The sequence below is a fragment of the Streptomyces albofaciens JCM 4342 genome (assembly GCF_008634025.1).
In the GTDB taxonomy this organism is placed as follows: domain Bacteria; phylum Actinomycetota; class Actinomycetes; order Streptomycetales; family Streptomycetaceae; genus Streptomyces; species Streptomyces albofaciens.
This window is the reverse complement of the sequence record NZ_PDCM01000001.1, coordinates 1,857,501-2,087,643: the sequence shown is the minus strand read 5'-3', so window position 1 is coordinate 2,087,643 and position 230,143 is coordinate 1,857,501. Positions and strand designations below refer to the sequence as shown.

General features: G+C 72.1%; 195 protein-coding genes, 4 tRNA genes, 2 rRNA genes, 5 pseudogenes and 1 riboswitch (2 of these 207 only partly in view). Of the genes and pseudogenes, 104 read left to right on the top strand and 102 right to left on the bottom strand.

Going from position 1 to position 230,143, the window contains the following annotated elements; translation table 11 throughout:
• Positions 1-161 carry the end of an alkaline phosphatase D family protein gene (locus tag CP973_RS09430; protein WP_150239234.1) on the top strand. The gene continues 1,510 nt to the left of window position 1, outside the view, so 161 of the gene's 1,671 nt are visible here — the last part of the coding sequence; the start codon falls outside the window, past its left edge; the stop codon is at positions 159-161.
• 327 nt (positions 162-488) lie between these two features.
• Positions 489-962 carry a DoxX family protein gene (locus CP973_RS09425; protein ID WP_150239232.1) on the top strand — a complete coding sequence of 158 codons (474 nt, stop codon included), beginning with the start codon at positions 489-491 and terminating at the stop codon, positions 960-962.
• Between the two features lie 92 nt (positions 963-1,054).
• On the opposite strand, the gene CP973_RS09420 is transcribed toward CP973_RS09425, so the two are convergent.
• On the bottom strand, positions 1,055-1,810 hold the full coding sequence (locus CP973_RS09420) for a superoxide dismutase family protein (RefSeq protein WP_244409354.1): 756 nt from the start codon (positions 1,808-1,810) through the stop codon (positions 1,055-1,057).
• 296 nt (positions 1,811-2,106) lie between these two features.
• Between CP973_RS09420 and CP973_RS09415 the strand changes: the two genes are divergently transcribed.
• Together CP973_RS09415 and CP973_RS09410 are read left to right on the top strand one after the other, a co-directional pair.
• Positions 2,107-2,766 carry a DedA family protein gene (locus tag CP973_RS09415; protein ID WP_150239228.1) on the top strand — a complete coding sequence of 220 codons (660 nt, stop codon included), beginning with the start codon at positions 2,107-2,109 and terminating at the stop codon, positions 2,764-2,766.
• A 262-nt stretch (positions 2,767-3,028) separates the two neighbouring features.
• Positions 3,029-3,577, top strand: coding sequence for a GNAT family N-acetyltransferase (locus CP973_RS09410; RefSeq protein ID WP_150239226.1), 549 nt, complete (start codon positions 3,029-3,031; stop codon positions 3,575-3,577).
• A gap of 80 nt (positions 3,578-3,657) precedes the next feature.
• Here CP973_RS09410 and CP973_RS09405 read toward each other — a convergent pair whose 3' ends face one another.
• Positions 3,658-4,599, bottom strand: a complete 942-nt coding sequence (locus CP973_RS09405) for a universal stress protein (RefSeq protein ID WP_150239224.1) — start codon at positions 4,597-4,599, stop codon at positions 3,658-3,660.
• A 147-nt stretch (positions 4,600-4,746) separates the two neighbouring features.
• Here CP973_RS09405 and CP973_RS09400 point away from each other — a divergent pair, with 147 nt between their 5' ends.
• Both CP973_RS09400 and CP973_RS09395 read left to right on the top strand, forming a co-directional pair.
• A complete protein-coding gene (locus CP973_RS09400; RefSeq protein WP_150239223.1) occupies positions 4,747-6,015 on the top strand; it encodes a methyltransferase in 1,269 nt (422 codons plus the stop codon).
• A gap of 10 nt (positions 6,016-6,025) precedes the next feature.
• A complete protein-coding gene (locus CP973_RS09395) occupies positions 6,026-6,685 on the top strand; it encodes a nucleoside/nucleotide kinase family protein (RefSeq protein WP_150239221.1) in 660 nt (219 codons plus the stop codon).
• A 157-nt stretch (positions 6,686-6,842) separates the two neighbouring features.
• On the opposite strand, the gene CP973_RS09390 is transcribed toward CP973_RS09395, so the two are convergent.
• The gene (locus CP973_RS09390) at positions 6,843-8,534 is read right to left on the bottom strand and encodes a glycosyltransferase family 39 protein (protein WP_150239219.1); all 1,692 of its coding nucleotides are present in this window, start codon (positions 8,532-8,534) and stop codon (positions 6,843-6,845) included.
• A gap of 261 nt (positions 8,535-8,795) precedes the next feature.
• Between CP973_RS09390 and CP973_RS09385 the strand changes: the two genes are divergently transcribed.
• From CP973_RS09385 to CP973_RS09370, 4 genes are all read left to right on the top strand, one after another.
• Positions 8,796-10,088: a glycosyltransferase 87 family protein gene (locus tag CP973_RS09385; RefSeq protein WP_244409353.1), complete on the top strand. Its 1,293-nt coding sequence runs from the start codon at positions 8,796-8,798 to the stop codon at positions 10,086-10,088.
• 146 nt (positions 10,089-10,234) lie between these two features.
• Positions 10,235-10,864 carry a MarR family winged helix-turn-helix transcriptional regulator gene (locus CP973_RS09380; protein WP_150239217.1) on the top strand — a complete coding sequence of 210 codons (630 nt, stop codon included), beginning with the start codon at positions 10,235-10,237 and terminating at the stop codon, positions 10,862-10,864.
• A 19-nt stretch (positions 10,865-10,883) separates the two neighbouring features.
• Positions 10,884-11,774, top strand: coding sequence for an alpha/beta fold hydrolase (locus CP973_RS09375; RefSeq protein ID WP_150239215.1), 891 nt, complete (start codon positions 10,884-10,886; stop codon positions 11,772-11,774).
• 157 nt (positions 11,775-11,931) lie between these two features.
• A complete protein-coding gene (locus CP973_RS09370) occupies positions 11,932-12,747 on the top strand; it encodes a PE-PGRS family protein (RefSeq protein ID WP_150239213.1) in 816 nt (271 codons plus the stop codon).
• A 318-nt stretch (positions 12,748-13,065) separates the two neighbouring features.
• Here CP973_RS09370 and CP973_RS09365 read toward each other — a convergent pair whose 3' ends face one another.
• The gene (locus tag CP973_RS09365; RefSeq protein WP_150239211.1) at positions 13,066-13,263 is read right to left on the bottom strand and encodes a zf-HC2 domain-containing protein; all 198 of its coding nucleotides are present in this window, start codon (positions 13,261-13,263) and stop codon (positions 13,066-13,068) included.
• A gap of 61 nt (positions 13,264-13,324) precedes the next feature.
• Between CP973_RS09365 and CP973_RS09360 the strand changes: the two genes are divergently transcribed.
• Positions 13,325-13,927, top strand: coding sequence for a sigma-70 family RNA polymerase sigma factor (locus tag CP973_RS09360; protein WP_150239209.1), 603 nt, complete (start codon positions 13,325-13,327; stop codon positions 13,925-13,927).
• A gap of 128 nt (positions 13,928-14,055) precedes the next feature.
• On the opposite strand, the gene CP973_RS09355 is transcribed toward CP973_RS09360, so the two are convergent.
• Genes CP973_RS09355 through CP973_RS09345 form a run of 3 tightly spaced genes read right to left on the bottom strand, consistent with a single transcriptional unit; the run spans position 14,056 to position 17,563 of the window.
• Entirely contained in the window at positions 14,056-14,583 is a 528-nt protein-coding gene (locus tag CP973_RS09355; RefSeq protein ID WP_150239207.1) for a copper chaperone PCu(A)C, read from the bottom strand.
• Positions 14,580-17,327, bottom strand: a complete 2,748-nt coding sequence (locus tag CP973_RS09350) for a heavy metal translocating P-type ATPase (RefSeq protein WP_244409352.1) — start codon at positions 17,325-17,327, stop codon at positions 14,580-14,582. The genes CP973_RS09355 and CP973_RS09350 overlap by 4 nt, the downstream gene beginning before the upstream one ends.
• Positions 17,324-17,563: a hypothetical protein gene (locus CP973_RS09345; protein WP_150239205.1), complete on the bottom strand. Its 240-nt coding sequence runs from the start codon at positions 17,561-17,563 to the stop codon at positions 17,324-17,326. The genes CP973_RS09350 and CP973_RS09345 overlap by 4 nt, the downstream gene beginning before the upstream one ends.
• A 552-nt stretch (positions 17,564-18,115) precedes the next feature.
• Here CP973_RS09345 and CP973_RS09340 point away from each other — a divergent pair.
• Positions 18,116-19,351: pseudogene (locus CP973_RS09340) on the top strand (cytochrome P450 family protein); the annotation flags it as partial.
• Positions 19,352-19,587: 236 nt separating this feature from the next.
• On the top strand, positions 19,588-20,862 hold the full coding sequence (locus CP973_RS09335; RefSeq protein ID WP_425281946.1) for an L-tyrosine/L-tryptophan isonitrile synthase family protein: 1,275 nt from the start codon (positions 19,588-19,590) through the stop codon (positions 20,860-20,862).
• On the opposite strand, the gene CP973_RS09330 is transcribed toward CP973_RS09335, so the two are convergent.
• The 3 genes from CP973_RS09330 to CP973_RS09320 form a co-directional block, all read right to left on the bottom strand.
• Positions 20,832-21,674, bottom strand: a complete 843-nt coding sequence (locus CP973_RS09330; protein ID WP_425281996.1) for an ABC transporter ATP-binding protein — start codon at positions 21,672-21,674, stop codon at positions 20,832-20,834. The two genes, CP973_RS09335 and CP973_RS09330, sit on opposite strands and share 31 nt — an antisense overlap.
• A gap of 140 nt (positions 21,675-21,814) precedes the next feature.
• The gene (locus CP973_RS09325) at positions 21,815-23,032 is read right to left on the bottom strand and encodes a FecCD family ABC transporter permease (protein WP_244409351.1); all 1,218 of its coding nucleotides are present in this window, start codon (positions 23,030-23,032) and stop codon (positions 21,815-21,817) included.
• Positions 23,032-24,210, bottom strand: coding sequence for an ABC transporter substrate-binding protein (locus tag CP973_RS09320; RefSeq protein ID WP_244409350.1), 1,179 nt, complete (start codon positions 24,208-24,210; stop codon positions 23,032-23,034). The genes CP973_RS09325 and CP973_RS09320 overlap by 1 nt, the downstream gene beginning before the upstream one ends.
• 261 nt (positions 24,211-24,471) lie before the next feature.
• Positions 24,472-24,684: riboswitch (cobalamin riboswitch) on the top strand.
• Here CP973_RS09320 and nicT point away from each other — a divergent pair.
• Entirely contained in the window at positions 24,683-25,918 is a 1,236-nt protein-coding gene (nicT, locus tag CP973_RS09310) for a Nickel transporter NicT (RefSeq protein WP_425281995.1), read from the top strand. (Overlaps the previous riboswitch by 2 nt.)
• Before the next feature lie 233 nt (positions 25,919-26,151).
• Here nicT and CP973_RS09305 read toward each other — a convergent pair whose 3' ends face one another.
• The 4 genes from CP973_RS09305 to CP973_RS09290 form a co-directional block, all read right to left on the bottom strand.
• The gene (locus CP973_RS09305; protein ID WP_150239201.1) at positions 26,152-26,652 is read right to left on the bottom strand and encodes a VOC family protein; all 501 of its coding nucleotides are present in this window, start codon (positions 26,650-26,652) and stop codon (positions 26,152-26,154) included.
• 72 nt (positions 26,653-26,724) lie between these two features.
• On the bottom strand, positions 26,725-27,276 hold the full coding sequence (locus CP973_RS09300; protein ID WP_150239199.1) for a DoxX family protein: 552 nt from the start codon (positions 27,274-27,276) through the stop codon (positions 26,725-26,727).
• Between the two features lie 235 nt (positions 27,277-27,511).
• Complete coding sequence (locus CP973_RS09295) at positions 27,512-27,736, bottom strand: hypothetical protein (protein ID WP_150239197.1); 225 nt, start codon at positions 27,734-27,736, stop codon at positions 27,512-27,514.
• 182 nt (positions 27,737-27,918) lie between these two features.
• Positions 27,919-27,990: transfer RNA gene (locus CP973_RS09290), tRNA-Val, on the bottom strand.
• Between the two features lie 351 nt (positions 27,991-28,341).
• On the opposite strand from CP973_RS09290, the gene CP973_RS09285 reads away from it, so the two are divergent.
• From CP973_RS09285 to CP973_RS09270, 4 genes are all read left to right on the top strand, one after another.
• Positions 28,342-29,736, top strand: coding sequence for a hypothetical protein (locus CP973_RS09285; protein ID WP_150239195.1), 1,395 nt, complete (start codon positions 28,342-28,344; stop codon positions 29,734-29,736).
• Between the two features lie 553 nt (positions 29,737-30,289).
• Positions 30,290-30,943, top strand: coding sequence for a DUF4383 domain-containing protein (locus tag CP973_RS09280; protein WP_150239193.1), 654 nt, complete (start codon positions 30,290-30,292; stop codon positions 30,941-30,943).
• Positions 30,944-31,180: 237 nt separating this feature from the next.
• Positions 31,181-32,326: a galactonate dehydratase gene (dgoD, locus tag CP973_RS09275; RefSeq protein WP_150239191.1), complete on the top strand. Its 1,146-nt coding sequence runs from the start codon at positions 31,181-31,183 to the stop codon at positions 32,324-32,326.
• Between the two features lie 622 nt (positions 32,327-32,948).
• On the top strand, positions 32,949-33,161 hold the full coding sequence (locus CP973_RS09270) for an FmdB family zinc ribbon protein (protein ID WP_150239189.1): 213 nt from the start codon (positions 32,949-32,951) through the stop codon (positions 33,159-33,161).
• A gap of 117 nt (positions 33,162-33,278) precedes the next feature.
• Here the strand turns inward: CP973_RS09270 and CP973_RS09265 are convergent, their stop codons facing one another.
• The 3 genes from CP973_RS09265 to CP973_RS09255 are packed head-to-tail and all read right to left on the bottom strand — an operon-like array spanning position 33,279 to position 35,731.
• Positions 33,279-33,938 (bottom strand): O-methyltransferase, encoded by a 660-nt coding sequence (locus CP973_RS09265; RefSeq protein ID WP_150239187.1) that lies wholly within the window; start codon positions 33,936-33,938, stop codon positions 33,279-33,281.
• Positions 33,939-33,947: 9 nt separating this feature from the next.
• On the bottom strand, positions 33,948-34,604 hold the full coding sequence (locus tag CP973_RS09260) for a response regulator transcription factor (RefSeq protein ID WP_150239185.1): 657 nt from the start codon (positions 34,602-34,604) through the stop codon (positions 33,948-33,950).
• Positions 34,595-35,731 carry a sensor histidine kinase gene (locus CP973_RS09255; protein ID WP_167538301.1) on the bottom strand — a complete coding sequence of 379 codons (1,137 nt, stop codon included), beginning with the start codon at positions 35,729-35,731 and terminating at the stop codon, positions 34,595-34,597. Before CP973_RS09255 ends, CP973_RS09260 begins: the two co-directional genes overlap by 10 nt.
• 108 nt (positions 35,732-35,839) lie before the next feature.
• On the opposite strand from CP973_RS09255, the gene CP973_RS09250 reads away from it, so the two are divergent.
• Positions 35,840-36,469, top strand: coding sequence for a DedA family protein (locus CP973_RS09250; protein ID WP_150239182.1), 630 nt, complete (start codon positions 35,840-35,842; stop codon positions 36,467-36,469).
• Here CP973_RS09250 and CP973_RS09245 read toward each other — a convergent pair.
• From CP973_RS09245 to CP973_RS09235, 3 genes and pseudogenes are all read right to left on the bottom strand, one after another.
• The gene (locus CP973_RS09245) at positions 36,432-37,253 is read right to left on the bottom strand and encodes an HAD family hydrolase (protein ID WP_150239180.1); all 822 of its coding nucleotides are present in this window, start codon (positions 37,251-37,253) and stop codon (positions 36,432-36,434) included. The genes CP973_RS09250 and CP973_RS09245 overlap by 38 nt on opposite strands.
• A pseudogene (locus tag CP973_RS09240) lies at positions 37,250-39,943 on the bottom strand (phosphoribosyltransferase). The gene CP973_RS09245 and the pseudogene CP973_RS09240 overlap by 4 nt, the downstream one beginning before the upstream one ends.
• 72 nt (positions 39,944-40,015) lie before the next feature.
• Positions 40,016-41,188, bottom strand: a complete 1,173-nt coding sequence (locus CP973_RS09235; protein WP_150239178.1) for an HpcH/HpaI aldolase/citrate lyase family protein — start codon at positions 41,186-41,188, stop codon at positions 40,016-40,018.
• Positions 41,189-41,407: 219 nt separating this feature from the next.
• Between CP973_RS09235 and CP973_RS09230 the strand changes: the two genes are divergently transcribed.
• On the top strand, positions 41,408-42,688 hold the full coding sequence (locus tag CP973_RS09230) for a TerD family protein (RefSeq protein WP_150239176.1): 1,281 nt from the start codon (positions 41,408-41,410) through the stop codon (positions 42,686-42,688).
• Positions 42,689-43,104: 416 nt separating this feature from the next.
• Here the strand turns inward: CP973_RS09230 and CP973_RS09225 are convergent, their stop codons facing one another.
• From CP973_RS09225 to CP973_RS09200, 6 genes are all read right to left on the bottom strand, one after another.
• Positions 43,105-43,857 carry a TerD family protein gene (locus CP973_RS09225; protein WP_244409349.1) on the bottom strand — a complete coding sequence of 251 codons (753 nt, stop codon included), beginning with the start codon at positions 43,855-43,857 and terminating at the stop codon, positions 43,105-43,107.
• Positions 43,858-44,018: 161 nt separating this feature from the next.
• Positions 44,019-45,188 carry a DUF475 domain-containing protein gene (locus CP973_RS09220; protein ID WP_150239174.1) on the bottom strand — a complete coding sequence of 390 codons (1,170 nt, stop codon included), beginning with the start codon at positions 45,186-45,188 and terminating at the stop codon, positions 44,019-44,021.
• A gap of 55 nt (positions 45,189-45,243) precedes the next feature.
• Entirely contained in the window at positions 45,244-45,819 is a 576-nt protein-coding gene (locus CP973_RS09215) for a TerD family protein (RefSeq protein ID WP_003979714.1), read from the bottom strand.
• A gap of 256 nt (positions 45,820-46,075) precedes the next feature.
• Positions 46,076-46,651, bottom strand: coding sequence for a TerD family protein (locus CP973_RS09210; RefSeq protein ID WP_030597448.1), 576 nt, complete (start codon positions 46,649-46,651; stop codon positions 46,076-46,078).
• A gap of 179 nt (positions 46,652-46,830) precedes the next feature.
• Positions 46,831-47,289 carry a peroxiredoxin gene (locus CP973_RS09205; RefSeq protein ID WP_150239172.1) on the bottom strand — a complete coding sequence of 153 codons (459 nt, stop codon included), beginning with the start codon at positions 47,287-47,289 and terminating at the stop codon, positions 46,831-46,833.
• 205 nt (positions 47,290-47,494) lie between these two features.
• Positions 47,495-47,935 (bottom strand): DUF3052 domain-containing protein, encoded by a 441-nt coding sequence (locus CP973_RS09200; RefSeq protein ID WP_150239170.1) that lies wholly within the window; start codon positions 47,933-47,935, stop codon positions 47,495-47,497.
• 470 nt (positions 47,936-48,405) lie between these two features.
• On the opposite strand from CP973_RS09200, the gene aceE reads away from it, so the two are divergent.
• A complete protein-coding gene (aceE, locus tag CP973_RS09195) occupies positions 48,406-51,138 on the top strand; it encodes a pyruvate dehydrogenase (acetyl-transferring), homodimeric type (protein ID WP_150239168.1) in 2,733 nt (910 codons plus the stop codon).
• A gap of 165 nt (positions 51,139-51,303) precedes the next feature.
• Here aceE and CP973_RS09190 read toward each other — a convergent pair whose 3' ends face one another.
• From CP973_RS09190 to CP973_RS09180, 3 genes are all read right to left on the bottom strand, one after another.
• Positions 51,304-51,633, bottom strand: coding sequence for a small hydrophobic protein (locus tag CP973_RS09190; protein ID WP_150239166.1), 330 nt, complete (start codon positions 51,631-51,633; stop codon positions 51,304-51,306).
• 69 nt (positions 51,634-51,702) lie between these two features.
• Positions 51,703-52,107, bottom strand: coding sequence for a peptidase inhibitor family I36 protein (locus CP973_RS09185; protein WP_150239164.1), 405 nt, complete (start codon positions 52,105-52,107; stop codon positions 51,703-51,705).
• Between the two features lie 392 nt (positions 52,108-52,499).
• On the bottom strand, positions 52,500-54,104 hold the full coding sequence (locus CP973_RS09180; RefSeq protein WP_150239162.1) for an MFS transporter: 1,605 nt from the start codon (positions 54,102-54,104) through the stop codon (positions 52,500-52,502).
• Between the two features lie 114 nt (positions 54,105-54,218).
• Here CP973_RS09180 and CP973_RS09170 point away from each other — a divergent pair, with 114 nt between their 5' ends.
• The 7 genes from CP973_RS09170 to CP973_RS09140 all read left to right on the top strand — a co-directional run bounded on the left by CP973_RS09170 (position 54,219) and on the right by CP973_RS09140 (position 62,939).
• Positions 54,219-55,016 carry a TetR family transcriptional regulator gene (locus tag CP973_RS09170; RefSeq protein WP_244409348.1) on the top strand — a complete coding sequence of 266 codons (798 nt, stop codon included), beginning with the start codon at positions 54,219-54,221 and terminating at the stop codon, positions 55,014-55,016.
• 351 nt (positions 55,017-55,367) lie between these two features.
• Positions 55,368-56,588, top strand: coding sequence for an alpha/beta hydrolase (locus CP973_RS09165; protein WP_150239160.1), 1,221 nt, complete (start codon positions 55,368-55,370; stop codon positions 56,586-56,588).
• 232 nt (positions 56,589-56,820) lie between these two features.
• Positions 56,821-57,717, top strand: a complete 897-nt coding sequence (locus CP973_RS09160) for a DUF4429 domain-containing protein (RefSeq protein WP_150239158.1) — start codon at positions 56,821-56,823, stop codon at positions 57,715-57,717.
• A 270-nt stretch (positions 57,718-57,987) separates the two neighbouring features.
• Positions 57,988-59,331: a sensor histidine kinase gene (locus tag CP973_RS09155; RefSeq protein WP_150239156.1), complete on the top strand. Its 1,344-nt coding sequence runs from the start codon at positions 57,988-57,990 to the stop codon at positions 59,329-59,331.
• Positions 59,328-60,008, top strand: coding sequence for a response regulator (locus CP973_RS09150; RefSeq protein ID WP_150239154.1), 681 nt, complete (start codon positions 59,328-59,330; stop codon positions 60,006-60,008). Before CP973_RS09155 ends, CP973_RS09150 begins: the two co-directional genes overlap by 4 nt.
• 460 nt (positions 60,009-60,468) lie before the next feature.
• A complete protein-coding gene (locus CP973_RS09145; RefSeq protein WP_150239152.1) occupies positions 60,469-61,635 on the top strand; it encodes an alpha/beta hydrolase in 1,167 nt (388 codons plus the stop codon).
• A gap of 65 nt (positions 61,636-61,700) precedes the next feature.
• Entirely contained in the window at positions 61,701-62,939 is a 1,239-nt protein-coding gene (locus CP973_RS09140; protein WP_150239150.1) for an acyltransferase family protein, read from the top strand.
• A gap of 129 nt (positions 62,940-63,068) precedes the next feature.
• On the opposite strand, the gene CP973_RS09135 is transcribed toward CP973_RS09140, so the two are convergent.
• Positions 63,069-64,097: an aldo/keto reductase gene (locus CP973_RS09135; protein WP_150239148.1), complete on the bottom strand. Its 1,029-nt coding sequence runs from the start codon at positions 64,095-64,097 to the stop codon at positions 63,069-63,071.
• 7 nt (positions 64,098-64,104) lie between these two features.
• A complete protein-coding gene (locus CP973_RS09130) occupies positions 64,105-64,578 on the bottom strand; it encodes a MerR family transcriptional regulator (RefSeq protein ID WP_244409347.1) in 474 nt (157 codons plus the stop codon).
• 222 nt (positions 64,579-64,800) lie between these two features.
• On the opposite strand from CP973_RS09130, the gene CP973_RS09125 reads away from it, so the two are divergent.
• The gene (locus tag CP973_RS09125) at positions 64,801-65,619 is read left to right on the top strand and encodes a serine hydrolase domain-containing protein (RefSeq protein WP_150239147.1); all 819 of its coding nucleotides are present in this window, start codon (positions 64,801-64,803) and stop codon (positions 65,617-65,619) included.
• 65 nt (positions 65,620-65,684) lie between these two features.
• On the opposite strand, the gene CP973_RS09120 is transcribed toward CP973_RS09125, so the two are convergent.
• Complete coding sequence (locus tag CP973_RS09120; protein WP_208853156.1) at positions 65,685-66,359, bottom strand: pirin family protein; 675 nt, start codon at positions 66,357-66,359, stop codon at positions 65,685-65,687.
• A 72-nt stretch (positions 66,360-66,431) separates the two neighbouring features.
• Here CP973_RS09120 and CP973_RS09115 point away from each other — a divergent pair, with 72 nt between their 5' ends.
• The 5 genes from CP973_RS09115 (at position 66,432) to CP973_RS09095 (ending at position 71,424) form a co-directional block, all read left to right on the top strand.
• A complete protein-coding gene (locus tag CP973_RS09115; protein ID WP_150239145.1) occupies positions 66,432-67,622 on the top strand; it encodes a PucR family transcriptional regulator in 1,191 nt (396 codons plus the stop codon).
• Between the two features lie 89 nt (positions 67,623-67,711).
• On the top strand, positions 67,712-68,653 hold the full coding sequence (locus CP973_RS09110) for an ACP S-malonyltransferase (protein WP_208853155.1): 942 nt from the start codon (positions 67,712-67,714) through the stop codon (positions 68,651-68,653).
• Between the two features lie 13 nt (positions 68,654-68,666).
• The gene (locus CP973_RS09105; protein WP_150239141.1) at positions 68,667-69,713 is read left to right on the top strand and encodes a ketoacyl-ACP synthase III; all 1,047 of its coding nucleotides are present in this window, start codon (positions 68,667-68,669) and stop codon (positions 69,711-69,713) included.
• A 118-nt stretch (positions 69,714-69,831) separates the two neighbouring features.
• Positions 69,832-70,080, top strand: a complete 249-nt coding sequence (locus tag CP973_RS09100; RefSeq protein WP_150239138.1) for an acyl carrier protein — start codon at positions 69,832-69,834, stop codon at positions 70,078-70,080.
• Positions 70,081-70,158: 78 nt separating this feature from the next.
• Positions 70,159-71,424, top strand: coding sequence for a beta-ketoacyl-[acyl-carrier-protein] synthase family protein (locus tag CP973_RS09095; RefSeq protein ID WP_150239136.1), 1,266 nt, complete (start codon positions 70,159-70,161; stop codon positions 71,422-71,424).
• Between the two features lie 79 nt (positions 71,425-71,503).
• Here CP973_RS09095 and CP973_RS09090 read toward each other — a convergent pair whose 3' ends face one another.
• Complete coding sequence (locus CP973_RS09090) at positions 71,504-72,379, bottom strand: NAD(P)-dependent oxidoreductase (protein WP_150239134.1); 876 nt, start codon at positions 72,377-72,379, stop codon at positions 71,504-71,506.
• A 55-nt stretch (positions 72,380-72,434) separates the two neighbouring features.
• Positions 72,435-72,929 (bottom strand): DUF3145 domain-containing protein, encoded by a 495-nt coding sequence (locus CP973_RS09085; protein WP_030597503.1) that lies wholly within the window; start codon positions 72,927-72,929, stop codon positions 72,435-72,437.
• A gap of 327 nt (positions 72,930-73,256) precedes the next feature.
• On the opposite strand from CP973_RS09085, the gene CP973_RS09080 reads away from it, so the two are divergent.
• Positions 73,257-74,153: an SGNH/GDSL hydrolase family protein gene (locus tag CP973_RS09080; RefSeq protein ID WP_150239133.1), complete on the top strand. Its 897-nt coding sequence runs from the start codon at positions 73,257-73,259 to the stop codon at positions 74,151-74,153.
• Between the two features lie 137 nt (positions 74,154-74,290).
• Positions 74,291-75,076: a DUF4097 family beta strand repeat-containing protein gene (locus tag CP973_RS09075; protein ID WP_167538299.1), complete on the top strand. Its 786-nt coding sequence runs from the start codon at positions 74,291-74,293 to the stop codon at positions 75,074-75,076.
• Positions 75,077-75,139: 63 nt separating this feature from the next.
• On the opposite strand, the gene CP973_RS09070 is transcribed toward CP973_RS09075, so the two are convergent.
• Positions 75,140-77,641, bottom strand: coding sequence for a beta-glucosidase (locus CP973_RS09070; protein ID WP_150239129.1), 2,502 nt, complete (start codon positions 77,639-77,641; stop codon positions 75,140-75,142).
• A 148-nt stretch (positions 77,642-77,789) separates the two neighbouring features.
• Between CP973_RS09070 and CP973_RS09065 the strand changes: the two genes are divergently transcribed.
• From CP973_RS09065 to CP973_RS09055, 3 genes are read left to right on the top strand one after another with little or no spacing between them, the layout of a single operon-like run.
• Positions 77,790-78,458: a TetR/AcrR family transcriptional regulator gene (locus CP973_RS09065; RefSeq protein ID WP_280119001.1), complete on the top strand. Its 669-nt coding sequence runs from the start codon at positions 77,790-77,792 to the stop codon at positions 78,456-78,458.
• A gap of 27 nt (positions 78,459-78,485) precedes the next feature.
• Positions 78,486-79,814, top strand: a complete 1,329-nt coding sequence (locus tag CP973_RS09060; RefSeq protein WP_167538298.1) for a pyroglutamyl-peptidase I — start codon at positions 78,486-78,488, stop codon at positions 79,812-79,814.
• The gene (locus CP973_RS09055; protein WP_150239127.1) at positions 79,811-80,596 is read left to right on the top strand and encodes a carbon-nitrogen hydrolase family protein; all 786 of its coding nucleotides are present in this window, start codon (positions 79,811-79,813) and stop codon (positions 80,594-80,596) included. The genes CP973_RS09060 and CP973_RS09055 overlap by 4 nt, the downstream gene beginning before the upstream one ends.
• A 35-nt stretch (positions 80,597-80,631) precedes the next feature.
• Here the strand turns inward: CP973_RS09055 and rbsK are convergent, their stop codons facing one another.
• From rbsK to CP973_RS09020, 6 genes and pseudogenes are all read right to left on the bottom strand, one after another.
• A complete protein-coding gene (rbsK, locus tag CP973_RS09050; protein ID WP_244409346.1) occupies positions 80,632-81,546 on the bottom strand; it encodes a ribokinase in 915 nt (304 codons plus the stop codon).
• A pseudogene (locus CP973_RS41740) lies at positions 81,539-83,565 on the bottom strand (ABC transporter permease/substrate-binding protein). Before CP973_RS41740 ends, rbsK begins: the two are co-directional and overlap by 8 nt.
• Positions 83,555-85,213 carry a sugar ABC transporter ATP-binding protein gene (locus CP973_RS09035; protein WP_150239123.1) on the bottom strand — a complete coding sequence of 553 codons (1,659 nt, stop codon included), beginning with the start codon at positions 85,211-85,213 and terminating at the stop codon, positions 83,555-83,557. Before CP973_RS09035 ends, CP973_RS41740 begins: the two are co-directional and overlap by 11 nt.
• Complete coding sequence (locus CP973_RS09030; RefSeq protein WP_150239121.1) at positions 85,210-86,265, bottom strand: LacI family DNA-binding transcriptional regulator; 1,056 nt, start codon at positions 86,263-86,265, stop codon at positions 85,210-85,212. The genes CP973_RS09035 and CP973_RS09030 overlap by 4 nt, the downstream gene beginning before the upstream one ends.
• 244 nt (positions 86,266-86,509) lie before the next feature.
• Positions 86,510-86,938 (bottom strand): organic hydroperoxide resistance protein, encoded by a 429-nt coding sequence (locus CP973_RS09025; RefSeq protein ID WP_030597537.1) that lies wholly within the window; start codon positions 86,936-86,938, stop codon positions 86,510-86,512.
• Positions 86,939-87,121: 183 nt separating this feature from the next.
• Positions 87,122-88,144, bottom strand: a complete 1,023-nt coding sequence (locus CP973_RS09020) for an NADP-dependent oxidoreductase (RefSeq protein WP_150239119.1) — start codon at positions 88,142-88,144, stop codon at positions 87,122-87,124.
• 87 nt (positions 88,145-88,231) lie between these two features.
• On the opposite strand from CP973_RS09020, the gene CP973_RS09015 reads away from it, so the two are divergent.
• The 3 genes from CP973_RS09015 (at position 88,232) to CP973_RS09005 (ending at position 90,271) form a co-directional block, all read left to right on the top strand.
• On the top strand, positions 88,232-88,663 hold the full coding sequence (locus tag CP973_RS09015) for a MarR family winged helix-turn-helix transcriptional regulator (RefSeq protein WP_150239117.1): 432 nt from the start codon (positions 88,232-88,234) through the stop codon (positions 88,661-88,663).
• 125 nt (positions 88,664-88,788) lie between these two features.
• Positions 88,789-89,427 (top strand): mycothiol-dependent nitroreductase Rv2466c family protein, encoded by a 639-nt coding sequence (locus tag CP973_RS09010; protein ID WP_150239115.1) that lies wholly within the window; start codon positions 88,789-88,791, stop codon positions 89,425-89,427.
• Positions 89,428-89,467: 40 nt separating this feature from the next.
• Positions 89,468-90,271, top strand: a complete 804-nt coding sequence (locus CP973_RS09005; protein ID WP_150239113.1) for a maleylpyruvate isomerase family mycothiol-dependent enzyme — start codon at positions 89,468-89,470, stop codon at positions 90,269-90,271.
• Here the strand turns inward: CP973_RS09005 and CP973_RS09000 are convergent.
• Entirely contained in the window at positions 90,258-91,880 is a 1,623-nt protein-coding gene (locus CP973_RS09000; RefSeq protein ID WP_244409342.1) for an MFS transporter, read from the bottom strand. The genes CP973_RS09005 and CP973_RS09000 overlap by 14 nt on opposite strands.
• Before the next feature lie 160 nt (positions 91,881-92,040).
• Between CP973_RS09000 and CP973_RS08995 the strand changes: the two genes are divergently transcribed.
• Positions 92,041-93,057 (top strand): GntR family transcriptional regulator, encoded by a 1,017-nt coding sequence (locus tag CP973_RS08995; RefSeq protein ID WP_150239111.1) that lies wholly within the window; start codon positions 92,041-92,043, stop codon positions 93,055-93,057.
• On the opposite strand, the gene CP973_RS08990 is transcribed toward CP973_RS08995, so the two are convergent.
• Both CP973_RS08990 and CP973_RS39925 read right to left on the bottom strand, forming a co-directional pair.
• A complete protein-coding gene (locus CP973_RS08990; RefSeq protein WP_150239109.1) occupies positions 93,023-94,258 on the bottom strand; it encodes a PucR family transcriptional regulator in 1,236 nt (411 codons plus the stop codon). The genes CP973_RS08995 and CP973_RS08990 overlap by 35 nt on opposite strands.
• Positions 94,259-94,272: 14 nt before the next feature.
• Complete coding sequence (locus CP973_RS39925; protein ID WP_167538297.1) at positions 94,273-94,416, bottom strand: hypothetical protein; 144 nt, start codon at positions 94,414-94,416, stop codon at positions 94,273-94,275.
• Between the two features lie 201 nt (positions 94,417-94,617).
• Here CP973_RS39925 and pgfA point away from each other — a divergent pair, with 201 nt between their 5' ends.
• The 9 genes from pgfA to CP973_RS08945 all read left to right on the top strand — a co-directional run bounded on the left by pgfA (position 94,618) and on the right by CP973_RS08945 (position 106,496).
• Positions 94,618-95,565: a cell envelope lipid trafficking protein PgfA gene (gene pgfA, locus CP973_RS08985; RefSeq protein ID WP_150239108.1), complete on the top strand. Its 948-nt coding sequence runs from the start codon at positions 94,618-94,620 to the stop codon at positions 95,563-95,565.
• A gap of 216 nt (positions 95,566-95,781) precedes the next feature.
• Complete coding sequence (locus CP973_RS08980) at positions 95,782-97,005, top strand: glycosyltransferase family 4 protein (protein WP_150239107.1); 1,224 nt, start codon at positions 95,782-95,784, stop codon at positions 97,003-97,005.
• 7 nt (positions 97,006-97,012) lie between these two features.
• The gene (locus CP973_RS08975; protein WP_150239105.1) at positions 97,013-97,738 is read left to right on the top strand and encodes a class I SAM-dependent methyltransferase; all 726 of its coding nucleotides are present in this window, start codon (positions 97,013-97,015) and stop codon (positions 97,736-97,738) included.
• On the top strand, positions 97,735-102,342 hold the full coding sequence (locus CP973_RS08970; RefSeq protein ID WP_150239103.1) for an alpha-(1->3)-arabinofuranosyltransferase domain-containing protein: 4,608 nt from the start codon (positions 97,735-97,737) through the stop codon (positions 102,340-102,342). Before CP973_RS08975 ends, CP973_RS08970 begins: the two co-directional genes overlap by 4 nt.
• Positions 102,339-103,805 (top strand): condensation protein, encoded by a 1,467-nt coding sequence (locus tag CP973_RS08965; protein WP_150239101.1) that lies wholly within the window; start codon positions 102,339-102,341, stop codon positions 103,803-103,805. Before CP973_RS08970 ends, CP973_RS08965 begins: the two co-directional genes overlap by 4 nt.
• Positions 103,802-104,578, top strand: a complete 777-nt coding sequence (locus tag CP973_RS08960) for a class I SAM-dependent methyltransferase (RefSeq protein WP_150239099.1) — start codon at positions 103,802-103,804, stop codon at positions 104,576-104,578. Before CP973_RS08965 ends, CP973_RS08960 begins: the two co-directional genes overlap by 4 nt.
• The gene (locus CP973_RS08955) at positions 104,556-105,536 is read left to right on the top strand and encodes a DMT family transporter (protein ID WP_244409341.1); all 981 of its coding nucleotides are present in this window, start codon (positions 104,556-104,558) and stop codon (positions 105,534-105,536) included. Before CP973_RS08960 ends, CP973_RS08955 begins: the two co-directional genes overlap by 23 nt.
• Positions 105,533-105,766: a Trm112 family protein gene (locus CP973_RS08950; RefSeq protein ID WP_150239097.1), complete on the top strand. Its 234-nt coding sequence runs from the start codon at positions 105,533-105,535 to the stop codon at positions 105,764-105,766. Before CP973_RS08955 ends, CP973_RS08950 begins: the two co-directional genes overlap by 4 nt.
• A 61-nt stretch (positions 105,767-105,827) precedes the next feature.
• Complete coding sequence (locus CP973_RS08945; RefSeq protein WP_150239096.1) at positions 105,828-106,496, top strand: hypothetical protein; 669 nt, start codon at positions 105,828-105,830, stop codon at positions 106,494-106,496.
• On the opposite strand, the gene CP973_RS08940 is transcribed toward CP973_RS08945, so the two are convergent.
• Positions 106,476-108,929 (bottom strand): ATP-binding cassette domain-containing protein, encoded by a 2,454-nt coding sequence (locus CP973_RS08940; protein ID WP_150239094.1) that lies wholly within the window; start codon positions 108,927-108,929, stop codon positions 106,476-106,478. The two genes, CP973_RS08945 and CP973_RS08940, sit on opposite strands and share 21 nt — an antisense overlap.
• A 63-nt stretch (positions 108,930-108,992) precedes the next feature.
• Between CP973_RS08940 and CP973_RS08935 the strand changes: the two genes are divergently transcribed.
• Positions 108,993-110,006 (top strand): helix-turn-helix transcriptional regulator, encoded by a 1,014-nt coding sequence (locus tag CP973_RS08935; protein ID WP_150243336.1) that lies wholly within the window; start codon positions 108,993-108,995, stop codon positions 110,004-110,006.
• Between the two features lie 129 nt (positions 110,007-110,135).
• Complete coding sequence (locus CP973_RS08930) at positions 110,136-111,167, top strand: rod shape-determining protein (RefSeq protein WP_150239092.1); 1,032 nt, start codon at positions 110,136-110,138, stop codon at positions 111,165-111,167.
• Positions 111,168-111,220: 53 nt separating this feature from the next.
• Here the strand turns inward: CP973_RS08930 and CP973_RS08925 are convergent, their stop codons facing one another.
• The 4 genes and pseudogenes from CP973_RS08925 to CP973_RS39920 all read right to left on the bottom strand — a co-directional run.
• Positions 111,221-111,817, bottom strand: coding sequence for a histidine phosphatase family protein (locus CP973_RS08925; protein ID WP_150239090.1), 597 nt, complete (start codon positions 111,815-111,817; stop codon positions 111,221-111,223).
• Positions 111,810-112,211, bottom strand: a complete 402-nt coding sequence (trxA, locus tag CP973_RS08920; RefSeq protein WP_150239087.1) for a thioredoxin — start codon at positions 112,209-112,211, stop codon at positions 111,810-111,812. Before trxA ends, CP973_RS08925 begins: the two co-directional genes overlap by 8 nt.
• 116 nt (positions 112,212-112,327) lie before the next feature.
• Positions 112,328-115,054, bottom strand: a complete 2,727-nt coding sequence (locus CP973_RS08915) for a molybdopterin-dependent oxidoreductase (protein WP_244409796.1) — start codon at positions 115,052-115,054, stop codon at positions 112,328-112,330.
• A 264-nt stretch (positions 115,055-115,318) separates the two neighbouring features.
• Positions 115,319-116,122: pseudogene (locus tag CP973_RS39920) on the bottom strand (FAD binding domain-containing protein); the annotation flags it as partial.
• A gap of 212 nt (positions 116,123-116,334) precedes the next feature.
• On the opposite strand from CP973_RS39920, the gene CP973_RS08910 reads away from it, so the two are divergent.
• Positions 116,335-116,691 carry a PucR family transcriptional regulator gene (locus tag CP973_RS08910; RefSeq protein WP_150239083.1) on the top strand — a complete coding sequence of 119 codons (357 nt, stop codon included), beginning with the start codon at positions 116,335-116,337 and terminating at the stop codon, positions 116,689-116,691.
• Positions 116,692-116,798: 107 nt separating this feature from the next.
• On the opposite strand, the gene CP973_RS08905 is transcribed toward CP973_RS08910, so the two are convergent.
• Positions 116,799-117,224 carry a hypothetical protein gene (locus CP973_RS08905; protein ID WP_150239081.1) on the bottom strand — a complete coding sequence of 142 codons (426 nt, stop codon included), beginning with the start codon at positions 117,222-117,224 and terminating at the stop codon, positions 116,799-116,801.
• 797 nt (positions 117,225-118,021) lie between these two features.
• Here CP973_RS08905 and CP973_RS08900 point away from each other — a divergent pair.
• Entirely contained in the window at positions 118,022-119,353 is a 1,332-nt protein-coding gene (locus CP973_RS08900) for a hypothetical protein (RefSeq protein WP_150239079.1), read from the top strand.
• Between the two features lie 140 nt (positions 119,354-119,493).
• Positions 119,494-120,648 (top strand): glycosyltransferase family 4 protein, encoded by a 1,155-nt coding sequence (locus tag CP973_RS08895; protein ID WP_425281945.1) that lies wholly within the window; start codon positions 119,494-119,496, stop codon positions 120,646-120,648.
• A 2-nt stretch (positions 120,649-120,650) separates the two neighbouring features.
• On the opposite strand, the gene CP973_RS08890 is transcribed toward CP973_RS08895, so the two are convergent.
• The 3 genes from CP973_RS08890 to CP973_RS08880 form a co-directional block, all read right to left on the bottom strand.
• Positions 120,651-121,751: an acyltransferase family protein gene (locus CP973_RS08890; protein ID WP_244409340.1), complete on the bottom strand. Its 1,101-nt coding sequence runs from the start codon at positions 121,749-121,751 to the stop codon at positions 120,651-120,653.
• Positions 121,752-122,177: 426 nt separating this feature from the next.
• Positions 122,178-123,716: an FG-GAP-like repeat-containing protein gene (locus tag CP973_RS08885; RefSeq protein WP_150239075.1), complete on the bottom strand. Its 1,539-nt coding sequence runs from the start codon at positions 123,714-123,716 to the stop codon at positions 122,178-122,180.
• Positions 123,717-123,804: 88 nt separating this feature from the next.
• Positions 123,805-124,314, bottom strand: coding sequence for a hypothetical protein (locus CP973_RS08880; protein WP_150243332.1), 510 nt, complete (start codon positions 124,312-124,314; stop codon positions 123,805-123,807).
• 366 nt (positions 124,315-124,680) lie between these two features.
• Between CP973_RS08880 and CP973_RS08875 the strand changes: the two genes are divergently transcribed.
• The 3 genes from CP973_RS08875 (at position 124,681) to CP973_RS41735 (ending at position 129,672) form a co-directional block, all read left to right on the top strand.
• Positions 124,681-128,214 carry an ALF repeat-containing protein gene (locus CP973_RS08875; RefSeq protein WP_150239073.1) on the top strand — a complete coding sequence of 1,178 codons (3,534 nt, stop codon included), beginning with the start codon at positions 124,681-124,683 and terminating at the stop codon, positions 128,212-128,214.
• Positions 128,211-128,648, top strand: coding sequence for a hypothetical protein (locus CP973_RS08870; protein WP_150239071.1), 438 nt, complete (start codon positions 128,211-128,213; stop codon positions 128,646-128,648). The genes CP973_RS08875 and CP973_RS08870 overlap by 4 nt, the downstream gene beginning before the upstream one ends.
• Positions 128,649-129,036: 388 nt before the next feature.
• Positions 129,037-129,672 (top strand): transposase, encoded by a 636-nt coding sequence (locus tag CP973_RS41735; RefSeq protein WP_150239069.1) that lies wholly within the window; start codon positions 129,037-129,039, stop codon positions 129,670-129,672.
• 572 nt (positions 129,673-130,244) lie between these two features.
• Here the strand turns inward: CP973_RS41735 and CP973_RS08860 are convergent.
• The 3 genes from CP973_RS08860 to CP973_RS08850 all read right to left on the bottom strand — a co-directional run bounded on the left by CP973_RS08860 (position 130,245) and on the right by CP973_RS08850 (position 130,652).
• A tRNA-Ile gene (locus CP973_RS08860) sits at positions 130,245-130,321 on the bottom strand.
• Between the two features lie 180 nt (positions 130,322-130,501).
• Positions 130,502-130,574 (bottom strand) — tRNA-Asn (locus tag CP973_RS08855).
• Positions 130,575-130,579: 5 nt separating this feature from the next.
• Positions 130,580-130,652: transfer RNA gene (locus CP973_RS08850), tRNA-Asn, on the bottom strand.
• A gap of 256 nt (positions 130,653-130,908) precedes the next feature.
• Between CP973_RS08850 and CP973_RS08845 the strand changes: the two genes are divergently transcribed.
• Positions 130,909-131,208 (top strand): hypothetical protein, encoded by a 300-nt coding sequence (locus tag CP973_RS08845; protein ID WP_003985195.1) that lies wholly within the window; start codon positions 130,909-130,911, stop codon positions 131,206-131,208.
• A 210-nt stretch (positions 131,209-131,418) separates the two neighbouring features.
• Positions 131,419-132,858: an FGGY family carbohydrate kinase gene (locus tag CP973_RS08840; protein WP_150239067.1), complete on the top strand. Its 1,440-nt coding sequence runs from the start codon at positions 131,419-131,421 to the stop codon at positions 132,856-132,858.
• Positions 132,859-133,291: 433 nt separating this feature from the next.
• Here the strand turns inward: CP973_RS08840 and CP973_RS08835 are convergent, their stop codons facing one another.
• From CP973_RS08835 to CP973_RS08810, 6 genes are all read right to left on the bottom strand, one after another.
• Complete coding sequence (locus CP973_RS08835; RefSeq protein ID WP_003986866.1) at positions 133,292-134,488, bottom strand: RNA polymerase sigma factor; 1,197 nt, start codon at positions 134,486-134,488, stop codon at positions 133,292-133,294.
• Between the two features lie 210 nt (positions 134,489-134,698).
• Positions 134,699-136,621 carry a DNA primase gene (gene dnaG / locus CP973_RS08830; protein WP_150239065.1) on the bottom strand — a complete coding sequence of 641 codons (1,923 nt, stop codon included), beginning with the start codon at positions 136,619-136,621 and terminating at the stop codon, positions 134,699-134,701.
• Between the two features lie 131 nt (positions 136,622-136,752).
• Positions 136,753-137,715: a pyridoxal-phosphate dependent enzyme gene (locus CP973_RS08825; RefSeq protein ID WP_150239063.1), complete on the bottom strand. Its 963-nt coding sequence runs from the start codon at positions 137,713-137,715 to the stop codon at positions 136,753-136,755.
• A gap of 101 nt (positions 137,716-137,816) precedes the next feature.
• Positions 137,817-139,094, bottom strand: coding sequence for an NAD(P)/FAD-dependent oxidoreductase (locus CP973_RS08820; RefSeq protein WP_150239061.1), 1,278 nt, complete (start codon positions 139,092-139,094; stop codon positions 137,817-137,819).
• Between the two features lie 349 nt (positions 139,095-139,443).
• Positions 139,444-140,775 (bottom strand): deoxyguanosinetriphosphate triphosphohydrolase, encoded by a 1,332-nt coding sequence (locus CP973_RS08815; RefSeq protein ID WP_150239059.1) that lies wholly within the window; start codon positions 140,773-140,775, stop codon positions 139,444-139,446.
• A complete protein-coding gene (locus CP973_RS08810; RefSeq protein ID WP_150239058.1) occupies positions 140,772-141,719 on the bottom strand; it encodes a sirohydrochlorin chelatase in 948 nt (315 codons plus the stop codon). Before CP973_RS08810 ends, CP973_RS08815 begins: the two co-directional genes overlap by 4 nt.
• A gap of 202 nt (positions 141,720-141,921) precedes the next feature.
• Between CP973_RS08810 and CP973_RS08805 the strand changes: the two genes are divergently transcribed.
• Positions 141,922-144,084 carry a molybdopterin oxidoreductase family protein gene (locus tag CP973_RS08805; RefSeq protein ID WP_150239056.1) on the top strand — a complete coding sequence of 721 codons (2,163 nt, stop codon included), beginning with the start codon at positions 141,922-141,924 and terminating at the stop codon, positions 144,082-144,084.
• Positions 144,085-144,099: 15 nt separating this feature from the next.
• On the opposite strand, the gene CP973_RS08800 is transcribed toward CP973_RS08805, so the two are convergent.
• From CP973_RS08800 to CP973_RS08785, 4 genes are all read right to left on the bottom strand, one after another.
• Positions 144,100-144,558, bottom strand: a complete 459-nt coding sequence (locus CP973_RS08800; RefSeq protein ID WP_150239054.1) for a nuclear transport factor 2 family protein — start codon at positions 144,556-144,558, stop codon at positions 144,100-144,102.
• A 115-nt stretch (positions 144,559-144,673) separates the two neighbouring features.
• On the bottom strand, positions 144,674-145,129 hold the full coding sequence (locus tag CP973_RS08795) for a MarR family winged helix-turn-helix transcriptional regulator (protein WP_150239052.1): 456 nt from the start codon (positions 145,127-145,129) through the stop codon (positions 144,674-144,676).
• Between the two features lie 110 nt (positions 145,130-145,239).
• Positions 145,240-146,271, bottom strand: a complete 1,032-nt coding sequence (locus CP973_RS08790) for an adenosine deaminase (protein WP_150239049.1) — start codon at positions 146,269-146,271, stop codon at positions 145,240-145,242.
• A 103-nt stretch (positions 146,272-146,374) separates the two neighbouring features.
• Entirely contained in the window at positions 146,375-146,806 is a 432-nt protein-coding gene (locus CP973_RS08785; protein WP_150239047.1) for a gamma-glutamylcyclotransferase family protein, read from the bottom strand.
• 134 nt (positions 146,807-146,940) lie between these two features.
• Here CP973_RS08785 and CP973_RS08780 point away from each other — a divergent pair, with 134 nt between their 5' ends.
• A complete protein-coding gene (locus CP973_RS08780; protein ID WP_150239045.1) occupies positions 146,941-147,654 on the top strand; it encodes a SanA/YdcF family protein in 714 nt (237 codons plus the stop codon).
• A gap of 37 nt (positions 147,655-147,691) precedes the next feature.
• Here the strand turns inward: CP973_RS08780 and CP973_RS08775 are convergent, their stop codons facing one another.
• Together CP973_RS08775 and cutA are read right to left on the bottom strand one after the other, a co-directional pair.
• Positions 147,692-148,777, bottom strand: a complete 1,086-nt coding sequence (locus tag CP973_RS08775) for a trypsin-like serine peptidase (RefSeq protein WP_244409790.1) — start codon at positions 148,775-148,777, stop codon at positions 147,692-147,694.
• Positions 148,778-148,826: 49 nt separating this feature from the next.
• A complete protein-coding gene (cutA, locus tag CP973_RS08770) occupies positions 148,827-149,123 on the bottom strand; it encodes a divalent-cation tolerance protein CutA (protein ID WP_150243328.1) in 297 nt (98 codons plus the stop codon).
• Between the two features lie 329 nt (positions 149,124-149,452).
• Here cutA and CP973_RS08765 point away from each other — a divergent pair, with 329 nt between their 5' ends.
• Positions 149,453-149,785, top strand: coding sequence for a cupin domain-containing protein (locus CP973_RS08765; RefSeq protein WP_150239043.1), 333 nt, complete (start codon positions 149,453-149,455; stop codon positions 149,783-149,785).
• Between the two features lie 65 nt (positions 149,786-149,850).
• On the opposite strand, the gene CP973_RS08760 is transcribed toward CP973_RS08765, so the two are convergent.
• Both CP973_RS08760 and CP973_RS08755 read right to left on the bottom strand, forming a co-directional pair.
• Positions 149,851-150,636, bottom strand: coding sequence for a sulfite exporter TauE/SafE family protein (locus CP973_RS08760; protein ID WP_030681381.1), 786 nt, complete (start codon positions 150,634-150,636; stop codon positions 149,851-149,853).
• 503 nt (positions 150,637-151,139) lie between these two features.
• Positions 151,140-152,771 (bottom strand): alpha/beta hydrolase-fold protein, encoded by a 1,632-nt coding sequence (locus CP973_RS08755; RefSeq protein ID WP_167538295.1) that lies wholly within the window; start codon positions 152,769-152,771, stop codon positions 151,140-151,142.
• Positions 152,772-152,997: 226 nt separating this feature from the next.
• Here CP973_RS08755 and CP973_RS08750 point away from each other — a divergent pair, with 226 nt between their 5' ends.
• Complete coding sequence (locus CP973_RS08750) at positions 152,998-155,049, top strand: glycoside hydrolase (RefSeq protein ID WP_244409339.1); 2,052 nt, start codon at positions 152,998-153,000, stop codon at positions 155,047-155,049.
• Positions 155,050-155,246: 197 nt separating this feature from the next.
• On the opposite strand, the gene CP973_RS41730 is transcribed toward CP973_RS08750, so the two are convergent.
• From CP973_RS41730 to CP973_RS08730, 4 genes are all read right to left on the bottom strand, one after another.
• The gene (locus CP973_RS41730; protein WP_150239040.1) at positions 155,247-155,606 is read right to left on the bottom strand and encodes a con-10 family general stress protein; all 360 of its coding nucleotides are present in this window, start codon (positions 155,604-155,606) and stop codon (positions 155,247-155,249) included.
• 155 nt (positions 155,607-155,761) lie between these two features.
• On the bottom strand, positions 155,762-156,388 hold the full coding sequence (locus CP973_RS08740) for a hemerythrin domain-containing protein (protein ID WP_280119000.1): 627 nt from the start codon (positions 156,386-156,388) through the stop codon (positions 155,762-155,764).
• The gene (locus tag CP973_RS08735; RefSeq protein ID WP_150239038.1) at positions 156,385-157,590 is read right to left on the bottom strand and encodes a hypothetical protein; all 1,206 of its coding nucleotides are present in this window, start codon (positions 157,588-157,590) and stop codon (positions 156,385-156,387) included. Before CP973_RS08735 ends, CP973_RS08740 begins: the two co-directional genes overlap by 4 nt.
• Before the next feature lie 382 nt (positions 157,591-157,972).
• Complete coding sequence (locus tag CP973_RS08730; RefSeq protein ID WP_150239036.1) at positions 157,973-158,914, bottom strand: beta-ketoacyl-ACP synthase III; 942 nt, start codon at positions 158,912-158,914, stop codon at positions 157,973-157,975.
• Between the two features lie 250 nt (positions 158,915-159,164).
• Between CP973_RS08730 and CP973_RS08725 the strand changes: the two are divergent.
• The 6 genes and pseudogenes from CP973_RS08725 to CP973_RS08700 all read left to right on the top strand — a co-directional run.
• Positions 159,165-159,767: pseudogene (locus tag CP973_RS08725) on the top strand (TetR/AcrR family transcriptional regulator); the annotation flags it as partial.
• Positions 159,768-160,096: 329 nt separating this feature from the next.
• On the top strand, positions 160,097-160,843 hold the full coding sequence (locus CP973_RS08720) for a GNAT family N-acetyltransferase (RefSeq protein ID WP_150239033.1): 747 nt from the start codon (positions 160,097-160,099) through the stop codon (positions 160,841-160,843).
• 222 nt (positions 160,844-161,065) lie between these two features.
• On the top strand, positions 161,066-162,376 hold the full coding sequence (locus CP973_RS08715) for an NAD(P)/FAD-dependent oxidoreductase (RefSeq protein WP_208853154.1): 1,311 nt from the start codon (positions 161,066-161,068) through the stop codon (positions 162,374-162,376).
• Positions 162,377-162,378: 2 nt separating this feature from the next.
• Positions 162,379-165,018, top strand: a complete 2,640-nt coding sequence (nirB, locus tag CP973_RS08710) for a nitrite reductase large subunit NirB (protein ID WP_150239031.1) — start codon at positions 162,379-162,381, stop codon at positions 165,016-165,018.
• Positions 165,015-165,365, top strand: a complete 351-nt coding sequence (gene nirD, locus CP973_RS08705; protein WP_150239029.1) for a nitrite reductase small subunit NirD — start codon at positions 165,015-165,017, stop codon at positions 165,363-165,365. The genes nirB and nirD overlap by 4 nt, the downstream gene beginning before the upstream one ends.
• Positions 165,366-165,550: 185 nt before the next feature.
• Positions 165,551-166,492, top strand: a complete 942-nt coding sequence (locus CP973_RS08700; protein WP_208853153.1) for an oxidoreductase — start codon at positions 165,551-165,553, stop codon at positions 166,490-166,492.
• A 25-nt stretch (positions 166,493-166,517) separates the two neighbouring features.
• On the opposite strand, the gene CP973_RS08695 is transcribed toward CP973_RS08700, so the two are convergent.
• On the bottom strand, positions 166,518-167,180 hold the full coding sequence (locus tag CP973_RS08695; protein ID WP_244409338.1) for a hypothetical protein: 663 nt from the start codon (positions 167,178-167,180) through the stop codon (positions 166,518-166,520).
• A 611-nt stretch (positions 167,181-167,791) separates the two neighbouring features.
• On the opposite strand from CP973_RS08695, the gene CP973_RS08690 reads away from it, so the two are divergent.
• Complete coding sequence (locus tag CP973_RS08690; RefSeq protein WP_150239025.1) at positions 167,792-169,738, top strand: APC family permease; 1,947 nt, start codon at positions 167,792-167,794, stop codon at positions 169,736-169,738.
• A gap of 293 nt (positions 169,739-170,031) precedes the next feature.
• On the top strand, positions 170,032-170,616 hold the full coding sequence (locus tag CP973_RS08685) for a hypothetical protein (protein ID WP_150239023.1): 585 nt from the start codon (positions 170,032-170,034) through the stop codon (positions 170,614-170,616).
• 475 nt (positions 170,617-171,091) lie between these two features.
• On the opposite strand, the gene CP973_RS08680 is transcribed toward CP973_RS08685, so the two are convergent.
• Entirely contained in the window at positions 171,092-171,655 is a 564-nt protein-coding gene (locus CP973_RS08680) for an RICIN domain-containing protein (protein ID WP_150239021.1), read from the bottom strand.
• 583 nt (positions 171,656-172,238) lie between these two features.
• Between CP973_RS08680 and CP973_RS08675 the strand changes: the two genes are divergently transcribed.
• Positions 172,239-172,988: a dioxygenase family protein gene (locus CP973_RS08675; protein ID WP_167538293.1), complete on the top strand. Its 750-nt coding sequence runs from the start codon at positions 172,239-172,241 to the stop codon at positions 172,986-172,988.
• On the opposite strand, the gene CP973_RS08670 is transcribed toward CP973_RS08675, so the two are convergent.
• Positions 172,948-173,397: an ATP-binding protein gene (locus CP973_RS08670; RefSeq protein WP_244409337.1), complete on the bottom strand. Its 450-nt coding sequence runs from the start codon at positions 173,395-173,397 to the stop codon at positions 172,948-172,950. The two genes, CP973_RS08675 and CP973_RS08670, sit on opposite strands and share 41 nt — an antisense overlap.
• A 193-nt stretch (positions 173,398-173,590) precedes the next feature.
• Between CP973_RS08670 and CP973_RS08665 the strand changes: the two genes are divergently transcribed.
• Both CP973_RS08665 and CP973_RS08660 read left to right on the top strand, forming a co-directional pair.
• Positions 173,591-174,472: a helix-turn-helix domain-containing protein gene (locus tag CP973_RS08665; protein ID WP_150239020.1), complete on the top strand. Its 882-nt coding sequence runs from the start codon at positions 173,591-173,593 to the stop codon at positions 174,470-174,472.
• Positions 174,473-174,475: 3 nt separating this feature from the next.
• Positions 174,476-174,655 carry a DUF397 domain-containing protein gene (locus CP973_RS08660; RefSeq protein WP_150239019.1) on the top strand — a complete coding sequence of 60 codons (180 nt, stop codon included), beginning with the start codon at positions 174,476-174,478 and terminating at the stop codon, positions 174,653-174,655.
• A 273-nt stretch (positions 174,656-174,928) separates the two neighbouring features.
• Here CP973_RS08660 and CP973_RS08655 read toward each other — a convergent pair whose 3' ends face one another.
• A complete protein-coding gene (locus tag CP973_RS08655) occupies positions 174,929-175,762 on the bottom strand; it encodes an alpha/beta fold hydrolase (RefSeq protein ID WP_244409336.1) in 834 nt (277 codons plus the stop codon).
• A 48-nt stretch (positions 175,763-175,810) separates the two neighbouring features.
• Between CP973_RS08655 and CP973_RS08650 the strand changes: the two genes are divergently transcribed.
• Complete coding sequence (locus CP973_RS08650; RefSeq protein WP_150239018.1) at positions 175,811-176,215, top strand: MerR family transcriptional regulator; 405 nt, start codon at positions 175,811-175,813, stop codon at positions 176,213-176,215.
• A 166-nt stretch (positions 176,216-176,381) separates the two neighbouring features.
• Here CP973_RS08650 and CP973_RS08645 read toward each other — a convergent pair whose 3' ends face one another.
• The gene (locus tag CP973_RS08645; RefSeq protein ID WP_150239017.1) at positions 176,382-177,140 is read right to left on the bottom strand and encodes an SDR family NAD(P)-dependent oxidoreductase; all 759 of its coding nucleotides are present in this window, start codon (positions 177,138-177,140) and stop codon (positions 176,382-176,384) included.
• Positions 177,141-177,449: 309 nt separating this feature from the next.
• On the opposite strand from CP973_RS08645, the gene CP973_RS08640 reads away from it, so the two are divergent.
• From CP973_RS08640 to CP973_RS08620, 6 genes are all read left to right on the top strand, one after another.
• A complete protein-coding gene (locus CP973_RS08640) occupies positions 177,450-178,739 on the top strand; it encodes an ABC transporter substrate-binding protein (RefSeq protein ID WP_208853152.1) in 1,290 nt (429 codons plus the stop codon).
• Positions 178,740-178,888: 149 nt separating this feature from the next.
• On the top strand, positions 178,889-179,800 hold the full coding sequence (locus CP973_RS08635; RefSeq protein ID WP_150243310.1) for a carbohydrate ABC transporter permease: 912 nt from the start codon (positions 178,889-178,891) through the stop codon (positions 179,798-179,800).
• Positions 179,801-179,806: 6 nt separating this feature from the next.
• A complete protein-coding gene (locus CP973_RS08630; protein WP_150239015.1) occupies positions 179,807-180,658 on the top strand; it encodes a carbohydrate ABC transporter permease in 852 nt (283 codons plus the stop codon).
• A gap of 170 nt (positions 180,659-180,828) precedes the next feature.
• The gene (locus CP973_RS08625) at positions 180,829-181,278 is read left to right on the top strand and encodes a GNAT family N-acetyltransferase (RefSeq protein WP_150239013.1); all 450 of its coding nucleotides are present in this window, start codon (positions 180,829-180,831) and stop codon (positions 181,276-181,278) included.
• Positions 181,279-181,351: 73 nt separating this feature from the next.
• Positions 181,352-181,495 (top strand): hypothetical protein, encoded by a 144-nt coding sequence (locus tag CP973_RS39915; protein ID WP_167538292.1) that lies wholly within the window; start codon positions 181,352-181,354, stop codon positions 181,493-181,495.
• 217 nt (positions 181,496-181,712) lie between these two features.
• Positions 181,713-182,711, top strand: coding sequence for a TauD/TfdA dioxygenase family protein (locus CP973_RS08620; protein ID WP_244409335.1), 999 nt, complete (start codon positions 181,713-181,715; stop codon positions 182,709-182,711).
• A gap of 208 nt (positions 182,712-182,919) precedes the next feature.
• On the opposite strand, the gene CP973_RS08615 is transcribed toward CP973_RS08620, so the two are convergent.
• From CP973_RS08615 to CP973_RS08600, 4 genes are all read right to left on the bottom strand, one after another.
• Positions 182,920-183,828, bottom strand: a complete 909-nt coding sequence (locus CP973_RS08615) for an ArsR/SmtB family transcription factor (RefSeq protein ID WP_150239011.1) — start codon at positions 183,826-183,828, stop codon at positions 182,920-182,922.
• A gap of 175 nt (positions 183,829-184,003) precedes the next feature.
• A complete protein-coding gene (locus tag CP973_RS41725; protein ID WP_167538291.1) occupies positions 184,004-184,588 on the bottom strand; it encodes a tyrosine-type recombinase/integrase in 585 nt (194 codons plus the stop codon).
• Between the two features lie 324 nt (positions 184,589-184,912).
• On the bottom strand, positions 184,913-185,467 hold the full coding sequence (locus tag CP973_RS08605) for a GNAT family N-acetyltransferase (RefSeq protein WP_244409334.1): 555 nt from the start codon (positions 185,465-185,467) through the stop codon (positions 184,913-184,915).
• Complete coding sequence (locus CP973_RS08600) at positions 185,464-186,723, bottom strand: NsdA family TPR-like regulatory protein (protein ID WP_244409333.1); 1,260 nt, start codon at positions 186,721-186,723, stop codon at positions 185,464-185,466. The genes CP973_RS08605 and CP973_RS08600 overlap by 4 nt, the downstream gene beginning before the upstream one ends.
• 329 nt (positions 186,724-187,052) lie before the next feature.
• Between CP973_RS08600 and CP973_RS39910 the strand changes: the two genes are divergently transcribed.
• From CP973_RS39910 to CP973_RS08580, 5 genes are all read left to right on the top strand, one after another.
• Entirely contained in the window at positions 187,053-187,205 is a 153-nt protein-coding gene (locus CP973_RS39910) for a hypothetical protein (RefSeq protein WP_167538290.1), read from the top strand.
• Complete coding sequence (locus tag CP973_RS08595) at positions 187,202-187,423, top strand: hypothetical protein (RefSeq protein WP_150239008.1); 222 nt, start codon at positions 187,202-187,204, stop codon at positions 187,421-187,423. The genes CP973_RS39910 and CP973_RS08595 overlap by 4 nt, the downstream gene beginning before the upstream one ends.
• Positions 187,424-187,596: 173 nt before the next feature.
• The gene (locus CP973_RS08590) at positions 187,597-188,715 is read left to right on the top strand and encodes a radical SAM protein (RefSeq protein ID WP_150239006.1); all 1,119 of its coding nucleotides are present in this window, start codon (positions 187,597-187,599) and stop codon (positions 188,713-188,715) included.
• A gap of 6 nt (positions 188,716-188,721) precedes the next feature.
• Positions 188,722-188,901: a hypothetical protein gene (locus tag CP973_RS08585; protein ID WP_150239004.1), complete on the top strand. Its 180-nt coding sequence runs from the start codon at positions 188,722-188,724 to the stop codon at positions 188,899-188,901.
• 82 nt (positions 188,902-188,983) lie between these two features.
• Positions 188,984-189,859 (top strand): GNAT family N-acetyltransferase, encoded by an 876-nt coding sequence (locus tag CP973_RS08580; RefSeq protein WP_150239002.1) that lies wholly within the window; start codon positions 188,984-188,986, stop codon positions 189,857-189,859.
• Positions 189,860-190,600: 741 nt separating this feature from the next.
• On the opposite strand, the gene ppdK is transcribed toward CP973_RS08580, so the two are convergent.
• Positions 190,601-193,339, bottom strand: coding sequence for a pyruvate, phosphate dikinase (gene ppdK / locus CP973_RS08575; RefSeq protein WP_150238999.1), 2,739 nt, complete (start codon positions 193,337-193,339; stop codon positions 190,601-190,603).
• 577 nt (positions 193,340-193,916) lie between these two features.
• Positions 193,917-195,044: a tRNA dihydrouridine synthase DusB gene (gene dusB / locus CP973_RS08570; protein WP_150238997.1), complete on the bottom strand. Its 1,128-nt coding sequence runs from the start codon at positions 195,042-195,044 to the stop codon at positions 193,917-193,919.
• Positions 195,045-195,559: 515 nt separating this feature from the next.
• On the opposite strand from dusB, the gene CP973_RS08565 reads away from it, so the two are divergent.
• Positions 195,560-197,041 (top strand): MFS transporter, encoded by a 1,482-nt coding sequence (locus CP973_RS08565; protein WP_150238995.1) that lies wholly within the window; start codon positions 195,560-195,562, stop codon positions 197,039-197,041.
• On the opposite strand, the gene CP973_RS08560 is transcribed toward CP973_RS08565, so the two are convergent.
• Positions 197,014-197,970 carry a helix-turn-helix transcriptional regulator gene (locus CP973_RS08560; RefSeq protein ID WP_244409332.1) on the bottom strand — a complete coding sequence of 319 codons (957 nt, stop codon included), beginning with the start codon at positions 197,968-197,970 and terminating at the stop codon, positions 197,014-197,016. The two genes, CP973_RS08565 and CP973_RS08560, sit on opposite strands and share 28 nt — an antisense overlap.
• A 101-nt stretch (positions 197,971-198,071) precedes the next feature.
• Between CP973_RS08560 and CP973_RS08555 the strand changes: the two genes are divergently transcribed.
• The 4 genes from CP973_RS08555 (at position 198,072) to CP973_RS08540 (ending at position 202,142) form a co-directional block, all read left to right on the top strand.
• Positions 198,072-199,520 carry an MFS transporter gene (locus CP973_RS08555; RefSeq protein ID WP_150238994.1) on the top strand — a complete coding sequence of 483 codons (1,449 nt, stop codon included), beginning with the start codon at positions 198,072-198,074 and terminating at the stop codon, positions 199,518-199,520.
• A 241-nt stretch (positions 199,521-199,761) separates the two neighbouring features.
• Positions 199,762-200,769, top strand: coding sequence for an aldo/keto reductase (locus CP973_RS08550; protein WP_150238992.1), 1,008 nt, complete (start codon positions 199,762-199,764; stop codon positions 200,767-200,769).
• A gap of 90 nt (positions 200,770-200,859) precedes the next feature.
• Positions 200,860-201,444 (top strand): TetR/AcrR family transcriptional regulator, encoded by a 585-nt coding sequence (locus CP973_RS08545; RefSeq protein ID WP_150238990.1) that lies wholly within the window; start codon positions 200,860-200,862, stop codon positions 201,442-201,444.
• Positions 201,445-201,518: 74 nt separating this feature from the next.
• Complete coding sequence (locus CP973_RS08540) at positions 201,519-202,142, top strand: Uma2 family endonuclease (RefSeq protein WP_150238988.1); 624 nt, start codon at positions 201,519-201,521, stop codon at positions 202,140-202,142.
• Positions 202,143-202,154: 12 nt separating this feature from the next.
• Here CP973_RS08540 and CP973_RS08535 read toward each other — a convergent pair whose 3' ends face one another.
• A complete protein-coding gene (locus tag CP973_RS08535) occupies positions 202,155-202,787 on the bottom strand; it encodes a response regulator (RefSeq protein WP_150243300.1) in 633 nt (210 codons plus the stop codon).
• A 20-nt stretch (positions 202,788-202,807) separates the two neighbouring features.
• Complete coding sequence (locus CP973_RS08530; RefSeq protein WP_150238985.1) at positions 202,808-204,019, bottom strand: sensor histidine kinase; 1,212 nt, start codon at positions 204,017-204,019, stop codon at positions 202,808-202,810.
• Positions 204,020-204,197: 178 nt separating this feature from the next.
• Between CP973_RS08530 and CP973_RS08525 the strand changes: the two genes are divergently transcribed.
• Positions 204,198-204,605: a hypothetical protein gene (locus CP973_RS08525; RefSeq protein WP_150238983.1), complete on the top strand. Its 408-nt coding sequence runs from the start codon at positions 204,198-204,200 to the stop codon at positions 204,603-204,605.
• A 165-nt stretch (positions 204,606-204,770) separates the two neighbouring features.
• On the opposite strand, the gene CP973_RS08520 is transcribed toward CP973_RS08525, so the two are convergent.
• The gene (locus tag CP973_RS08520; RefSeq protein WP_150238981.1) at positions 204,771-206,153 is read right to left on the bottom strand and encodes a glycine--tRNA ligase; all 1,383 of its coding nucleotides are present in this window, start codon (positions 206,151-206,153) and stop codon (positions 204,771-204,773) included.
• Between the two features lie 197 nt (positions 206,154-206,350).
• Here CP973_RS08520 and CP973_RS08515 point away from each other — a divergent pair, with 197 nt between their 5' ends.
• The 4 genes from CP973_RS08515 to CP973_RS08500 all read left to right on the top strand — a co-directional run bounded on the left by CP973_RS08515 (position 206,351) and on the right by CP973_RS08500 (position 209,653).
• A complete protein-coding gene (locus CP973_RS08515) occupies positions 206,351-207,349 on the top strand; it encodes a metal ABC transporter substrate-binding protein (protein ID WP_150238979.1) in 999 nt (332 codons plus the stop codon).
• Positions 207,350-207,428: 79 nt separating this feature from the next.
• Positions 207,429-208,202 (top strand): metal ABC transporter ATP-binding protein, encoded by a 774-nt coding sequence (locus CP973_RS08510; RefSeq protein ID WP_150238977.1) that lies wholly within the window; start codon positions 207,429-207,431, stop codon positions 208,200-208,202.
• Between the two features lie 16 nt (positions 208,203-208,218).
• Positions 208,219-209,127: a metal ABC transporter permease gene (locus CP973_RS08505; protein WP_150238975.1), complete on the top strand. Its 909-nt coding sequence runs from the start codon at positions 208,219-208,221 to the stop codon at positions 209,125-209,127.
• Between the two features lie 97 nt (positions 209,128-209,224).
• Complete coding sequence (locus CP973_RS08500; protein WP_150238973.1) at positions 209,225-209,653, top strand: Fur family transcriptional regulator; 429 nt, start codon at positions 209,225-209,227, stop codon at positions 209,651-209,653.
• 76 nt (positions 209,654-209,729) lie between these two features.
• Here CP973_RS08500 and CP973_RS08495 read toward each other — a convergent pair whose 3' ends face one another.
• The 4 genes from CP973_RS08495 to leuA form a co-directional block, all read right to left on the bottom strand.
• Positions 209,730-210,545, bottom strand: coding sequence for an isoprenyl transferase (locus tag CP973_RS08495; RefSeq protein WP_053695474.1), 816 nt, complete (start codon positions 210,543-210,545; stop codon positions 209,730-209,732).
• A gap of 105 nt (positions 210,546-210,650) precedes the next feature.
• The gene (gene recO / locus CP973_RS08490; protein WP_150238971.1) at positions 210,651-211,397 is read right to left on the bottom strand and encodes a DNA repair protein RecO; all 747 of its coding nucleotides are present in this window, start codon (positions 211,395-211,397) and stop codon (positions 210,651-210,653) included.
• Positions 211,398-211,509: 112 nt separating this feature from the next.
• Positions 211,510-212,235, bottom strand: a complete 726-nt coding sequence (locus tag CP973_RS08485) for a tellurite resistance TerB family protein (protein ID WP_003980754.1) — start codon at positions 212,233-212,235, stop codon at positions 211,510-211,512.
• Positions 212,236-212,474: 239 nt separating this feature from the next.
• A complete protein-coding gene (gene leuA, locus CP973_RS08480) occupies positions 212,475-214,253 on the bottom strand; it encodes a 2-isopropylmalate synthase (protein ID WP_150238969.1) in 1,779 nt (592 codons plus the stop codon).
• Between the two features lie 302 nt (positions 214,254-214,555).
• Between leuA and CP973_RS08470 the strand changes: the two genes are divergently transcribed.
• From CP973_RS08470 to CP973_RS08455, 4 genes are all read left to right on the top strand, one after another.
• Positions 214,556-215,620 carry a M4 family metallopeptidase gene (locus CP973_RS08470; RefSeq protein WP_150238967.1) on the top strand — a complete coding sequence of 355 codons (1,065 nt, stop codon included), beginning with the start codon at positions 214,556-214,558 and terminating at the stop codon, positions 215,618-215,620.
• A gap of 62 nt (positions 215,621-215,682) precedes the next feature.
• Positions 215,683-215,949, top strand: a complete 267-nt coding sequence (locus tag CP973_RS08465; protein WP_030376018.1) for a protealysin inhibitor emfourin — start codon at positions 215,683-215,685, stop codon at positions 215,947-215,949.
• Positions 215,950-216,025: 76 nt separating this feature from the next.
• The gene (locus CP973_RS08460; RefSeq protein ID WP_150238965.1) at positions 216,026-217,423 is read left to right on the top strand and encodes a GH1 family beta-glucosidase; all 1,398 of its coding nucleotides are present in this window, start codon (positions 216,026-216,028) and stop codon (positions 217,421-217,423) included.
• Positions 217,420-218,679 (top strand): MFS transporter, encoded by a 1,260-nt coding sequence (locus tag CP973_RS08455; RefSeq protein ID WP_150238963.1) that lies wholly within the window; start codon positions 217,420-217,422, stop codon positions 218,677-218,679. Before CP973_RS08460 ends, CP973_RS08455 begins: the two co-directional genes overlap by 4 nt.
• 16 nt (positions 218,680-218,695) lie before the next feature.
• On the opposite strand, the gene era is transcribed toward CP973_RS08455, so the two are convergent.
• The 5 genes from era to CP973_RS08430 all read right to left on the bottom strand — a co-directional run bounded on the left by era (position 218,696) and on the right by CP973_RS08430 (position 225,329).
• Complete coding sequence (gene era, locus CP973_RS08450; protein ID WP_425281944.1) at positions 218,696-219,643, bottom strand: GTPase Era; 948 nt, start codon at positions 219,641-219,643, stop codon at positions 218,696-218,698.
• 72 nt (positions 219,644-219,715) lie between these two features.
• Positions 219,716-220,984 carry a cation:proton antiporter gene (locus CP973_RS08445; protein WP_150238960.1) on the bottom strand — a complete coding sequence of 423 codons (1,269 nt, stop codon included), beginning with the start codon at positions 220,982-220,984 and terminating at the stop codon, positions 219,716-219,718.
• 81 nt (positions 220,985-221,065) lie between these two features.
• Positions 221,066-222,544: a cytochrome P450 gene (locus CP973_RS08440; protein ID WP_244409331.1), complete on the bottom strand. Its 1,479-nt coding sequence runs from the start codon at positions 222,542-222,544 to the stop codon at positions 221,066-221,068.
• Positions 222,541-223,641: an alpha-hydroxy acid oxidase gene (locus CP973_RS08435; RefSeq protein ID WP_150238958.1), complete on the bottom strand. Its 1,101-nt coding sequence runs from the start codon at positions 223,639-223,641 to the stop codon at positions 222,541-222,543. Before CP973_RS08435 ends, CP973_RS08440 begins: the two co-directional genes overlap by 4 nt.
• A complete protein-coding gene (locus CP973_RS08430) occupies positions 223,638-225,329 on the bottom strand; it encodes an NAD(P)-binding domain-containing protein (protein ID WP_150238955.1) in 1,692 nt (563 codons plus the stop codon). Before CP973_RS08430 ends, CP973_RS08435 begins: the two co-directional genes overlap by 4 nt.
• Before the next feature lie 290 nt (positions 225,330-225,619).
• On the opposite strand from CP973_RS08430, the gene CP973_RS08425 reads away from it, so the two are divergent.
• Positions 225,620-227,194, top strand: coding sequence for a class I adenylate-forming enzyme family protein (locus tag CP973_RS08425; protein ID WP_244409330.1), 1,575 nt, complete (start codon positions 225,620-225,622; stop codon positions 227,192-227,194).
• Positions 227,195-227,213: 19 nt separating this feature from the next.
• Here CP973_RS08425 and CP973_RS08420 read toward each other — a convergent pair whose 3' ends face one another.
• The 4 genes from CP973_RS08420 to CP973_RS08405 all read right to left on the bottom strand — a co-directional run.
• The gene (locus CP973_RS08420; protein ID WP_150238954.1) at positions 227,214-227,567 is read right to left on the bottom strand and encodes a cytidine deaminase; all 354 of its coding nucleotides are present in this window, start codon (positions 227,565-227,567) and stop codon (positions 227,214-227,216) included.
• A 95-nt stretch (positions 227,568-227,662) separates the two neighbouring features.
• A complete protein-coding gene (locus tag CP973_RS08415; protein WP_150238952.1) occupies positions 227,663-228,559 on the bottom strand; it encodes a helix-turn-helix transcriptional regulator in 897 nt (298 codons plus the stop codon).
• Positions 228,560-228,655: 96 nt separating this feature from the next.
• A 5S ribosomal RNA gene (rrf, locus tag CP973_RS08410) occupies positions 228,656-228,772 on the bottom strand.
• Between the two features lie 77 nt (positions 228,773-228,849).
• Positions 228,850-230,143: ribosomal RNA gene (locus CP973_RS08405) — 23S ribosomal RNA — on the bottom strand (it continues 1,828 nt past the right edge of the window).

The window sequence follows — 230,143 nt, the reverse complement described above, 5'->3', positions numbered from 1 at the left end:
GCCGTACGGGCGGCCCCTGGTTCGGCAACCAGCTGATGACACTGTCGCTGCACGGGCGCGCGGCGCGGCTGCGGCTGGACCAGGCGGTGGGCGAGCCGGGCGGCGGCGCGCGGCCGGTGGCGGCGTGGGACGAGCAGTTGACGGGCGGCCGGGACGGCTGAGCCGGATGAGCGAGGTAGCCGGGACGGGCGGCCGGGACGGGCGGCCGGGACGGGCGGCCGGGACGGCTGAAGCCGAGGGCCGGGAAGGACGGGACGGGTGGCCGGGACGGGTGGCCGGGACGGCTGAAGCCGAGGGCTCGGGAAGGCTGAGCCGGGTGGCGGAGGCCGGCGTTCCGGCGTGCTTCCGGGCGGGCGGGCGGCACTTCGGGCCATGAACACTTTCGGCCAACGGCCGGATATGGCCAGATGTTGAACTTGCAAGTACCTATTAGGTCTCCCTAACCTGTCCCCTTGTCGGTTCCCGTCCCCGAAACCGCAGGAGTCCCCATGCCCGCTCAGTCTCCGGTGACCGAGTTCACCGAACGATTCAGGCCGCACGTCCTGTCCTTGTTCCGCATCGTGGTGGGTCTGCTCTTCGCCTGCCATGGCGCGTCCTCGCTGTTCGGCGTCCTCGGCGGCGCGATGGGCAAGGGGCTGACCGTGCCCGCGGGCAGCTGGCCCGGCTGGTACGCGGCCGTCATCCAGCTCGTCGGCGGCCTCCTGGTGATGGTCGGCCTCGGCACCCGCAGCGCCGCCTTCATCAGCTCCGGCTCGATGGCGTACGCGTACTTCTCGGCCCACGCCGGCAGCGCCCTGTGGCCGCTCCAGAACGGCGGCGAACTGTCCGCGCTGTTCTGCTGGGCGTTCCTGCTGCTCGTCTTCACCGGCCCCGGCGTCTGGTCGCTGGACCGCCTGTTCTTCGGGGCCCGGCGCCCGGCGGAGGCCGGCGTGGGCACCCCGCGCGAGCCGAGCGCGGTCTGACGGCAGCGCCGCGGCCACCGGGCCGCGAGACGACGACAGCGGCGGCCCCCGGAGTCTTCCGGGGGCCGCCGCCGCTTTTCCGGGAACCCCGGTCAGAAGGTCTTCTTCAGCACGCCCGCGACGGCCTTCCCGGCCTCCTTCGAGTTGTTGAACGGCACGGTGTAGCACGCCACCACCCGGCCGGCGGTCCCCGCCACCCCGGGCCCGGTCGCGGTGCGCCGCTCGTGGATCGCCACCGAGCGCGCCTCGCCGGGCCGGAAGTTCCAGGCGTGCCGGGACTCGGCCGAGCCCTCGCCGTTCGCGTTGGTCGTGAAGTCGAGCCAGACCTCGTTCTTCGGGTTGGCGTAGGCCGGGTCGACGGACGGCGTACGCGGGTCCTTGCGGTGCTGGTAGTGCCCGCCCGCGTCCGTCGGGCGGACACCGCAGGCGCCGGTGTGGACGTGCGCCCCGTAGGTGCGGTTCGCCGGCAGGTCGGCCACCCGCAGGCCGACCCGGGTCTGCTTGCTGTCGGTGCGCTCGCTGACCGTCACATGGGAGCCCACGGGCACCAGCTTGGGATCGTAGGTGAGCGCGCTGCTCAGCATCTGGGCGTTCGGCCGCGCGAACTGCGCGGCGATCGTCACGGAGTACTGCGGGTCGACGGTGTTCTTCTGGATCTTGTCACCGTCCGCCGCCACGGCCGCCGGGGCGAGCAGGAGCGCGCCCGCCGTGGCGAGACCCGCCGCGCAGGCGCCCGCCGCCTTGGCGGCCGTCCGCACCCGCGCCGCGCCGCCCCCGGCCCGTGCCCCGTCCGCGACCGGTTCCGTCCCGCTGTCCGACGTCGTCGATGACTCCCTCAACGTCTGCATCCATGTCTCCATTCGTGTGCCGTTCCGCTCCGGAGCGCCCTGCTCACGCGATCACAGAGCGCACATTCCGGCATATGTCGTTCCCTGAGCCGCGCTCTTTTGCGCCACGGCCGCAGCAGACGGGTGACGGCGGGGTCCGGGACGGTTCCGGGCCGGTTTCGAGGCGGTGTGAACCCAACAACACCGTGCGCCCCGGAACGTCACCGTGCGCCCGCCAGGCGTACGCTGTATGGCGGTACAGCCGCCCCAGCCGCCCGATGCGACGTCGCGGCAGGGGTCCGGACGGGAGAAGGACGTTGTTGGAAAGCCTGGGGTCGTTGAGCGACACCCCTTGGGTCTACGCGATCGTCGGACTCTCCGTACTCCTCGACGTCTTCGTGCCCATCCTGCCCAGCGGCGTCCTGGTGATCACCGCGGCCACCACGGCGGCGGGCACCGACACCGCGGCCGGCGCCGTCTCCGGCGCGGTGCGCGGCGATGTGCACATCACCGAGATGCTGGCCCTGGTGCTGTGCGCCGCGACCGCCTCGGTCCTGGGCGACCTGGTCGCCTACCGGCTCGCCTGGCGCGGCGGCGACCGCTTCGACCGCGCCATCGCCCGCTCCCGCCGGCTGGCCGCGGCCCAGGAACGCCTCGGCGCGGCCCTGACCCGGGGCGGCGGCGGCATCGTCGTACTGGCCCGCTTCGCGCCCGCCGGACGCTCGGTGGTCAGCCTGGGCGCGGGCGTCGCGCACCGTACGGCCCGGGAGTTCCTGCCGTGGTCCGCGCTGGCCGGGCTGGCCTGGGCCGCGTACGGCGTGGCCCTGGGCTATGTGGGCGGGCAGTGGCTGGGCGCGTCGTGGATCAGCACCGCCGTCTCGGTGTTCGCGCTGTTCGCGGCGGGATCGGCGGCGGTCTTCCTGATGCGGCGGCCGGAGCGCCGGGCGGCGGCGTTCGCGGCGCCGGGAGCCGACTGACCCGCGGCCGCGCGGGGGGCCAAGGCCGCGGGGACCGGAGCCGCGCGGTGCGACGAGGCCGCTCGGTGCGACGGGTACCGGCCGTCAACCGGCCGACCGAATTCCGCCCAGAACACGGAGGGGCGGGGTGAAGTGGTCTGGGCAGGGCGAGGTGGACCACGGGTCGGGGTGGACGCGGTGAAACGGGCCGGTCGGGGCGGGGCGGCCGGTGGCCGGGGAAAACCCGGGGCGGATTGTCAGACCCCGGTGCGACCATGACGGCATGAGCGATTGGCAGTGCCGCCCCGAGACTCCCGAGGACATCCCGGCCGTCCGCCGGGTCAACCTCGCCGCCTTCGAAACCTCCGGCGAGGCCGACCTCGTCGACGCGCTGCGGCGTGACCCGGCGGCCTGGCTGCCGGGCCTGTCGTACGTGGCCGTGCCCGCCGCCGAGGTCACCGCCGAAGCCGCGGGCTCCGGTCCGGCGCCCGCTCCCGTCGCCGCGTACGCCCTGCTCACCCGCTGTCACATAGCCGGCGAACCGGCCGTCGCGCTGGCGCCCTGCGCCGTACTGCCCGCGTACCAGAAGCAGCGCGCGGGCAGCGCCGCCATCCGGGCGGTGCTGGACGCGGCCCGCGCCGCCGGCGAGCGGACGGCCATTGTGCTGGGGCACCCGTCGTACTACCCCAGGTTCGGCTTCGAGCCCGCCTCCCGCTTCGGCATCCTGCCGCCCCAGGAGTGGCCGGACGAGGCGTTCCTGGCGCTCTCCCTGGACGGCGGCACGCCCCCGCGCGGCACGGTGCGCTACGCGGAGGCGTTCGGGGTCGGCTGAGGGATTTTCCGGGACCGCGCATGGGCCCCGGGTGCCTGCTCCTCCCCGCCCTTGCCGTCGGCCTGCTGCTCGCCCTCGCCCTACCGCTCTTCGGCCGCCTTGCCCGGCTCCCCGGCCCGCTCCGGCTCCTCCGGTACGACCGCGATCGGGCAGACCGCGTGCAGCAGTACGGCATGGGCGACCGAGCCGAGCCGGCGGCCGATCGGCAGGCGCCTGCGGTGCCGGGCGACCACGACCAGGTCACTGGCCTTGGACGCCTCGACGAGCTGTCCGGCCGCGTCCGCGTTGCGCAGCTCGACCGTCACCGGCACCTCGGGGTGCCGTTCGCGGTGCGGCGCGAGCGTCCGCGTCAGCTGCTCGGACAGCGCGTTCTCGTACTCCTGCTGGGTGCCGTCATAGGCCGCGATGTATTCGAACGACGGCGGGGTCATCATCGGCCAGGAGAAGCCGGAGACCACCAGCAGGCGCGCGTCGCGGCGGCTCGCCTCGGCGAACGCGAAGCCGATCGCGCCGGGCTCGTCGGAGGAGGCGTCGACACCCAGCGTGACCTGCGGCGGGGTGGGGCGCGGACGCTCGCCGTCCGGGCCCCGCTCCGCGTCCCCGCGGTCCGGGCGGGGGACCACCACGACGGGTCCCTCCGAATGCGCGGCGCACGCCATGCCGTTCGAGCCGAGCAGCAGGCTGGCGAAGCCGCCGCGCCCGCGCGAGCCGAGCACGAGCAGCTGCGCCTCGGCGCCGAGGGCGGGCAGCAGCGTGTCGGTGAGCCCGCTGAGGCTGCGGAATTCGACGCCCGGCAGAGCGGCCGTGTCGGCCCGCCCGTCCAGCGTCTTGCGCAGTTCGTCCAGGACCGGGTCGCCGATGCCGGATTCGGCCGCCGCGCGGCCCTCCGTGGTGACGTACGGCCAGACGTGCACGATCTGGAGCGGCGCGGAGCGCAGCCGGGCCGCCTCGATCGCCCAGCGCAGCGCCCGTTCGCTGTCGGGGGATCCGTCCACCGCGACAATGACCGGCAGGGTGTCCATGTACGCCTCCATACGACCAACAGCGTGTGCTATGCCCAACTATTTCCATACTCCTACTCCGCGCAGCCCCGGCGACAGGGGACGAAGGTCCCCGCCGGACACGGAGTAGAGTCGAACGTCACTTCTCAGCCCCTTACCTGGGACGCAATGAACACACTTCAGGCCCCGCAGTCCGTCGCGTGGACCGAGGCCGGCGCGGCCCGCTCCGCGCGCTGGCGTTCCGAGAGCGGCGCGCCGCCGCCCCGCCGGATCGCCGTGGCGGACGACCGTACGAAGGCCGACGACGCCTACAAGCTCGCCTGCGAGGGCACCGCCCTGCTGTGGCGCGGCGACTTCCACAACGCCCGCCAGCTGCTCACGGCGCTGGCCCGCCGCATCGACCGCCGGCCCCGCAAGCGGCCGCCGACCGACCCCGCGCAGGCCTTCCACCAGCACCGGGCCGCCCAGAACCAACGCGCCCGCATCCTGGGCATGCTGCTGGTGTCCCTGGAGCCCGGCTACGGCCTCGCGCTGCGCCGCGCACCGGACGTACGGGAGGCGTGCCTCCAGGCGTACGGCCCGGAGGAGGATGCCGGGGCGGCCGGACAGCACACCAGCGCCGATCCACACACCGGGGCCGACCCACACACCGGGGCCGACCCGCACACCGGGGCCGCTTCCCCCGCCCTCCCCCAGCTCGTCTCGTTGCGCGAACTGCTCGGCGTGATCGGCGCGTACGAATGGCGCAGAAACGGCGTCGCGATACCGGCGCTCGGCGGCGACCGCGTCCACCCGTATTACGGCGTCTTCTCGCCGGTGCGCGGCGAGTACGTGGATCTGGTGGCCGAGGCCCCGCTGCCGTCCGCCCCGGGCCCGGCGTTCGACATCGGCACCGGTACCGGCGTGCTGGCGTCGGTGCTGGCGCGGCGCGGCGTGTCCCGGGTCGTGGCCACCGACCAGGACCCGCGGGCGCTGGCCTGCGCGCGGGAGAACGTGACCCGGCTCGGCGTGGCCGACCGGGTGGAGGTCGTGGCGGCCGACCTGTTCCCGGCCGGGCGCGCGTCCCTGGTCGTCTGCAACCCGCCGTGGGTCCCCGCCAAGCCCACCTCCCCCGTCGAGTACGCGGTCTACGACCCGGGCAGCCGGATGCTCCGCGGCTTCCTGGACGGTCTGGCCGCGCACCTGGTCCCGGGCGGCGAGGGCTGGCTGATCATGTCGGACCTCGCGGAACTCCTCGGGCTGCGCGCCCGTACCGAGCTGACCGACGCGTTCGCGGCGGCGGGCCTGACGGTGCTGGACCGCCTGGACATCCGGCCCCGGCACGGCCGCTCCCGCGACCCCGACGACCCCCTGCACGCGGCCCGCGCGGCCGAGGTGACCTCGCTGTGGCGCCTGGGCGCGGCGCACCCGGCCGAGGGCATACGCGACGAGCCGTAGGAACCACGACATGGAACCGCAGCAACTCACCGCACGTGCCCGGCGTCTCGCCGCCACCGCCGGCCCGGACCGCCGCCGGCTGCTCGGCATCACGGGGCCGCCGGGCGCGGGCAAGTCCACCCTGGCCGCCCATCTGGTGTCCGAACTGGCCGGGGCGGCGGCGCTCGTCCCCATGGACGGCTTCCATCTCGCCGAGGCGGAGTTGCGCCGCCTGGGGCGTACGGACCGCAAGGGCGCCCCGGACACCTTCGACGCGGCCGGGTACGCGGCCCTGCTCGCCCGCCTGCGCTCCCCCGCGCCGGACACCGTCGTCTACGCCCCGGCCTTCGACCGCCGCATCGAGGAGCCGGTGGCCGGCAGCATCCCCGTACCGCACGATGTGCCGCTCGTCGTGACCGAGGGCAACTATCTGCTCCTCGACGACCCCGCGTGGGCCCGGGCCAGGGAGTGCCTGGACGAGGTCTGGTACGTGGAGCTGGACGACGCGGAACGGGTACGGCGCCTGGTCGACCGGCACGAGCGCTTCGGCAAGCCCCGCGCGCGGGCCGAACGGTTCGTGCACACCTCGGACGAGGCCAACGCCCGCCTGGTGGCGGCGGTACGGGAGCGCGCGGACCTGGTCATCAGTTTCCCGCCGGACGCGGCGCCGGTGCCGTACGACGCCGGGTGAGCCTCGGGAGGGCGGTCCGGGCGGCAGGTGACCTCAGGAGGCAGCCTGGGCGGCAGGGGAGTCTCGGAGGCGGGGCGGTCCGGGCGGCAGGGGAGTCTCAGGAGGCGGTCCGGGTGGTGGCAGGGGAGGTCTCTGGAGGGAGCGCGGCGGCAGCGGCTCACCGCACCCTCTCGTACACCTCCACCCGCCGCCCGACGCTGTCCGTCCGTTCGGTGCGCTGGAAGTGGCGGGCCAGGACGCGGAGCTTCTCGGCCTCGCGGGCGGGGGCGGGCCGTGCGGCCCGGCGGGTGTCGGTGACGACCACGATGCGGTGCTCGGCCAGCATGGCCGCGCGTATGTGTTCCGGGCTGCCCTCGACGCCCTTGATGGTGCCGGACGACACCGGGTCCCCGGTCAGCGCGAGGTCCTTCAGGCCGGTGAAGGCCGACGGTGTCACCAGCGCCGTGTCGCGCCGCGCCGCCGGTATGAACAGCACGCCGTCACCGGACCGCGCGCTCGCCGCCACCCGGTGCGCCGCCCGCAGCACGTCGTCCGCCCGGCTCGTCGGCGCGCGCAGGCCGGTCTCCACCGGCAGCAGTGCCGCGAAGCCCAGCGCCGTGACGCCCGCGAGCAGCACCCAGGTACGGCCCGGGAGGGCCTGGACGGCAGCGGCGACGCCGACGCCGAGGAGCAGGGCGAAGCCGATGTTCGTGTAGAGGACGTAGCGGTCGAGGTAGAGCGGCTCCACGAGGACCGAGGCCAGCAGCAGGCCGCACTGCGGCACGACGAGCAGCGGCAGCCCGGCGGAGGCCGGCGACATGGCCGCGCGCCCCCGCCCGGGGTAGGGAACCCGGGCACACACCAGCGCCACGAGCACCAGCACGGCGATACCCAGCAGCGTGGAGACGGCGACCGGTTCGATCCACGACACCTGGCCCGCCTGGGCCCGGCTGGCGTGGATCAGCGGCAGCGCGCCCGCTACCACCACGGCGGCGGCCACCGACCACGGCGCCAGCAGCGGGCGCGCGCCGCGACGGCGGGCGACGAGAACGGTGACGGCGTGCGCGGGCAGGACGAACAGGGAGAACCAGTTCAGCAGGGCCGTGGTCAGCATGACGGCGGCGTAGGCGGCCCAGCGGCCCCGGCCCGCCCGGTCCGCCCGGCCCGGCCGGCCCGGCCGATCGCGCCGCGCGGTTGACGATGCGCTCACCAGGAGCTGGGTGGCCACCGCCGTACCGGCCGTGACCAGAGCGTATGCCCGTCCCTCCTGGGCGTAGTGCTGAATGTTGGGGATCAGCGCGAGGACCAGTCCGGCGGCGAGCCCGGCCCACGGACCGGCGAGGCGGCGCCCGGCCGCGGCGGTGGCGGCAGCGGCCACGACGATCGCCAGCACGGACGGCATGCGCAGCACGGCCGGGCCGGTGCCGAAGACCTCGAACAGACCGTGCATCAGCACGTAGTAGAGGCCGTGCACGACATCCACCTCGCCGAGCATGTGCCAGATCTCCGCCACGGAACGCTGCCCGACCTGCCAGGTCACCGCCTCGTCCCGCCACAGGCTGTCGCTCCGCCGGATGCCCCACAGACCGAGCGCCAGCGCCAGCAGCGCGGGGATCGCCGGGACGGCGAGACGCGCGAGGACAGAGCCGGAGGGTGCGGTGCTCGGGAGCGAGGCGGGTGCGGTGCTCGGGAGCGAGGCGGGTGCGGTGCTGGGGAGCGAGGCGGGTGTGGTGTTTTGTGTGGTGCTGCGTGTGGCGTCTTGAGCGGTGTTCTGTGCGGTGTTGCGTGCGGTGCGCGATGTGGTGCGCTGGGCGGTGCGTTGCGTGGGGAGAGCTGCGACCGGTGGGGCGGGGGCGGCTTCTGCTGGCATGCGGGGACTCTACACTGCACGTATACATTGCATGCATACAACGTGTGCATACACCGCATACATACTTGCGATGTATACACCTCGCGGACACCGGCGACGAACAGGGGCCGTGGGCACCGACGACGGACAGGGGCCGTGGGCACCGACGGCGGACCGGACACGGACCGTCGCCGGCCGCGGACACCGACCGGCCGTACGCCCCAGCGGCCCAGCCGCTCAGCGAGGTGCCGCCCCACCCGGTACGAACGGAGCCCCGGCGCAGTGCTCGACCAGATCACGGACCGGCCGACCGCCCCGGGCATCCGCGCCCGGACCAACAGGTCACCCCTCCCCCTCCTCACCGTCTGGCTGCTCACCAGGCTCTGGCTGGTGCCGACGGCACTGAAGATCAACCCGTTCGCGGGCGGGGGCGGGAGCGGAGGCGGGGCCGGGGGCGGGGGCGGTCTCGACCCGTCCGTGAGCAAGGTCTACACCGCTTGGTACGCGGTCCTGAGCGACGGCAGCTTCCCGCTGCACGACGTGAGCTGGCAGTACCCGCCCGGCGCGGCGCTGCCGATCCTGGCGCCCGGCCTGGTTCCGGGCCTCGGCTACGGCCACGCGTTCATCGTGCTGGCCGCCCTGTGTGATGCCGCGGTCTTCGCGCTGCTCCTGTGGGCGGCGCGGCGGCGCGGCCGTTCCCTGGCCGCACCGTGGCTGTGGACCGCGGGCCTGGCCGTACTCAGCACCATGCCGTGGAACCGGTTCGATCTGCACGTGACCGCCCTCGCGATACTCGCCCTGGTGGTCGCGCCCGCGCGGCACGCCCGAGCGGCCCGGGCGGCCCGGGCCTTCGGGGCGGTGACGGCGGTCGCGGCGGTCGTCAAGGTCTGGCCCGTACTGCTGCTCGCCGGTACGCCGCGGGGCCGCCGCACCCGTACGGCCTGGGTGGCCGCCGCCGTCACCGGCGTGGCCGTGACCGCCGGCTTCGCCCTCGCCATGCCGAACGCCTTCTCCTTCCTCGCCGCGCAGGGCTCGCGCGGGATTCAGATCGAGTCGGTCGGTTCCCTGCCGTTCCACGTGGCGCGGCACTTCGGCTGGAGCGGTACGTGGGCGGCGAAGGACGGTTCGCACGAGTTCGTCGGCCCGTGGGTGCACGGGGTCAGCGCCGCCATGCAGGTGTCGACCGTGCTGGCCTTCGGCTGGCTGCTGTGGTGGCGGCGCCGTTCGGACCGCGCCGCCGCCCACGTACTGCCGGACGCCGCACTGACCGCCACGCTGCTGTTCGTCGTCACCAGCCGGGTCATCAGCCCGCAGTACCTGGTCTGGCTGGTCGGCCTGGCCGCGGTCTGCCTGCTGCGCGGCGACACCACCCAGCGCCCGGTCGCCCTGCTGATCCTCGCGGCCTGCCTTTTCACCACGCTGGACTTCCCGCTCCTCTATCGCGGGCTGCGGGACGACGCGTCCTGGCTGTCCATCACCAACCTGTACGTACGCAATCTGCTGCTGCTCGCCGCCGCCTGGCTGTCCGCCCGCCGCCTGTGGCGTGCGACCGTACCCGCACGCCGGCCCGCCTGAGCAGGCGATATCCGGCGCGAAGCGGGAACTTCGGCGCGCCCTTATCCGTACATTCAACAATCCGCAGATTCCACGCGCAGGGACAGTGCGGCCGCGCCCCGCGTGGCGGCCTTCCCTGATGACACTGTCGATGTCATCATGACACCATGAGTGTCACTGAGGGTGGCGCGGACTCCCCCGAGCGCCTCGCGTACGAAGTGATCCGCCGGCTGTGGCCCCTGCACCGGACGGTCGTACGCGCCGTGGAACGCGAGCTCGCCGGTACGGGCCTGACGGCCGGTCAGCACGCGCTGCTCGACGCCCTCCGTACGCACGGCCCGCGGACCGTACCGGAGCTGGCCCGCGCGCTGGAACTGGACCGGCAGCCGGTGCAGCGCTGGGTGAACCACGCGGTGGAGCTGGGTCTGGCGGAGACCGTCCCCAATCCCGCGCACCGGCGCTCCCCGCTGGTCCGGCTCACCTCCGAGGGCGCCGATGTCATGGGTGCCCTCCAGGAGTCGGAGGCGGCCGGGCTGCGCCGCGTACTGGCCGGGGTGCCGGCCGCCGATGTGGCCACGACCCTGCGCGTACTGGACCGCCTCGGCGAGGAGTTCCGGTCGCTGGGCCGCTCCGGCACCGGACCCGACACCGGACCTGGCACCGGACCCGGCACCGGCCGGTCTCCGGAACCCCTGGAACCCCCAGAGTGCTCAGAGACATCAGAGACATCAGAGAACTCGGAGCCCTCGGCGCCCCACCCGACCCCGGCACCCCACACAGGACGGCACGGAGCATGACCACCCAAGGACACGGAGCATGACCACCCAAGGAATCGAAGGAACCCAGGAATCCGGTGCCTGGCCCGAGACGGAGGTCGAGAACGGCACGGTCCCGGTCGAGAACGGCGAGCTGTTCTACGAGGCCGCCGGCACGGGCCCCGAGGGCCCCTCGGTGGTGCTGCTGCACGGCGGGATGCTCGACCAGCGCATGTGGGACGAGCAGTTCGCCTGGCTCGTGCGCTCCGGCCTGCGCACCGTCCGCTACGACGCGCGCGGCCACGGCCTGTCCTCGACCGTCGACGGCGACTACGCCAACCACGAGGACCTGCGCGTCCTCCTCGACCACCTCGGCATAGCCAGCGCCATCCTCGTCGGCCTCTCGCACGGCGCCCGGATCGCCCTGGACATGGCCCTCGCCCACCCCGACCGCGTCTTCGCCCTGGCCCTGGCCTCGCCCGGGATCAGCGGCCGGGCCTTCACCGACCCGTTCGTCCTGGAGCACATCAAGGGACAGGTGGCCGCCATCGAGGACACGGAGGAGGACGGCGCGGAGCGCTTCATCGAACACTTCCTGCGCATGTGGGTGGACGGCCCGCACCGCGAACCGTCCGCCGTGGACCCCGCCCTGCGCGAGCGGATGCGGGCGTCGGCGGACGCCAACGTGGTCGTGCACGCGGACGGGATGGGCGCCGGGATGCCGATCGAGGTCGGGGCGTACGAGCGGCTGGCGGAGATCCGCGTACCGACCCTGGTCCTGGACGGTGACCTGGACTGCTCCGACATCTCCGCCAACGCCCACGCCATCACCCTCGCCGTGCCCGGCGCCCAGCGGGTGCGGATTCCGGGCGCGGGCCACATGGTCAACCTGGAGAACACGCCGCACTTCGACCAAGCCCTGCACGCGTTCCTTTCCGGTCTGCCGTACTGACCACGCATTCCTTTCCGGCCTGCCGTACTGAACCACGCGTTTCTTTGCGGTCTGCCGTACTGGACGCCGCTCGGGGCCGCCGTACCGGTCCCGTTCGGCCCGCCCTGCCCGCCCTGCCCGTCCGGTGCGTGGGGCGGGGTGCAACGATGAGCGGGTCATGATTGCGGGGCGTGTTCTCAGGGGCTTGCGGGCCGGGGTGTTCGCGGCGGTGTGTGTGCTGCTCGCCGCCCTCGGCCACGCCCTGATGTCCGACGCGCCCGTGCCCGTGTGGGTGGTGCTCGGCGCGGTGGCGGTGACGGCCTGCGGAGCGTGGTGTCTCGCCGCGCGCGAGCGGGGGCCGCTCTTCGTGACCGCGCTGACGCTGACGGCGCAGGCCGTCCTGCACACCGCGTTCTCCTTCGGCCAGTCGGTGGCGGCGGGTCTGTCCGCCGCCGGTGCCGGCGTCGGCGGTGACCAGGTTTCCCTGGCCCAGCGGTGGGCTGCCTCGCTGGTGTGCGGCATGGGCGGGCGCCCGATGCCGCAGCACGACGCCGAACAGCTGCTGAACGACGTGGGGCTGGGGCGGCGGTACGGCGAGGCGATGGCCGGGATGCCCGCCACCCACCACATGCACACCGGGCACGACATGCCCGGCATGCATGACATGACCGGCATGGACGGCAACATGACCGGCATGGACGGCAGCATGACCGGCATGGGTGGCAGCATGACCGGGATGCTCGCGGCGCACGTGCTCGTCGCGCTGCTGAGCGCGTGGTGGCTGTGCGGCGGCGAGCGGGCGGCGTTCCGCGTCGTACGGGCCGTGTCCGTACGGCTCTTCGTACCGCTGGTACTCGTCCTGCGCGCGGTACTGCCCGAACCGCCCCGCCCGGCCCGCCCGGTACGCCGTGAACCGCGGCGGCCCTTGCGGCGGCTCCTGCTCGTTCACGTCATCTGGCTCCGCGGGCCGCCACGGGAGACGGCTGTCTGCTGACAGCACGGTCACACCCAGGGCTCATGCAGAGGGCTTGTCCGGTCCCGCCGAGGACGTACTCCGTCGTGCTGAGGACCCGTCCCGGCAGGCCGAGGACCCGTCCCGTCGTGCTGAGGACCCGTCCCGGCAGGCCGAGGACCTGTCCTTAACAGGCCGAGGAACAGCCCCGTGCGCCGAGGCATATTCCGTCCCGCCCATGGCCCTGGTCCCTGTAATCGTCACCGGTCCGGTCGACGTGCGTTCAGTGCGCGGCGGGCCGGTTCTCCCGAAGGAGCTTTGATGATGACTCCTGTCCCGGCGGGCGGCTGCCGCCGCCGCTCAGGGCCGCTCGCCCTCGCCGTCCGCGGCCCTCGCCGCGCGAATGAGGCGCTGCAACCGGGCTGCTCCCGCCGACCAGCGTCGGCAGTCCACGCACCCCGCCACGTGGGCGTCGAGCTGACCGCCCGTGATGCCCGGCGGCAGCTGTTCGCCGTCCAGGCGGGCGGAGAGGGCGGTTCGTACGCGCGAGCACTGCATGGCCCCATCCTCCCCGAAGTGCGCGGCGCCGGTTCCGCGGCGGGCGGCCGGGAGGTGCGGGGTGCGCGATGACGGCACGGTGACGGCCTGGGCCCTCGCGGCCCGTACCGGGGACGAGGCCGCCGTGGAGCGGTTCGTCCGCGCGACACAGCTGGACGTACGCCGCTACGTCACGCACCTCAGCGGTGACGCGCAGGCCGCGGACGACCTGGTGCAGGACACGTATCTGCGGGCACTGCGCAGCCTGCCCCGGTTCGAAGGGCGGTCGTCGGCGCGTACCTGGCTGCTGACCATCGCCCGCCGGACGGTCGCCGACCGTCTGCGGTCGCTGGCCAGCAGACCGCGGCTCGCCGGTACCGACGACTGGCAGAGCGCGGCGGAGAAGGCGCAGCCGCGCGGCGTGCCCGGTTTCGACGAAGGCATCGCTCTCGCCGAACTGCTGTCGGCGCTGCCGGCGCCCCGCAGGGAGGCGTTCGTGCTGACCCAGTTGTTGGGCCTGCCGTACGCGGAAGCGGCGGCGATCGCCGACTGCCCGGTGGGAACGGTGCGTTCCCGGGTGGCGCGGGCGCGCGAGACGCTGGTTGCGCTGCTGGAGGAGGGGCGGGACGAAGCGGCCGACGCGGCCGGCCCGCCCGCCCGGGCGTTGGCGGGTACGGCCGCCTGAGATGACGGGTTCAGCCGCCTGAAATGACGGGTTCGACCGTCTGAGTTGGCGGTTCGGCCGCATGAACCGGCCGGTGCCCCGGAGTTCACCGGAACTCCGGGGCACCGGCCCCGTCCTGCCAGATTGCGTTACGGTTCCAAACGCCCCGGCCGTACGGCCACTGCCTCGGCCTTCACGGGCCCGCTGTCGCGGAAGTGCAGCGTGAAGACGACCCGGTCACCCGGTGCGAGCCGCGGCGGCGGGCTGACCATGACGTCCAGATCCGTGGGCGTCATACGCAGCGCGCCGCGCGCCGGAACGCTGACGGCTCCGGCCATCTCCATCCGGTGCGCCCCCTCGGCGACCTCGACATCGCGGCCGACCATGGCCTGGTGTCCGGCCGGGCCGGTGACGCCGGTCAGCTCGTCGGCGGTGGTACCCGTGTTGCTGATGGTGAAGAAAGCGGCCGTGGCTTCCGTGTTGGAGGGGACGAGGATGCGGCCCTCGGTCACCCGCAGTTCGGCGGGGGTGCCCGCATTCCCGGCGAGGGCCCAGGCGGTGAGGCAGCCGAGCGTGAGGACGCCCGCGATGAGGGGCGCGGCGGCGGAACGTAGGGCGGTGCGTGCGGCGGATGGGGGCGCAGGTCGTTCCGGGAGGCTGCGGGCGGAGAGGTTCACGCGTTCTCCCGGGTCGCGAAGGAGATGGCGCGGGGGTCGGCCGTCTCGCGCCCGACCACCCTGTGCCTGTCCGTCTTACGTCTGTCCGTCTTACGTCCGTCCGCCCCGCGTCCACCCGGCCGCCACGCCCGCAGCCGCAGGCTGTTGCCCACCACCAGCAGCGAACTCGCGGACATCGCGGCAGCCGCGATCATCGGGTCCAGCCGGCCGACGGCGGCGAGCGGCACGGTCACCAGGTTGTAGCCGAAGGCCCACACGAGGTTGGCGCGGATGGTGCCCAGCGTGCGCCGGGCCAGCCGTACGGCGTCCGGTACGGCCTGGAGGTCGTCCCGCAGCACGGTGACATCGGCGGCGCCGATCGCGGCGTCCGTACCGCTGCCCATGGCGATGCCGAGATCGGCATGGGCCAGGGCGGCCGCGTCGTTGATCCCGTCACCGACCACGGCGACCCGGCCGCCCTGCTCCTTCAACGTGGTGACCAGCGCGGCCTTCTCCTCCGGAAGGGCGTTCGCGTGGATCTCCGTGATGCCGAGGTGTCCGGCGACCGCGCGGGCGGTGGCCGCCCGGTCCCCGGTGGCCAGCACCGGCCGCAGGCCCAGGCGGCGCAGGTGGTCGACGGCCCGGTAGCAGTCGGGCCGCAGCGTGTCGCCGACGGCGACGACGGCCTGCGGGGCACCGTCGACCGTGACCAGTACGGCGGTGTGCCCGGCGTCCTCGGCCGTACGGACCGCGCCCGCGAGCGCGGCAGGCAGCTCCGTCAGGTCCCCGGGCCGCCCCACGGTCACCGTCCGCCCGTCCACCTCGCCGGTCACGCCGTACCCGGCGGTCGCGGCGAAGCGACGGACCGTGGGGAGCGGCCGGTGGTCGCCGAGGGCCGCGCGGCGCGTGTCCCCGTACGCGGTGATGGCGCGCGCCAAGGGGTGTTCGGAACCGTGCTCGACGGCGGCGGCCAGGAGGACGGCCTCGTCGGCGGTCGCGCCCGCCGTCTCCTCGGCAGCGCCCACCGCGGCCCCGTTGTCCGTACGCGCCGCCAGGGCCTTCGTATCCGTACGCGCCGCCGCCGACCCCGTGTCTGTACGCACCGCCGCGGACCCCGAGTCCATACGCACCGCCGCCGACCCCGTGTCTGTACGCACCGCCGCGGACCCCGAGTCCGTACGCGCCGCCGCGGACCCTGTATCCGTACTCCCCGTCACGGCCACCACGGTCATCCGCCCGGTGGTCAACGTCCCCGTCTTGTCCAGCACCAGGGTGTCGATGCGCCGCAGCCGTTCCAGGGCCCGCGGCCCGCTGACGAGGATGCCCAGCTGCGCGCCCCGGCCGGTGGCGGCCAGCAGGGCCGTGGGCGTGGCGAGTCCGAGCGCGCAGGGGCAGGCGACGACCAGGACGGCCACCGCCGCGGTCACCGCCGCCTGCGGGTCCGCGCCCGCGCCCAGCCAGAAGCCGAGCACGGTCACGGACACCGCCAGCACGGCTGGCACGAAAACCCCGGCCACCGCGTCGGCCAGGCGCTGGACCCGGGTCTTGCCGGTCTGCGCCTCCTCCACGAGGCGGGTGATCCGGGCCAGCCGGGTGTCCGCGCCGACCGCGGCGGCGCGGACTTCAAGGAGCCCGCCCGCGTTCACCGCGCCACCGACGACCGCCGAGCCCGGACCCACCTCCACCGGACGGCTCTCCCCAGTGACCAGGGACAGGTCGAGTGCGGAACTGCCGTCGACCACCGTGCCGTCGGTGGCCACCCGCTCGCCGGGACGGACCAGGAACCGGTCACCGACCTGGAGGTCGGCCACCGGGATCCGGCGCTCCACAGTGGCGGCGGTGGTACCGGTGGCGGTGGCAGCGGTAGTGGCGATGGCACCGGTGACGGCAGTACCGGCGTCCGTGGCGCCGTCCGTACCGTCACCGGCCGGAACCCGTACGGACACGTCCTTCCCGACCAGTTCGGCCAGCGCACGCAGCGCCGACCCCGTACCTCGGCGCGCCCCCGCTTCCAGCCGCCGCCCGGCCAGGACGAACAGCGGGACGCCGACGGCCGCCTCCAGATAGCTGTGCGCGGTACCGCCGCTCAGGAAGAGCGCGTACGCGGACCAGGCGAACGAGGCGGCCACGCCGAGGGAGACCAGCGTGTCCATGGTCGCGGCGCCGTACCGCAGGCCGCGCGCCGCGCGGAGGTGGAAGGGCAGCGCGCCCCACACGGCGACCGGCGCGGTCAGCGCGAAGCAGAGCCACTGCCAGTTGCGGAACTGCCAGGCCGGGACCATCGACAGGATGATCACGGGGACGGACAGGAGAGCGGTGACGAGGAGGCGGTTGCGGTCCGCGTCCGTCGGCTGCTGTTCTTCGGGGGGCTCGGGAGGCTCGAAGGGTTCGGGGGTCTCGGGGGGCCGGGTGGTTTCCGGTACGGGTTCCCTCGCCGCCTCCCGTACCGACTCCGGTGCCGACGCTGGAGCCAGTGCCGGTGCCGGAGCCGGAGCCAGTGCCGGAGCCGGAGCCAGTGCCGGAGCCGGAGCCGGAACCGGAGCCGGAGCCGGAACCGGTGGCCGGGCGGTGAAGCCCGCGGCCTCCACGGTCGCCACGAGATCGCTCACGGAGAGCGTGGCCGGGTGCTGGACACGGGCCTTGCCGGTGGCGAGGTTCACCGTGGCGGTCACCCCGTCGAGGCGGCCGAGCTTCTTCTCGACCCGGTTGACGCAGGCGGCGCAGGTCATGCCGCCCACCGTCAGCACGGTGACGCGCTCGCTCATCCCATCCCGCCCATGCCGTTCATGCCGTTCATGTCGTCCATGCCGTCCATCCCGCCGCCGTCAGCCGGTTGTTGGGGAGCACCTGGGGCCCGGCCGTCCGGCCGCATCCCCGGCGCCACGGGCCCGGCGGCCGCCCCCGCCCCGTACGCGCACACGAACAGGGCGACGAGCAGCGCCACGAACCCGAGCACCGGTTTCGCGGGCAGTACGGATGACAAGCGCCGGACGAGAGACATGGCCGCTCCGATACACAGACGGAAGAAGGAAGGAGAGGGCTGGCAAGGACAGGGAGGGCAACGAGGCAGGGAGATAAGGGAAGGCGGGAGAACGGGTTACGGCGGCGAGCGCAGCGCGAGACGGCAGCCGCGCGAAACGCGCTGCTCGGCGCAGCCATCGTGGCACGCCGAACCGCCCCCACCCCCTCCCCGGGCCCCTCCCGCCCCACGTGAGGTTTGTCCTCCCCACCCGCCGGAACCAGCCCGGCCGCCGCTCCGACTACCTGGGTTTCCGCCGCCGTTCCGGCCACCCACGCGCCCCCGCTCCCCCTGAACCCGCCGGGAACTCGGCGCCCGCTCCGCCCGACCACTGAGTGAAGCGTGCGCACGACCGGCACCGGGCGTGCACACGGACACCTGCCGACCGCCGAGGAGCCTGCGCCTGGAACGCGACGTCGACTTGGCGCTGTGGCTGGACCACCACCGCCCGGGACCACCACCGCCCGGGACCACCACCGCCCGGGACCACCACCGACCCGGAATCGCTTTCTGAACGCCTGAGGAGCCCCGCCCATGTCCCTTCCCGAACCGCTTCCCCTCTATGGGGAGGACTACAAGCGTGATCCGTACCCCCTCTACGGGGAGCTGCGCGAGCGCGGCCCCGTCCACCGGGTCCGGTTCCCGAGCGGTGTGTGCGCCTGGCTCGTCACCGGATACGAGGCGGCCCACCGGGCGCTGAACGATCCCCGGCTGGGCAAGCACCATTCCCGTGGCAACGCCGCCTGGCGTGCCCGCGCATCGATCATGCCCGAGCCGCAGCATTCACAGCTCCAGGTCCATCTGTTGCACCAGGACCCGCCCCGGCACACCGCCATGCGGCGTCTGATCACCGACGCCTTCGCACCCAAGCGGATCGCCGAACTCCGGCCCCGGTTCGAGCGGCTGGCGGAGGCCCTGCTGAACGAACTGCCGCCCGTCGGCCCGGACCGCCGGCACGGAGGCAGCGTGGACCTGGTCGCGTCGTTCGCGGCGCGCTTCCCCTTCCTCGTACTCGCCGAGGCCATCGGCCTGCCCGACGCGTTCACCGCGCGCTTCGACCGCGACTGGGGCAAGGTCGTCCAGCCCGTCGGCCCGCACGACCCCGGCCGCCCGGCGTACGAGGCCCGGCTGCGCGGCTTGCAGGGCTATATCGCCGATCTGGTACGCCACAAGCGGCAGGAACGCGGCACCGACCTGCTCTCCCGACTCGTCGCCGCCCGAGACACCGGGGACCTGGACGACGCCGAGCTGGACTCCATGATCTTCCAACTCCTCGTCGCCGGACAGGAGCCCGTCACCAACCAGATCACCACGGCGCTGATCGCCCTGTTCCGCCACCCGGAACACCTCGCGCGGCTCCGTGACGACCCCGCGCTCCTACCCCGCGCCGTGGAGGAACTGCTCCGTTACGACAGTGCTTTCGAGCTGACGACCTGGCGGTTCCTCGCGTCGGACGCGGAGGTGTCGGGCACGCGGATCCCGGCCGGCGACTCCGTGATCGTCTCGCTGTGCGCGGCCAACCGCGACCCGGCCCGCTTCCCCGCCCCCGACACGCTGGACTTCGACCGTACGCCCAACCCGCACCTCGCCTTCGGCCACGGCGTCCACTTCTGCCCGGGCGCCGCGCTGGCCCGTACCGAGCTGCACATCGCCCTGGAGACCCTGCTCCGTCGCCTGCCGGGCCTGCGCCTGGCCGTCCCGGACAGCAGCCTGAAATGGATACCGGCGGTGCTGGCGCGCGGGGTGGAGGAGCTTCCTGTCGTGTACGGGGCGGTGGGCTCGGCCGGGGCCGGAGCCAGGGCCGGGGCCCGGGCCGGGATCGGGGCCGGGGCCGGTGTCGGGGCCGTGACCGAGGCCGTGGCCAGGGAAAAGGCCGGGGCCAGTGCCAGGGAGAAGGAGGAGGCTACGGCTGGCGGTGTCGGAGCGGGTACAGGTACGGGCGCGGAACGGGCCGAATCGCTCTCGTACGGCTGCCCGTTCAGCGGCATCGGAGAGGCCACCGCCCGATGAGACACCCGACCTCCTGCGCACCGGCCACCATGCCCCTCAACGCATCGGTCTCCACGGCCCTCAACGCACCGGCCGCCGTGCCCCTCAACCCACCGGCCGCCATGTCCCCCAACGCACCGGCCGCCATGTCCCCCAACGCGCCGGCCGCCGTGCCCCTCAACCCACCGCCCGCCATAGCCCCCATCCCACCGGCCGCCACGACCGCCACCACAGCGACGACCGAGCCGGCAGCAACCACGGCGGCCGACATCCTCGCCATCCTCCTCCCCCACCGCCGCACGCTGGAGGCGACGGCCCCGCCGCACGACATCACCCCCACCCACTTCCCGTACCAACTACAGCAGTTGCGGAACCTGGTGGCCGCGCGTCGCCCCATCGTGCTCACCCTCCCCGGCTTCCCCTGCAAGTCCCCCAACCCCGCCAAGGTCATCGGCCGCCTCCCCGACGAGGGCGAACGCCTCGCCCTGCGCTTCCTCGACGGGCTCTGCGCCCGGATCGGCCGGCGGTACGCGCCCGGCGCACGGCTCGTCATCTGCTCCGACGGGCACATCTTCAGCGACCTGATCGGCGTTCCGGACCCGCACGTCGACGCGTACAACGACGCGCTGCGCGCCATGATCCGTACGGCCGGGCCGTCCCGCCCGAGCCACCTGAGCACCTTCGACCTCCGCGACGTCTACGGGGACCTGCCCTGCGACGCCAAACGCGAGCACGTACTCCGCCGGTACGCCCCCTCCCTGGAAGCCCTGCGCGCCGAAACGAAGGACACGGCGGCCCACGGCGGCGAAACGCTGCGCCTGTACCGGGGCATCACCCGTTTCCTGTTCGAGGACACCACCGGTTTCGAGGGCACCCGCTCCGCGCTGCAACGCGCCTGCCGCAGCCGTGCCTACGGAGTCATCCGGCGCAGCCGCGCCTGGGGCGCGCTGATCGCCGAGCACCACCCCGACGCGGTACGGCTGTCCATCCACCCGCAGCCGCGCGGCGCGGCCAAGTTCGGCATCCGGCTGCTCGACGCACCCGACGCCTGGATGACGCCCTGGCACGCGTGCGTACTGCGGCAGGCCGACGGCGGCGTACGGCTGCTGCGCGCGGCGGACGCGGCGCGGCTCGGGCGCCTCGTCCACCGGGACGGCCGCCCGAGCCACTACGTGGAGGAGGCCGGGCGGCCGGTGCCGGTGCCGGTGCCGGTGCCAGCGTCGGCGTCGGCGTCGGCCCCCGGGCCGGGCCGGACGGTGGCTCAGGTCACGGCCTCGGCGATCCGCCGCTGATCGACGGCGATCAGCGGGTCCCCGGTCAGCGGATGGTCGACCACCGTCGCCCGCACCCCGAACACCTCGGCCAGCAGCTCCGGCGTGAGCACGTCGCGTGGCGCGCCGGACGCCACCACCGCCCCCTCGGACAGCACATGCAGCCGGTCGCAGACCGACGCCGCCGCGTTCAGGTCGTGCAGCGAGACGAGCGTCGTGCAGGCCCGGCCACGCAGCAGGGTCAGCAGCTCGACCTGGTGCCGTACGTCCAGGTGGTTCGTCGGCTCGTCCAGTACGAGCACGTCCGGGTCCTGTGCGAAGGCGCGGGCCAGCAGCGCCCGCTGCCGCTCCCCGCCGGACAGCGCCGAGAACCGCCGCCCGCCGTGCCCGGCCAGTCCCACCTCGGCCAGGGCACGGGCCACCGTCTCCCGGTCGGCACGGTCATCACCCGCGAACGCCCGCTTGTACGGGGTGCGGCCCATCGCCACCACCTCGTGAACGGTGAGCTCGAAGTCGCCGCCCCGCTCCTGGGGCAGGGCGGCGATGTGCCGGGCGGTACGCGTCGGCGGCATCGACCGGATGTCCTCCCCGGCCAGCAGCACCCGTCCCGCCTCCGGCCGCAGATGCCGGTAGACGGTTCGCAGCACCGTGGACTTGCCGCTCCCGTTCGGCCCGACCACGCCCGCGATCTCCCCCGGCGCGGCCATCAGACGCACACCGGCCACGACACAGCGGCCGGCGTAGGAGACGCGCAGGTCCTCGATGTCGATGCGGAGTCCGGGGGTGGGGCGGGGGTGTTGACCGTCGGTACGGGCATCCGCGTCCATATCCATATCCACGTCCGCATCCATATCCACGTGCGTATCCGTAACCACCTCCGTACCCGTAACAACATCCGTGCCCGTCACCACGTCCGTACCCGTAACCGCATCCGCAACCGCAACCACATCCGCGTCCGTTCCGAACTTCCGGCTCATGCCCCCGCTCCCAACCGCCGGTCCAGCACGTAGAGCAGCACCGGCGCACCGATCAACGCCGTCACCACGCCCACCGGCAACTCCTGGCCGTCCATGGCGGTACGGCACACGATGTCCACCACGACCAGCAGCAGCGCCCCGGTGAGCGCGGCCAGCGGCAGCAGCCGACGGTGGTCGCCACCGACGATCAGCCGGCACAGATGCGGCACCATCAGCCCCACGAAGGCGACAGCTCCGGACACCGCGACCAATACGCCGGTCAGCAGGCTGGTCACCACGAACAGCAGCCGACGCAGCCGGACGACGTCCACGCCCACACTCGCCGCCGTCTCGTCCCCCATGGTCAGCGCGTTGAGCGCGCGGGCACGTGCCTGGAGGACCAGCAGCCCGGCGGGCACGGCGAGCACCGGCAGGACGAGCGTGCCCCACGTGGCGCCGCCGAGGCTGCCCATCAGCCAGAACAGCACGCCACGCGTCTGCTGTTCGTCCCCGGCCTGGAGAACCAGATAGCTGGTGAACCCGGCCAGGAACTGGCCGATGCCGACACCCGCGAGCACCAGCCGCAGCGGCGCGAAGCCGCCACCGCGCCGGGCCAGCGTCCAGACCAGCGCGAACGCGGCGAGCGCCCCGGCGAAGGCGGCCAGCGACAGCCCCAGGCCCCCGCCCACCCCGAGCACTCCCCCCGACCCGAACACTCCCCCCGACCCGAACACTTCGTCCGCTCCGGCCACCGCTCCCGCGCCCAGCACGATCGCGGCCACCGCGCCGAGCGACGCGCCGTTGGAGATGCCCAGCAGGTACGGGTCGGCGAGCGGGTTGCGCACCAGCGCCTGGGTGGTCGTACCGACGAGCCCGAGCCCCGCGCCGACCAACGCGGCGAGCAGCGCCCTGGGAACCCGCAGCTGCCAGACGATCAAATCGTCCGTACCGGGCCGCGGCGGCTCCCCGCCCAGCCGCCGCAACACCACCGACCACACCTCACCCGGGGCGATATCGGTAGCACCGAGCGAGACGGCGGCGGTCAGCGCGACGAGCAGGGCGAGGAGAAGCCCGACGGCGATCCAGAGCGTCTGAGCGGGGCTCGGGGAGGTACGGGCGGGGCCTGGAGACGTAGGGGCGGGATTCGGAGACGTACGGGCGGGATTCGGAGACGTACGGGCAGGGCCTGGGGACGTACGAGCGGAGCCCCGGGACGTACGGGCGGCCCGCCGCATCAGCGGCCCACCCCACCCGCAGCCGCCCCGCCCGAGACCGAGCCACCCGAGACCGAACCGTCCGATGCCGAACCACCCGAGGCCGAACCGCCCAAGGCTGAGCCACCCGAGACCGAACCGTCCAGGCGGCCCAGCCGGTCCGTATACAGCGTCGCCGCGATCCGCCGTACCGTATCGGCATTGCCGACCCCCGCGATGGTCGTCCGCTCCGAGCCGATGCGCAGGAACTTGCCTTCCTTCACCGCGCGCAGGCCCGCCGTGGCCGGGAATGTCCTCAGGAATTGTTCGGCTTCGGCGAATGCCTTCTCATTGGCCGCGGCACTGCCCCGGTTCCGTACGCCGAGCTGGATCCAGTCCGGGTCCTTGTCGACCACGTCCTCCCACGAGACCGGCCGGAAATCACCCGCGCAGTCCGCGAAGATGTTCCGCGCCCCGGCCTCGGTCAGCACCGCGTTCGCCACCTGCCGGTTGCAGACGGCGACGGGCTGCTTCGTTCCCGCGTCGAAATCGAAGAAGAAGTACGACGGGCGTTTCTCCACCGGGACGTCCGCGATGGCCTTACGCACCTCGGCGACCTTCTTCTCCATCTCCGCCACCAGCTGCAATGCCCGTGGCGACGTACCCGTGACCTGCCCGAGGCGCCGGATATCGCCCTCCACCGCGGACAGGTCCCGCTGCGGCACCTTCTTGCGCGGCGCGCACGCCGTCGAGGCCAGATAGACGTGCTTGATGCCCGCCGCGGCGAATTCCGCCTCGGTCGGGCCGGTCGCCGCCCCGCCCATGTTGCCCATCGAAGCGAACGTGTCGATGTACAGATCGGCCCCGGAACCGAGCAGCTTCTCCTTCGGAATCACCGTTTTCCCCAGGACCGGCACCTGCTGCGCCCGAGCGTCGAGTTCACCCGGCAACGTGCCCTTGCCCGGCGGAAATCCGGTGCCGACGACCCGGTCCTCCACACCCAGCCGAAGCAGCATCTCCAGACTCGCCGCATTGCTGGTGACGATTTTCCGTGGCGCGGTGGAGAAAGTCGTCTTCCGCCCGTCGCAATCGGTGACGGTGACCGGAAAGCCACCCGCCGAGCCGTTCCGGCTGCCCACGGCCCCGGCATCCTGCCCGTCGGCACCGCCGCACCCCGAGGCCAGCGCGGCCACCGCCAGCACCGTCACCGCCGCCGTCACCGCCCGCCCCGTCCGCCCCGCTCTCCCCGTCCGCCCCTTTCGCACCGTCTGCCCTGTCCGACCCGTCGACCCCTTCGGCCCCGACACCGGCCCCACCTCATCCACGCGAGGACGCATATGCCCGCTCTCCCTGCCTCTCGCCTCTCGACTGCCCGACGGCCCGCCTGCGCGGGCCCGGATCAGGTAGTCGAGCGACCGGCGCCCCGGGTTCCCGAGGCCCAGGTCCGATGGCCGGGGCGACGGCCCTCGGCATCGACGGAGTTAGAGTGTCCGGGCCGTGGTGTTCGGGAAGACCGGTGACGACCTACAGGTCCAGGCCGGAGCGGCCCTCGCCACTGTGATCGGGAAGTTCCCGCCCCTGTCCGTACGCGTCCTTCGCCGTACGGAGCCACTGGCCGCAGCCCGCGGCCGGGAAGGCCGGGGCGGGCGCGTACACCCGTCAGCCAGGAGACCGGCCACGGCATCTCACGAACTGATCCACGAGGTGCTGGAGCGTGACCACCGGATGCCCCTGTCCACAAACCCCCCTGCTTCCTCTTCTCCCTCCTCTCCCTCCTCTCCCTCTTCCCCCACTTCGCCCGCGCCCTCCTCCGGCGGATCCGCCTCTCCCCTCCCCGATTTCCGCTGGCGGCGGCAGGACACCGTGCGGACCGCGGGGCTGATGGCGGTCATCGCCGGACTGCACGTCGTCGCCTTCGGCGTGCTCTTCCTGCTGGTCGTGCCGCACCACTACGCGGTGGGCTCACAGGTCTTCGGGGTCGGCCTCGGCCTCACCGCGTACACCCTCGGCATGCGGCACGCCTTCGACGCCGACCACATCGCCGCCATCGACAACACCACCCGCAAACTGATGGCCGACGGCAAGCGGCCGGTCTCCGTGGGCTTCTGGTTCGCGCTCGGCCACTCCAGCGTGGTCGTCGCCATGGCGGCGCTGGTCGCCGGCGGCGCGCAGCTCGCGGGCACCCTGCTGGACGACGAATCGCGCGCCCACCAGGTGCTCGGCACCGTGGGCACCACGGTCTCCGGCGGCTTCCTGTACCTCATCGCCGCGCTCAACCTCGTCGCGCTGGCAGGCATCTGGCGGGTGTTCCGGGCGATGCGGGAGGGCCGGTACGACGAGACGGAGCTGGAGCAGCACCTCGACTCGCGCGGCTTCATGAACCGCGTGCTGGGCCGCTTCACCCGCTCCATCACCCGACCCGGCCAGATGTACCCGCTCGGCCTGCTGTTCGGCCTCGGCTTCGACACCGCGACCGAGGTGACGCTGATGGTGATGGCGGGCAGCGGCGCGGCGGCCGGCCTGCCCTGGTACGCGATCCTGGTGCTGCCGCTGCTGTTCGCGGCGGGCATGAGCCTGTTCGACACCCTGGACGGCACGTTCATGAACTTCGCGTACCAGTGGGCGTTCTCGAACCCGGTACGCAAGGTCTACTACAACCTCACGATCACCGGCCTGTCGATCGCCGTCGCCTTCTTCATCGGCACCATCGAGCTGGTCACCGTCCTGCACGACAAACTGGACCTGAAGGACGGCGTCACCGACTGGATCTCGTCCATCGACCTGGACAACGTCGGCTTCATCATCGTCGGCCTGTTCGTGGTCGTCTGGGCGGCGGCCTTGGCGTACTGGCGATTGGCCGGCGTGGAGAAGCGCTGGTCGGCCCGGGCGTCGCGGGCGACAGGGGCGGAGGCCGGGGAGACCGCCTGAGGGAGGGCGGGGAGGGGAGGGGAGAGGACGACGAACGCGCGGTACGCGGACGGCCTTCCCTTGCGCGAACAACCGACCACTCCGCGTGCCCGACGGCCCTCACATCCACGAGCGTTTGCGTAAGGCCCGGGGTATGCGAAGCCCAGGCCCGCGTACGCCTAAGCCACCCACGAACGCCTGGCCCCCGCGAACACCCACGCACGCCCCTCCCCTCAGCCAGCCGAACCGGCCCCTCAGGTAGCCGAACCGGCCGCCGCCCCCGTCTTCAGGTCCCGCCCCCAGCGCGCCAGCTCCGCTTCGAGGTCGAGCGGACGGAGCCGGTCCGGTTCGTCCGGCCCCGGCCAGTCCTCGCGCGGCACGCGCCACATCACCTCGAACTCGTTGCCGTCCGGATCCTTCGCGTACACCGACTTGGACACCAGGTGATCGGTGGCGCCGACCAGCGCGCCCCGCTCCGCCAGCCCCGCCGCCACGTCCGCCAGCTCCCCGAGCGTGCCCACCTCCCAGGCCAGGTGGTAGAGCCCCACCCGGCCGTGCTCGGGCCCGGGGGCCGCGGCCCCCACCGCGAACAGCCCGAGGTCGTGATCGTTGGCCGTTCCCTCTGCACTGAGGAACGCGGCCCGCCCCGGAATCTCCGTGTCCACCCGGAAACCGAGCGCCTCGGTATAGAAGGCCACCGCGCGTCCCACGTCCCGCACGTAGAGCACCGCGTGGTTCAACCGCCGTACCGCCACGTCAACCCCTCACCTTCCCGCTTCGTCCCGATATCTTCCGATGCGTCCGACCCGCCCGCCCTGCCCTTTCGCTCACTTACGCAGCAGCAGGAACACGACCGCCAAAACCACCCCGAGCACCAAGGCGGCCACGCCGTACACCAGCCGGTGCGCGCGCAGGACCGGAAGCAGCCGGTCGACCGCGTACCGGCCGGGGCCGGTCAGCGCGAGCGCCGCCGCACCCGCCGTGAGCAGCAGCTCGTACTCGACGCCCTCGGGCGCGAAGAACCCGCCGCCCCACTTCACTCCCAGCGCGTTCACCATCGTCCCGACGACCGCCGCACCCGCCAGCGGCGTCAGCAGCCCGAGCACCAGCCCGAGGCCGCCCAGCGTCTCGCTGAGACCGGCGACGACGGCCATGGCGTCACCGGACGGGTAGCCGCTGGCCGTGAAGAACTGGCCGGTCCCGTCCAGCCCCGGCCCGTCGAACCAGCCGAACAGCTTCTGCGTACCGTGCGCGGCCATGATCAATCCGACCGCGAGCCGCAACAGCAGCAGACCGATGTCATACGCATGCGGGCTCGCGGCATGGCGGTCGTCGACGCCGCTGCCGTAGTCACGGAGGGGGCTGAGGGGGGAGGACATACGAACGCTCTTTCCTGTCTGGGCCGGCGGACCCTCCAGAAGGACCGGGCGGCCACCAATTACTTGAAGTTTCAAGTCACCCTTCGAAGATACACATCGCTTGAAACCTAAACAACTCCCCCGTCAGCCAACCTCCACGCCGGAACACGCCCACACCCCCCCACCCAGACCTCACCCCAAACACCCAAAACACCCCATTCCCCACAAACCAACCCCCCACCTCCCCTGGATCCCCTCACCCCGGAGCCGCCCAGACGTCCTTGTCCCCACCGCGCCACTCGATGAGCCCCGGCGTATCCAGATCAATGTCCTCGGCGTCCGGCGCCAGCCCCGCGTGCCGCAGAAACTCGGCAACATCGCCCCGGCCATGCGCCAGCCCGACGATCTGCCCATGAACGGTGACCCGACGCCCACCTGACGGCGAGGGCGGATGAACAATCACCGGCGGATGCACACCCATACCTTCAGCGTGCACCGCCCCCAACCACCCCGCACCTCGGCCACCACCCGCCACACGACAACGCCCGCGCGATGCACGACGCTCGTCTACAGATGCGCTCCCGGCGCCCCACAAAACCGACGAAGCCCCAACCGACCACGGTTGGGGCTTCGACATAACCGCTCATCTGCGGCTTCTCACTGTGGGCACAACAGGATTTGAACCTGTGACATCTGCTTTGTAAGAGCAGCGCTCTACCGCTGAGCTATGCGCCCTGGCTGAGCCGACAGACTACCTTGCTTTCCGGGCTGCACCGCAAACCCGGGTCGCGGACGGCTCGGGGCGGAGGCTGGGGAACAACCGGTGGGGTGTCGGCGGGGCCCTGGCCCAGGGTTCGCGGAGGCGCCTCGCGCGGACGCGAGAGGTCGTGGACGTGCGTATCGGATGTACGGAATGCGTATCGGATGTACGGGATGCGCCTCGGGTGTACGGAATGCGCCCCGGCCGCGGTGCCCATCCCGCCACCGGATCGTGCCCATGATCGCGAACCAACCGGCCGCTGTGTTCGTTCCTACTGGGTGGGAGAATGGCAGCCGGGCCAGGGGCGATGCGACCGGGAGAGGGATGTGACGGCGACACACACGCAGCCGCACGAGCAGCGAGCACGCCGTGCAGTACGCCGTCGTCCCCGGGGCGGCACGCTCCGGGACACCGTGACTCTGCTCCTGCTGCCGCTGCCGTTGCTGGCCGCCGCGGCCCCGGCCGCGTTCGCGGGCGGCGGCACGCGACGCTGGTTCGGGCGCGGGGAGAGCCAGCGCGCGGATGCCCAGGCCGCGAAGGATGCCGCGGCGGCGGCGTTCTACGAGCTGGACACGGCCCAGCGTGACCTGCGGATCTCCATAGAGACGATCACCGCCGTCGACCGTTCCCCGGCGGCCGCGCGGGCCGCGGAGGAGTACGAGCGCTTCGGGCGGCGGATCGACGAGGCCAGCCAGGGCTACATCAGCGCCGTCGACGCCCACGACCTCGACCGGGACGACCTCGACGCCGGCGCGGCGTCGCGGGCGCGCGCCGACCTGACCCGGGCCAAGGACGAGCTGGAGCGGGTCAAGGCGGATCTCGACCGCTTCGCACAGGGGCTGGGCCCGCTGCTGCAGACCGCGGAAACGCAGCTGGCGCGGCTCGCGCCGGCGGTCGAGCGGGCCCGGCAGGCCTTGCTGGCCGCGAGCAACGCGCTCGATGCCGTCCGAGCGCAGAACTACAAGGCGGACGACCTGGCGGCCCGGCTGGCCGCCCTGTCGCCCGAGCTGACCAAGTTGAACCAGGGCGCCGGGCAACACGGTGTGCAGGAGACGATCCGGCGCGCCGACGACGTGCTGCGCCAGGCCGAGGACATACGTACCGAGGCGGAGCGGCTGCCGGAAAAGGCCGCGGAGATCGACAAGCGACTGGTGTCGCTGCGGACCCGGGCACAGGCCATCACGACGCGGGCGGCCAAGGTCGATCCTGTACTGAGCGAACTGCGCCGGCGTTACAGCGCGGCCTGCTGGCAGGACCTCCAGCAGGTCCCGGACCAGGCCGCGGACGCCGTCGCGCAGGCGGAGGCCAAGGTGCGCGAGGCGCAGCGCGCCCGGGACGAGCAGCGCTGGGCCGATGCCACGAGCCTGCTGGCGACCGCGCGGGCCCTGCTGAACACGACCGACGAGGCGGTCTCGGCGGCCGACGACCGGCTGCGGCGGCTGGACGAGGTGTCCTTCGACCGCGAGAAGGAGGTCGAACGAACGCGCTTCGCGGTACGGGACGCGCAGCGGCTGGCGATGGCCGGCCGCAGTACCCCCGACCCGCGGCACGCACGTCCACTGGACGACGCGGTGGCGCGCCTGGAGCGAGCGATCGCCGGTCTGGAGGGACGGCACCCGGACTGGTGGCACTTCCTGACCGAGACCGAGGCCGTACGGCAGACGGCGGCCCACGTGGTCCAGGAGATCCGCGAGGAGCGGGGCGGCGGGGCGGCGGGGTGAGGGGTGCCCGGGGGCGGACAGCCGAGCGGGCGGCCGGGGGGTCGCGGGGTCGGGCGAGGCGATGGGGCTGCGCGCGGCGGAGCTGCTGATCAGCTCCGGCTGACCAGCAGCCCGGTCGTCCGGTCAACCAGTCAGCCGGTCGGCGATTCGCCACGCATGGGGAACGACCCTGCGCATGAGGAACATGAAGAATACGGTCGGCGGTGAAATCGACGGCCCGGCCGTCCATCGCCCTCGCGACCGGCGGCCCGGCACATACGGAGCCGCCGCAGCCCAAGCGCGCCCCACCCACGCCCCAAGCCGATCCCACCTGCCCTTGCCACTGATCGGTTGCTGATCGGTTGCTCATCGGTCACTGGTCCGTCACTGATCTGATCAGCGATCCGGTCACTGCTCGGGCCACTCGCCCGGTCACCGAGCCGGCACGCACTGACCTGGCACTGACCTGCCACTGACCTGGCACTTTGGCGTCCCGCCACGGACAGGCGGATGCTGGAGTCAAGCACGGTCCAGACGGCTCATCGGCGGCTCATCTGCGTGAAGGAGGCCGGACATGGACGCTGGCCAGGCTCTGCACGGGCCCTCCCGGACGCTGCGCGGCAAGGTGCGGCACACACGGCTCGACGAGCACCTCCCCGTGGATCACCGGCTCAGCCAGGTCTATCGTTTCGGCGCGGGCCTGATGGGGCTGGTACTCGTCGCTTTCGGCGTTCTCGGCCTGATCAACAAGATCGGGTTCTTCGACACGGGCGGCGACACCGTCGCCGGGCTGAACACCAACGGTGCGCTGAGCGTGCTGTCGATCATCGTGGGCCTGGTCCTCTTCGGCGGCATGGTGATCGGCGGGAACTTCGCCTCGACGCTCAACATCGTGCTCGGCGTCGCCTTCCTGCTCAGCGGCTTCGTCAACCTCGCCATTCTGGAGACCGGCTTCAACTTCCTGGCCTTCCGGATCCAGAACGTTCTGTTCAGCTTCGTCGTCGGTCTGATGCTCCTGGTCTTCGGTATGTACGGACGTGTCTCCGGTGGCCTGCCGCACGACAACCCGTACTGGCGCGCCCGCCACCCGGAAATCGCGAACCGACCGGCGCGCCCCCTCCCGCCCCGGACGGGCGCACACGCGGCCCCTCGCGACGAGACTCCGGCAAGCCACGGACACCGCTCCCGCACCCGCTCCCCGAAGCACCGCCGCAGACACGCCATCTAGTCCCCGGGCCTCCGCAAGCAGCACCACGTCCACGCACCTGAACGAGCAGCATCACGTCCACATACCTCCATAAGTAGAACCGCGTCCCCGGACCTCCACAAGCAGCACCACGTCCCCGGCCCCCCGCAAGCAGCACAGTTCCAGGCCACCGTCGCAGCCGCGGCCGCGGCCGGCTGCGCCCCGCCCCACCCCGCTCACCGCCGGCATCCGCCTTCCTCGCAGAAAGGGTCGCCCCGCGTGAAAATCACCCGTGTCGAAACGTTTCTGGCACCGCCGCGCTGGATGTTCGTCCGGGTGGAAACCGACACCGGCATCGTCGGCTGGGGCGAGCCGGTGGTCGAGGGGCGGGCCGAACCGGTACGTGCCGCCGTCGAGGTTCTGGCCGAATACCTTCTCGGCCAGGACCCGTCCCGTATCGAGGACCACTGGCAGGTCATGACCAAGGGCGGTTTCTACCGCGGCGGTCCGGTGCTCTCCTCCGCCGTCGCCGGGCTGGACCAGGCTCTCTGGGACATCAAGGGCAAGCAGTACGGCGTCCCCGTCCACCAACTCCTCGGCGGCCCCGTACGGGAACGTGTCCGCGCGTACTCATGGATCGGCGGCGATGAGCCGGCCGAGATACGGGACGCGCTGGCCGCCCAGATCGAGGCGGGTTTCACCGCCGTCAAGATGAACGGCTGCGGTCCGATGACCCCGGTCGCCACCCGCGCCGAGATACGGGACTGCCTACGCCGCGCCGAAACCGCACGCGAGGTGTTGGGCGACGAGCGCGACTTCGGCCTGGACTTCCACGGTCGTGTCTCCCCCGCCAACGCCCGGCGCCTGCTCCCCCTGCTCGCCGAACACGCGCCGATGTTCGTCGAAGAACCCGTCCTCCCCGACTATCCGCACTCCCTTCCCGACCTGGTCAATGCCTCCAATACCCCTCTCGCACTCGGCGAACGACTCTTCACCCGACGGGACTTCCTGGCCCCTCTCCAGGCCGGCGTCGCCATCCTTCAGCCGGACATCTCCCATGCGGGTGGCATCTCCGAACTGCGCCGGATCGCCGCCCTCGCGGAGACCTACGGAGCCCAGCTCGCCCCGCACTGTCCACTCGGCCCGATCGCACTCGCCGCCAGCCTCCAAGTCGCCTTCACCACCCCCAACTTCCTCATCCAGGAACAGTCCGTCGGCATCCACTACAACCAGGACGCCGAACTGCTCGACTACGTCACCGACCCGGAACCCTTCCGCTTCCAAGGCGGCTCTCTCGCACGCACCGACCGCCCGGGCCTGGGCATCACGGTCGACGAGCCGGCCGTACGCGCCGCCGACAAGAAGGGCCACGCCTGGCGCAATCCCGTCTGGCGCCACGCGGACGGCTCGTTCGCCGAATGGTGAGCAGCGCGACAGAACCGAACACGCCGGGCAACGCTCCTCGGCCCGGCACCCAGAAGCGCACGGACGACCGGCACCATCGCGCGCCGTAATCGAGCACGCCCTCTCACACAGCCACCGGCGCTCCCGAGGCGCCGCACCTGACCGGCTTCGCCCCTGCTCTCAGCCCCACCAACCGGCCGACCGGCACGAGCCCGGCAGCGGTCCCACAGCCGACAGCGAACCCCCGCCCGCCGGCAAGTCCGAGCAACCCGCACGACGCCGCCGACAGCTCGCTGCACCAGCCCGCCGAACCTGTACCCGTACGAGCCGTGGACGCCGTGCGCGCCGGTATCGCGGTCGTAGCGGGCTTCCTCTTCCCTCCGCTGAGCGGCCAGGGAGTCGCCGGACGCCTCGCACGGGCGACCGTAACCACCGGCGCCATAGCGGTGGCCTTTCCCAGCGGCAATACTGTGGACTTTCCCGGCGGCAGCTCTGCGCCCTTCCCCGGTGACAGGGAAAGCGCTCGCCCCATTCTCGAACTGCACCTTCTCGGCGCACCACTCGGCACGTCCGTACGCTGGCCCGCACCGTTCTCCCACCACGTTCCGCCCCCTTTCTCCCACTCGCGGGCTAATCTGTGGCCATGCCTCGTTACGAATACCGCTGCCGTTCCTGCGGCTCGACCTTCGAGCTGAACCGCCCGATGTCCGAGTCCTCCGCTCCGGCCACCTGCCCGGACGGGCACGAGGACACGGTCAAGCTGCTGTCCACGGTCGCCGTCGGCGGCACCGCCGCTGCTCCGGCCCCCAGTGGTGGCGGCGGAGGCGGCTGCTGCGGAGGCGGCTGCTGCGGCTGACCCTCGACGGCGGCCGGTTCCGCCCCCTCCGGCTGCCGTTACGCCAGCCCTGGGGACCTGGCCGCTGGGTTACGTAACGCGCCTGGTGGCCCAGCGCTCAGCTCGCGGTCCGCGTCGTCACCGCCTGCGTGCCACGGTCAGTCCGTCCGCCACGGTGAGCATCACCGCCTCCATCCGCTCGTCCGCCATGACGTGATCGTTGAATTCCTTGATCGACGCGGCCGGCCCTTCCGCGTGCGGGCTGGCCACCTCCCCTCCGAACAGGACGTTGTCCGCGACGATCAGTCCCCCGGGCCGCAACCGCGGGACCAGTTCCTCCCAATACGCGATGTAGTTGCCCTTGTCCGCGTCGAGGTAGGCGAAGTCGAGCCGCGGCTCGGCGGGGATCGCCCGCAGCGTGTCCAGCGCGGGTGCGATCCGCAGGTCGATACGGTCCGCGACTCCTGCCTTCGCCCACGCCTCACGGCCGTACGCCGTCCACTCCTCGGAGACGTCGCAGGCGATCAGCGTGCCGTCCGGAGGCAGTGCCTGCGCCATCGCCAGGGCCGAGAACCCGGTGAACGTGCCCACCTCCACCACTCGCCGCGCGCCGCACAGCCGGATCAGGAAGGCCAGCAATGGGCCCTGCTCCTGCGCCGACTGCATCCGCGCCACGTCGGGGAAGCGATCGAGCGTGGTCTGCACGAGTTCCCGCTGCACGGTGTCCAGCGGCGGATTGTGCGCCAGCACGTAGTCGTACAGCGCCTTTGTGATCGTGGTGGTCTTGCTCTTGGTCACCGGTGCTCCTCAGGTCCCCAGATAGCGCAGCACGGCCAGGACGCGGCGAGAGTAGCCGGAAGTGCCGGTCAGACCGAGCTTGTCGAAGATCGCGTTGGTGTGCTTCTCCACGGCACTCCGGGAAATGTGCAGCCTGTCGGCGATGGCCGCGTTGGTGTGCCCTTCGGCCATCTGGGCGAGCACCTCACGCTCACGGGCCGTGAGCGAGTTCAGTGGATCGGCGCGGCTGCTGCGGGAGAACAGGACGCGTACGACCTCCGAGTCGAAGGCCGCTCGCCCGGAGCCGACCCGCTCCAGCGCGTCAAGGAACTCGTCCACCTGCACGACGCGGTCCTTGAGGAGGTACCCGACGCCCTCGCTGTCCTCGGTCAGCAGCTCGGTGGCGTACCGCCGCTCGACGTACTGCGACAGGACGAGTACGCCGACGTCCGGCCAGCGCTCACGGATGCTGACCGCGGCCCGCAGCCCTTCGTCCGTGTGCGTGGGCGGCATCCGTACGTCGACGACCACCACGTCGGGCCGCTGCTCCGCCGGTGCGCGCTCCAGCACCGTCATCAGTTCCGCGGCGTCCCCCACCGCTGCCATCACCTCGTGATCCTCTTCTGTCAGAAGTCGCACCAAGCCCTCCCTCAGCAAGGTCGAATCGTCGGCGAGTACTACGCGCACGGCAGCTCCGCGGTGATCGTGGTGGGGCCGCCGGCCGGGCTGGCCACCCGGAACCGGCCGTCCATGGCGGCGACCCGGCGGGCCAGCCCGAACAGTCCGCTACCGGAGGCGTCCGCACCACCCCCGCCGTTGTCCTGGATCCGAAGGAACAAGGTGTTCTCTTCACGGTCGACGGTGACGGCTATCCGGTCCGCGCAGGAATGCTTGACGGCGTTGGTGACCGCTTCGGATATGACGAAGTAGGTGACGGTCGCCACGGCGGTGTCGGGTTCGCGGGCAAGGCGGTAGTCGAGCCGGACGGGCACCGCGGAGCGTTCCGCGACGGTTTCCAGGGCGACCCGGAGCCCGGCCTCGTCCAGCACGGTCGGATAGACGCGCCAGGCGACTTCGCGTAGTTCGGTCAGTGCCTGACGGCTCTCTTCGTGGGCCTGCCGCAGCAGTTCGACCGCGCGGGTTTCGTCCTTGGCGCGCAGTGCGCGGCCGAGCAGCATGCCCAGGGCCACTAGGCGTTGTTGGACTCCGTCGTGCAGGTCACGCTCGATACGGCGGCGTTCGTCGTTGACCGCCGCGACCACCCCGGCCCGGCTGGAGGCCAGTTCCGCGACCCGCCGCTGCAACTTCTCCTCGTGCGTGGGGCCGAGGAAGTGACGCGCCAGCCGGGCTTCCAAGGCCGCCACCCCGAACACCGCTTGCAGGCTGAGGAAGAGCAGGAACAGGGCGCCCACGCCGGTCTCCGCTACGTCCACCGGATGGTCGATCCGGGAGAACATCCACGCCGTCGATGCCCACAGCACGACGGTCGCCCCCGCGAGCGCGGAGACGATCACGCAACCGCCCAGTAGTCCCAGCGTCCAGCGGACCGCCAGGTACTTGAGCGCGCGCTCGGTGTCGTACCCGTAGGAGAAATCGGCTCCGCCGAACCGGAGTCGGCGGCGCGCGGACTCGGTGAGGCACCGGGCCACGGCCGTGACCGGCGCCAGCACCTTCCGTCTCGCGCGCGGCCAGATGAATACGCAGAGCAGCGCGAGCCCCGAGAGCGCGATGAACGGCAGCTCGACCGCCGCCATGCCCGCGCCGACCAACAATCCGACCGTGAGGCGCATCCCGCGCCGTGTCATCCCCCGCATGATCAAAACGCTAGTGGCTGCGCCGACGCCTCCACACTGCGGAAAACCACAGTGTTCTGTGCGGTTTTCCGCAATGTGCCGGCACCCGCGAATTTCTACCGTCGAAGCATGAACGAACTCGCGGAAACAAGCTGGATCACCGACCTCATGGACACCCTCGGCGCGCCCGGCGCGGGCCTGGCGATCGCCGCCGAGAACCTCTTCCCGCCCCTGCCGAGTGAGCTGATCCTGCCGCTGGCCGGGTTCGCGGCGGGCCAGGGCCGGATGTCCCTGTTCTCCGCGCTCGCGTGGACGACGCTCGGATCGGTGCTCGGCGCGCTGGCGCTGTACGGCGTCGGCGCGGCGCTCGGCCGGGCCCGCATGCTGGCGATCGCCGCCGGGCTGCCCCTGGTCAAGGTGTCGGACATCGAGAAGACCGAGCGCTGGTTCCAGCGGCACGGCACCAAGGCGGTGTTCTTCGGTCGGATGATTCCGATCTTCCGCAGCCTGATATCGATACCGGCCGGCATCGAGCGCATGCCGGTACCGGCCTTTCTCCTCTTGACCACGCTCGGAAGTCTGATCTGGAATTCGATCTTCGTTCTCGCCGGCCACGCGCTCGGCGAGAACTGGGAGGAAGTGACCGGCTATGCGGACGCGTACTCAAAGGTGGTCCTGGTGGCTGCCGGGCTGGCGGTGCTGGCCTTCCTGGGTGTACGGCTCAGCAGGAACGGACCGGGGCAGCGGCGGCGCGGGTGAAGGCCCGCAGGATCTCCTCGCCCGCCGCGACTCCGCACTCGCTCAGTGCGGTGACGTGCTGGGCGTCCCACCCGGCAGCCGCCAGCTCCCCGTGTCCGGGGCGCCAGCCGCGGTCCGCCGCCAGCAGCAGGTCGGCGTCCAGCAACGAGTCGCCGGCGGCGAGTGTCTGCTCGGCCCCGGTTCGCCGGGCCACTTCCGCCACGGCAGCGCTCTTGGTGAGCGGCTTCGGTACTGCGTAGATCTTCCTGCCTTGGAGCGAGACGGTCCAGCCGCGGGCCTCCGCCCACTCGGCGAGTTCCTTGACCCAGGTCTGCGGCAGCAGCGAGCGCTCCACGACCAGGTAGGCGAAGAGGTCCTCGGCGACGCGCTCCTTGAGCAGCCAGGCCGGATCGGCGCTGTGCAGCAGATGCGCGCGGACCTCGTCGAGCGTGGCGCACTCGGCGGTGAGCCGCGCAGTGACGGTGCGCTGCCAGTCGCGGTCGGACTCACCGTCCACGAGCAGGTGGCCGCCGTTCGCGCAGATGGCGAAGCGTGGGGCGCGGCCCGGGAGGTGAATGCGTCCGTACTGCTCACGGGTGCGCGTGGTCGTGGGGACGAATGTGGTGGTGTCGGCGAGTTCGGCCAGCAGTTCCGCCGCCGTCTCCGTCATGTAGGAGAGCGGCCGGCGCTCGTAGACCTCGACGCAGAGCAGACGCGGCGCCTCGGCGTCGGGCATGGCCAGGTCGAGCGCGGCGGCCGAATAGATGAGGGTGCGGTCCAGGTCGCTGGCGACGAGTGTGCTCACAGCGCGGTCACCGCCTTGCCGTCCGCACCCGTCGCGCCCCGCGTGTAGCGCGGGTGGATCAAGCCCACGCAGGAGTAGGGGAGTTCGTCGACCTCTTCGACGGGTACGCCCCGCTGTTCAGCCAGGAGACGCACATGATCAAGGTCCGTACCGGCACCGCGCCGGGCCAGAATCTTCCAGGGGACCCGCCGGAGCAGTACCCGCGTGGTCTCACCGACCCCCGGCTTCACGAGATTGACGTCGTGGATGCCGTACGCCTCACTGATCCGCTCGACCGCGGCCCAGCCCGCCCAGGTGGGCGTCCGGTCGGCCGCGGCCAGTTCCTTCGCATCGGAGGCGACCTGTTCGGCGACCTCGTCGAAGCACGCGGCGACCGTGTCGATGAACGTCCGCGACAGGTCGGCGTCGGCCAGGTCGCGGTAGAACTTGCCGCCGTGGAAGTCGTCGGGCCCCACGAGGTCGTCGCGCAGTACGGTGCGCGAGATCAGGCCGGAGACGGTGGAGTTGAGACAGGCGGACGGGATGAGGAAGTCGTCGCGGGTGCCGTAGGTCTCCACGCAGCCGCCGGGATCGGCGAGGACGGCGATCCGCGGGTCGAAGCCGGGGAAGTCCCGCAGGGCCTCCGCGAGTTCGCGGGTGATGGCGCCCTTGCCCGTCCAGCCGTCGACGAAGACGACGTCCGCGGGATCGTGGTGGGCGGCCAGCCAGCGCAGGGCGGTGGTGTCGATGCCGCGGCCGCGCACGATCGAGACGGCGTAGTGCGGCAGGTCGAGCCCGTGGGCGTACTGTGCCCAGCGGCGCATCAGGACGCCCACCGGGGTGCCGGCGCGGGCCAGAGAGACCAGTACCGGCCGGGGGGAGCGCTCGGCGAGCACGGTTTCCGTGACGGTGCCGACGGCGCGTGCGATACGGCCGGCGGAGGTCGCCAGAGCGCTGTGGAACAGCGCCTGGTACTGCTCGCTCGGCTGGTATTCGACGGGCAGCGATTCGGCGTAGTGCGCGCCACCGGCCTGAATCGCCTCCTCGCGCTCCTCGGTCGGCGCTTCCAGGCTGACCGAGGACAGGTCCTGGAGCAGCCAGCCGACCTCGTCGGGGGCGTAGGAGGAGAAGGCGGGGCCGCGCAGCGGCTCGGGGAGAGGCATCGGTCAGACCTGTCGTTGCGTGGCGTCGGGCGTGGGCTGCGGGGCGGGCTCCGGCGTCTGCGGCAGCGCGTACGCCGGGGTGTAGGAGGGGATGACGGCGAGCAGCAGCCGGTCGGTGTGGGCGGCGAGCTGTGCCAGGAGGCCGTCGGTGCTGTGGAGTTGCGGAGAGTCGCCGCAGGAGTCGGTGACGGCGACGATCGCGTCGAAGCGGCGCTGCGAGTCCGTACCGGCCGCGACGTTGTACGCGTACCGCTCCCCCGGCCCGTCGGCCGGCCGGTCATGGGCGGGGAAGGTGAGCCGGGTGCGGATGGCGTATCCGGGATCGTCCACGGCGAGGACCGGCGAGCGGGTGGTGGTCGAGAAATAGACCTCGGCCGGTGTCGCGTCGTCCAGGGCACCGGCGAGGCGCAGCGGCGCGTACATCAGCTCCTCGTTGCCGAGGACCAGCACCCGGCGGGCACCGGCGAGCCGGTCGGCGATACGCGCCGCCATGCCGGGGAGGGCGCTTTCCAGACGGGCCCGGTGCGCGGGTGTGAAACCGTGCCGACCGCCGTCCGGCACGCCCTCGGGCCAGCCGAGATCGACGCGCTCGGGAAGCCGCCGGCCGGTGGCACCGGCCACAGCCGCAGTGCCGCCCGAGGTAGTGATCTCAGCCGGGGTCGCGAGCCCGGCCGAGGCCACGCCCCCGCCCGAGACCGGGACCCCGCCCGAAGCCGCACCCCCGTCAGGAGCCACATCCCCGTCAGGAGCCGCACCCCCGTCGGGAGCCCCCACGGCCCCCGACGCACCGGACGCTTGCGTCGGCGCGGGGGTCTGGTGAGCCGCGACGAGGGCCCGGCCCCGTTCGAGAACGTCGGCCGGGAGCTGTACGCCTCCGGCGGCCAGGGAAACGAGATCGACCCGCGCGCCCAGGTCCGCGGCGAACTTGTCCAAGTGGCTGCGGTCCGCTTCCGAGCGCATGTCGACCAGGGCGACGACGACGTACCGCTCGCGCGGGAAGCGGACGTGCAGGGCCTTGATGGTGTTCAGGACCGTGCGGCCGGTGGAGAACTCGTCGTCGACGAGGACCAGGGGGCCGTCCCCGGCCAGCAACGAGGGGTCCTCGGGGAGCAGAAGGTGCGAGGTGGCGTGGCTGTGCTCCTCCTCGAAGCCGCCCGCTTGCGCCACTCCCGCGACCGGCCGCCGCGTGGAGTGCAGGTACGGCGCGAGCGCCAGCCCGTCGGCCACGCTGTGGCCGAGCCCGGTCGCGGTCTCCGCGTATCCCAGGACGACGGCGCGTGCCGCGTCCGCGTCGCCCAGCAGTTCCCGGACCCGGCGCCCCAGCCCGACCCCCGCGCCGTGAACCGCTTCCGGCCGCTGCGGTACGTGCTTGCCGAGAACGTTCGACACGAGCAGATGAGCCCGCTTGGGGTTGCGCCGCAGCGCCAGGCCCAGCAGCCGGGACAGTTCGGGTCCGCCGCTCAGCGAGACACCGAGCCGCTGTGCGACCCACTCTCCCGTCCACACCACTGTGCCCGTCTCCTTCGTCTCTTCCGCCGTCGTCGTCATCGTCCGTTGCTTCCTGGGTGTTGTCGGCCCGGTGGGGCAGCAGCCGCCCCGGCTGCCGAGGCGTGCTGCGCGTCAGGTGTGCGGGAGGCTCGCCGTCAGCAGTTCCACGAAGCCGACGCCCTCGCGGGCCACACCGAACGCCTCGGCCCGCAGGAGAGTCCGTTCGGCCCAGGCACGGTGCGGTTTGATCTCGTTCATCTTGTTCGTGTAGGCGGAGCGCAGGACGCCGCCGGCGCCCCGCTCGGGCCGCAGGATGTCCACGGCGTCGCTGAACTCCTCGTGGCTGACGACCGAGAGCGCGTGCACCGGCGCCACGTGCGAGGGGTGGATGCAGGTCTTGCCCTGCAGGCCGTTGGCACGGTCGAGTTCGATCTCGCGCAGCAGACCGTCCATGTCGTGCTCGATCAAGGCCGTCCGGAGCTCCTCCGCCCGGCCCAGGAACGGGCTTTGCCGCAGCTGCGGCTTGAACATCCGCTCGTGCAGCCGGAAGTACTCCCACACCGGACCGGTGACCGTGAACCCGGTGCCGTCCGCCCGGCCGAGCACGTTCACCACGTCAGCAATCACGGACGCGACGATCTGCACGTCATACGCGGTCATGTCGGGGGCCCGGCGCAGGCCGTAGGCCGAGCAGAAGTCCGTGACGCCGAGGCGCAGGGCCAGTATCCGGTCACGGTATTTGTCCACGGTGCGCGCGATGCCCCGCAGCGTTTCGCCGCGGCTCTCCAGATGGAGCAGTTCGGGCGACTCCAGCACCGGCATCGCGAACAGCCGCCGCCCGCAGTCCGCCTCCGCGCCGGCCAGCGCCTCCAGGAACGGAACACCCCGCTCCTCGGTGAACTTGGGCAGTACGAATCCAGACAACAGCCGCACGGCGGGGCCCAGTCGACGTACCAGGTCCGGGATCTGGGCTGCCGTGCGGACCCGTATGAAGAGCAGCGGGAGGTCCGCACCGTTCCCGGGCTCTCCGGCGAGGGCCGTGAACTGCCGTACGAGGTTCTCCTCACCAGCCACCACATCGGCGTCGCTGATGGAGTCCTCCAGGCAGAGCACCATGGACACCACGCCGCGACCGGCCTGCTTGAGGATGTCCTCGGCGAGCTTGGGGCGGGTGGCAGGACTGTAGAGCGTCGCGCCGAGGGCCGCCGAGAGCGTGCCGGGCGGGGAGTCGGCGGTGAACTCGACCGGCTCCTTGTGGAACAAAGCGTTCCGGATATCGGGCGCAAGGTGCCCAAAATGACGCATAGAACTCCCCGTGAGCAGGCGGGGCCGGGGCCACCCCGCGGCGACTCGCTGTCTGGATCCGGCCGGTAATCGTACGTGTGGCTGCGACGGGAAAGTTCCCGCCCGTGTGAAAAGCACATGACCCGCGCATGACGGCAGGGTGTCGCGGGGACCGGCCGGGCCACGCCGGTGAGGCCCCCGCGTTGTCCCTCCGACCTCCGGGAAGGCAGGATTACGAGCATGACGCACGCGATGCTGAAAGGGTCGAACGTACCCCTCGACGCCACGGCGGTCCGGGCCGTGGTGCGCTGGACGCCCGGCGCCGGAGTACCCGATGTCGATGCCTCGGCCCTGCTGCTCGCCGCCGACGGCCGCGTGCGTTCCGATGCGGACTTCGTCTTCTACAACCAGCCCCGCCACCCCAGCGGCCTGGTGCGGCACCTGCCGAAGACGCGGCTGACCGACGGCCTGGCCGACACGATCGAGGCGGATCTGTCCGCCCTCGAAGCGTCGGTGGACCGTGTCATGCTCACCGCGTCGGCGGACGGCGGGACCTTTGCCCATGTGCGGGACCTGCGCGTACTGCTCTACGACGCCTCCTCCGGGGAGGACGAGCCGATCGCGGTGTTCGACGTGGTGCCGGAGACGGGCAAGGAGACGGCCCTGATCTGCGGCGAGTTGTACCGGCGTGGTGATCAGTGGAAGTTCCGTGCGCTGGGACAGGGGTATGAGCAGGGGCTGAACGGCCTGGCCACCGAGTTCGGGATCTCGGTGGAGGAGGACGACGCTGCCGCGGCCGCCGATCCCGGCACGGCCGCCTCCACGCCGCCCGCCCCGGCCCCGGCCCCGGCGACTACGGCCGCTTCCGGGCCCCCCGCGCCCGTCCCCGCGCCCACGCCCGCCACCACAGCCGGTGACGCCCCGACGACCGGCGACACAGCACCGGCCGGCAGTGCCGCAGCGGCGAGCGCCCGCGAGGCGGATGCCCCCTCGGCCGTGTCGAACCCCGAGGCCGCCACCCAGCACCTCCCTGACCCGGACCCGTCGCAGACGGCATCGCCTCCAGTTCCGGCCCCGGCCCCCACCGCCGCACCGGCCGCCCAGGCGGAGCCGGACTCCTTCCCCCTGCCCCCGCCCGCCGCCCCGCCGACGAGCGCTCCGCCGGCCACGGCACCACCCGCCGGGGCACCGGCTGCCGCGTTCCCGCCCCAGCCGCAGCCCACCGGTGGTGGCTACGGCTACCCGCCGAGCACCCAGAATTTCCCGCCGCCCCCGGCACAGCCGCCTGCCCAGCCCGCGTACGGGTATCCCGGCCCGATGCCGCAGCAGCCGCAGTCGCAGCCCGCGTACGGCTATCCGCAACCTCCGCAGCAGCCTCAGCACCAGCCGTATCCGGCGGGGCCGATGGGCCCGGCCGTCCCGGCCCCGCCGGCCTATGGCTATCCCCAGCAGCCCCCGGGCCCGGTCCCGGACCCGAATTTCGTCCTGCCGCCACAAGGGCCGCAGTTCCAGCACCGCTGACCGGCGACCGGCAGCCCGCCGCCGCAAAGGGCCGCGCCCACGGCAGGCGGGCAGCCCGGCACCCCGCGGACCAACGGCGCGCACGCCTCGCCCCGAGTGCCCGCACGCGCACGGGCACGCGCGCAAACACCAGCCGGTACGCAAACACCAGCCGGTACGCAGGCGTCCGGATCGCTACCCCAGACGGGACAGCCCGGCCGCCGCCCCAGGGGCAGGGCTCCCCGCCGAACCACGTCAATGGCCCTCAGCCATGACGTATCCCCGGCGCCCCGCCACCGGCAGTCCATGCCCCACCCGGAACAGCCCGAGCCTCACCCCAGGGGCAGGCACCCCGCCAGCCCCCACCAGCCCCCGCCAGCCCCGTCAGAACACCCGGCCGTGACGTTTCCCCCGCACCGCCGCCCCGGACCGGTCCCTCAGACCTTCGACTTGTACCCCCGCCCCCACTGGAGGCCCCAGCCGTACAGGCGGTCCAGTTCGGACTGGAAGCCGTAGACGTATTTGACCTCGCGGCGGACGGTCAAGTCGCCCTTGTTGTTCTCCAGCATGAAGATGGCGCAGGAGCGGGCCTGGGGGGCCCGTTCGTCGAGGCTGATCTCCACCCGGGGGCCGTTGCTCGGGTAGAGCGTCACGACGGCGTGGGTGCGGTCGAACGCCGGGGTGCCGTCGTAGATGTAGACGAAGATCAGCAGGCGCTTGATCTCGTCGCGGTGGTCGAGGTTGATGTAGAGCGTTTCGCCGGAGGGCGAGCCGAACCGGTCGTCGCCGCTGAGCTTCACATACGGCGCGGCGTTGATGTCACCGAGGAAGTTCCCCAGCGGCTGCACCACGCCCTTGGTGCCGTCCTTGAGCTCGTACAGGCAGGCCAGGTCCAGGTCGATCTTGACCACCGCCGGCCCCTGCGCCTGCACCACCTCCGGCTTGAACATCTTGCCGGGGTTGCGCAGCAGGCTGCCGCCGCGCTGCGAGCCGCGCATGCCGATGTCGGTCGTGCGCATCTGCCACGACAGATTGACCCGCAGGTGCCCGGAGGCCGCGCCCTGCTTCGTCAACGAGACCATCGGGTTGCGCTTGGTCAACTCGACCACGTACGACGCGCCACCGGCTTCGAACTTCGGCGCCCCGCCCCGCCGCCAACTGTCGAAGAACGACACCTTGCCCCACCCCATCGATCCGACTCGAAGGCCGCCCGCCCCGATGGCCCACGGCCCGACTTGCTGCCTGCTTCCGCCGTGCCCGGCCGCCCCGTGGCCCGGTACGGCCGCGGGGCGGCCATGGAGTGAGCACTCCATGGCCGCCCCGCAGAGAGCGTTCCTCAATCAGCCCCTCGTCACACTCCGGAGGTGACTTCCGGCTCTGCCCGGGAGTCCTGCCCGGTCTTGCCTTCCAGCCGGTTCTTGCGCACGGACGACCAGAACGACAGCACGATCAGGCCGACTCCGACCAGGCCGGTGACGACCTCGGGGATCTCGTACTTGATCGAGGCGAGCAGGATGACCGCCAGCGCGCCGATGGCGTAGTGCGCGCCGTGCTCCAGGTAGACGTAGTCGTCCAGGGTTCCCTTGCGGACCAGGAAGACCGTCAGAGAACGGATGTACATCGCGCCGATGCCGAGACCCAGCGCCATCTCGAAGATGTCGTTGGTGACGGCGAAGGCGCCGATGACGCCGTCGAAGGAGAACGACGCGTCGATGACCTCCAGGTAGAGGAACATGAAGAACGCGGCCTTGCCGGCCAGCCCCACGCCCGAGACCGAGCTCTTCGAGGCCGCGCCGTTCGAGCCGGCGGCGCCGGACGGCACGGGCGCCTTCGCCGCCGGGGCGTCGTCGTCCTCGTCGTCCTCGGCCTCCTCCAGCTTGTCCTCGAAGTAGCCGGAGATGCCGCCCACGACCAGATACGTGAGCAGGCCGGCGACGCCGGAGAGCAGTACCGTCGCGCTCTTGTCACCGCCGCCGTGCGCGACGTCGGTGGCCACCGTCATGGCCGAGACCAGCAGGACGACCAGCGCGATGATGACGGACAGCATGTCCAGCTTGCCCATTTTGGCGAGCGGCCGCTCCAGCCAGCCCAGCCACTTGTGCTCGCGCTCCTCGAAGATGAAGTCGAGGAAGATCATCAGCAGGAACATGCCGCCGAAGGCCGCGATGGCCGGGTGGGCCGCCGTGACCAGGTGCTCGTACTGCGGCTTGTCGTTGATCGCCAGGTTGACGGCCTCGATCGGCCCCATCTTCGCGGTGATCGCGACGATGACCACCGGGAAGACCAGGCGCATGCCGAAGACGGCGATCAGAATGCCGACGGTCAGGAAGATCTTCTGCCAGAAGGCGTTCATCTTGCGCAGAATGCCGGCGTTGATGACCGCGTTGTCGAACGAGAGCGAGATCTCCAGGATCGACAGGATGCCGACGATCGCTAGCCCCTGCCACCCCCAGAGGACGCCGGCCAAGGCCAGGCCCGCCGCCGTGATGGCGAACGACCAGCCAAAGGTTCTCAGGAGCACTGCCTAACCCAATCCCTCGCTGTGTGGGGTCCCCCGCGCTGGGCGCGCGGCGCCTTTACGAAACGTTGACCCCGAAGTCTAGAGCGATGCCGCGCAACCCCGACGCGTACCCCTGGCCCACCGCGCGGAACTTCCATTCACCGCTGTACCGGTAGACCTCGCCGAAGATCATCGCCGTTTCGCTGGAAGCGTCCTCGCTGAGGTCGTAACGCGCCAGCTCGCTGCCGTCCGCCTGATTGACGACCCGGATGAAAGCGTTGCTGACCTGGCCGAAGCTCTGGCCGCGCAGATCCGCCTCGTGGATCGAGACCGGAAATACGATCTTGTCGACCTCGGCGGGGACCTTGCTCAGGTCGACGAGAATCGACTCGTCGTCCCCCTCGCCCTCACCGGTGAGATTGTCGCCGGTGTGTTCGACCGAGCCGTCCGGGCTCTTGAGGTTGTTGTAGAAGACGAAGTACTCGTCCCCGAGCACCCGCCCCGACCTGCACAGCAGTGCGCTGGCGTCCAGGTCGAACGGCGCTCCCGTGGTCGAGCGCGCGTCCCAGCCCAGGCCGACCATGACCTGCGTGAGATTCGGCGCTGCCTTGGAGAGGGAGACGTTGCCTCCCTTTGCGAGCGTGACGCCCATGGTGTTCGCATCCTCCCCGGTGACGGTGGTACCGCGGTGACCCACGGCTTTCTACAGGTCCGTACGCCGTCCGTACGAGGCGGACACGGACCCGGATACGACGCCCTTACGGCGCACGTCTGGACCGTGCGCGGTGCGCGCACGCCGCTGTCCGGGGTCCGCGTCCCGTACGGAGCGCGTACGGGCTTCAAGCACGCCCGGCGCCGTACGCCCCGGGACAGGGGTGTACGGCGCCGGGCGCGGAAGGTGACTCCGGTCAGACGTTGACGCCGAAGTCCTGCGCGATGCCGCGCAGGCCCGAGGCGTAGCCCTGACCGATGGCACGGAACTTCCACTCCGCGCCGTTGCGGTACAGCTCGCCGAAGACCATGGCGGTCTCGGTCGAGGCGTCCTCGCTCAGGTCGTAGCGCGCGAGCTCGTTGCCGTCGGCCTGGTTCACGACGCGGATGAAGGCGTTGCGGACCTGGCCGAAGCTCTGCTGGCGGTTCTCGGCGTCGTAGATGGACACCGGGAACACGATCTTGGCGACATCGGCCGGCACCGCGGCCAGGTTCACCTTGATCTGCTCGTCGTCGCCCTCACCCTCACCGGTGATGTTGTCGCCGGTGTGCTCGACCGAGCCGTCCGGGCTCTTCAGGTTGTTGAAGAACACGAAGTTCTGGTCGTTGGCGACCTTGCCCTGGTCGTTCGTCAGCAGAGCGCTGGCGTCCAGGTCGAAGTCCGTACCGGTGGTGGTACGGGCGTCCCAGCCCAGACCGACGACGACCGCGGTCAGATTGGGGGCTTCCTTCGTCAGCGAGACGTTGCCGCCCTTGCTGAGGCTGACTCCCACGAGTCCTCCTTGGGTTCGAGGGGTACGAATGCTTTGCGCCCCCATCGTGCATGGCATCGGATCAACGTTTTGATCCTAGTGACCAGTTCCCACCGATTACAGGTTCCGGCCCGGACAGCGTCGCGATGTCGCGGTCCGGACCGGCCGCGGCCCCGCGGACCGGCCGGCGCGCGCCCTGATCAGAGGGCGTCGAGCGCCTTGAGGTAGTCGTTGAGGTCACGGGCGTCGGGCAGGCCGTTGACGACCGTCCAGCGCACCACGCCCTCCTTGTCGATGATGAAGGTCCCGCGCACCGCGCAGCCCTTCTCCTCGTCGAAGACGCCGTACGCCCGCGACGCCTCGCCGTGCGGCCAGAAGTCCGACAGCAGCGGGTACTCCAGACCCTCCTGCTCGGCGAAGACGCGCAGCGAGAAGGGCGAGTCGTTGGAGACGGCCAGCAGCTGAACATCGTCGTTGACGAACTTCGGCAGCTCGTCGCGCAGGGCGCACAGCTCACCGGTGCACACACCGGTGAAGGCGAACGGGTAGAAGAGGAGGACGACGGCCTTCTCGCCGCGGAAGTCGGAGAGCTTGACCAGCTCGCCGTGCTGGTTCTTCAGCTCGAAATCCGGAGCCTTCGTGCCGACCTCGATCGCCATGGGGACCGTTCCCTTCGCAGACGCCGTGAGCGGGCGCGCCGCCGTGCCCGGACGCCGATCCCGGCGTATGAACGGGCACCGCCGCCGACGGCCGCTCCGGCGGATTCCAACAGGTTGCGGCCAACCCTACGCGCCGGCGCTCACACACCGAGCCCCCCACCGGATCACCCGGCGGAGGGCTGGGTACGGATCGTGGGGGCGCGGCTCAGCGCTTGCCGGACTTGGCGCCCTTGGGGGTGACCAGGCGGCTGCCGCTCCAGTCCTTGCCTGCGTTGATGCTCCTGGTCTGGGTCAGGCCCGCGGTCTGTGCGGCTTCGTTGATGTCGCTCGGCTCGACGTACCCGTCCCGGCCGGTCTTGGGCGTCATCAGCCAGATCTCGCCGCCCTCGTCGATCAGACCGATGGCATCCACCAGCGCGTCCGTGAGGTCGCCGTCGTCATCGCGGAACCACAGCACGACGACGTCGGCGACGTCGTCGTAGTCCTCGTCAACGATCTCCTGGCCGATCACGGCCTCAATGGCTTCGCGGAGCTCCTGCTCGACGTCGTCGTCGTAGCCGATCTCCTGGACCACCTGTCCGGGCTCGAACCCCAGCCTGACGGCCGGGTTGGTCCGCTCCTCCGCGTGGTCCGCGGTCGCGCTCACGGATTGCCTCCTGTCATGTTTCGGTAAATGGCTTGCACCCCACGCACGCGCGAGGCATTGGGCGTAGTCCACACGGGCCGGGCGGATCGCGCAAGTACCCGGCGGCCGAGACCGCCGAAACGGTGACGTTTACCGCCGTCTCGCCGCAACTGCGACCCCGCGCACGCGACGGGAAGTGATTCACCCCACACAGTTTCGTGTTCTTTATGTAGTTTTGAGAGGGGACTGCGCCCTTTGGGGGGCACCGCCTCGCGGGCGGACCTCTCTTCGGGGTTCGCACGACCGTACGGCAGCCGGTTTCGGCGTGGGCGTATGGTTGCGATTTGGCCGACCTGAAAAACCGGCCTTTCAGCGCCCGTCTCTTAGGGAGTGGTTACCCACCGGTAGAGATGACGTATCCCGGCGAGCCGGTACACGATGGAAGACGGCGCGACACCAAGCAGAGCAATACCGAACAGCGAAGGAACAGCGTGGCTTCCGGATCCGATCGCAACCCGATCATCATTGGCGGCCTTCCCAGCCAGGTCCCGGACTTCGATCCCGAAGAGACCCAGGAATGGCTCGACTCGCTCGACGCAGCCGTCGATGAGCGAGGCCGGGAACGTGCCCGCTACCTCATGCTCCGCCTGATCGAGCGTGCCCGCGAGAAGCGCGTGGCCGTGCCCGAGATGCGCAGCACGGATTACGTCAACACCATCGCGACCAAGGACGAGCCGTTCTTCCCCGGCAACGAGGAGATCGAGCGCAAGATCCTGAACGCCACCCGGTGGAACGCCGCGGTCATGGTTTCCCGTGCGCAGCGCCCCGGTATCGGCGTCGGCGGCCACATCGCCACCTTCGCGTCCTCCGCCTCCCTCTACGACGTGGGCTTCAACCACTTCTTCCGGGGCAAGGACGACGGCAAGGGCGGCGACCAGATCTTCTTCCAGGGCCACGCCTCGCCCGGCGTGTACGCCCGCGCCTACCTCCTGGACCGCCTGAACGAGGCCCAGCTGGACGCCTTCCGCCAGGAGAAGTCCAAGTTCCCCAACGGCCTGTCCAGCTACCCGCACCCGCGGCTGATGCCGGACTTCTGGGAGTTCCCGACCGTCTCGATGGGCCTCGGCCCGCTCGGCGCGATCTACCAGGCCCGGATGAACCGCTACATGGAGGCGCGCGGCATCGCCGACACCTCCGACTCGCACGTGTGGGCCTACCTGGGCGACGGCGAGATGGACGAGCCGGAGTCGCTCGGCCAGCTGTCCATCGCCGCACGCGAGGGCCTGGACAACCTGACCTTCGTGGTCAACTGCAACCTCCAGCGCCTGGACGGCCCGGTCCGCGGCAACGGCAAGATCATGCAGGAGCTGGAGTCGCAGTTCCGCGGCGCCGGCTGGAACGTGATCAAGCTGGTGTGGGACCGCAGCTGGGACCCGCTGCTGGCCCAGGACCGCGACGGCATCCTGGTCAACAAGCTGAACACGACCCCGGACGGCCAGTTCCAGACGTACGCGACGGAGACCGGCGCCTACATCCGCGAGCACTTCTTCGGCGACGACCACCGCCTGCGCGCGATGGTCGAGAACATGACCGACCACCAGATCCAGCACCTGGGCCGCGGCGGTCACGACCACAAGAAGATCTACGCGGCGTACGCGGCGGCCAAGGCCCACAAGGGCCAGCCGACGGTGATCCTGGCGCAGACCGTCAAGGGCTGGACGCTCGGCCCGAACTTCGAGGGCCGCAACGCGACCCACCAGATGAAGAAGCTGACGGTCGACGACCTGAAGATGTTCCGCGACCGGCTGCACCTGCCGATCCCGGACAAGGACCTGGAGGACGGCCTGCCGCCGTACTACCACCCGGGCCGCGACTCCGAAGAGATCCAGTACATGCACGACCGCCGCAAGTCGCTGGGCGGTTACGTGCCGACCCGCGTCGTGCGGGCCAAGCCGCTGGCGCTGCCGGACGACAAGGCGTACGCGGGCGCGAAGAAGGGCTCCGGCCAGCAGAAGATCGCCACGACCATGGCGTTCGTGCGGGTCCTGAAGGACCTCATGCGGGACAAGGAGATCGGCAAGCGCTTCGTGCCGATCGCGCCCGACGAGTACCGCACCTTCGGCATGGACGCGTTCTTCCCGTCCGCGAAGATCTACAACCCGCTGGGCCAGATCTACGAGTCGGTCGACCGCGAACTGCTGCTGGCCTACAAGGAGTCGCCGACCGGCCAGATGCTGCACGACGGCATCACCGAGGCCGGCTGCACCGCCTCGCTGATCGCGGCGGGCTCCGCCTACGCCACGCACGGCGAGCCGCTGATCCCGGTCTACGTCTTCTACTCGATGTTCGGGTTCCAGCGCACCGGTGACCAGTTCTGGCAGATGGCCGACCAGCTCGCACGCGGCTTCGTGCTCGGTGCGACCGCCGGCCGTACGACCCTGACCGGTGAGGGCCTCCAGCACGCGGACGGCCACTCCCAGCTGCTCGCCTCGACCAACCCGGCGTGTGTCGCCTACGACCCGGCGTACGGGTACGAGATCGCGCACATCGTCAAGGACGGTCTGCGCCGGATGTACGGCGAGAACAGCGAGGACGTCTTCTACTACCTCACCGTCTACAACGAGCCGATCCAGCACCCGGCCGAGCCGGCGGACGTGGACGCCGAGGGCATCCTCAAGGGCCTGTACCGCTTCAAGCAGGGCGAGAAGGGCGAGCACGCGGCCCAGATCCTCGCTTCCGGTGTGGCGGTGCCGTGGGCGCTGGAGGCGCAGCAGATCCTCGCCGACGAGTGGAACGTCAGGGCGGACGTCTGGTCGGCGACCTCCTGGAACGAGCTGCGCCGCGACGCGGTGGAGGCCGAGGAGCACAACCTGCTCCACCCGGAGGAGGAGCAGCGCGTCCCGTACGTGACGCGGAAGCTGGCCGACGCCGAGGGCCCGAAGGTGGCCGTCTCCGACTGGATGCGGGCGGTTCCGGACCAGATCGCGCGCTGGGTGCCGGGCACCTACCAGTCGCTGGGCGCCGACGGCTTCGGCTTCGCGGACACGCGGGGCGCGGCCCGTCGCTACTTCCACATCGACGCGCAGTCGATCGTGCTGGGCGTGCTCACCGAGCTGGCCAAGGAGGGCAAGGTCGACCGTTCGCTGCTGAAGCAGGCGATCGACCGCTACCAGCTGCTGGACGTCGCGGCCGCCGAGGCCGGCGAGGCGGGTGGCGACGCATAAGGCGTCCCCGTACCGACAGCGGCTCGTACGGCCACCGCGCGGCGCCCCCGGCCGGATCTCTCCGGCCGGGGGCGCCGCGCTTCGCTCTTCCGGTGTTCCCGTCCGCCGCCGGGGAGCCCGGTGACGGGCGGGTGATCGCGTACGGCTACCGCTCGGGCCGGTCGGTCAGACCGGGGAGCCGGCCATCACGCCGGCGATCCGGATGACCGCCAGCACCGTGTCGATCGCACCGAGGACCACAGCCACCAGCGCCGGCAGCGCCTGGCTCCCGGCACTCCACCGGCGGCCCGTCGCGAGCCATCCGAGGAGCACGGCCACCGGTCCCAGAACGATGCTCAGGACGAAGAATCCGGCGACCGCGCAGATGAGTCCGATCACGCCCAGCGTCGCGCGGTCCGGCCCGCTCCGAGGCCCCGTCCGGCCCCGTGAGCGGGGGGTCTTGCGCGGGTGGGTACGCCATCGCGTACGGCTGTGCTGTCCGAGGCCCGCCATCATCCCTCCCGAGGGTCGTGTGGTCCGGGCTCGCCACCCGGGTACCCCGCGTCGCCGCCCCCACTCCCCCGCTCAGTGCTCCCAGATTTTGAACGCCCGCACCTGGTAGGGGGATTCGGGCACCCAGCTGCCGCCGCCCGGGTAGGTGTCGAACTCCCCGGTCTCCTGGCACTCGGCGCTCTGGTACGTGGTCACCGGCCGCCCGGTGCGGTTGGCGAAGGAGGCGGCGCGGGCCCCGGCGGGGAGCGTGACGCAGCTTTCGATGTCGGTGTCGGCCAGTTCGTGGACCTGCCGCTCGCCGCTGAAGCCGCGGCCCGGCCAGAGGCAGAACTGGCCGGCGGCGCAGTCCCCGGCAGCCGGGCCCGCATGGGCCCGTGGCCGTGCCTGCGGCGTGCCGTGCGCGGACGGGACGCCGAGGAGGGCGGCGGCCAGTGCGGCGGCTCCCGCGATCAGGATGCCGGTGCGGACCGTACGCATGTGGATCACTCCCCCGTGGAGTACGAAGTGGTCTGCCGCGGCGGGCGGTTGTCCGCCGCGGGGTCGGTGATCCGAGCTTGGCGGGGCGCGGCGGCGGGCGCCAGGCAGGCACCGATCGGTCCACCCGGACAGGCGATGCGCTGCCGTCGCGGCGTTCAACGGGCTCCGCGCGGACGCCGGTTGACGCGCTTCATGAGCGTACGGCCTGGTCGGCGTACGTAGGGGTACGGACAACCTCAGCCCCGTACGAGCGACCGCGCGCCTGTGGAGAAACGAAACGCGCGGCCGGCCCGGGCGGGGAGCCCCGGCCGGCCGCGCGTCAACGCGACCCGGTTGTCCGGCGAATGGCGGACGGTGGACGGTGGATGGAGCCGACGGTGGACGGCGGACGGTCAGATGTGTCCGACGCCCGCGCCCGCCTCCGCGTTCGCGCCGCGCTTGGTGAACAGCGCGACGACGGCCGCGACGACCGACACGGCGCAGGCGACGGTGAAGGCCAGGCCCATGCCGGACACGAACGTGTCGTGCACCGCGGTGCCGATCCGGTCGACGATCTGCGGCGTCATGCCCGGGGCCTGGGCCACCTGCGGCGGCACCGCGCCGACCTCGGCGGCGGCCTTCAGCGCCGGGTCCGGAGCACCCGGCAGACCCGCCTTGGTCCAGTTGCCCGCGAAGTCCGAGCTGACCTTGCTGGACATCACGGCGCCGAGCACGGCCGTGCCGAGGCTGCCGCCGACCTGCATGGCGGCCTGCTGGAGGCCGCCTGCCACACCGGAGAGCTCCAGCGGCGCGTTGCCGACGATGACCTCGGTGGCGCCGACCATGACCGGCGCCAGGCCCAGGCCGAGCAGCGCGAACCACAGCGACATGGTCAGCGTGCCCGTGTCGGTGGACAGGGTCGTCATGCCGAACATGGCGACAGCGGTGAACACCATGCCGCCGACGAGCGGGATGCGCGGGCCGAACTTGGTGATCAGCGCGCCCGCGGCCGGCGAGCCGACGATCATCATCGCGGTGAGCGGCAGCAGGTGCAGACCGCTGTCGACCGGGCTCAGACCGTGCACGTTCTGCAGGTAGAAGGTGACGAAGAACAGGCCGCCCATGAAGGCGAAGGCCATCAGCACCATCAGGACCGTACCGGCCGTCAGCGGCACGGAACGGAACATCCGCAGCGGGATCAGCGGCTCGCGGACCTTGGTCTCCAGGACCGCGAAGGCGGCGAAGACCACGACCGCGGCGGCGAGGAAGCCCAGCGTCTTCGCGTCGCCCCAGCCCCACTCACCGGCCTTGATCAGGGCCCAGATGAGGCAGAACATGGCACCGGAGAGCAGCACGATGCCGGGGATGTCGAAGGAGCGCGGGGCGTTCTGGGCGCGGTGGTCCTTGAGGATGACCAGGCCCAGGACGAGGGCGAGCACACCGACCGGCACGTTGATGAAGAACACCGACTGCCAGTTGACGTGCTCCACGAGCAGGCCGCCGACGATCGGGCCGCCGGCGGTGGAGGCGCCGATGACCATGCCCCAGATGCCGATGGCCATGTTGAGCTTCTCGGCCGGGAAGGAGGCCCGCAGCAGTCCGAGGGCGGCGGGCATCAGCAGCGCGCCGAAGATCCCCTGAAGCACGCGGAAGGTGATGACCAGCGAGACCTCGCTGGACAGGCCGATGGCTCCGGAGGCGAGCGCGAAGCCCACCACGCCTATGAGAAAGGTCTGGCGGTGGCCGAAGCGGTCACCGAGCTTGCCGGCCGTGATCAGCGAGACGGCGAGGGCCAGCAGATAGCCGTTGGTGATCCACTGGACGTCGGCGAGGGACGCCTTGAGGTCCGCCTGGATGGCCGGGTTGGCGATGGCGACGATGGTGCCGTCGAGGGCCACCATCATCACGCCGATCGCGACGGAGAACAGGGTCAGCCACGGATGGCCCCGGAGTCCCTTCCGAGGCTCCGGTACGGGAAGGTCCGGCGCGGCGTGGGCAACCGGGGTCTGTGAGCTCATCCTTCGAGGCTAATGTCAGCCACTGACAGTTGACAAAGCAATTCATGAGTCGGTAACTGTCATCTAGCTCACAGGTATTCTGAGCAGCGGCAACAACGAGAAAGGCGGCGCCGGATGACCCCCTCCACGCCGCAGGTGACACGACCTGAACCCGCCGGTGCCCCTGATCCGGACGCCGTCGGCACCCCTGATCCGGACGACGGGGAAGCGGCCCTTTCCGCGAGCGGCGCCCCGGCCTCCGCCCGCCCTGCCTCCGCCCGCCCGGCATCGCCCGGCACCGCCCCCGCCGGCGGCCTGCGCGAGCGCAAGAAGCAGCGCACCCGTGACGCGCTGATCCGCTCCGCCCTCGAACTGTTCACGGCGCACGGCTACGAAGAGACGACGATCGACGAGATCGCCGAGGCCGTCGACGTCTCGCAGCGCACGTTCTTCCGCTACTTCGCGAGCAAGGAGGAGGTCGTCTTCGCCGTCCACGAGATGGTGGAGGCGCGCTTCGCCGAGGAACTGGAGCGGCGGCCGGAGGGCGAGGCGCCCCTGGAGGCGCTGCACAACGCCGTGATGTCCTCGTGGGACGACATCGGCGGCGCGATCCAGTCGGTGATCCCGCTGGAACTGCACATGCGCACCTACCAGATGATCGAGTCGACGCCCGCGCTGGTCTCCGCCCACTGGCGCCGCTACGCGATCCTGGAGGAGCAGATCGCCCGCCTCATCGCCCGGCGCGAGGGCGTGGACGTCGCGACGGACCCGCGCCCGCGGGTGGTCGTCGCGGCGTTCAGCGGCGTGATGCGCGTCGCCGGGAAGGTGTGGGGCGAGGGCGAGGACGTGAGCGTGGAGTCGATCCGCGAGATCACCGAGGAGTACCTCGCGCAGATCGTCCCGGCCGTGAGCGGCGAGTGGCGCGGCCGGTGAGGAGCCTGGCTTCGGGCGGGTGACGCGGCCCGGCGAGTGACAGCGGCCGGTGAATCGACTGGCCGCGGCGGCCCGGCCGTACCCCCGGCCGCCGCTCCCCCGGCCCCCGTACCCGCAATCTCCACACCCTCGCCCGAGTCCCGGCCTGACCCCCTCCTGAGCCACCGCCCGAGCCCCGCCCGAGTCCCTGCTTGAGCCCCCGCCCGAGTCCCTGCCTGAGAACGTTTCTGCACGTCTGAGCGTCGGAACACCCCACGACGTGTCCGTTGTGAAGCCAAATGCCCAGGCCGAAACGTGATATCACTCACGCACTGAGCGGGCGCCCCGCCCCGTCTCCTAGGGTGGCCCGCGGTGACTTCTTCGTTCTCGGGGCTCGGTGCCCCCTCCTTCGGTTTCCTTCAGTCCACCGCCTGGCGTGCGGCACTCGCCCTGGTGGTGGTGTTCGTCATGCTCGCGATGACCGGCTGGACGGCCGTCAGAGGCAACAAGGACGACGCCAACCCCCTGGCCACCGCGCGGGCCGCCTGGGACCACGCCTCCTTCCGGGGGCACCGGCTGCCGGACACCCGTTCCGCGCCCGGCACGCTCGCCGCCTTCTTCCGGTCGCTCAGCGGCGCCGACCGGGCCGCGCTCGCCGACCGCTACCCGCTGGTGGTGGGCAACATGGGCGGCGCCCCCGTCGATCTGCGCTACGAGGCCAACAAGAAGGCGTTGCGGCAGGCGGGCGAGGTGGCGCGGAAACGGGTGCACGACCGGCGGCTGACGCCGGTGGGCCGCCAGGAGGCGAGCCGGCTGATGCACCGTTTCGAGTCGATGGGCACCGCGGGCCGCCAGATTCTCGCCTTCGACCCGGCCGGCGGCGGCCGGGCCGCCGAGGTCTTCGGTGACCTGGGGCACGCCCGCCGCGTCTCGGTGGTGGTGCCCGGTGTGGACACCAATCTGGCCACCTTCGAGCGCACGGCGCGCGCTACGAGCGCGCCCGCCGGCATGGCCAGATCGCTCTACGACGCGGAGCGTGCCGCCCGCGCCGACGCCCGTACGGCCGTGATCGCCTGGGCCGACTACACCGCGCCCGCCGGGCTCGGTGTCGACGCCGCCACCGGGCAGCTCGCCGCGCAGGGCGCGCTACGCCTGAACTCGCTGGTCCGGGCGCTGCCGAAGAGCGCCTCCGTATCGCTGATGTGCCACAGCTACGGCTCCGTGGTGTGCGGCGTCGCGGCCAACCGGCTGCCGTCCTCCGTCACCGACATCGCGGTGGCGGGCAGCCCCGGCATGCGGTCGGAGACCGTCGCCGGACTCGGTACGCACGCCCGGGTCTGGGCCATGCGGGACGCCGACGACTGGATCCAGGACGTGCCGTACCTGGAGGTCGGCGGGCTCGGCCACGGCGCCGACCCGGTCACCCCGGCCTTCGGCTCGCGGGTGCTGTCGGCCCGCGGCGCCGAGGGACACGCCGGGTACTTCGAGCCCGGCACGCAGAGCCTGCGCAACTTCGCGATGATCGGGGTGGGCGCGGTCTCCTCGGTGGACTGCGCCCCGCAGGACCGGGACTGCTCGGCCGACCTTGCGTGAGCGAGCCGGACCGGACCCGGGACCGGACCGGACGCCGGAACCGAACCGGACCCCGGAATCGAACCGGCCCCCGGAACCGAACCGGACCCCGGTGCCGGATACCGGAGCCGCGGGGCGCCCGTTCCGGACGCGCCGGGCTCGCGGGCGGCATGGGGCAAAAGCGGCTTGACGCGCGTAGCGCATGATGTCCGGAAGGGGGACGGGCGGGCGACCGCCGCTTACGATGAGCCGCATGGGTGATGTGCTGGCCGGTTTTCACGCCGTCTGGGAGTTCGACACGGACTCCGTGCTCATCCGCTTCGAACGGGGGATCCGCAGGCCGAAGCTCTTCCAGGCGCTCGGCGAGCGGCGCGTCCCGTACGAGGCGCTGAGGTCCGTCGAGCTGGCGCCGGGCAGGCGCGGCACGGTCGTGCTGCGCGCGGTGCCCCGGCCGGGTGCCGACCCGCTGATGGAGGCCGCGGCCGGCCAGCTCAAGGAAGATCTCGACCCCTACCGTCTGGTGCTGCCCGCCGAGCGCGAGGTCCTGGCCGAGTACTACCGGGACGAGCTGCGCGGCGCGCTCGGACCCGACGCCGCACGGCCCGCTGGGGAACACCTGGTGACCGCGCCGGCACCACCGCTGACCTTCAAGGCGTACGACGGCAAGGCGTCCTTCGACGGCAGCGCGGTCGCGTTCCGCTGGTTCTGGACGGGTGCCTCGTCGGCCAAGTGGAAGTGCGGCGACCAGAGTTTCCCGGTCGGCGAACTGGCCGGGGTGGAGTGGCGCTCGCCGGAGGGCGGCGCCGGGGTGCTGTCGGGCAACGGGTACCTGCGGCTGGTGGAGCGGGGCGCGGAGGACCGGCGGCCCGGCGAGGCGGACCAGGACCCGGCCTCGGTGGTGTTCGGGCTCGGGTACGGGCCGGTGCACGAGTCGCTGCCGTTCGCCGCCGCGGTGCTCCAGGCCGTACGGGCCGCCGCTCCCGAGGGGGACGCGGCGCCGCGGCGGCCGGTGCGCCCCCGCGACGACGCCCGGCGCGATCCGGCCGACATCGCGGACCGGATACGGCAGCTGGGCGAGCTGCACACGGCGGGGCTGCTGACGGACGCCGAGTTCACGTCGAAGAAGGCCGAGCTGCTGGCGGAGCTGTAGCCGAGAGGCAGCGGAGCTGTAGCCGAGAGGCAGCCGAGGAGGGAGCCGAGAGGGAGGCAGTCGGCGGGGGCAGCAGCCGCACGTGGCAGCCGGTCGCGTGCGTCGTTCCCGTACCGGGGTAGGCGCCTCGCTGTCCCTACCGGGGTAGGACGCCCCCGCCTTTCCGTACCGGGACACGACACCAAGCCTCCCCGTACCGAGGTATGACGCCCAAGGCCACCCCGGGGTATGACGCCCCGGCGCCCGGCCGCCGCTTACGCTGACCAGGCCATGAAGACGACACCACCGCGCCCCGCGGACGACCTGCGCCGCGTCCGGGCCCGCCTCGTGCGGACCGGACGGCAGGCACTGCGCACCCTGGCCGAAGACCTCGGTACGCCGACCGGCCCCGGCGCCCCGATCTTCGGACAGGTGCAGAACCGCTGGCTGCGCCTGCTGCCGTACGTGATCGTCTTCACCTTCATGGTCTCGCTGCTGCCCTCGACCGTGAACGTGCTCATGAACGACTACGGGCTCAGCGGCGGCCCGGCCGGCACGTTGGCCATCGCCCAGACGGTGCCACTGCTGCTGGCGGTGACCCGGCCGCTCCAGGCCTGGTGGGTGATCTTCACGGCGGATGTCGTCGGCGGCATCGTGCTGGGCTTCGCGCCGGGCACCGGCGACCGCGCCTGGCCCTGGCCCCCCACGGTCATCGTCGGCTACCTGGTCCTGATGCTGGCGCTCTCGCTGCGCGAGCGGCGCCGCACGCTGATGGCCGTCTGGGGCGCGACCGGCGCGGTGAGCGTCTTCTTCGAGGTGATCCGGCCGAACCACGGCGACGGCACCTGGGTGCTGATGTTCACCCTCTCCGGCGTCGTGCTGCTGGTGGGCGCCGCGCTCCGGGAGCGCGGGGCCGCGCAGCGCAAGCTGATCGAGCAGGAGAACATCAGCGAGGCCGAGCGCGCCATGCGCACGCTGCTGGAGGAGCGCACCCGTATCGCCCGTGAGCTGCACGACGTCGTCGCCCACCACATGTCGGTGATCACGGTGCAGGCGGACAGCGCGCCGTACCGCATCAGCGGCATCCCGGAAGCCGCCCAGGAGGAGTTCAGCACGATCGCGGCCACCGCGCGGGAGTCGCTGGCCGAGATGCGGCGGCTGCTGGGCGTGCTGCGCAGCGAGGAGACGGAGCGGCACGGCGGCCCGGAGAAGGCGCCGCAGCCCGGCCTCGCGCAGGTGCCGAAGCTGGTCGAGGGGACGGTGCGGGCCGGGGTGCCGGTCGAGCTGACGCTGCCCGACGGGCCGGTGTCCCTGGCGTCCGCGGTCGACCTGTCGGCGTACCGCATCGTGCAGGAGGCGCTGGCCAACGTCGTACGGCACGCGCCGGGGGCGCACACCCGTGTGTCGGTCAGGCTCGACGAGGAGGGCGGTCTGCTGACCGTCCTGGTCGTCAACGGCGCCCCGCCGCTCCCCGCCGAGCCGCTGGAGACCTCCGGCACCGGCCACGGCCTGGTCGGAATGCGCGAGCGCGTACGCCTGGTGGACGGCACCCTGGACACCGGGCCCCTGCCCGACGGCGGCTTCCGCGTCGCCGCCCAGCTCCCCATAACAGCAAAGGACCACAACCCCGCATGACCACTCGGGTGATCATCGTCGACGACCAGGCCATGGTGCGCGCAGGCTTCGCCGCGCTGCTCGCCGCGCAGAGCGACATCGACGTCGTCGGCGACGCGCCGGACGGTGTGCAGGGCGTCGAACTGAGCCGCCGCACGCACCCGGACGTGGTGCTGATGGACGTCCGGATGCCGGAGATGGACGGGCTGGAGGCGGCCCGGCAGCTGCTGGATCCGCCGGCCGGTGTGGTGCACCGGCCGAAGGTGCTGATGCTCACCACGTTCGACGTGGACGACTACGTGTACGAGGCGCTGCGCGCCGGGGCGTCCGGGTTCCTGCTCAAGGACGCGCCGCCGGCCGACCTGATCTCGGCGGTGCGGGTGGTGGCGGCGGGCGAGGCGCTGCTCGCGCCGTCCGTGACGCGGCGGCTGATCGCCGACTTCGCCCGGCAGCGGCCCACGCCCCGCAAGGACCGCACCGCGCTGCGGCTCAACGGGCTGACGCCGCGCGAGACGGAGGTGCTGGAGCTGATCGCCCGCGGTCTGTCCAACCAGGAGATCGCCGAGTCCCTGGTGCTCGCCGAGCAGACCGTGAAGACCCATATCGGCCGGGTGCTGGCCAAGCTGGGGCTGCGGGACCGCGCCCAGGCGGTGATCTTCGCGTACGAGTCGGGGCTGGTGTCGCCGGGAACCAACTGAGCGGCGGAGACCAGGAGGCGGGCGGGAGCGCGGGCGGCCGACGCGCTCCCGCCCTTTCGCGTGCCCCGCCCCGTACTTCGGACCGACGTCTCATCCGCTCCCGTACCCGCCCCGCCACACTCCCGTAGCGACGTCCGACGCCCACCCCGTACCGGCCTCCGACGCCCCACCCCGTACCGACGTCTCACCTCCCCACCCCATACCGGCCCCCCGCCCTCCGCTGCCAGCACCTCACCCCGCCCGCCCCCGCACCCGCCACCGCCACCCTGCTCAGCGCGGGTGAAGGTGGGGAAAGCCCCCGTACGGCGCCTCCGGGTGGCCGGTCGTGCTGGAGGACGAGCGCGGCGCCGACCCCCTACCCCGGTATCAGCGGGCAGTTGGCTCCGCGGTGTGACGTGCCGTCACCCGTCCGCTTCCTACGTTTCCCTCCGCCACGTCAACGGAAGAGGGAGACCCCACCATGTCCAAGCCGCGCCGGTCCACGCATCGCGGTAGGCGCACGCTCGTAGCGGTCGCGCTGGCGGCGGCGGTCGTCGGCGGTACCGGCGGCTGGGCGGTGGGCTCGACGCAGGAGGCCGTCACCGGGCCCGCGCCCGGCGCCGCGGCCTGGCGCGCGGACCACTCCGTCGGCAAGCGGCTGCCCGACCCGGCGACCGCGACCCCGGCCGAGGTCGCCCGCTTCTTCCGTACGCTGAGCGAGGCCGGGCAGCGGGAGCTGGCGGCCCGTCACCCGCTGACCGTGGGCAACCTCGACGGCGCGCCGCTCGCCCTGCGCTACCACGCCAACGCCCTCGCCCTGAAGGCCGAGCGCGAGCGCCAGACCGCCCGCGCCACCGACCCCGCCGGAACGGTCCAGGACCACCAGGAAGCGCGCCGGCTGGCCGACCGCTACGCCGAACTGCTCCGCCCCGGCCGCCGGATCCTCGCCTTCGACCCGCGCGGCCGGGGCCAGGTGGCCGAGGTGTTCGGGGACCTGGCGACGGCACAGCGCACGTCCGTGTTCGTGCCGGGCTCGGACATCGACCTGTCCTCGGCCGACCGGGCGCGCGACCCGTACGGCACGCCGTCCGGCATGGCCAGGTCGCTGCGGGCCCGGATGGCCGCCGAAGCGCCCGGCGTCCGTACCGCCGCGATCGCCTGGACCGGCTACACCACCCCGCTCGGCCTCGGCCCGGACGCCGCGACCGGCCGGCTCGCGGAAGCCGGGGCCCCGCGCCTGGCCCGCTTCCTGGACGGGCTGGCCGCGGTCGGCGTACCGGCCCCCGCCCTGCTGTGCCACAGCTACGGATCGCTCGTCTGCGCCCTGGCCGTACCGCACCTGGAGCCGGGGCGGATCTCCGACCTGATCGTCTTCGGCTCCCCCGGCATGCGGGCGGACAGCGCGGCGGCGCTGCGCACCACCGCCCGGGTGTGGGCCGCCCGTGACGCCTCCGACTGGATCGGCAACCTGCCGCACGTCGAATTCCTGGGCCTGGGCCACGGTACGGACCCGACCGACCCGGAGTTCGGCGCGCGCCGGGTGCCGGCGCGGACGGCCGAGGGACACACCGGCTACCTCGCGCCCGGCACGGACTCGCTGCGCAACTTCGCCGACATCGCGCTCGGCCGCTACGACCAGGTGCGCTGACGGGCGCCGGCGCTTCCGCCCGCCCAGTCCTCCCGCCCTTCCGACCACCTCGAAGAGAGGTCCCCATGGCCACCCCGCTCCCGACCCCGCTGCTGGCCCCCGTCCGCAAGGCCGTCCGCGCCATAGAGGGCCGTACGCCCGCCGACCGCGACCGCGCGATCGACGGTCTGCGCGCGCTCGCGCTGCTCGCCGTACCGACCGGTCACTGGCTGCTCGGCGGTTTCACGCTCGACGCCGACGGCGCGCTGCACAACGCCAGCCCGCTGTCCGGCTTCGCCGCCCTGGCGCCCGCCAGTTGGGTGCTCCAGATGCTCGGCATCTTCTTCCTGGTCGGCGGGTACGCGTCGGTGCTGTCCTTCCACCGCGCGGCCGGGCGGGGTGAGTCGACGGGGCACTGGCTGCGGGCGCGCCTGGCCCGGCTGGGCCGCCCCGTCCTCGGCGTGACCGCCGTCTGGGCGGCGCTGGTCTGCGTCCTGTCCGCGTGCGGCGTGCCCGAGCCCACGCTCCGTACGGGGGCGACGCTGGTCATCCAGCCGCTGTGGTTCGTCGGGGTCTACGCGGGCATCACCGCGCTCACCCCGTACTGCGTCCGCGCGGCCCGCCGCATGGGCGCGTGGGCCGCGGCGCCGCTGCTGGGCGCCGTCGCCGTGGTCGACTTCCTGCGGTACGGGCCGTACGCCGACGCCATGCCGTCCTGGCTGAGCGTGCTCAATCTGCTGCCCGGCTGGATGTTCGCCTACCAACTGGGCGTGTCCTGGGGCGAGCAGCGGCTCGGGCGGCGTGCCGCGTGGACGCTGCTGCTCGGCGGGACCGCGCTGTTCGCGGCGCTGCTGGTCTTCTTCCACTACCCGACGAGCATGGTCGGCGTCCCGGGCCAGGACCGTACGAACTCCCACCCGCCGTCCCTGCTGGTCCTCGCGCTGGCCGCGGCCCAGTCCGGCGCGGCGGTCCTGCTGCGCGACCGCATCGCCCGGCTGCTGCGCCGCCCGGCCCTCTGGGCGCCGGTGGTCGTCGTCAACCTCTGTGCGATGACGGTGCTGTGCTGGCACCAGACGGCGATGTTCTCGGCGGCCGTGCCCGCGTCCTTCGCCGGTGCCGTGCCCGGTCTCACCACGGCGCCGGACACGGTGGGCTGGATTCTCGCCCGCGTCGCCTGGCTGCCCGTCTTCGCCGTCGCGCTGGTGCTCATCGGCCGGGTGACCCGCCGTTTCGAGGCGCCGTGGACGGGGGTCACGGCGGTCCGGCGGGCGATCGCGGGGACCTTGGCGGCGGCGTTCGCGGTGTTCGCGCTGGGGCTGGCCTGAGGCGGGCGGGAGGGCTGGTGCCGGCCCAGGCAGGCGGGAGGAAAGCGGCAAAGGGCCGGAGAGGGGCCGGGAAAGGACCGGCGGGTGGTGCCGCCACAGGGGACGGCACCACCCGCCGCTCGCTTCCCCTTACTCCCGGCCCGCCGAGGTGAACCGCATGTCCGCGTACCGGTCGCCCGCGACCTTGCTCGCGACCGGCTCCAGCCGGGCCAGCTCCTCCTCGCTGAGCACGACGCGCGTGGCGGCGGCGTTCTCCTCGACACGGCTGCGCTTGCGGGTGCCCGGGATCGGCACCACGGCCAGACCGTGCACCTGCGCCTGCTGCTGCACCCAGGCCAGCGCGATCTGCCCGAGCGAGGCCCCGTGCGCGGCGGCCACCTCGCGCACCGGCTCCAGCAGGGCCGCGTTGGCCTTCGCGTTGTCGCCCGTGAAGCGGGGCTGCTGACGGCGGAAGTCGTCCTTGCCCAGCTCCTGGTCGGCGCTGACGAACGCGCCGGTCAGGAAGCCGCGGCCGAGCGGCGAGTACGGCACGAAACCGATGCCCAGCTCCCGCGCGGCCGGCACCACGCCGTCCTCCACGTCCCGGCTGAACAGCGACCACTCCGACTGCACGGCCGCGATCGGGTGCACGCCCTGGGCCGCGCGCAGTTCGCTGCCGGTGACCTCGCTCAGGCCCAGGTGCTTGACCTTGCCCTCGGCCACCAGCTCGGCCATCGCGCCGACCGTGTCCTCGATGGGGACGGCCGGGTCGCGGCGGTGCATGTAGTACAGGTCGATCTCGTCCACGCCGAGGCGGCGCAGGCTGGCCTCGACGGCCTGGCGGATGTACGGCCGGTCGTTGCGGATGCTCCGCTTGGCGGGGTTCATCGGGTCGTCCGGGTCCACGGCGATGGCGAACTTCGTCGCCAGCACGACCTCGTCCCGGTGCGCCCGGACGAACGGCCCGATGAACTCCTCGTTGTGCCCCATGCCGTACATGTCGGCGGTGTCGAAGAGCGTGACGCCCAGTTCGAGCGCCCGCTCCAGCGTCGCCCGCGCCTCGCCCTCGTCCTCCGTCGGGCCGTAGGCGTAGCTCATGCCCATGCAGCCGAGGCCCTGGACCCCGACCAGCGGGCCGGCCGTGCCCAGCCGGACGGTCTCCATCTTCTCCGTGGTCATACCGACCTCAGACTCCTTCTGACACCCGTCGGGCGTCCGCGTAAGCATCGATCTTGTAGTCCAGGACCAGGAGGGTGCTCTGCAGCTCGGCGATCCGGTCCCGTACGTCCTCGCGGTGCGCGGTCAGCAGCGCCTCCCGCTCGGCGAAGGTGTGCTCGCCCTCGCGCACCAGCTCGGCGTAGCGGACCATGTCCGCCACCGGCATGCCGGTCAGCCGCAGTTTCGTCACCAGGTCCAGCCAGTCCAGGTCGCGATTGCTGAAGCGGCGCTGGCCCGTGTGCGTACGGTCCACGTGCGGCATCAGCCCGATCCGTTCGTACCAGCGCAGGGTGTGGGCGCTCAGTCCGGTGTGCTCGGCGACCTCGCTGATCGTGTACTGGTCGCGGCCGGTGGGCCGCGGGTGCGGCACCGGGCCCTTGCAGCGGTTCGGCCGCGCCGGTTCCTGCACCGCGGCCGTCCCGTCCGTCGCCGTCACCGTCATGCCGTGCCTCCCGTAGTCGCCGGATGTCCCGGTACCGGGCCGTCTGCTCCCGGATCTCTCACGACGTCCTCAACGCTAGAGACTTGGAGTGCACTCCAAGCAAGCGAAGTCTTGACCCGGTCTTGAGGAGAGCGGCGGCCCCGCGTGCGCGGGCCCCGGGGGCCGTCCGTCCCGCACCCGGCCCGTCCCGGCCGCGCCACCGGGGGCGTTAGGCTCGGGGCCATGCCCTTGCAGAGCCTTCGGATGATCGAGAACTGGCCGGTGCCGACCGCGGCCGCCGCCGTCGTACGGACCGACGGGACGGTGGCCGGCAGTCACGGCCCGCAGGAACACCGCTTCCCGCTGGCCTCGGTCACCAAGCCGCTCGCCGCGTACGCCGCGCTGCTGGCCGTCGAGGAGGGCGCGGTCGAGCTGGACGAGCCGGCCGGTCCCCCGGGCTCGACCGTGCGCCATCTGCTCGCGCACACCTCGGGGCTGGCCTTCGACGAGGACCGCGTACAGGCCGCGCCGGGCGAGCGCCGCCTGTACTCGAACGCGGGATTCGAGGCGCTCGGCGACCACATCGCCAAGGCCACCGACATCCCCTTCCCGCAGTACCTGCGCGAGGCGGTCCTCGAACCGCTCGGCATGACCGCCACCGACCTGCCGGGCTCGCCCGCCAAGGACGGCGTCTCGACCGTCGCGGACATGGCCCGGTTCGGCGCCGAGCTGCTCGCGCCGCGCCTGCTGGCGCCGCAGACGCTCGCCGAGGCGACGTCGGTGGTCTTCCCCGGCGTACGCGGCGTGCTGCCCGGCTACGGCATGCAGAACCCGAACGACTGGGGCCTGGGCTTCGAGATCCGCGACGGGAAGTCGCCGCACTGGACGGGCGCCGCCTCCTCGCCGCGCACGTTCGGGCACTTCGGCCAGTCGGGCACGTTCCTGTGGGTGGACCCGGACGCGGGCGCGGCCTGTGTGGCACTGGCCGACCGGGCCTTCGGCCCCTGGGCGATCGAGGCGTGGCCGCCGCTGACCGACGCGGTCCTCGCCGAGCTGCGCTGAACGCGGGCGGCGGCGCGATGGCCCCGGAGGCGGTTCCCCCGGGGCCGAGGCCCGTATCCAGGCTCTCAGCCGTACGACGGTTCGCCCGGCATCTCCCACAGGAGGCACTCGGCGTCGCCCTCGGCGGCCAGCTCCAGGTCCGCGGCGTCGGTGATCCGCGCCGCGTCCCCGGCCGCCAGGCGCCGGCCGTCCAGCCGGACCGCGCCGCGCACGACGTGGACGTACACCCGCGGCGCGTCCGGTACGGCGGACCGCGCGCCGTCGGCCAGCCGCCGCACGTGCAGCATCGCGGCGGCCCCGGGCACCGCGTACGGCGTCCCGTCGGCGATGCCGCGCACCACCTCGTACTCCGGATCGCCGCCGAACCCGGCCGGTGCGAGCCACATCTGCACGAAGACCAGCGGCGCGGCGCCGTCGTTGCGCTCCTCGTGCCGCACGCCGTCCGCCGCGCTGAGGCGCTGCACGTCGCCGGGGCGCACCACGGTCTCGTGGCCGGTGGTCGAGTCGCGGTGGGTCAGCTCGCCCTCGACGACCCAGGTGACGATCTCGGTGTCGCGGTGCGGGTGCTCGTCGAACCCCGCGCCCGGCGCCAGCCGTTCCTCGTTGCAGGCGATGAGCGCGCCGAAGCGCAGGTTGTCCGGGTCGTAGTGCGGGCCGAAGGAGAAGGCGTGCCGCGTCTCGATCCCGGCGGCCGCGTCGCCGCCCGGATACCGTTCGTCGCCCCTGTGTACGTGGATCACCCGACCACCGTAGTCCCCGCCCCCTCGGCCCACCGCGCCGTCACACCGCCCCGATAAGGCAGGCTTGTCCCCGTGTCTGAACCCGCATCGCGCGACGCGCACCCGCATCCGCACACCGCGACGCTCCGCCGGCTGGAGAAGTCGTCCGGCAAGCTGGCCGCCAACGCCATCGCGCGCATGGACGCGCAGCTGCCGTGGTACCGCGCCATGCCGCCGGAGAACCGCTCGTGGATCGGGCTGGTGGCCCAGGCGGGCATCGCGGCCTTCACCGAGTGGTTCCGGCACCCGGAGACGCCGCAGGCCATCAGCACCGACGTGTTCGGTACGGCGCCGCGCGAGCTGACCCGGGCGATCACGCTGCGCCAGACCGTGGAGATGGTCCGCACGACCATCGAGGTCATGGAGGCCGCGATCGACGACGTGGCGGCCCCCGGTGACGAGGGCGTGCTGCGCGAGGCGCTGCTGGTCTACGCGCGCGAGATCGCCTTCGCCACCGCCCAGGTGTACGCGCAGGCCGCCGAGGCGCGCGGCGCCTGGGACGCGCGCCTGGAGTCGCTGGTGGTCAACGCGGTGCTCTCCGGGGAGGCGGACGAGGGCGCGGTGTCGCGGGCCGCCGCGCTCGGCTGGAACAGCCCCGAACATGTGTGCGTTGTGCTGGGTACGGCTCCCGACGGGGACAGCGAGCTGACGGTGGAAGCCATCCGCCGCGCGGCCCGCCACGCCAAGCTCCAGGTGCTCACGGGCGTGCTGGGCAGCCGTCTGGTGGTCATCGCGGGCGGCTCGGACGACCCGCTCAAGGCGGCGAAAGCCCTGATCGGACCGTTCGCGGCGGGCCCGGTGGTGGCCGGTCCGGTGGTTTCCGACCTGCTGGCGGCGACCCGCTCCGCGCAGGCCGCGGCGGCCGGACTGAAGGCATGTGCCGCTTGGCCGGATGCCCCCCGTCCCGTATTGTCCGACGATCTGCTCCCGGAGCGGGCGATGGCGTCCGACCCGGCGGCGCGTGAGCAGCTGGTGGAGGAGATCTACAGACCGCTGGAGGAAGCAGGCTCGGCTCTCCTGGAGACGCTGAGCGTGTATCTGGAACAAGCCAGCAGTCTGGAGGGCGCGGCGCGGATGCTCTTCGTGCACCCCAACACCGTGCGCTACCGGCTGCGACGTGTGACGGACGTCACCGGGTGGTCACCTTCCGACGTGCGCTCCGCCTTCACGCTGCGCATCGCGCTGATCCTGGGGCGTCTGGCCGACGGTGACAGCCAACTCTAGACTTTTGTAGAACACCAACAATTCCCCTGATGGTTCTTCGTCCCTGTCCCCACGGGCGGGCGGGACCTCCCACAAGAGAGAGTGTGAGGGTGCTCGTACTCGTCGCTCCCGGCCAAGGCGCTCAGACGCCCGGCTTCCTGACCCCCTGGCTCGACCTCCCCGGAGTCGAGGACCGGCTTCGCGCGTGGTCGGCCGCCATCGACCTGGACCTGGTCCACTACGGCACGAAGGCCGACGCGGACGAGATCCGCGACACCGCGGTGGCGCAGCCGCTGCTGGTGGCGGCTTCCCTGGTCTCCTCGCGGCAGCTGTTCGCGACCGCGGAGGACTTCTCCCGGCAGGTCGGCGCCGCCGCCGGACACAGCGTCGGCGAGCTGGCCGCGGCCGCCCTGACCGGCGTGCTGTCCGAGGACGAGGCGCTGGCGCTCGTACGGAAGCGCGGCCTGGCCATGGCCGAGGCCGCCGCCGTCACCGAGACCGGCATGGCCGCGCTCCTCGGCGGCGAGCAGGACGTGGTCCTGCCGCACCTGGAGAAGCTGGGCCTGACCCCCGCGAACGTGAACGGCGCGGGCCAGATCGTGGCCGCCGGCACCGCCGGGCAGCTGGCCGCGCTGGCCGAGGACAAGCCCGAGGGCACCCGACGGGTCGTACCGTTGAAGGTGGCCGGAGCGTTCCACACCGTCCACATGGCCCCGGCCGTGACGGCGCTGGAGGAAGCGGTCGGGCAGCTCACGCCCGCCGACCCGCACACCCGGTACGTGTCCAACAAGGACGGCCGCGTCGTCACCGACGGCCAGGACGTGGTGCGGCGCCTGGTGGGCCAGGTGGCCAACCCGGTGCGCTGGGACCTGTGCATGGAGACGTTCAAGGAGCTGGGCGTCACCGGCATCATCGAGGCGAGCCCCGGCGGCACCCTCGTCGGCATCGCCAAGCGCGCCCTGCCCGGCATCCAGACGCTCGCCCTGAAGACCCCGGACGACCTCGACGCGGCCCGCACGCTGATCGCCGAGCACTCTGCCCCGGCCGAATAGGAGCCCCGAGAGCATGACCTCGAAGATCAAGCCCGCCAAGGGCGCCGCGTACGCGCGCATCATGGGCGTCGGCGGCTACCGCCCGACCCGTGTGGTGCCGAACGAGGAGATCCTCAAGCACATCGACTCCTCCGACGAGTGGATCCGCTCGCGCTCCGGCATCGCCACCCGGCACTGGGCCGGCCCGGAGGAGACCGTGTCGGCGATGTCCGTGGAGGCGGCCGGCAAGGCCATCGCGGACGCCGGTGTCACGCCCGAGCAGATCGGCGCGGTGATCGTCTCGACCGTCTCGCACTTCAAGCAGACCCCGGCGATCGCGACCGAGATCGCGCACAAGATCGGCGCGGGCAAGCCCGCCGCGTTCGACATCTCCGCGGGCTGCGCCGGATTCGGTTACGGCCTGACCCTCGCCAAGGGCATGGTCACCGACGGCAGCGCCGAGTACGTGCTCGTCATCGGCGTCGAGCGGCTGTCGGACCTGACCGACCTGGAGGACCGGGCGACCGCGTTCCTCTTCGGCGACGGCGCGGGCGCCGTGGTCGTCGGCCCCGGCAAGGAGCCGGCGATCGGCCCGACCGTGTGGGGCTCGGAGGGCGACAAGGCCGACACGATCAAGCAGACGTTCGGCTGGGACATCTACCGCCGCACCCCGGTGCCCGGCGGCGACGGCCCCGAGGCCCGGGTGGCGCTGGACGAGATCCGCTACCCCGCGATCACCCAGGAGGGCCAGGCGGTCTTCCGGTGGGCGGTGTTCGAGATGGCCAAGGTCGCCCAGCAGGCGCTGGACGCGGCCGGGGTCAGCCCGGACGACCTGGACGTCTTCATCCCGCACCAGGCCAACATGCGGATCATCGACTCGATGGTGAAGACCCTCAAACTGCCGGAGAATGTCACGGTCGCCCGTGACGTGGAGACCACCGGCAACACCTCGGCCGCCTCGATTCCGCTCGCCATGGAGCGGCTGCTGGCGACCGGACAGGCCAAGAGCGGGGACACCGCGCTGGTCATCGGCTTCGGGGCGGGTCTCGTGTACGCCGCGACGGTCGTTACCCTCCCCTAGGCAAGATCTGCGCAGCGCCATCCGCTCGAACGCGTCCCGGCGGCTGTACGGAGCTTGAACCACAACCCGGAACTGCGGACCTTCCAGTTCCCCGACACATCACCGAAGGAGCGCCATCATGGCCGCCACCCAGGAAGAGATCGTCCAGGGTCTCGCCGAGATCGTGAACGAGATCGCCGGGATCCCCGCCGAGGACGTCAAGCTGGACAAGTCCTTCACCGATGACCTGGACGTCGACTCGCTGTCCATGGTCGAGGTCGTCGTCGCCGCCGAGGAGCGCTTCGACGTGAAGATCCCCGACGACGACGTCAAGAACCTCAAGACGGTCGGCGACGCGACCGACTACATCCTCAAGCACCAGAGCTGATCCAGCTCCGGCGCATGTCGCCACCCCGCGGTGGCGCCGTCGATCCTCAACCCCTCAACCTGTGGAGTAGGAATTTCCGTGAACGCGACCAATCGCACCGTGGTCGTCACCGGTATCGGCGCAACCACACCGCTGGGTGGCGACAGTGCCTCGACCTGGGAGGGGATGCTGGCCGGCCGGTCCGGCGTCAGCGCCCTCACCCAGGACTGGGCAGCCGACCTCCCCGTCCGCATCGCCGCCTCGGCGGCCGTCGACCCCGGTGAGATCATCCCCCGGGCGCAGGCCCGCAAGCAGGACCGTTCGGCGCAGCTCGCGCTGATCGCGGCCCGCGAGGCGTGGGCGGACGCCGGCTTCGAGGCCAAGGCCGGCGAGGACGGCGCCGTGGACCCGGACCGGCTCGGCGCGGTCATCGCCTCCGGCATCGGCGGCGTGACCACCCTGCTGAACCAGTACGACATCCTGCGGGAGAAGGGCTCGCGCCGCGTCTCCCCGCACACCGTGCCGATGCTGATGCCGAACAGCCCGTCGGCCAACGTCGGCCTGGAGGTCAACGCGCGCGCCGGTGTGCACACCCCGGTCAGCGCCTGCGCCTCCGGCGCCGAGGCCATCGGCTACGCCATCGAGATGATCCGTACGGGCCGCGCCGACGTCGTCGTCGCGGGCGGTACGGAAGCCGCCATCCACCCGCTGCCGATCGCCGCGTTCGGCAACATGATGGCGATGTCGAAGGACAACGACAATCCGCAGGGCGCCTCCCGCCCCTACGACGCGGACCGCAACGGCTTCGTGCTCGGCGAGGGCTCCGGCGTGATCGTCCTGGAGTCGGCCGACCACGCCGCCAAGCGCGGCGCGCGGATCTACGCCGAGGCCGTCGGCCAGGGCATCTCCGCCGACAGCCACGACATCGTGCAGCCCGAGCCGTCCGGCAACGGCATCGCGCACGCCCTGCAGAACCTGCTCTCCAACACCGACCTCAAGCCCGCCGAGATCGTGCACGTCAACGCGCACGCGACCTCGACGCCGCTGGGCGACCTGGCCGAGCTGAAGGCGCTGCGCAAGGTCTTCGGCACCGAGGCCGACCACATGGCGATCTCCGCCACCAAGTCGATGACCGGCCACCTCCTGGGCGGCGCGGGCGGCGTGGAGACCGTCGCCTCGATCCTGGCGCTGTACCACCGGGTGGCACCGCCGACGATCAACATCGAGAACCTCGACCCCGAGGCGGACGCGGACATCGTCCGGGACGTCAAGCGCGAGCTGCCCGCCGAGGGCACCATCGCGGCGCTGAACGACTCGTTCGGCTTCGGCGGTCACAACGTGGTGCTGGCCTTCCGGACCGTCTGACGGACCCGGACCGGCCCGGGCGGCACAGGGGCCGCGCCGTTTCGGCGCGGCCCTTCCGCATGCCCGGCGCCGGTCGGTCTCAGCCGTCGAAGCTCGCGAAGTACGCCGCCGCGCCGTCCTCGTCGCCGTGCCCCTGCTCCTCCGCCCGCCGGAAGCGCTCCGCTGCGGCCACCGCGAGATCCATCCGTACGCCGGCCTGCTCGGCCGCCTCCGTGATCAGCCGGGCGTCCTTGTGCCCGGCGGACACCGTGAAGCTGGCCGGATAGTCGCCGGAGAGGATCAGCTCCGACTTCATCCTGAGGTACGGCAGGTCGAGCGGCCCGCCCGCGACCGCGTCCAGGAGGGCGCGCGGGTCCACGCCGAGGCCCTGGGCGAGGGCGAGCGCCTCGCCCGTGCCGTTGATGACGGTGAGCACCCAGCTGTTGACGGCCAGCTTGAGGCGGCTGGCCGTGCCCGCCGCCGCGTCCTCGCCGAGCCACAGGGTGCGCTGTCCGACGATGTCGAGGACCCGTCCGGCCCGTTCCCGTACTTCCTGCGGCCCGGCCGCGAGAACGGTCAGCAGGCCCTTCTCCGCGGGTTCCTTCGTGCCGAGCACCGGCGCGTCGACCAGGTCCAGGCCGTGTTCGCGGGCGAAGGCGGCGAGCGGGGCGAATCCGTCGACGCCGACGGTGCTCATCTGGAGCCAGAGGGTTCCGGCGCGCAGCGCGGGGGTGCTCCGCCGCATCGCGTCCAGGGCGGCGGGTCCGTCCAGCAGGACGGTCAGGACGGCGTCCGCGCCGTCCACCGCCTCGGCCGGGGTGTCCACGACCCGTACGCCGTCGGCGGCCAGCGGTTCGGCCTTGGCGCGGGTGCGGTTCCACGCGCGGACGGCCAGGCCCGCGGCGGCGAGGTTGCGGGCCATCGCCGAGCCCATGATTCCGGTGCCGAGCACCGCCACTGAGGTCTTGTCAGGCATGCCCCGCACGCTACGGCTTGGAGTTCGCTCCAGGGCAAGCGCGACGCGGCCGGCCTCAGACGACCTGGTGCAGCCAGCGGACCGGGGCGCCCTCGCCCGCGTACCGGAAGGGCTCCAGCTCGTCGTCCCAGGGCTTGCCGAGCAGCTTGGCGACCTCGGCCGCCAGCTCCGTCTCACCGCCCGCCGAGCGGGCCAGCGCGGCGCGCAGCCGGTCCTCCGGGATGAGGATGTCGCCGTGGATGCCGGTCACGGCGTGGAAGATGCCCAGTTCGGGTGTGGCGCTGTAGCGCTCGCCCTCGGCGGTGGCGCAGGGCTCGGCGGTCACCTCGAAGCGCAGCAGGTGCCAGCCGCGCAGCGCGGAGGCGAGCTTGGAGGCCGTGCCGGCCTCGCCCTGCCAGGAGAACTCGGCTCTCCAGGTGCCGGGGGACGCCGGCTGGCGGATCCAGTCGAGGTTGACGCGCACACCGAGCACGCCCGCGACGGCCCACTCGACGTGCGGGCACAGCGCGCGCGGCGCGGAGTGGACGTACAGAACTCCACGTGTCGTCACCGGGACCTCCGATACGGTTCGAGGTTCGCCTTCCCCAGCGGCCTCGTGCCCGTTCCGGTCGCGGCCGGGACAGCTGCAAGCATTCTGCCCCAGTGATCACGTCGGCACCAGCATCCGAGGTTACCTACAGTAAACACCATTAGCCCCAATTTGCCGCAAAAGGGACAGTAAATGACGTGATGTAATGCGTGCGTGCCGACCGTGCCGGTGCCGTCGGGCGAGGACCCTACGGGTCTCGGCACAAGCTACCGCGCAAGCAGCCGTCGAGGGGTGACGTACCGTCGGTACCGGAACAGATATCACTCGCACGCCGGAGGGGGACAGGGGATGACACGGGGCAGTCGGCCCTTTCGGCCAATCAGGGCCCGTACCGCCGCGGTCGCCGCCGTCACGGCGACCGCGCTCTTCGTCTTCCTGACCGGGTGCGGCGACCCCGGCGACGGCAGCGCCCGCACGGCCTCCCGCCCCTCCCCCGAGCCCTCCCCGGCGTGGCGCACCGACCCGGCCTCCGTGGCCGCGCTCGGCGACTCCATCACCGTCGGGTTCGACGCCTGCTCGGTCCTGTCCGACTGCCCCGCCGTCTCCTGGGCCACCGGCACGGACCCGCAGGTGAACAGCGTCGCCCGGCGGCTGGTCAAGGACCCCGCCACGCACAGCTGGAACTTCGCGAGGACCGGTGCGCTGATCCGCGACCTGCCGGGCCAGGTCGACCAGGCCGTACGCAAGCGGCCCGAGCTGGTCACCGTCCTGGTGGGCGCGAACGACGCCTGCCGCGCCGAGGTCGGCGCCATGACCTCCGAGGCCGCCTTCCGCGCCGATTTCGAGGCATCGCTGCGCAAGCTGCGGCGGGCCCTGCCCAAGACGCAGGTGTACGTCGCCGCCGTCCCCGACCTGATGCGGCTGTGGTCGCAGGGGCGGCAGAACCAGCTCGGCAAGCAGATATGGAAACTGGGCATCTGCGGGTCGATGCTGCGCGACCCGGACGACCTGTCGAAGGCGGCGGACACCCGGCGGCAGAGCGTGCGGGACCGGGTGCGGGCGTACAACAAGGCCCTGGAATCGGTCTGCGCGAAGGACGCGCTGTGCCGCTTCGACCGCTCGGTCTTCGACTTCCGCTTCACCGGCGCCGAGTTGAGCGCCTGGGACTGGTTCCACCCCGGCCGGGAGGGCCAGCGGGAGCTGGCCGAGATGGCGTTCCGAGAGATCACCCGTAAGGGGTCGTAGCGGACTGGACGGGACGGAACCGCGCAAGCGGACACGGCGCCCCGCACCGGTCACCGGGCGCCCCTTAGGGGAGGCGGCCGGCAGATCGTTCCTGCTGGGGATACGTACGGGGCGCGGGCCGCGAGAGGATGACCGGCATGACCGCACGCCGCCCCGCCAGACCCGGGCACCGCACCACCCGCACCGCCCTGGCCGCCGCCGCCCTCGTCACACTGGCCGTCGTCGCCACCGGCTGTGAGCTGACCGAAAAGGTCACCGAGAGCGAGCAGACCTACACGGTGGACGGGAAGGCCACGAAGCTGGACGTGGCGACGCCGGGCGGCGACATCAAGGTCGTCGCCGACGACACCGCCGACGGCCGGGTCGAGGTCACGGAACGGATCGAGTACGGCAAGAAGAAGCCCGACACCCAGCACTCCCTCAAGGACGGCGCCCTCAAGCTCACCGCGGACGACTGCGGGCGGTCGGCGGGCCGCTGCAACGTCGACTACGAGGTGCGGGTGCCGCCGTCGGTGGCCGTCACCCTGCGCACCGACGGCGGCAACATCGACGTCACGGGCATCACGGGCACCGTCGGCACCAGGACCGGCGGCGGGAACATCGGCCTGCGGCAGACCGCGGGCGCCCTCAGCGCCGAGACCAGCGGCGGCGACATCAACATCAGCGACGCCAAGGGCGGACAGGTCACCGCGCACACCGACGGCGGCGCCATCGACGCCCGCTTCACCGCCGTCCCCGACCGCGTGACCGCCGACTCCAGTGGCGGCGACGTCTCCGTCCGCCTCCCCCAGGGCCGCTACGCGGTCGACGCCACCACGGACGGCGGCACCCGCCGGGTCACCGGCGGCACCGACAGCGCCGCACCGCACAAGATCAAGGTGCACAGCGACGGGGGCGATGTGGAAGTGGTGGCGGGGCGGTGAGGCACGGCGGGGCGGCTCGCGGCGCCTCACCGCCGCGCACAGCGCCCGCCGCCCCGTAAGCCCTCACGCCACCGTCACCCGTGCCGTCAGCCGTCGGTCGGTGACGCTGCGGGCCGCTTCGATCGCGTAGGTGCCGTCGATGAAGCGGCGGGTGCCGGACCGCTCGTCCCAGATCTCGTAGGCGCGGCGGGGCAGCGCGATCTCGGCCTCGGCCGTCTCGCCCGGGGCGGCCTCCACCGTCGCGAAACCGGCCAGCCAGCGGTCCGGGCGCTCCACCGGCAGGCGGCCCGCCACCCTGGTCAGGGGCGCGAGGTAGATCTGTACGACCTCGCGCCCGGGGCGCGAGCCGGTGTTGCGCACCCGGACGCGGGCACGCGCCGGAGTCGCCTCCAGGGACTCGTAGCTCCAGTCGGTGTAGCCCAGTCCGTGTCCGAAGGGGTACGCCGGTGCCGGTCCCGCCTCCTCGCGTTCGCGGCGCTGCCAGGCGCGGTAGCCGATGAAGACGCCTTCGTCGTAGTGGACTTCGCCGTCCACCGGGGTGACCTGGGTGACCGGTGCGTCCGCCAGGCGGGCGGGCCAGGTGGTGGGCAGCCGGCCGCCCGGCTCGTGCGTGCCCAGCAGGACGTCGGCCAGCGCGGCCCCCGCCTCCTGGCCCGGGAACCAGCCGAGCAGGACCGCGGGCACCGCGTCGCGCCACGGGAGTTCCACCGGTGAGCCGGAGTTGACGACCACGATGGTGTACGGGTTGGCCGCGGCCACCCGTGAGACCAGTTCGTCCTGGCGGCCCGGCAGGGCCAGACCGGTGCGGTCGAAGCCCTCGGACTCGGTCTCCTCGGTGGTGGCCACGACCACGATCGCGGCGTCCGCGTCCGCGGCGGTCCGCACCGCCTCGTCCAGTTCGGCGTCCGGGTCGGGCCGCGGCTCCGCGTGGCCGAGCGCGAAGGTCAGTACGGGCATGTCCGCGCCGGGCCCGATGCCGCGCGGGACGCAGCGCAGCGCCACGTCCAGGGTCTGCCCGGCCGTCAGCTCCGCCTCCACACGGTGTTCGGCCGGGTTCAGGAGCGCCTCGAACGGGTCGCCCGTGCCCGGGGAGCAGACGGCGTCGAACAGCACCCGGCCGCCGACGGTCAGGCGCAGCTCTCCGGTGCCGGAGACGGCGAAGGTGTGGGTGCCGGACGCCTGCGGGGTGAAGCTGCCTGTCAGTTCCACGCTGTGCAGGGCGCGCGGCGCGACGCCGTCCGGGAGGCGGCCCATGGCTTGCACCTTGCCGTCGGACTGCGGTTGTTCGGCGAGCAGCGCGCCGTCGGCGTCGTAGTAGCGGGCGCGCAGATCGAAGCCCGCGCGGGCGTGCGGGACTCTCGTGCGCGGGTCGGCGCCGACCGCGTGGACGGCCTCGGTCCCGGCGGGCAGGGCGGCGCGCAGGCCGTCCAGCGGGGAGACGATCCGTTCGGGGAAGACGGTGGCGGAGCCCCCGCCGCACACCCGCGCGTCCTCGGCGGCGGCACCGATGACGGCGATCTTGCGGAGGGCCCGGGTGTCGAGGGGCAGGGCGGGCCCGCCTCCGACCGGCTCGTTGCGTACGAGGACGAGAGACCGGCGGGCGATCTCGCGGGCCAGGGCGCGGCCGTCGATGTCCTCCGGCACGTCGCCCGGGGGGACGGCGGCCGGGACGCTCTCCAGGCAGCCCGTGCGGGCGGCGAGCAGCAGTACGCGGCGGACCGCGGCGTCCACCTCGGCCTCCGTGACCCGGCCCGCGCGGACGGCGTCCGCGAGCGGTGGCCCGAAGACCGTGCGCGGCCCCGGCATCGCGAGGTCGAGGCCGCCGCGCAGCGCCCGTGTCGTGTCGCGGGCCGCCGTCCAGTCCGAGACGTTGACCCCGTCGAAGTTCCACTCGCCGCGCAGGACGCCGTCGACCAGTTCCCGGTGTTCGGTCATCGTCACGCCGTTGACCCGGTTGTAGGCCGTCATGACGCCCCAGGGTCGGGCGGTTTCGACGATGTGCTCGAAGGGTGCCAGGTACAGCTCGCGCAGCGGGCGCGGGGCGATCCGGTTGTCGACGGTGAAGCGCTCGGTCTCGGCGTCGTTGCCCACGAAGTGCTTGACGGTCGTGCCCACCCCGCCGTCCTGGACACCGGCGACATAGCCCGCGCCGATGACGCCGGTCAGGTACGGGTCCTCGGAGAAGCACTCGAAGTGCCGGCCGCCGAGCGGGGAGCGGTGCAGGTTGACGGTGGGCGCCAGGAGGACGTGCACGCCTTTGCGGCGCGCCTCCTGGGCGAGCAGCCGGCCGGCGCGGCGGGCCAGGTCCGCGTCCCAGGTGGCGGCCAGCGCGGTGGGACTGGGAAGCGCGACGGACGGGTCCTCCGCGCTCCACCGCGGACCCCGTACGCCGATCGGCCCGTCCGACATGACCAGGGACCGCAGCCCGATCCCGGGGACGGCGGGCAGCGTCCAGACGTCCTGCCCGGCCAGCAGCCGGACCTTGGTGTCCAGGTCCAGCTTGCCGAGGGCGTCCTCGACGGCCGGGGCGACTGCCGTGGCGTAGGCGCTTCGGTGGTCGGTCATACGGCCCTCCCTGACGTGGACGTACGGAGTCGTGGACGTACGGATGCGAATCCCGGCCTGATTGTGACCGCTTCACCTGGCAGGCGGTAGGTATCGTTATCTTCTGGTTATCCGCTGGACGGGCGGGCGGCGGGGTTACGCTCGGCCGGTGACTGCACGAGACCAGGCCCGGCCGCCCGGCCGCCGGAGCGGCGGGGGGCGTGAGGCGCAGCGCGAGGAGCGGCGTGAGGCGATCCTCCAGGCCGCCATGGAACTGATCGCCGAGCGGGGCTACCGCGGCACGTCACTCGCCGCCGTGGCCGAGCGCGCCGGACTGACCCAGCAGGGCCTGCTGCACCACTTCCCCAGCAAGGAGCTGCTGCTGGTCGGCGTCCTGGAGGCGCGCGACCGCTGGGACACGGCCGCCGCGGCGGCCACCGGCGCCTGGCGCACGGACACGCTGGCCGCGCTGGTCGAGTACAACGCCGGGCGCCCCGGCCTCGTCCAGACGTACACGGTCCTGGCCGGGGACAGCGTCACCGAGGGCCACCCGGCCCGCGACTTCTTCGAGCGGCGGTTCCGGCGGCTGCGGGAGACGCTGGCCGAGGTGCTGCGCACGGAGTACGGCGAGCGGCTGCCGGGCGGGCTGACGCCGGAGCGGGCGGCGCCGCTGCTGGCCGCCGTGATGGACGGGCTCCAGCTCCAGTGGCTGCTGGAGCCGGAGGGGGTGGACATGGCGGCGGCGTTCGGGGACTTCCTGGCGCTGCTGAGGGGGGACGCGGCGGATCCGCCGGCCCCGGGAGGTGAGGGCCGCGCCGCGGATCAACCCCTTCCGTGATCAGCGCACCGCCGCTTTACTCACCCCATGAGACACATACGCACCAGGATGGGCGTGATCGGCGCCGCGTTGCTGACCGCGGCCCCGCTCGCCCTCACCGCCCCGTCCGCGACGGCGGCCTCCCCCGCCACCGCGACCGCCCGGCAGACGGCGGCCGCGCCCACCGTCGAGGAGCAGCGGCTCTCGCAGCGCGTGCCGCAGGAGATCCTGCGGCGCAGCGGGTTCGCCGGGGTGGCAGGGACGTTCGCCGGCGGACTCGCGCGAGTGGACTCCTACGGGGCGGCGAAACGGTACGTCACGGAGGCGGGGCGCGGCCTGTGGCGGCGCGCCGTGGACCGCGTCCAGGGGCGCGGGCCGCAGGGGGGCGACCTGAGCCGGGACGACGACCGGCCGCTGTACTGGGCGCGGCTGGGGATGACCAAGGCGCTGCGGGAGTGGCAGCCGGACTTCCGGCTGACCGCGAACCAGCGGGAGACGCTGATGGGGGCGCTGGAGCGCGGCTCCCGCGGGCAGGATTCGATCGGTCTGCCCGGCGGCGGGCACGGGAAGCACCGGGTGCTGCGTGTCGTGGTGACCGGCTTCGACCCCTTCCAGCTGGACGCGGACGCCCGGCGCAGCAACCCGTCCGGGGCCGCGGCGCTCGCCCTGGACGGCACGACCGTCCGGACGTCCTCGGGGCGGCTCGCGCGCGTCGAGACCGCCGTCTTCCCCGTACGGTGGGCGGACTTCGCGGCCGGCACCGTGGAACGCACGCTCCTGCCGTACTTCCGGCGCGGGCCCGAGCGGGTGGACCTGTTCACCACCATCAGCCAGGGCCGGCCGGGACGGTTCGACCTGGAACGGACCAACGGCGCCTGGCGGGGCGGCTACCCGGACAACGCGCGGGAGTCGCGCACGGAGACGGTGCCCGTGCCGAAGGGCGTGCCGACCGTCCGGCCGCAGCCCCAGTGGACCACCACGACCCTGCCGTACGCGCGGCTCACCTCGGCCTCCACCGGGCCGTTCCCGGTGCGGGACAACACCGCGGTGACCGAGATCCCGGCGGGCGGCTCGTCGCCCGTCGAGCGGCCGGACGGGCCGACGCCGGGCTCGACGGCCCGCGCGGGCGGGGGCGGTGACTACCTGTCCAACGAGATCGGCTACCGGGCGACGCTGCTGCGGGACGCGCTGAAGCTGAAGGTGCCGGGCGGCCACCTGCACACGCCGGTGCTCCAGTTCGGCGCCGGGAACACCGACCCGAAGACCGGCGAGGTCACCGATCCCGACTTCGTACGGAACCGGACCACCATCACCGGGCAGGTGCGGAACATCCTCACGGCCGCGTTGTCAGTGGCACCGGGCATCATGGAGAAATGATCGCCGCAGCAGCACAATTCCCGTCCGCCGTGTCGGACATCGACGCCAACGCGGCCCGGACGGCCGGGCTGATCGCCGAGGCCGCGGGCCGCGGCGCCGAGTTGGTCGTCTTCCCCGAACTGGGCCTGACGGGCTATGAGCTGGACGCGATAGCCGCCGACCCGGAGCGGTGCGTCCTCGCGCCGGACGACCCGCGGCTCGCCCCCGTCCGGGACGCCTGCCGCGCGGCGGGCGTCGCCGCGGTGGTCAACGGCCCGGGGCGCGGCCCGTCGGGCACGGCGGACGGGATGACGATCGCGACGTTCGTGTACGGGCCGGACGGCGGCCTGCTGAGCCGTTACGCGAAGCACCACCTGTACGGCCCGGAGAACGAGCTGTTCACCGCCGGGCCCGCGCCGGGCGGCCGCTTCACCTTCCGCGGCCTGCGCTTCGCCCTCGCCACCTGCTACGACAACGCCTTCCCCGAGGTGGCCGAGCGGGCCGCCGCCGACGGCTGCCAGGTGTATCTGGCCAGTTCGTTCCACGACTCGGTGGAGCGCACGGACGAGTACGCCGCCCTGGCGCGCGCCCACGGATTCGACGTCCTGCTCGCCAACGGCACCGGGCCGCGGAGCGGGGGCGTCGGCTGCGGACACAGCGGCATATGGGCGGCGGACGGTTCCGGCCTCGCGCGGGTGACCGGCGAAACCGGCCTGGCGCTCGCGGAGGTGGGCGTGTCGGCCGGGCCGCTCCCGGAGGACTCGGCACCGGCCGGGACATCCGGCGGGCGGATCACCGGGTAGCGGGGGCGACGCGCGTACGGCGCCCCCGCCCCCGTTCAGGAAGGCAGTTCCTCCAGCGTCGGGTAGGACGGCTGGGCGCCCGCCTTGGTGACGGCCGCGGCGCCCACCCGTACGGCGAAGCGGGCCGCGTCCGGGAGGGAGTCGCCGCGGGCCAGCCGGACGGCGAGGGCGCCGGTGAAGGCGTCGCCGGCGCCCGTGGTGTCGACCGGCTCGACCTTCACGCCCGGGACCCGCTCGCTCCTGCCCCCGCCGTCCACGACCAGTGCGCCGTCGCCGCCGAGGGTGACGACGACCGAGCGGGCGCCCTGGTCGCGCAGTGCGCGGGCCCAGTCCTCCGGCCCGCCTTCGGCGCGGCCCGCGAGCTGCTGCGCCTCGTGCTCGTTGACGACGAGGGGGTCGGCGGCGGCGAGGAGTTCGGGATCGAGGCGGTCCGGGGTCGGTGACGGGTTGAGGACGACCCGGGTGCCGGTCTCCACGGCGGTGGCCGCGGTGGCCCGTACCGTCTCCATGGGGACTTCGAACTGGAGGGAGACGGCGGCGGACCCCGCGATGACCTCACGGGCGGCGGCCACGTCCGCGGGCGTGAGCGCCGCGTTGGCGCCCGGGGAGACGACGATGCTGTTGTCGCCGTCCGGGCCCACGATGATCATGGCGGTGCCGGTACGGGTGCCGGGCGCGGCGATCACCTGCGAGACGTCCGTGCCCGCCGCGCGCTGCGCGTCCAGCAGCAGCTCGCCGTACGCGTCGTCGCCGACCCGGGCCAGCAGCCCGACCCGGCCGCCCAGCCGGGCGGCGGCAGCGGCCTGGTTGGCGCCCTTGCCGCCCGCCGACTCGACCAGGTCGGAGCCGTGCACGGTCTCGCCCGCGCCGGGCCGCCGCGCCACCCGGACCGTCAGGTCCGCATTGGCCGAGCCCACTACCAGTACGTCGTACATCTGCTTCTCACCCATCGAATTCCGCCGCGTTCTTGCTGGTCACCAGCACGACCGGCACTTTCACCTGTTTCGGCGGCCGCTCGCCGCGCGCCGCCCTGAGCGCCTGGTCCACGGCCTGCTTCCCGAGCAGCCTGGGCTGCTGGGCGACCGTGGCGGTCAGCGTCCCGCCGCGGACGGCGGCGACGCCGTCCGGAGTGCCGTCGAACGCCACGATCTTCACGTCCCCGCCCGCCCTGGCGCCCAGCGACTTCGCGGCGCCGAGGGCCATCTCGTCGTTGGCCGCGAAGACGCCGCCGATGTCCCGGTGCGCTTGGAGCATATTGGACATCACGTCCATACCCTTGGTCCGGTCGAAGTCGGCGGGCTGCCGCGCGACCACCTGGATGCCCGGGTAGCGCTTGATGCCCTCCTCGAAGCCCTGCCCGCGCTCGCGGGCGGCCGAGGTGCCGGGCTGGCCCTCCAGGAAGGCCACCTTGCCCTTGCCGCCGAGGGATTCGGCGAGCGTCTTCGCGGCGAGACGGCCGCCCGCGACGTTGTCGGAGGCGATGGTCGAGCCCACGTCGCCGCCGTTGACACCGCGGTCGATGGAGATCACCGGCACCTTGGCCCGGTTGGCGACGCCGACGGCCGGCACGGCGGCGTCGGAGTCCACCGGGTTGATGATCGCCGCCTTGACGTCCTGGCTGGTGAACGTCTCCATCTGGTTGATCTGCTGCATGGGGTCGTTCTGCGCGTCGGTGATGTTGATGTGCAGGCCGCGCCGGTCCGCCTCGGCCTGCGCGCCTTCCTTGATGCCGACGAAGAACGGGTTGTTGAGGGTGGACAGGGCCAGCCCGAGGTCGGTGTTCCCGCCCCGGTCGCAGCCGGACAGGGCGAGGGTGGCGGCCAGGGCTGCCGCGCCGAGCAGGCCCGTACGCCTGCCGATCAGCCCGGTACCCGTACGCCCGCCGGCCGGGCCCGTACCCGTACGCCCGCCGGGCCGCCCCGCTCCCCTGCCCGTGCGGAAGCCCGTGCCCGTACGCCCCCTCATCGCCCGCTCCGGCGCCGCAGCGTGTCCAGGAGCACCGCCAGGGCGATGACCAGGCCGGTGGCCACCTGCTGCCAGAACGCCGAGACGCTCAGCAGGTTGAGGCCGTTGCGCAGCACCGCGAGGATCAGGGCGCCGATGAGCGTGCCGGACGCCTTGCCGGAGCCGCCGGAGAGGCTGGCGCCGCCGATGACGACGGCGGCGATGGCGTCGAGTTCGTAGCCGACGGCGGCCTGCGGCTGGGCGGAGGTCAGCCGGGCCGCCAGGACGATGCCGGCGACCGCCGCGAACACCCCGGACAGCGCGTAGATCACCAGCTTGCGGCGCCTGACGTCGATGCCGGAGAGCCGGGCCGCCTCCTCGTTGCCGCCGATCGCGAACATCGCGCGGCCCGCGTACGTACGGTTGAGGACCAGGGCCGCTATGAGCCCCATCGCGATCATGACCAGCACCGGGACCGGCAGCCAGCCGCCCAGCGTGTCCCCCAGCCTGCTGACCGAGGCGGGGAAGGCGATCGGCGAGCCGCCGGTGATGACCAGGGCGAGGCCGCGGCCGACGGAGAGCATCGCGAGGGTGGCGATGAAGGCGGGCAGCTTCCCGTACGCGACCAGCGCGCCGGAGACCAGGCCCGCGGCCGCGCCGACCGCCAGGCCCAGCAGGACGGCGGTCCACACCGGCAGGCCCGCGTCGGTCGCGGCCCAGGCGACGACGGTCGCGCTGAGCGCCGCGACCGAGCCGACCGACAGGTCGATGCCCGCGGAGACGATCACGAAGGTGACGCCGAAGGCGAGCACGGCGGTGACCGAGGCCTGGACGCCGACGTTGAGGAGGTTCTGCCCGTTCAGGAAGTCCCCGGACAGCGCCGCCATCACCACGACGAGGGCGATCAGGCCGCCCAGCGGGCCGTTCTTCAGGACGGCCCGGGTGAACCAGGGGCCGAACCCGGCACCGGGCGGGGCGGTGCCGACCGCCTCGGCGCCCGCTCCCGTCTTCACATCAGCGGACATCGGAGCCCTCCATCGCGCTCTCGTTCGTGTGTCGCGGACCGGACGCGCCGGCGGGCCGTACGGCCAGTTCCATCACCGCGTCCTGCGTCGCCTCGTCGGCGGACAGCTCACCGGCGAGCCGTCCCTGCGCCATGACCAGCACCCGGTCGCTCATGCCGAGCACCTCGGGCAGGTCGCTGGAGATCATCAGCACCGCGTGGCCGGCCGCCGTCAGCTCGTTGACCAGCTGGTAGATCTCGACCTTCGCGCCGACGTCGATGCCGCGCGTCGGCTCGTCGAGGATCAGCAGCCGGGTGTCGGCCAGCAGCCACTTGCCGATGACGATCTTCTGCTGGTTGCCGCCGGAGAGGGTGCGGGCGTGCTGCCCGAGCCCGCTCATCCGTACCTTCAGCCGCCCGGCCACCTCGGCCGCCGCGCGCCGCTGGCCGCGCCGGTCCACCAGCCCGCCGCGGGTGTCCCGGTCCAGCCGGGCCAGCGTCAGGTTGTCCTGGAGGGACGCGTCCAGCACGAGGCCCTGGCCCTTGCGGTCCTCGGGGACCAGGCCGAGTCCGGCGCGCATCGCGGCCCGTACGTCGCCGGGGGCCAGTACCCGCCCGTCGACCTCGACGGTCCCGGCGTCGTAGCGGTCCACGCCGAACACCGCCCGCGCGACCTCGGTCCGGCCCGCGCCCACCAGCCCCGCGAGGCCGACGACCTCACCGGCCCGCACCTCGAAGCCGACGCCCTCGAAGACCGGGGTGCCGTTGGGGCCGTGCCGGGTCAGGCCGCGTACGCGCAGCAGCGGCGCGCCGGGGGCGTCCGGGCGCTGCCGTGGGTACTGCTCGGCGATGTCGCGGCCCACCATCAGCCGGATCAGCTCGTCCTCGTCCGTACCGGCCGGGACCTCGGCCACCGAGCGGCCGTCGCGCAGGACGGTGACGCGGTCGCCGAGGGCGCCGATCTCCTCCAGGTGGTGGGTGATGAAGATGATCCCCACCCCGGCGTCGCGCAGCTCCCGCACGATCGCGAACAGCGTCCCGACCTCCTCGGAGGTCAGTACGGCGGTCGGCTCGTCCATGATCAGGACACGGGCGCGCAGGCTCAGCGCCTTGGCGATCTCGACCATCTGGAGGCGGGCGATGCCCAGTTCGGCGACCGGGGTGTCCGGGGAGACGTCGAGGCGGACCCGGCGAAGCAGTTCGGCGGCGCGCGCCCGCATCGTCTTTCTGTCGATGAGGCGGAGCGCGGTGCGCGGCTGCCTGCCGAGGAAGATGTTCTCCGCGACGGTCAGGCCGGGGACGAGGTTGAACTCCTGGTGGATGGTGGCGATGCCGAGCCGTTCGGCGTCCTGCGCGGAGCGGATCCGCACCTCGTGGAGGCCGTCGCGGGAGCCGCCGGGAGCCGCGGTGCCGGCGGGGTCGTCCGCCGGGCCGCCCGCCACGAGGATGCGGCCCTCGTCCGGCCGGTGGGCGCCGGAGAGCATCTTGATCAAGGTGCTCTTGCCCGCGCCGTTCTCGCCGAGCAGGACGTGCACCTCGCCCGCGCGCAGGCTCAGGTCCACACCGTCCAGCGCCCGTACGCCGGGGAAGGACTTCGTCACCCCCTCGACGCGCAGCAGTTCGCGGCCGGCCGGTGCGTCGTCCCGAGCGTCGTCGTTGACGTCGGTCATGCGCTGCCCCTCTCCTGTCGGGTGTGGTCCTGCTGGGCCGTGTCCTCCCCCTGGCCGGCGGCCGGCTCCCCGCAGGAGCGGCGGATGACGAGCCGGGCCGGCAGCAGTACGGAATCGGCCGGGCGCCCCTCGATCCGCTCCAGCAGGGTGCGCACGGCGGCCCGGCCCAGTTCGCGGGTGGGCTGGGCGATGGCGGTGAGCGGCGGGTCGATGTGCGCGAACCAGGGCACGTCGTCGTAGACGACGAGCGCCATGTCGTCGGGCACCCGCAGCCCGCGCGCGCGGATCTCGTCCATCGCGCCGAGCGCCATCAGGTTGTCGGTGGCCAGTACGGCGTCGGGCGGCTCGGGCAGGTCCAGGAAGCCGCGCGTCACCTGGCGGCCGCCGGTGTGCTGGAGGTCGGGCGTGGAGCCGACCCGCTCGTCGGGGAGCGCTATGCCGTGCGCGGCCAGCGCCGTACGGAAGAGTTCCAGCCGTTCGTCGCCGGTCGGTGTGCCGGCCGGGGCGACGATGATCGCGGGGCGCCGCCGGCCGAGGGCCGCGAGGTGCGCGGCGAGGGCGGTGAGCGCGGCGCTGCCGTCGGCGCGTACGCACGGCGCGTCGATGCCGGGCACGATCCGGTCGAGCAGCACCAGCGGGGTGCCGGAGGCGACGACCTCGCCCAGCATCGCGGAGCCGGTGCCGGCCGAGCTGACCAGCAGGCCGTCGATACGGCGGTCCAGCAGCGTACGGATGTAGTCGTCCTGCTGGCCGGGGCGTTCGGCGGCGTTGCCGATGACCAGGCTGTAACCGAGGCCGCGGGCCGCGTCCTCGACGGCGTCGGCGAGTTCGGTGAAGAACGGGTTGGTCAGGTCGCTGATGACCAGGCCGAGCGTGCCGGTGCGGGCGGTGCGCAGGGCGCGGGCGACGTTGTTGGGCCGGTAGCCCAGCTCCTCGACGGCGGCGAGCACCCGCTCGCGGGTCTCGGCGACCGGACTGCGCCCGTTGAGCACGCGGGAGACGGTGGCCACGGACACCCCGGCCCGCTCGGCCACGTCCTTGATCTTCGCCATGGGCGCCCTTGCCCTTCCCTGGAACCGGTCGAGGACACCAAAAGCTCCGGGCGTCTCGATCGCACGCCGGTGTGTAATCGATTTCGTGTGGGCATACGTAATCGATTACACGGCAGTGGCGTCAAGACGTGGCAACAGTGGCCTGCGTCACAAGGGGTGGTGGTGACGGGCGGGATTCCGGCCCCGTACGGCCGAGGGCCGCACCCCCCACGCAGGGATGCGGCCCACGATGCGGCATGCCGCGTCAGGCGACGGTCAGCTTGACGTCGATGTTGCCGCGGGTGGCGTTCGAGTACGGGCAGACCTGGTGGGCCTTTTCGACCAGGTCCTTGGCGGTGGCCGCGTCCACGTTCGGGATGGAGGCGGCGATCTCGACGGTGAGGCCGAAGCCGCCGGACGGGGTCTTGCCGATGCCGACCTTGGCGGTCACCCGGGAGCCGGAGACATCCGCCTTCTCCTGGCGGGCGACGACGCTCAGCGCGCCCTGGAAGCAGGCGCTGTAGCCGGCCGCGAAGAGCTGCTCGGGGTTGGTGCCGGCGCCGCTGCCACCCTGCTCCTTGGGCGGGTTGACGACGACGTCCAGCTTGCCGTCGTCGCTGGCGACGCGGCCGTCCCGGCCGTTCTCGGCGGTGGCGACGGCGGTGTAGACGACGTCTACGGGCTGGATGGACATGAGGATCCTCCTGTGGTTCGCCGCGACTCGCGCCCACGATCGCGACGGCTTGGTGTGAGCCTAGTGGCCCGGCCGGGCCGGGCGGCTGCCCGGATCAGTCCGTGAGACCGGGCCGATCCGTGAGACCGGGCCGATCCGTGAGACCGGGCCGCTCCGCGCGAGCGGACCGGCCCCGCGGGCGGGTCAGTCCGTGAGGTCGACGATCATCTTGCCGGTGTTGTCGCCGCGCAGCAGGCCGAGGAACGCCTCGACGCCGTTCTCGACGCCGCGGACCTTGGTCTCGCGGTACTTCAGCTCGCCCGAGCGCACCCAGGCCGAGACCTCCTGCACGAACTGCTCCTGGAGGTGGCTGTGGTCGGCGACGAGCATGCCCTGGATGCGCAGCCGCTTGCCGATCACCAGCGCGAGGTTGCGCGGCGCGGGGGTCGGCTCGGTGGCGTTGTACTGCGAGATCATGCCGCAGACGGCGACGCGGCCGTGGGTGTTCAGCGAGTCGATGGCGGCCTCCAGGTGGTCGCCGCCGACGTTGTCGAAGTAGACGTCGATGCCGTCCGGGGCCGCCTTGCGGAGCTGGTCCTTGACGGACTCGTCCGACTTGTAGTTGAAGGCGGCGTCGAAGCCGTACTCCTTCGTGAGCAGCTCGACCTTGTCGTCGGAGCCGGCGCTGCCGATGACGCGCGCGGCGCCCTTGAGCTTGGCGATCTGGCCGACCTCGCTGCCCACCGCGCCGGCCGCGCCGGACACGAAGACGGTGTCGCCCTCCTTGAAGGAGGCGACCTCCAGCAGGCCCGCGTAGGCCGTCAGGCCCGGCATGCCGAGCACGCCCAGGTAGGCGGAGAGGGGGGCCAGGGAGCCGTCCACCTTGGCGGTCTTCCCGGCGTCCACGACGGCGTACTCGCGCCAGCCCTTGAAGTGCAGGACGTGGTCGCCGACCGCGAAGCCCTCGGCGTTCGACGCGATGACCTCGCCGACCGCGCCGCCTTCCATCGGCTGGTCGAGCTGGAAGGGCGGGGTGTAGGACTTCACGTCGTTCATACGGCCGCGCATGTACGGATCGACGGAGAAGTACAGGTTGCGGACGAGGAGTTGACCTTCGCCGGGCTCGGTGACCGCGGCCTCGCGCAGCGCGAAGTCCTCCGGCTTCGGCCAGCCGTGCGGGCGGGCGACCAGGTGCCATTCGCGGCCGGACGTGGGCAGTGCGGACATGGGCTGCTCCTCCTAAATGCTTCAGGTCCTGAAACAACCATGCTCCTATATATTTCAGGTTGTCAAGCAATTCGGTATCCTGGTGTCATGACTCCTCGCGCAGACCCCCTGACCGTCGAGGTCGTCGAGCTGATCGGCACCGTCGTGGCCCGCTATCACGAGGAGTACGAGCACGCGGCGGCCCAGCACCACCTCACCGGCGCCCAGGCGCGGGTCCTGCGCCTGCTGGCCCACGAGCCGATGCCGATGCGGCGGATAGCGGCGAGCCTGAAGTGCGAGCCGTCGAACGTGACCGGCATCGTGGACCGCCTGGAGTCCCGGGGCCTGGTCGAGCGCCGCCCGGACCCGGCCGACCGCCGGGTCAAGCTGGCCGCCGCCACCGAGGCGGGCCGCGTGACGGCCCAGCAGCTGCGCGACTCCCTGGACTTCGCGCGCGAACCGCTCGGCGAGCTGTCCGTCGCGGAGCGCGCGCTGCTCAAGGAGCTGCTCCAGCGGATGCTGGGCATCACCCCGGAATAGGCCTGCCGGCCGGGGCCGCACCGGGGGCGCGGACCGGAGGCTTCCGCCGGTTGGTTTCGGCCCGGCCGGGGCGGCATGGCGTATTCCGCCCGGCCGAAAGTTCCGGATCGAACTATCGTGGCGCCATGACTGTCCAAGATGCGACTTCCCCGAACGCCACCCGTCACACGGTCGACTTCTACTTCGACCCCCTCTGCCCGTTCGCCTGGATCACCTCCCGCTGGATCCTGGAGGTGGAGCGCCACCGCGACCTGGACCTGCGCTTCCGCGTGATGAGCCTGTCCGTCCTCAACGAGGGCCGCGAGGACCTGCCCGAGCAGTACCGGGAACTGCTCGCCAAGGGCTGGGGTCCGGTACGGGTCTGCATCGCCGCCGCCCAGGCGCACGGCGAGCCCGTACTGCGCGACCTTTACACCGCGCTCGGCACGCGTCTGCACAACGAAGGGCGCGACGATTACGAGGCCGTCATCAAGGAGGCGCTCGCCGAGGCGGGGCTGCCCGATGAGCTGGCCGGTGCCGCGGACAGCACGGAATACGACGACGCGCTGCGCAAGAGCCACCACGAAGGCATGGACCCGGTCGGCGAGGAGGTCGGCACGCCCACCATCCACATCGACGGCGTCGCCTTCTTCGGCCCGGTGCTGACGGCGATCCCGCGCGGCGAGGAAGCGGCGCGGATCTTCGACGGCGCCCGCCTGCTCGCCGGTTACGACAAGTTCTTCGAGCTGAAGCGGACCCGCACCGGGGACCTGGACTTCAGCTGACCCGGAGCCGGTTGTCGGTGGCGGGACCTACCGTGGCGGCATGAACGCCTCGACGTACGACCGCCACTGCACCCAAATCGTCGCGCAGACCGAGCTGTTGCGCTCCCTCGTCAGGAAGGCGCACCACCTCAGGACCCCGGTGCCCTCCTGTCCCGGCTGGAACCTCGGTCAGCTGCTGCGGCATCTGGGCGGCGCGCACCGCTGGGCCGAGGAGGTGGTGCGCACGGGCGCGGCCGGGCCCCCGCCCGACGCCCGCTTCCGCGACCTGTCGCCGTATGCGGACGAGGACCCGGCGCTGCTCGACGGCTGGCTGGGCGAGGGGGCCGCCCTGCTGGCGGAGACGCTGCGGGCCGCGGGACCCGGCGCGGAGGGCTGGGTCCCGCTCCCCCGGCTGGCCCCGGCCGCCGCCTTCTACGCCCGCCGGATGGCCGGCGAGACGGTGATCCACCGCGCCGACGCCTTCCTGGCCTGCGGCGCGGAGTTCACCCTCGACGAGCGGGTCGCCGCCGACTGCTTCGCCGAGTGGCTGGAGCTGGGCTCGCAGCCGGAGATGTTGACCCGCCGCCCGGAGATGCGCGAGCTGCTGGGCCCCGGCCGGACGCTGCGCTTCCGGGCCACCGGCACGGCACCGGAGACGACCACCGACTGGCTGGTGGACCTGACCGGCGAGGCGGTCACCTGGCGCCACGCTCCGCGGGAGGAGGCCGCCGTGACGGTGCGCGGCCCGCTGACCGACCTGCTGCTGGTCGTCTACCGCAGGCTGCCCGCCGACCGCCCCGGCATCGGGATATCCGGTGACCGGCGGCTGCTGGACTTCTGGCTGGAGCGGGTCAGCTTCGGGTGACCGGGGCGGTCTCGGCGGCCGACGAGACCGCCCCCTCCGGGACGTCCGCCGTGCCCTGCTCCGCCCCGTCCTTTCCCGTCGCCGCCTGTATCCGTACGCCCTTGAGCAGCACCACCGCCAGCAGCGCCCCCAGCACCATCACGCACGCCGCACCGACCAACGCCGCGTGCAGCCCGTGGACAAACGCCGCGCGGGCCGCCGACAGCAGCATCTCCCCTGCCCGGCCCGGCAGTTCCCCCGCGACTGCCGCCGCTCCGGCCAGGGTTTCCCGTACGGTGTCCGCCGCGCCCGCGGGCAGTCCGTCCGGCACGGCTCCGTCGATTTCGCCTCGGTAGACGGTATTGCCGAGGGTGCCCAGCAGCGCCAGCCCCAGCGCGCCGCCCAGTTCCGAGCCGGATTCCAGGAGGGCGGAGGCCGAGCCCGCGCGCTGCGGCGGTGCGACGCCCAGGGCCAGTTCGGTGCCGAGCGACATCACCATCACCATGCCCGCCCCGTAGATGCTGGCCCCCAGCAGCACAAACCACAGGGGTGTGTCCACCTCTGTCCAGGACACCCACAAGAACCCCCCGGCGGCTGCCAGGAATCCGCCGGCGATGACGAACGCCCGGTCCATGCGCTGCGCGAGTGCCGCGGCGGCCGGGGCCATGCCGCCCACCGCGAGGGTCGGCACCATGTTCCACAGCGCCGCCTCCAGCGGGCTCGCGCCCCGTACGGTCTGGAGGTACTGGGTGACGAAGACCGCGCTGCCCACCAACGCGAACATCGACAGCACGTTCATCAGGACGGAGACCGAATAGCCGCGGTGCCGGAGGAGTTCCAGGTCCAGCATGGGGTGCCGGGCGGTGCGCTGCCGGTACACGAAAGCGGCGGCGGCCACCAGCCCGGCCGCCAGGGCCACTACGGACAGTGCCGAGAACCCGTTCCGGGCCAGTTCCTTGACGCCGTAGACGATCGGCAGCATCGCGGTCAGCGAGAGCAGCGCGCCCGCCAGGTCGAAGCGGCCCGCCGCCGGATTCTTGAACTCCGGCAGGAGCAGCGGTCCGGCCACGAGCAGCAGCACCATCGCCGGTGTGTTGATCAGGATCACCGATCCCCACCAGAAGTGCTCCAGCAGCAGGCCGCCGAGCACCGGGCCGACCGCGACGCCGCCCATCATGGCGCCGGACCAGATCGCGATGGCCCGGCCCCGCTGCTTGGCGTCGTGGAAGAGGTTGCGCACCAGGGCGAGCGTGGACGGCATGAGGGTGGCGCCGCCGATGCCGAGCACCGCTCGGGCGGCGATGAGCATGCCGGCGCTCTGCGCGTACGCGGCAAGTACCGAGGCGATGCCGAAGAGGACGGCGCCGCAGAGCAGGAGTTTGCGGCGGCCGATGCGGTCGCCGAGCGCGCCCATCGTGATCAGGAGTCCGGCGAGCACGAAGCCGTAGACGTCGAGGATCCACAGTTGCTGCAGACCGCTGGGCGCCAGTTCCTCGGTGAGGAACGGCACGGCGAAGTAGAGGACCGAGACGTCCATCGAGACGAGCAGGCAGGGCAGCACGAGCACCACGAGCGCGGTCCACTCGCGCCGCCCGGCACGGGACGGTGGTGTGTACGGAGTAAACGCCATGACGGAAAAGGTAGGCAGTGCGCGCTTACACCGCCAACCCCATGGCGCAGTTGGGCGGTAGACATGCATCACACTAGTGCACTTGGGAGGTGCACCTCCGCGTCAGGGCGGTACCGTTGTCCGCACAGACCCCTGGTGCACTAGTACGGAGGATGCCGCCATGGACCGTCCGACCTCCCCTTCGCCCCCGCCCCCGTACCGCCGGATCGTCGCGGAGATCCGGCGCCGGATCGACCGTGGGGAGCTGGCCGAGGGCGACCGCGTGCCCTCGACGCGGCGGATCACCCAGGAGTGGGGCGTGGCGATGGCGACCGCCACCAAGGTGCTGACGACGCTGCGTCAGGAGGGGCTGGTACGGGCCGTGCCGGGCGTGGGGACGGTGGTCGCCGCGACCGGAGTACGCACGGACGGCGGGCCCGCGCCCCGGACACGCGCCGTCCCCGGCTCCGGCGGCGGCCGCCGGAACCCCCCGGCCGCTCAGGGCCGACCCGCCGCCCAGCCCCCCGGCCTGAACCGCGCCCGCATCATCCGGGCCGGCATCCGGATCGCCGACGCCGAGGGGCTGCGCGCGCTGTCGATGCGCCGTATCGCGGCCGAGTTCGGCGTGTCCTCGATGGCGCTCTACCGCCATGTGGCGAACAAGGACGAGCTGGTCCTGCTGATGGCCGACGCCACCTTCGCGGAGATCGAACTGCCCGAACCGGCGCCCCGGCACTGGCGCGCGCGGATGGAGGCCGGGGCCCGTCTCCAGTGGAAGCTGTACCAGCGGCATCCGTGGGTGGCCCAGTATCTGTCGCTCATCCGCCCGCAGCCGATGCCGCACGCGATGGTCGTCATCGAGTGGACCATGGCCGCGGTGACGCGGCTCGACCCGCTGGCCAAGCTCCGGCTGGCCCTGACGCTGGTCAACCACGTACGCGGCACGGCGGTCGCCCTGGAGGAGGACCTGGAGGCCGAGCAGCGGACCGGCATGGACGTGGAGCAGTGGATGGAGTCGCTGGGGCCGGAGTACGAGCGGATCATCAGGTCCGGTTCGTTCCCCATGTACGAGGGGATCAACGACATGGACGACGCGGAGATGCTGCGGCTCGACGAGCTGTTCGAGTTCGGTATGGCCCGGCTGCTGGACGGCTACGAGATGTTCATCGAGGGCAGGAAGAGCGGCCCGGCACGCTGAGTTCGCCGCGCAGCCGCCGGGCCCGCAGCACCAGTTCCAGTTCGAAGCGGCGGTCCGGGTCGTCCACCTCGTCGCCCCACAATTCCCGTATCTGACGCAGCCGGTAGCGCACGGTCTGCGGGTGGACGCCGAGCCGGGCGGCCACCTCTGGCGCGCCGCCGCGCGTCTCCAGCCAGGCGAGCAGGGTCTCGGCCAGCCGGCGCCCGTGAGTCGGGCCGCAGTGCGCCAGGGGTTCCAGCCGCCGCCGGGTCAGGTCCTCGATCAGTTCTTCCGGCGGCAGCAGGACCAGCGCCTCGGTGTGCTCGGTGCAGTGCAGCAGCTGTCCGGCGGGCAGCAGGCCGCGTTCCATCAGTTCGACGGCGGCGCTCGCCCAGCGCAGGGACTTGGCCGCGTCGGCCAGAGGTACGGCCGGGCCGAGCGCGCCCGACCATCCGGCCGTAGCGCGCTGGAGCAGTTCCCGGCGTCCGGCGGCGTCCGGTTCCGGTACGACCATGCGGGGCCGCTCACACTCCATGTCCAGGAGGACGTCCGCACCGACGGCGGGGGCGACGGACTCGCGGGCCGGGCGCAGCAGTACGGCCACCGCGACCCGTTCGGGCAGCGCCCAGCCGATCCGGGCGGCGCGGTCGGTGAGCGCGGGCGCCGTGTGCGCGCGGGCCCCGGTGGCGAACAGCTGCTCCATGAGCCGCCGTTGGTGCCGCAGCCGTTCGCCCGCCTGGCGGGCCGCCGCCTCGGCGAAGCCGCGTACGGATTCGGCCACCAGCCCGTCCAGGTACTCGAAGCCGGATTCGGCCAGTTCGTACATGGCGGGGGCCGGGATCGCCACCTGCTGGCCGATCTCGGCCAGCCGCCGCCAGGCCAGCCGTACGCCCAGCCGGTAGATCGCCTGGAGGGCGTCCAGGCTGCGCCCCTGGATGCCCGCGCCGCGGCCGAACTCCTGGAAGATGCGCGGGTGGACGTGCGGCAGGTCCAGGCCGGCGGACATGTGCCGGACGAAGTGCTCCAGCGACTGGCGGATGCCGGTCAGGGCGCGCGGCTCGCCGTACTCGTCCACGGCGAGCGGCAGTTGCGGGTATTCACGGCGGATCTCGGCCAGAATCCGCTGGGCGAGCGCCGGGACCTCGTCGAGGACGCGGGCGGCGAACTCCCGTACCTGCGCCGGGGGTACGTCGCGCCACGCCGAGCGGACGGTCTCCACCACGCCTGCGTCCTCCCCTACGGCGTCCGGCCGAAGCTCACCAGGGGCACGTTCGGCTGCTCCGGCGTGGTGTCGAGGGCGGCGACGATGCCGAGGGCGGCGCCCACGGCGAGAGCGGCGGCGGCCAGCGAGGTCAGTACGGCGGCGAGCAGTCTGTGCATGGCGCGGCGGGCCCCTTCGTGGCAGGTACGTCGAGGTGGCGCGGCGCACCGGTCCGGCCCGTCCGCGGACGGCCGCGGTGCCTGCCGAGTGTGTGGGGGCATTGACGGCGTGTCAAGCGGTCGCCTACGGTTCCCGCCCGTTCACCCGGACCACCGCCCCGCCGCACGCGCACTGCCCCCGCCGCCCTCAGGAGTGCTCGTATGCGTAAGACCGCCTCGCCCTTTTCCCTGGTCCTGCTGGGACTCGGCGTCTTCCTCCTGGTGCTCGCGCCGATGCTCGCCTGGTACGTGGCACCGCGCGCCCAGCGCACCCCGGTGGACGTCGACACGACCACCGTCTTCACCGGCACCGGCAGCTACTTCGACGCCGAATCGCTGCGCACCAGGAGCAAACAGAAGATCACCATCACCCGGCACGTGCTGGGCGATGTGGCGGAGAGCGAGCGCAGCGGGCGGGCCGTGTGGGACGTGTCCACGACCGTGGACACGCCGGTGACGCTGGCGCTGAAGGACCCGCGCAGGGCGTTCCAGTGGACGGTGGAGCGCTGGGTGACCGACCGGCGCACCAACGCCCCGGTGCACTGCTGCGAGGAGGCGCCGACCCGCTTCGAGGGGGAGGCGTACCTGAAGTTCCCCTTCGACGTGCAGCGCCGGACGTACCGCTGGTGGGACAACACGCTGGGCGCCGCGGTCCCGCTCCGCTTCGCGGGCACCAGCCGGGTGCAGGGGTACGAGGGCTACCGCTTCACCGGGACCGTCGAGCCCACCAGGACGGGCAGCCGGCAGGTGCCGGGGCGGCTGGTGGGGCGGCCCGCGCAGGGCCAGGTCCAGGCCGAGGAGTGGTACGCGAACAGCCGTATCGAGCTGGTCGTCGACCGGCGTACCGGCCGCATCATCAACGCGTCCATCTCCCCGCACAAGACACTGCGGGCCCCCGGCGCGCGGACCGACGCGGTGACCCTGCTGCGCGCCGACGGTCTGGAGTTCACCCCCGCGACCCAGCGGGCACAGGTGGCGCTGGCGGACGCGGACAGCACCAAGCTGGCGCGGGTCGGCGAGACGGCGCCGGTCGTGGCGGCGGTGGCGGGCGGCGGATTGACGCTCTTCGGCGTGGTGCTCGTGGTGCGCGGGAGGCGGCGGTTCAGCTGATCCTGCGCGAAGTGATGAGGCGTCAGCTCGAAGAGGAGCGGAAATTGTCACGCCGGTGAGTAGCCGCATCGAACAGGGCGGCGAAAACTATCCAGCTCACCCACCGATGTCCCCACGACACGACGCTGTTCCCCGGCCGGCAGGCCCGCACGGCTCAGTACGCAGTACGTCCCCCCACACCATTGGTACCGCACCCTGAGACGAGTTGGAGCGCACATGCCCCAGCACGTACGACCGTCCTCGTCCGCCGCACCGCTCGCACATCCCGCACCAGGACACCCCGTACCGCCCGTACCACCGGCATCCCCCGCTGCCGAGGCACCACCCGCCCGATCAGCACACCAGCCCCCCGTACTCCCCCGGCGCATCGTCTTCCTCGCCCGCCGCGACCTCGGCAACCCCGCCGCCGGCGGCTCCGAACTGCTCGTGGACCGCATCGCCGAGGGCCTGACCGCGCACGGCCACGAGGTCACCCTGCTGTGCGGCGGCCCGGTGGCCGAGCACGGCTACCGGGTGGTCTCCGCGGGCGGCGACGCCGGGCACTACCTGCGCGTCCGCCGCCGGCTCGCCCGCCGCGTCGGCCCCTGCGACCTGCTGGTCGAGGTCTGCAACGGCATGCCGTACCTGGCCCCCCTCTGGCACCGCGGCCCGACGCTGTGCCTGGTCAACCACGTCCACACGGACCTGTGGGGCCTGCGCTACCCGGCGCCCGCCGCCCGGCTCGGCCGCCGCCTGGAGCACTGGGCGCTGGCCGGCGCCCACCGCGGCAACCTCATGGTCGCGGTGTCCGGCTCGACCGCCGCCGCGCTGCGCGGGCTCGGCGTGGCGCGGGACCGTATCCGGCTGGTGCACAACGGCGTGGCCGAGCCGGGGCCGCTGCTCCCCGAGTCGCCCGAGCCGCTGTTCCTGGCCATGGGGCGGCTGGTCGAGTACAAGCGCGTCGATCTGCTGCTGCGCCTGTGGGAGCGGGTGCGGCCGGTCACCGGCGGCCGGCTGGTGATCGTCGGGGACGGGCCGGAGCGCACCCGGCTGGAGGCGACGGCCGGGCCCGGCGTGCACTTCACCGGCCGGATCAGCGAGCAGGACAAGCACGAACTGCTGTGCCGCGCCTGGCTGTTGCTGCACCCGTCGCTGGTCGAGGGCTGGGGCCTGGTGGTCATGGAGGCCGCCGCCCGGCACACCCCGACCGTCGGCTTCGACATCCCCGGCCTGCGCGACTCGGTGGACGACGGGACGACCGGGCTGCTGGCCCGCGGCGAGAGCTCCTTCGCCGCGCACTGGTGCACGCTGGCGCTCAGCGGCCCGCGCCGGCACGCCCTGGGCGCCGCCGCCGCGCGCCGGGCCGCCCGGTTCCGCTGGAGCGCCACGGTGCGCAGCTTCCGCGCGGTGGCGGCCGAGTCGTACGACCGGGCCCACCTCGACCTCCCCGCCGGGCGGTGATGCTGAGGTGCGGGACCCTTCCCTGCGCAGATCACTCACCCTCTTCCGCGCCTTCCTGCGCGAACAGCACGATCCCGAGCACTGCTACGGCCTGCTCGCGCGCGACGCCGCCGACCAGATCGAACGGTACGAGCCGCTGAAGGGGCGCGTCGTCGCGGACATCGGCGGCGGCAGCGGGCACTTCACCGAGGAGTTCCGGCGGCGCGGCGCGCTCGGCTACCTCTTCGAGCCCGACCCGCGCGAGCTGACCGCCCGCGGCCGGACGCCGCCGGGCGCCGTGCTCGCCGACGGCTATCTCCTCCCGCTGGCCGACGGCGCCGCCGATGTGTGCTTCGCGTCCAACGTCCTGGAGCACGTGGCGGATCCGCGGACCTTCCTGAGCGAGCTGGTGCGGGTCACCAGGCCGGGTGGCCTGATCTACCTCTCGTTCACCAACTGGCTCTCCCCGTGGGGTGGACACGAGACCGCGCCCTGGCATTACCTGGGCGCCGGGCGGGCCCGCACGCTCTATCGGTGGCGCACCGGCCGGACCGCGAAGCACACCCTGGGCGAGAACCTCTTCGCCCTGCACATCGGCCCGACCCTGCGGCACCTCCGCTCCCGCGACGACGTACGGATCGTGACGGCCCGCTCCCGGTACGCGCCGTTCTTCGCCGAAACGATCCCGCGCCTGCCGGTCGTCCGTGAAGTGGCCACCTGGAACCTCCTCCTCATCCTGCGGCGGTTGCCATGACCCAGACGCTCGTGTCCAGCTCACCGGGTTCACCGGACGCCGGGGGCACCCCGGCGGCCGCGCCGGGCGCGCCACCGCCCGAGCGGCCCCGGTCCCGGCGCTGGCTGCCGGCGTTCTGGGCCCTGGCCTTCGTGCTCTTCCTGGTGCCCTCCTTCGGGAAGATGACCTTCGAGACCAAACTGGGCGTGACCACCGACCCCTGGAAGTTCCTGGGCGACCTGGGACAGCTGTGGCACGACCGGGCGGGCTTCGGCGGCATCACGGACCAGTACGTCGGCTACGCCTTCCCGTCCCTCCCCTACTACGCCCTCGCCGACCTGGTGCACCTGCCGGTGTGGATCGCCGAGCGGCTGTGGATGTCGCTGATCGTCACCACCGCCTTCTGGGGCGCGCTGCGGCTGGCCGAGCGGCTGCGCGTCGGGTCCCCGCCCACCCGGCTGCTCGCCGCCGCCGCGTACGCGCTGTGGCCGGTCTTCACCATGCTCATCGGCTCCACGTCCGCCGCCGCCCTGCCCGGCGCGCTGCTGCCGTGGGTGCTGCTGCCGCTCACCGACCACCGCGCCCCGGCCCGCCTGGCCGCCACCCGCTCCGCGCTGCTCATCCCGTTCATGGGCGGCGTCAACGCGGCCTCGACACTGGCCTCGCTGCTGCCCGTCCTGCTGTACGTGCTCTCGCGCACCGGGCCCCGGCGCAGGTCACTGCTGGTGTGGTGGGTTCCCGGCGTCATCCTGGCGACCGCGTGGTGGTCGGTGCCGCTGCTGCTGCTCGGCGTGTACGGCGAGAACTTCATGCCGTACATCGAGCAGGCGACCACCACGACCGGCACCATGTCGGCGACCGAACTGCTGCGCGGCGCCGGCAACTGGGTCGGCTACCTGAACTTCGGCGAACCGTGGCTGCCCGCCGGCTGGACCCTGGTGGCCGGGGCCGGCGCGGTCCTCGGGACGGCGCTGGCCGCCGCGCTGGGCCTGGCCGGACTGGCCCGCCGGGACGTGCCGGAGCGGCGCTGGCTGCTGCTGACCGTGCTGGTGGTGGCCGGTATCTGCCTGGCCGGGTACGCCGGTTCGCTGGGCGGTCCGTTCCACGGGCTGTGGCAGGACTGGCTGGACGGCTGGCTGCGGCCGTTCCGCAACATCTACAAGTTCCAGCCCGGCCTGGCCCTGGCCCTGGCCTTCGGCCTCGCCCACATCCTCGGCGTGGCCGCCGAGCGGCGCGGCACCCGGCGCGTACCGGGACGGCGGTACGTGCCCCTGGTCCTCGCGTTGTCGACGCTCCCTGCCCTGGCCCTCCCGTACCTCAACGGCACCGTCCTCCAACCGGGCGCCTTCAAGAAGCTGCCGTCTGCCTGGGAACGCACCGCCGACTGGCTCAAGAAGCACACCCCCGACAACCGCGCCCTCGTCGTCCCCGCCACCGCGCACGGCATCTACACCTGGGGCTCCCCCATCGACCACCCCCTGGACGTGCTGGCGGAATCCCGCTGGGCGCAGCGGGACTTCGTGCCGTTCGGCACGCCGGGCGTGCGGCGCGCCATGGACGCCGTCGAACAGGCCCTGATGTCCGGCTCGGAGGTGCCGGGGCTGCGCGACTTCCTGGGCCGGGCGGGGCTGTACGACGTGGTGGTACGCAATGACCTGGACCCCGACCAGATCGGCTACGTGCCGACGCAGACCGTCAAACGCACCCTGGAGGCGTCCGGTTACCGGAAGGTGGCCGCGTTCGGGCCGCTGACCACGGACGGGAAGATCGCCCCCGGCACGCCGGTGCAGATCCAGGGCCTGTACCCGCGCCAGCGCGCCGTGGAGATCTACGAACCGGTGGACACCCCGCGGCCCGGCCCGGTCACCGCGCTGCCGGTCGCCGACACGGCGCAGGTCAGCGGGGGGCCGGAGGCGCTGCTCCCGCTGTCCGCCGACCCCGCGCTGCGGCACCGCCCGGCCGTGCTGACCGGCGACAACCACCCGGGCGTCGGCACCCCGCCGCTCCAGCTGACCGGCGACGGGCTGCGCCGTGCCGACACCCGGTTCGGCCTGGTCAACTCCAACACGTCCTACACATATACGCCCGGCGAGCGAAATCACCCGGACAGCCTCCAGGACCCCGGGCGCGAACCCCGGCAGATCCTGCCGACCGAGGGCATCGCGCACCAGACCACCGGGGTGCTGCGCGGCGCCGCCTCCGTCACCGCCTCCAGCAGCGGCAACTGGCTCTTCCACCTGCCGCAGTACGATCCGGTGCACGCCTTCGACGGCGATCCGAAAACCGGCTGGGCGGAAGGCAGCGCGGGCGATCCGGTGGGCCAGTGGCTGCGCGTCGGCTTCACCCGGCCCACGTACATACCGTCCACGATCTCGCTGACGCCGCTGCCCGGCGACGGGATGCGCGCGGCGCCGACCTCCGTACGCGTCCAGACCGACCGGGGCAGTGTGGCCACCCCGCTGCTGACCAACGGCCAAAGGCAGCGGATCTGGGCCCCGCGCGGCACCGCGAAGTGGCTGAAGATCACCATCACCGCGGCGCAGACACCGCGCGCCGGAGTGTCCGGCGCGGGCTTCTCCGAGGTGTCGATCCCGGGCGTGCAGGTCACCCGGCTGCTGCGGCTCCCGGCGGACGCCGAGAAGTCCACCTCACCGGCCGCGACGTACTCGCTGCACCGCGGCAGCGACCCCGGCGGCCTGTCGCCGGTCTCCGCCGAGGTGGGGCTGCACCGGCAGTTCCGTACCGGTACGGACGGGGCGTACCGGGTCTCCGGCCGGGCGGTGGCCGTACCCGGGCCGGAACTCGACCAGCTGCTGGACCGGGCGGCGCCCGGGAAGCGGAACCGGATCACCGTCACCGCCGACTCCACGGCCTTCGGCTCCGGCCCCCAGGTGAGCCCCCGCAACCTGGTGGACGGCGATCTGACCACCGCCTGGATCGCGGGCGACAAAGCGACCCTGCACCTGCGCTGGTCCGGCAAGCGCAGCATCGACCGGATCGTGCTGGCCGCGGCGGGCGGCGTCTCCACCCGGCCCGAGGAGATCCTCGTCAACTCGCCCGACGGCGCGGCGACCGCCGGGGTGGACGAGAACGGCTGGGCCCGCTTCGACCCCATCACCACCGACCGCCTCGACATCACCATCAGCAAGGTCAAGGAGCTCACCCTCCACAACCCGGTGGTGGGCGAGGCCCTGCAACTGCCCGTCGGCCTGAGCGAGGTCCACGTCCCCGCCCTGGACGACCTGCGGACGCCGCCGCCCTCCGCGGGCGACCGGTTCTCGCTCGCCTGCGGACAGGGCCCGCCGCTCGCCGTGGACGGCACGCTGCACGCCACCAAGGCTTCCGGTTACGTACGTGATCTGACCGAACGCCGACCGGTCAAGGTCGAACTGTGCGCGGGCGAGGCACGCGACGGGCGGCTGGACCTGCCGTCCGGACAGCACCGGGTGGAGGCCGGCGACCAGGGCCCGCTGGCGCTGACGGACGTCACCCTCAGCCGGGGCAGCGCCCCCGCGCCCGCCACCGAGCGGCGGAGCGTGACCGCGCGCGACTGGGCGGGCGACCGCCGCACGGTCCAGGTGGGCACGGGCGGGGCCGCGTACCTCCAGACGTACGAGAACGCCAACGCCGGCTGGCGCGCGACGCTCAACGGGCGCGAACTGTCCCCCGTGCGCCTCGACGGGTGGCAGCAGGGGTTCCTGATCCCGGCGGGCGAGAGCGGCATGGTGCGGCTGACGTACGCACCGTCCACCGCGTACGACCTGGGGCTGTTCGGTGGCGCGCTCGGCATCGCGCTGCTCATCGGCTCGGCCCTGGTACGCCGGACACGGCGCACCCCGCCGGAGCCGCAGGCGCCGCCCGCGCCGTCCTGGGTGCTGGGGGCCGTCGCCCTCACGGTGGTCGTGGCCCTCGCCGCCGGGCCGTACGCGGTGATCGTTCCGCTGCTGGCCCTGGTGGCCCGGTTCCGGCACGGGCTGCTCGTACCGCTCGCGCTTTTGGCGATGCTCGGAGCCGGGATCACGGCGGCCCTCGGCGCGGGCGGGTCCCCCGCCGCCGGTGACGGTCCGTTCAGCGCGACTGCTCAGGCGCTGGCCCTGCTGGGGCTGGCGGCGGCGGTGGTGACGGTGCCGGCCGGGAAGGCGCGGCGCGGGGCGCATGCGGGGGCCGGGCCGGGGCCGGAGGAGGAACCGGCGCCGGCTACGGCACCGGCGGGCTCGGGCGCGGAGTCGCCGGGGCCGGAGCCGGAAATAGGGGCCCGAGGGGGAGGAGCGGGCGTGCGGAAGCGGAGGCCGCCCCTGCCGCCGTTGCCGCGCCGACGGCGGCGTACCGCGCCACCGGATGCCGCGCGGCCGGATGCCGCGCCACCGGACGGGGCACCGCCGGACGCCGCGCGGCCGGACGCCGCACGCCCGGACGCCACACCACCGGATACCGCACGCCCGGACGCCACACCACCGGATACCGCACGCCCGGACGCCACACCACCGGATACCGCACGCCCGGACGCCACACCACCGGATACCGCACGCCCGGACGCCACACCACCGGATACCGCACGCCCGGACGCCACGCCACCGGACCCGTCAGATCCTTCGGACCGAACCGGGGAGGGACCCACCCGATGACCGCACTCCAGCCGGCCCGGCGGGAACCGGCCGGGAACGGGCCCTCCGGGGCGGCGGACCGGCCCGTACGGCGCGTCCCGTTCCCGGTGGTGGACGAGATCACCCGGCACTGCCTCACGGCCGACGAACCGGAAACCGTGCACATCGAGGTGCACCTGCCCGGGAAGCCGGATCCCGGCCGGCTGCGGGCCGCGTTCCGCGAAGCGCTGTGCCGGCACCCCCGCATCCTGATGCGCCAGGCCCCGCACCGGTGGTGGCGGCGGCGGTACGAGTGGGAGCTGACCGGCGTGCCGGACGGGGACCCGGTCGTCTTCCCGCCGCCCGGGCCGGACGCGCTCGACCTGGCCAGGGGGCGGGCGTTGACCGACCTGCCGCCGCTGGACGCGTCGCCGCCGGTACGGCTGGAGGTCATCGAGCAGGAGGCGGAGGAGGGCGGCGGCGGTGGCGACGGCGGTGGGGGAACCGTTCTGCTCATCACCATCAACCACACCGCCCTGGACGGCCCGGCCTGCCTGCGCGTACTGGCCACCGCCGCCCAGCTCTACGGCGGCGCCGACAACTCCCCGGCGCCGGCCCCCGTACGCGCGGCCGGGACCGCCGCGGCCGACGGGCCGCAGGACACATCGCCACCGCTCGGCGGCCACCGGCCCACCCGGCCCGTACGGATCGCCGGCGACCGCGGGCCCCGTGCGGGCGGCCGGGGCGGCGGCGCCCGGCACGCCACCGGCAACGGCATGCTGATCACCGAACTGCCCGTCCCGGCCCGCCCGCCCCGAACCGACGGCGTCGCCGCCTACACCGTCAACGACCAGCTGCTGGTCGCCACCTGCCTGATGGTGGCCCGCTGGAACCGCCTGCACGGGCGGCCGAGCGCGCCGGTCGTGGTCACCATGCCGGTGGACGACCGCCCGCGCGGCACGGACATGCCCATCGGCAACGGCACCCGGCTGGTCTCGGTCGGCTTCGGGCCGGAGGAGCGGCAGGACGCCGGGCTGCTCACGGCCGAGCCGCCCGACCCGGCGGCGGTCGCCCGGCTGCTGCGGCGCACCGCCGCCCGCACCCGCTCCCTGAAATCCGCCCCGGGCTCGCAACTCGGCCTCGGAGCATCCCTGTTGACCGCTCCGGTGCTGCCGGTCGGGCTGCGCGGGGCGCTGACGCGGGCGCTGCGCACGGCCGCCGCGCCCCTGGCCTCCACCACGCTGCTCTCCAACATCGGCCGCATCCCCTACCCCCTCGACTTCGGCGACGCGGGGCGGCCCACCGCCGTGTGGTTCTCGGCCCCGGCCCGGATGCCGCGCGGGCTGACCGTCACCACCGTCTCCGTCGGCGGGCGCATCCAGCTCGCGCTGCGCTGGTCGCACGCCCTGCTGGACGACGCGGCCGGTGCCCGCCTGGGCGCCCTCTTCGCCCGGTCGCTGGCAGCCACGTCGTGGTCGCCGGAGGCCGGGGGAGGCGCGCCGTGACCCGGCGGCCGGCCGTCGCCCCGGAGGACCGCACCGCACCGGCCCGACCGGACGCGCTGCGGGAGTTCTACGAGGACCCCGCCGTGCCCGTCGCGTCCGGTACCGAGCGCGCCCGGCGCCAGGCGCTGATGCTGGCCCGCGCCCTGGGGCCGGTACGCCCCGGCGCGCCGCCGGCCACCGTCCTGGACATCGGCTGCGGCGACGGGAGTGCCGCCGCCACCGCGTCCGCCGTGCTGCCCGGCCACCGCGTCGTCGGCGTCGACTGGTCGCAGGACGCGCTGCGCCGCGCGGCGGCCCGGATCCCGTACGCCGTACGCGGTGAACTGGGCGACGGCGGACTGCCGTTCGCGGACGGCGCCGCCGACGCCGTGCTCTTCAGCGAGGTCATCGAGCATCTCGTCGACCCCGACGCGGCCCTGGACGAACTGCGGCGGGTGCTGCGCCCCGGCGGTCACCTGATGCTCTCCACCCCCAATCTCGCCGCCTGGTACAACCGCGGGCTGCTGCTCGCGGGGATCCAGCCCGTCTTCTCGGAGGTGAGCATGCGAGGCATCCACGGCCGGCCCGGCACCCAGGTCGTCGGCCATCTGCGCCTCTACACCGCCCGCGCGCTGCGCGGCTTCCTGACGGCGTGCGGCTTCGAGGCCGTACGGATCGCGGGCGCGCCGTACCACGACGTGCCGCGTCCGCTGCGGCCCCTGGACCGCGCCGCCTGCCACCTGCCGTCACTGGCCTCCATCCTGCTCGTCCATGCCCGCCGGAGAAGGGAGTAGGGCGGTGCTGTGGTGGGGCGTGGCGTCCGCGCTGCTCGCCAACGTCCTGTACAGCACCGGCTTCGTGCTGGAGAAGCGCGCCCTGTCCGGGCTGCCCGCGCTCAGCACCCGGCAGCCCGCCCGGCTGGTCCGCCACCTGCTGAGCAGTCCACTGTGGCTCGGCGGCTCGCTGGCCCTCGCCGCCGGCTTCGCCGCCCAGCTCGCGGTCTACCGCACCCTCCCCATCGCCGCCGCGCAGGGCATCTTCGTCTCCGGGCTGGTCCTGCTGCTCCTCCTGTCCTCCGTCTTCCTCGGCGAGCGCACCAGCGGCCGGGAGCGGCGCGGCATCCTGGCCATCCTGCTCGCGCTCGGCATGGTCGTCGCATCCCTCCAGGGCAACGGTGCGAGCACGGTCACCCGCACCGCCCCCGCCGGCACCCTGCTGGCCATCGCGCTGCCGTCGCTGGCCGCGGGGCTGTGGCTGTACGGGTCCGCCGAGCGGCGCGCCAAGCGCCGCCACCGGCAGCCGTCCTCGGGCGTCCCCTACGGCGTGGCCGTCGGCCTGCTCTACGGCGTCAGCTCGCTCGCCGTCAAAGGCGTCTCCGGACTGCTGGACGCGCGCGACCCGGCGGGCACCGTCCGCGCCCTGTTCACCTCCCCGTATCCCTATCTGCTGCTCTTCACCGGCGCGGTCGGCCTGGTGCTGTCGCAGACCGCGCTCCAGCGCTGCCGTGCCTCCTTGATCGTCCCCGTGTGCACCACCGTCACCTGTGTCTTCACCGCCGCCTGCGGCACGGTCGCCTTCGGCGAGCCGCTGCCCGCCGACCCCCTGCGCCTCGCGCTGCGCCTGGGCGGCACCGCGATGGCCGTACTCGTCCTGCTCACCCTGCCCCGCCAGGACACCGACGCCTCGGCACCGGGCCCGGAACGAGCGCCGGAGCCGGAGCCCGCCGCCCCCGCCCAAGGAGCCGACCCGTGAAGCCCGACGACCCGCTGCTGAAGATCCTCGTCTGTCCGATCGACAAGGGGCCGCTGTCCCTGCTCCTGCCGGAGGACGTGCTCTACAACCCCCGTCTGCGCCGCCGTTACCCGATCATCGGCACCATCCCCCAGCTCCTCCCCTCCTCCGGTGAACAGGTCACCGAAACCGAACACCAAGCCATCCTGCGCCGCCTGCCCCCGGACGAGCGGCCGTCCGACGAGCCGTGACGAGCCGTGACGAGTCCTGAGAAGCCCCGTCCGCACGCCCGGATCCGCCGGATCCGCGACCATGTCCATCATGGACCCCACCACTGACAACGGATCTTCCGGCGGACCCGGCGGCGGCTCCGGCGGACCCGGCGACGCATCCGGCAGGCCCGGCGACGGCCCGGGCGCGCCCTCCGACGGCCCCCTCGCCTTCCAGCTCGTCCTGCTGCGCCGGATGGCCGACCACCAGCCCGGCCTGGTCGAGGACGCGCTGCGCACGCTCGGCGCCTCGCGCGCCGACCTGCGCGAGGCCAACCGCCGCTGGCAGGCCTGGGCCCACTCGCCGCGCTCCCGAGGCGCGGTGCAGCGCTACCGCTCGCTGCTCGGCCGCCCCGAGTCCGTCACCACCCGCCGCATCGGCGATCTGACCTGCGAGGCGCTGACCTGGCCCGTACCGCTGTGGCCCGAACTGCGCTTCGAGGTGCTGACCGGCCCGCAGGGCGCCGCGTGGAACGCGTGGCTCGTCCGGGCGCCGGGCGCACCCGGCCCCACCCTGCGTACGGCCGACGACCTCGTCCCCTGGTCCTGCACGGTCGACGAGGTCGCCCGCGCCTTCGCCCCGGCCCGCCCCATGGAGGGCACCGCCCCCACCCGCTGGCGGCTCGCCTTCACCGCGCCCGACGCGCAGGGCGAACGCCACGCCACCGTCGCGGAGTTCACGTGGGGCCTGCTACAGCGCACCATCGAGTAGCCCACCGTCGAGCGAGGCCCGCAGGCACGCGGCGGTCACCGAGCCGCGCGCGGACACCAGGTCGCGCGGCGTCCCGGCGAACACGATCTCGCCGCCCCGGCGGCCGCCGCCGGGCCCGAGGTCCACCACCCAGTCCGCCCGCTTCACCACGTCCAGGTCGTGCTCGATCACCAGGACGGTGTTGCCGCCGTCCACCAGCCGGTCCAGCAGGTCCAGCAGCCCGTCGACATCGGCCATGTGCAGCCCGGTCGTCGGCTCGTCCAGCACGTACAGGCTTCCCGTACGGTGCAGCCGGGTGGCCAGCTTGAGCCGCTGCCGTTCGCCGCCGGACAGGGACGACACCGACTGCCCCAGCGTCAGGTATCCGAGTCCGACGTCGATGAGCGCTGCCAACTTCCGTACGATCCCGGCTGTTTCGTCGCCCCCGGCCGTCTGCCTGTCCGCCGACCCGGCACCGCTCTCGTCGGTCTCACCGGTCTCACCGCTCTCGCCGACCCCAGCGGTCCCACCGCCTCCCCCGTCCCCACCCGCGAAGAATTCCTGCGCCTCCGCCCCCGTCATCTCCAGCACGTCCGCGATCGACCGCCTGCCCAGGGTCAGCCCGAGCACGTCGTCCTTGAAGCGCCGCCCCCGGCACGTCTCGCAGGTCGTCGTCACCGGGTCCAGGTACGCCAGGTCCGTGTGGATCTCCCCGCGCCCCCGGCACGCCTCGCACGCCCCGGCCGAGTTGAAGCTGAACAGGCCCGCCGGTACGCCGTTCGCCCGCGCGAACAGTGTCCGTATCGCGTCCATCACCCCGAGGTACGTGGCCGGTGTGGACCGCGCGGACACCCCGATCGCGGACTGGTCGACCACGATCGCCTCCGGGTGCGCGCCCACGAACGCCCCGGACACCAGCGTGCTCTTGCCCGAACCCGCCACGCCCGTGACCACCGTGAGCACCCCGGTGGGTACGGAGAAGTCCACGCCCTTCAGGTTGTGCAGCGTCACGTCCCGTACGGTCAGCAGGCCGCCGGGCCTACGGGGCTCCTTCTTCACGTCCGTCACCCGCCGCAGCCCCCGGCCCGTCGGCGTGTCGGCCGCCGCCAGCCCGCGCACCGTCCCGGCGTAGACCACCTCGCCGCCCTGTGCCCCGGCCCCCGGGCCCATGTCCACCACATGGTCGGCGATGGCGATCACATCCCGGTCGTGTTCGACGACGAGCACGGTGTTGCCCTTGTCGCGCAGCCGTACCAGCAGGTCGTTGAGCCGTCGCACATCGCTCGGGTGCAGCCCGGTGCTCGGCTCGTCGAAGATGTACGTCATGCCCGTCAGGCTGCTGCCCAGGTGGCGCACCGTCTTCAGCCGCTGCCCCTCACCTCCGGACAGCGTGTCGGTCGGCCGGTCGAGGCTGAGGTAGCCGAGGCCGATGTCCGTCAGCCGGTCCAGCGCGGTGACGGCCCGGGCCGCGATGGCCGCGCCCACCGGCTCGTCGGCCGGGTCGATGCCCCGCAGGACCGCGCTCAGCTCGGTGACCTCCAGGGCCGCCATCTCGGCGATGTTCCGCCCGGCGACCTGCGACTTCAGTGCCGCCTCGGTCAGCCGGCCGCCCCGGCACCGCGGGCAGGTGCCGTCCTTCGCGAAGGCGCGCACCATCTCCCTCGTCTTCTCGGGGAGCGCCGCCAGGCCCCGCTTCACATAGCGCCGGTCGAAGTGCTCGACCAGTCCCTCGTACGTGTTGTTGTAGCCGCGCTCACCGCGCTTGACCTTGAAGCCCTTGCCGTACAGCAGCAGGTCCCACTTCTCGGGCCCGTACCGTTCCAGGGGCTCGTCCGGGTCGAAGAGGCCGGAGGTGGCGTAGATCTGCCAGCCCGCGGTGCCGACGGCGAGCGGCGGGAAGCGGATCGCGCCCTCGTTGAGGGAGCGGCCGGTGTCCAAGAAACGGTCCAGGTCGATACGGGTGGTACGGCCCAGCCCGGCGCACTCGGGGCACATCCCGGCGGGGTCGTTGAAGGAGTACGCGGTGGCCTCGCCGGCGGACGGCGTGCCGCAGCGCGAGAACAGCACCCGCAGGACGGCGTGGATGTCGGTCATGGTGCCGACGGTGGAGCGGGCGCCGCCCCCGACGGGCCGCTGGTCCACGACGATCGCCGGGGCGAGTCGCTCGATGGTGTCCGCCTTGGGCCGCTCGTGTTTGGGCAGCTGGTTGCGCACGTACCAGGTATAGGTCTCGTTCAGCTGGCGCTGCGACTCCACCGCCACGGTGTCGAAGACCAGTGAGGACTTACCCGAGCCGGACACCCCGGTGAAGACCGTGATGCGGCCCTTGGGGATCTCGACGTCCACATCCTTGAGGTTGTGCTCGCGGGCACCGGTGATGGTGATGCAATCGGTGTCAGTGGTGCCAAGGGTTCCGGCGGTACTCGTGCCCCGGTCGGCGTGCTGTGCTCCCATACGGGCCACGCTAGGAAGGAACTAGGTCAGAACATGGCCGCCTTCTGCGGCACCCTGGACGGCATGAGCGACACCCCGGCCCGCCTCCTGAAGCTCCTCACACTGCTGCAGACCGGCCGCGAGCGGACCGGCACCGAGCTGGCGGAGCGGCTGGGCGTCAGCCCGCGCACGGTCCGCCGCGACATCGAACGGCTGCGCGACCTGGGCTATCCCGTGGACGCGGCCCTCGGCGCCATCGGCGGCTACCGCCTCGCCTCCGGCACCGCCATGCCGCCGCTCCTCCTGGACGACGACGAGGCCGTCGCCATCGCGGTCGGCCTGTACGCCGCCGCGGGCGGCACGGTCGCCGACGTGGCGGAGACCTCCGTACGGGCCCTCGCCAAGCTGGAGCAGGTGCTGCCCGCCCGGCTGCGGAACCGCGTGACCGCCCTCCAGGAAGCCACCGTCCCGCTGTACGGCCTACTCACCGGCGGCGGCGAGGCCCCGGTGACCGACCCTGCCGTGCTGACCGCCCTGGCCACCGCCTGCCACCGCCGCGAGCGGGTCCGCTTCGCGTACGCCGCGGCGGACGGCACCCCGAGCAGGCGGCACACCGAGCCGTACCGGCTGGTCAGCGCCGATCACCGGTGGTATCTGGTCGCGTACGACCTGGACCGCGCGGACTGGCGTACGTTCCGGGCCGACCGGATCGGCGAGCCCCGGCCCACCGGCGCCCGCTGCGCGGCGGACCGCCGTCCGCCCACCCCGGACGCCGCCGCGTTCGTCGCCGAGTCCATCGTCAGCCACCGCGCCCGTTACCGGGCGCTGGTCACCCTGCACACCACCCTGGAGGACGCCGCCCGCCGCCTCCCCGCCGGCACGGGCCTCCTGGAACCGCTCACGCCCGGCTCCTGTCTGCTGCGGACGGGCGGTGACGCGCTGGACTGGCTCGCGTACCGGCTGGGCTTCCTCGGCGTCCCCTTCGAGGTACACGAACCGCCCGAGCTGATCGCCTACTTGCGCGACCTCGGCACCCGCCTCGTCGACGCCTCGTACGGCCCCCCGGAACCGCGGGGCCAGGAGCCGACGGCGCCGTGACCCCGGCCGTCCCCCAACCGGACCCTCCCAGCGCGCACCTGACGCCCCGTCGGCACACGATGGTTCCGGGCGGCCTCCCACGGCCGCTCGTCCCGCAACCGACGCACGCCTATCGGGGAGGCCCCCTCCATGACCGCCAGCCTGGCCCAGCTGCACCGTTGCTCGGTCGCCGTCGACCTGGGCGAAGCCCGCACCCGGATGTACGTCAAGAACCAGGGCGTGGTGGTGAACCAGCCGACCGTCGCGGCCGTCAACATCCGCACCGGCGCGCTGATCGCCGTCGGGGACCGCGCGGAGGTGATGGACGGCCGGACACCGGACCACATCCGGGTGGTGCGCCCGGTCTCCGGCGGCACCGTCGTGGACATCGACATGGCGCAGCGGCTGCTGCGCCACCTGGTAGACGACAAGCTGCGCAAGGCGTGGCGGCGCAGACCCACCATGCGGGCCGCGATCTGCCTGCCGTACGGCAGTGAGCCGCTGGCCCAGCGGGCCGCGGTGGAGACCCTGAACGGGATCGGCGCCCGCCGGGTGGAGATGGTGGACACCCTGGTCGCCGCGGCGGTCGGCTGCGATCTGCCGGTGGAGCAGCCGGAAGCCACCATGATCGTGGTGTGCGGCGCGGGCACCACGCAGATCGCGGTGCTCTCGCTGGGCGAGATCGTCGCGGCGGAGACCGTACCGGTGGGCGGCAACGCCATCGACCACGCCGTGGTGCAGCACCTGAGGCTGCATCACAAGCTCATGCTGCCCGGTCAGTCCGTACGGCCGCTGCACCTGATGCTCGCCGGCGACGGCGACCTGGTGGCGGGCCCGACCGAGGTGCACGGCCGGGACGTGGTGAGCGGGCTGGCCCGCTCGGTCATGGTGGAGACCGAGCCGGTCCGGCGCGCCATCGCCTCACCGCTGACCGGCATCCTGGACGGGATCGGGGCGGTGCTGCGGCGCTGCCCGCCGGACCTGGTGGCGGACCTCGGCGAGCGCGGCATCATGCTCGCGGGCGGCAGCGCGCTGATCCCCGGCCTCCAGTCGATGATCCGGCAGGCCACGACCATGCCGGTACACATCGCGGAGCGGCCGGACACCTGCGCGGTGCTGGGGCTCGGCGACATGATCGAGGGCAAGGTGGAGCCGCTGCACCTCGATCCGATGGCGACCTGAGCGGGCGCGCGCCTCCCGGATCACCCTCCGGGCGCGGCGCGCAACCCGCCCCGTCACAGCGTCCGGGTGTTCCAGCCCACCACCGCGGGCCGCCCGTGTTCCTCGCCGAGCACGCCCACGGTGCCCGTCTCGAAGGTGAACAGCGCGCCCGCCGACGCCGGCAGTCCCAGCCGGCGGGCCGTCAGCACGCGCTGGAAGTGCCCGTGGCCGACCAGCACCACATCGCCGTCGGCCGTCCGCAGCTGCTCCTCGATACGGGCCAGCACCCGGTCGGCGCGGGCGCCGACCTGCTCGGGCGACTCGCCCGGGTGCTCCGGGGGCCCGGCGGCCACGCCGTCGGTGAACAGGAACCAGCCGGGGCGGGTGCGGTGGATCTCGTCGGTGGAGATGCCCTCGTACCCGCCGTAGTCCCACTCGCTCAGGTCGGCGTCGATCTGCGGGTCCGGCAGTCCGGCCAGCTCGACGGTGTGCCGGGCCCGCCGCAGCGGGCTGCTGAGCACCGCGCCGATCTTCCGGTCCGCCAGCACCGGCCGCAAGGAGCGGGCCTGCTCCTCACCGCGGGCGGTGAGCGGCAGGTCGGTCCAGCTGGTGTGCTGCCCCGACCTGCTCCACTCCGTCTCGCCGTGGCGGATCAGGAGCAGTTCATTCACCGGCGGCCTGCCCGTCCTGCTTCTGCTCCTCCTGCTTCTGGGCCTCCGCCACGGAGGCGCGCACCTCGTCCATGTCCAGGTTGCGGGCCTGGCCGATGACGTCCTCCAGGGCGGCCTCCGGCAGCGCGCCCGGCTGCGAGAACACCGCGATGTTCTCGCGGACGATCATCACGGTCGGGATCGACTGGATCTGGAAGGCGGCGGCCAGCTCGGGCTGCGCCTCGGTGTCGACCTTCGCGTACACCAGATCGCTGTTCTTCTCGGACGAACGCTCGAAGACCGGGCCGAACTGCTTGCACGGGCCGCACCACTCGGCCCAGAAATCGATCAGGACGAAATCGTTTCCGGAGACGATCTCGTCGAAGTTGTCCTTGGTGAGCTCTACGGTGCTCATGCGTATTCCCTGCTTCCGGTTCCGGTCTGCTGTCGGTCCCGCTGCGGCAACGGATTCATCGCTGCACCTATTCCGCACGCCGGACCGTCCCGCACCCCTGCCCAGCAAACGCCGTCCTATCCATGCGAATTTCCCGGGCCGTCCGGCGGCCTCCGCGCGGCCTCGCCGGCCAGCCTCCGCCACACCCGGTCCCGGGCCAGCGGCAGCCGCGTGAAGCGCACCCCGGTGGCGTCCCGGAGCGCGTTGGCCAAGGCCGGCGCGACCGGATCGAAGGGGCTCTCGCTCATGGACTTCGCGCCCGCCGGGCCGATCGAGTCGGCGGTGGGCGTGAAGCGCACCTCGGTACGGGGCACGTCGGCGAAGGCGGGCAGCCGGTACTCGCGGAACGCGGCGGTACGCACCCGGCCGCGCCCGTCCAGCCGTACGTCCTCGAACAGCGCCGACCCCAGCGCCTGCGCCACCCCGCCCTCGACCTGCCCCCGGCACTGCATGGGATTGATCACCGTGCCCGCGTCCGCCACGTGCACGCTGCGCAGGACACGGATCTCGCCGGTGTCCGGATCGACCGCGACACGGAACCAGTGCGCGTTGAAGGCGACGGTGCGGGGCGTGCCGGTGGCGTGGCCGTGGCCGGTGAGGGGGGCCTCGTCAGGGCCGGTGGTGGGGGCCTCGCCGTGGCCGGACAGTTCCCCGTCACGACCGCCACCGCCACCGCCACCACCGCCGTCACCGGTGGCCCGGTCCCGGATCCGGGCGGCCAGGGAACGGGCCGCGCGCACCACGGCCTCGCCCGCCACCACGGTCCCGGCCGAGCCGAAGACCCCGGAGTCGTACCCGACCGCGTCGGTGTCGGCCTGCCGTACGGTGATCCGCTCCTCGTCGACACCCAGCTCGGCCGCGGCGAGCTGGCGGTGCGCGGTGGTGGCGCCGCTGCCGGATTCGGTCGTGCCGACGGCCAGCTCGTACGAGCCGTCGGCGGTCAGCGTCACCCGTGCGTCGGCGAAGTGCCCGCCGGGCCCGCCGGCGGCGATCATCGCCAGGGCGCTGCCCTCACCCACCAGCCAGCCGTCCGGAGCGGCGGGCCCTTCCGACGCGGCCGCCTCGCGCACCGCGGCCACGCACGCGCCCAGCCCGTAACTGCCGATACACAGGTCCCGCTCCGCCCCCACCACCGTCTCCGGCGTGTCACCGGGCTGCACCACGTTGCGCTCCCGCACCACCAGCGGATCGAGGCCCAGCCGCCGCGCCAGCTCGTCCAGCGCGCTCTCCAGCGCGAAGACGACCTGCCCGAGCCCGTAGCCGCGGAAGGCACCGGCCGGGACGGTGTGGGTGTAGACGGCGAAACCGTCGGCCTTCTTGTTGGGGCAGCGGTAGAGGGCCAGGGCGTCGCCGCAGCCGTGCAGCAGGACGTTGCGGGCGTGGTTGCCGTACGCGCCGGTGTCGGACACCGCGCACAGCTGGAGCGCGGTGAGCGTCCCGTCCCGGCGCGCCCCGGCCTTGACCCGTACGGTGAACGGGTGCCGGGTGGTCGCGCCTGTGAACTGTTCCTCCCGTGTGAACTCCAGCTTCACCGGCCGTCCGGTGCGCAGCGCCGCCAGCGCCACGACATCCTCGACGAGCATCTCCTGCTTGCCGCCGAAGGCACCGCCGACCCGTCCCGCGACGACGCGTACCGCTTCGGGCGGCAGGTCGAGCAGCGTGCAGAGGGAACGGCGCACGAGATACGGCACTTGAGTACTGGTCCGGACGACCAGCCGCCGCGCCGGCCCCGTACCCCGCTCCCCACCCCGCTCCCCGTCCCGCTCCCCCGGTTCGAAGAACGCCAGCGCGCCGTGCGTCTCCAGGCTCGCGTGCTGCGCCCGCTGCGTACGGAAGGTCTCCTCGTACACCACGTCGGCCGCCGCGAACCCGCCCGCCACGTCGCCGGTCTCCCCGTGCGCCTCCGCCGCCACGTTGGCACCGGGCCGCGCGATCCCCGCCCACTCCCCCTTGTCGTGCACGACCGGGGCACCGGGACGCATGGCCTCCTCCGGGTCCAGTACGGCGGGCAGCACCTCGTACGTCACCACGACACGACGGCAGCCCTCCTCCGCCGCCGCCTCACTGTCCGCGACCACCGCGGCGACCCGCTGGCCCACATGGCGGACCGTGTCGTCCAGGAGCCGGGTGTCGAACGGGTCGTCCTCCGGGTGCTCGTGCTGGGCGGTGGAGAAGTGGCGGGCGGGCGCGTCGTGGTGGGTGAAGACCGCGTGCACGCCGGGCGCGCGCAGCGCGGCGCGCGTGTCGATGGCGGTGATCCGGGCGTGCGCGTGCGGCGAGCGCAGCAGCTTCATGTGCAGCAGGCCGGGCAAGGCATCGGTACCGAGGTCGATGTCGAAGGTGTAACGGGCGGTCCCGGTGACCACGTCCAGGGCGCCGGGCGCGGGAACGTTACGGCCGACGCCGTGCCCCGCCGCCTCCTCGGTGTGCCGGACGCCCCGCACGGCGTCCTCGATGGCCCGATAACCAGTACACCGGCACAGATTTCCCTTGAACGCGCGCGGCAGATCGGCCAGCAGTTCGGCGTCCAGCGCCGCCGTGGTCATCAAGAACCCAGCCGTACAGAACCCGCACTGAAACCCCTGCGCCTCCAGGAACCGCCGCTGCACCGCGTGCAGTTGGCCGCCCCCCGACTCGGCGAGCCCTTCCACCGTGGTGACCATCCGCCCGTCGGCCCGTAGAGCCGGATACACGCAGCTGTGCACCGGCTCCCCGTCCACGTGAACCGTGCACGCCCCGCAGTCCCCCGCGTCACACCCCTTCTTGACGCCGAACCAGCCACGCTCGCGCAGGTACGTGCGCAGGCACTGACCAGGGCGGGGTGGCGTGCGGGTGGCCGTGCCGTTGACTTCAGTACGGAAGGGAGCGGGGCGTGCGGCTTCGGTACGGAAGGGCGCGGAGCGTGCGGCTTCGGTACGGAAGAGGGCGGGGCGTGCGGCTTCGGTACGGCGCGCGGGGTCCGGGCCCACGGGTGGGGACGACGGGCCGCCACACGGTGCGGACGGCGACGGACCGCGCGATGCCGGCATCCCCCGTGGGTCCACCGCGCTCCCCTCCGGCCGCGCCTCCAGCTCGGCCCGGATCTCCTCCCCCATCCGGTACGTCATGTGCCGCCGCCACTCCGGCAGCCCGTGGACGTCGTCGAACCAGCCGTCGTCCGGCACCGCCCGCCCGATCGCCGCCCGTAGGGCGCGGGCGTCCGGGAGTGCCGGGAAGCGCAGCCGGACCGGCCGTACGGTGGCGGCGGTGATCGTCAGGGTGAACGCGCCGTCCACCGGGTCCAGCGTCCCGATCAGCAGCGCGGCCGAGCGCCCCAGCCCGTACAGCGAGGTCTGCCGGAAGGCCGTACGGCGATCGAGCGCGCGGGCCGGCAGGGTGACCGAGCGCAGCAACTCGCCCTCGGCCAGGGCGTTGCGCCCGGCACCGGTGACGAGATCGGTGACCGGCAGCCGCCTTCCCGCTCCCTCCCCGGCCAGCAGCAGGCAGCTGCCGTCCAGCGCCGCCGTAAGGGCGACCATCGGAGCGGCGGGCAGCGCGAGGCACACGTTCCCCCCGACGGTGGCCGTGTTCCAGATCTTGAACGAGGCCAGGAAGGCGCGGCAGCACTGTTCGAAGAGCGGCCCCGCCGGTCGTCCGAGGCTGCGGCCGAAGCGGGACACCTCGGCGATGGTGCACGTGGCCGCGATCTCCAGCGCGCCGTCCGGCAGCCGTCGCAGCGGCTCCCAGCCCATCCGGCCCAGATCCAGCAGCCGCCGCAGCTCGGGCTGCGGCTCGGAGAAGAGATACGTACCGCCGCCGAGCCAGGCATCCCCCGGCCGCCAGTCCGGCCGCCCCCGGGCGTCCCGGACCTCCCGCACCGTGTTCAGGTCCATGCACCGAGTGAAACAAGTACAAGCCCCGCACAGCCCCCGCAACGCACAAAAACCACCCTCCGTACCCCTCCCCCACCCCCCTCGCCTGGCATCAGCGCGCCTACCGCCCGCACTCCCCTCGCATTTACGATGCGATTCCGCACTCTCACCTGGCGAGTGCGTACGGCCAAGCCCTGGGCCCGGCGCCCGGAACGGTACGAGGAGCACGTCCCATGCCGCACACCACCCCACCGCCCCTCGGAGAGGACTCCGCCCCCGCCACCCTCGAACGGCTGCTCGCCGCCGTACCCGCCGACGTACGCGCCGTCTTCAGCGCCCGCACCCTGCGCCCCCTCCTCCCCGAACACGACCGGACCGGCACCCTGCTGCACACCCTGGAGGCCTTCCTCCACCACGACGCCTCCTGGTCCCGCACCGCCGCCGCCCTCCACCTCCACGTCAACACCGTCCGCTACCGCGTCCAGCGCATAGAACGCCTCACCGGCCGCGACCTCACCCGCCTGAGCCACCGCCTCGACCTGCGGGCGGCGCTGCTGTGCCGGGCGGGAGCCGGGAGCGGCGCGGGCTGAGCGCGGCGGGCACACGAGACGGGCGCACGAGGCAGACACATGAAACGGGCACGCGAGACGGGCGGGGCGGCACCCACCGCCCCGCCCGCTTCCGGCGCGCTGTCGGATCAGAGGTGCAGCAGGTACACGTACTTGCCGCCCGCCCCCGCGTTCAGGTCCTTGTCGTAGCGCTCCCAAGGCTTCGGGGGCTGGTAGTCGCGGTTGTCGGTGAGGGCGACGTCCAGGGAGTTGACCGGCGAGCCCTGCTCGGGGCTGCGGGTGTAGGCGGCGTAGATGTACTCGCCGCCCGCGCCGGCGTTCAGGTCCTTGTTCAGCTTGCGGTAGCCGTGCGGCAGGCTGTCGCCCTTGGACAGGAAGATGATGTCAGTGAGCGGGCCGAACGCCGTGTTGGGCGCGGCGCGGTTGCTGTCGGTCTCGTAGGCGAAGTACAGGTACTCGCCGCCGGCACCGGCGTTCAGATCCTTGTTGATCTTGATCCAGCCCTCGGGCTCCTGCTCGTCGCCTTCGAGGACCATGAGGTTGATGACGGCCATGGGGTCCCGTTCCTTTCCCGGTCGGGTACTGAGAAGAGGCGGGCTCACGCTAGGGCCGCTCCCCGTGGGACCACATCGGGGCAACCGGCCAGCGGGGCGTTCGAATCGGCATCCGGTCACGGCCGCGCTGAGCTGCCGGGCGAGCGGTTCACCGGGAAAACGGCATCGAACACCCGAGGCCCGAGGCACGTGGCTCCCTGTCCGGTTCCGACGCCGCTCCTCCCTCGTACCGCCCTGGCCCCCCACGAACCCGCGGACGGCGCGAAAGCCACCGCGGTGCCACGGGCCGAGCGTCCAGGAAGCGGGGCCGCCGCCGGGGCTCCCGTCTGCGGGAACGTCCCCCGCGATGGCTGGATCCGCCGGAACGGATCCCGGTCGTTGTGTGCCGAAGGGAAATGGGTGCCCGGGAATCGCACGGGGACGGTGGGGCCCATGAGGCGGAGGGGACGGTGGTGCGGTGGCCGCGCGGTACGCGCGTGACGCGTGATGTCACTGAGGCGGGCTCCGGCCGGCCATGCCGGTGGCAAGGAACGGCATGCCCGCAGGGAGACCCCTTTCTCTCGCTCCGAACGCCGGGTCAGCCTTGTCCGCACGGCTCGCCACAGGTGCCCCCGGGCGCCCCCAGGTGCCCCAGGTGTCCCGCACCCACGCCGGCCACCACCCGCCAAGAAGGCAGCCGAAAAGGCACCCGAGTACGTACCAAAACTTTTAAAACGTACCGATCCTTCCGGAACCTACCGACCCTTCCCGGAACCCACCGCGCACGGACGCCACCACCGACCGTCAAGGAGCCGACCATGACCACTCCCGCGACAGCCGCCCAGGCCGACAGCACGGACCCGGAATGGACCGGCATCCGCACCCTCGGCCACGCGAACCGTTTCGCCGTCTGGGACAGCGAGTTCCGCTATGACGGGCGGATCCGCGTACCGATGGGCGTGAAGATCAGTACGGTGCGCTACTCCTACACCGGCAACGGCCAGGCGGGCATGAACGCCGTCGAGGTCAAGCGCGGCCGCAGCGGCATCGACCAGGAGTACGAGGTCATCGACCTGACCTTCCTCGCCGACGCGGACCTGATCACGTTCACGCTGCGCGGCGACCTCAACGTCGACGCCGACCCGCGGCCGGCCTACAGCCGCCGGTACCAGATCCGGGTCGACGTCACGCTCGACAACGGCGACGTGCGCACCGCGAACCCGGAGATCGAGGTGCTCGCCGGCGCCTGGGCGCGGACCGACCCGGAGAAGGTGGGACGGCCGTTCGTCCGGCTGCCGTACGACCACAACTGGGGCGGCACACCCAACAGTCAGGCCGGATTCGGCTACGTATCGGACAACGGCCGAATCCCCGGCGACAAGTTCATCATCGACCTGGTCAATCTGCGCCAGGGCGAACAGGACGTGCCGGGCAACAACAGCGACCACGTGTACTACCAGCTCGTCCACGAGGACGGCACACCGTCCCACTACACCCCGACCCCGCAGCTCCAGAAGGCGGAGGGCCACCGCGACGCCGGTACGGGCCGCAAGGTGACACTGCCCGCGATCGACCTGCGCCGGCTCGGCGACAAGCCGGGCTACTACCGGTTCCTGGTCTGGCCGCAGGCCGCCAACCCGGACGGCTCGCCCAGCTACCTGAGCTGGGACCCGGCCAAGACCGAGGACGCCTTCCAGCTCGGCAGCGTCTACTACCGCTACACGGCCGGCCACGCCCAGGGCCGGTTCTCGGTGTCGCCGGGCGGACCGGTGACACTGGTACGCGGCGGCGAGCCCCGCTACGCGGGCGTGGAATTCCAGGCCGTCGAGGACGGCGGCGTACCCGCGCAGCGCATCCGCGTCACCCTCCCGCAGGGCAAGGGCCTGCGGCTCGGCGACCGGCTGATCGTGGGGGTCATGCAGGGCTCCGAATGGAAGGAAGTCGGCTCCTACAAGGGGACCCTGTCGCCGGACGGCCAGACGCTCACCATCGACAGCGTCGACCTGGCCCTGGCCGGCAAGGGCTCGAAGTCCGGCGCGCTGGTCGAGGTGACCGCGTCCGCCGAGGCCCCGCTGGGCGACACGAGCCTGGGCTTCCAGGTGGGCGAGCACACGTCGGCCTCGTCGCTGATCCGGGTCACGGAGCTGTGACCGGCGACCGCCGGGCCCTTCCCGGCTGACCCGGGCACGCAGACCCGGCGCCTGTCACGCAGACCCGGCACCTGTGGTGGGCACATACCCGCCCACCACAGGCTTCCCCCGCCCCCGCCTTCTCAAGGGAGTCCTGACACGTGGATCCGGTGGCACCCCGCCCGCACGGGCCGGCCGCTCCCCGCACCGCACGCAGCCTGTCCATCGCGGCCCGGGTGTACGGATACCCACCGGCCCACAACGCCGGCTCCGAGTGGATGCTCCATTCGATGCTCCGCCCCCTGGCCGAACGCGGCCACCGCATCACCGTCTGGCTCTCCCACCCCGGCACCATCGAGACGACCTACGACATCGACGGCGTACGCGTCGTCCCCTTCCAGGAAGGCGCCGACTTCGCCGCCGAGGCCCAGCGGGCGGACGTCCTCCTCTCCCACTTCGAGAACGTCCCCCTCGTGTCCGGCCTCGCCAGGGCCCGCCGCATACCCGTGGTCGTCATCTGCCACGACAACTTCGCCACCAGCTTCCACAACGCGGCGGGCGCCGACCTCGTCGTCTACAACAGCGAGTGGATCCGCCGCGACGGCGAAATCCACTACGCCCGCTACCCGGCCGAGTTCCTGCCCCGGCAGTCCATCGTCGTCCGCCCGCCCGTGCTCGCCGAGGAGTACCGCACGGAACCCGGCGACTGCGCGACTCTGGTCAACCTCAACCCCGACAAGGGCGGCGAACTCTTCTGGCAGCTCGCCGCCTGGACCCCCGAGTGGCACTTCCTCGGCGTCCGCGGCGCCTACGGCCGGCAGGTGATGCCCCCGCCCCGCCTCCCCAACTGCGAGGTCCTCGACAGCGTCACCGGCAAGGAGATGCGCACCCACGTCTACGGCCGCTCCCGCGTCATGCTCATGCCCAGCCTCTACGAATCCTGGGGCCGGGTGGCGGTCGAAGCCCTGGCCTCCGGCATCCCGGTGATCGCCCACCCCACCCCCGGCCTGGTCGAATCCCTCGGCGAAGCCGGCATCTTCGCCTACCGCGACGACCTCAACGCCTGGACCCACGCCCTGATGACCCTGCGCGACCCGACCCACTGGGAACGCGCCTCCGCCCGAGCCAGGGCCCGCTCCGACGATCTGACCAAGAACTCGGATCTGGACGACTGGTGTGCGGCCGTGGAATCGCTCGCGGAGGATCGCCTTCGGACGTCCTTCCGCGTACGCGGCCTCGGCAGCCTTGTCGATGACGATGAGGTCGGTCACGGGTCCGGGAAGGGACTACGGGGTACGGGAAACCGAGTTCCGTGACGTCATGTCGAGCCGGAACCGAGCCGTGCGGGCTCGATCTGGCGCAGGGCTGCCTTGATGCGGGGTTTGAGCCAGCGGGAGACGGGGCGTTCGACGAGTCGGTGGACCAAGTGGGCGGCGATGAGCATCGCGGTGACGGTGGCGATGAGCAGAGCGTGGTGGGGAATGCGGGCGCTGAAGCTCCGGATGATCTCCCACCCGACGTACTCATGGAGCAGATAGAGCGGGTAGGTCAGGGCACCTGCCACCGGCAACCAGCGCCAGTTGCACCAGGACAGCCTTCCGGTGGCGATCAGAGCCATCACGCCGAAGCAGACGGCCAGGACCAGCAGAGTCGGCCAGTAGGGAACGGCACGGCCCATGGTGCTCAGCGAGGAACGCCAGACATGGTTGACGGAGGGCTGTGCGGCACAGAAGCACACCAGGACGATGCCGGTCAGCAAGATGTTGGGCCGGAAGCGATACATGAGGTAGAAGGCGATGCCGGCGATGAAGAACCAGCTGTAGTCCGGCATGATCAGCAGTCGCAGGATCACGCTTTCGGACCGGGCGCCCAGGGCGCTGGCCACGATCCATACGCAGCACAGGGTCAGCAGCCGACGGTAGGTCAGGCCCCACCAGGCCATGGCGGCGAGCAGCAGGTAGAAGCGCAGTTCGGCGAAGAGCGTCCAGTAGACACCGTCGACGTGCGGTGCGTGCAAGGGCTCCTGCAGCATGGTGAGGTTGACGAAGACGTCATGCCACTTGCGCGGCTCCAGCCCGCCGGGGACCAGCATGACCACGAGCGTGGTGACGATGATCGCGAGCCAGTAGGCAGGGAAGACGCGGATGATGCGGGAGACGATGAAGTCGCCCAGGGGCCGCCCCCAGCAGCTCATGCAGATCACGAAGCCGCTTATCAGGAAGAACAGCTGGACACCCAGCCATCCGTAGGCGGCAAAGGGAAAGATCCTCGGGAAGCTGTTGCTGCCGTCCGCGGACCACGGCCAGCTGATGGCTGTGTAGTGGTAGGCCACCACCATCAAGGCGGCCAGCAGGCGCAGACCGTCCAGGGCGGCGATCCGCTGCGGGCGCTGCCCGCTCTTGACCTCCACCGGTGACATGAGCCGGATCCGTCTTCCGGCCGGAGTCGCCGGCCACGGGCCGGCAGCGGACAAGGCGCCGTCTGTCGCTGGGCCAGGGGTGTTCATGGTGCGGTTGCTCCGAGAGGGCAAGGACCGGGCATGCGAGCGCGGTCGAGGTGCTGGTTGTAGTCATGGGCCGTGGGCCGCAGCGCCGTTCGCCGGAACCAGGCAGGTGCGGTGCCTGCTGAGGTGCCGCTTGGACGAGCGGTCGGCTGCAGATGACCGGGGGCCAGGGTCGCGGCGTACTGACACCGCGCCATCGGCTGACGAACTCGAACACTCGACACCGGCCGCTGTCGGTTCCCCCATGGCCGCGGCGGTCGATTCCTCCGGTGATTCACCGCGCCGATGTGGCGAGCGCCCGGCCGGGAAGGCAGCGCTCGCCACATCATGCGCGCACTCCGGTCAGGAGGCGCTGGGCCACATGGTGGGCCCGGCGGCGAGGGTGCCCTTGCCGTTGCCGGTGTAGAGGTGCAGGCTGCGGTCAGGCCAGCGGGCGGCGATGTCGGCCTTGCCGTCGCCGTTGAAGTCGCCGCTGAGCAGGGCGAGCGCGGGGCCCCAGGACTTGTCGTACCAGAGGTCGGGGGCGCGGGTGACGGTGCCCTGGGCATTGCCGGTGTAGAGGCGGAGGCCGCCGTCGGGGTCGGTGGCGACGATGTCGTCCTTCCCGTCGGCGTTGAAGTCACCGCTGGACAGGATGCGCGTGCCGCTCCACGACTTGTCGTACCACAGGTCGCGCGCGCTGCCGCTGAGGGTGCCGTCGGCCTTGGTGGTGTAGGCGTGCAGCGAGCCGTCGCCCCAGATCGCGGCCAGGCCGTCGCGCCCGGAGTTGTCGGCGCGGTAGCGCACGACCTGACGCATCGTCTTCCAGGAGGTGTCGTACCAGGTCGCGACACGCGGGTTCAGGTTGCCGTTGGCCGTGCCGGTGTAGAGGAACATCTGGCCGTCGCCGCGGCGCGCGACGATGTCGCCCTGGCCGTCGCCGTTGAAATCACCACCGATGAGCTGCGTATAGCCGCCCCAGGTACCGTCGTGGGTCCACAGTTCGCGGCCGTACTGGAGGGTGCCGTCCGGCTTGGCGTAAAAAGCGTGCAGGTTGCCGTCCGTCATCACGGCGGCGATGTCGGCGCGCCCGTCGCCGTTGAAGTCGGCGGACGTGAGCAGGTCGCTAACGTGCTGGAACTTCGTCGACAGTCGTACCGTCTGCAGCCAGCCGGCGATGTCGTCCGTACGGGATGCCACCGCGTCGGTGCGCTTCTCGTCCTCGTGGCCGAGGCAACCGCCCATCCACGAGCGGCTGCTGACGCCGGCCAGTTCGTAGCGGCCGCCGATCTCGCGCCACACAGGGGCCCCGGTGTCTCCCTCGCAGACGGCGGCGCCATCCTTGCCCTTGACGCCCAGCGTGGTCTCCTTCGCGGCGCCTATGGAGAAGCGCCCGTAGTGGAGGCGGTCGGGGACCCAATCGTCCTTGGTGCGGCCGTAGCCGCTGACGAAGACGTCCTCACCGGGCAGCGGCGCCTTAGCGGCGATGTCGGCGGGGGCGATACCGGTGACGGGCTTGGCGAGCTTGGCCATGACCAGGTCGCGGTCGCCGCGCGGCACCAGCCGCTCGATCTCCGTGACGAAGCCGTCCGTACGGGTCAGGTCCGTGCGGCCCACGGTGACGGTGGTCTTCGCCTTCGGAGCCCCGGCGGGGACCTCCAGGCTCTGAGCGGGATTCTCGGCAAAGCAGCTGGCGGCGGTGACCAGCCACTGCTCGTCGACCAGCGCTGCGGAGCAGCTGCGGGAGCCGCCGATGTCCAGTTTGGCCGTGAACGGGTAGGAGCCGTCCTTGGTGACGGTGCCGACCACGGCACCGGCCGGGGCGGCGGTCAGCAGGCCGCCGGCAGCGGTGAGGGTGAGGAGCCCCGCGACGAGAACTGCGCGCGGACGTCTGGCAGGCATGTTCGTGTTGTTCCTGTCTGCATGGCGAGTGCGAATACGGGTTACGGCAACATTCCGTATCCGGGAGTCGGACGTTGCGGGAGGCCGGTCAGCCGGTGACGCGGAGCTCGACCAGGACCGGATAACCGGCAGGCGTGCCGTCGGCCGAGTCGAATCCCTTGATGTCGTTCTTGCCCACGTTCACCGACTCGGTCTTCTTGTCCGCGGTGAGGCTGGCCCGGATCGCCACATCCCCCGTCATGACGTTGTAGACCTTGGGAACCTCCAGTGCGAGGTAACCGGACTTTCCGGTTCCGGTGACCTTGAAGCAGTACCGGCCCGGCACCGTCTGCCCCGGGTGCCTGACGCTGGTGGAGACCTGAATGTCCTTGAAGGCGGGGTCGAGGCAGTCACCGAGGACTATGCGCCCGTCGCCCTTGCGGAGGGTGATGCCCTGTTCCTTGAGAATCTTCGCGGCGTTCGGATACTCGAACGTCTCGATCGCGTACGGAGGAGCGTCGTCCTCGCCCGTCGTCGGCGCGGCCGTCGCGGACCCGGCCACCAAGGCCGTCAGGCCCGTGACGAGCACGGCGACTGCGGCGGCACCGGCGGCAAACATTTTCCCGCGCGCGCTGGCTATCACCAGAGGATTCCTTTCAGCATTCACACCCGGCAGACGGCCGGATGCAATGACAAAATGAGGGAGATTCCCGGAGAGTAGCACCCCATTTCTCGTGATCCAGCAGACTTGCCGAAGTATTCACGAGCGGACTCACATCACACCGGGATCGAACCCCGCACCCGATTGGACGTGTGACCATTTCGTGATCCCGCGCAGTACAACCTTCCTCAGCGCGTGATGCTTTCGTGATCCATCGGTCGCAACCCGACGCGACGGCTCGACCCTCTTACCTCTTTGCCTTGACTCCGGGCACGGCTATGATCGCCGCGCCAAGTGCGCTTGCCTAATTTCAAGGGTAAACAAATGAAGAAAAAGCTGCGTCGATCGGCGCGGTCAAAAAAGAGATATGGGCTCGGCATCCGATTGCTGAGCCTGCCCCTGCTACCCTCAGCTCTTCTCGCCGGCCTGCTCGGAACAACTCCTGCCGCAGCCGCCGAGGCGCCGAATGCCGCCCGGGCCCGCGTGGTGGAGTTATGGTCGACCGGCGACCTGAACGTCAAGGCCGCGGCCGAAGCGGCGTTGTTGGGCTCCGATGATGACGTCCGCGCATTCCTCAACAGCGGTTACGCCTTCGCCGAACTGACCGACCTTAACATCACCGCGACGCAGATGTTCCAGTCGGGCGGCACGATGGTCCGCGCGGCAGCCCTCACCGCTCTGCAGTCCGGCTCCAAGGATGAGGTCGTCAAGTTCCTCAAGGACGGCTGGAAGGCCCCGGCCGAGTCGGACCTCCGCATACGCGCAACGAAAATCACCACGACAGGCGGTCCGACGGTCAAGGAGGCCGGACTGGCGGCGCTGCGCGGCTCGATCGACGACGTCCGCAAGTTCCTGGAGCAGGGCCAGTACCCGGCCAGGGACACGGACGACCGGATGCGCGTGACGCAGATCATGAATAGCGGCGGGCCGGCCACCAAGGAAGCCGCCAAGAACGCCCTGCGCGGCTCGATGAACGATGTCCGCGAGTTCCTCGCGGTGGGCCAGAACACCGCGCGCAACCGCGACCACGAACGGGCGACCGTTTCGCAGTTGGCCGAGCAGGCCAAGGAAGCCGGCAAGATCGCCGAGCAGCAGACCGCCGCGGCCAAGGAGGCCAGCGACCGGGCGGAGGAAGCCTCCAAGCTGGCCAAACTGAAGGCTGACGAGGCGCGCAAGGAGACCGAGGCGGCCGGCCAGGACGCCAGCCTGGCCGCGGGCTGGGCAAGGCGAGCGGCGGATGCTGCGCAGCAGGCCGCGTCCGCCGCGCAGGAGGCCATCAGTGCGGCTCAGGCCGCCAATTACGCCGCTCGCATGGCGGCGGACGCCGCCGCGAAGGCCGCTTCAGCCGCCTCCGCCGCCGCGGCGGCAGCTGCGCGGGCCCGTGACGCCGCCGCCAACGCAGCGATCAACGCCGACACGGCTTCGGTCGCGCGCCGGGCCGCCGAGGACGCCGAAGCCGCCGCAGACGCGGCGGACGCGTCCCAAAAAGCGGCCCGGCAGGTGGAAATAGCCGCCAAGGCGGTTGGGGACGCCGCGAACGCGGCCTACCGGGCCAGTGAGAATGCCGATGCCGCCGCCAGTGCGGCGGACCAGGCCGGCAGTTACGCCGGTACGGCCAATGCCGAAGCGGCCAGGGCGAAGCAGTGGGCAGCGACCGCGCGCGGTCACGCCCAGGCGTCGCGCCGTGCCGCCATCGCGGCACGGGATCTCGCTTACGAAGCCGCCAACGCTGCCGGTCAGGCACGTCAGCTGGCCGGCTCTGCGGCCCAGCACGCAAGGAACGCCGCAGCCGCCGCCAGGAAGGCGGCAGAACACGCCGGCGAGGCCGCCACTGCCGCCAAGGAAGCCGACGCACACTCCGCGGCGGCCAAGGAAGCCGCGGACACCGCGACCGCGGCCGTCGCCAAGGCCAAGGATGTGCACGACATCGCGGCCAAGCTCGAAGCCGAGGAGCTGAAGGCCCGGACGGACACCTCGATCCAGAAGGCCAGGGCCGAGAAGCAGAACGAGGCACTGGCGCAGAAGGAAGAGGCCCAGCGGGCCGAGGCCGCGCACAATGTCCAGGAAGAGGCGAAGCGCCTGCTCGCCGAGGCCAAGGCCCCCCAGGCCAAGACCGCGGACCTCGCGGCCAAGGGCCGTAAGGTCGCCGTTCTCACGATGAAGACCCGCGGGCCGTGGAGCCAGGCCGCCGCCAAGACGGCGCTGACCGGCTCGGACGACGCCGTGGCCGAATACCTGCGCACCGGCTGGCAGCGCGCCGACGAGCAGGACGAACGCGCGCGCGTGCAGAATCTCGCGGTCAACAGCAACTACGAAGACGTCCGGAAGGCCGCGGACGAAGCGCTCAAGGGAGACGCGAAGCAGATCAGCGAATTCCTGCGGACCGGGGCGGACGAGGCAGCCCGGACCGGTTACAACATCCGCGCCACCCAACTCGCGGCCAGTGGCGGGCCGCAGCTCAAAGCTGCGGCTCAGGCAGCATTGAAGGACGGCTCGATCGCCAAGATCCGCGCATTCCTGAGCGAAGGCCAGTACGCCGCCCAGGAGGACGACGAACGCATCACCGCCACAAAGCTGGCGGGCAGCGGCGGCGCCGAGACGAAGGCTGCTGCCAGGGTCGCCTTGGAGGGCACCTCCGAAGCCCTGCACGCATTCGTCCAGAACGAGCAGTACTCCACGGCCCGCAGGGATCAACTCACCGCCGTCCACAACGCCGTGATCCACCAGTTCCTCGCCGAAGCCTCCGTCGCTGCCGCCAACGCACAGAAGAACGCGGCCGAAGCCGCCGTCATCGCGGCGAATGCCAATGCGCGGGCGGCTGAAGCCAGGGAGGCCGCGAACAACGCCGACGCCTCGCAGAAACTGGCTCAGAAGTACGCCGCGGATGCCGACAAATCCGCCACAGAGGCCGAAGAATCGGCAAAGGCCGCAGCCAAGTCGGCGAGCGTGGCCGACGCCGCGGCCACCCAGGCCGAACGTGACGCCACCAAGGCCGAGTACGAAGCGTCCCGGGCTTCCACGTTCGCGACGCGGGCCAACGCCGACGCCGACTCCGCCTACGCCTCGGCGCGCCAGGCTCGCGCCTCGGCCGAAGCCGCGGGTCAGGACGCCACCGCCGCCGAGGCCGCGTACACCAAGACCATCATGACCCTCGACAACAAGATCCGGCAGGAAGAAGCGCAGCACCGGCAGGAAGAAGCGCAGCGCCGGATAGCGGAGCAGCAGTTGTCGCAGAAGGAAGTATCGTCGCTACAGATCTTGCGAGAGCTTTTTTCCGTCAGCTCGCTTTACGACGGCAACGGCCGGCCGACCGCGCTGAACATGGGAATCCAGTGGCTTCTGGGCATAGGCCAGGAAACGGAATACTTCCACGCCGGGGACAAATATACCGAGCAGCTCCGCAATGACCATTCAATGGATTACGTCCGCGCCATGATCGCTCAACAGATAAAGAACGGAAAAAATGAAGGACGCAACGGGGAGTATGGCCTCATGCGCCTCGAGGGCTGGACACGCTTGCTCTCCGACCTCGGGGACGTGCAAACGCTCGGCTTCACCGGCAACTACAAAGTCTTGATGACCCACGGAAAGTACGGCACTTCGTCCGCAACCTTCATCGGCTCGTACAACTATGACTACAAGGTCGTCTCGCGAGACGCCAGGACCGGGAAAACCAGAGTGACGATCACCCTGAAAAACGACACCACCATCACCTCTTTCCTGCACCCGCCAGTAATGAGGAAACCGATCGAAGATTACATCCTCAACCCACTGACCAGGTTCGCGGACAAGTACGATCTGCCGGGCAAGACGCTGAGCCAGGAAGTGAATTGGGACGAGGAGCTGATCATCAAGTGAAGATGATGGCTCGGCTGGCGATTGCGGCTTCTGTGCTGACGCTGGCCGCCGGCGGGGTCCTGCTGGTCTCCCTCATCCGTGAGTCGGAGCCGTTCAAGGCGGAGCGCAGTGACTTCGTCGGGTTCTGGGCCGGCCCGGGCGGAGCTCAGCTGACCGTGCGTGAGGACGGGACTGCGGCCGGAGTGAAGATGCCTTCGGGTTTCGACGGGTCTGCCGACGCTGTGGTCGGCACGGTCAGTGGCAGCGGCACCTGGTCCATGAGCAAGAGACACACTTCTCTCGCGAACCAGGAAATTCGTGTCACGCTCCAAACGGGCCCCACGGAGAAGACCACCCTCGACGTGGGCGCCTACGGCCAGGGAGCCAAGCACGGCCTCTATCTCTCGGTGTCCGCGGACACCGAGGAGATGTTCGTCCTCAAGAAGGCCTCCTAGCCCTCGCGACTGAGGAGTAGCACCACCGGAGCCGACTGCGCCACGTCGCCACACGCGATGACGCATCAGGCCGGTCTTGGCCGTTTCAAACGGCCAAGACCGGCGTCGTGTCCGTGCCGTCCCGGAGCCAGGCCTGTCACAGGCCCGCACTGTCAATGCAGAGCTGGCACAGACTCCACCCAGCGAGCAGACACCGCCATCGCGCCCGCCGAGATCCGCTTTCCGCAGCTCACAAGTTACGGCGCAGGCCGGCGGCCTTCTCATCCAGGAGCGGCGGCTGGGGGCGCACGAACTGTGCCGTTCCGGACGCTCGGGAGGCCGAGCACGAGAGGGAAGGCGTGCACGACGATGTTCCGCTTCAGTCCCTCGCACAAGCCCAGGATCGGGAATGAGTACGGCATCAGCCATGCCCGGAGACACAAGTCCGTCCGTGCGATGGCCGGCCGGCTCGCGGACGGCGATGAGCGGGGCCCGCGAGAGTTCGTCGACCAGTTCGCCCGGGATCCGGCACGGCACGGCGACGCATCGCCGAGGGCATGACAGCGCTGATCCATCCCCGGACGTGGACAGTGACGCCGTGTCCTGGCGCAAGGACGGTTGGATGTTGGTCGGAGTGGCCCATCAGTACTGGGGTGCACTGGGCAAGCGGACCAACTGCCAGGTCCCGGTGAGTGTGCACCCCGTCACCGCCGCGGCACTGCCCTCTCTCGACGCCCGTTCCTACCGAGGACTTGGACCGAAGACGTCGCATGCCGCCGGGTGTTCAGGATGCCGACGGGCACAGGGCACCGCGAGAAGTGACAGCTCGCCTTGGACGCCCTCGACGGTCTCCCCCACCCGGGGCCTGCCGCCTTGTGTCGTGCTCGCCGACGCGGCCTACGGCACCGCGGCGAGTTCTCGGACCGCTCTTGCCGAGAGCGACCTGGAGCATGTGCCGACCGTCGGCGCCCACATGTCCGCTCACTCATTCGACACAACCCCCGGAGCAACCGGACGCAAGCACGCCAACGACTGCCGGCCTTAACCCCGCTACCGCTGGCCCCACCGCCCCTTGCCGCCCACGCTTCTTACTCCTTGCCCCTGAGCCACGAGAGCTTCTCCGAGATCCCCGGGACCAAGGCGCCCGAGGGGCGATGCGCTCGCGCTTCGCGGTCGTACGCGTACGCCCCGGACGGCAACACCGTCACACGGCCGCTGCAGGCCCGGGGCTCCGGTCGGGAAGGCGGGTGGAGCCATGACCTGCCCGACCGGTGGAACCCCCACTCCGAAGGATTCGCACCCCAGACGCTCTCTGCATCCACCGAGGTCTCCCGGAAGGGCATCTTGAGATGAGCCGCGCAGGTTCTGTCGTGAGCCGGTGGAGATCACGTCCAGTCTGCGTTCGCTTCGGGCGGAGTGCCTCGTGCAGGGACCGCGGAGCCATCAGCCACGGCTCCTACCCAGCCCCCGCTCCTGAACTCCAGGTCACGAGGGCCCCAGGGCTCTGCCAGGCCACACAGGCGCCCGCTTGCCTCGCAACCAGAGGCAAACGCCTGACGTAGAGCCACCCTCTGCTCGCGTTTGTGCAGGTCAGATCGATTCTGCACTGATGTGCACTGGTGGGGCGGGTGGGACTCGAACCCACGGCCGACGGATTATGAGTCCGCTGCTCTAACCGGCTGAGCTACCGCCCCGAAACGGCGCGCCGCGCACATTTGTGCGCGCCGTCTGCCGCAGCATAGCCGCTCATACGATCTGCTGCGCGGGTGGGTCCTCGATGGGCCGCCATGCTCGACCAAGAGGACTTGGATCACCGGGGGTTCGGTTCCCTCCGCACAGGAAAAAGGCCCCCGAGGGGGCCTTCTTCCGTCCTGCTCCCCCGACTGGACTCGAACCAGTAACCCTCCGGTTAACAGCCGAATGCTCTGCCAATTGAGCTACAGGGGACCGAGCTCCCCCGACTGGACTCGAACCAGTAACCTGCCGGTTAACAGCCGGCTGCTCTGCCAATTGAGCTACAGGGGAATGCTCCGTGTGCCTCGAATGCACTCCGATCCGGGGGCTCCGGACGGCGTGCGCTCGCTGCTGGACATACATTAGCGCAAGCAGGGGGGTGCTCCGCCAATCGGTATGGCCGCGGGTGGCCCCGGATGATCTTCTGGTGCGCGGGTAGGCGGGCAGCACAGACCGGCGGACCCGCGGGCAGAGCGCGCAGCACAGCCCGCCGGACCGGCGCACAGCGCGCGCGAGCGAGACCGACGAGAGGGAAGGTGGAGCGACGATGCGCTACCGGCTCACGTTCATGACGGGACTGGCCATCGGGTACGTGCTCGGCACCAAAGCGGGCCGGGAGCGCTACGAGCAGCTCCGTAAGAGCGCCCGGCGGATCACACAGAACCCGGCCGTCCGGAACACCGCCGAGTCCGCGGCGCTCGGCGGCCGCGAGGTGGCCACGAAGGCGTTCGACAAGGTGTCGGAGAAGGTCGGGGACCGGATGCCGGGGCCGGTGGCCGCGCGCATCCGTTCGCTGCGCGAGCAGCGCGGCGGTGACGCGGACGACTGGGGTACGAGCAATACGTGATCACCGGGCGCGGGCGGCCGGCCGGGTTCGCACACCGCACACCGGGCGCGGGCGGCCGCCGGATTCCCACCCCGCACACCGGGCGCGGGCGGCCGCCGGGTTCCCACCCCGCACACCGCGTGAACCGGCCGTCCGCGCCCGCCTCCCCCGTCCACGGGGGTGTGAACCTGACGGCCGCCGCGTCCCGCGCATGGGGCATCATCTGGGGGCATGGGGATAGTCGCCGGGCTGGACAGTTCGTCCGAAAGCACACGGATCGTGGTCTGCGACGCGGACACGGGTGCCGTCATCAGGCAGGGGTACGCGCCGCACCCCGCCGAAAAGGGACACGAGATCGACCCGCAGGCGTGGCTGATGTCACTCGGCGAGGCCGCGGGCAACGGGCTCCTGGAGGGCGTACAGGCGATCGGGGTCTCCGCGCAGCAGCACGGGATGCTGCCGCTGGACGCCGACGGCGCCCTCGTACGGCCCGCGCTGGTCGGCAACGACAAGCGGGCGCAGAGCGCGGCGGCCGACCTGACCGACGCGCTCGGCGGGCGGGCCGCCTGGACGCAGGCCATCGGCGCCGTTCCGCACGCCGCCCAGCCGCTGACCAAGCTGCGCTGGCTGGCCCGTAACGAACCGGCGAACGCGGCGCGCGTCGCGGAGGTCCTGCAGCCGCACGACTGGCTGGTGTGGCAGTTGCTGGGGCGCCCGGCACGGCGTACGACCGACCGGGGCGGCGCCTCCGGGACCGGCTACTGGTCGGCGGCCACCGGCGCGTACCGGCCCGACCTGGTGGAGCTGGCGCTCGGGCACCAGGTGCGGCTGCCGGAGGTGCTGGGTCCGTCCGGCACCGCCGGGTTCACGCCGGAGGGGCTGCTGATCTCCGCCGGTACGGGCGAGACGATGGCCGCCGCGTTCGGGCTGGGGGTCGGCGCGGGCGACGCGGTGGTGTCGCTGGGCGCCTCCGGTTCCGTCTTCGGCATCCACCACGAGGCGCTGGCGGACTCCAACGGCACGATCACCTCGTTCGCGGACGCGACGGGGATGCACCTGCCGGTGGTGCACACGAGCAACGCCGTACGGGTGCTGCGCGGCACGGCCGAGATGCTGGGCACCGATCTGCCGGGGCTGTCCGAGCTGGCCCTGAAGTCGACGCCGGGCTCGTACGGACTGGTGCTGCTGCCGTACCTGGAGGGCGAGCGGACGCCGCACCTGCCGCACACGGCCGGCTCGCTGCACGGGCTGCGCCGCGAGAGCATGAAGCCGGAGCACCTGGCGCGGGCGGCCTTCGAGGGCATGCTGTGCGGGCTCGCGGACGCGCTGGACGTGCTGCGCGGGCGCGGTGTCGAGGTGCGCCGGGTGTTCCTGCTGGGCGCGGCGGCCGAGCTGGGCGCCGTGCAGGCGGCGGCGCCGGGGCTCTTCGGGGCGCAGGTCGTGGTGCCGCAGCCGGCGGACTACGCGGCGCTGGGCGCGGCACGGCAGGCGGCGTGGGCACTGGGCGCGGCGCACGGCACCCTGGCGCCGCACGAGCCGCCGCGCTGGCCCGCGGCGGCCAGCCAGGTCTTCGAGCCCGGCGAGGACCTGCCGGTCGGGCAGGCGGTGCGCCAGCAGTACATCGCGGTGCGGGAGGAGAGCTACGCGGGGGCGTTCCTGTCGAGTCAGTGAGCGATGCCGCGCTTTTCGGTGGTGGCCTGCAAGCCGCGTTCCCAGGTGGTGACCTGTCGGCCCGGCGGCCGCGGGTCGGGGCCGGACGTCACCGCTGCCCCTTTCCCCGGCTGACCCGGCGGTGGGCGGTCGGCGGTCGGCAGTCGGCGGTCGGGGCCTGGCGTCGTCGCCGTCCCGTCCCCGGCCGGCCCCGCGGCCACTGGTCGGGACCGCACGTCACCGCTGCCCCTTTCCCCGGCTGACCCGACGGCCCCCGCTGGTCGGGGCCGGGAGTCGTCGCCCCGTCCCCGGCCGCCCCGACAGTCGCTGATCGGAGCCGGACGTCATCGCCACCCCGTCCCGGCCGGCCCGCCCCGTCCCGGCCGGCCCGCCCCGTCCCGGCCAGCCCGCCCCGGCCCGGCCAGCCCGCCCCGGCCGGTCCGCCCCGCCCCGCCTAGTCCAGATATCCCCTGAGCTGGTCCGCGAACGCGTGGTCCCGCAGCTTGTTCAGCGTCTTGGACTCGATCTGGCGGATGCGTTCGCGGGTGACGCCGAAGATCCGGCCGATCTCCTCCAGCGTGCGCGGGCGGCCGTCGACGAGGCCGTACCGCAGCTGAACGACCTTGCGCTCGCGCTCGCCGAGGGTGGAGAGCACCGCTTCGAGGTGTTCGCGCAGCAGGAGGAAGGCGGCCGATTCGACGGGGGACGCGGCGTCGCCGTCCTCGATGAGGTCGCCGAGCGCGACATCGTCCTCCTCGCCGACGGGGGCGTGCAGGGAGACCGGCTCCTGGGCGAGCCGCAGCACCTCGCTGACGCGTTCCGGGGGCAGGTCGAGCTGGGCGGCGACCTCCTCGGGGGCGGGCTCGTAGCCGCGCTCCTGGAGCATCCGGCGCTGGACCCGGACGACCCGGTTGATCAGTTCGACCACGTGCACCGGGACGCGGATGGTGCGGGCCTGGTCGGCCAGGGCGCGGGACATGGCCTGGCGGATCCACCAGGTGGCGTACGTGGAGAACTTGTAGCCGCGGGCGTAGTCGAACTTCTCCACGGCGCGGATCAGCCCGAGGTTGCCCTCCTGGACGAGGTCGAGCATGGTCAGGCCACGGCCGACGTAGCGCTTGGCGACGGAGACGACCAGACGCAGGTTGGCCTCGATGAGGCGGCGCTTGGCCATCCGGCCGAGGACGACCAGCTTGTCCAGGTCCAGGGCCAGTTGGGAGTCCAGGTCGGGGGCGAGCCGCAGCTTCTCCTCGGCGAACAGGCCGGCCTCGACGCGGCGGGCCAGCTCGACCTCCTCCACGGCGGTCAGCAGCGGTATCCGGCCGATCTCCCGGAGGTACTGGCGGAACAGGTCGGAGGAGGGGCCGCCCGCCTCGGGACGCGGCGGCGGCTCCGGGGCGATCTCCTCCACGAGGATTTCGGGCGCGGGCGGCTCGGCCTGCTGCGGCACGGTGGCCGTCTGCGCGGCCGGCGCGTCGGCGAGGGTCCGGGTCTGCACGGGGGCGACCTCCAGTGTGAACGCTGCTGAGGCGGCGGAAAGGCCGGGAGCGTCTGCGGCCGAGCCGCTGTCCGTCCCGTACATCAAGAGCGGTTCCGCGGGGGATTCCGGTTCGGTACACCCGGACCCGCCGCGCTCCGAGGACTCAGGCACCGCTCCTCAGTGTGGAGTACGACACAGTCCCGCCACGAGGGGCGTGCGGGCACTTTTTGGGTCCGCACGGTGACCGAGCGGCTACGGCGGGGTAAGGACCGGCCGGGTAGGGGCGGCCGGGGCGGGTCGGCGGGACGGTATAGGCGCGCTCGGAGCCTGCCCGTACGGCAACTGGCCACGAGGCACAGGACGACGCGGCGCACGGCGCTCCTACAGCGCCGCGTATCCCCGCTCGCGCAGCGACTGGCCGTACTGCTGGAGGACCCACAGCTCGTTCTGGACGGAGGCCAGGTGCTGGGGGTCGGCGTTCGGACCGAGGCGCTGGAGGGCGCCGCGGATCTCCGTGACGCGGCTGTTGACGGCGGCCAGCCGGACGGCGACCAACTGGACGCCGGCGTAGGCCTCGTCGGGGTCGCGGCGGGTGTGCAGCGGCTCCACGGCCAGCTCGGTGACCAGGGAGCGGACCGTGTCGTCGGGGGCGGCCTCGCGCACCCGGGCGAGGTATGTGTTGTCGCCCGCGGCCGACAGGGTGCCGCCGGCGTCCTCGATGCAGCGGCGGACGGTCGCGTACGGGGGCGCGGTGAATTCGTCGGCGCCGTACGCGTCGAAGGCGGGCGAGACCAGGTCGGGGCGCTGGAGGGCCAGCTTGAGCAGTTCGCGCTCGACGCGGTGGGCGGGGCTGCGGAGGTTCAGCGCGGGGCCGCGCGGTCCGGGCGGCTGCTGGGCGGTGTCCGGGGCCTGCTGGGCGGCGCGGCGGCCCGTACGGGACGGGTCCTGGCCGTTGTGGCCGTCCCGGCCGCGCTCGCGCGCCCAGCGGGCGAGCTGGCCGACCCGGCGGACCACGAACTGGGTGTCGAGGATGCCGAGCATCCCGGCCAGCTGCACGGCGGACTCGTGCTGGATGGAGCTGTTCTTGATGTTGGCGACGATGGGCGCGGCCTCGTCCAGGGCGGCGGCGCGGCCCACCGCCGTGTCGAGGTTGTGCCGGGCGACGACCTGCCGCAGCGCGAACTCGAACAGCGGCGTACGCGACTCCACCAGGTCCGCGACGGCCGCGTCGCCCTTGGCCAGGCGCAGGTCGCACGGGTCCATGCCGCCGGGGGTGATGGCGATGGAGGTCTGGGCGGCGAACTTCTGGTCGTCCTCGAAGGCGCGCAGCGCGGCCTTCTGCCCGGCCGCGTCGCCGTCGAAGGTGAAGACGACCTCGGAGCCGGAGTTGTCCATCAGCAGCCGGCGCAGGATCTTGATGTGGCCCTCGCCGAAGCTGGTGCCGCAGGTGGCGATGGCGCTGGTGATGCCGGCGAGGTGGCAGGCCATGACGTCGGTGTAGCCCTCGACGACGACCGCGCGGTTGGTCTTGGCGATCTCCTTCTTGGCGAGGTCGATGCCGTACAGGACCTGGGACTTGCGGTAGAGGGGGGTCTCGGGGGTGTTCAGGTACTTGGGGCCGTTGTCGTCGTCGCGCAGCTTGCGGGCGCCGAAGCCGACGACCTCGCCGGCGATGTCGCGGATCGGCCACATCAGGCGGCCGCGGAAGCGGTCGATGGGGCCGCGGCGGCCGTCCTGGGAGAGGCCGGAGAGGATCAGTTCCTTGTCGCTGAAGCCGCGGCCGCGCAGGAAGCGGGTGAGGTGGTCCCAGCCGGCCGGGCTGTAGCCGACGCCGAAGTGCTGGGCGGCGGTCTGGTCGAAGCCGCGGTCGGCGAGGAACCTGCGGCCGATCTCGGCCTCGGGGCCGTCCAGCTGCTCCGCGTAGAACTGGGCGGCGGCCTTGTGGGCCTCGACCAGGCGGGTGCGCTCGCCCTGCTGGCGGCCGGGGGCGTAGCCGCCCTCCTCGTAGCGCAGGGTGATGCCGGCCTGGGAGGCGAGGCGCTCGATGGTCTCGGCGAAGGAGAGGTGGTCGAGCTTCATGATGAAGTCGACGACGTCGCCGCCCTCCTGGCAGCCGAAGCAGTGGTAGAGCCCCTTGGCCGGGCTGACGTGGAAGGACGGGGACTTCTCGTCGTGGAAGGGGCACAGTCCCTTGAGGTTGCCGCCGCCCGCGTTGCGCAACTGGAGGTACTCGGACACGACGGCGTCGATCGGGACCGCGTCCCGCACCGCCTTCACGTCGTCATCGTTGATCCTGCCTGCCACGCCTGAATTCTACGGGTGGGGTACGACAGTCCCGCCCGGACCCGTGCGGCGGGCGGGACCGCCGCACGCTCCGGGGACGGACCGGCGGGGCGGAACCGCCGGTCGTTACCGGGGGCGTACCGGCGCGCCGCTCACCCCATCAGCTCCAGAAACCGGTCCAGCCCGATGTTGCCGCCGGAGATCACCACGCCGACGCGGCGCGGCAGCGGCTCGACGGCCCCGGCCAGCAGGGCGGCCAGCGCGCTGGCCCCGCTCGGCTCGGTGACGATCTTCAACCGCTCGAAGGCCAGCCGCATCGCGGCCCGAATCTCGTCGTCGCCGACCAGCACCACCGAGTCCAGCAGCCGCCGGTTGATCGCGAAGGTCAGCTCGCCCGGTTCGGTCAGCGCCTGCCCGTCGGCGATGGTGCGCGGTACCGGGATGCGGACCCGCTCGCCGGCCGCCAGCGAGCGCCGGGTGTCGTCCCCGGCCTCCGGCTCGACGCCGATCATGCGGATGCCGGGCGACAGCGCGGTGGCGGCGAGCGCCGAGCCCGCCATCAGCCCGCCCCCGCCGACCGGCGTGAGCAGGGCGTCCAGCGGGCCGGTGTCCTCGATCAGCTCCAGCGCCGCGGTGCCCTGCCCGGCGATGACGTGCGGGTGGTCGTACGGCGGAATCAGGGCCAGGCCACGGTCGGCGGCCAGCCGCGTGCCGAGCGCGGCCCGGTCGCCGGTGTACCGGTCGTACGTGACGATCTCGGCGCCGTATCCCTCGGTCGCGTCCCGCTTGGAGCGCGGCGCGTCCTCGGGCATGAGGATGACGGCGCTGCTGCCCAGCTCCCGGGCGGCCAGCGCGACCGCCTGGGCGTGGTTGCCGGAGGAGAACGCCGCGACGCCGCGCGCCAGCTGCTCCGGCGCCAGCCGGGAGACGGCGTGGTAGGCGCCGCGGAACTTGAACGCGCCGACGCGCTGGAAGTTCTCGCACTTGAGGTGAACCTCGGCGCCGACCAGGCGGTCGAGGGTGCGGGAACGCAGCACGGGGGTGCGGTGGACGACGCCCTTGAGGCGGGCGGCGGCTTCCCGGACGTCGTCCGGTGTGACGGTGGCTTCGGGCATGGCTGACTCTCTCTTCGGGCGTTGGCTGCGGTACGGGTACCCCGTCCGCCGGGCGGGTCGGCCACCCCGCCCGGCGGACGGGCGTACCGGGCGCCCCGGGCTCAGAGCAGCGAGTCCAGCGCCACGTCCGGGTTGGCCAGCGCGTTCGGGTCGAGGGCCCGGCCCGAGCGGATGAGCTTCTGGATCGGGTCGGTGACGTCCCACACGTTGACGTTCATGCCCGCCAGCAGCCGCCCCTCGGAGAGCCAGAAGGCGATGAACTCGCGCTTGCCGACATCGCCGCGGCACACGACCTGGTCGTAGGACCCGGGGGGCGCGTAGCCGGAGTACTCCAGGCCGATGTCGTACTGGTCGGAGAAGAAGTACGGGATGCGGTCGTAGGCGACCTCCTGGCCGAGCATGGCGCGGGCGGCGGCGGGGCCGCCGTTCAGGGCGTTGGCCCAGTGCTCGACGCGCAGGACGGCCGGCTCGCCGTTCCCGGGCGGCAGCAGGGAGTACGGGAAGGCGGCGACATCGCCCGCCGCGAAGATGTTCGGGTCGGAGGTGCGCAGCGCGGCGTCGACCGCGACGCCTCCGCCGTACGCCGGGTCGACCAGGGCCAGCCCGGCCTGTTCGGCCAGGGCGGTGCGCGGCGCGGCGCCGATCGCGGCGAGCACGTCGTGGGCGGGGTGCTCCTCGCCGTCGTCGGTGCGCGCGGCCAGCACCACGCCGTCCTGCCCGGCGATCTCGGTGAGCCGGGCGCCGAAGTGGAAGCGGACGCCGTGCTCGGAGTGCAGGTCGGTGAAGAGGCTGCCCAGTTCGGGGCCGACGACGCTGTGCAGCGGGGTCGGCTCGGGTTCGACGACGGTCACCTCGGCGCCGTACGAGCGCGCGGCGGCGGCGACCTCCAGGCCGATCCAGCCGGCACCGGCGATCACGAGGTGGCCGTTGTCCCGGCCGAGGGAGTGCAGGACGCCGCGCAGCCGCTCGGCGTGCGCGATGCGGCGCAGGTGGTGGACGCCGACCAGGCCCGTGCCGGGGATCTCCAGGCGGCGCGGCTCGGCGCCGGTGGCCAGCAGCAGCTTGTCGTACGCGATCAAGGTGCCGTCGCCGAGCCGTACGGTGCGGGCCGCGCGGTCGAGGTGGACGGCGGGCTGGCCGAGGTGCAGTTCGATGTCCGCGCCGGCGTACCAGGCGGGCTCGTGGACGAAGACGCTGTCGCGCTCCTCCTTGCCGAGCAGGTACCCCTTGGAGAGCGGGGGGCGCTCGTACGGGTGGTCGCGCTCGTCACAGATCAGTATCACCCGGCCGGTGAAGCCTTCCGCACGAAGGGTCTCGGCGGCCTTTGCCCCGGCCAGGCCACCCCCGACGATGACGAACGTCTGGTGTGCGTCGACCACTTGCTTCCTCCTCGCTGCGGCGCGGTGCGTCCGCGTCCGTGAACGCCCCCCGATCGGTGTCCCCGTTCTACCCCCGCAGTGCGCGGGCCGCGTGCTGCCGCCCGCGTGTCCCCGCCCGGTCGTGTGACGCCGGGCGAGGGCACTCCCCCAGGCCGTCCGGGCACCGGGCGGCGCACCGCGTCCGGCGGCCGGCCACCCCGTTGTGCCCCTGATGTGTTTCCCTGGTTCGCCACACTCAAGCCCGAGCGTCCCGCACCCGGCGTGCTGCGGGAAGGGGGCCGAGGGGCCCGGTTACCCAGGAGTCGCACGGGCCCCGCCCAGGATGCCCCGGCGGCGCCGGTGCCGCTGCTCAGAGCGTGCCACGCGGCCGGGTGAGCCGGGCGTGCAGAGAACGTGCCGAGGCGTCGGTCAGGGCGGCGATCTGGTCGATCAGGGCGCGCATCCGCGCGGTGTCGTCACCGGCCGCCTCGGCCTGGTCGTACAGGAACCGGAACTGCGGGTCGAGGCCGTCCGGGGCGCGGGCGATGAGCGCCTCGGCGAGTTCGGCGATGATCACGCGCTGGTCGGCGCGGAGCGCTTCCTGGTCGGGCCGGCGCATGACGTACCGTTCCGCCACGGCCTTCAACACGGCGCATTCCAGCCGGGTTCCGGCCGGCACGACGAGCCGCGCGCGGTGCCGGGTGAGCCGTCCGGTCCCGTACGCGGCGCGGGTGGCGGTCTCGGCCGCCAGGCAGAAGCGGCCGATCAGCTGGCTGGTGGCGTCCTTCAGCCGGGCCTGGGCGACGGCCGTGCCGTCGTAGCCGTGCGGCCACCATTCCTGGTCGAGCAGGCGGTCGAGGGCGGCGCCCAGTTCCGCGGGGTCCGCGCCGGGCGCGTAACGTTCCGCGGCGATCGCGAACACTTCGGCACGTTCGGGCTCGGCGAGCAGGCAGTTGGGGTCCAGGTAGCCGGCGTGCAGCCCGTCCTCGACGTCGTGCACCGAGTACGCCACGTCGTCGGCCCAGTCCATGACCTGCGCCTCGAAGCTGCGCGCGGCCTCGGGGGCGCCCTGCCGGAACCAGGCGAAGACCGGCAGGTCGTCCTCATAGACCCCGAACTTGGGCGAACCGGGGTCGGTCGGGTGCCCGCCGCGCGGCCACGGGTACTTGGTCGCGGCGTCCAGCGCGGCCCGGGTGAGGTTGAGCCCGACGCTGACGGCCGTACCGTCCGCGTCCGGGACGAACCGTTTCGGTTCCAGGCGGGCGAGCAGCCGCAGCGACTGGGCGTTGCCCTCGAAGCCGCCGCAGGGCGCGGCGACCTCGTTCAGCGCCTGCTCGCCGTTGTGCCCGAACGGCGGGTGGCCCAGGTCGTGCGCGAGGCAGGCGGTCTCGACCAGGTCCGGGTCGCAGCCGAGGGCCGCGCCGAGTTCCCGGCCGACCTGGGCGCACTCCAGGGAGTGGGTCAGGCGGGTGCGGGGGCTGGCGTCCCACAGGTGCTCGGTGGTGCCGGGCGTGACCACCTGGGTCTTGCCCGCCAGCCGGCGCAGCGCGGCGGAGTGCAGCACCCGGGCCCGGTCGCGCTGGAAGGCGGTGCGTCCCGGGCGTTTGTCGGGCTCGGTGACCCAGCGTTCGGTGTCGGCCGGGCCGTAGCCCGTGCCGTTGTGGCCGGCTTCGCGGCCGACCGTCGTTCGTGTGCCCGTCATACGGCGACGGTAGCCGCCCGGGTGGAGTCGTGGTCGTATGCGCTGCGCGCAGCGAGTGCCTGGTCGTAACGGTGCAGCACCAGCCGGGCCAGCGCGGGGTGGTCGCCGAGCGGCGCGGCGGCGGGCCCGGGGGCCGCGGCGGCGCACTGGGCGGCGAAGCGGCCGGGCGCGGTGAAGCAGGAGGCGAGGGCCGGGCGGTGGTGGCCGCGGGCGGCGAGGGCGCGCAGCGCGGCGGGGACGGAGAGCGGGGTGCCGGGCGGGCCCCCGTCCGCGGGTGCGGAGGCGTAGGCGGGCAGGACGGGTACGCCGCCGAGCCGGTCGGACAGGAGCCGCGCCGTACGGGCCGTGTCGGCGGCCGACTCGGGGGCGCGCGATCCGGCGGCGGCCAGCACGACGGCGCCCGGCCGCCGGGCACCGGCCCCTTCGAGGCGCGCGTGCAGGGCTTCGGCGAGCAGGGGGTGGGGGCCGAGCGGACGGGCGAGGCGCGCCGTGAGGTGAGGGGCGTCCTCAAGCGCCGCGGGGATGTCGTGGCCGACGTGGTGGCCGCGGGCGAGCAGCAGCGGTACGACGACGGCCGGGCCGCTCAGCCGCGCCAGTGTGTCGGGGAGCAGGGGCGCGTTCAGTTCGATGTGGCCGAGGCGGACGGTGAGGCCGGGGCGCAGGGCGCGCACCCGGTCCAGGAGGGCGGTCACGGTGCGCAGTGCGCGGGGGTCGCGGCTGCCGTGCGCCACCGCGACGAGCGGGGGCGCCTCCCGGGCCGCCGCGGCGCCGGGAGCGGGGCGGGGCGCGGCCGGGGCGCGGCGGGGCAGGCCGTACAGCCTGACCCGGCCGAGCCGTTCGCCGAGCTGGGTGGTGATCTCCGTCATGATCTGCGCCGTACTGTCGAAGGGGACCGCGCGGCCGGAGGGGCCCGCGGGCGGTGGGGTCGGTGTCGACGCCGTCATGGAGGGAGCCTGGCAGCCGGTCGTTGCGGTGCCGTTGCGCGGATGTGACGGCGGGTTTCGGGTGGCTGTCGCGGTGCGGCGGCCGTACGTGAAGTACGGACCGGGCTCCTCACCTCCTCGGCACCGCCACCGTGAGGCGCGCTTCCCCGGCCCGTAACGCCGCTCCGGACCAGCGGAAACACGCAGGCCGCAGGCTGGCCGCATGACTGCCGCCACCCCCCGCACCAGCACCGACCCGGCGGGTCCGCCGCAGGAAGCGCACGCCGGCGCGCCCGTGGAGACGCACTGCCCGTACTGCTCCCTCCAGTGCGGCATGGGCCTGCGCCGCGCCCCGGCGGGCGCCGCCGGTCCCCCGGCCGAGGTCGTGGAGCGCCCGGCGTTCCCCGTCAACCGGGGCGCCCTGTGCGGCAAGGGCCGCACCGCCGCCGAACTGCTCGCGCCGGGCGCCCGGCTGACCGAGCCGCTGGTACGGGACACCGCGACCGGCCGCCTCGTACCGGCGGACTGGGAGACGGCGCTGCGCCGGGTGGCCGACGGTCTGTCCCGTGCCGGCGCGGCCTACGGCAAGGATGCGGTGGGCGTCTTCGGCGGGGGCGGGCTGACCAACGAGAAGGCGTACGCGCTGGGCAAGTTCGCGCGGGTGGTGCTCGGCACCTCGCAGATCGACTACAACGGCCGGTTCTGCATGTCCTCGGCCGCCGCCGCGCACCAGCGGGCCTTCGGCCTGGACCGCGGGCTGCCGTTCCCGCTGGCCGACGTCGCCCGCACCGGCTGTGTGCTGCTCGTCGGCTCGAACCTGGCCGAGACGATGCCGCCCGCGCTGCGCTATCTGACGGAGCTGAAGGAGAACGGCGGCCGGCTGATCGTCGTCGATCCGCGCCGTACCCGCACCGCCGAGCAGGCGGACCTGCACCTGGCGCCGCGCCCCGGCACCGATCTGGCGCTCGCGCTGGGGCTGCTGCACCTGGTGGTGGCGGAGGGGCGTACGGACGAGGAGTTCATCGCGGCCCGCACCAGCGGCTGGCCCGCGGCACGGGCCGCCGCGATGGCGCACTGGCCGGAGCTGGTCGAGCGGATCACCGGTGTACCGGTACCCCAACTGCGCGCCGCGGTCGGCCTGTTCTGCGACGCGGACAGCTCGATGGTGCTGACGGCACGCGGCCCCGAACAGCAGGCGAAGGGGACGGACACGGTGGGCGCGTGGATCAACCTGTGCCTGGCGACCGGGCGGGCGGGCCGCGAACGGTCCGGCTACGGGTGCCTGACCGGCCAGGGCAACGGGCAGGGCGGGCGTGAACACGGCCAGAAGGCGGACCAGTTGCCGGGCTACCGCAAGCTGGCCGATCCGGCCGCGCGGGCGCATGTGGCGGGTGTGTGGGGCGTACCGCCGGAGTCGCTCCCGGGGCCCGGCCGCAGCGCGTACGAGCTGCTGGACGCGCTGGGCCGGGACATTCGGGCCCTGCTCCTCATGGGCTCCAACCCCGTCGTCTCCGCACCCCGCGCCGCCCACGTCGAGCAGCGCGTCCGGGCGCTGGACTTCCTGGCGGTGGCCGATGTCGTGCTGTCGGAGACGGCGGCGCTGGCGGACGTGGTGCTGCCGGTCGCCCAGTGGGCGGAGGAGACCGGGACCACCACGAACCTGGAGGGCCGGGTACTGCTGCGCCGCCGCGCCCTGGCCCCGCCCCCCGGCGTCCGCACCGACCTCCAGATCCTCAACGCCCTTGCCGCGCACCTGGGTTGGGAGAAGGGGTTCCCCGCCGACCCGGAAGAGGTCTTCGACGAACTGCGCCGCGCCTCGGCCGGCGGCCCGGCCGACTACGCCGGCATCACCTACCGGCGGATCGCCACCGAGGACGGCGTCTTCTGGCCCTGCGCCGACGAGGACCACCCCGGCACCCCGCGCCTCTTCCTGGACCGCTTCGCGACACCCGACGGCCGGGCCCGCTTCGTCCCGGTCACCCACCGCCCCGCCGCCGAGGAGCCGGACGAGGCGTACCCGGTGCTCCTGACCACCGGCCGGGTCCTGGCCCAGTACCAGTCGGGCGCCCAGACCCGCCGCGTCCCCGGCCTGAACGCCGCCGCCCCCGGCCCGTACGTGGAGATCCACCCGCGCCTCGCCCGGCAGCACGGCATCGAGGACGGCCACCCGGTGGCGGTGACCTCCCGCCGTGGCCGCGCGGTGGCCCCCGCCCGCTACAGCGAGGCGATCCGCGCCGACACGGTCTTCATGCCGTTCCACTGGCCGGGCCCGGGGCGCGCGAACACCCTCACCAACCCGGCCCTCGACCCGACGTCGGGAATGCCGGAGTTCAAGGTGTGTGCGGTGCGGGTGGAGCGGGTGGACCCCAGGACCGACGGAGCATGACCGGGGGCACCGCCCTCACGGCCTGCACGCCTCCGCGATGGACAGGCTGTTCTCGTAGAGGTGGTGGCGGGTGATGCGGCCGTTCTCGACGGTGAGGCGGAGGGCGAAGGGGCCCTCGAAGGTTTTGCCCGTCGCGCGCACGGTTCCCGAGACGTGTCCCGTCACGACGGCGTCGGTGCCGTCGACCAGGAAGGCGTCGACCGAGGCGCGGGCGTCCTCGGGGACGGTGTGGGCCGCCAGCTCCTCCGCCTGGGCGGCGCATTCGGCGGCCGTGGTGCGGGGGCGGATCCACGGGACGGCGGGGTTCTCGGCGAGCAGCCAGTCGACCTCGTCGGCGAACAGTTCCGTGAGCCGTCCGGTGTCCCCGGCCATCCGGGCGGCGAGGAACTGCCGCACGACGGCCCGGGTGGCCTCGGCGGCCGGCGCCGGGTCCGTGGTCGTGCCCGGGGTGGCGGCGGTGGGGTCGACGGTCATGCGTTCTCCTCGCGGGTGCGGCCGGGCCCGGCGGGGGTTCCCGCCGGTGTGCCCGATGCTGCCGCGGAAGGCGGGGCCGGTCGATTACCCCGGGGGTAAGGGGCCGCCCGGCCGCTCAGTGGTGCCACATCTTCCCGCCCACGTTGTGGATCATGCGCTGGAGCACCTTGAGCGTACGGACGTACTCCTCGTCGCTGATGCCGTCGTGGATCGTGGCGCGCATCTCCTTCTGGAGCGCGGCGCACCGGGCGTGCAGGTCCGCGCCCTCGGCGGTGATGTGCAGCCGGTCGCCGTCGGCGGCGGCGAGGCCGCGGCCGAGGAGGTCGTCGACGGCGGCGCCGATGCCCTCGGCGCCGACGTCCAGGTAGCCCTTGAGCATGTCGGTCACCTCCGCCCGGCCGCGGCCGCCGGCGTGGCCCACCAGCTGGTTGAGCACCCACCACTGGGGCTGGCTCAGACCGTGGCGGGCCAGCCCGGCGCGGATGTGCGTGACGGCGGCTGTGTGGGCGGCCCAGGCCCAGTAGCCGATGGGCTGGCCCGCGAGTTCGGCGTCGCTGTGCGAGTACTGCATGGTGTCCTCCTCCAAGAGCGCGGGCACGGTGCCCGACGAGGAAGAACCTAGGAACTCAACCGAACTTGAGGTCAAGAGCGGTCAGGGGCGGTTCCGGCCGTCCGGGCCGGTCACCGCCCGTGCGCCTCGACCTCCTTGAGGTAGGCCTCGCGGGTCGCCTCGTCCAGGAAGGACGCGCGGAAGGAGTTGCGGGCGAGGGTGCGCAGCGTCTCCTCGTCCAGGTCCAGGGCGTCGCGTACGGCGGTGAAGTTGTCGTCGGCGTAGCCGCCGAAGTAGGCGGGGTCGTCCGAGTTGACGGTCACCAGCAGACCGGCGTCGAGCATCGCGGGCAGCGGGTGGTCGGCCAGCTCGTCGATCACGCGCAGCCGGACGTTGGACAGCGGGCAGACGGTCAGCGGCACCTGGTCGGCGACCAGGCGGGCGACCACCTCCGGGTCCTCCAGGCAGCGCACGCCGTGGTCGACGCGGTCCACGCCGAGCACGTCCAGCGCCTCCCACACGTACGACGGCGGGCCCTCCTCGCCCGCGTGCGCCACGCACTTGAGCCCGGCCGCCCGCGCCAGCTCATAGACCTCCGCGAACTTCGACGGCGGGTGCCCGACCTCCGCCGAGTCCAGGCCGACGGCGGTGATCCGGTCCAGGTACGGGCGGGCCGCCTGGAAGGTGGCGAGCGCGGACCCGGCGCTCTCGTCGCGCAGGAAGCACATGATCAGGCGGGTGGTGATGCCGTAGCGCTCCTCGGCGGTGTCCAGCGCCCGCGCCAGGCCCTCGACGACGGTGCCGAGGGGCACACCGCGCGAGGTGTGCGCCTGCGGGTCGAAGAAGATCTCCGCGTGCCGGACGCCCTGGGCCCGCGCGCGGGCCAGGTAGGCGTGGGTGAGGTCGGCGAAGTCGTCCTCGGTGCGCAGCACGTCCATCAGCGCGTAGTAGAGGTTCAGGAACGACTGGAGGTCGCTGAAGGAGTACGCGCGGCGCAGCTCGTCCTCGGTGGCGTACGGGAGGGTGACGCCGTTGCGCTCGGCGAGGGCGAAGGCCAGCTCGGGTTCCAGGGTGCCCTCGATGTGGAGGTGCAGCTCCGCCTTGGGGAACGGGGGGAGCGAGGGGGACGGGGGGTTCGCCGGGTCCGGGGTGGAGGGGGGCACGCTGGGATCACACCTGTCTGCTGCTCGGTACTGCGGGGGCTGCCGGGACCGAAAGGGCTCGCGGGGCTGCCGGGGCCTGTGTGGTTCGGGCAAGTGGTCCAGGTTAACGGGGCGACCTCGTCCAGTCGCCGCCCGGGACCGGTGTGCCGGACGCGCGCAGCCGGCCGGCCAGCGGCTCGGCCGCCACGTACAGCCACGCGCGCACGCTCCGGCCGTCCGCGCACTCGGCCTGCCGCGCCACCCGCTCGTAAAGGTTGCCGGGAGCGCCCGGGACGTGCCCCTCCAGCCGGTCCAGGGCGGCGCGCACGGCGTCGTAGACGTCCTCCCCCGGCTGTACGAGATCGCCGTGCACGACGGCCTCGGCGGGGCCGGTCACGGCGTACGGATACCCTGGCCCCTCGTACAGCGACACGCCTCTGACCAGCGCGGATTCCTCGGACACCGTCCGGCCGCGCAGGCACCGGGCGTAGTTGGCCCGGCCGGGGCGCAGCGTTCCGTAGACGAAGAACGGCAGCCGCTCGGGCTCGGTGGTCATCCGGTCGGGTTCCTTCGCGTGCGGTACGGACGTGCGCGGTGCGGGGCACGGGCCGGGCCCCTCGTCCCCGCAACCATGCCAGGCCGCGGCGCGTCGCTGCTTGCGGCGGCAACGAGAACAACGGGGGGCAACTGATGACACAGCAGCCACAGCGGACACAGGGGAAAGGGTGGCTACGGCGGATACGGGGCCGGGCGCGCCTTCCCCGGACGCGGCGCGGGCAGCGGCGGGCCTTCCAGGTCGCCGTGCTCGCCTGTGTGGTGGCGCTGCTGCCCGCGACCTGGCTGAACGCCACCGCGGGCGCCCGGGTCCGTACGGTCGAGGACGTCCCGGCGGCGCCGGTCGCCGTGGTCTTCGGCGCGGGCCTGTGGGACGGCGAACCCTCCCCGTACCTGGCGCACCGGCTGGACGCCGCCGCCCGCCTCTACGAGGACGGCAAGGTCCGCGCGCTCCTCGTCACCGGCGACAACAGCCGCGAGGACTACGACGAGCCGGACGCCATGCGCGCGTACCTGGTCGCGCACGGCGTGCCCGCGGACCGGATCGTCGGCGACCACGCGGGCTTCGACACCTGGGACAGCTGCACCCGCGCCCGCCGCATCTTCGGCGTGGACCGGGCCGTCCTGGTCAGCCAGGCCTTCCACATCCGGCGCGCGCTGGCGCTGTGCGGTGCGGCCGGGCTCGACGCGTACGGGGTCGGCGTCGACGACCGGCACGATGTCACCTGGTACTACGGCGGGACCCGCGAGGTGTTCGCGGCGGCGAAGGCGGCGGTCGAGGCGGCGGTACGCCCCGACCCGCGCTTCCTCGGGCCGCGGGAGGACGGGGTGGCGGCGGCGCTGGGGTAGCGCGCCGCCGTCGCCCCCGGCCGTCGTCCCCGGGCCCTCAGCCCGCTGCGGCGCGGGCGTACAGCCGGAAGACCTCCGCGCCGAAGTACGGGCTGTAGGAGGTCCGGTGGCTGTCCGGGCCGGAGGGGCCGCCGCCGTTCAGGCCGCCGATGGCGCCGACCACGTACCCCGTCTTCGTCCGCTCGTCGAAGCGGCGCAGCCATGGGCTGCCCGAGGTGCCGCCGTAGAACCCGCCGCAGTCCATGCGCAGTTGCCGCTGACCGGTGAGCCGGGCGGTCCGCACCGCGCACCGTATGGCCTGGTCGGCGGGGTCGTTGCGGGCCGTCGGGTAGCCGATGACGGTGACGTCGGTGGTGTAACCGGGCGTGCGGGCCAGGGTGTTGCCGCCGGTGACCGACTCCAGGGCGCGGCCCTCACCGTCCGGCTTGACCGTCGCGAACGCGAAGTCGAGGTCCGATCCCGGGCCGGTGTCGGTGCGGTCCGGGTGGGTGAAGCCGCGGTCGATCGCCCAGATTCCGTACGGCTGCTCCGTGGCGCCGGAACGATACTGCGGGACAAAAGCCGCACGCGCTCCCGGATTGCAGTGCCCGGCCGTGAGGATCAGGTTGCGCTGCGGGCTGCGAACGACACTGGCGGTGCAGTGGTGCGCCCGCGCGTCCTTGTCTACGGAGAAGAGCACGCCGACGGAGGGCACGCCCTCGAAGTGCCGCGCGGAACCGGCGGCTCCCGGGGCGGCCGTCATGGACCGGGCGGTGGGCGCGGCGGCGGCCTTGCCGCCGTCCGGGCCCGAGGGGACGGCCGAGGCCATCCGCCCGGCCGTCCAGTAGCGCGCCGCGGCCTCGCTCGTCCAGCCGCCGTCAGCGCCTTCGGCGGTCGCGCCGTTCGCGGGCACCATGAGGAAGCACAGCGCGAACGCCACTCCCGCCGCGGCCGCCCCGGCCAGGACCGGCCGTCTGTACCGGTGTCCACGGCGGTGCCGGGGGCCGCCGGCCGGCCCGTCAGCCGCCTCGCCGCCCGGTCCGCCGTCCGTCGCCCGGCCGTCGCCCGCCGCCCGGCCGTCGCCCGCCGCCCGGTCCTTGCCCGTCGCCAGGCCGTCACTCTCCGGGCCGCCGCTTGGCCGCATCACGGATCGCCGCATCGAGGATCGCCGCGTCACGGATCGCCGTCCCACCTCAGCTCGTCTCCGCCGCGACCCAGGCGAGGTACCCGGCACCGCCCCGCGTGACCGGCGTCGCGATGATCTCCGGTGTGTCGTAGTCGTGCGCTTCGAGGAGGTACGCCTCCAGCGCCGCGTACCGGGCCTCCGTCGTCTTGAACAGCACCTGCCACTCCTGTGCCGTCTCGATCGCGTTCTCCCACCGGTACACGGACGTGACGGGCGCGCTGATCTGCGCACACGCCGCCACCCGTGCCTCGATCGCGCCGCGGGCCAGCGCCTCCGCCTTCTCGGCGCTGTCGGTCGTCGTCATGACGGTCAGACAGCCGGCCGGGCCGCCGCCGTCCGCCGCGGCTCCCTCGGGCCGTTCCCGCTCCGCCGGTTCGCCTCGCACCTGGACGTCCCCCTTCGGGCACTGGTCGATGATCAAGTCCCTCCGCATCGTACGGACCGTCGTGATCATCCTGCCCCCGGCCACCGGCCCGCGCCGTGCGCACCGGCCATTCGGCAGCCGCCCGGCCACCCGTCAGGATGGACCCCGGCGGCGGCGCGGTGAGCCGGGCCCGTACGGGTACCAGTACTCCGGCACCGGTGCCGGTCCCCCGGCGCCGCGGATCCGGACCCCGACCGAAAGGCCGCGTCATGGACGACCTCAGTTCGCTCACCCGCCGCCAGCTCGACGACGCCAGGGCCTCGGCACACGGGCGCAGCGCCCATCTCTTCCTCCAGGACGGCCCGCTCCGGCAGACCGTGATCGCGCTCATCGAGGGCGCCGCGCTGGACGAGCACACCACACCCCCGGCGGCCAGCCTCCAGGTGCTGCACGGCCGGGTGCGGCTGACCGGGACCGGCGACGACCGGGACCTGATCGCCGGCCAGGTCGTACCGGTCCCGCACGAGCGGCACGGCCTGAAGGCGCTACAGGACTCCGCAGTCCTGCTGACCGCCGTCACCGCGACGAAGACCATGAACTGAGGGCGGCGGCCCGGCTCTCCGGGAGGCGCGGGCCGCGTCTCCCGGACCGGCGGCCGGCCCGGCTCTCAGGCCACCCACTGGTCGAAGGCCAGCTTGCACAGCAGCGACACGACGACCACGACCAGCACCCCGCGCACGAACCCGGCGCCCCGCTTGAGGGCCATGCGCGCACCGACCGTGCCGCCGACGAAGTTGAACGCCGCGAGCAGCGCGCCCAGTTGCCACAGGACCGTGCCCTGGTAGGCGAACATGGCCAGCGCGCCGACGTTGGTGCACACATTGACGATCTTCGCGGTGGCCGAGGACGTGACCAGGTCCATGTGCAGGATCGCGGCCAGCGCCACGACGAGGAAGGCGCCGGTGCCGGGGCCGATCAGCCCGTCGTAGAAGCCGATGCCCAGGCCCGCGACGAGGACCGCGGCCAGCACGCGCCGCCGGGTGACCGGCCCGGAGGGCGGCGGCGCGGTGCCGAAGGCCGGACGGAAGAGCACGAACGCCAGCACGCCCACCAGCACGGTCATGATGAGCGGGCGCAGCACCTCGCTGTTGATGCCCGCCGCGAAGAACGCCCCGCCCAGCGAGCCGCCGAGCGCGGCCAGCCCGATGCGTACGGCGGTGCGCAGATCCACGGGCGCCTTGCGTACGTACGTGTACGCCGCGGCGGCGGTGCCGACGACGGCCGTGGACTTGTTGGTCCCCAGGACGTAGGCGGCGGGCGTGTGCGGGAGGCCGACGAGCAGCGCCGGCAGGAGCAGCAGACCGCCGCCGCCCACGACGGCGTCGATCCAGCCGGCCGCGAGGGCGGCCACGCACAGCAGGAGGGTCGTCGTCAGCGATATGTCTGCGGGCACCGGCCGATCTTATGGAGCCCGGCGGGGCGGATGAGGCCGGGGTGGCGGGAGTCACAGGAGGGCCGGTGGCGGGCGGCCCGTGACCGCCGCCCGCCACCGGCCTGTACAAGGGGCGCCCCGCCCCGGCACTGGTGGGGCGGGGCGCCGCGTCCGTCACCCGGCGAGGGCCTTGGTACGCCGGTGAGGACGGTCGGGGGCGGACCGCCGGGGGCGGTCCGGGGTGGGGCGGCGGGTCGCGGCGCCCCGTTGCGTACGGTCGGAGGCGTTCCTTTGCGGACGGCCAGGGGCCTGACTTTGCGGACGGTCAGAGGCACGCCTTTGCGGACGGTCGGGAACGGGCCGTCGGCCGGCGGCGGTTCGTTTCGGGCGTTCCGGCCGGCGTTCCCCGGCCGCCACCGGTGGAACGGACTTGGCCGTACGGAAGCGGGGCGTCCGCAGAACGACGTGGTAGGCGCGGGACCTGAGGTGGCAGTAGGTGCGGTGCAGCACAACCGGAAGCGACATCACACACCCCCGTCCCTTGTCCCGTCGTCCGCCCGCCCCAGCAGGTCCACCAGCCCCTCCGCCAGTCCGCCTGCCCAGCAGGCGTAGTCATGACCGCCGTTGTACTCCGTGTACGCGACGGAATGCCCGAGGCCGCGCAGCGTGTCGCGCAACTCGCGGGACCGTTCGCGCATGTCCCCCTCGTAGCGGCCGACGCGCAGGTGGGCCCGCAGCCGGTGGGGGCCGCCGTCGGCGTGCTTCGTCCGGTCCGCGTACTCCCGCGCCAGCCAGGAGGGGCCGTCCGCGGCATCGGCTCCGCCCACGGGCCCCGGCCCCTCGGGCCGCCACCACAGCGAGGGCGACTGGGCCAGCACCTTGCCGAACCGGCGCGGCGCCGCGAGCCCGGCGTACAGCGCGGTGAGCCCGCCCAGGCTCTCGCCCGCGACGACCGTGCGCGACGGGTCGAACGTCACCGGCAGCCGCGCCGCCGCCCAGGGCAGCAGTTCGGCGGCGAGGAAGTTCACATACGCCTGCCGGCCGCCGAATTCGCGGGCGCGCGTGGCGTTGTCCACGGCGTCCGGCGCCAGCACGACCAGGGGCGGCAGCGCACCGTCCCTGATCAGCCGGTCGAACAGCGTCTGCACACCGAGCCGCCCGAACCACATGTCGCCGTCCAGCAGCACCAGCGTGTCCGCGCCGCCGTCCGGGAGCGGACCCGGCGGTACGTACGTCCACACGTCGCGCCGGGCCGCGAGGGCGGCGCTGGTCGGCCGGTGCCGCTCCACCACGCCCCGGCCGCCGCTCCCGGCCGGCCGGACCGCGGGCTCCCACGGGCGCCACGGCTGTGGCGGCGCGTCGGGCAGCTCGAAGACCGAACTGCCGGTGCCCTGCCGGCGGCCGGGGACCGTGCGGGGGTTGAGCGGGTCGGGACCGGCCACGGCGAGCAGCGGCAGCAGCCGGGCCTGGAAGTCGTCCGCAGGGCTGTCTTCGGATGCGAACGTGGATGCGGGTCCGGGTGCGGACACGGGTGCGTATGTGGTTGTGGTTGCCGATGTGGGTGCAGGCGCGGAGGTGCTTGCGGACGCGGGCGTAGCCGCGGGCGCGGCCCCCGCACGGCGCCGCCCGCCGCCGCTCCCCGTGTCGGGCGCGATCGCGTACGACCCACGGTGATCGGACCGCAGCCGGTAGGTGAGGTGCCAGACGTCGGTGCCGTGGATGCGGCGCATCAGGCTGCCCGCGAGGTGCGAGCGGTCCACGAGGCGGTTGACCAGGAGGAGGACCCGGCGGGTGTCCTCCGTGCCGCGCCACAGGAAGGTGACGGCCCGGTGCTCCGGGTCCCACGGGATCGGCTCGACGAGCGGGGTGCCCTGCGCCTCCGCCTCGGCCCAGAACTCCCGTACGGCGGCGTCCCGTCCGCCCGCCACGGAGGCGGCCAGCGCCACGATCCGCGGGCTGTCCACGGTTTCGGCCGGTGCCGGGCGCGACGTGCGCGGCGGGCCGGCGGGCACGTCGCCCGCCTTCCCCGTACCCGTCGGCACGCCGGAGGGAGCACCCGGCACCGTCCCCCCTGCCGTCCCCGTCGCCGTGCCCGCCGCGGCGCCCGGCAGGGTTCCCCCGGCCGCGCCCGTCGACGTGCCCACCGATGTCTTCATCGACGCTCCCATCGACAACCCGCTTTCCCGCCCGGCGCGTCGCGCGGGCACAGACGACTTCCGCCGGGTCGGACACGGCGCGCGCCCCGCCGACCTCGACTTAGGTAAGCCTAAGCTAACCACGCGTGGGAGGGTCGGACAACATCCGACGGGCCGGACCCGTGCGCCCCCGCTTCTCCCGGCTTCTCTTACAGAGTTCTTAGACCCGCCCACTATCCACGTCCCCATGGACTTCAAGATCGCCTCCAGAGGCGGCCGCTCCCGTATCCGCACCGGCAGCGGTACGCGCACCGGCACCGGTACACGCGCCCGCACCCGCACCGGTACGCGCGTGCTCGCCGCCTCCCTCGCCCTGACCGCCACGGCCTCCGTCGGCGCCTCCGGGTGCAGCGGCCAGGCGGTGGCCGGGTCCGTCGCCGGGCGGCATGTCGACATTCCCGTCCGGGGCGGCACGGTCACCGTGGACACCGGCACGCTGGCGCTGCACGCCCGTACCGCGGACGGCAAGAGCCTGACCCTGTCGGCGCCGTCCGGCACCGCGCTCGGCACGCCGGGCCCGGTCCGGCGCACCGGCGAAGGCGTCCGCTGGAGCTACCCGGACAAGGGGCTGACGGTGACCGCCCGCGCGGACCACGGGCGGCTGCGGGTCAGCATGAAGGCGGACCGGGACGGGTCGCTCACCTGGCCGGTGACCGGTACGGACCGGGCCGCCTCCGCCGTACAACTGCCGCGCGGCGAGGGGCTGGACATCCCCGTGCGCGACACGTTCTGGAACTCGGAGAAGGCCGGGCTGACGGGTGACCCGATCGACGTCGGCGGGCTCGAACTGCCGCTGTGGGGCCACACGCTGGGCAAGGACCACGGAGTCAGCTACCTCACCCCCACCGACCTCGGCACCTCGCTGAAGTTCCGTTCCGACGGCGGGCGGCTGAACACCGCCGCCACCCACGACTTCGACGCCGGCGACGGCACCCGCGACTACACCGTCACCTTCGCCCTCACCGACGGCAACCCCGTAGCGCCCGGTGCCGACTACCGTTCCTGGCTCGCCGAACACGGGCAGCTCGGCAGCCTCCGCGAGAAGATCGAGAAGAATCCGGCCAACGGCAGGCTGCTCGGCGCGTTCCACGCCTATGTGTGGGGCGACGCGCGCAAGGCCGCGGGCGTCGAGGAACTGCGCAAGCTGGGCGTGGACCGGATGTGGCTCGGCTACGACGCCGGGCCGGACCCGATGGACGCCGCCGCCGTCCGGGCCGCCGAGAAGGCGGGCTATCTGGTGGGCCCGTACGACACGTTCGCCAACGGCCAGGACCCGAAGACCGCCGACTCCCCCACCTCCAAGTGGCCCGGCACGGTCTACCCGGACTTCTGCGTGCGCGACGCCAAGGGCAAGCCGCGGACCGGTTTCGGCAACCGCGGCTGTTACCTCAGTTCACAGGCGTTCGAGCAGGCCGAGCCGAGCCGCCGCTACCTCGCGGACCGCACCCGCGCGATGACCGCCAACGGCGCCGACAGCTACTTCCTCGACGTGGACGCGACCGGCGAACTGTTCCGCGACCACGACGCCGCCCACCCGATGACCAAGGCCGGGGACCGTGCGAACCGGCTCGCCCGGATGCGGCGGCTCGCCCACGACAAGAAGCTCGTCCTGGGTTCGGAGAGCGCCCAGTCCTGGGCGAACGGGGTACTGGCCTTCAACCACGGCGCGGCCACGCCGGTCGCCGACGGCCTGTGGAAGCTGGAACGCGACCGGAAGACCTGGGGCGGCTACTACCCGGCGAACGCCCCCACCGCGTTCTTCAAGCCGGTACGGCTGCCGGCCGACCTGGCGAAGGCGATGTACGACCCGGCGTACCGAGTGCCGCTGTACGAGACCGCGCTGCACAGCTCGCTCGTCAACGCGGAACGCTGGGAGCTGTCGTACGAGAAGCTGCCCGAGCAGAAGAGGGACCGCGCGCTGCTCGCGATGCTCTACAACATTCCGCTGAACTACGTGCTCGACGGCGCGTCCCTGAAGAAGTCCGGTCCCGAACTGGCCGCCCTTCAGAAGTACTTCGCCCCGCTGCACAAGGCCGCGGGCACCGAGAAGCTGACCTCGTTCCGGCGTCTGACCGCCGACAACCTGGTGCAGCGCACGGAGTTCGGCAACGGCAAGCTCACCGTCACCGCCAACTTCGGCAGGACGCCCTACGCCGGCCTTCCCGCCGGCTGCGTGGACGCGAAGCTGAGCGGCGACCGGCAGCCGAGGCGCCTGTGCCCGGCGAAGGCCGGGGGCTGAGCCCGCTCGGGGGCTGAGCCCGGCCGGGAGGCGGGTCTGGTCGGGGACCGAACCCGGCCGGGCGTGACAGCCGGAGAGGGCGGGCGTCCGGTGGACGCCCGCCCTCTGTGTTCCCGGTGGGCCGGTGGACCCGCCCCCGGACGCCTGCTGCATGGCCCGGCATCCGGTTCGGCGAAGGTCACCGCCCCGTCCGGCAGCTACTCGCCCTGGCGGCTTCGGCCGCCCTTCTGCCCGGCCTCGGAAGCGCGCTGCGGGTCGTTGGCGAAGTTGCCACCACTTTCGTGGCCGCCCTTCTGCCCGGCCTCGGAGGCACGCTGCGGGTCGTTGGCGAAGTTACCGCCGCTCTCGTGGCCGCCCTTCTGCCCGGCCTCGGAGGCACGCTGCGGGTCGTTGGCGAAGTTACCGCCGCTCTCGTGGCCGCCCTTCTGCCCGGCCTCGGAGGCACGCTGCGGGTCGTTGGCGAAGTTGCCACCGCTCTCGTGCCCGCCCTGCTGGCCGGCGCGTGCGGCCTTCTCGCGGTCGTTGGCGAAGTTGCCGGGGTTGGTGGACTCAGCCATCATCACTCACCCTTACTTGGATCTTGACTGTGCCTTCCAGTCCACCGCGTAGCCGCTCTCCCGGGTGCTAAACACCTCGTAACGGACGGATTCCGACAGCCCGGTTCCGATTCCGGTACCGGCCGGTCCCTGCCCGAGGCCGGCCGGACCGCCGCTCATCCGTCCTTGCCCAGGGCCTTGCGGACGGCGTCGCGGGTGCGGTCCACGGCGGCCGCCATGGGGCCGAGCACGGCGTTCGCGGCGCCGGACTCGACGCCGGGGTGCGGATGGGTGGGCGCGGTGGCCTCGGCCGCCTTGACGGCCTTGGCCATGGTGGCCAGCCGGCCGGGGTCGTTCAGCCGCCGCAGCTGCGAGAACTCGTACCGCTCCTCCGCGCGGGCGTGCTCCATCACGTCCGTGCGCAGGGACAGCAGCCGCGGCAGGAACGCCTCGTCCTCGACGTCCATGCCGTCCAGCGCGGACAGGGCCTCCTTGGCGGTCTTCTCCTCGGCCAGCCGGTCGGCGACGATGTCGTCCCCGCCGTCCGCCGCCCGTTTGACATACGGGTGGACCACCTCCTCCTCGGCCGTCTCGTGCACCGCCAGCATCCGCACCAGGCGGCGGAACGCGTCCCGGCGCGCGTCCCCCGTGCTCTGCTCGACCTCGTCGAAGAGGTTGCGGATCTGGCCGTGCTGCGCCATCAGGAGGGCGACCACGTCCGTGTCCGGGGTCGGGTTGCGGTCGGCGGCCGGATCGGTCGTCGGCGCGGCCGGGCCGTCACCGGTGTGGGTGGGCGAGGTCATGACCGGCCTCCACGCAGGTCGGCGACCGGGTGCTCGCCCTCGGTCTGCAGCCGGTAGTCGCCGCCGATCAGCTTGTCGTGCTCGGCCAGCACCTCGTCGCTGGGCGCCGTGGCCCCGCCGTTGAGGGCCTCCTGCATCGCCTCGAACCGCTCGTGGGCCTCGCGGACGTACCCCGCGCCCAGCGTGGTCAGGTCCAGCTGGTTGGCGATCAGCTCGCGCAGATAGCCCTTGTTGGGCTCGAAGGTGAGCACGTTGGGCAGCGCGGGCGCCAGGATCTCGGCCGGCTCCCGGCCGTCGTGCCGGCGCATCAGGTCGCAGGCCAGGTGCAGATGCTCCAGCTCCATGTTCAGGTGCAGCTCCCAGATGGCCTTCACCTTCGGGTCGCTCTCCTGCTCCATGAAGGAGTGGTAGAGGTAGCACTCGTTGTACTCGTGGTTGACCAGCTGCTCCCACCACGTCTCGCCCGGGTCCACCAGCGACTCGTAGTGGGTGACGTGCTCCTCCTCGATGAGCCCGATCTCCTGGTAGAGACGGCGGGCGATCGGCTCCATGTAGGTGGGGCCGGTGTTCATGTAGAAGTTCATCGTCTGCTGCTCGGCCGACATGATCGTCAGCGCGTGCAGCTTCGACAGCGGGTCGGTCTTCGTCCGGTCGTACGGCTCGCGCACGTTGTCCACCGGGTCGCGGTGGTGCAGCGGGGTGGGCCGGCCCGGCATGACCTCGGTGAGCCCGTCCACGATCGACTCCGCCTTGCGGTGCTCGATCATCTCGTACAGGTTCGCGTACCGGTACAGGTGGTCGAAGTCCTCCAGCACCCCGAACTGGTACGCCTGTTTCAGATACGGGTCCGGCTCCATCCGCGCCACCCACGCGGTCAGATCGACGGCCACCTGCTCGTAGGCGATGGTCGTCTCCAGCACCGACGAGACGCCGGGCAGCAGCCAGTTGACCGCCTTCTGCTGCTGCGCCTCGATGTAGCGGGTCCGCGCGAGCTGCTGCTTGATCTCCATGTCCGGACAGTGCCGGGCCAGCTGGTGGCTGAACAGGATCGCCTCCACCTCGATCCCGTTCATCGTGATGATCCGGCACCGGGTGTACGGGTCGCAGTGGTCCGGGTCGATCGGTGTCACGTTGAGTTCGCGCCAGTTGCGTACCTGCCGGTCCAGCGGAATGCCCCGCTGCTCCAAAGGATTGAACGACATCAGGCCTCCCAGCCCGGTCGGAGACATATGGCGCTCAACGAGTGCCCCCGCTCCGGATACCAAACAAGCCGGAACGAGGCGGCCCCACGGATGCGGTGCCGGACACGCTCCGGCACCGCCCGGGACCGGACACGCACGGGGCCGGGCACGCACGGGGCCGGGCACGCACGGGGCCGGGCACGGGCGGGGCCGGGCACGGGCGGGGCCGGGCACCCATGGGACCAGGCAGCGCCGGGCCGTCGGCGTTCGGGTGACGCGCGGACCACCCGAACGCCGCGCCGGGACGGGCTGAGGGGCATCACCCTGGCGAGCCTGTCCCCCTACGGCTACGGCTACGGGCGCGGGTACGGGTCTACGGCTACGGCTACGGCTACGGCTACGGCTACGGGCAGTCCACCACCTGCCCCGCGAACGACAGCCCGCCGCCGAAGCTCAGCAGCAGGACGGGGCCGCCGGGCGGGAGGTCGCGGCGTTCGACCAGCTTGGACAGGGCGAGGGGGACGGACGCGGCGGACGTGTTCCCGGAGTCGATGACATCCCGGGCGACCACCACGTGCTCGGGCAGGCCGAGCTGCTGCACCACGGACTCGATGATGCGCAGGTTGGCCTGGTGGGTGACGACACCGGCGAGGTCGGCCAGGCCGATGCCGGCCCGCTCGCACGCCTCCCGCGCCAGCGGGGCGAGTTCGGTGGTGACCCAGCGGAACACCGTCTGCCCGTCCTGCGCGAAGCGCGGGTGCCAGTCGCCCAGCAGGCGGACGGCCTGGGCACGGGTCGGGTCCGAGCCCCAGACGACGGGCCCGATGTGCTGCGACTCCGCGGCGCTCACCACGGCGGCCCCCGCGCCGTCGCCGAGCAGCACACACGTACTGCGGTCGGTCCAGTCGGTCACGTCCGACATCTTCTCCGCGCCGATCACCAGGGCGTGCCGGGCGGCACCCGCGCGCACCGCGTGGTCGGCGGTGGCGAGCGCGGTGCAGAAGCCCGCGCAGCCGTTGTTCAGGTCGTACGCGACGGCCGACGGTATGCCGAGAGCGGCCGCGACCTGGGCGGCGATCGACGGGCAGCGGTCGATGGCGGAGCAGGTCGCCACGGTGACCAGCCCGATGTCGGCGGGCTCCAGCCCGGCCGCGGCCAGGGCCTTGGCGGCGGCAGCGGCGGCCAGGTCGGTGACGGACTCCTCGTCGGCGATCCGCCGGGTGACGATGCCGGTACGGCGCCGGATCCACTCGTCACTGGTATCGACCATCCCCGCCAGGTCGTCGTTGGTCAGGACGCGCGACGGCTGGTGGTGTCCCAGCGCGGCGATACGGGTTCCCGGCACGGCTGCTTCTCCTCGGGTCCTCGGCCGGCCCGCGGGCACACGGGCGCACGGGCACACGGGCACACGGCCGGTACGGGCAATACGGGTGGTACGAGCGATATGGGCGATACAGGCGATTCAAATGATGCGGGCGGTGCGGACAGCGCGGACGGCACCTGGAGGCACCTGGAGGCACCGGCGGAAATATAGCAACCGATCGGTCGGAAGCTAATTCCGGGACCCCTGCTGCCGCGCTGGCTACGATGGCGGCATGAGCCCACGCAAGTCCGCCGCCGAGTCCCGCCGGACCCGGGACCGGATCATCGACCGCAGCATCGCGATCGCCTCGGTCGAAGGGCTGGACGGGCTGACCATCGGCCGCCTCGCCGCCGACCTGGGCATGAGCAAGGCCGGCGTCCTCGGCCACTTCGGCACCAAGGAGGCGCTTCAGCTCGCCTCCCTGGACAGCGCGTCCGCGATCTTCTCCAGGGCGGTGTGGGAACCGGCCGCGCGTACGGCGCCCGGTCTCGCCCGGCTCCGGGCCGTCTGCGAGTACTGGATCACCTACCTGGAGCGCGAGAACGGCGCCTTCCCCGGTGGCTGCTTCTTCACCACGGCGGCGGTCGAGTTCGACGCGCGCGTGGGCCCCATCCGGGACGCGGTGGTGCGCCGTTCCACGCTCTGGCGCCGCCGTCTGGCCAACGAGATCCGGTACGCCGTCGAGGCCGGTGAGCTGCCCCCGGACACCGACCCCGAGCAGCTCGTCTTCGAGCTGATCGGCCTCTACACGGGCCTCAACCAGGCCATCCAGCTCTTCGCCGACCCGCTGGCCCAGGACCGCACCCGCCGCGCGCTCACCCGCCTGCTGGCACCCGCGCCGGAGCGGGGGGCCGCGCCGGAGCCGGGGGCCGCGCCGGTGTCGGGGGCCGCGCCGCTGCCGGGGTGCGCGCCGAAGCCGGGGGCCGCGCCGGTGTCGGGGGCCGCGCCGCTGCCGGGGTGCGCGCCGGAGCCGGGGGCCGCGCCGGAGCCCGGAGCGACCCCCCGACCGGGATCCACGCCGAAATCGAAATCCACGCCGGAACCGGAATCCACGTCGCAACCGGGACCCGCGCCAGAGCCCGGGCCCGCCCCGACCCCGGAGACCGCCCCGCCCCCGGAGATCGCCCCGAACCCGGAGGCCACCCCGAACCCGGAGGCCGCCCGGTGAGCGTCGCCGACCTGCTCAGGACCGAGATAGAGGTCATCTGGCCCACGGACGAGCGGGGCCGCTTCCGGGGCCCGAACCACATGGTGATCGCCGTATCGGCCGACGGCCGCCACCAGGTGCCGGCGGCTGCCGCCCACCTCCCGGACGCGCTCGCCGCCGACCTGCTGGCGTCCGTGGCCAAGGCGCCCGCCCCCGAGGGCCCGGGCTTACCGCCCCCGGCCCTCCCCCGCCTCCAGCATCTGCTGGAATCGGCCCTCGGCCCCGTACACATCACCTCGGGCCCGAGCTACCTCATCCACCCGGACCGCCTCCGCTTCACCCCGACCGCGCCCGTCGTCCCCTCCGACACCGGCGACCCCGCCGCGCTCGCGGCCCTGCGCCCCGCCAATCCCGGCAACTGGGGCACGGACGAATGGCACGACCTCCTCGACGGGAAACTCGGCCCGTGGGCCATGGCCCTCGACCCCGCCGACCCGGCCCGGGTCGTCTCGATCTGCCACACGCCCTGCTGGACCGACCACGGCGCGGAAGCCGGCACCTGGACCCGCCCCGGCCACCGCGGCCGGGGCCACGCCGCGACCGTCACCGCCGCCTGGTCCCGGCTCCAGGCCCCCACCGGCCGCCACCTCTTCTACAGCACCTCCGACACCAACCGCTCCTCCCGGAACGTCGCCGCCCGCCTGGGCCTCAGCCCCCTGGGCCACCTCTGGAAACTGTCGCCTCCGGCGAGCATCGCGCTCTGACCGCCGCCCCCGCGGCCAAGCCCGCAGCCAAGCCCCCTCCCACCCTCAGGGCCCGCAGCCAAGCCCCCTTCCCACCCCAGGGTTCGCGGCCATGGCCCCACCCCCAGGGCTCGCGGCACCAGGACCCCTCACACCCCGCCCTCCCCCACGCTGAGGTCAGCGTTCCCCACGGGAAACAGCGCAGATGCGGACGGGTAACAGCCGGACCGCACGCTGGCGGACATGACCTCGCAACAGCGTGTGGTGGTGATCGGCGGCGGCATGGCCGCGGCCCGGCTGGCGCAGCGCCTCGGCCGGGCGTCCGCCGACGGCGGCCCGGCGCTCACCGTCCTCGGTGAGGAGCCGCACGCGCCGTACAACCGCGTCCTGCTCGCCGACGTACTGGCCGGCCGGTACGCGCAGGACGTCATCACCCTGCCCGCCCCGCACGACGCGGTGCGGTGGCTGGGCGGGGTGCGGGCGGTACGGATCGACCGGGAGCGCCGTACGGTGCTGTGCGACGACGGGCGGGCCGTCCCGTACGACCGGCTCGTCCTCGCGACCGGCTCCAACCCCGTGCTCCCGCCGCTGCGCGGCCTCTTCCCGCCCGGTCACGGCGGCCTGCCGGACAGCGGCCTGCCGCGCGGCGTCCACCCGTTCCGCACGCTGGACGACTGTACGGCGCTCGCCGCGGCGGCGGACCGGCCCGGCGCACGTGCCGTGGTGATCGGCGGCGGGCTGCTCGGCGTCTCGGCGGCCCGCGCGCTGGCCGAGCGCGGCGTACCGGTCCTACTCGCCCAGCAGGGCGAGCACCTGATGGAACGTCAACTGGACGCGGGCGCAGCCGCCTTGCTGCGCGCGCACCTGGAGTCGCTGGGCGTCGAGGTCCATACGGAGTGCCGGGTGCGCGGACTGCGCGTCGAGGACGGGACCGTACGCGGTGTGGAGCTCGCGGACGGTTACGCGCCGACGGCCGACCTGGTCGTCCTGGCCTGCGGAGTACGGCCGCGCGTCGGCCTCGCGCGCGCCGCCGGGCTGCCGGTCGACCGCGGCATCATCGTGGACGACCAGCTGCGGACCGCCGATCCCCGCATTCACTCGATCGGCGACTGTGCGCAGCACGACGGCTTGGTGTACGGCCTGGCGGGCGCCGCCCTCGAACAGGCCGACCAGCTGGCGCGGATCCTCGGGGCGGAGGCCACCCGCTACCGCGGCACCCGCGCCCTCACCCGCCTCACCCTCACCGGCCACGGCACGGGCCCCGGTCCGGCGCCCGCGCCCACAGCCCCCCTCGACCTGGCCGCCTTCGGCACCCCCTCCCCCCGCCCCGGCGACGACGTGATCCACCTGTCCGACGCCACCCGCAGCGCCTACCGCAAGGTCATCGTCCGCGGTGACCGGCTGGTGGGCGGCATCCTGCTCGGCGACCTGGGCGCCGTCGGCACCCTCGCCCGTACCTGGGAGGCCGACGCCCCGCTCCCGCCGACGGCCCCGCTCCTGCACCTCCTCACCACCGAGACCGCCACCCCTTCCCGCACCGACGGAGGCTCCTGACCATGGCCGCGACCACCGTTCCCACCCTCGTGCTCATCGGCCACGGCATGGTCGGCCAGCGCTTCCTCGAAGCCCTCGCCGACCGTGGAGTGACCGGACGGGCCCGGGTGGTGGTGCTGTGCGAGGAGCCGCGCCCCGCCTACGACCGGGTCCAGCTCACCTCGTACTTCTCCGGCCGCGCCCCGGACGACCTGGCGCTGGCCGACGCCGGTTTCATGGCCCGGCACGGCATCGAACTGCACCTCGGCGACCCGGCCACCGCCATCGACCGCGCGGCGCGCACCGTCACCGCCCGCTCCGGCCTGACGGTCGCGTACGACACGCTCGTCCTGGCCACCGGCTCGTACCCGTTCGTACCGCCGGTGCCGGGCGCGGACAGCGCGGGCTGCTTCGTCTACCGGACCGTCGAGGACCTGCTCGCCATCGAGGAGTACGCCAAGAACTGCCGCACCGGCACGGTCGTCGGCGGCGGCCTGCTCGGCCTGGAGGCGGCCGGCGCCCTCAAGGGACTCGGGCTGCGGGCCCACATCGTGGAGTTCCAGCCGCGGCTGATGGCGGTCCAGGTCGACGAGGGCGGCGGCAGCGCGCTGCGCCGTACGGTCGAGGAGATGGGCATCGACGTCCACACGGGCGTCGGCGGCAAGGAGATCGTCGCGGGCGGGGACGGTGCCGTACGGGCCATGGAACTGTCCGACGGCTCGCGCGTCGACACCGACCTGGTGATCTTCTCCGCGGGGGTGCGCCCGCGCGACCAGCTCGCCCGCGACTGCGGGCTGGCGGTGGGCGAGCGCGGCGGCGTCGTCGTGGACGAGCGGTGCCGTACCGCCGACCCCGCCGTGTACGCGATCGGCGAGTGCGCGCTGGCCGCCGACGGCAAGGTCTACGGCCTGGTGGCGCCCGGCTACGAGATGGCGGAGACGGCGGCGGCCACGATCGCCGGGGACCGCGAGGCCCCCGGCTTCACCGGCGCCGACACCTCCACCAAGCTCAAACTCCTCGGCGTGGACGTGGCCTCCTTCGGCGACGCGCACGGCGCCGCCCCCGGCTGCCTCGACGTCGTGTACGCCGACTCCCGCTCCGGCGTCTACAAGAAGCTGGTCATCGGCACGGACGGCACGCTGCTCGGCGGCATCCTGGTCGGCGACGCCGAGTCGTACGGCCTGCTGCGCCCGCTCACCGGCACCGTGCCGCCGGTCGCCCCCGAACAGCTCGTGCTCCCCGCAGGCGCCGGCGCGCCCGCCGGCGCCCTCGGACCCGCCGCGCTCCCCGACGACGCGGTGATCTGCAACTGCCACAACGTCACCAAGGGCACCATCCGCGCCGCGGTCTCCGAGCACTCCTGCACCACCGTGCCGGAGGTCAAGAAGTGCACCAAGGCGGGCACCGGCTGCGGCAGTTGCGTCAAGGCGCTGACCACCCTCGTCAACGACGAGCTGGCGGCCGGCGGCGTGGTGGTCGACAAGGGCCTGTGCGGCTGCTTCCCGCACACCCGCGCCGAGCTGTACGAGATCGTCCGCACCCGCCGCCTCACCTCGTACGCCGAACTGCTGGACGGCCACGGCCGGGCGGAGGCGCGCGGCGGCGACGGCTGCGAGACCTGCAAGCCGACGGTGGCCTCGATCATCGCCTCGCTCGCCCCCACGGTCGGCGCCGACGGCTACGTCCTGGACGGCGAGCAGTCGGCCCTCCAGGACACCAACGACCACTTCCTCGCCAACCTCCAGCGCAACGGCTCGTACTCGGTCGTCCCGCGCATCCCCGGCGGTGAGATCACACCCGAGAAACTCATCGTCATCGGCGAGGTGGCCCGCGACTTCGGCCTCTACACGAAGATCACCGGCGGCCAGCGCATCGACCTGTTCGGCGCCCGCGTCGACCAGCTCCCGCGCATCTGGGCCCGCCTCGTCGACGCCGGCTTCGAGTCCGGCCACGCGTACGGCAAGGCCCTGCGCACCGTGAAGTCGTGCGTCGGGCAGACCTGGTGCCGCTACGGCGTCCAGGACTCCGTCCGCATGGCCATCGACCTCGAACTCCGCTACCGGGGCCTGCGCTCGCCGCACAAGCTCAAGTCGGCCGTCTCCGGCTGCGCACGCGAGTGCGCCGAGGCCCGCGGCAAGGACTTCGGCGTCATCGCCACCTCCAACGGCTGGAACCTCTACGTCGGCGGCAACGGCGGCGCCACCCCGCGCCACGCCGACCTCCTGGCCCAGGACCTCTCCGACGCCGAACTGATCCGTCTCATCGACCGCTTCCTGATGTTCTACATCCGCACCGCCGACCGCCTGGAGCGCACCTCCGCCTGGCTGGAACGCATCGAGGGCGGCCTCGACCACGTACGCGACGTGGTCGTCCACGACTCCCTCGGCCTCTGCGACGAACTGGAGTCCCTGATGGCCGCGCATGTCTCGGCCTACCGCGACGAATGGGCCGACACCCTCGCCGACCCCGACCGCCTCGCCCGCTTCGTCTCCTTCGTCAACGCCCCCGAGGCCCCCGACCCGGCCGTCCGCTTCGTCCCCGAACGCGACCAGATCAAACCGGACCTCCCCCTCCTGTCCGGTCCGACCCTCCCCGTACGCACCCTGACCGACGCCCCGACCACCTCCGGCACCCGCACCCTGGAAGGAACCGCCGCCCGATGACGCTCGCCATCGAACTCCCCACGCCCACGGAAGAGCACCAGGCCGGGGAATGGCTCCCGGTATGCGACCCGTCCGCCCTCGTCCCCGGCCGCGGCGTCGCCGCTCTCCTCCCCGACGGCGGCCAGGTGGCCCTGTTCCTGGACCGCACAGGCCGCCCGTACGCCATCGACAACCGCGACCCCTTCACCGGCGCGTACGTCCTCTCCCGCGGCCTGACCGGCTCGGCGAACGGCCGCCCCTTCGTCGCCTCGCCCCTCCTCAAACAGCGCTTCGACCTGGAGACGGGCACCTGCCTGGACGACCCGGCGGTATCGGTGCCCGTCTACCGGGTGCGGAAGATCGGCTGAGATGGCGCGGGGGCAGCGGCCGGCGCGATGCGGAACAGCGGCTGACGCGCTTCCGGGGCTCCGGGGGTGGCGGTTCTCTTCGTCTCTCTTCATCCACACATGTGGACTCCGGGCAACCGCGATCCCGTCCGGCCGAGGCGTACCCTGGTCCCTCCCCGATGCCCCGACGAAGGAGCGCAGCAGGCGTGACGCGTTGGAACACGAGCCATATCCCCGATCAGACGGGCCGTTCGGCGGTCGTCACCGGGGCCAACAGCGGTATCGGCTATGTCACCGCCCGTGAGCTCGCCCGCCGCGGTGCCCGGGTCGTGCTGGCCTGCCGCAACGAGTCGCGCGGCCAGACGGCGCTCGCCCGGCTGCGGTCCGAAGTGCCCGCCGCCGAGGCCGAGTTCCGGCAACTGGACCTGGCCGATCTGAAGTCCGTACGGGCCTTCGCGGCCGGGCTCGACGACTTCGACGGCGACCGACTGGACCTTCTCGTCAACAACGCCGGCGTCATGGCGCTGCCGCAGCGCCGTACCGCCGACGGCTTCGAGATGCAGTTCGGGACGAACCACCTCGGTCACTTCGCGCTCACCGGCCTCCTCCTGCCCAAGCTGCTCGGCACGCCCGGCGCGCGCGTCGTCACCGTCTCCAGCGGCTTCCACGCGCTGGCCAATGTGAAGCTGAGCGATCTGAACAGCGAGCGCGGGTATCACCGCTGGATCGCCTACGGCCGCTCCAAGAGCGCCAATCTGCTCTTCACCCACGAGCTGTCGCGCCGCCTCGCGCGGGCCGGGTCGCAGGTCCTGGCGGTCGCCGCGCATCCGGGGTACGCCGACACCAACCTCCAGACCGCCGGTGTACGGATGGAGGGCCGTACGCGTGCCGAGCGTGCCGTGACGCTGATGAACCGCATCGTCGCGCAGCCCGCCGAGTCCGGCGCGCTGCCCACGCTGTGCGCCGCCACCGCCCCGCACATGAAGCCGGACGCGTTCCTCGGCCCGCGCGGCGGCCTGCGCGGCGGGCCCGCGTCGTCGTTCCGCGCCCCGTGGACCACGGACGACGCGACCGGTGAGCGGTTGTGGGCGGCGTCGGAGGAGCTTACGGGTGTGACGTATGAGTTCGGTGGTGGGGCGGGAGGCTGAGCCGAGAGGCCGGGCGCGCCCCCCGTCACCTCAGCCCCGACGCCTCGAAAATCTCCCGGGCCCCCTCCCCGTCGATGCACTCGCCCAGCGTCCGCAGCACCTCGCTGCCCGAGCGCAGCAGCCCCCGCTCGCGGGAGAGCCGGGCGCCCGTGTCCAGCAGGTGCCACAGGACCGGGTTGCCGGTGAGGGCCTTGGGGTCGAGTTCCACGCGGTTGTCCAGGACGTCGCGCAGGACGAGCCGGGGCGCCATTCCGTCGCTGCGGTGCACGAGGACCAGCAGGTCGGTGCGGACGCGCCGCTCGCACAGCAGCCCGCGTACGGCGAGCCAGTCCGCGCCGGCCGTCACCCGTGCCGGGAAGAGCGCCGCGAAGAGCACCAGCGCGAGGGCCGTCCATGAGGCCGCGCGCAGCGGGTCGAGGGTGTGCGCGGCCAGGTCGACGGCGAGCATGATGGCGAGCACCGCGGCCGTTCCGCAGGCCGCCGTGCGCAGTTCGGGCGCCCAGCGGCGGTCCCGGTACGCCGTCGGGCCGTACACCGGGGGTGGAAGGGCGTACCCCTCCCGCGTGTACCGTCCATCGCGCACCTCCCGGTCCCGCCACGCGCCGGCGTCCGCGCCGGCGTCCTCGTCGTCTTCGCCGCCCTCGCCGTGAGCCGTGGACCCGGCCCCGGGTTCGCCTCGCCGTCCCATGCCGTGAGGCTAGGACCGCGGTGCCCGGCTCGCGGGGATGTTGATGCGGTGCTGATGGCGGTACGGCGAACCTTTACGCAGTGCTGATGAGGCGCATGCCATGCGTTCGTACCGGTACCGGCCACGTCGCCGCCCGGTGCCCCGCCCACCCGGTGCCAGGCCCACCCACCCGCGTCGGTCCGTCCCCACCGGGCATCAAGAACCCGTGAAGATGGCCGGTCCATCCGCAAAGGCCACGCCAAGAACCGGCGCGCCCGCACGCAGCAGCACTCACGCTGGGCTGGCCCTGATGTTGGGGGGGGCTTGCTCCGGTCATCGGGGGGGGTTCGCTCCGGTGACCGGGAGGTTCGTTCCCGATCACCGGGGAGTTCGCTCCGGTCATCGGGGGTCGCTCCGGTCATCGGGGAGTTCGCTCCGGTGATCGGGATTGTCTTCCCGGTCATCGGAGGGCTCTTCCCGATCGCCAGGGTTCCCCTTCCGAACGGATTTCCCGCTCCGAACGGGATTCCCGCCCCGACCGGGATTCCCGCCCCGAACGGGTCCCCCTTCCGACCGGGTTTCCCAACCCCACCAGGGATCCCATCCCGCAGCGCACGGAGGTACGGCGAAAGATGTCGATGGTGTGGAAGGCCACGGGCCGGTCCGCAGGCCAGAAGCCACCGGATACCGGGGCCGTCGGCCACAACACCCCCCTGGGGGCGGTCCCGCCCGCCCCGGCTCCTGAACCGGACGCCCGCCACCGCCTGACCTCCGTGCAGGGCCTCGCCGCCCTCTCCCTCGACGCCATGGCCTCGGTCGCCTACGGGCCCGAGTCGATCGTCCTGGTCCTGGCCACCGCCGGTGCGTACGGCCTGGGTTTCACCCTCCCCGTGACGCTCGGCATCGCGGCGCTGCTCGCGGTCCTGGTCGCCTCGTACCGCCAGGTGATCGCGGCGTTCCCGAACGGCGGCGGCTCGTACGCCGTCGCCAAGGCCCACCTCGGCCGCCGGACGGCCCTGTTCGCCGCCGCCTCCCTCATCCTCGACTACGTACTGAACGTCGCCGTGTCCGTGACCGCCGGCATCGCCGCGCTGACCTCCGCCTTCCCGGCGCTGTACGGCCAACGGCTGTGGCTGTGCCTGGCGGTGCTCGTCCTGGTGACCGGGGTGAACCTGCGCGGCATCGTCGACTCGGCGAAGGCGTTCATCCTGCCCACCGCCGTCTTCGTCGGCTCGATCCTCGCCGTCGTCGCGGTCGGCCTCTTCCGCGACGCGCCCGCCTCCACGGCCTCGGCCGACGGTCACGCCTCCGTCCTGTCCGGCAACGCCACCTCCGTCGGCGCGCTCCTGCTCCTGAAGGCGTTCGCCTCCGGCTGCTCCGCGCTGACCGGCGTCGAGGCGGTGGCCAACGCCGTACCGTCCTTCCGCGCCCCCGCCGCCAAGCGCGCGCAGCGCACCGAGGTCGCCCTGGGTGCGCTGCTCGGCGTGATGCTGATCGGTCTTTCCGTGCTCATCGGGCGCTTCCACCTCCAGCCGGTCGAGGGCGTCACCGTCCTCGCACAGCTGGCGGACGCCTCCCTCGGGCACAACTGGGCCTTCTACGTGGTCCAGTTCGCCACCATGGTGCTGCTCGCGCTGGCCGCCAACACGTCGTTCGGCGGGCTGCCCGTCCTGATGGGCCTGCTGGCCCGCGACAACTACCTGCCGCACGTTTTCGGCCTCAAGGCCGACCGGCAGGTGCACCGGCACGGCGTCCTGGCGCTGGCCGCCGTCGCCGCCCTGCTCCTGATCTTCTCCGGCGGCGACGTGAACACGCTCGTCCCGCTCTTCGCCATCGGTGTGTTCGTCGGGTTCACCATCTGCCAGGTGGGCATGGTGCGGCACTGGTGGCAGGAACGTTCCGGGGCCGCCGGTGCCGGTTGGCGCGGCAAGGCCGTGCTGAACGGTTTCGGCGCGCTGCTGACCGGTGTCTCGGCAGTCGTCGTCACGGCCACCAAGTTCGCGGACGGCGCCTGGCTGATCGTCATCGCCCTGCCCGCCCTCGTCCTCGCCTTCGGCGCGGTCCACCGGGCGTACGGCCGGATCGCGGACCACCTGCACCTCGGCCGTATCCCCGAACCCCCGCACCGCGACCCCTCGCTGGTCGTCGTCCCCGTCTCCCACCTGTCCAAGCTCACCTGCGAGGCCCTGAACGCGGCGGTCTCGCTCGGTGACGAGGTGGTGGCCGTCACCGTCACGTACGCCGCCCCCGAGGACCGCCGCGCGGCGGAGTCCCTGCGCCGCGACTGGGAACTGTGGAACCCCGGCGTCGATCTCCTCGAACTCCCCTCCGCGAGCCGTACGGTGGGCCGCCCGATCGCCGCGTACGTACGCGAACTCCGCGACCGGCACCCCAGCACCCGCGTCACGGTCCTGATCCCCGAAGTCGAACCGGCCCGCCTGTGGCAGCGCCTGCTCCAGAACCAGCGCGGCGCGGTCGTCGCCCACGCGGTACGCCGCACGACGGACGCGACCATATGCCGGTTGCGGATCCGGGTGGCGGGACAGACCTCCCGTTCGCTTTGGCGTCACAGTATTTGACCTGGCTTTTAAGCACGGAAGTTCACAGTTCCGGACAAAGGGCAGGGATCGCTACGCGAAAACGACGCACAGGGCAATGGAAGACGTCGGGGAAAAACCCAACGCCGCACGACACCAGCGCCATTGAAGCCCCATCGGGTGACCTTTCAGCCGATTTACTCCACCCCGAAACGATCTTGACCGGGCGTTTGCGCGCCTTTGTGGCCTGTGCCATATGAGTCGGCTTTTGGATCCACAAGGGTGGATCCGTCCCGAGCCACCGGGACGGAAGTAATCGAAAGGTGTAAATGTTTATGCGTATCGGCCTGCGTCCAGCCCTGGCCGCCACCGTGGTCACCGCCGCGATCGTGTCCTCCACGGCCGGCACCGCCATGGCTGCCGCCCCGGCTTCGCAGGGCAAGGACACGAACGCCGTGGCCAAGCGTGGTCAGGTGACGAAGTTCGCGGCCACCTCCACGTTCAAGATCAAGCTGCCCAAGGGCGACCACGCGGTCCTCACCGACCCCGGCGTCCGTTTCCTCAACGCCGACGGAAAAGCGGTCGGCGGTATGACGCGGCTGGACATCAAGGACAAGGCCGGGCACATCCACAAGGTCACCTGGAGCCTCAAGGGAGACCGGCTGACGCAGAAGGTCTCCGGCGTGAAGGGCTCCACGGTCGAAGGCGTTGTGGTCCGCCCGACGACCCCGGGGCAGGTGACCACGCGCATGGACTGGAGCTGCTTCATGGACGGCGCGGGAGCCCTCGCGAGCGGAGTCGGTGTTATTGCTAGTGTCGCGGGGGCTCCGGAAAGCGGCGGGGCGACGCTGTCGGCCGCCGGGCCTCTCATCAGCGGGACGGCATCGGCAGCCAAGGGCGTTTCCGACCACTGCTTCTAAGGATTGCTGTTCATGCTTCTCGGACGGATACTCGCCGCCATCGCGGTTATCGGCGCACTCGCCATGACGGCGATCGGTGTCTGGCGCGGAGATACGTGGGGCATTGGCATCGGCGTTCTCACGGTCCTTGGCACAGCCAGCAGCGCGATCGTGATCTGGCGAGCCCGCCGACAGGAAAGCCGATAGGAAAGCGGCAGGAAAGCAGTAGGAAAGCCGACAGGAGATACGCTCCGGTAGCTACGCCGTCAGACGAATACCTCGCCGCTGGTCGCGGGTCGCGGACCATGGGGGACGCGGACCAGGGGGGGCGCGGGCGACGGGTCGCGGGTCGCTGGTCGCGGGCCACAGGTCGCTGGTCGCGGACCACGGGTCGCGGGTTACGGGCCCTGACCGCCTGCCGCCGGGCGGGCGGCAGGGCGGGCGGCCGCTCGGCCGGGCGGGCGGGCGCGTATCGGCGTAGCTCCGGAGCCCTCCCTCACTTACCGGAGCCGGGGGGCTTGAGCTCCTGGTTCGTGGGGTCCTCCCGCGGCGGCTGCTCCGGCGGCCGGACGAAGTCGTGCGCGCCGTTGTCCGAGGACTGCCCGCCGAAGTGGGGCGACGGCCGGTCGCAGGCGGGCGGGGTGGGCCGGTTGCCCATCGGCATCAGCCCCAGGTCGGGCGCGAGGAAGGGCACGATGGAGTAGCCGCCGTTGCACATCGGCAGCACGTAGAACCGCTGCGCTTCCATCTCCTTGGTGAGCTTGCCCTTGGGGTCCTGGGCGTCCGTGAACCGCATCCCGTCCCGGGGGTTGTCCGGGTTGATCGCCAGCCGTTTGCCCTCCCTCTTGTTCTCGAAGCTGTAAACGGTGTTGTTCTTGTAGTAGCCCTCCAGGTGGACCACCCACAGGTGCCGCTTGTTGTCGATCTTGTCGATCGGATCGGTCTCGATCTGGAGGTCACCGTTGTGCGTGAGGTAGCCACCGGTGACCCGGTGAACGATCACCATCTCGCGCTGGTGCTTCACGGAGGCGACGAAGGTGTCCAGGGCATTGGGGTACATGGCGGTGCTCCTTCCGGTTGGTGAGGTGGAGAGCCGATCGGCGAGACGGAGATCCGGCGGCCGTGGGGGCGGTGATCCGGTTGCCGGCCCGTCTCCGTCGCCCGGTACGAAGGCCTGCCCGTACGGCAGTACGGCAGTACGGCAGTACGAAGGCGGCCCCCGTAAGGAGGCGGCCTTACGCGATGCGCCGCGGCCGCTTGCCGGACCGGCGAGGAATGAAGGGCCGGGCGCCCGACGCCGACGGCGCTACCCGCCGTCCCGTCTGCCACGAAGCGATACGGCGGCCCGCAGATGGGCCGCGCCGACCAGCTCACCCATGGCATGCCCGACCGCAGCGCCCGAACACCCGCACACGCCCCTCACCCGAGGCGTCCACCATGTACGCGCGTAGATTCAGCTGATATGAACAGCGCCCGTCGCGCGCCGCGTTTCCGCAGGCGTACGCCCGGGGACCGGCGGCCGTGATCTCCACGCGGGGTGGGCGCCACCGGGCCGCCGGGTCGCTGGGCCGCCGGGCCGATGGGCCCCCGGGCCACCGGTACGCCGTCTTGCCGGGCCCGGCATCCGATGCGACAACGTCTGCATGCCGAACGCATCCACGCCCATGCCCACGTCCGCCTCCGCAACCGCCTCCGCGACCACCTCCCCCGAGATACCCCCGGCCGTCCCCGCACCGACGCCGTACCGGGGCTTCGCCCTGCGCCAACCCGCCCGCCCGCCGGTGAGCCTGCCGCCCGACCCGGAAAACGCCGAACTGTACGGCCCGGTCTTCGGCCACACCGACGTGACGCCCTTGGACTGCGATCTCACCCGCCGGCACCCGGGCGCCCCGATCGGCGAACGCATCACCGTGACCGGCCGCCTCCTGGACGACCAAGGGCGCCCGATCCCCCACCAGCTCATCGAACTCTGGCAGGCGAACGCCGCCGGCCGCTACGCCCATCGCGGCGACCAGCACGACGCGCCCCTGGACCCCAACTTCACCGGCACCGGCCGCGCCCTCACCGACGCCGCCGGCCGCTACACCTTCACCACAATCAAACCGGGCCCGTACCCGCTCGGCACCCCGGACGACGCATGGCGCGCCGCGCACCTGCACTTCTCCCTCTTCGGCCGTGCGTTCACGCAACGCCTCGTCACTCAGATGTACTTCGAGGGCGACCCGCTCCTGGCCCACGACTCGGTACTGCACGCCGCCCCGACCGCTGCGGCCCGCCGCCGTCTGATCGCCACGTACGTCCCCGGGCCACCGCTACCGGGCCGCCCCACGTCCCTCACCTACCACTGGGACATCATCCTCGGCGGCCCGCCCCCGGCGGTCGCCCCCGCCTGATGTCCAGCTCGCACCGCACGGTCTTGCCGACCTCCCTGTCCCGTACGCCCCACCGCATGGCCAGTTCCTGGACGAGCACCAGCCCGAGCCCTCCGGAAGCGTCGTCCCCTGGCTCCCGTACGCACGGCCGCAGTTCCCCTCGCGCGTCGCTGACCGACAGCCGCAGCACGTCTTTGCCGACCGTCAGATGTACCCGCACCAGCCGGCCGGGCACCCTGCCGTGCGTGATCGCGTTCGTCAGCAGCTCCGACACCACCAACTCGGCGTCGTCCACGAGGTGTCCGTACCCCCATTCCCACAGCAGCCGGGCCATCCGGTACCGCGCGAGCCGCACGCTCCTGGGGAACGGCGTGTAGTCGAGCAGGTCCTCGTAGAGGACGGTTTCCACGGGGTCATGCGGAGAGATCATCGACGGCCACCTCCGAGTACGAGCAGCGCGCACCCCTGCGCCAACTGATGCGGCCGCGCGGGCAGTTCGGTCGTTACGGACGGTAGGGGCGCGATGGCGGCGGCCACAATCGAGCGGTGCAAATTTCACCCGGGAGAGTTGCCGAGCCACGATTCGGCACCCGCGCCGCCGTCCACGAGCGAAGGTGAGCAGCATGGAACGCAGCCAGACATCACAGGGCAACCGCATGTCGACCGTCCTGGGCCGCCGCCTCGGCGGCGAACTCACCAAGCACCGGCTGGCCGCCGGCCTGACGCAAGGCCAGGCGGCCAAGGTCATCAGCGCGTCGACCGGCAAGATCGCCAGGATGGAGAGCGGCTGGGTCCCGATGCGCGACCCGGACATCCGCATCCTGTGCGAGTTGTACGACGTGTGCGACCCGGCCACGGTGGGCGGCCTGTTGGAACTGGCACGCGTGGATCGCGAGCGGCGCAAGGCGAAGGGATGGTGGAACGACTTCCCCGACCTAGGGGATATGCGCGAGTACGTCACGTTGGAGAACGCCGCGACCACCATCCGGACGTGGCAACTGTCCTTCGTGCCCGGGCTCCTCCAGACACCCGACTACGTACGTGCCCTTGCCTTCGGGAACTCGTCACGTGAACATGCCGACGGCGGGCAGCGGGTAGTCGACACACGCCTGGCGCGCCAGCAGCGTCTGACCGGCCGAGCACCACTGTTCCTGTGGGCCGTGATCCACGAAGCGGCTCTGCGCCACTTGGTCGGCGGCGGCGATGTCATGCGCGAACAGCTCAAAAGCCTGGTCACGGCATCCCAGCAACAGAACGTCAAGGTCCAGGTCCTGCCCTTCGCCGCGGGAGAGCACGCCGGCATGGGCGGCACGTTCAACATCATCTCGTTTGCGGAACCCGGCGCCATGGATGTTGTTTACACCGAGACAGCCATGGGACAACTGTGGGTCGAAGGCGGCGACGGCGCGGCCCAGCACGACAGGCTCTTCCAACGCCTTGTTGCAAGTGCGCTCTCACCTGCCGACTCGGAAACATTCATCAACGCCTTGCACAAGGAGATGTGAACGATGACACGGGCATTCCGCAAGTCCACCTACAGCAGCGCTGATCGCGAGTGCGTGGAGGTGGCTACGGATGACCCCCACACCATCGCCATACGTGACTCCAAGCGCACCGACGGCCCGACCCTCCACGTCAGCCCCGCCGCCTGGGCATCCTTCCTCACCACACTCCACCCGGAGCCGTGACCCATGAGCGTGCCGAAGGCCGGCTTCTACGCCGCCTCCACCCCGGACATGACGTGGCGCTTGCGGACACGATGATCATGGACGACTCCTCGGGGACAGGCGCAGGTCACGGTCGCAGGGCCGTAAGCCGTCGGCTTGCGAGAGCCCTGTACGACGAGCATGCACCAGGGGTCTGACAATCGTCCTGACCTGGACTTTCGCCGAACGCACCGGCCGAGGCGGGCAACCGGGGACGCCATGGACGCCGAGCCGGTTGCCCACGGGCCGCAGCGGTCACACCGATGCCGTGGCAAGGGCGCCGAGGAACTCGCGGACGTGGTGCAGCCACGTCGCGCGGTCGGCCTCGTTCAGGATGTGGGCCGCGCCGGGCAGTTCGATGAGCTTGGCGCCCGGGATGCCCGCGGCCAGACGGTACGAGCTCTCCGGCAGCACCAGCCGGTCCCCCGTGGGCGCTACCACCAGGGTGGGCACGGACAGGTTTTCCAGGTCCGACCGGACGTCCACGCGGGACACCAGGTCGAAGTGGTCCAGCATGCCCGGCGGCATCCCGGCCAGGGTCTGGGCGACCGCCGCGTCGAGGTCGGCCGGTTCGATGTCCGCCAGGTCCGCCGGCGACAGGCACGAGAGGAGAGCGAGCCGTGCCACGTCCTCCCACCGGCCCGCGCCGCCCAAGGTCTTGATGAGCCGGGCGGCCAGGTCCAGGACGGGGTCCGCGACCGGGAAACCGGCGGTGAGGACGAGTGCCCGTACCCGCTCGGGATGCCGGGCGGCGATCCGGACGGCCACGGCGCTGCCGAGCGACTCCCCCAGCACGGCGAACGACTCCTGGCCCGCCGCGACGGCGGCGGCGACCAGCCGGTCGGCGAGGTCGTCCAGTTCCAGAGGCTCGGTGGCCACGGGGGAACCACCCGCTCCCGGGTAGTGCGGGCCGACGAGGGTGTGGTCCTGGGCGAGGTCGTCGAGGACGAGGCCGAAGTTTCCCTGGATGCCGCCACCGGCACCGTGGGCGAGCAGGAGCGCGGGGCCACTGCCCTTCACGAGGACATCGAGGTCGGACAGGGGAAGCGAGAAATCGGTGATCATGGCGCCGACGCTAAACTCCGACATCAGTGTCAGAGTCAAGCCGCGCGTTGCGCAGGGGGAGGCGCGAGCCGCATGCGTATGAAGGAAATGGTGCGGCGCACGGGAGTCCATGAGCGGCTGCTGCGCTATTACGAGCAGCAAGGACTGCTGGAACCGGAGCGGCTGCCGAGCGGCTACCGCGTCTACAGCGAGTCGGACGTCGAGTTGGTGCGCCGCATCCGCTGTCTGCTGGCAGCCGGCCTGCCGACCTCTCTGATCGCTCAGGTGCTCCCCTGCATCCGATCGGACGACGGCCGTCTCGTACCCACCTGTCCGGATCTGGTCGCCCAGTTGCGGCAGGAGAGCGAGCGGATCACCCGCGCCATCGAGGAGTTGCGGGCCTCCCGCACGATGCTCGACACCGTCATCGCCGCCGCGCCCTTTCAGAGCGCCGGGGAGCCGGGAGCGCCTCGGTCGATCATGGCCGAGGCGAATTGACCGGGCGCCGGGCACAGGCGACCTGGTCAGGCCCGGCGGCGGTGGCCAGGCCCAACGGCGGTGGCCAGACCCAACGGCGGCGGCCAGGCCCGGCCGCGGAGGTCAGGCCCGGCGGCGGTGGCCAGGCCCGACGGTGGTCAGGCCCGGCTCGCGTAGTGGGTGAGGTCTAGGACGCCACCGGCCGCGACCCCACCAGGCCCCCGTCGACCACCAAGTCCTGCCCTGTCACATACGACGCGTCGTCCGACGCCAGGAAAGCCACGGCGGCGGCGACCTGGTCGGCCTGGCCGACGGCCTGGAGGGGGACTTCGGCCGCGAGGCGGGCCTCGGCGTCGGGGTCCGTGTTCGCGGCGCGGAACATCTCCGTATCGATGTAGCCGGGGCTCACCGAGTTGACGCGGATGCCGCGGGGCGCCAGGTCGGCGCCGAGGGTGCGGGCCAGATTGTGGACGGCGGCCTTCGTGGCCGAGTACGCCGTGGCCACCGGCATGCCACGGTAGAGGGTCCACGAGGCGTTCAGGACGATGGCGCCGCCTCGGTCCATGAGGCGGAGCGCCTTCTGAACGGTGAAGAAGACGCCCTTGAAGTTGACGTCGACGGTGGTGTCGAAGTCGGCTTCGGTCAGTTCGGCGCTGGGCTTGAAGATGCCGACGCCCGCATTGGCGAAGACCGCGTCCAGGGTGCCGCGCCAGGCTTCGATGTCCCGTACGAGCGCGTCCAGGTCGGGCAGGGACGCCGCGTCGGCGCGTACGGCCAGGAGGTGGTCCGGGGCGTTGAGGCGGGCGGCCGCCGCGTCGAGTCGGGCCTGGTCGCGGCCGGTGATGACGACGTACGCGCCCTCGTCGAGGAACCGGCGGGCGGCGGCGAACCCCATGCCGCTGGTACCACCGGTGATCAGAACTGTCTTGTTCGTGAAGCGGTTCATGCAAGAGATGGTGCGGGCGCGCGCCGATGCGCGGGGAGAGCCTGCTGAGCCTGGGTGTGGGAACACCAGGCTGGCGCGGGGGCCGGTCCGCGTGGGAACACCGTGCCGTCGCGCGGTGCTCACTCCTACGGGCGCCGCCACCGGCCGGTTTCGCGCAGGTGCAACGCGTCCTTCACGCGGGTACGGCAGAGTAGGCGCGCGGCGGACGATGATCGTCGATCACGTACGCGGCGGGACGACACCGGCGGACACACGGAACGGCCAGGCAGCAACGGACACGGCGCACGAGCCACGCAGGGGGCGATCGGCATGACACGCGGCAACGGCACAGGTTTCGGTATCGGCAGACGGCGGCTGCTCGCCGCGGCCGGGGGCGCCACGCTCACCGGCGTACTGGCGGCCTGCGGCTCCAACACCGGCCGGAGCGGCAAGGGTTCGGGACCCGCGCTCAGCCAGTGGTACCACCAGTACGGCGAGCCCGGTACCGAGGCGGCCGTGAAGCGGTATGCCGCCGCGTACGACAAGGCGCGGGTCACCGTGCAGTGGCGGCCCGGCGACTACGACCGGCAGACCGCTGCCGCGCTGCTGACCGACTCGGGGCCGGACGTCTTCGAGGCCGACGGGCCGAAACTCGACCAGATCAAGGGCGGTCAGGTCGTGGACGTGACCGAGCAGATCGAGTCGGTGAAGGACGATTTCAACCAAGCCGTGCTCAAGCCGAAGATCTGGCAGGACAAGATCTGGGCGGTTCCGCAGACCATAGACACGCAGTTCCTCTTCTACCGGAAGAGCATGCTGACGGCGGCGGGGGTGCGGCCGCCGCAGAGCGTGGACGAGCTGGTCGAGGCGGCGCGAACGCTGACGCGGCACCACCGGAAGGACAAGGTCAAGGGGCTGTTCCTGGGCAACGACGGCGGGGCCGCGGTGCTGGGCGGCACCCCGCTGTTCGCCGCGGGGCTGAGCCTGATCACGGAGGACGGGAAGGTCGGCTTCGACGACCCGGCCGCCGCTCGCGTCCTCGGCAAGATCCGGCAGTTGTACGCCGACGGATCACTGCTGCTCGGCGCGCCGACGGACTGGTCCGACCCGGCGGCCTTCATCCAGGGGCTGACCGCCGTGCAGTGGTCGGGGCTGTGGGCGTTGCCGCAGGTCAAGAAGGCCCTGGGGGACGACTTCGGGGTGCTGCCGTTCCCGAAGGACGGCGCCGGCGGCCGGCCCACGGTGCCGGTCGGCGCGTACGGCTCGGCGGTCAGCGCGCGCAGCAAGCACCAGAAGGAGGCCAAGGCGTTCGTGAAGTGGCTGTGGGTGGACGGAACCGACAAGCAACTGGACTTTGCCCTCTCGTACGGCTTCCACATCCCCGCCCGCACCTCGCTCGCCAAGAAGGCGAAGCAGCTCCAGGAGGGCCCGGCGGCGGAGGCGGTGCGCTTCGCCACCGACCACGGCTACGCCGAACCGCTGCTCTGGACGACCCCGAGCAAGAACGCCTATCAGGACGCACTGAACCACATCATCAAGGACGGCGCCTATCCGGAGACGGAACTGAAAGCAGTCGTGCGGAAGGTCAACTCGGAGTTGCAGCGGGCGAAGAAGAAGTGAAGAACGTGGACGGGGCGCCGGTGGGCGGGCGAGCTGCGGGCGGGCGGGTTCGAGGGGCCGACGCGGACGGGCGGGATCGGGGAGCCGAGGCGGGCAGGCAGGCCCGCGGAGCCGCCGCGGGTGGCCGGGGCGGCGACGTCACCGGCCGTCTGCGGCGCTTCCGCGGCCCGCAGAACCGTAACCTCTGGTTCTGGGCCTTCGTCGGACCCTTCGCCATCGGTCTCGCGCTCTTCACCTACGTACCGCTGGCCTGGAGCGTCTATCTCAGCTTCTTCGACGCGCACAACACGGTCAGCCCGACGGATTTCGTCGGACTGGACAACTACGCGTCGATGCTGGGCGATCAGGCGTTCCTGAGCAGTCTGGGCACGTTCGTGCTGTTCACGGCCTTCATCGTGCCCGCGACGTATGTGCTGTCGCTGGCCCTCGCGCTCATGGTCAACCGGCTGCGCTTCGCCCAGGCGTTCTTCCGCTCGGTCTTCTTCCTGCCGACCGCCTGCTCGTACGTGGTCGCCGCGCTCATCTGGAAGCTGTCGATCTTCAACGGGGTCCGGTTCGGGCTCGCCAACACCGTGCTGGGATGGTTCGGCACGGATCAGACCGCCTGGCTGGCCACGTCCGACCCGCCCTGGTACTGGCTGGTGATCGTGACCGTACGGCTATGGCTCCAGGCCGGTTTCTACATGATTCTGTTCCTGGCGGGACTGCAACGGATCTCTCCGCGACTGTACGAGGCCGCCGCGGTGGACGGCGCGCGGCCCGGCTGGCAGACACTGCGCCACATCACCCTGCCGCAGCTGCGCGCGACCTCGGTCGCCGTCGTCCTGCTGCTGGTGATCAACGCGTTCCAGGCGTTCGACGAGTTCTACAACCTGATGTCCGACGCGCGCGGCTACCCGCCGTACGCCCGCCCGCCACTGGTCTACCTCTACTACACCGCGCTCGGCCAGGAGCAGAACCTCGGGCTGGGGAGCGCCGGAGCGGTCATCCTCGCGCTGATCATCGCGGTGGCGACCGTCGTACAGGCCCGCTGGTTCGGGCTCGGGCGGAAGGAGGACTGATCGCCGATGACCGCATCGAAGCGGGTGGACCCCCGCGTACGGACCGGCCGCGTCCTGCGCGCAGTGATCGTCACCATCCTCGCCGTCCTCTTCCTCATCCCCTTCTACCTGCTCGTACGCAACGGCCTGGCCACCGAGCAGGACATCACCGCCCCCGACTGGACGTTCTTCCCGCGTGACATCCAGTGGTCGAATCTGACCGAGGTCTTCGCCGACCCGAACCTGCCGCTGGCGCGGGCGCTGCTGAACTCCACGCTGATCGCGGTGTCCACGACCGTCGGCACGGTGCTGCTCGCGTCGCTGGCCGGGTACGGGCTGGCGCGCATCCCGTACCGGCACGCGAACGTCGTCTTCTACGCCATCCTCGGCACCCTGATGGTCCCGGCGGCGGTCACCTTCGTCCCCAGCTTCGTCCTCGTCTCGACGCTCGGCTGGATCTCCACCCTGCGCGGCCTGATCATCCCCACCCTGTTCAGCGCCTTCGCCTGCTTCATATTCCGCCAGTACTTCCTGGGCTTCCCACGGGAGTTGGAGGACGCGGCACGGGTGGACGGGCTGGGCTACTGGCGTACGTACTGGCGCATCGTGGTGCCCAACTCGCGGCCGGTCTTCGCCGCAGTCGGCACGATCGTCTTCATCGGCGCGTGGAACGCGTTCCTGTGGCCGCTGGTCATCGGGCAGGACCGCGAGTCCTGGACGGTACAGGTGGCGCTGTCCACGTTCACCACGGCCCAGAACCTCAACCTGCACGAGCTGTTCATCGCCGCGGCGATCTCGATCGCGCCGCTGGTGGTCGTGTTCGTGCTGTTGCAGCGGTACATCGTGGCGGGGGTGGAACGGTCCGGGATCGACGACTGAGGGCGTTGGGCGGCGGACGGGGCGGGCACGAAGGACGGCGGGCGGCAGGCGGCGGGCGGCGGGCGGCGGGCGGCGGACAGTGGACGACGAGGCCATTCGGCGACGAAAGTCAGTGGATCGGCGACGAAAGTCGGTAGCGGGGCGCACGACGCCTGTGGGGATACTCGGCCATGAGCGATGTGACGAAGCCGGCGCCGGGCCAGGGTCCCGCCCTCACCGTCGGCGAACACGACCCTGAGCTGGTCAGACAGCTGGAGGAGGGCCTCGACGCCTTCAACGCCGAGGCCACGGGCCATGCCGAGGAGACCGAGTTCTCGGTGCGGGTGACGGACGCGGACGGCGAGCTGATCGGCGGGCTGAGCGCCCGTGCCTGGGGCGGGCTGTGCGACATCCACCTGCTGTGGGTCCGGGAGGACAGCCGCGCGGAAGGCTGGGGCGCAAAGCTGCTGCGGGCCGCGGAGGAAGAGGCGATCCGGCGCGGCTGTGACCGCGCCGCGGTGTCCTCGTACACCTTCCAGGCGCCGGGGTTCTACCAGCGCCAGGGGTACGAGGAGGTGGGCCGCGTGCCCGGGATACCGGGTGGTCACGAGGACGTGTACCTGTTCAAGAAGCTGGGCTGAGGAGGGCCCGGAGGATTGTGACGGGTGCGGCACCCGGTGCCGCGCGCCCCGCTCATGAGGTACGGTGCGTGCCATGACCACGTACTCGATGTCCCGTGAGGCGGAGTCGCTGCACAGCGACCCCCACGGCGAGTGCGCGCCCCGCGGCATGACGTTCCTGCGCCGCCGCGGCCGGGTGGGTTCTCCCCCGGCCGCCGCTCTCCACTGCTGTCGGTGACCGCCGGGCGATGACCGCCCGCCCCCACGGCAGCACTCCCGGCCTGTCCTGACCGGCTCACCGGCCTTGCCGGGCCAGAGCGTTTCCGCCGCGTGCCCCGTACGATCCGCGCTCCGTACGGCCGTTTGTGCCGTACGCCCCGCGCCCCGTACGGCCGTTTGCCATACGGACCGTACTCCGTACCCCGTACACCGTTCCTCACCACCAGGAGGACCCGATGACGGCCATCGCCGACCCCACCACCCCCACCACCCCGTTCCCCTCCTCTCCCTCCTCTCCCTCCTCTCCCTCCTCCACCTCCTCCGCCACCCCCACTCTCCGCGACCACCGCATCCCCGCCGACGGCCTGTACGAAGGCCACCGCATCCTGCGCCGCACTCCGGAGGGCTGGGAGGACCGCCCGTACGAGCGCTTCGATGTCGTCCCGCAGGCGAGCACCATCGGCGCGGAGATCCGCGGCCTCGATCTGTCCCGGCCGCTCACCCCGGCGCTGCGCGACGACCTGAACCGTGCGCTGCTGGAGTGGAAGGTGCTCTTCTTCCGAGGGCAGCACCTCACGTCCGCCGCGCAGCGCGCGTTCGCCCGCAACTGGGGCGAGCTGGAGACGAACCCGCTGCTGGCGACGGGCGACGCCGAGGACGTGGCGCGGTTCGACCGGAGCGCGGTGCCGACCTTCGAAAACGTCTGGCACACGGACGTCACGTTCCGCGAACGCCCGGCGCTCGGCGCGGTGTTGCAGCTGCGCGAGGTGCCGGCGTTCGGTGGCGACACCATGTGGGCGGACATGGCGGCGGCGTACGACAACCTGCCCCAGGACGTGAAGGACCGGATCGACGGCGCCACCGCCGTCCACGACTTCCTGCCGGGCTTCGCCCGCTTCTACTCCGCCGAGCGGCTGGCGCCGTTCCAGGAGCAGTTCCCGCCGGTGGAGCACCCCGTCGTACGGCGGCACCCGGAGACCGGCCGCCGGATGCTGTTCGTCAACACCTCGTTCACGACCCGCATCGTGGGGCTGGAGGAGGCGGAGAGCGACCGGCTGCTGCGGCTGCTCTTCCAGCAGGCGCATGTGCCGGAGTTCCAGGTGCGGTTCCGCTGGCAGGCGGGCGACATCGCGTTCTGGGACAACCGCGCCACGCAGCACTACGCGGTCAACGACTACGGGACGCAGCGCCGCGTGGCCGAGCGCGTCGCGATCGCGGGCGACCGGCCGTACTGAGGCGGGGCCACGGTGGTACGGCACCCCCGTACCACCACCCGCCCCACCGCCGGGTGCCCCGGCTCCCCACGGCCGGAGGCCGGCTCCCCACCCGCAGATGCCGGTCCCTCCCCGCAGCTGCCGGCCCCGCCCGGATGCCGATCTCCGCCCGGATGCCGACCTCCACCCCGGACACCGGAACGTTACTGCAAGCCTCCGTCACCGGAAGCTAAGCATCCACCTCCCGGGCCTCCAACTCCTCGTTCTCCTTCAGCTCCAGTCCCCTGATCTCCAGCCCACGGGTGTCCACACCGCGCACATCCACCTCCGGGCCGCCCCGCAGCAGCGCCGCCCCCAACGGCGTCAAAGTGTGGAGTACGGCGTTGCCGTGACGCAGCGTCAGCAGCAGACCGGCGTCCCGCAGCACCGTCGCGTGCTGGCTGGCCGATGCCAGCGACACGTCGACGCGCCGCGCCAGCTCGCTCGTCGTACATCCGCCGCCCACCCCGTGCAGGATCGCCGACCGGGTGCGGCCGACGAGCTTGCCCAGCGACGCGTGGACGGGGGCGGCCGGTGTGACGAGGCGGGGCGCGGGATGCTCGACCGGATAGACGAGGACGGGCGTCAGGTCCGGGTCGTAGAAGGTGACCGGGGTGCGGCGGCAGAAGAAGGAGGGCAGCAGGAGCAGCCCCCGGCCGTTCAGGAAGAGGTCGCGGTCCGCCGGATAGTCCACCTCCAGCACCGGCGGCCGCCACCGCATGGTGGGCGGGAGCGTGGCGAGGAGGTGATCGGCGCCGCCGTCCAGGAGCGCCCGGCCGCGGGCGGCGCGGTCCGCTTCGATACGGGCCTGGAGCCGCGGCCAGTACGGCGCGACCGCGTTCTCGTAATAGCTCTGCAGCGCGCCGGTGAGCCGCCCCAGTGCCGCGCTATCGCCCTCGCTCAGCGCCCGTAGCCACGAAGGCAGCGGGCGGGTGGCGGGCAGCCGCGAAAGTTCGGCGTGTAGTCGTGCGGGCGGGGTTGCGCGCACCGCTTCAAGCCCTTCGTCGATGCCGAGCAGACCCTCCGCGGGCGTCAGGAAATCCGGAAAATAGCCGCGCGTGGGAACGAGTGGCGCCAGCAGCCGTGTTTCACCATTCAACCGGGAACGGGCTTCGGCGCGCCATTTGCCGAAGGCCGGCCCGGACCGTCGGTCGCGCAGTCGGTGAAAACTTAAAACGGTCTCCCACAGCACGTCAGGGCGCGCAGCAATGCGCACCCTGGCCAGATCCGGTCCACTGAAATGGACGCGTAGCACCGAACCCCCACCCATGCTCCTAGTCGTCCCCCCGGCCCTCTGAGTATGCACGCAGACACAGGCTGTCACCATGCCCTTTTGGCCAGAGTTGAAAGGGGTCGCGCCATCGGCGCGTTCCCGGAAAGCTGTAACTCAATTCGACGGCAAGGCGAATGGAACGGATTGCTCGATCCCGTGGGGGGTGACGAGGCAATAACCGACCGCTCAGCATTTGCCGTGGAAGGCCGTCAACCAGGCCGACATGGCTGACGGCAGCTCCCGAGGGGGGAGTCCGGAGAAAAGCGAGGGCGGCACCTCCGCACAGGTGCCGCCCTCGTTGGTCTGACCTGCACAAAGATCCAATCGAGGAGGCCGTAAGGCACTCTGAGGGCACACCACGCCAGAAGGCATCCATGATGTCCGCGGTGTCGTCCTCGGCGTCCTCCCGCAGGTGGATGTACAGGTCCCACGTGATCGAGTGCTTCGCGTGCGCGAGGAGCCGCTGCACCTTCTTCCCTGTAGCGCCGTGCTTGATCAGGACGGACGCGTAGAAGTGACGGAGATCATGCAGCGTCGCCCCCTCCGGCGAACCCCACTCCTCCAACAGCTTGTTGGCCCGCCTCACGATGCGGGCCCACGTCTTGGCCCACGACCCGCGACGGACGGGGCGTTCGCCTCACTGAGGAACAGCAATCGCGCCTTGCGCCACCTCGGGCTGCGCGGGTCCGTGCGGTCCTCGATCTCGATCTCGCGCGGCGGAAATATCTCGCGGTGCAGCTTGATCGCCTCAGCCGTCGATGCCGACAGCCGGCCCGTCCGGTAGCTCTTGTCCGTCTTCGGCGGTCCCAGCAGGCGTGCGCAAGTTGATGGGTGCGAGGTCCTGGGATCGTCTCCGCTCCCGAGCAGCCCAGCTCCGAAGAGGCGTAACGCGGCGCCCGTTCGACTGCCCTTACGCGGTCTTCCGCGGCAGGTCGAGGACCATCACGTCGTGCAGGGCCGCCCCGTCCCACGGGTGAGCCTCGCCGACCTTGCGGTACCCCCACGACCGGTAGGCAGCCTGTGCCGCCTCGACATCCGGCCGTGCGTTGAGCAGTACCCGTTCCTCCGTGGCATCGGCGAGCACTGCCTCGTGCAGGCGCCGGGCCACGCCGAGGCGACGCCACGGGGCGCGCACCGCAAGTTCGATCAGTCCGAACGTCCGGTGCCCGTCCTCACGGCGCAGTTCGTCGGGTACAGGCGTAGTCAGCCGGCCCCACCAGCCAGTGGCAGGGCTGAGAGGGTACCCGTAGGCCATACCGATCGGCTCGCCGTCGCCAGCGCGGGCGAGGGCGGCTCGGAACGTTGCCTTACGGACCTGCGAGCGGAACCGCCGGAAGTTCGCTTCGACGTCCTTCTCGGACTTGTTGTAAGGCGGCTCGGCGAATGCCTCGGCATAGACCAAGGCGAACGCGTCCTCGGCCTTCACTGCGTCCGCACCACTCATGCGCTCTACCGTGATCGTCATCGGCTCCCACCCCGCGTCATCTCGCGGATACGCTCGACCGCGTCGCGCGCTACAGGAGCACCGAGGCGTACGGCGGCCTGCTCGAAGGTGCGCAGGCGGCGGCGCAGGCGCACCGACGACACGCCACCGCAGGCATCGAGCACACCCGTCATCTCGTGGCACGCATCCTCTGCCTCGCCTGTGTCGAGCAATGTCTGCGCGAGCCGTGCTCGGTACCAAGCGGTATTGCGGGTGTAGCCGCCCCCGAGGCCGGCGACCGCCGAGCGTAGGAACGGCACGGCCCGCTCGGGGCGGCCCTCTCGGGAGTAGTAGGCCGCCGTCGCATAGTCGACCTCGACGGGTCCGGCGAACCGCGCCCACCGCGGCACCTCAGCGTCGGTATCGGCACGCCCTTGATAGGACACGGCACGGCTCAGCGCCCGACGCGCGCCCGGCAGGTCGCCTGAGTGCGTCGCCGCGCTCGCCTCGCGCAGGGAGATCACCAGGCGCACCGTCACCCCCGCGCCCGCCTGGCGCGCGAGGCCATAGGCGTTTTCGACCGCCGCTGCGGCTTCCCAGTACCGCCCTGCGTCGACAGCGAGCAGGCACAGAGTGTTGAGCGCGCGGACCTGCAACAGGGGGTTGTCGATGAGCTGTGCCGCAGCCACCGCTTCCATGCAGGCAGCGCGGGCTTCACCGGGCGGACCCCCGTCATACCCGAACCAAGCACGATGGCAAGCGAGTTCGCACACCATCGTGTGTAGCTCACGACCGACTCGGCTCGTGTAGACGCTACTGCTCAGAGTCCGCGTGATCTGCTGCTCAAGCTGCTTGGCGCGAGCCTTGGCGGGAATGCCGCCGGATCTGTGGTCGACCGCGTACAGGCCGACCAGGTCGGCCCGGAGCGCCGCCGCGTCGCTCGTACCGATGCGCGGACCGTGTTGATCGGGGAGGATCGCCGCTGCCGCGAGCGCCCCCGTACCGGTGACGAATGCTCGACGTTTCACCTCTCCATCGTCACCGATCCTTCGAGCCGCTTCGTCCCGGCGAGGTGGGACCTCGAACCCCATCTCGGCGATCGGCACGCCGAACATGGCTTCTAGGACTTCCTGCTGACTCGGGTGCGGCAACGGCGGAGGGGACTCGTTCTCCCACCGTCGGAGCTGGCGGACGCTCACCGACGCATCGACGCCCAGACGTGCAGCCTCTCGGGCGAACGCGGCAACAAAGGTCACCTGTGTGTACCCGGCTTTACGCAACCGCGCGAGTTTGCTCACGCCTGCACCTGCCATGCGCTTCCCCTTGCGTCCGGGCAACTCCCCTCTCACGGTACCGACTTGATCAACGGCGACGGCGAAAGCGTCCGCCTAAACGTCCGGTCGCCGGGCGCCCTCGGATACCGCCGAAGCGGTGCACTGATGAAGCACCACGTCATGAGGCAGACCTGCGAGGGGGTTCACCCGTGATCAGTCCGCGAGCGCGGCAGGACGCACCGTACGGCGTCGGGGCTCACTTGGCAGACAGGCGCCGCGGCCGAACGGGCGTGGTGATGGCCTCGACTGCCTCGCGCGTGTGGCGTCGTCCGGTCAGTGGTGGCCGTGAATGGGTGACGCGTATAGACGAGGTGTCCCTCGCCGCCGGGGCCGCGTACCGAATTCGGCACGGTGACCCGTGCTACTGGACCGCCCATGAGATCGAGGTCTACCTCGACCTCGTGACCGGGGCTGCCCGGCCGCTCGTACCGGAAGGCAGCAGATGACCGTAGAGGTACCGGGATGGCTGCACATCGGCGCGCACGTGGTGGACATGTCCCTCAACCGCGAGGGCGTAGTACACGGCATGGGTGAGCCGTATGTGCAGGAGGAAACGCCCTCGTGCGTGTGGCTGCTGCCACCACACGGCGGATACGAGTGGCGAGCGAAGATCGCGGACGTGTGTCCCGCCGAAGGAGCACAGGAGACATGCGGCAGCGACTAGCGGTACTGCTGTGGATCTTCCTGTGTACCGCCGTCGTCGTGCCGCTCGCCATCGCAGCCGACCCGAGGCGATAGCCCACGAACTCCGCCCCTGCCGGTGACTGCCCACCGTGCTCCCCCACGAGCCGAGCCCCGGCAGGGGCGGACCCAACGCCGAGGAAGAGAAGAGGGGACATGCACGAACTGATCGCCAGCCCGTTCCTCGAACAGCACATGCTCGTACGTCCTGGGGACTCGTCCGGGCTACTGCTCCCTGAAGCGCACTACGAGGAACTGCGGCGTGTAGCCGGCAGCGACGCCCCCGCCCCGCCGTGGCTGCTCGACGCCGTCCGCGAACGCTGGGGGACACACCTCGGCGACCGCGCCATGACCGACTACCTACTCGTTCGGGAGCCGTCCGCACACGGCTACTCGCGGGCGAGCTGGGAAATCAACCTCGGCTGTAACTATCAGTGCAAGCACTGCTACCTCGGCTTGAAGGTCTTCTCCGGCATGTCGCTCGCCGACAAGCTCAAGGTGCTGGGGGTCGTCCGCGATGCCGGGGTGCTGTTCTTCCAGATCACCGGCGGCGAACCGACCGTCGACAAGCACTTCATGCACACCTATGAGGCAGCGTTCCGCATGGGCATGATGCTCACGGTTTCGACGAACGCCTCTCTCCTGTGGCGCGAGAACCTGCTGAGCATGTTCGAACGGTTCCCGCCGTACCGGGTCACCGTATCGATGTACGGCGCCACGAAGACCAGCTACGACGAGTTGACCCAGCGCAAAGGCGCATGGGACCTGTTCCAACGCGGCATGACAGCCGCCCGCGAGGCGGGGCTGCCACTGAGACTTTCGATCATCGTCACCGAGGACAGCGCGCACGAGGAACAGCAGATGATCGCGCTCGCCGAGCACTGGGGCATCGAGCACCCCGTCTACACGAACATGACGCCGACGATCTACGGAGGCGCCGAATCGCTCACCGCTCAGTCGAAAGAGCACCTGCGGATGCGCAAGCCGTTCACCGGGTGCAACGCAGGACACACCTTCTTCCACGTCGACCCGCACGGTCTCGCCTCGATCTGCAAGATCGGGCGTGACGACCACATCAATCTGGTCGAGGACGGGCTCGACGGCCTCGCACGGCTCGGCGCCGTCGCCGACCGGCTCATGCTTCGCACCGGCGGTTGCTCAGGCTGCACGCTCGCCGGCCAGTGCGTTGTGTGCCGCCCGCTTGCCAAGCACTACCAGGAGGCGGGGGCGCAGAAGGAAACCTACTGTCAGCACGGAATGAAAAAGGCAGGGTGAAGTCGCATGACAGCCGTATCCGTCGAGATCGCCCCGATTCAGCCCTCGGGGACCGTGCCCTACGCGACGCGTCCCGTCGCACCCGCCGCAGCTCCGGTCACCACGATCACCGTGGTACCTCAGCTCGACGCGGTCATGGACAGTGCGATGTGTTCGTGCCAAGCGGGCGACGACAACCCGCACTGACCGCAACCGCTCGTTCCCGCTCAGGCCTCGACACTTTCGTGCGGGGCCTGAGCCCTGTGTGGCAGGCGAGTAATGTGCCGCCATGCGATTCCGCTGGGACTGGCTGAGACCCCAGATCACTGCCCCGTACGTCCCGACGATCGGCCCGGTGCACCCCGACACGCTCGGTCAGCATCTGTTCGCCGACGTTGTCGCCAACGCCCCTACCGGCCGTTTCCTCCCGTACGACAAAGACCAACGATGGTCCGACGTGAAGGCCGAACGTGTGCTCGTCGAGGACATCGCTCACAGCCCTAGCGAGACGTTGCTGCCGACCCTGTCACGGCGGGGTGCGGGAACGGTGAGCGTCCACCTGTACGGCACGCGCCCCGACGGGCACGACCGCGCCGCCGACCTCGCCGTGAAACTCTGCGCCACCCATGATGCGGCGACCGGTCGTGTCGTCTCATTCGCAGGCCCGGAAGAACAGCCGGCCGCTCAAGGGCAGGTGACCCGCGTCCAACTTCACGAGTTCGGTCCCGAGCACCCTGCCCACGCCCCCGAAGGGGTACGCCCGCTCACCGACTGCCCTGCATCCGTGCAGGCGACGTTCCCGAGATTCGCCGAGCTGCTTGCCGACGAGGGATTCGCCTTCCTGCACGGCCGTATGAGGGCCGGCGGTGTCTGCCCCGTACTGGTCGCGGTCGACGAGGGGCGTGTCGTGGGCGCTATCGGGCCGATGGAGGTCATGCCCGACTCGCGAGGGGCCGTCCGCCTGCTTCCACAATATTTCGGCATCCTGCCCGAGCAGCGGGGCCGCGGTCTTGGACGTGCACTGTGGCGCGCAGCGATGGGCTGGGGGCAGGAGAACGGCGCCGCCTATCAGCTTCTACAGACCGAGGTCGACGGCGCTTCTGATCACTTGTGCCGTTCCGAGGGGCTGCGGTCGCTCGGGTTCGTCTGCGTCACCAAAGTGTGAGCCACGCAAAACGATGACGTTCGTAGCCTGAGCGTACGCTCGTCGGCCCGGTGCTTGCGAGACAGCCTGAATGCCCGCTGACACCGAAGTCGAACCGTTCAGCGTTGCGGCTGCACGACCGGCTCGGGGTACCCGCCTTCCATGAAGCGGTGGTGGACTCGGGTAGGGCTTGCGGTCGTCGCGGGCTTCGCGGCAGGTGCCGTGACGACCCTCCTGACCGACAGGTCATGGGGCTCAGAACTGGCTGTTCGCTGCCTGATGTTCTCCATGGTCTTCCTGGTGGTCCAGGTGACGGATGCATTTTCGCGGCGCCGCTCGAAGCGACGTGGTGAACAGATGACACGGGACTTCGAGTAGAAACCACACAGTCGACGCAGGTGGCCGTCATCGCTCGCCTGCGGCTTTGCCCTGCGCAGCAGGCGGTCGAGCCCCGTTGCTGCTGGCCACCGAAGACACCTGCGCCCCGATTCACCGACATGTGGTGAACCGGGGCGCTGATCTGCGAAAGGCGCTACGCCCGGAGGGCACAACGAGGGCACAAGCACCAGGAAGATCCCGGAAAACCACGGCAATCACTGCGAGTAGTTTTCGCACGTCAGAGTACTACCCCGAGCATTCACGCAGGCCACAAAACCGAGGGCGGCACCTCCGCACAGGTGCCGCCCTCGTTGGGGTCCGGAGCCGGGGTGGGGTCGAGGGTTGGGTCCCCGGCCGGCTCCGGGTGTCGGTGGGTGGGGTCGGTCAGCGGCTGTCGCTGCCCAGGGACTCCGCTGCCGCGCGGCCCGCTTCCAGGCGGGCGACCGGGATGCGGAACGGGGAGCAGGAGACGTAGTCCAGGCCCACCTCGTGGAAGAAGTGCACCGACTCCGGGTCGCCGCCGTGTTCGCCGCAGACGCCGAGCTTGAGGTCGGGGCGGGTGGCGCGGCCGGCTTCGGCGGCGCTGCGGACCAGCGAGCCGACGCCGTCCTTGTCGATGGTCTCGAAGGGGCTGACGCCGAAGATGCCCTTCTCCAGGTAGGCGGTGAAGAAGCTGGCCTCGACGTCGTCGCGGCTGAAGCCCCAGACCGTCTGGGTCAGGTCGTTGGTGCCGAAGGAGAAGAAGTCGGCGGACTCGGCGATCTGACCGGCCGTCAGGGCGGCGCGGGGCAGTTCGATCATGGTGCCGAGGGTGAGCTTGAGGTCCACGCCGTGGGCCGCCTCGACCTCGGCGATGACCTGCTCGGCCTCCTCGCGGACGATCTCCAGCTCCTGGACGGTGCCGACGAGCGGGATCATGATCTCGGCGCGCGGGTCGCCCTGGGAGGCGTTCTTGCGCTCGGCCGCGGCCTCCGCGATGGCCCGTACCTGCATGGCGAACAGGCCGGGGATGACCAGGCCGAGGCGGACGCCGCGCAGGCCCAGCATCGGGTTCTGCTCGTGCAGCTTGTGCACGGCCTGGAGGAGGCGCAGATCGTTCTCGTTGGCGTCCTTGCGGGCCTCGGCGAGGGCGACGCGTACGGAGAGTTCGGTGATGTCGGGCAGGAACTCGTGCAGCGGCGGGTCCAGGAGGCGGACCGTCACCGGCAGGCCGTCCATGGCCTCGAAGAGCTCGACGAAGTCGGCCTTCTGGAGGGGCAGCAGGCCGCCGAGGGCGGCCTCGCGGTCCGCGTCGGTGTCGGCGAGGATCAGGCGCTCGACCATCTCACGGCGCTCGCCGAGGAACATGTGCTCGGTGCGGCACAGGCCGATGCCCTGGGCGCCGAAGCGCCGGGCGCGGGCCGCGTCCTCGGCGTTGTCCGCGTTGGCCCGTACGCGCAGCCGGCGCACCCGGTCCGCGTACGCCATGATCCTGTGCACGGCCTTGACCAGTTCGTCGGCGTCGTCGGCGCCGGCGTGCATCCGGCCCTCGAAGTACTCGACCACCGGGGACGGGACGACCGGCACCTCGCCGAGGTAGACCTTGCCGGAGGAGCCGTCGATGGAGATCAGGTCGCCTTCTTCGACGACGATGCCGCCGGGCGCGGTCAGGCAGCGGCGCTTGGTGTCGACCTCCAGCTCCTCGGCGCCGCAGACACAGGTCTTGCCCATGCCGCGGGCGACCACGGCGGCGTGTGAGGTCTTGCCGCCGCGCGAGGTCAGGATGCCCTCGGCGGCGATCATGCCGTTGAGGTCGTCGGGGTTGGTCTCGCGGCGGATGAGGATGACCTTCTCGCCGGAGCGGGACCACTTGACCGCGGTGTAGGAGTCGAAGACGGCCTTGCCGACGGCGGCGCCCGGCGAGGCGGCGATGGCCCGGCCGATCATCCGGGTCTTCGCGGTCTCGTCGAAGCGCGGGAACATCAGCTGCGCCAGCTGCGCGCCGTTGACCCGCTGGAGGGCCTCGGCCTCGTCGATCAGGCCCTGGTCGACGAGCTGGGTGGCGATGCGGAAGGCGGCGCCGGCGGTGCGCTTGCCGACGCGGGTCTGGAGCATCCACAGCTTGCCGCGCTCGATGGTGAACTCGATGTCGCACAGGTCCTTGTAGTGCGTTTCGAGGGTTTCCATGATGTGCATCAGCTCGTCGTACGACGGCTTGTCGATGCCTTCGAGGTCGGCGAGCGGCACGGTGTTGCGGATGCCGGCGACGACGTCCTCGCCCTGCGCGTTCTGGAGGTAGTCGCCGTAGACGCCCTGCTGGCCGCTGGCCGGGTCGCGGGTGAAGGCGACGCCGGTGCCGGAGTCCGGCCCGAGGTTGCCGAAGACCATGGAGCAGACGTTGACGGCCGTGCCGAGGTCGCCGGGGATGCGCTCCTGACGGCGGTAGAGCTTGGCGCGGTCGGTGTTCCACGAGTCGAAGACCGCGCGGATGGCGAGGTCCATCTGCTCGCGGGGCTCCTGCGGGAAGTCCCGGCCGGTCTCCTTGGCGACGATGTCCTTGAACCGGCCGACGAGGGCCTTCAGGTCGGCCGCGTCCAGGTCGACGTCGACGCGTACGCCCTTGGCCCGCTTGGCCTCCTCCAGCGCCTCCTCGAAGAGCTCGCCGTCCACGCCGAGCACGGTCTTGCCGAACATCTGAATGAGGCGGCGGTAGGAGTCCCAGGCGAAGCGCTCGTCGCCGGCCTGGGTGGCGAGGCCGGAAACCGACGCGTCGGACAGGCCGATGTTCAGCACCGTGTCCATCATGCCGGGCATCGAGAACTTCGCCCCGGAACGCACCGACACGAGAAGGGGGTTGTCGGCCTGGCCGAGCTTCTTGCCCATGGTGGCTTCGAGCGCTTCGAGGTGCTCGGTGACCTCGGCACGCAGTGCCGCGGGCTCCTGGCCGCTCTCCAGGTAGACCTTGCACGCCTCGGTGGTGATGGTGAACCCCGGCGGAACGGGAAGCCCCAGGTTGGTCATCTCGGCGAGGTTGGCACCTTTGCCGCCGAGGAGGTCCTTGAGGTCCTTGTTGCCCTCGGTGAAGTCGTAGACGAACTTCGAAGGCTCGGACGGGGTTACGTGGGGATCTTGTGTTTCCGGCACGGGACTCTCTCCTCGCCGCGGTCTGCCCTGACGGCGAGGAACATACCCAGATCGAAGGTGTCTGGGTACGTCCACTCGGTCGACATACGCCCGTAACCCGCCGTCGGCCAGCAGATCGAAAGTTGCGGCCGACGGAGGGGTGGATTCAAGAGTTGAAGGCAACGTCGCTCAGCGCGAGCGGGAATGGCCGGATCCGCTACTCAAGCGCGAACTGCGCTTGATCATTCGAACGCGAGAATGGTGGCACCCAGTGCCACCGTTTGGAAGGTGCACTCCCTCGCGGACCGCTCATCTGAGCGCACCCCCTATCAAGGGTGGCGAGAATCACGCCGTCACGCCGGGCTCCGTACCGCCATCCGGACCCGGTTCCGGACCCGAATTCGGACCGGAACCGGGTTCCGCGCCGGACCCCGCGCCGCACCCCGCACCGGACCCGGTTCGGTCTGGAAGGGGGCCTGGAACCGGACCCGGCAGGCGCCCGTCAGGCGCCCGGCGGACGTCCGACAGGCCCCCGGCGGGCGTCCATCAGGCGCCCGTCAGGCGTCTGGCAGTTGCCTGGCAGGCAGCTGCAAGCGCCTCAGCCGCCCGAAGTGTCCAGTTCCGCGTCGGCCGTCACGCCCGCGCAGTCGTACGGGTCGTCCAGCCAGCCGTCCGGCAGGACCACCCGGTTTCGGCCAGATGTGCGGCCACGCGGTCCGTCGGCGCCCACGGGCCAGGGCTGGTCGAGGTCCAGCTCGCTCATCAGAGCGTCCAGTTCGTCCAGCGACGAGGCGATTGCCAGCTTCTTGCGCAGCTCCGAGCCGATCGAAAAGCCCTTCGTGTACCAGGCGACGTGCTTGCGGAAGTCGATGACGCCGCGCGCCTCGTCCCCGAGCCACTCCCCCAGCAGCGTGGCGTGGCGCAGCATCACGGCCGCGACCTCCTTGAGGGTGGGCAGGGCGTACGTACCCGTCCCCTCGAAGGCCGCCACCAGATCGCCGAACAGCCACGGCCGCCCCAGGCAGCCGCGCCCCACGACCACGCCGTCGCAGCCGGTCTCGCGCACCATCCGCAGCGCGTCGTCCGCCGACCAGATGTCCCCGTTGCCGAGCACCGGGATCTCCGGGACGGCCTCCTTCAGGCGCGCGATGGCGTCCCAGTCGGCGGTGCCGCCGTAGTGCTGGGCCGCCGTACGGCCGTGCAGGGCGATGGCCGTGACGCCCTCCTCGACGGCGATCCGGCCCGCGTCGAGGTAGGTGATGTGGTCGTCGTCGATGCCCTTGCGCATCTTCATCGTCACGGGCAGCTCGCCCGCGTTGGAGACCGCCTCGCGCAGGATGGAGCGCAGCAGGTTGCGCTTGTACGGGAGGGCCGAGCCGCCGCCCTTGCGGGTCACCTTCGGCACCGGGCAGCCGAAGTTCAGGTCGATGTGGTCGGCCAGGTCCTCCTCGGCGATCATGCGGACGGCCTTGCCGACGGTGTCCGGGTCCACGCCGTACAGCTGGATCGAGCGCGGCTTCTCCGTCTCGTCGAAGTGGATCAGCTGCATGGTCTTCTCGTTGCGCTCGACCAGCGCCCGCGTCGTGATCATCTCGCTGACGAACAGGCCCTTGCCGCCGGAAAACTCCCGGCACAGCGTCCGGAAGGGGGCGTTGGTGATCCCGGCCATCGGCGCGAGGACCACGGGCGGCTGCACCGCGTGCGGGCCGATCTGCAGCTGAGTCATGGGGAGCGGGCTTCCTTCGGGTCGACGGGTGGAGGGGGCGACCTCCCATTGTCGCGCACCCGCGCGGGAGCCTTGTCGGGGCCGTTGTCGCACCCGGGCGGGGGCCTTGCCGGAAAAATTGCCGCACCCGGGCGGGAGCCTTCCCGAGCCCGTTGTCACGCACCAGAGCGGGAGTCTCCCGGGAGCGTTGTCACACCCGGGCGGGAGCCTTCCCACGGCCGCTGTCACCCCCGGACGAAAGCCTTCCCGCGGCCGCTGTCGCACCCTGGCGGGAGCCTTCCCGGAGCCGTTGTGGCACCCGCGGCCGCTGTCGCGCACCGCGCGGGCCTCGTCGGAGCCGTCCCCACCGCAGCCGCCATGCCCCCGCCCGACGCCCCCACCGAAACCGCTCTCGCACCCCCACTCGACGCCCCCACCAGGGCTGCTGTCGCCCCGACGCCCCCAGAGCCGCCCCCGCCCCCCCGCCCGGCGCCCTGGCCAAAGCCGCCCGCCCCCATTCGTTGTAGCGTTCACCTATGCCCCAGCTCAGCCACCGGCGCCGCCTGCTGGTCCTGGCCATCTGCTGTATGAGCCTGCTGATCGTCAGTCTCGACAACACCGTCCTGAACGTCGCGCTGCCCTCCATGCAGAAGGACCTGGACACCTCGCTGTCCGGGATGCAGTGGACGATCGACGCCTACACGCTGGTCCTCGCGTCGCTGCTGATGCTGGCCGGCTCCACCGCCGACCGGCTCGGCCGGCGCCGGGTCTTCCAGGCGGGCCTGGTGGTCTTCGCGCTCGGCTCGCTGCTGTGCAGCCTTGCGCCGAACCTGGAGTGCCTGGTCGCGTTCCGTATGGTGCAGGCCGTCGGCGGCTCGATGCTCAACCCCGTCGCGATGTCGATCATCACCAACACCTTCACCGACCCGAAGGAACGGGCCCGCGCGATCGGTGTGTGGGGCGGCGTGGTCGGCATCAGCATGGCGGCCGGGCCGATCGTCGGCGGGCTGCTGGTGCAGAGCGTCGACTGGCGGGCGATCTTCTGGATCAACGTGCCCATCGGGGCCCTCGCGCTGTTCCTGACCGTCCGGTACGTACCGGAGTCGCGCGCCCCGCACCCGCGCCGGGCCGATCCGGTCGGGCAGCTGCTGGTGATCGCGCTGCTCGGCACGCTGACGTACGCGATCATCGAGGCCCCGGCGGCCGGCTGGACCTCGCCGCTGATCCTGGGCTTCGCCGCGACCGCCGTCGCCGCGCTGGCAGGCCTGCTGTGGTACGAGCGGCGGCGCGTCGAGCCGCTGATCGACCTGCGGTTCTTCCGCAGCGCGCCGTTCAGCGGCGCCACGGTCGTGGCGGTCTGCGCGTTCGCCTCGCTCGGCGGCTTCCTGTTCGTCAACACGCTCTACCTCCAGGACGTCCGGGGCCTGTCAGCGCTGGACGCGGGGCTCTACATGCTGCCCATGGCGAGCATGACGCTGGTCTTCGCGCCGCTGTCCGGGCGGCTGGTAGGAGCGGTGGGCGCGCGGCTGCCGCTGCTGCTGGCCGGGCTGGCGATGGTGGCCAGCGGGGTGCTGTTCGCGGCGTTCGAGGCGGAGGCGAGCACGCCGCTGCTGTTCACCGGGTACGTGCTCTTCGGCATCGGGTTCGGGCTGGTCAACGCGCCCATCACCAACACTGCGGTCTCCGGGATGCCCCGTACGCAGGCCGGTGTGGCGGCGGCGATCGCGTCCACCAGCAGGCAGGTGGGGCAGTCGCTGGGCGTAGCGGTGATCGGGGCCGTACTGGCGAGCGGGACGCGGGCCGCCGCCACGGGCAGCCGTTTCGTCGAGGCGAGCCGCCCGGCATGGTGGATCATCGCGGGCTGCGGCGCGGCCGTACTGCTGCTGGGAGCGCTGACCACCGGCCGCTGGGCGCGCGAGACCGCGCGCCGCACCGCGGAACGGCTGGAGTCGGCGCAGGGCGAGCAGACCCCGCCACAGGGCCCCGGAAATCAGCCTTCGGCGCGGATCAAGGCCTGAAGCCGTTCGAGCCGCTCGCGCGATTCCTCGTCGTCGGGGGTGTAGGTGAGCATCTTGGGGCCGTGGTTGGGCCCGGTCCACAGGCCGGTCGAGGACAGGCGCAGCAGGCCGACCTCCTTGTGGCGGAAGATCTTGGAGTGGCTCACCGGCCGTACGACCTCCTGGCGCGCCCAGATCTCACGGAACTCCGGTGAGGCCGCCTCCAGCCGCGCCACCAGCGCCTTCCAGGCCGGTTCGGCGACGTGCCCGGCCATCGAGGCACGGAACTTGGCGGCCATCACGCACAGGGTCTTGTCCAGGTCCACCAGGCTCGCCCGCCAGTCGGCGTTGGTGAACGCCAGCCACAGGCAGTTGCGGTCCTCCTCCGGCAGCGCGTCCAGGTCGCACAGCAGCCGTCCGTAGGTGCTGTTGTACGCCAGGATGTCGAAGCGGCTGTTCTGGATGACGGCGGGGAACGGCGCGAGCTGGTCGAGCATCTGCCGCATCGCCTGCGGCACGCCCGTGCACTCCTTGCCGCGCACCGGGTCGGCCGCGCCGGCCAGCGCGAAGAGGTGGCCGCGCTCGGCCCGGTCCATCAGCAGCGCGCGGGCCACGGCGTCCAGCACCTGCGGCGATACGTGGATGTCCCGGGCCTGCTCCAGCCACGTGTACCAGGTGACGCCGACCGCGGACAGGTGGGCGACCTCCTCGCGGCGCAGGCCCGGCGTACGGCGCCGGGGGCCGCGCGGCAGGCCGACCTGCTCCGGGGTGATCCGCTCGCGGCGGCTGCGCAGGAAGGCGGCCAGCTCGCCGCGCCGGACGGCGCCCTCCGTGGGCGCCGTCCGCTGCGCTGTCTCCGGTTTCACCGGCTCCGACTTCACCGGTTCCGGCTTCACCCGTTCCAGCCGCGCGGTCCGCGAATTCACCGTCTCCGGCATCGTGGCGGTCATACTCCCAGGGTGCCGGAACGCCGATCGGGTTGCCAGGTAGTGCCAGTACCAGGATAAGGAGACTCTGGTACCCCCCTGAGGAGCGGACGATCGTCTTCTCCGTGAGCGATACCCAGGTACGAACCGTCCCCACGCGGACCACCGCGTCCGCCCCGCCCCGTCCCGCCACCCCCGCGCTGACCACGCTCGGGCTGATCACCGTGCTGCTCGGCGCCGCCCTGCCGATGATCGACTTCTTCATCGTCAACGTGGCGCTGCCGACCATCGACCGCGATCTGCGCGCGGGCCCGGCTCTGCTGGAGATGGTCGTCGCGGGGTACGGCGTGGCCTACGCGGTGCTCCTGGTCGTCGGCGGGCGGCTCGGCGACATGGTCGGACGCCGACGGCTGTACCTGTGGGGGCTGGCCGCCTTCGGGCTCACCTCGCTGGCCTGCGGGCTGGCGCCGGACGCCTGGACGCTGGTCGCGGCGCGCGTCGCCCAGGGCGCGGCGGCGGCGCTGCTGCTGCCGCAGGTGCTCGCCACCATCCAGTCCACCACCACCGGAGCGCGCCGCGCCAAGGCGGTCAGCCTGTACGGCGGTACGGCGGGCGTCGCCAGCGCTGTCGGCCAGGTGCTCGGCGGACTGCTGGTCGCCGCCGACCTCGCGGGGACCGGCTGGCGCGCGGTGTTCCTGGTGAACGTACCGGTCGCGGCGGTGGCCCTGCTGCTCGCGCTGCGCACCGTCCCGGAGACCCGCTCGCCGCACCCGACACGGGTCGACGGCCCCGGCACGGCCCTGCTGGCCGTCGCGCTGGTCAGCCTGCTGCTGCCGCTGACCGAGGGCCGCGCGGCGGGCTGGCCGCTGTGGTCCTGGCTGCTGCCGGTCGTCTTCCCGTTCGCCGCCGCGGCGTTCGTCGTCGTGGAACGGCGCGCCGAACGGGCCGGCCGCACTCCGCTCGTGCCGCCGTCCCTGCTGCGCCTGTCCTCCGTACGCAGCGGCCTGGCCGTGATCCTGCCGTTCTCGCTGGGCTTCGGCGGCTTCATGTTCGTGCTGGCCGTCGCCCTCCAGGACGGCCTGCGCTACGGGCCGCTGGCGGCCGGGCTCTCCCTCGCGCCGCTGTGCGTGGCCTTCTTCTTCGCCTCGCTGGCCGGGCCCCGGCTGGTGGCCCGCTTCGGGCGGCGGGTGGTCCTGGCCGGTTCCCTGATCCAGGGCGCCGGGCTGCTCGCGCTGGCGCTGATCTTCCGTACGCAGTGGCCGGACGTGTCCTCGGTGGCCCTGGCGGGCGCCATGGCGCTGCTCGGCGTGGGCCAGGGCCTGGTCCTGCCGATCCTGCTGCGGATCGTGCTCAGCGAACTGCCCGCCGCCCAGGCCGGGGTGGGCAGCGGCGCCATGGTCACCACGCAGCAGGCCGGCCTGGCCCTGGGCGTGGCGACGCTCGGCACGCTCTTCCTGGCGCTGCTGCCCTCGCTGGGCGTACGGGACGCGCTGATCATCGCGCTGCTCGCGCAGGTGGCGACGGTGGTGCTGAACGTGGCGCTCACGTTCCGGCTGCCGCGGACGGTGCGGTAGGGGGCGGTGCGGTAGGGAGCGGCGCGGTAGGGAGGTGCCGCGGCAGGACGGCGGTGCGGCAGGGAGACGGTGCGGGAGGGCGGACGGCAGGGCGGGGCCATGCCGGTCCGGAATGAAAGGCGAATGACAGATATTGAAATCTGTCAGCGGTCATGTCATGGTTGAAGTGTGCCGCCGCCCGCTGCGCCCACCGCGGCGCGCGGCGGCCCGCCACCCCTCCACCCCGACTGAGGAGCACCCCGTGCAGACCCGCACCCTCGGCACCACCGGCCCGCAGACCTCGGCCATCGGCCTCGGCTGCATGGGCATGTCCGCCCTGTACGGCGACCCCGGCGACCGCGGCGAGTCCATCGCCACCGTCCACGCGGCCCTCGAAGCCGGCGTCACCCTGCTGGACACCGGCGACTTCTACGGCATGGGCCACAACGAACTGCTGATCAACGAGGCGCTGCGCAGCGCGCCCGCTGCCCGCCGGGAGCAGGCGCTGACCAGCGTGAAGTTCGGTGCCCAGCGCACCGTCGAAGGCGACTTCATCGGGTTCGACGGCCGGCCGGCGGCGGTGAAGAGCTTCGCCGCGTACTCGCTCCAGCGGCTGGGCACCGACCACATCGACATCTACCGGCTCGCCCGCCTCGACCCGGACGTGCCGATCGAGGAGACGGTCGGCGCCATCGCCGAACTGGTCGAGGCCGGTCACGTACGGCACATCGGCCTGTCCGAAGTGGGCGCGGACACCCTGCGCCGGGCCGCCGCCGTCGCCCCGATCTCCGACCTCCAGATCGAGTACGCGCTCATCTCCCGCGGCATCGAGGAGAAGATCCTGCCGACCGCGCGCGAGCTGGGCATCGGCATCACGGCGTACGGAGTGCTCTCGCGCGGCCTGCTCAGCGGCCACTTCACGCGCGACCGCAAGCTGGACGCGGGCGACTTCCGCGCCGTGAGCCCGCGCTTCCAGGGCGAGAACCTGCACCGCAACCTCGAACTGACCGACGCGCTGCGCACGATCGCCGAGCAGAAGGGCGCCACGGTCGCGCAAACCGCCATCGCCTGGGTGCTCGCCCAGGGCGAGGACATCGTCCCGCTGGTCGGCGCCCGCCGCCGCGACCGGCTGGCCGAGGCACTGGGTGCCCTGGACGTCACGCTGACCGCCGACGACCTCGCGGCCATCGAGCGCGCCGTCCCGGCGGACGCCGTCGCAGGCGACCGCTATCCGGAAGAGCAGATGGCCCTCCTGGACAGCGAGCGCTGACCGCTTGCGGCGCGCGCGGGGACGTCCGGGTACGGTCCGTACCAGGACGCCCCCGCGCGGTGTCCCCGACCGGAAAGGCCGTACGCCCTCATGCCACCCGCCGAGACCCTGACCCCCGAACGCATCCTCGAAGCCACCGAGGACGTCCTGCGCCGCTACGGCCCGGCCAAGGCGACCGTCGTGGACGTGGCGCGCGCGCTGGGCGTCAGCCACGGCAGCGTCTACCGCCACTTCCGTACGAAGACGGCGCTGCGCGAGGCGGTCACGCAGCGCTGGCTGGACCGTACGAGCAAGCAGCTCCAGGCCATCGTCGCCGAGGACGGCCCGGCGCCGGAGCGGCTGCGCCGCTGGGTGCGCGCGCTGTTCACCGCGAAGCAGCACAAGGCGGGCGACGACCCCGAACTGTTCGCGACCTACATGACGCTGGTCGGCGAGAGCGGCGGCGTGGTGGAGCGCCATGTCGCCGACCTGACCGGCCAGTTGGCGGCGATCATCCTCGACGGCATCGAACAGGGCGCGTTCGCGCCGGGCGACTCGGCGGTGCGTGCGCGGGCCGTCTTCGACGCGACCGGCCGCTTCCACGACCCGTGCTACGCGGCGGAGTGGGCGAAGACGGGGATCGAGGAGGCGATGGAGGCGGTGGTGGAGTTGGTGTTGCGGGGCCTGGCGGTTTGACTGTTCGGCGGCGACTGTCAGTGGCGCCCACTACGCTGTGTGTCGGCTGGCTCACTTCGCGAGAAGGGCGCATCATGACAGAGATGCTCGAACGACCGACGATCATAGATGTCCCCCACGGCTCGGCAGGCTTCCAGGAGCTCTGCCGCACCGTCCTGAGCATGGACGTGCCCGACGGCTACCGGGCGGAAATCATCGGGGGAAAGATCGTCATGTCGCCGTGGTCGCTGCTCTGCTACACGCCCATCATGCAGTCGATCGAGATGCAGCTGAGGCCGCACGTTCCTGCGGCGCACCGCATCGCAATGGCCCCCAACCTGGTCGCTTTCCCCGAGCAGGAACGATGTTATGGGCCGGACCTGTACGCCGCCGCCGCGAGCGCGTTCAAGGGAAGGCGGCGGGGGCATTTCCTCGATCGCGAGGCGCTTTCGCTGGCCGTCGAACTGACCTCCCCCTCGACGCGTGACCAGGACTGGAAGGACAAGCTCCGGGTGTACGGGACATCCGGGGTGCCGGTGTATCTGCTGCTGGACATGCTGGACGAGATGGCCAGTGTGTTCTGGGAGCCGAGCGAGGAGGGTTACGTCAAACGCGACACCGTCGCGTTCGGCGAGACACTGCACATTCCCGCCCCCTTCGATTGTCAGCTCGATACGGCGGACTTCCTCGACGCCCTCCGCGACGACGAGGACGAGTAGGGACGCCGCCCCTCACACCCCCAAGAACCGCAACACCGCCAGCACCCGCCGATGATCCGCGTCCGCCTTCGGCAGATCCAGCTTCGCCAGGATGTTGTTGATGTGCTTCGCCACCGCGGACTCGCTCACCACCAGGGCCCCGGCGATGCCCGCGTTGGAACGGCCCTCGGCCATCAGCGCCAGGACCTCCCGTTCGCGTTCGGTCAGCCGCTCCAGCGGATCGCTCCGCCGCCGTACCAGCAGCTGGGCCACCACCTGCGGGTCCAGTGCCGTGCCACCGTCCGCGACCCGGCGCAGCGCCTCGATGAACTCCTCGACATCGGCGACGCGCTGCTTCAGCAGATAGCCGATACCGCTGGTGTTCGAGGCAAGGAGGTGGGCGGCGTACCGTTCCTCCACGTACTGGGACAGCATCAGTACGGCGGTGTCCGGCCACCGCTCCCGGATCTCCAGCGCCGCGCGCACCCCCTCGTCCGTGAAGCCGGGCGGCATCCGTACGTCCACCACCGCGAGGTCGGGACGGTGCTCCGCCATCGCCGTCAGCAGCGCCTGCGCGTCCCCCACCTCGGCGGCCACCTCGAACCCGGCCGTCTCCAGCACCTTCACCAGGCCGACCCGCAGCAGGACGGAGTCCTCGGCGATCACGGCGCGGCGTACGGCGGGTGTCAGGTCGTGCACGGCAACTCCACGGTCATGGTGGTCGGGCCCCCGACGGGGCTGCTCATCCGGAACGCCCCGTCCACGGAGCGCACGCGCTGGGCGAGCCCCTTCACACCGCTCCCCCCGGACGGATCGGCACCGCCCACTCCGTCGTCGGAGACGACCACCCGGAGTATCTCCCCCAGCCGGGTCACCGTCACCTCGGCCCGGGTCGCGTCCGCGTGCTTGGCCACGTTGTTGAGCGCTTCGGAGACGACGAAGTAGGCGACCGCCTCGACCGCCGGCGCGGCCCGCTCCGGCAGGTCCGTCCACAGGCGCACCGGCAGCGGCGCCCGTGCCGCGAGGCCCGACAGGGCGGCGTCCAGGCCGAGTTCGTCCAGCACGGCCGGGTGCAGCCCGCGCACCAGGCTGTTCAGCTCCTCGATGGCCTCCTTGGCATCCCGGTGCGCCTCGTCGATGACCTGCCGCGCCTCGGGCGGCAGGTCCTTGAGCGTGGCCTTGGCCAGGCCCAGGTTCAGCGCGAGCGCGACGAGCCGCTGCTGCGCGCCGTCGTGCAGATCGCGTTCGATGCGGCGGCGTTCGGCGTCGGCGGCGTCGACCGCGCCGGCCCGGCTCGTGGTCAGGTCCTCGACCCTCCGCTGGAGTTCCTCGGACCGGCTGACGTGCAGCACCGCCCGGCCGACGAGGTTCTCCAGCCGTACGAGGCCGCCGGCCAGGGCGGGTACGGCGGCCAGCACCAGCAGGCCGGCGGCCGTGGCGTACCCGGCCCGGGTCCAGGCCCCGAAATGATTCACCCGCCACTCCCACCCGAGCGCCTCGACCCACAGCAGGCTCGTCGCCGCCGTCAGGGCCGCCGCGAGCACCGCGAGCAGGAGCGCTTCTAGCAGCCCGAAGAGGGGCCCGATCAGACAGTTGTAGGCCCACTGCCGCTTGCTCTCACGAAAGCGCAACCTTGGCAGGTCCACCCCGCACAGCGCGCGGAAACGCCAGCGCTGGGCCTCGGTGAGGCCGTACGCGGCGATGACGAGCAGCGTCACCGGGATCGGCAGCCCGAGGGTCCCCCAGGTGGTTCCCGGCCCCAGGATGTCGGCGAGGTGCAGGCACGCCCAGCAGAACAGCAGGGGCGGGATGCCGTGCAGCGGCACCCCGGCGGCGAGGAAGAGCAGATCGCGGCGCACCCGTACGAGTGCACGGCGCAGCCGCGGTGGAAGGGTCATGATCCGTACGGTATGCGGCGGCCTGCCGGGCGGACCATGCAGCCAGTTTCCGCCCCGGGGGTGCAACCAGTGCCACCCCGGGTCGGACCCGGGTGTTACTGACCCCGGCCGTCCGCGCCGGAAGAGTGGATCACGAACCCGAAGGCCGGGTTCGTCACCACCCGGAAGAGGCCCGACCATGGCGCTCCTCGCCTTCAACTCCCCTTGTGGAACGCGTCCGTTCACCCTGGCGGCGAGCCGCCGTACGTGGGCCGGCCGGGTACTGACCGGCGCCGGGCTGGCCCTGCTGCCGTGGATGGGGTACCTCGCGGGGACGCTGCCGCCCGCTGAGGCGGCGGCCTGGGTGGCGCTGGACGCGGTCGAGGCGGCGTGCTTGCTGACCGTCGGCACTCGGCTGCTGGCGGGGCGGCCCGGCCACCGGGCCGCCGCGGCGGCAGCAGTGGTACTGCTTCTCGCCGACGCGTGCGTCGACGTGGCGACGGCCGGGCCGGGCGGCGAGCTGGCGGGCGCCCTGGCCATGGCGGTCGGCGCGGAGCTGCCGCTGGCGGCGCTCTGCGCGCTGCTCGCGGCGCGGGCGCGCCGATGAGACGGCGCGGGGCCCCGCGCGAGAGAAGCGGACCTCCGCGCGGGAAACACGGAACCCGCACGGAAAACGCGAGACCCCGCGCGGACGGACGAACGCCGGCCGGGCTGGAGGATTCCAGCCCGGCCGGCGTTCGAGGCCGTCGGTGCGGCGGCGCCCCGCGAAGGGTCAGCAGCCGAGCAGACGCCCGCCCAGGTACGACTGGATCTGGTCCAGCGACACCCGCTCCTGCTTCATCGTGTCGCGCTCGCGCACGGTGACCGCGTTGTCGTCCAGGGTGTCGAAGTCGACGGTGACGCAGAACGGCGTGCCGATCTCGTCCTGGCGGCGGTAGCGGCGGCCGATGGCGCCCGCGTCGTCGAAGTCGATGTTCCAGTTCTTGCGCAGGTCGGCCGCCAGGCCCTTGGCCTTCGGCGACAGCTGCGGGTTGCGGGACAGCGGCAGGACCGCGACCTTGACCGGCGCCAGGCGGTGGTCGAGGCGCAGCACCGTGCGCTTCTCCATCTTGCCCTTGGCGTTGGGCGCCTCGTCCTCGGTGTACGCGTCGAGCATGAAGGCGAGCATGGCGCGGCCGACACCGGCCGCCGGCTCGATGACGTACGGGGTGTAGCGCTCGCCGGCCTCCTGGTCGAAGTACGACAGGTCCTGGCCGGACGCCTTGGAGTGCGAGGACAGGTCGTAGTCCGTACGGTTGGCGACGCCCTCCAGCTCGCCCCACTCCGAGCCGCCGAACTGGAAGCGGTACTCGATGTCAGCGGTGCGCTTGGAGTAGTGCGAGAGCTTCTCGGCGGGGTGCTCGTACCAGCGGATGTTCTCCTCGCGGATGCCGAGGTCGCGGTACCAGTTCCACCGCTGCTCCATCCAGTACTCCTGCCACTGCTCGTCCTCGCCCGGCTTGACGAAGAACTCCATCTCCATCTGCTCGAACTCGCGGGTGCGGAAGATGAAGTTGCCGGGCGTGATCTCGTTGCGGAAGGACTTGCCCATCTGCGCGATGCCGAACGGCGGCTTCTTGCGGGAGGTCTGCTGGACCTGGGCGAAGTTGGTGAAGATGCCCTGGGCGGTCTCGGGGCGCAGGTAGGCGACCGAGCCGCTGTCCTGGGTCGGGCCGAGGTGGGTGGAGAGCAGGCCGGAGAACTGCTTCGGCTCGGTGAACTGGCCCTTGTTGCCGCAGTTCGGGCAGTTGACGTCGGCCAGGCCGTTCTCGGGGAGGCGGCCGTGCTTGGCCTCGTACGCCTCTTCCAGGTGGTCGGCGCGGAACCGCTTGTGGCACGCGGTGCACTCGGTCAGCGGGTCGGTGAAGGTGGCGACGTGGCCGGAGGCCACCCAGACCTCGGGGGCCAGGATCACCGACGAGTCGATACCGACCACGTCGTCGCGCGAGGTGACCATGGAACGCCACCACTGGCGCTTGATGTTCTCCTTGAGCTCGACGCCGAGCGGGCCGTAGTCCCAGGCGGCGCGCTGGCCGCCGTAGATCTCACTGCACGGGTATACAAAGCCACGGCGCTTGCTCAGGCTGACGATTGTGTCGATCTTGTCGGCGGCCACGGTGCTCTCTTCATTGCGACGACGAACGATTAATAGGAGCGGCGCCCTGCGTCTCCTTGTGGGGGTGGTCGGGAGACGGGCGGGCGAATAGCTCAGGGTACCGGCGCGCCTGCCCCCCGGATCAAATCGGTTCGCCGCCTGGCGACCCAGGGACCCTTTGTTGACAATCGTTTCCACTTTTGTTGAAAATGACTGTCATGAACGTACGACGTCACATACCCGCCGCCGTCATAGCCGGAGCTTCCGTGATCGGCATGCTCGCGCTCTCCGCCTGCTCCGACTCCGGCGGGGGCCGGGCCGACGGCAAGCTGAACGTGACGGCGTCGTTCTACCCGATGGAGTTCCTGGCCAAGGAGATCGGCAAGGACCACGTCAAGGTCACCGATCTGACCTCGCCCGGCACCGAGCCGCACGACCTGGAGCTCACCGCCCGGCAGACCGCCGACCTCGGCGAGTCGGACGCGATCGTCTACCTCAAGGGCATCCAGCCCGCCATCGACAAGGCCGTCCAGCAGTCCGGTGTGAAGCACATCGTCGACGCCGCGTCCCTGACCCGGCTGAAGAAGCACGGCTCCGAGGTGGACGGACACGACCACACCACCGGCGACAACGGCGCCGGGCACGAGGACCACGACGAGCACGGCCACGAGGGCCACGACCACGAGGCGGACGGCAACGACCCGCACATCTGGCTCGACCCGGTGAAGTTCTCCCAGGTCGCCAAGGGCGTCGGCAAGGCCTTCGCGGACGCGGACCCCGCCCACCAGGCCGACTACGCCCGCAACACCGACGACCTGGTCAAGAAGCTCGGCGACCTGAACAAGAAGTTCGAGGACGGGCTGAAGAACAAGAAGTCGGACACCTTCATCACCACCCACGCCGCCTTCGGCTACCTCGCCGAGCGCTACGGCCTCACCGAGGAGTCCATCAGCGGCATCGACCCCGAGTCGGGCGACGTCAGCGGCAGCCGCATGAAGGAGCTGCAGAAGCTGGCCAGGGACCACCACGTCGACACGGTCTTCTCCGAGACGCTGGCCAGCCCGGCGATGGCCAAGACCCTCGCCAAGGACCTCGGCGTCAAGACCGCCGTGCTCGACCCCATCGAGGGGATCACCGACAAGTCCGCGGGCCGGGACTACGTCCAGGTCATGGAGTCCAACCTCGCCGCCCTCCAGAAGGCGCTCGGCGCCAAGTGACCGGGCGGGCGGCACAGCGGGGCGGACGGCCGGGCACCCGGCGGGACAGGTACGTACGGCACGACGGGAGGTTGCGGCCATGAAGGACCAGGAAACGGTCATATCGCTGCGCGGGGCGGGTGCGGCGCTCGGCGCGCGCCCCGTCCTGCGCGGCGTCGACCTGACCGTACGGCGGGGCGAGGTGGTGGCCCTGCTCGGGGCCAACGGCTCCGGGAAGTCCACCGCCGTACGCGCCGTGGTCGGGCAGGTGCCCCTGACCAGCGGCGAGCTGGAGCTGTTCGGCACCCCGCAGCGCCGGTTCAAGGACTGGGCGCGCATCGGGTACGTGCCCCAGCGCACCACCGCGGCGAGCGGCGTGCCCGCCACCGTCCGCGAGATCGTCGCGTCCGGCCGGCTCGCCCGTACGAAGCTGAGGTGGCCCTCCCGCGCCGACCGGGACGCCGTCCACCGGGCGCTGGACCTGGTGGGCATGGCGGACCGCGCCAAGGACTCCGCCGAGGCGCTCTCCGGTGGCCAGCACCAGCGGGTGCTGATCGCCCGCGCGCTGGTCGGCGCGCCGGAGCTGCTGATCATGGACGAGCCGATGGCCGGGGTGGACCTGGCCAGCCAGGAGGTGCTGGCCGAGACGCTGCGGGGGCAGGTCGAGGCGGGCGCCACCGTCCTGCTCGTGCTGCACGAGCTGGGCCCGCTGGAGCCGCTGATCGACCGCGCCGTGGTGCTGCGCGACGGCTGTGTGGTGCACGACGGGCCTCCCCCGGAGGCCGTCGGCCAGCACGCCCTGCCCGGCCACGACCACGTCCACCCGCACGCGGACCCGGCCGCCGAGCCGGTCCGCACCGGGCTGCTGACCTGAGACGGACTGACCTGACATGGACCTCCTGAACTACGCCTTCATGCAGCGGGCGCTGCTCGCCGCCCTCCTGGTCGGCGTCACCGCGCCGGCCGTCGGCATCTACCTCGTCCAGCGCCGCCAGGCGATCATGGGCGACGGCATCGGGCACGTCGCGCTGACCGGTGTCGCGCTGGGCTTCCTGCTGCGCACCTCGCCCGTGTGGATGGCCGTCCTGGTCGCCGCGCTCGGCGCGATCGTCATGGAGCTGGTGCGCGCCAAGGGCCGTACCCGCGGCGACATCGCGCTGGCGATGCTCTTCTACGGCGGCATGGCCGGCGGCGTGCTGATCATCAACCTGGCGCCCGGCGGCTCCACCGCCAACCTGACCAGCTACCTCTTCGGCTCGATCACCAGCGTCTCCGCCGAGGACGTGACGGTCACCTGTGTGCTGGCCGCCTTCGTGATGGCGGTCACGCTCGGCCTGCGCCGGCAGCTGTTCGCCGTCTGCCAGGACGAGGAGTTCGCGCGGGTGATGGGCCTGCCGGTGCGGTGGCTGAACCTGCTGCTCGCGGTCACCGCCGCGCTCACCGTCACCGTCGCGATGCGCGCCGTCGGACTGCTGCTGGTCAGCGCGCTGCTGGTGGTGCCGGTGGCCGCCGCGCAGCAGGCCACCCGCGGCTTCGCGATGACCCTCGCGCTGTCCGTCGCCATCGGGGTCGTCGTCACCCTCTCCGGTACGGTCTTCTCCTTCTACGTGGACGTGCCGCCCGGCGCGAGCATCGTGCTGCTGGCCATCACGGTCTTCGCCCTGATGGCGGCGCTGGCCGCACCGCTGGCCGGAAAGCGCGCGAGGGCCGCGGCGGAGGCCGCGAAGCAGTGTGGTCTGGACGTGCCCGGCAGCCGCTCCCCCGGCGACGATGTCAGCGTGCAGGGGGCCAAGGGGTAGGGATATGCGTAAGCGTTGCACCCGGGCTCCGGTCATCACCTGGCACAATGGCCGGACTGATGTGCAGGGGGACGTCCCGAGACCTAGGGAGGCAACGGTGGCGAGCGCTGGATCTCCGGTGCGTGGCCGGGCGACGCGGCAGCGGGCCGCCGTGGCGGCGGCACTGGACGAGGTGGACGAGTTCCGCAGCGCGCAGGAACTGCACGACATGCTCAAGCACCGGGGGGACTCGGTCGGGCTGACGACGGTCTACCGGACGCTGCAGTCCCTCGCCGACGCCGGTGAGGTCGACGTGCTGCGGACCAACGACGGCGAGGCCGTCTACCGCCGGTGCAGCACCGACGACCATCACCACCACCTGGTCTGCCGCACCTGCGGCAAGGCCGTCGAGGTGGAGGGCCCGGCCGTGGAGAAGTGGGCGGACCAGATCGCCGCCGAGCACGGCTTCCAGGACGTCGGGCACACCATCGAGATCTTCGGTACGTGCGGTGAGTGCTCGGCCAAGGCGGCCGCAGGCTCCGCCTGACGCGGCGTACGACGCACGAACGCGGCCGGACCCCTGCCCAGGGGTCCGGCCGCGTTCGTGTGCGGGCCCGGCGCCGCTACTTCTTCGCGGGCTCCGCCTCCGGCGCCGCGCCGAAGCGGCGGTCCCGCTTGGCGTATTCGAGGCAAGCGTCCCACAGGTTCCGCCGGTCGAAATCCGGCCAGAGAATGTCCTGGAACACCATCTCCGCGTAGGCGCTCTGCCAGATCAGGTAGTTGGACGTGCGCTGCTCGCCGGAGGGTCGTACGAACAGGTCCACGTCCGGCATGTCCGGGTAGTACATGTACTTGGCCACGGTCTTCTCGTTGACCTTGTTCGGGTCCAGCTTCCCGGCCCGCACGTCGGCGGCGATGGCCGCCGCCGCGTCCGCGATCTCCGCCCGGCCGCCGTAGTTGACGCAGAAGTACAGCGTCATGGCGTCGTTGTCCTTGGTCTGCTCCTGGGCCACCTGGAGCTCCTGCACCACGGACTTCCACAGCTTCGGCATCCGGCCGACCCAGCGGATACGGATGCCCAGCGCGTCCATCTCGTCCCGGCGGCGGCGGATGACGTCGCGGTTGAAGTTCATCAGGAAGCGCACCTCCTCGGGCGAGCGCTTCCAGTTCTCCGTGGAGAAGGCGTACAGCGACAGGTTCTTGACGCCCATCTCGATGCAGCCCTTGAGCACGTCGAGGACGACGCCCTCGCCGACCTTGTGGCCCTCGGTGCGGGGCAGCCCGCGCTCCTTGGCCCAGCGGCCGTTGCCGTCCATGACGATCGCCACGTGGTTCGGGACCAGTTCGCCGGGGATCTTCGGCGGACGCGCACCGGAGGGGTGCGGCTCGGGCGTCTCGTACTCGCGTCGGCCACGCCCCAGAATTCCGCGTCGTGCCATCCCGTCCACATCTCCTATGCCGTAGTGCGTGCTGCGTGGTGCGTCCGGTTCCGGGCCGCCGCCCGCCCTCCGCACCGGTACTCGCCTTGGAGCTGCTGAGCCTATCTACTTCTCCACGTACCGCAGCGAGCGCAGTCCGCGCTCCAAGTGCCACTGCAGATACGCCGCGACGAGCCCGCTGCCCTCCCGTACGTGCCGGGGCTCGCACGCGTCCGCCGTCGCCCAGTCGCCGGTCAGCAGCGCCGCGAGCAGCGCGATGGCCTCCGAGGAGGGTACGACGCTGCCCGGCACCCGGCAGTCGCCGCACACCACACCGCCCGAGCCCACCGAGAAGAACCGGTTCGGGCCGGGCAGGCCGCACTTGGCGCAGCCGTCGAAGCTGGGGGCGTAGCCGTTGACCGCGAGGGAGCGCAGCAGGAACGCGTCCAGCACCAGGTGCGGCGCGTGCTCGCCGCGCGCGAGCGTGCGCAGGCCGCCGACCAGCAGCAGATACTGCTGCACGGCCGGCTCGCCCTCGTGGTCGGTGAAGCGCTCGGCGGTCTCCAGCATGGCCGTGCCCGCGGTGTAGCGGGCGTAGTCCGTGACGATGCCGCCGCCGTAGGCCGCGATGGTCTCGCTCTGGGTGCACATCGGCAGGCCGCGCCCGACCAGCTCGCTGCCGCGGGCGTAGAACTGCACGTCGACGTGGGAGAACGGCTCCAGCCGCGCGCCGAACTTGGACTTCGTACGGCGCACGCCCCGCGCCACGGCCCGTACCCGGCCGTGCCCGCGGGTGAGGAACGTGATGATCCGGTCCGCCTCGCCCAGCTTCTGGGTACGCAGCACAATGCCGTCATCGCGGAACAGACTCATGCGGTCCATTCTCGCGCACGCGGCGGGAGGGGCCGCACCGGCGGCTTCGGGGCCCGTACGGTCTCGGCCCGGTGGGCCCCGTACGGTCTCGGCCCGGTGGACCCGTACGGCCTCAGGACGGCGTGCGGGCCGCCGCCAGCAGCCGGGCGGTGTCGTCCGGGCACAGCAGGAGGGCCGTGCCGACGGTGGTCAGGACCTCGCGCTCGGACGGCAGGTACGGGCCGTCGGCGAGGGCGATGCGGGCGCCCTGGAGGAGCAGGGACTCCCGGCCGGCCGGGGCGAGGTGCGGGGCCAGCGGCTCCAGGGCCTCGTGCAGCTCTATGGCCAGCGCGGTGCCGCACGGGTCGAGCCCGCCGCCGGGCCGCCCGAGGCTTCCGGGCGCGGTACGCGACAGCGCGCCGTCGTGCGCGCCGGGCAGCCGGCCGGTGTCGGCGGCGAGCGCGGCCAGCAGCGTCAGCAGCTGGTCCTCCGTACAGTCCGCGAAGCCCGCCGCGCGCACCGTGCCCACCGCGGTGCTGCGCACCCCGGGCGAGGTGGTGCCGCCGGCGGCCAGCACGGCCAGCGTGACGGTGTGCACGGCGTCCCGCAGCATCGCCGAGAAGCGGGTGGTGGTGGGGTGGTCCAGCGCGTCCAGCGCGAAGTGGCCGCGGCAGGCGGAGCACTCGACGACCGGGCCCGCGGTGCCGCGCGGCAGCAGCGGCAGACCGAGGACGGTCAGCCGGCGGCGGCCGGTCCGCCGCAGGTAGTTGCGGTCCCCGCCGCACTCGGGGCAGAAGAACTCGCCGTCGGCGACGGTGCGCCAGGACGTCCGCACACCCACCACAGCCAGTTTGTGCATCACGTCGACCCTCCGTAACGCTCCGGCGTCTTTGCCGCGTTGAGCGTGATGTTAGCCACATCGGAGATGTGCCGTCAGTACCGCGGACCGGACAAGACGGCCGTTTAAACCGGTTGAACCCCCAAGCGCCCCCCGGCTCTCGCGGAGAGAACCGGGGGGCGCCGGGTACGTCGCAGGTCAGGGCCGGTCGGCGGGCCGCCCGCCGGCGCGCGCGCCGATCCGCGCGGACGGCCCGGTGATCAGCGGCTCGCGCGGTTGACCGCGGAGACGGCCGCCTTGATCGAGGCGCGCACGATGTTCGCGTCGATGCCGACGCCCCACAGCACCTTGTCGCCGATCGCGCACTCGATGTACGCGGCGGCCTGGGCGCCCACGCCCTCGCTCATCGTGTGCTCGACGTAGTCCAGCAGCCGTACGTCCACGTCGATGGCGTGCAGCGCGTCGAAGAACGCCGCCAGCGGGCCGTTGCCGGTGCCGGTCAGGACCGTGTCGGCGCCGTCCACGACCGCCTCGACGGTCAGCGCGTCGGTGCCCTCGGTGGTGGTGGAGGTCTGCGCGCTGCGCAGCGCGATCCGGCCCCAGGCGTTCTCCGGGGTCGGCAGGTACTCGTCCTGGAAGGCGGACCAGATCGCGTCCGGCGTGACCTCGCCGCCCTCGGCGTCGGTCTTCTCCTGGATGATCTTCGAGAACTCGATCTGCATCCGGCGCGGCAGGTCCAGCTTGTGGTCGTTCTTCAGGACGTACGCGATGCCGCCCTTGCCGGACTGCGAGTTCACGCGGATCACGGCCTCGTACGAGCGGCCGACGTCCTTGGGGTCGATCGGCAGGTACGGGACCGCCCACTCCAGGTCGTCCACGCGCTTGCCCTGCTCCGCGGCCTGGACCTCCATGGCCTCGAAGCCCTTCTTGATGGCGTCCTGGTGGGAGCCGGAGAAGGCGGTGTAGACCAGGTCGCCCGCGTAGGGGTGGCGCGGGTGGATCTCCATCTGGTTGCAGTACTCGGCGGTCCGGCGGACCTCGTCGATCTGCGAGAAGTCGATCTGCGGGTCCACGCCCTGGCTGAACAGGTTCATGCCCAGGGTGACCAGGTCCACGTTGCCGGTGCGCTCGCCCTGGCCGAACAGGCAGCCCTCGATGCGGTCGGCGCCCGCCATGATCGCCAGCTCGGCGGCGGCCACCGCGGTGCCGCGGTCGTTGTGCGGGTGCACGGACAGGCAGATGTGCTCGCGGCGCGACAGGTTGCGCGACATCCACTCGAAGCGGTCGGCGTGCGTGGAGGGGGTGGAGCGCTCGACGGTGGCCGGCAGGTTCAGGATGATCTCGCGGCCCTCCTCGGGCTGCCAGACGTCCATGACGCCCTCGCAGACCTCCAGCGCGAAGTCCAGCTCGGTGTCGGTGAAGATCTCCGGGCTGTACTGGTAGCCGAACGCCGTCTCGGGGCCCAGGATCTTGTCCGCGTACTCCATGACCAGCCGCGTGCCGTCCACCGCGATCTGCTTGACCTGCTCGCGCGAGCCGCGGAAGACCACCCGGCGGAAGACCGGCGCGGTGGCGTTGTACAGGTGGACGGTGGCCTTGTGGGCGCCGCGCAGCGACTCGACGGTGCGCTCGATCAGTTCCTCGCGGGCCTGGGTCAGGACGGAGATCGTCACGTCCTCGGGGATCGCGCCCTCTTCGATGATCGACCGTACGAAGTCGAAGTCGGTCTGGCCGGACGAGGGGAAACCGACCTCGATCTCCTTGTAGCCCATCTTCACCAGCAGGTCGAACATCTCGCGCTTGCGGGCCGGCGACATCGGGTCGATCAGCGCCTGGTTGCCGTCGCGCAGGTCCGTGGACAGCCAGCGGGGCGCCTTGGTGATGCGGTTGTCCGGCCAGGTGCGGTCGGGGATGTCCACGGCCTCGTAGGCGCCGTAGCGGTGGACCGGCAGGCCGGAGGGCTTCTGGGTCTGCGTGGCGTTCGTGATGGGCGTGGGGCGGCCGACGGAGTTCTCAGCAGGAATCGACGGATTCGTCATGGTGGGGCGGGGCTCCTCGTGTGTCCGCGGGGGAGAGGCCGACGGGGCGAAAATCGCAGCACCGAACTCCGCGGGGAGGGGGTCGGCCCTACGACAACAGACCCTCGCCGCGGCAGCTAAGGAGAAGCAGCCCGAAACGCATGATGCACAGCACCCTAGCCGAGGCGGCACGGAATCGGTGGCCCCGTATCAGTATGCGGGACCGGGGTGAGGTAACCGCTCCAACGCGATCAACCACACGTTTTCGGGAATCATGACGGCAGGGAGTGACAGGGTGATGACCCAGTGCCACATTGCCGTGCATGAACCCTGAAGCCACTGCGGCCCACCCCGTCTTCTGCACGATCGTGCCGCCCCACGTCCTCGACCACCTGTCGCAACTGGAGGACGCCGACCGCTCCGGGCGCGCTCTGCGCACCCTGGAGCACGACGCCCTGCAGCGCACGCGGCGCCGCATCACCACCGTCCGCGGCCTCGGCGCGCCGGCCGGCACCCCGTCGGACAAGCCGAACCGCACCATCTACGACGCCCGGCACCAGGAGGTGCTGCCGGGCAAGAAGGTGCACTCCGAGGCCGACAAGCCGTCCAAGGACGCCTCCGTCAACCGCGCGCACGCGGGCCTCGGCGCGACCTTCGAGCTGTACCTGAAGGTCTACGGCCGGCACTCGATCGACGACTCCGGCCTGCCGCTGAACGCGACCGTCCACTACGGCGAGAACTACGACAACGCCTTCTGGGACGGCCAGCGGATGGTCTTCGGCGACGGCGACAACGACCTGTTCCTCGACTTCACCATCCCCGTCGACGTCATCGGTCACGAACTGACCCACGGCGTGACCCAGCACACCGCCAACCTGGACTACTTCGGTCAGTCCGGCGCGCTCAACGAGTCGATGTCGGACGTCTTCGGCGCCCTGATCAAGCAGTACGCGCTCGGCCAGAACGCCTCCCAGGCCGACTGGCTGATCGGCGCCGGGCTGCTCGGTCCGAACGTCACCGGCGAGGCGCTGCGCTCGATGAAGGCCCCGGGCACCGCGTACGACGACGACGTGCTGGGCAAGGACCCGCAGCCCGCGACGATGGACCACTACGTCAAGACCTCGCGCGACAACGGCGGCGTGCACATCAACTCCGGCATCCCCAACCACGCCTTCTACCTGCTCGCCACGGACCTCGGCGGCAACGCCTGGGAGCGGGCGGGCCAGATCTGGTACGACACGCTGACCGGCGGCCAGCTGGACAAGGACGCCCAGTTCGCGGACTTCGCGCGGCTGACGGTCGCCACCGCACGCACCAAGTACGGCGAGGGCGAGGAACTCCAGGCCCTCCTCAAGGCGTGGTCGCAGGTGGGGGTGCCCAGCAGCTGACCCCGCCCGCTTCTGGCCCGTTCCGCCCGTTTCCCCGCACCGCACTGGGTAGGAAGTCCGTCATGCGGATTCAAGTACGACGCACCGGCGGCTTCGCCGGCATCGAGCGGCACGCCGAGGTCGACACCTCGGGTCTGCCCGATGCCGCGGAATGGCACGCCCTGGCCGAGCGGGCAGCCGCCGCCGGCCGGGGCACGCCCCCGGTAGGCGTCCCCGACGGTTTCAGCTACCAGATCACCATCGACGGCGACACGGTCTACGCCTCCGACCCCCGCCTCACCGAGGAGCAGCGCCGGCTGATCAGCAGAGTCCTGAAGGAGGGCAGCTGACCGGCCACCGGCCGGCAACCCCCGCCCTCCGCACGCCTCTTGACACCCATACGCGGCGGTAATCACCATCCGGCACATGGACGCTCCGCGTGTGCCGGACGGGACCTCGTCGTCCCCGTCGTCTGCGTTGCCCCGCTTCCCCGAGGGATTCGTGTGGGGGGTCTCGACCTCCGCCTACCAGATCGAGGGGGCGGTGGACGAGGACGGGCGGGGGCGGTCGGTGTGGGACGGCTTCGTCGAAGGGGCCGGGCGGATCAAGGACGGGTCGGACGGGCGGGTGGCGACCGGTCACTACCACCGCTACCGGGAAGACGTGGCGCTGATCGAGGAGCTGGGCGTCGGCGCGTACCGGTTCTCGGTGGCCTGGCCCCGGGTGATGCCGGACGGCGGGCCGCGGGTCAACGCGGCGGGGCTGGACTTCTACGACCGGCTGGTGGACGAGCTGTGCGCGGCGGGCGTCCGGCCGGTGCCGACGCTCTTCCACTGGGACACGCCGGAGGCCGTCGAGGCGGCGGGCGGCTGGCTGGAGCGGGACACGGCGCGGCGGTTCGCGGCGTACGCGGACGCCGTCGCGGCGCGGCTCGGGGACCGGGTGGACCGGTGGATCACGCTCAACGAGCCCGCCGAGCTGACGCTGCTGGGGTACGGGCTGGGGCAGCACGCGCCGGGCCTGCGGCTGGGGTTCGAGGCGCTCCCCGCCGCGCATCATCAGCTGCTGGGGCACGGGCTGGCCGTACAGGCGCTGCGGGCGCGGGGAGCTGACAACATCGGGATCGCCAATTCCCACGGGCCCACATGGGCCGCGTCGGAGTCGGCCGCCGATCAGGAGGCGGCGGGGCTGTACGACCTGCTGCTGAATCGGCTGTTCGCGGAGCCGGTGCTGCTGGGGCGCTATCCGGAGGAGGAGCTGACGGCGGCGCTGCTGTCCGGCCCGGATCTGGACGCGGACCTGCGGATCATCGGTGAGCCGCTGGACTGGTACGGGGTGAATTACTACCAGCCGACGAAGGTCGGGGCACCGGAGGCGGCGGACGGCGGACCGGCCGCGTTCGCCGGGATCGAGCTGCCGCCGGGGCTCCCGTTCGCGCCACGGGCGATCGAGGGGTACCCGCTGACGGACTTCGGCTGGCCGGTGGTGCCCGCGGCGCTGACCGAGCTGCTGACCGGGTTCCGCGACCGGTACGGCGACCGGCTGCCGCCGGTCGTCATCACCGAGAACGGCTGCTCGTACGAGGGCGTCGAGGACCGGGAGCGGATCGCCTTCCTGGACGCGCACATCCGGGCCGTGCACGACGCGATCACCGCCGGGGTGGATGTCCGCGGGTACTTCGTCTGGTCGCTGCTGGACAACTTCGAGTGGGCCGAGGGGTACGCCCGGAGGTTCGGGCTGGTGCACGTCGATTACGGGACGCTGGCGCGCACGCCGAAGGCGTCGTACCACTGGCTGCGGGACGCGCTGCGGGCGCGGCGGTGAGCGGGGCGGGGGCCGCGGAGACGCCCGGGGCCCTCGCCGACCCGGCCGCGCGGGTGGGCCGCGGCTGGACCGCCGCGCTGGCGCTGGCGAACGGGGCGGTCTGGGCCGGCTGGTACGGCCCGATCCAGGTCCTGCTGGCCCTCCAGGCGGCCGAGCTGGCGCCGCCCGGCACGTCGAAGGAGTCGGTGCTGGCCTGGGTCACCGGCCTGGGCGCCGCCGTCTCCCTGGTCGCCAACCCGCTCTTCGGCGCGCTGTCGGACCGTACGGCATCTCGCTTCGGGCGCCGTACGCCGTGGATCGCGGCCGGTGTCCTCGGCGGCGCGGCGGCGCTGTGCCTGCTGGCGGCGGCCCGGAGCGTGGCCGCCATGGCGGCCGGGTGGTGCCTGGTGCAGCTGGCCCTCAACGCCGCGTTCGCCGCGGTGACCGCGGCCGTGCCGGACCGCGTGCCGCACGCCCAGCGCGGCACGGTCGGCGGCTGGCTGGGCGCGGCGCAGTTCCTGGGGGTGGTGGCCGGTACGGGGCTGGCGTCCGCCGCCGGCGGCATCGCGGCGGGGTACGTGGCGTGCGCCGTCTTCACGGTGCTGGCCACGCTGCCGTACGTACTGCGCTACCGGGACCTGCGGATCGGGCGCGGCGACCGGCCGCCGTTCGCCTGGCGGGCCTTCCTCGCCGGGTTCTGGATCAGCCCGCGCCGCCACCCCGACCTGGCCTGGGCCTGGCTGACCCGCTTCCTGGTCAACCTCGGCAACGCGATCGCCCTGCTCTACCTGCTGTACTACCTGCGCGACGCGCTGCACCGGCCGCACCCCGAGGACGGCGTGCTGGTGCTGACCGCCGTCAACGGTGTGCTGCTGCTCGCCACGGTCGTCGTCGGCGGGGTCTGGTCGGACCGTACGGGACGGCGCAAACCGTTCGTCCTGTGGTCCGGTGTGATCATGGCGGTGGCGACCGCGCTGCTCGCCGGGTGGCAGACCTGGCCCGGCGCACTGGTCGCCGCCGCGCTGCTGGGCGTCGGCTTCGGCGTCTTCACGTCGGTGGACTTCGCGCTGCTGACGGATGTGCTGCCGGCCGCCGCGGACCGGGGCAAGGACCTCGGCATCGTCAACATCGCCAACTCGCTGCCGCAGGTGGCCGCCCCCGCGCTGGCCGCGCCGGTCGTGACGTACCTGGGCGGCTACCCGGTGCTGTACCTGCTCGCGGCGGGCACCGGGCTGGCGGGGGCGCTGCTGGTGCGGCGGATCCGCGGGGTGGAGTGAGCCGCCCCGGCGGGCGTCAGAAGCCGAGCTTGCGCAGCTGCTTCGGGTCGCGCTGCCAGTCCTTGGCGACCTTCACGTGCAGGTCGAGGAAGACCGGCGTGCCGAGCAGCGCCTCGATGTGCTTGCGGGACTTCACGCCGACCTCCTTCAGCCGCCTGCCCTTGGGGCCGATGATGATCCCCTTCTGGCTGGGCCGCTCGATGTAGACGTTGGCGTGGATGTCCAGCAGCGGCTTGTCGGCCGGGCGGTCCTCGCGCGGCAGCATCTCCTCGACGACGACGGCGATGGAGTGCGGCAGCTCGTCCCGTACGCCTTCGAGCGCCGCCTCGCGGATCAGCTCGGCGACCATGACCTGCTCGGGCTCGTCGGTGAGGTCGCCCTCGGGGTAGAGCGGAGGGCTCTCGGGGAGCATCGGGACGAGCAGGTCGGCGACGAGCTGCACTTGCTTGTCGCCGACGGCCGAGACCGGAATGATCTCCGCCCACTCGATGCCCAGCTCCCGGCCGAGCTGGTCGACGGCGAGCAGCTGCTCGGCGAGCTGCTTGGAGTCGACCAGGTCGGTCTTGGTGACGACGGCGATCTTCGGGGTCTTCTTGATCCCGGCCAGCTCGCCCGCGATGAAGCGGTCGCCGGGGCCCAGCTTCTGGTCGGCGGGCAGGCAGAAGCCGATCACGTCGACCTCGGCCCAGGTGGTCCGTACGACGTCGTTGAGCCGCTCGCCGAGCAGGGTGCGCGGCTTGTGCAGGCCCGGGGTGTCGACCAGGACGAGCTGGGCGTCCGGGCGGTGCACGATGCCGCGCACGGTGTGCCGGGTGGTCTGCGGGCGGTTGGAGGTGATGGCCACCTTCGTGCCGACCAGAGCGTTCGTCAGGGTCGACTTGCCCGCGTTCGGGCGGCCGACGAAGCAGGCGAAGCCGGCGCGGTGCGGTGCGGAGGACTCTGTGGGAACGCTCATGGCGCCCATTGTCCCCGATCGCCGGAGCCGCGCCGACCACCCGGTCGGGCGGCGGCCGGCCCGTACCGTACGCGGCCCGGCTCAGGGCGCGGCGCCGACCCGCTCCGCCCGCGGGCGGCCGACCGCCCGGCGCGCGTCGATGCGGTCCCACAGGGTGAGCAGCGGGGTCGCCATCACCGTCGTCACCAGCGCCACCACGACCAGCACCGCGAACAGCGACGGCGTCACGATGCCGGCCGCCAGGCCGATGTTGATCGCGATGAGCTGCATCAGGCCCCGCGCGTTCATCAGCGTCCCGATGCGCAGCGCGACCGCGCCCTCCTCCCCCGCCGCCCGGGCCGCCAGCCAGCAGGCGCCCAGCTTGCCGAGGACGGCCAGGGCGACGCAGGCCACGGTGAACAGCAGCAGGCCGGGCGAGGCCAGCAGCGCGAAGTCGGTGTTCAGGCCGGAGTAGGTGAAGAACAGCGGCAGGAAGACGATCCGGCTGATCGGCCCGAGCGCCTCGATCGCGCGGTCCACCGCCTCGGAACGCGGGAAGACCGCGCCCAGGCTGAACGCGCCGAAGACCGCGTACAGGCCGATGCGGTCGGTGTACCAGGCGGCGAGGAAGAGCAGGACGACGGTGACCAGCAGCAGCTCGTCGGGGGCCCGGCGGTGGGTGAGGCCCGCCAGCCGGGTCCCGGAGCGGGCGAGCAGCGCGAGGACGACCACCAGGCCGACGCTCCCGAGGAGGGCGATGAGCAGCGGCCCGGTGCCGCTGCCGGCCATGCTCAGCACTCCGGCGAGCAGCACCCACGCCAGCGCGTCGTCGACCGCGCCGGACGCCAGGGACAGCGAGCCGAAGCGGGTGCCGGTCAGGCCGCGCTCGGTGATGATGCGGGCCAGCATGGGGAACGCGGTGATGGCGAGGGTCACACCGACGAAGAGGGCCGAGACGCCGACGGCCACGTCCTCGGGGAAGACGTCGACACTGTCGTGGACGGCGTAGGTCAGCCCCACGCCCAGCGCGAACGGTACGAGGATGCCGGCCGAGGAGATCATCGTGGCCGGTTTCGCCACCCTCCGGATGCCGGCCGTACGGAACTCGTAGCCGGTCTGGAACATGAAGACGACCAGGCCGATCTGCCCGGCGACATACAGCGCGGGCCGCAGCTCCGGCGGGAAGAGGGCCGCCTCCACGCCGGGCGCCAGCAGGCCCAGCACGGACGGCCCGAGGACCACGCCGGCGACCATCTCGCCCACCACGGGCGGCTGGCCCAGCGCGCGCAGGGCACGGCCGACCAGCCGGCAGACGAGCAGGATGACGACGACGGCCAGGAAGAACACCGGCCCCAACTCGGTGGTGGACATGACGGAACGCCCTTCGGCTCGCGGGGACGTACGGGGACGGGCGGGCCCGGGTGCCGGGCCCGGACACGGCGGGCTCGTGGGTCAGGGGTGCGGGTAGGGGCAGCGCGCCGGGGCGGGGGCGGTGCCCGGCAGCGGGACGCCCTGCGTGTCGTGGGTGGCGAAATAGCGCTCGGCCGGGCGCAGGCGGCGGGCGTCGAGCACCATCCACGTACCGAGGACGAGCTGGACGCAGCTGCGCCACACGTCCTCCCACCGGTCGCGCACCCTCAGGAAGGCCCGGGCGGCGAGCAGCCGGTGCGGCGGCAGCGGGCGGCCGCGCCGGACCAGCAGACAGGGGGCGCGGTGCGGGATGGAACGGGTGTGGGCGACGGTGGAGTGGAGGGTGAAGCGGCGCAGTACCTCACGGGTCGCGGCGTGCATGGCCAGCGGGGCGAGCCGCCAGGCCGGGCAGGGCCGGTTGGCGGCGACGCCGAATGGGATGTGGTGCTGCTGCTTGGCCACCAGACGGTCCCAGCGTCCGGGGTCGAAGACGTCCGGGTCGGTGTAGCCGGTGGCGTGGTAGTCGGGATAGTTGAAGCACAGTACGGAGCCGGCGGGAATGGCGGTGTCCGGGCCGAGCGGGATGTCGTCCGTGCTGATGCGGTGGGCGACGCCGAAGAGCGGGTAGAGCCGCAGCGTCTCGTTGAGGACGTTGGAGAAGTAGCGGTCGTCGTCCGGCGCGGCGGCCAGGCGGTGCTGCGCCTCCGGGTGCTGGGCGAGGACGAGCAGCAGGTGGGCCATGGCCTCGGACATCTGCACGACGGCCGTGTTGAAGAAGGTGCCCTGGAGGTAGTACGCCTGCTCGTCGGGCGTGAGCGAGCCCGGCAGGTGGTGCGGCGGCACCTGCCCGGCGGTGATGCGCCGCCGCAGGTGGCGGGTGAGGCGGGCGCGGCGGGCCGGGTGGCGGAGCCGGGTGCACTTCAGGGAGTTGACCACGTCCTCGGCGTTGTCCACGATCAGGCGCCGGACGTACGGCGGACACGGTTCGCGGAAGACGAGCCCGTGGAAGAACTCCGCCCACACCGGCATCATCAGGTCGCGCAGCCGCACGAACTCGGCCCGGCCGGTGACCAGTTCGTCGAGCACGGCGGCGGTACGGCGGGCCACGGCGGCGGACAGGTCCCGGCTGGGCCCGGCCAGCACGGCGAGGGTGGTACGGGCGACCTCGTCGTAGCGCGGGCCGTCCTCCAGGTGCTCCTGGTGCACCTCGGGGCCGGGCGCGAGCCAGTACCAGAAGAGGTCCGAGAGGGCGGCGCCCCGGCTGCGGCCGTTGGCGGCCGGGTGGGAGTAGATCTCCTCGAAGCGGTCGGCGGGGACGGCGGCGCTCGGGAAGGCGATGCCCTCGTCGCCGTTGATCCGCGCGAAGAGCGCGACGCGGGCGGCGACGACGGAGCGCGGCAGCCAGTAGGGGACGGACAGGACGCCGGCCGCGGCGGCCAGCAGCTTGGCGGTGCGGAAGGGGCTGGTGGTGCGGAGGCGGTTGGTGGTGCGCAAGGGTCCGGTGGTTCGGGGGCGGCTCATGTGTCCTCCCCGTTCCGTACGGTGTGCGCGCTCCCCCGGGCGACCACGAGGTCCGGCCCCAGGTCGGCCGGGCTGCCACCGCCGCACAGCGCCAGTACGTGGTCGAACTCGGCGCGCAGCAGTTCCAGGACGTGCCGGACGCCCTTCTCGCCGTCCGCCGCCAGCCCCCACAGCACCGGGCGCCCGACGCCGACGGCCGACGCGCCCAGGGCGAGGGCCACGGCGGCGTCGGAGCCCCGCCGTACGCCGCCGTCCAGCAGCACCGGCACCCGGCCCGCGACGGCCGCGGCGACGGCGGGCAGCGCCTCGATGCTCGCCGGTGCCGCGTCGAGCTGGCGGCCGCCGTGGTTGGAGACCAGCAGGCCGTCCACGCCCTCGGCGACGGCGATGCGGGCGTCCGAGGGGTGCAGGACGCCCTTGAGCAGCACCGGCAGCCGGGTCTGTGACCGCAGCCGGCGCAGGTCGTCCCAGGAGAGCCCCGGCGACATGGCGATGTCGCGGGGGCGGCCGTCCGGGGCGCCGGGCAGGCCGCGCATGTTCTCGGCGGCCAGGCCGTCGGGCAGGTCGTCGAAGCCGTGCCGGGCGTCCCGCTCTCGGCGGCCGAACACCGGCGAGTCGACGGTGACGACCAGCGCCGAGCACCCGGCCCGCTCCGCCCGGCGCACCAGCGCGAGCGTGACCTCCGGTTCGGGTTGCAGGTAGAGCTGGAACCACACGGGCGCGTCGTCCCGTACCGCGCGGGCGGCGGCGGTGACCTCGGCCACCGGCACGGTCGCCGCCATGCCGGTGACCAGAACCGTGCCGGCCGCCGCCGTCGCGCGGGCGGTGGCGAGTTCGCCCTCCGGGTGGGCGAGGCGGTGGAAGGCGGTGGGCGAGACGAGGACGGGCAGGGACAGGCGGTCGCCGCACAGCGTCACGGACAGGTCGCGGGTGGCGGCCCCGCGCAGGACGCGCGGCAGCAGGGCGAGCCCGCGGAACGCCGCCTCGTTCTCGCGCAGGGCCGTCTCCCCTCCGGCGCCGCCGGCGAAGTAGTCGTACACCCGGGGGTCCAGCCGTTCCCGCGCCTGTTCGTGCAGGTCGGCGAGGGTGGGGATCACGGCCGGGCCGCCGCGGCCGGGGCGGTGAGCCGGGCGCGCAGGAAGCTCCGCAGGGGTGCGCGGTGGACCTCCTCGCTGTCCCACTCGTTTTCGAGGTTCTCGGTGATGTGGTGTTCGGCGGTCGCCTTGCCGGGGGCCGCGCCGTCGAAGGCGCGGACCACCGGGTGCAGATAGCGGCCGTCCAGGCCGGTGGTGTCCTGCTGGGAGTTGCGGCCCGCGGTGATGTCGAACGGGTTCACCTTGTCGTGGCCCTCGCCGTATTCGAGGGTGACGGTGAAGTACTGGCCGATGTCGCCGAAGCCGCCGTCCGCGACGGCGGTGTGCAGATGGTCGACCGGGACCTCTTCGCAGTAGCGGGCCGTGCCGTCCCGGCCGACGAGCACCACGTCGGCGAGGAAGCCGAACATCTGGAAGAGCGCCGAGCTGCGGTTGACGCGGGCGATCGCGGCGTCGGTGACCGCCCCGGCGGTGGCGGGCAGGGTGCGGGCGGGCCAGGGGCGGCCGTGGTGGCGGGCTTCGAGGATGCGGTGCAGGGCCCGTACGCCGTACCGGAAGCCGTGGATGAAACCACTGGTGGATTTCTTGAAATCGCGTACCTGGGTGATGGTGCCGGCGAAGTGCAGTCCGGGTACGTTCGTGGATTCCCAGGCGTCGGTCTGCGCCGGGAACCTGTCGTTGACGGCCAGTTCGGGGCGGCATTCCGGAGCGAATATCGACGGGTCGAAGCGGAACCCGGTGGCGAGGATGACCCGGTCGTACACGATGTCCTTGACGACTTCCTGGACCCGGGAAAAGGAGACGGAGACCCGGTAGCTGCCGTCCGGTTGCAGCCGGATACGCCGGATGTCGCCGTCCAGTACCGCGTTCTGCAATTTCAGCTGATAGGTGTCGAGGAAGTTGTTGTTGACGGCCCGCAGGTGTCCGACGAAATGGGTCTGCCAGGCGAGCTTCAGTGAGCCGGGGCCGGCGACGTGGATGACGGCGGCGGTCTCGATGAGGTTGTCCGCGGTTTCGAACGCGGAGTTGCCGCGCCCGATGATCAGCACTCGCTGCCCGGTGAAGGCGGCCGGGTCCACGTCCACCTCGTCGTAGCGCTCGACCGTCTCGACGCCTTCGATGGCGGGCACGTACGGGCGGGTCACACCGGTCGCCACGATGAGCCGCCGGGCGCGGAACACGGTGCCGTCCGCGGCGCGGACCAGGAAGTCGCCGGGTCCGGACGGGCCGCCGGCCGAGCTGCCTTCCGGGCCGCCTTCCGGGCCGCCTTCCGGATCGTCGGCAGGCTCACCGGCCGCCCCGTCGGCCGGCCGGGAGATCTCGGTGACACGGGTGTCGTAGCGGACGCGGAGCCGGTGGGTGGCGGCGAAGTCGGCGAGATAGCCGACCATCTCGTCGGCGGCGGGGAAATAGCGCGGGGTGCGGGCGGTGAACAGCGGGGTGTGCTCGTCGGAGAGCAGGGAGTTCCAGTCGGTGCGCATGTTCAGCTCGGGGTCGTCCCACCCGGTGTGCACCTTGTTGATGGAGATGAGCGTACGGTGCCGGGGAAATCGGGTGAAGAACGTGCCGGGGGCCGCGCCGGCCTCCACGATGAGATAACTGCGTCCGGCCTGTTGCAGAAAATATCCGGCCTGTAATCCGGCGGGGCCCGCACCGACCACCAGATAGTCCGTCGCTTCTTCGTGGCTCACGCAATTCTCCTGTCACCTGCGAAGGATGGAGATGGAGCGGAAACCGACATTACTTGAGTGTTAAAGCACGGCACTAGTGCGCGATTAAGTGATGTGCGTCACACTCATTCCGAGGTTTGCGAGTACGCTACGGAAGCCAGTGTCACAAGGTCCGGGACTTTTACCCGGAACGCTCTTCTGTCGCGCCCCGGCGGATCCCCGCATTGCCCTGCCCGTACACCACGCCCCGCTCGCCCCGCCGGTCCCGGGACGCATTTCAGCCGTTCACCTCCAGGAGCGGATGCAGCGAAATGAATCAGCCAGCCGAAAGCCCTTTGCCCCGCGGCCACGTCTTCCCGCAGGCCCTCGTCGACGCCTTCCGCCGGCAGCCGGACACGGCGGCCTTCGAACACCGGGGACGCGCCGTCCCCCGCCGTGAGGTCCTGGACCGGGCCGCCCGTTGCGTACGCGGACTGCGCGCCGCGGGCGTCGGCCCGGGGTCGTCCGTCGCGGTGGCCGCCGGCGTCACCCCCGAGGCGTTCGCCCTGCACCTGGCGGTACTTCTGCTGGGCGCCCGGCTGACCGGCCTGCGCCCCGGGCTGCCGCCGCGGCACCTCGCACAGATCCTCGCCGACGGCATCGACATCCTGGTGCACGACGAGCCGTCGGGCACCCCGGAACTCCTCACCGCGGCCGGTGGCCTCGCCCGACTCCGCCTGGAAAAAGACCTGTTGAGCACGGCGGCAGCCGCCGCACCGGACGACCTCGTACCCCGCGGCCGCCCGGACGACATCGCCCTGATCACCCTGACCAGCGGCAGCACCGGGCAGCCCAAACGGTGCGCGCACACCTACCGCAGCCTGAGCACGAGCTGGTCGTGGCAGCCCGCCCGCTGGACCGCGCGGACCTCCGCCCTCGCCGCGGCCTACGCGCGCTTCCTGCTCTTCGGCACCCTCACCAGCGCGGTGATCTTCGAGCATCTGGGGCTGTGCCTGCTCGGCGGCGGCACCGCCGTCATCCCCGACCCGCCGCCGTCCTTCCCCGAGGTCTTCGCGCGGCACCGCGTCACCGCCTGCCTGCTGACCGTCCCCCGGCTCCATCACATCCTCGACACCCTGCGGACCGAGCCCGTGGACACCAGCAGCCTGCGCGCCCTCCTCGTGGCCGGATCACCCCTGGCGCCGCACCGGCTCGCCGAGGCCGCCGACCGGCTCGGCCCGGTCGTGCACCAGGGGTACGGGCAGACCGAGACCGGCATGCTGACCCTGCTCACCCCCGACGACCTCGCCCACGGGCCCCGGTCGGTGTACGGCTCGGTGGGGCGGCCCCTGGACGGGGTGGAGATCGACGTACGGGACCCGGACGGCGGCCCGCCGCCGGCCGACGGCACGGCCGGGGAGATCTGGGTCCGTACCGCCGGGGCGCTGGCCGGCTACTGGCGGGACGAGGCGGAGACCCGCGCCGTACTGCGGGACGGCTGGGTGCGCACCCGCGACCTCGGCCGCCTCGACGAGCACGGCTTCCTGCGGCTCACCGGGCGCACCCGCGAGGTGATCATCATCAACGCCGTGCTGCACTACGCGGGCGCCATCGAGCAGGCACTGGCCCGGCACCCGGATGTGGACCAGGCGTACGTCGTGGGCGCGCCGGACGAGCGGACCGGCGAGGCCGCCCACGCGTTCGTCGTACCGACGGCGGAACGACACCCCGACCCGGCGGCGCTCCGCGCGCACGTCGCCGCGGAGCTGGGCGCCGCGAGCGTGCCCGCCACGATCACCGTCATCGAGGAGGTGCCGGTCGCGGGGAGCGGCAAGCCGGACAAGCGGGCGTTGCTGGGGCTGGTGGGGGACAAGGGTGCGGTCGGGGGTGCGGACCGCTCCGGGTGACGGGAGGCGCCGCGGCCGGTCAGCCCGCCTCGACCGTGGCCCGCAGCGTGCCGTCCGGACCGGCGACCAGCACCGGCGTTCCGGCGCCGCCCAGGTCCCGTACGGCCGCGAGGTCCTCGGCCGCGGCCGCCTCCGCCTCGGTGACCACGGCGGCGGCCTCCAGCGACTGCGCACCGCTCGCGACGGCCATGGCGACCGCCGTACGCAACGCGCTGAGCTGCAACGACTCCAGGGTGACGGTACCGGCGACATACGTGCGCCCGGTCTCGTCGCGGACGGCGGCGCCTTCCGGCACGCCGTTGCGGGCCCGCGCGGAACGGGCCAGCGTAATGATCTTGCGGTCTTCCGGGTCCAGCGGTGCGGCTTCGCTCATACGGGCGAGCATATGCGGCGAGGGGGCCGCCGGGGACGAGGGGGGCCGTACGGTTCTGGAGGCTGCCCGCGGAACATACGCCCCCGGGCCGGCCGTCAGCCCGCCACCGAATACATGCGGCCCCGGCGGCCTTCCGGCGAGGTGAGCCACTCCAGCTTCGCCGCCGTGTCCGCCTCCGCCGTCCGGCGCGGGTTGTGCAGCACGATGGTCAGGTCCGGGCGGGCCGGCACCCGCAGCTGGGTGGACTCGAACAGCAGCGTGCCGACGAGCGGGTGCTCCAGTTCCTTGTGGACCTGCCCGCCGTCCTGCACGTCCCCGCGCGCCCACAGCTCCGCGAACTCCGCGCTGGCCGCGGACACCTCCCCCACGACCTCCTCGTACCCCTCGTCACCGGGCCGCTCCGACCACGCCGCCCGGTACTGCGCCACGATCGTCGGCGCGTTCCGCTCCCAGCTGGCGGCGCGGGCCCGGTAGACCGGATCGGTGAAGTAGGAGATCAGGCAGTTGGAACGGGAGCCTTCCTGGCCGTAGTTGAGGACCAGCCGGGCCGCCTCGTTGTAGGCGACGCAGTTCCAGTACGGGTCCAGGATGTGGGCCGGGAACGGCATCCACGCGTCGATCAGCCGTTGCAACCCCTCGCTCATCTCCGACACCGCGGGGTCCGGGTCCTGCCGCAGCGGTGGATTGAGCCCCGCCAGTACGTACAGGTGCCGCCGCTCGGTGTCGCTCAGCCGGAGCACCCGCGCCACGGAGTCCAGCACTTGCGGCGAGACGGTGATGTCCCGCCCCTGTTCCAGCCATTGGTACCAGGACGCGCCGACCCCGGCGAGCACCGCGACCTCCTCGCGGCGCAGTCCCGGTGTGCGGCGCCGGCCGCCGTCGGGCAGGCCCGCGTCGGCCGGGCTGACCCGGGCCCGGCGGCTCATCAGGAAGTCGCGCAGTTCCCGGCGGCGGCGCGATGTGGCGCCGCCGGACTCCCCTGTCGTCTGCATGGCACCGACTCTAAACCGATACCGGCCCTGAACCGACACCGACCCTGAACGCGGAAAAGCCCCGCACCATACGGTGCGGGGCTTCCCACAAAAATTGTTCGGCGGCGTCCTACTCTCCCACAGGGTCCCCCCTGCAGTACCATCGGCGCTGAAAGGCTTAGCTTCCGGGTTCGGAATGTAACCGGGCGTTTCCCTAACGCTATGACCACCGAAACACTATGAAGATAACAACTCCAGCCAGCACAGGCGAGTTCGTTACTTCAGAACAAACACAGTGGACGCGAGCAACTGAGGACAAGCCCTCGGCCTATTAGTACCAGTCAACTCCACACCTTACGGCGCTTCCATATCTGGCCTATCAACCCAGTCGTCTACTGGGAGCCTTACCCCATCAAGTGGGAGGGAGCCCTCATCTCGAAGCAGGCTTCCCGCTTAGATGCTTTCAGCGGTTATCCTTTCCGAACGTAGCCAACCAGCCATGCCCTTGGCAGAACAACTGGCACACCAGAGGTTCGTCCGTCCCGGTCCTCTCGTACTAGGGACAGCCCTTCTCAAGACTCCTACGCGCACAGCGGATAGGGACCGAACTGTCTCACGACGTTCTAAACCCAGCTCGCGTACCGCTTTAATGGGCGAACAGCCCAACCCTTGGGACCGACTCCAGCCCCAGGATGCGACGAGCCGACATCGAGGTGCCAAACCATCCCGTCGATATGGACTCTTGGGGAAGATCAGCCTGTTATCCCCGGGGTACCTTTTATCCGTTGAGCGACGGCGCTTCCACAAGCCACCGCCGGATCACTAGTCCCTACTTTCGTACCTGCTCGACCCGTCAGTCTCACAGTCAAGCTCCCTTGTGCACTTACACTCAACACCTGATTGCCAACCAGGCTGAGGGAACCTTTGGGCGCCTCCGTTACCCTTTAGGAGGCAACCGCCCCAGTTAAACTACCCACCAGACACTGTCCCTGATCCGGATCACGGACCCAGGTTAGACATCCAGCACGACCAGAGTGGTATTTCAACAACGACTCCACAACCACTGGCGTGGCCGCTTCACAGTCTCCCACCTATCCTACACAAGCCGAACCAAACACCAATATCAAGCTATAGTAAAGGTCCCGGGGTCTTTCCGTCCTGCTGCGCGAAACGAGCATCTTTACTCGTAGTGCAATTTCACCGGGCCTATGGTTGAGACAGTCGAGAAGTCGTTACGCCATTCGTGCAGGTCGGAACTTACCCGACAAGGAATTTCGCTACCTTAGGATGGTTATAGTTACCACCGCCGTTTACTGGCGCTTAAGTTCTCAGCTTCGCCCCACCGAAATGGAGCTAACCGGTCCCCTTAACGTTCCAGCACCGGGCAGGCGTCAGTCCGTATACATCGCCTTACGGCTTCGCACGGACCTGTGTTTTTAGTAAACAGTCGCTTCTCGCTGGTCTCTGCGGCCACCACCAGCTCACACCGCAAGGGTGATCACCAGCAATGGCCCCCCTTCTCCCGAAGTTACGGGGGCATTTTGCCGAGTTCCTTAACCATAGTTCACCCGAACGCCTCGGTATTCTCTACCTGACCACCTGAGT

Excerpts from the sequence above, each read along its gene's own strand:
- CP973_RS09425 (WP_150239232.1), top strand. The coding sequence starts at position 489 with ATGCCCGCTCAGTCTCCGGTGACCGAGTTCACCGAACGATTCAGGCCG.
- CP973_RS09420 (WP_244409354.1), bottom strand. The coding sequence starts at position 1,810 with ATGCAGACGTTGAGGGAGTCATCGACGACGTCGGACAGCGGGACGGAA.
- CP973_RS09410 (WP_150239226.1), top strand. The coding sequence starts at position 3,029 with ATGAGCGATTGGCAGTGCCGCCCCGAGACTCCCGAGGACATCCCGGCC.
- CP973_RS09405 (WP_150239224.1), bottom strand. The coding sequence starts at position 4,599 with ATGGACACCCTGCCGGTCATTGTCGCGGTGGACGGATCCCCCGACAGC.
- CP973_RS09400 (WP_150239223.1), top strand. The coding sequence starts at position 4,747 with ATGAACACACTTCAGGCCCCGCAGTCCGTCGCGTGGACCGAGGCCGGC.
- CP973_RS09395 (WP_150239221.1), top strand. The coding sequence starts at position 6,026 with ATGGAACCGCAGCAACTCACCGCACGTGCCCGGCGTCTCGCCGCCACC.
- CP973_RS09390 (WP_150239219.1), bottom strand. The coding sequence starts at position 8,534 with ATGCCAGCAGAAGCCGCCCCCGCCCCACCGGTCGCAGCTCTCCCCACG.
- CP973_RS09380 (WP_150239217.1), top strand. The coding sequence starts at position 10,235 with ATGAGTGTCACTGAGGGTGGCGCGGACTCCCCCGAGCGCCTCGCGTAC.
- CP973_RS09375 (WP_150239215.1), top strand. The coding sequence starts at position 10,884 with ATGACCACCCAAGGAATCGAAGGAACCCAGGAATCCGGTGCCTGGCCC.
- CP973_RS09370 (WP_150239213.1), top strand. The coding sequence starts at position 11,932 with ATGATTGCGGGGCGTGTTCTCAGGGGCTTGCGGGCCGGGGTGTTCGCG.
- CP973_RS09365 (WP_150239211.1), bottom strand. The coding sequence starts at position 13,263 with ATGCAGTGCTCGCGCGTACGAACCGCCCTCTCCGCCCGCCTGGACGGC.
- CP973_RS09350 (WP_244409352.1), bottom strand. The coding sequence starts at position 17,327 with ATGAGCGAGCGCGTCACCGTGCTGACGGTGGGCGGCATGACCTGCGCC.
- CP973_RS09345 (WP_150239205.1), bottom strand. The coding sequence starts at position 17,563 with ATGTCTCTCGTCCGGCGCTTGTCATCCGTACTGCCCGCGAAACCGGTG.
- CP973_RS09335 (WP_425281946.1), top strand. The coding sequence starts at position 19,588 with ATGAGACACCCGACCTCCTGCGCACCGGCCACCATGCCCCTCAACGCA.
- CP973_RS09330 (WP_425281996.1), bottom strand. The coding sequence starts at position 21,674 with ATGGATATGGACGCGGATGCCCGTACCGACGGTCAACACCCCCGCCCC.
- CP973_RS09325 (WP_244409351.1), bottom strand. The coding sequence starts at position 23,032 with ATGCGGCGGGCCGCCCGTACGTCCCGGGGCTCCGCTCGTACGTCCCCA.
- CP973_RS09300 (WP_150239199.1), bottom strand. The coding sequence starts at position 27,276 with ATGTCCTCCCCCCTCAGCCCCCTCCGTGACTACGGCAGCGGCGTCGAC.
- CP973_RS09295 (WP_150239197.1), bottom strand. The coding sequence starts at position 27,736 with ATGGGTGTGCATCCGCCGGTGATTGTTCATCCGCCCTCGCCGTCAGGT.
- CP973_RS09280 (WP_150239193.1), top strand. The coding sequence starts at position 30,290 with ATGGACGCTGGCCAGGCTCTGCACGGGCCCTCCCGGACGCTGCGCGGC.
- CP973_RS09270 (WP_150239189.1), top strand. The coding sequence starts at position 32,949 with ATGCCTCGTTACGAATACCGCTGCCGTTCCTGCGGCTCGACCTTCGAG.
- CP973_RS09255 (WP_167538301.1), bottom strand. The coding sequence starts at position 35,731 with ATGCGGGGGATGACACGGCGCGGGATGCGCCTCACGGTCGGATTGTTG.
- CP973_RS09250 (WP_150239182.1), top strand. The coding sequence starts at position 35,840 with ATGAACGAACTCGCGGAAACAAGCTGGATCACCGACCTCATGGACACC.
- CP973_RS09235 (WP_150239178.1), bottom strand. The coding sequence starts at position 41,188 with ATGCGTCATTTTGGGCACCTTGCGCCCGATATCCGGAACGCTTTGTTC.
- CP973_RS09230 (WP_150239176.1), top strand. The coding sequence starts at position 41,408 with ATGACGCACGCGATGCTGAAAGGGTCGAACGTACCCCTCGACGCCACG.
- CP973_RS09225 (WP_244409349.1), bottom strand. The coding sequence starts at position 43,857 with ATGGGGTGGGGCAAGGTGTCGTTCTTCGACAGTTGGCGGCGGGGCGGG.
- CP973_RS09215 (WP_003979714.1), bottom strand. The coding sequence starts at position 45,819 with ATGGGCGTCACGCTCGCAAAGGGAGGCAACGTCTCCCTCTCCAAGGCA.
- CP973_RS09205 (WP_150239172.1), bottom strand. The coding sequence starts at position 47,289 with ATGGCGATCGAGGTCGGCACGAAGGCTCCGGATTTCGAGCTGAAGAAC.
- CP973_RS09190 (WP_150239166.1), bottom strand. The coding sequence starts at position 51,633 with ATGATGGCGGGCCTCGGACAGCACAGCCGTACGCGATGGCGTACCCAC.
- CP973_RS09185 (WP_150239164.1), bottom strand. The coding sequence starts at position 52,107 with ATGCGTACGGTCCGCACCGGCATCCTGATCGCGGGAGCCGCCGCACTG.
- CP973_RS09180 (WP_150239162.1), bottom strand. The coding sequence starts at position 54,104 with ATGAGCTCACAGACCCCGGTTGCCCACGCCGCGCCGGACCTTCCCGTA.
- CP973_RS09170 (WP_244409348.1), top strand. The coding sequence starts at position 54,219 with ATGACCCCCTCCACGCCGCAGGTGACACGACCTGAACCCGCCGGTGCC.
- CP973_RS09160 (WP_150239158.1), top strand. The coding sequence starts at position 56,821 with ATGGGTGATGTGCTGGCCGGTTTTCACGCCGTCTGGGAGTTCGACACG.
- CP973_RS09155 (WP_150239156.1), top strand. The coding sequence starts at position 57,988 with ATGAAGACGACACCACCGCGCCCCGCGGACGACCTGCGCCGCGTCCGG.
- CP973_RS09150 (WP_150239154.1), top strand. The coding sequence starts at position 59,328 with ATGACCACTCGGGTGATCATCGTCGACGACCAGGCCATGGTGCGCGCA.
- CP973_RS09145 (WP_150239152.1), top strand. The coding sequence starts at position 60,469 with ATGTCCAAGCCGCGCCGGTCCACGCATCGCGGTAGGCGCACGCTCGTA.
- CP973_RS09140 (WP_150239150.1), top strand. The coding sequence starts at position 61,701 with ATGGCCACCCCGCTCCCGACCCCGCTGCTGGCCCCCGTCCGCAAGGCC.
- CP973_RS09135 (WP_150239148.1), bottom strand. The coding sequence starts at position 64,097 with ATGACCACGGAGAAGATGGAGACCGTCCGGCTGGGCACGGCCGGCCCG.
- CP973_RS09130 (WP_244409347.1), bottom strand. The coding sequence starts at position 64,578 with ATGACGGTGACGGCGACGGACGGGACGGCCGCGGTGCAGGAACCGGCG.
- CP973_RS09125 (WP_150239147.1), top strand. The coding sequence starts at position 64,801 with ATGCCCTTGCAGAGCCTTCGGATGATCGAGAACTGGCCGGTGCCGACC.
- CP973_RS09105 (WP_150239141.1), top strand. The coding sequence starts at position 68,667 with ATGACCTCGAAGATCAAGCCCGCCAAGGGCGCCGCGTACGCGCGCATC.
- CP973_RS09100 (WP_150239138.1), top strand. The coding sequence starts at position 69,832 with ATGGCCGCCACCCAGGAAGAGATCGTCCAGGGTCTCGCCGAGATCGTG.
- CP973_RS09090 (WP_150239134.1), bottom strand. The coding sequence starts at position 72,379 with ATGCCTGACAAGACCTCAGTGGCGGTGCTCGGCACCGGAATCATGGGC.
- CP973_RS09080 (WP_150239133.1), top strand. The coding sequence starts at position 73,257 with ATGACACGGGGCAGTCGGCCCTTTCGGCCAATCAGGGCCCGTACCGCC.
- CP973_RS09075 (WP_167538299.1), top strand. The coding sequence starts at position 74,291 with ATGACCGCACGCCGCCCCGCCAGACCCGGGCACCGCACCACCCGCACC.
- CP973_RS09070 (WP_150239129.1), bottom strand. The coding sequence starts at position 77,641 with ATGACCGACCACCGAAGCGCCTACGCCACGGCAGTCGCCCCGGCCGTC.
- CP973_RS09060 (WP_167538298.1), top strand. The coding sequence starts at position 78,486 with ATGAGACACATACGCACCAGGATGGGCGTGATCGGCGCCGCGTTGCTG.
- CP973_RS09055 (WP_150239127.1), top strand. The coding sequence starts at position 79,811 with ATGATCGCCGCAGCAGCACAATTCCCGTCCGCCGTGTCGGACATCGAC.
- rbsK (WP_244409346.1), bottom strand. The coding sequence starts at position 81,546 with ATGGGTGAGAAGCAGATGTACGACGTACTGGTAGTGGGCTCGGCCAAT.
- CP973_RS09035 (WP_150239123.1), bottom strand. The coding sequence starts at position 85,213 with ATGACCGACGTCAACGACGACGCTCGGGACGACGCACCGGCCGGCCGC.
- CP973_RS09030 (WP_150239121.1), bottom strand. The coding sequence starts at position 86,265 with ATGGCGAAGATCAAGGACGTGGCCGAGCGGGCCGGGGTGTCCGTGGCC.
- CP973_RS09025 (WP_030597537.1), bottom strand. The coding sequence starts at position 86,938 with ATGTCCATCCAGCCCGTAGACGTCGTCTACACCGCCGTCGCCACCGCC.
- CP973_RS09020 (WP_150239119.1), bottom strand. The coding sequence starts at position 88,144 with ATGTCCGCACTGCCCACGTCCGGCCGCGAATGGCACCTGGTCGCCCGC.
- CP973_RS09015 (WP_150239117.1), top strand. The coding sequence starts at position 88,232 with ATGACTCCTCGCGCAGACCCCCTGACCGTCGAGGTCGTCGAGCTGATC.
- CP973_RS09010 (WP_150239115.1), top strand. The coding sequence starts at position 88,789 with ATGACTGTCCAAGATGCGACTTCCCCGAACGCCACCCGTCACACGGTC.
- CP973_RS09005 (WP_150239113.1), top strand. The coding sequence starts at position 89,468 with ATGAACGCCTCGACGTACGACCGCCACTGCACCCAAATCGTCGCGCAG.
- CP973_RS09000 (WP_244409342.1), bottom strand. The coding sequence starts at position 91,880 with ATGGCGTTTACTCCGTACACACCACCGTCCCGTGCCGGGCGGCGCGAG.
- CP973_RS08995 (WP_150239111.1), top strand. The coding sequence starts at position 92,041 with ATGGACCGTCCGACCTCCCCTTCGCCCCCGCCCCCGTACCGCCGGATC.
- CP973_RS39925 (WP_167538297.1), bottom strand. The coding sequence starts at position 94,416 with ATGCACAGACTGCTCGCCGCCGTACTGACCTCGCTGGCCGCCGCCGCT.
- pgfA (WP_150239108.1), top strand. The coding sequence starts at position 94,618 with ATGCGTAAGACCGCCTCGCCCTTTTCCCTGGTCCTGCTGGGACTCGGC.
- CP973_RS08980 (WP_150239107.1), top strand. The coding sequence starts at position 95,782 with ATGCCCCAGCACGTACGACCGTCCTCGTCCGCCGCACCGCTCGCACAT.
- CP973_RS08970 (WP_150239103.1), top strand. The coding sequence starts at position 97,735 with ATGACCCAGACGCTCGTGTCCAGCTCACCGGGTTCACCGGACGCCGGG.
- CP973_RS08965 (WP_150239101.1), top strand. The coding sequence starts at position 102,339 with ATGACCGCACTCCAGCCGGCCCGGCGGGAACCGGCCGGGAACGGGCCC.
- CP973_RS08955 (WP_244409341.1), top strand. The coding sequence starts at position 104,556 with ATGCCCGCCGGAGAAGGGAGTAGGGCGGTGCTGTGGTGGGGCGTGGCG.
- CP973_RS08945 (WP_150239096.1), top strand. The coding sequence starts at position 105,828 with ATGTCCATCATGGACCCCACCACTGACAACGGATCTTCCGGCGGACCC.
- CP973_RS08940 (WP_150239094.1), bottom strand. The coding sequence starts at position 108,929 with ATGGGAGCACAGCACGCCGACCGGGGCACGAGTACCGCCGGAACCCTT.
- CP973_RS08935 (WP_150243336.1), top strand. The coding sequence starts at position 108,993 with ATGAGCGACACCCCGGCCCGCCTCCTGAAGCTCCTCACACTGCTGCAG.
- CP973_RS08930 (WP_150239092.1), top strand. The coding sequence starts at position 110,136 with ATGACCGCCAGCCTGGCCCAGCTGCACCGTTGCTCGGTCGCCGTCGAC.
- trxA (WP_150239087.1), bottom strand. The coding sequence starts at position 112,211 with ATGAGCACCGTAGAGCTCACCAAGGACAACTTCGACGAGATCGTCTCC.
- CP973_RS08910 (WP_150239083.1), top strand. The coding sequence starts at position 116,335 with ATGCCGCACACCACCCCACCGCCCCTCGGAGAGGACTCCGCCCCCGCC.
- CP973_RS08905 (WP_150239081.1), bottom strand. The coding sequence starts at position 117,224 with ATGGCCGTCATCAACCTCATGGTCCTCGAAGGCGACGAGCAGGAGCCC.
- CP973_RS08900 (WP_150239079.1), top strand. The coding sequence starts at position 118,022 with ATGACCACTCCCGCGACAGCCGCCCAGGCCGACAGCACGGACCCGGAA.
- CP973_RS08890 (WP_244409340.1), bottom strand. The coding sequence starts at position 121,751 with ATGTCACCGGTGGAGGTCAAGAGCGGGCAGCGCCCGCAGCGGATCGCC.
- CP973_RS08885 (WP_150239075.1), bottom strand. The coding sequence starts at position 123,716 with ATGCCTGCCAGACGTCCGCGCGCAGTTCTCGTCGCGGGGCTCCTCACC.
- CP973_RS08880 (WP_150243332.1), bottom strand. The coding sequence starts at position 124,314 with ATGTTTGCCGCCGGTGCCGCCGCAGTCGCCGTGCTCGTCACGGGCCTG.
- CP973_RS08875 (WP_150239073.1), top strand. The coding sequence starts at position 124,681 with ATGAAGAAAAAGCTGCGTCGATCGGCGCGGTCAAAAAAGAGATATGGG.
- CP973_RS41735 (WP_150239069.1), top strand. The coding sequence starts at position 129,037 with ATGAGTACGGCATCAGCCATGCCCGGAGACACAAGTCCGTCCGTGCGA.
- CP973_RS08845 (WP_003985195.1), top strand. The coding sequence starts at position 130,909 with ATGCGCTACCGGCTCACGTTCATGACGGGACTGGCCATCGGGTACGTG.
- CP973_RS08840 (WP_150239067.1), top strand. The coding sequence starts at position 131,419 with ATGGGGATAGTCGCCGGGCTGGACAGTTCGTCCGAAAGCACACGGATC.
- CP973_RS08825 (WP_150239063.1), bottom strand. The coding sequence starts at position 137,715 with ATGCCCGAAGCCACCGTCACACCGGACGACGTCCGGGAAGCCGCCGCC.
- CP973_RS08815 (WP_150239059.1), bottom strand. The coding sequence starts at position 140,775 with ATGACGGGCACACGAACGACGGTCGGCCGCGAAGCCGGCCACAACGGC.
- CP973_RS08810 (WP_150239058.1), bottom strand. The coding sequence starts at position 141,719 with ATGACGGCGTCGACACCGACCCCACCGCCCGCGGGCCCCTCCGGCCGC.
- CP973_RS08805 (WP_150239056.1), top strand. The coding sequence starts at position 141,922 with ATGACTGCCGCCACCCCCCGCACCAGCACCGACCCGGCGGGTCCGCCG.
- CP973_RS08800 (WP_150239054.1), bottom strand. The coding sequence starts at position 144,558 with ATGACCGTCGACCCCACCGCCGCCACCCCGGGCACGACCACGGACCCG.
- CP973_RS08795 (WP_150239052.1), bottom strand. The coding sequence starts at position 145,129 with ATGCAGTACTCGCACAGCGACGCCGAACTCGCGGGCCAGCCCATCGGC.
- CP973_RS08785 (WP_150239047.1), bottom strand. The coding sequence starts at position 146,806 with ATGACCACCGAGCCCGAGCGGCTGCCGTTCTTCGTCTACGGAACGCTG.
- CP973_RS08780 (WP_150239045.1), top strand. The coding sequence starts at position 146,941 with ATGACACAGCAGCCACAGCGGACACAGGGGAAAGGGTGGCTACGGCGG.
- CP973_RS08775 (WP_244409790.1), bottom strand. The coding sequence starts at position 148,777 with ATGCGGCCAAGCGGCGGCCCGGAGAGTGACGGCCTGGCGACGGGCAAG.
- cutA (WP_150243328.1), bottom strand. The coding sequence starts at position 149,123 with ATGACGACGACCGACAGCGCCGAGAAGGCGGAGGCGCTGGCCCGCGGC.
- CP973_RS08765 (WP_150239043.1), top strand. The coding sequence starts at position 149,453 with ATGGACGACCTCAGTTCGCTCACCCGCCGCCAGCTCGACGACGCCAGG.
- CP973_RS08755 (WP_167538295.1), bottom strand. The coding sequence starts at position 152,771 with ATGAAGACATCGGTGGGCACGTCGACGGGCGCGGCCGGGGGAACCCTG.
- CP973_RS08750 (WP_244409339.1), top strand. The coding sequence starts at position 152,998 with ATGGACTTCAAGATCGCCTCCAGAGGCGGCCGCTCCCGTATCCGCACC.
- CP973_RS41730 (WP_150239040.1), bottom strand. The coding sequence starts at position 155,606 with ATGGCTGAGTCCACCAACCCCGGCAACTTCGCCAACGACCGCGAGAAG.
- CP973_RS08740 (WP_280119000.1), bottom strand. The coding sequence starts at position 156,388 with ATGACCTCGCCCACCCACACCGGTGACGGCCCGGCCGCGCCGACGACC.
- CP973_RS08735 (WP_150239038.1), bottom strand. The coding sequence starts at position 157,590 with ATGTCGTTCAATCCTTTGGAGCAGCGGGGCATTCCGCTGGACCGGCAG.
- CP973_RS08715 (WP_208853154.1), top strand. The coding sequence starts at position 161,066 with ATGACCTCGCAACAGCGTGTGGTGGTGATCGGCGGCGGCATGGCCGCG.
- nirB (WP_150239031.1), top strand. The coding sequence starts at position 162,379 with ATGGCCGCGACCACCGTTCCCACCCTCGTGCTCATCGGCCACGGCATG.
- nirD (WP_150239029.1), top strand. The coding sequence starts at position 165,015 with ATGACGCTCGCCATCGAACTCCCCACGCCCACGGAAGAGCACCAGGCC.
- CP973_RS08695 (WP_244409338.1), bottom strand. The coding sequence starts at position 167,180 with ATGGGACGGCGAGGCGAACCCGGGGCCGGGTCCACGGCTCACGGCGAG.
- CP973_RS08690 (WP_150239025.1), top strand. The coding sequence starts at position 167,792 with ATGTCGATGGTGTGGAAGGCCACGGGCCGGTCCGCAGGCCAGAAGCCA.
- CP973_RS08685 (WP_150239023.1), top strand. The coding sequence starts at position 170,032 with ATGCGTATCGGCCTGCGTCCAGCCCTGGCCGCCACCGTGGTCACCGCC.
- CP973_RS08680 (WP_150239021.1), bottom strand. The coding sequence starts at position 171,655 with ATGTACCCCAATGCCCTGGACACCTTCGTCGCCTCCGTGAAGCACCAG.
- CP973_RS08675 (WP_167538293.1), top strand. The coding sequence starts at position 172,239 with ATGCCGAACGCATCCACGCCCATGCCCACGTCCGCCTCCGCAACCGCC.
- CP973_RS08670 (WP_244409337.1), bottom strand. The coding sequence starts at position 173,397 with ATGATCTCTCCGCATGACCCCGTGGAAACCGTCCTCTACGAGGACCTG.
- CP973_RS08665 (WP_150239020.1), top strand. The coding sequence starts at position 173,591 with ATGGAACGCAGCCAGACATCACAGGGCAACCGCATGTCGACCGTCCTG.
- CP973_RS08660 (WP_150239019.1), top strand. The coding sequence starts at position 174,476 with ATGACACGGGCATTCCGCAAGTCCACCTACAGCAGCGCTGATCGCGAG.
- CP973_RS08655 (WP_244409336.1), bottom strand. The coding sequence starts at position 175,762 with ATGTCGGAGTTTAGCGTCGGCGCCATGATCACCGATTTCTCGCTTCCC.
- CP973_RS08650 (WP_150239018.1), top strand. The coding sequence starts at position 175,811 with ATGCGTATGAAGGAAATGGTGCGGCGCACGGGAGTCCATGAGCGGCTG.
- CP973_RS08645 (WP_150239017.1), bottom strand. The coding sequence starts at position 177,140 with ATGAACCGCTTCACGAACAAGACAGTTCTGATCACCGGTGGTACCAGC.
- CP973_RS08640 (WP_208853152.1), top strand. The coding sequence starts at position 177,450 with ATGACACGCGGCAACGGCACAGGTTTCGGTATCGGCAGACGGCGGCTG.
- CP973_RS08630 (WP_150239015.1), top strand. The coding sequence starts at position 179,807 with ATGACCGCATCGAAGCGGGTGGACCCCCGCGTACGGACCGGCCGCGTC.
- CP973_RS08625 (WP_150239013.1), top strand. The coding sequence starts at position 180,829 with ATGAGCGATGTGACGAAGCCGGCGCCGGGCCAGGGTCCCGCCCTCACC.
- CP973_RS39915 (WP_167538292.1), top strand. The coding sequence starts at position 181,352 with ATGACCACGTACTCGATGTCCCGTGAGGCGGAGTCGCTGCACAGCGAC.
- CP973_RS08620 (WP_244409335.1), top strand. The coding sequence starts at position 181,713 with ATGACGGCCATCGCCGACCCCACCACCCCCACCACCCCGTTCCCCTCC.
- CP973_RS08605 (WP_244409334.1), bottom strand. The coding sequence starts at position 185,467 with ATGACGATCACGGTAGAGCGCATGAGTGGTGCGGACGCAGTGAAGGCC.
- CP973_RS08595 (WP_150239008.1), top strand. The coding sequence starts at position 187,202 with ATGACCGTAGAGGTACCGGGATGGCTGCACATCGGCGCGCACGTGGTG.
- CP973_RS08590 (WP_150239006.1), top strand. The coding sequence starts at position 187,597 with ATGCACGAACTGATCGCCAGCCCGTTCCTCGAACAGCACATGCTCGTA.
- CP973_RS08585 (WP_150239004.1), top strand. The coding sequence starts at position 188,722 with ATGACAGCCGTATCCGTCGAGATCGCCCCGATTCAGCCCTCGGGGACC.
- CP973_RS08580 (WP_150239002.1), top strand. The coding sequence starts at position 188,984 with ATGCGATTCCGCTGGGACTGGCTGAGACCCCAGATCACTGCCCCGTAC.
- dusB (WP_150238997.1), bottom strand. The coding sequence starts at position 195,044 with ATGACTCAGCTGCAGATCGGCCCGCACGCGGTGCAGCCGCCCGTGGTC.
- CP973_RS08565 (WP_150238995.1), top strand. The coding sequence starts at position 195,560 with ATGCCCCAGCTCAGCCACCGGCGCCGCCTGCTGGTCCTGGCCATCTGC.
- CP973_RS08560 (WP_244409332.1), bottom strand. The coding sequence starts at position 197,970 with ATGACCGCCACGATGCCGGAGACGGTGAATTCGCGGACCGCGCGGCTG.
- CP973_RS08545 (WP_150238990.1), top strand. The coding sequence starts at position 200,860 with ATGCCACCCGCCGAGACCCTGACCCCCGAACGCATCCTCGAAGCCACC.
- CP973_RS08540 (WP_150238988.1), top strand. The coding sequence starts at position 201,519 with ATGACAGAGATGCTCGAACGACCGACGATCATAGATGTCCCCCACGGC.
- CP973_RS08530 (WP_150238985.1), bottom strand. The coding sequence starts at position 204,019 with ATGACCCTTCCACCGCGGCTGCGCCGTGCACTCGTACGGGTGCGCCGC.
- CP973_RS08525 (WP_150238983.1), top strand. The coding sequence starts at position 204,198 with ATGGCGCTCCTCGCCTTCAACTCCCCTTGTGGAACGCGTCCGTTCACC.
- CP973_RS08515 (WP_150238979.1), top strand. The coding sequence starts at position 206,351 with ATGAACGTACGACGTCACATACCCGCCGCCGTCATAGCCGGAGCTTCC.
- CP973_RS08510 (WP_150238977.1), top strand. The coding sequence starts at position 207,429 with ATGAAGGACCAGGAAACGGTCATATCGCTGCGCGGGGCGGGTGCGGCG.
- CP973_RS08505 (WP_150238975.1), top strand. The coding sequence starts at position 208,219 with ATGGACCTCCTGAACTACGCCTTCATGCAGCGGGCGCTGCTCGCCGCC.
- CP973_RS08495 (WP_053695474.1), bottom strand. The coding sequence starts at position 210,545 with ATGGCACGACGCGGAATTCTGGGGCGTGGCCGACGCGAGTACGAGACG.
- recO (WP_150238971.1), bottom strand. The coding sequence starts at position 211,397 with ATGAGTCTGTTCCGCGATGACGGCATTGTGCTGCGTACCCAGAAGCTG.
- CP973_RS08485 (WP_003980754.1), bottom strand. The coding sequence starts at position 212,235 with ATGCACAAACTGGCTGTGGTGGGTGTGCGGACGTCCTGGCGCACCGTC.
- leuA (WP_150238969.1), bottom strand. The coding sequence starts at position 214,253 with ATGACGAATCCGTCGATTCCTGCTGAGAACTCCGTCGGCCGCCCCACG.
- CP973_RS08470 (WP_150238967.1), top strand. The coding sequence starts at position 214,556 with ATGAACCCTGAAGCCACTGCGGCCCACCCCGTCTTCTGCACGATCGTG.
- CP973_RS08465 (WP_030376018.1), top strand. The coding sequence starts at position 215,683 with ATGCGGATTCAAGTACGACGCACCGGCGGCTTCGCCGGCATCGAGCGG.
- CP973_RS08460 (WP_150238965.1), top strand. The coding sequence starts at position 216,026 with ATGGACGCTCCGCGTGTGCCGGACGGGACCTCGTCGTCCCCGTCGTCT.
- era (WP_425281944.1), bottom strand. The coding sequence starts at position 219,643 with ATGGGCGCCATGAGCGTTCCCACAGAGTCCTCCGCACCGCACCGCGCC.
- CP973_RS08445 (WP_150238960.1), bottom strand. The coding sequence starts at position 220,984 with ATGTCCACCACCGAGTTGGGGCCGGTGTTCTTCCTGGCCGTCGTCGTC.
- CP973_RS08440 (WP_244409331.1), bottom strand. The coding sequence starts at position 222,544 with ATGAGCCGCCCCCGAACCACCGGACCCTTGCGCACCACCAACCGCCTC.
- CP973_RS08425 (WP_244409330.1), top strand. The coding sequence starts at position 225,620 with ATGAATCAGCCAGCCGAAAGCCCTTTGCCCCGCGGCCACGTCTTCCCG.
- CP973_RS08420 (WP_150238954.1), bottom strand. The coding sequence starts at position 227,567 with ATGAGCGAAGCCGCACCGCTGGACCCGGAAGACCGCAAGATCATTACG.
- CP973_RS08415 (WP_150238952.1), bottom strand. The coding sequence starts at position 228,559 with ATGCAGACGACAGGGGAGTCCGGCGGCGCCACATCGCGCCGCCGCCGG.